At 74.0% G+C, this 168,161-nt stretch carries 156 protein-coding genes; 66 read left to right on the forward strand and 90 right to left on the reverse strand.

What is annotated here, in order from left to right:
• Positions 1–242 precede the first annotated feature (242 nt).
• Positions 243–1,214 carry a quinone oxidoreductase family protein gene (locus ACI791_RS13825; protein WP_456586559.1) on the forward strand — a complete coding sequence of 324 codons (972 nt, stop codon included), beginning with the start codon at positions 243–245 and terminating at the stop codon, positions 1,212–1,214.
• 72 nt (positions 1,215–1,286) lie between these two features.
• Here the strand turns inward: ACI791_RS13825 and ACI791_RS13830 are convergent, their stop codons facing one another.
• From ACI791_RS13830 to ACI791_RS13855, 6 genes are all read right to left on the reverse strand, one after another.
• Positions 1,287–2,243, reverse strand: coding sequence for a VWA domain-containing protein (locus ACI791_RS13830; protein ID WP_456586560.1), 957 nt, complete (start codon positions 2,241–2,243; stop codon positions 1,287–1,289).
• The gene (locus ACI791_RS13835) at positions 2,240–3,274 is read right to left on the reverse strand and encodes a DUF58 domain-containing protein (RefSeq protein ID WP_456586561.1); all 1,035 of its coding nucleotides are present in this window, start codon (positions 3,272–3,274) and stop codon (positions 2,240–2,242) included. The genes ACI791_RS13830 and ACI791_RS13835 overlap by 4 nt, the downstream gene beginning before the upstream one ends.
• Positions 3,271–4,554, reverse strand: coding sequence for an AAA family ATPase (locus ACI791_RS13840; RefSeq protein ID WP_456586562.1), 1,284 nt, complete (start codon positions 4,552–4,554; stop codon positions 3,271–3,273). The genes ACI791_RS13835 and ACI791_RS13840 overlap by 4 nt, the downstream gene beginning before the upstream one ends.
• 281 nt (positions 4,555–4,835) lie before the next feature.
• Positions 4,836–6,194: a C40 family peptidase gene (locus tag ACI791_RS13845; RefSeq protein WP_456586563.1), complete on the reverse strand. Its 1,359-nt coding sequence runs from the start codon at positions 6,192–6,194 to the stop codon at positions 4,836–4,838.
• 167 nt (positions 6,195–6,361) lie between these two features.
• Positions 6,362–7,897, reverse strand: a complete 1,536-nt coding sequence (locus ACI791_RS13850; RefSeq protein WP_456586564.1) for a long-chain-fatty-acid--CoA ligase — start codon at positions 7,895–7,897, stop codon at positions 6,362–6,364.
• Positions 7,898–8,139: 242 nt separating this feature from the next.
• Positions 8,140–8,898, reverse strand: a complete 759-nt coding sequence (locus ACI791_RS13855; RefSeq protein WP_456586565.1) for an SIR2 family NAD-dependent protein deacylase — start codon at positions 8,896–8,898, stop codon at positions 8,140–8,142.
• Positions 8,899–9,273: 375 nt separating this feature from the next.
• Between ACI791_RS13855 and ACI791_RS13860 the strand changes: the two genes are divergently transcribed.
• The 4 genes from ACI791_RS13860 to ACI791_RS13875 are packed head-to-tail and all read left to right on the forward strand — an operon-like array spanning position 9,274 to position 14,476.
• Complete coding sequence (locus ACI791_RS13860; protein ID WP_456586566.1) at positions 9,274–12,132, forward strand: aconitate hydratase; 2,859 nt, start codon at positions 9,274–9,276, stop codon at positions 12,130–12,132.
• Positions 12,133–12,149: 17 nt separating this feature from the next.
• Complete coding sequence (locus ACI791_RS13865; protein WP_456586567.1) at positions 12,150–12,911, forward strand: SDR family oxidoreductase; 762 nt, start codon at positions 12,150–12,152, stop codon at positions 12,909–12,911.
• 10 nt (positions 12,912–12,921) lie between these two features.
• On the forward strand, positions 12,922–13,677 hold the full coding sequence (locus ACI791_RS13870; RefSeq protein WP_456586568.1) for a sirohydrochlorin chelatase: 756 nt from the start codon (positions 12,922–12,924) through the stop codon (positions 13,675–13,677).
• A 16-nt stretch (positions 13,678–13,693) separates the two neighbouring features.
• Positions 13,694–14,476 (forward strand): DUF881 domain-containing protein, encoded by a 783-nt coding sequence (locus tag ACI791_RS13875; RefSeq protein ID WP_456586569.1) that lies wholly within the window; start codon positions 13,694–13,696, stop codon positions 14,474–14,476.
• Positions 14,477–14,483: 7 nt separating this feature from the next.
• Here the strand turns inward: ACI791_RS13875 and ACI791_RS13880 are convergent, their stop codons facing one another.
• The 5 genes from ACI791_RS13880 to ACI791_RS13900 all read right to left on the reverse strand — a co-directional run bounded on the left by ACI791_RS13880 (position 14,484) and on the right by ACI791_RS13900 (position 20,044).
• Positions 14,484–14,948, reverse strand: coding sequence for an SgcJ/EcaC family oxidoreductase (locus ACI791_RS13880; RefSeq protein WP_347057177.1), 465 nt, complete (start codon positions 14,946–14,948; stop codon positions 14,484–14,486).
• A 249-nt stretch (positions 14,949–15,197) separates the two neighbouring features.
• Positions 15,198–17,090 (reverse strand): ABC transporter ATP-binding protein, encoded by a 1,893-nt coding sequence (locus ACI791_RS13885; protein WP_456586570.1) that lies wholly within the window; start codon positions 17,088–17,090, stop codon positions 15,198–15,200.
• A 76-nt stretch (positions 17,091–17,166) separates the two neighbouring features.
• Positions 17,167–17,958: an enoyl-CoA hydratase/isomerase family protein gene (locus ACI791_RS13890; RefSeq protein WP_456586571.1), complete on the reverse strand. Its 792-nt coding sequence runs from the start codon at positions 17,956–17,958 to the stop codon at positions 17,167–17,169.
• Positions 17,955–18,182: a helix-turn-helix domain-containing protein gene (locus ACI791_RS13895; RefSeq protein ID WP_456586572.1), complete on the reverse strand. Its 228-nt coding sequence runs from the start codon at positions 18,180–18,182 to the stop codon at positions 17,955–17,957. Before ACI791_RS13895 ends, ACI791_RS13890 begins: the two co-directional genes overlap by 4 nt.
• A 260-nt stretch (positions 18,183–18,442) precedes the next feature.
• Entirely contained in the window at positions 18,443–20,044 is a 1,602-nt protein-coding gene (locus tag ACI791_RS13900; RefSeq protein WP_347057181.1) for an ABC-F family ATP-binding cassette domain-containing protein, read from the reverse strand.
• An 84-nt stretch (positions 20,045–20,128) separates the two neighbouring features.
• Between ACI791_RS13900 and ACI791_RS13905 the strand changes: the two genes are divergently transcribed.
• Positions 20,129–21,955, forward strand: coding sequence for an SCO7613 C-terminal domain-containing membrane protein (locus tag ACI791_RS13905; RefSeq protein WP_456586573.1), 1,827 nt, complete (start codon positions 20,129–20,131; stop codon positions 21,953–21,955).
• A 108-nt stretch (positions 21,956–22,063) separates the two neighbouring features.
• Here the strand turns inward: ACI791_RS13905 and ACI791_RS13910 are convergent, their stop codons facing one another.
• From ACI791_RS13910 to ACI791_RS13945, 8 genes are read right to left on the reverse strand one after another with little or no spacing between them, the layout of a single operon-like run.
• The gene (locus ACI791_RS13910) at positions 22,064–22,456 is read right to left on the reverse strand and encodes a metal-sulfur cluster assembly factor (protein WP_347057183.1); all 393 of its coding nucleotides are present in this window, start codon (positions 22,454–22,456) and stop codon (positions 22,064–22,066) included.
• Complete coding sequence (gene sufU / locus ACI791_RS13915; RefSeq protein ID WP_456586574.1) at positions 22,453–22,962, reverse strand: Fe-S cluster assembly sulfur transfer protein SufU; 510 nt, start codon at positions 22,960–22,962, stop codon at positions 22,453–22,455. The genes ACI791_RS13910 and sufU overlap by 4 nt, the downstream gene beginning before the upstream one ends.
• Positions 22,963–24,291, reverse strand: a complete 1,329-nt coding sequence (locus ACI791_RS13920) for a cysteine desulfurase (protein ID WP_456586575.1) — start codon at positions 24,289–24,291, stop codon at positions 22,963–22,965.
• The gene (gene sufC / locus ACI791_RS13925) at positions 24,288–25,061 is read right to left on the reverse strand and encodes a Fe-S cluster assembly ATPase SufC (protein WP_456586576.1); all 774 of its coding nucleotides are present in this window, start codon (positions 25,059–25,061) and stop codon (positions 24,288–24,290) included. The genes ACI791_RS13920 and sufC overlap by 4 nt, the downstream gene beginning before the upstream one ends.
• Positions 25,062–25,077: 16 nt before the next feature.
• Positions 25,078–25,443, reverse strand: a complete 366-nt coding sequence (locus ACI791_RS13930) for a Rieske (2Fe-2S) protein (RefSeq protein WP_456586577.1) — start codon at positions 25,441–25,443, stop codon at positions 25,078–25,080.
• A 2-nt stretch (positions 25,444–25,445) separates the two neighbouring features.
• Complete coding sequence (sufD, locus tag ACI791_RS13935; protein ID WP_456586578.1) at positions 25,446–26,768, reverse strand: Fe-S cluster assembly protein SufD; 1,323 nt, start codon at positions 26,766–26,768, stop codon at positions 25,446–25,448.
• A complete protein-coding gene (gene sufB, locus ACI791_RS13940) occupies positions 26,768–28,210 on the reverse strand; it encodes a Fe-S cluster assembly protein SufB (protein ID WP_456586579.1) in 1,443 nt (480 codons plus the stop codon). The genes sufD and sufB overlap by 1 nt, the downstream gene beginning before the upstream one ends.
• The gene (locus ACI791_RS13945; RefSeq protein WP_456586580.1) at positions 28,207–29,064 is read right to left on the reverse strand and encodes a helix-turn-helix transcriptional regulator; all 858 of its coding nucleotides are present in this window, start codon (positions 29,062–29,064) and stop codon (positions 28,207–28,209) included. The genes sufB and ACI791_RS13945 overlap by 4 nt, the downstream gene beginning before the upstream one ends.
• A gap of 172 nt (positions 29,065–29,236) precedes the next feature.
• On the opposite strand from ACI791_RS13945, the gene ACI791_RS13950 reads away from it, so the two are divergent.
• Complete coding sequence (locus ACI791_RS13950) at positions 29,237–30,163, forward strand: COX15/CtaA family protein (protein WP_456586581.1); 927 nt, start codon at positions 29,237–29,239, stop codon at positions 30,161–30,163.
• Between the two features lie 376 nt (positions 30,164–30,539).
• Here the strand turns inward: ACI791_RS13950 and ACI791_RS13955 are convergent, their stop codons facing one another.
• Positions 30,540–31,472 carry a heme o synthase gene (locus ACI791_RS13955; protein ID WP_456586582.1) on the reverse strand — a complete coding sequence of 311 codons (933 nt, stop codon included), beginning with the start codon at positions 31,470–31,472 and terminating at the stop codon, positions 30,540–30,542.
• A 278-nt stretch (positions 31,473–31,750) separates the two neighbouring features.
• On the opposite strand from ACI791_RS13955, the gene tkt reads away from it, so the two are divergent.
• From tkt to pgl, 6 genes are all read left to right on the forward strand, one after another.
• Positions 31,751–33,964, forward strand: coding sequence for a transketolase (gene tkt, locus ACI791_RS13960; protein WP_456586583.1), 2,214 nt, complete (start codon positions 31,751–31,753; stop codon positions 33,962–33,964).
• A gap of 31 nt (positions 33,965–33,995) precedes the next feature.
• On the forward strand, positions 33,996–35,102 hold the full coding sequence (gene tal, locus ACI791_RS13965; protein ID WP_456586584.1) for a transaldolase: 1,107 nt from the start codon (positions 33,996–33,998) through the stop codon (positions 35,100–35,102).
• A gap of 73 nt (positions 35,103–35,175) precedes the next feature.
• Positions 35,176–36,777 (forward strand): glucose-6-phosphate isomerase, encoded by a 1,602-nt coding sequence (locus ACI791_RS13970; protein ID WP_456586585.1) that lies wholly within the window; start codon positions 35,176–35,178, stop codon positions 36,775–36,777.
• 111 nt (positions 36,778–36,888) lie between these two features.
• Positions 36,889–38,406 (forward strand): glucose-6-phosphate dehydrogenase, encoded by a 1,518-nt coding sequence (zwf, locus tag ACI791_RS13975; protein WP_456586586.1) that lies wholly within the window; start codon positions 36,889–36,891, stop codon positions 38,404–38,406.
• Positions 38,407–38,524: 118 nt separating this feature from the next.
• On the forward strand, positions 38,525–39,667 hold the full coding sequence (locus ACI791_RS13980; RefSeq protein WP_456586587.1) for a glucose-6-phosphate dehydrogenase assembly protein OpcA: 1,143 nt from the start codon (positions 38,525–38,527) through the stop codon (positions 39,665–39,667).
• Positions 39,664–40,479, forward strand: a complete 816-nt coding sequence (pgl, locus tag ACI791_RS13985; RefSeq protein WP_456586588.1) for a 6-phosphogluconolactonase — start codon at positions 39,664–39,666, stop codon at positions 40,477–40,479. The genes ACI791_RS13980 and pgl overlap by 4 nt, the downstream gene beginning before the upstream one ends.
• A 6-nt stretch (positions 40,480–40,485) precedes the next feature.
• Here the strand turns inward: pgl and ACI791_RS13990 are convergent, their stop codons facing one another.
• From ACI791_RS13990 to ACI791_RS14050, 13 genes are all read right to left on the reverse strand, one after another.
• Positions 40,486–40,827, reverse strand: coding sequence for an RNA polymerase-binding protein RbpA (locus ACI791_RS13990; RefSeq protein WP_456586589.1), 342 nt, complete (start codon positions 40,825–40,827; stop codon positions 40,486–40,488).
• A 176-nt stretch (positions 40,828–41,003) separates the two neighbouring features.
• The gene (gene secG, locus ACI791_RS13995) at positions 41,004–41,237 is read right to left on the reverse strand and encodes a preprotein translocase subunit SecG (protein ID WP_456586590.1); all 234 of its coding nucleotides are present in this window, start codon (positions 41,235–41,237) and stop codon (positions 41,004–41,006) included.
• A 150-nt stretch (positions 41,238–41,387) separates the two neighbouring features.
• On the reverse strand, positions 41,388–43,160 hold the full coding sequence (locus ACI791_RS14000) for an ABC transporter substrate-binding protein (RefSeq protein WP_456586591.1): 1,773 nt from the start codon (positions 43,158–43,160) through the stop codon (positions 41,388–41,390).
• 48 nt (positions 43,161–43,208) lie between these two features.
• Positions 43,209–44,018 carry a triose-phosphate isomerase gene (gene tpiA / locus ACI791_RS14005; RefSeq protein WP_456586592.1) on the reverse strand — a complete coding sequence of 270 codons (810 nt, stop codon included), beginning with the start codon at positions 44,016–44,018 and terminating at the stop codon, positions 43,209–43,211.
• A 13-nt stretch (positions 44,019–44,031) separates the two neighbouring features.
• A complete protein-coding gene (locus tag ACI791_RS14010) occupies positions 44,032–45,225 on the reverse strand; it encodes a phosphoglycerate kinase (RefSeq protein WP_456586593.1) in 1,194 nt (397 codons plus the stop codon).
• On the reverse strand, positions 45,225–46,229 hold the full coding sequence (gap, locus tag ACI791_RS14015) for a type I glyceraldehyde-3-phosphate dehydrogenase (protein WP_456586594.1): 1,005 nt from the start codon (positions 46,227–46,229) through the stop codon (positions 45,225–45,227). Before gap ends, ACI791_RS14010 begins: the two co-directional genes overlap by 1 nt.
• 176 nt (positions 46,230–46,405) lie before the next feature.
• Positions 46,406–47,386: a DNA-binding protein WhiA gene (gene whiA, locus ACI791_RS14020; RefSeq protein WP_456586595.1), complete on the reverse strand. Its 981-nt coding sequence runs from the start codon at positions 47,384–47,386 to the stop codon at positions 46,406–46,408.
• Positions 47,387–47,520: 134 nt separating this feature from the next.
• On the reverse strand, positions 47,521–48,489 hold the full coding sequence (locus tag ACI791_RS14025; protein ID WP_347057208.1) for a gluconeogenesis factor YvcK family protein: 969 nt from the start codon (positions 48,487–48,489) through the stop codon (positions 47,521–47,523).
• Entirely contained in the window at positions 48,489–49,502 is a 1,014-nt protein-coding gene (rapZ, locus tag ACI791_RS14030; protein WP_456586596.1) for an RNase adapter RapZ, read from the reverse strand. Before rapZ ends, ACI791_RS14025 begins: the two co-directional genes overlap by 1 nt.
• Positions 49,499–51,529 carry an excinuclease ABC subunit UvrC gene (gene uvrC / locus ACI791_RS14035; protein ID WP_456586597.1) on the reverse strand — a complete coding sequence of 677 codons (2,031 nt, stop codon included), beginning with the start codon at positions 51,527–51,529 and terminating at the stop codon, positions 49,499–49,501. Before uvrC ends, rapZ begins: the two co-directional genes overlap by 4 nt.
• A 142-nt stretch (positions 51,530–51,671) precedes the next feature.
• Positions 51,672–51,977 (reverse strand): hypothetical protein, encoded by a 306-nt coding sequence (locus ACI791_RS14040; protein WP_456586598.1) that lies wholly within the window; start codon positions 51,975–51,977, stop codon positions 51,672–51,674.
• Positions 51,978–52,179: 202 nt separating this feature from the next.
• On the reverse strand, positions 52,180–55,077 hold the full coding sequence (gene uvrA / locus ACI791_RS14045) for an excinuclease ABC subunit UvrA (RefSeq protein WP_456586599.1): 2,898 nt from the start codon (positions 55,075–55,077) through the stop codon (positions 52,180–52,182).
• 175 nt (positions 55,078–55,252) lie between these two features.
• Entirely contained in the window at positions 55,253–56,701 is a 1,449-nt protein-coding gene (locus tag ACI791_RS14050; RefSeq protein ID WP_456586600.1) for an amidase, read from the reverse strand.
• A 47-nt stretch (positions 56,702–56,748) separates the two neighbouring features.
• Here ACI791_RS14050 and ACI791_RS14055 point away from each other — a divergent pair, with 47 nt between their 5' ends.
• Positions 56,749–57,414 carry an MBL fold metallo-hydrolase gene (locus tag ACI791_RS14055; RefSeq protein WP_456586601.1) on the forward strand — a complete coding sequence of 222 codons (666 nt, stop codon included), beginning with the start codon at positions 56,749–56,751 and terminating at the stop codon, positions 57,412–57,414.
• A gap of 389 nt (positions 57,415–57,803) precedes the next feature.
• Positions 57,804–57,977: a hypothetical protein gene (locus tag ACI791_RS14060; protein WP_456586602.1), complete on the forward strand. Its 174-nt coding sequence runs from the start codon at positions 57,804–57,806 to the stop codon at positions 57,975–57,977.
• Between the two features lie 9 nt (positions 57,978–57,986).
• Here ACI791_RS14060 and ACI791_RS14065 read toward each other — a convergent pair whose 3' ends face one another.
• The 4 genes from ACI791_RS14065 to uvrB all read right to left on the reverse strand — a co-directional run bounded on the left by ACI791_RS14065 (position 57,987) and on the right by uvrB (position 64,208).
• Positions 57,987–58,268 (reverse strand): hypothetical protein, encoded by a 282-nt coding sequence (locus ACI791_RS14065; protein WP_347057215.1) that lies wholly within the window; start codon positions 58,266–58,268, stop codon positions 57,987–57,989.
• Between the two features lie 86 nt (positions 58,269–58,354).
• Positions 58,355–60,400: a S9 family peptidase gene (locus ACI791_RS14070; RefSeq protein ID WP_456586603.1), complete on the reverse strand. Its 2,046-nt coding sequence runs from the start codon at positions 60,398–60,400 to the stop codon at positions 58,355–58,357.
• 276 nt (positions 60,401–60,676) lie between these two features.
• Complete coding sequence (locus ACI791_RS14075) at positions 60,677–61,822, reverse strand: TerC family protein (protein ID WP_456586604.1); 1,146 nt, start codon at positions 61,820–61,822, stop codon at positions 60,677–60,679.
• Between the two features lie 256 nt (positions 61,823–62,078).
• Positions 62,079–64,208 carry an excinuclease ABC subunit UvrB gene (gene uvrB, locus ACI791_RS14080; RefSeq protein WP_456586605.1) on the reverse strand — a complete coding sequence of 710 codons (2,130 nt, stop codon included), beginning with the start codon at positions 64,206–64,208 and terminating at the stop codon, positions 62,079–62,081.
• 497 nt (positions 64,209–64,705) lie between these two features.
• On the opposite strand from uvrB, the gene glgX reads away from it, so the two are divergent.
• From glgX to ACI791_RS14100, 4 genes are all read left to right on the forward strand, one after another.
• A complete protein-coding gene (glgX, locus tag ACI791_RS14085) occupies positions 64,706–66,817 on the forward strand; it encodes a glycogen debranching protein GlgX (RefSeq protein ID WP_456586606.1) in 2,112 nt (703 codons plus the stop codon).
• A complete protein-coding gene (gene treY, locus ACI791_RS14090; protein WP_456586607.1) occupies positions 66,814–69,147 on the forward strand; it encodes a malto-oligosyltrehalose synthase in 2,334 nt (777 codons plus the stop codon). The genes glgX and treY overlap by 4 nt, the downstream gene beginning before the upstream one ends.
• Positions 69,148–69,340: 193 nt before the next feature.
• A complete protein-coding gene (gene treZ, locus ACI791_RS14095) occupies positions 69,341–71,095 on the forward strand; it encodes a malto-oligosyltrehalose trehalohydrolase (RefSeq protein ID WP_456586608.1) in 1,755 nt (584 codons plus the stop codon).
• Positions 71,095–71,820: a dihydrofolate reductase family protein gene (locus tag ACI791_RS14100; protein ID WP_456586609.1), complete on the forward strand. Its 726-nt coding sequence runs from the start codon at positions 71,095–71,097 to the stop codon at positions 71,818–71,820. Before treZ ends, ACI791_RS14100 begins: the two co-directional genes overlap by 1 nt.
• A 28-nt stretch (positions 71,821–71,848) precedes the next feature.
• On the opposite strand, the gene ACI791_RS14105 is transcribed toward ACI791_RS14100, so the two are convergent.
• Positions 71,849–72,421 carry a maltokinase N-terminal cap-like domain-containing protein gene (locus tag ACI791_RS14105; protein WP_456586610.1) on the reverse strand — a complete coding sequence of 191 codons (573 nt, stop codon included), beginning with the start codon at positions 72,419–72,421 and terminating at the stop codon, positions 71,849–71,851.
• Between the two features lie 41 nt (positions 72,422–72,462).
• Between ACI791_RS14105 and ACI791_RS14110 the strand changes: the two genes are divergently transcribed.
• The 3 genes from ACI791_RS14110 (at position 72,463) to ACI791_RS14120 (ending at position 76,307) form a co-directional block, all read left to right on the forward strand.
• A complete protein-coding gene (locus ACI791_RS14110; RefSeq protein ID WP_456586611.1) occupies positions 72,463–73,533 on the forward strand; it encodes an ATP-dependent DNA ligase in 1,071 nt (356 codons plus the stop codon).
• A 109-nt stretch (positions 73,534–73,642) separates the two neighbouring features.
• Positions 73,643–75,205, forward strand: coding sequence for an alpha/beta hydrolase (locus ACI791_RS14115; protein ID WP_456586612.1), 1,563 nt, complete (start codon positions 73,643–73,645; stop codon positions 75,203–75,205).
• A gap of 34 nt (positions 75,206–75,239) precedes the next feature.
• On the forward strand, positions 75,240–76,307 hold the full coding sequence (locus ACI791_RS14120; protein ID WP_456586613.1) for a DNA polymerase domain-containing protein: 1,068 nt from the start codon (positions 75,240–75,242) through the stop codon (positions 76,305–76,307).
• A gap of 31 nt (positions 76,308–76,338) precedes the next feature.
• Here ACI791_RS14120 and ACI791_RS14125 read toward each other — a convergent pair whose 3' ends face one another.
• Positions 76,339–76,944, reverse strand: coding sequence for a gamma carbonic anhydrase family protein (locus ACI791_RS14125; protein ID WP_456586614.1), 606 nt, complete (start codon positions 76,942–76,944; stop codon positions 76,339–76,341).
• Positions 76,945–77,185: 241 nt separating this feature from the next.
• Positions 77,186–77,407: a hypothetical protein gene (locus tag ACI791_RS14130; protein WP_347057228.1), complete on the reverse strand. Its 222-nt coding sequence runs from the start codon at positions 77,405–77,407 to the stop codon at positions 77,186–77,188.
• Positions 77,408–77,677: 270 nt separating this feature from the next.
• On the opposite strand from ACI791_RS14130, the gene ACI791_RS14135 reads away from it, so the two are divergent.
• Positions 77,678–78,085, forward strand: a complete 408-nt coding sequence (locus ACI791_RS14135; RefSeq protein WP_456586615.1) for a hypothetical protein — start codon at positions 77,678–77,680, stop codon at positions 78,083–78,085.
• Positions 78,086–78,243: 158 nt separating this feature from the next.
• Positions 78,244–78,447: a cold-shock protein gene (locus ACI791_RS14140; RefSeq protein WP_014377016.1), complete on the forward strand. Its 204-nt coding sequence runs from the start codon at positions 78,244–78,246 to the stop codon at positions 78,445–78,447.
• Between the two features lie 78 nt (positions 78,448–78,525).
• Here ACI791_RS14140 and ACI791_RS14145 read toward each other — a convergent pair whose 3' ends face one another.
• Entirely contained in the window at positions 78,526–79,002 is a 477-nt protein-coding gene (locus ACI791_RS14145) for a hypothetical protein (RefSeq protein ID WP_456586616.1), read from the reverse strand.
• A 131-nt stretch (positions 79,003–79,133) separates the two neighbouring features.
• On the opposite strand from ACI791_RS14145, the gene msrB reads away from it, so the two are divergent.
• Entirely contained in the window at positions 79,134–79,550 is a 417-nt protein-coding gene (gene msrB / locus ACI791_RS14150) for a peptide-methionine (R)-S-oxide reductase MsrB (RefSeq protein WP_456586617.1), read from the forward strand.
• Positions 79,551–79,638: 88 nt separating this feature from the next.
• Here msrB and hemQ read toward each other — a convergent pair whose 3' ends face one another.
• The 3 genes from hemQ to hemE all read right to left on the reverse strand — a co-directional run bounded on the left by hemQ (position 79,639) and on the right by hemE (position 83,125).
• On the reverse strand, positions 79,639–80,358 hold the full coding sequence (gene hemQ, locus ACI791_RS14155; protein WP_456586618.1) for a hydrogen peroxide-dependent heme synthase: 720 nt from the start codon (positions 80,356–80,358) through the stop codon (positions 79,639–79,641).
• 347 nt (positions 80,359–80,705) lie between these two features.
• Complete coding sequence (gene hemG / locus ACI791_RS14160) at positions 80,706–82,076, reverse strand: protoporphyrinogen oxidase (protein ID WP_456586619.1); 1,371 nt, start codon at positions 82,074–82,076, stop codon at positions 80,706–80,708.
• Entirely contained in the window at positions 82,073–83,125 is a 1,053-nt protein-coding gene (gene hemE / locus ACI791_RS14165; RefSeq protein ID WP_456586620.1) for a uroporphyrinogen decarboxylase, read from the reverse strand. Before hemE ends, hemG begins: the two co-directional genes overlap by 4 nt.
• A gap of 104 nt (positions 83,126–83,229) precedes the next feature.
• On the opposite strand from hemE, the gene ACI791_RS14170 reads away from it, so the two are divergent.
• A complete protein-coding gene (locus ACI791_RS14170; RefSeq protein WP_456586621.1) occupies positions 83,230–83,862 on the forward strand; it encodes a DUF3000 domain-containing protein in 633 nt (210 codons plus the stop codon).
• Positions 83,863–84,031: 169 nt separating this feature from the next.
• Positions 84,032–85,246, forward strand: coding sequence for an HRDC domain-containing protein (locus tag ACI791_RS14175; RefSeq protein ID WP_456586622.1), 1,215 nt, complete (start codon positions 84,032–84,034; stop codon positions 85,244–85,246).
• Between the two features lie 165 nt (positions 85,247–85,411).
• On the opposite strand, the gene ACI791_RS14180 is transcribed toward ACI791_RS14175, so the two are convergent.
• From ACI791_RS14180 to ACI791_RS14220, 9 genes are all read right to left on the reverse strand, one after another.
• Complete coding sequence (locus ACI791_RS14180) at positions 85,412–86,698, reverse strand: sugar ABC transporter permease (RefSeq protein ID WP_456586623.1); 1,287 nt, start codon at positions 86,696–86,698, stop codon at positions 85,412–85,414.
• A 10-nt stretch (positions 86,699–86,708) separates the two neighbouring features.
• Positions 86,709–87,515: an ATP-binding cassette domain-containing protein gene (locus tag ACI791_RS14185; RefSeq protein ID WP_456586624.1), complete on the reverse strand. Its 807-nt coding sequence runs from the start codon at positions 87,513–87,515 to the stop codon at positions 86,709–86,711.
• Positions 87,516–87,661: 146 nt separating this feature from the next.
• The gene (locus ACI791_RS14190; protein WP_456586625.1) at positions 87,662–88,756 is read right to left on the reverse strand and encodes a sugar ABC transporter substrate-binding protein; all 1,095 of its coding nucleotides are present in this window, start codon (positions 88,754–88,756) and stop codon (positions 87,662–87,664) included.
• Positions 88,757–89,115: 359 nt separating this feature from the next.
• Positions 89,116–89,394 (reverse strand): thiamine-binding protein, encoded by a 279-nt coding sequence (locus ACI791_RS14195; RefSeq protein ID WP_456586626.1) that lies wholly within the window; start codon positions 89,392–89,394, stop codon positions 89,116–89,118.
• Entirely contained in the window at positions 89,394–91,313 is a 1,920-nt protein-coding gene (gene dxs, locus ACI791_RS14200) for a 1-deoxy-D-xylulose-5-phosphate synthase (protein WP_456586627.1), read from the reverse strand. The genes ACI791_RS14195 and dxs overlap by 1 nt, the downstream gene beginning before the upstream one ends.
• 141 nt (positions 91,314–91,454) lie before the next feature.
• Complete coding sequence (locus ACI791_RS14205) at positions 91,455–91,823, reverse strand: hypothetical protein (protein ID WP_347057242.1); 369 nt, start codon at positions 91,821–91,823, stop codon at positions 91,455–91,457.
• 99 nt (positions 91,824–91,922) lie between these two features.
• On the reverse strand, positions 91,923–92,153 hold the full coding sequence (locus ACI791_RS14210) for a DUF4177 domain-containing protein (RefSeq protein ID WP_347057243.1): 231 nt from the start codon (positions 92,151–92,153) through the stop codon (positions 91,923–91,925).
• Positions 92,154–92,195: 42 nt separating this feature from the next.
• A complete protein-coding gene (locus ACI791_RS14215; protein ID WP_456586628.1) occupies positions 92,196–93,530 on the reverse strand; it encodes a class I SAM-dependent RNA methyltransferase in 1,335 nt (444 codons plus the stop codon).
• Positions 93,523–95,562 (reverse strand): APC family permease, encoded by a 2,040-nt coding sequence (locus ACI791_RS14220; RefSeq protein ID WP_456586629.1) that lies wholly within the window; start codon positions 95,560–95,562, stop codon positions 93,523–93,525. Before ACI791_RS14220 ends, ACI791_RS14215 begins: the two co-directional genes overlap by 8 nt.
• Before the next feature lie 163 nt (positions 95,563–95,725).
• On the opposite strand from ACI791_RS14220, the gene ACI791_RS14225 reads away from it, so the two are divergent.
• On the forward strand, positions 95,726–96,394 hold the full coding sequence (locus ACI791_RS14225; protein WP_456586630.1) for a potassium channel family protein: 669 nt from the start codon (positions 95,726–95,728) through the stop codon (positions 96,392–96,394).
• Positions 96,394–97,074: a potassium channel family protein gene (locus tag ACI791_RS14230; protein WP_347057247.1), complete on the forward strand. Its 681-nt coding sequence runs from the start codon at positions 96,394–96,396 to the stop codon at positions 97,072–97,074. The genes ACI791_RS14225 and ACI791_RS14230 overlap by 1 nt, the downstream gene beginning before the upstream one ends.
• 60 nt (positions 97,075–97,134) lie before the next feature.
• On the opposite strand, the gene ACI791_RS14235 is transcribed toward ACI791_RS14230, so the two are convergent.
• The 6 genes from ACI791_RS14235 to ACI791_RS14260 all read right to left on the reverse strand — a co-directional run bounded on the left by ACI791_RS14235 (position 97,135) and on the right by ACI791_RS14260 (position 101,019).
• Positions 97,135–97,938, reverse strand: coding sequence for a DUF3159 domain-containing protein (locus tag ACI791_RS14235; RefSeq protein WP_456586631.1), 804 nt, complete (start codon positions 97,936–97,938; stop codon positions 97,135–97,137).
• A 59-nt stretch (positions 97,939–97,997) separates the two neighbouring features.
• Positions 97,998–98,375: an OB-fold nucleic acid binding domain-containing protein gene (locus tag ACI791_RS14240; RefSeq protein WP_347057249.1), complete on the reverse strand. Its 378-nt coding sequence runs from the start codon at positions 98,373–98,375 to the stop codon at positions 97,998–98,000.
• Between the two features lie 65 nt (positions 98,376–98,440).
• Positions 98,441–99,166 (reverse strand): DUF3710 domain-containing protein, encoded by a 726-nt coding sequence (locus ACI791_RS14245; RefSeq protein WP_456586632.1) that lies wholly within the window; start codon positions 99,164–99,166, stop codon positions 98,441–98,443.
• A 1-nt stretch (position 99,167) separates the two neighbouring features.
• Complete coding sequence (gene dut, locus ACI791_RS14250; protein WP_456586633.1) at positions 99,168–99,674, reverse strand: dUTP diphosphatase; 507 nt, start codon at positions 99,672–99,674, stop codon at positions 99,168–99,170.
• Between the two features lie 84 nt (positions 99,675–99,758).
• Positions 99,759–100,643: a hypothetical protein gene (locus tag ACI791_RS14255; RefSeq protein ID WP_456586634.1), complete on the reverse strand. Its 885-nt coding sequence runs from the start codon at positions 100,641–100,643 to the stop codon at positions 99,759–99,761.
• A gap of 76 nt (positions 100,644–100,719) precedes the next feature.
• Complete coding sequence (locus tag ACI791_RS14260; protein WP_269193554.1) at positions 100,720–101,019, reverse strand: DUF4193 domain-containing protein; 300 nt, start codon at positions 101,017–101,019, stop codon at positions 100,720–100,722.
• 284 nt (positions 101,020–101,303) lie between these two features.
• Here ACI791_RS14260 and ACI791_RS14265 point away from each other — a divergent pair, with 284 nt between their 5' ends.
• Complete coding sequence (locus ACI791_RS14265; RefSeq protein ID WP_456586635.1) at positions 101,304–102,350, forward strand: phosphotransferase family protein; 1,047 nt, start codon at positions 101,304–101,306, stop codon at positions 102,348–102,350.
• A 118-nt stretch (positions 102,351–102,468) separates the two neighbouring features.
• Positions 102,469–103,014 carry a LytR C-terminal domain-containing protein gene (locus ACI791_RS14270; RefSeq protein ID WP_456586636.1) on the forward strand — a complete coding sequence of 182 codons (546 nt, stop codon included), beginning with the start codon at positions 102,469–102,471 and terminating at the stop codon, positions 103,012–103,014.
• Between the two features lie 13 nt (positions 103,015–103,027).
• Here ACI791_RS14270 and ACI791_RS14275 read toward each other — a convergent pair whose 3' ends face one another.
• Positions 103,028–103,858 (reverse strand): inositol monophosphatase family protein, encoded by an 831-nt coding sequence (locus ACI791_RS14275; protein ID WP_456586637.1) that lies wholly within the window; start codon positions 103,856–103,858, stop codon positions 103,028–103,030.
• Positions 103,859–103,917: 59 nt separating this feature from the next.
• Between ACI791_RS14275 and ppgK the strand changes: the two genes are divergently transcribed.
• Positions 103,918–104,661 (forward strand): polyphosphate--glucose phosphotransferase, encoded by a 744-nt coding sequence (gene ppgK, locus ACI791_RS14280; RefSeq protein WP_456586638.1) that lies wholly within the window; start codon positions 103,918–103,920, stop codon positions 104,659–104,661.
• Between the two features lie 272 nt (positions 104,662–104,933).
• Positions 104,934–106,265 (forward strand): RNA polymerase sigma factor, encoded by a 1,332-nt coding sequence (locus tag ACI791_RS14285; RefSeq protein ID WP_456586639.1) that lies wholly within the window; start codon positions 104,934–104,936, stop codon positions 106,263–106,265.
• 72 nt (positions 106,266–106,337) lie between these two features.
• On the opposite strand, the gene ACI791_RS14290 is transcribed toward ACI791_RS14285, so the two are convergent.
• On the reverse strand, positions 106,338–106,688 hold the full coding sequence (locus ACI791_RS14290; protein ID WP_456586640.1) for a hypothetical protein: 351 nt from the start codon (positions 106,686–106,688) through the stop codon (positions 106,338–106,340).
• Positions 106,689–107,172: 484 nt separating this feature from the next.
• Here ACI791_RS14290 and ACI791_RS14295 point away from each other — a divergent pair, with 484 nt between their 5' ends.
• The 3 genes from ACI791_RS14295 to ACI791_RS14305 all read left to right on the forward strand — a co-directional run bounded on the left by ACI791_RS14295 (position 107,173) and on the right by ACI791_RS14305 (position 110,874).
• Positions 107,173–107,397, forward strand: coding sequence for a DUF7455 domain-containing protein (locus ACI791_RS14295; protein ID WP_091930645.1), 225 nt, complete (start codon positions 107,173–107,175; stop codon positions 107,395–107,397).
• A 142-nt stretch (positions 107,398–107,539) separates the two neighbouring features.
• Positions 107,540–109,726, forward strand: a complete 2,187-nt coding sequence (locus ACI791_RS14300; RefSeq protein ID WP_456586641.1) for a VanW family protein — start codon at positions 107,540–107,542, stop codon at positions 109,724–109,726.
• Positions 109,727–109,809: 83 nt separating this feature from the next.
• Positions 109,810–110,874, forward strand: coding sequence for a YihY/virulence factor BrkB family protein (locus tag ACI791_RS14305; RefSeq protein ID WP_456586642.1), 1,065 nt, complete (start codon positions 109,810–109,812; stop codon positions 110,872–110,874).
• A 124-nt stretch (positions 110,875–110,998) separates the two neighbouring features.
• On the opposite strand, the gene ACI791_RS14310 is transcribed toward ACI791_RS14305, so the two are convergent.
• On the reverse strand, positions 110,999–111,226 hold the full coding sequence (locus tag ACI791_RS14310) for a DUF3039 domain-containing protein (RefSeq protein ID WP_347057261.1): 228 nt from the start codon (positions 111,224–111,226) through the stop codon (positions 110,999–111,001).
• 90 nt (positions 111,227–111,316) lie between these two features.
• Between ACI791_RS14310 and ACI791_RS14315 the strand changes: the two genes are divergently transcribed.
• Both ACI791_RS14315 and ACI791_RS14320 read left to right on the forward strand, forming a co-directional pair.
• Positions 111,317–112,246: a pseudouridine-5'-phosphate glycosidase gene (locus ACI791_RS14315; RefSeq protein ID WP_456586643.1), complete on the forward strand. Its 930-nt coding sequence runs from the start codon at positions 111,317–111,319 to the stop codon at positions 112,244–112,246.
• An 8-nt stretch (positions 112,247–112,254) separates the two neighbouring features.
• Positions 112,255–113,139, forward strand: coding sequence for a carbohydrate kinase family protein (locus tag ACI791_RS14320; protein WP_456586644.1), 885 nt, complete (start codon positions 112,255–112,257; stop codon positions 113,137–113,139).
• Positions 113,140–113,237: 98 nt separating this feature from the next.
• Here ACI791_RS14320 and ACI791_RS14325 read toward each other — a convergent pair whose 3' ends face one another.
• Positions 113,238–113,576 (reverse strand): DUF3099 domain-containing protein, encoded by a 339-nt coding sequence (locus ACI791_RS14325; protein WP_456586645.1) that lies wholly within the window; start codon positions 113,574–113,576, stop codon positions 113,238–113,240.
• A 107-nt stretch (positions 113,577–113,683) separates the two neighbouring features.
• Positions 113,684–114,277 carry an HhH-GPD-type base excision DNA repair protein gene (locus tag ACI791_RS14330; RefSeq protein WP_456586646.1) on the reverse strand — a complete coding sequence of 198 codons (594 nt, stop codon included), beginning with the start codon at positions 114,275–114,277 and terminating at the stop codon, positions 113,684–113,686.
• Positions 114,278–114,580: 303 nt separating this feature from the next.
• Between ACI791_RS14330 and wrbA the strand changes: the two genes are divergently transcribed.
• Entirely contained in the window at positions 114,581–115,183 is a 603-nt protein-coding gene (gene wrbA, locus ACI791_RS14335) for an NAD(P)H:quinone oxidoreductase (RefSeq protein WP_456586647.1), read from the forward strand.
• Positions 115,184–115,650: 467 nt separating this feature from the next.
• Here the strand turns inward: wrbA and ACI791_RS14340 are convergent, their stop codons facing one another.
• Both ACI791_RS14340 and ACI791_RS14345 read right to left on the reverse strand, forming a co-directional pair.
• Entirely contained in the window at positions 115,651–116,163 is a 513-nt protein-coding gene (locus ACI791_RS14340; protein ID WP_456586648.1) for a GNAT family N-acetyltransferase, read from the reverse strand.
• A gap of 142 nt (positions 116,164–116,305) precedes the next feature.
• Positions 116,306–117,133, reverse strand: coding sequence for an alpha/beta fold hydrolase (locus ACI791_RS14345; protein ID WP_456586649.1), 828 nt, complete (start codon positions 117,131–117,133; stop codon positions 116,306–116,308).
• 233 nt (positions 117,134–117,366) lie between these two features.
• On the opposite strand from ACI791_RS14345, the gene ACI791_RS14350 reads away from it, so the two are divergent.
• The 3 genes from ACI791_RS14350 to sigB all read left to right on the forward strand — a co-directional run bounded on the left by ACI791_RS14350 (position 117,367) and on the right by sigB (position 119,868).
• Positions 117,367–117,894, forward strand: coding sequence for an ester cyclase (locus tag ACI791_RS14350; RefSeq protein ID WP_456586650.1), 528 nt, complete (start codon positions 117,367–117,369; stop codon positions 117,892–117,894).
• A gap of 276 nt (positions 117,895–118,170) precedes the next feature.
• Entirely contained in the window at positions 118,171–118,602 is a 432-nt protein-coding gene (gene dtd / locus ACI791_RS14355) for a D-aminoacyl-tRNA deacylase (protein WP_456586651.1), read from the forward strand.
• A 279-nt stretch (positions 118,603–118,881) separates the two neighbouring features.
• Entirely contained in the window at positions 118,882–119,868 is a 987-nt protein-coding gene (gene sigB / locus ACI791_RS14360; protein ID WP_347057279.1) for an RNA polymerase sigma factor SigB, read from the forward strand.
• Between the two features lie 58 nt (positions 119,869–119,926).
• Here the strand turns inward: sigB and ACI791_RS14365 are convergent, their stop codons facing one another.
• Together ACI791_RS14365 and ACI791_RS14370 are read right to left on the reverse strand one after the other, a co-directional pair.
• Positions 119,927–122,626: a bifunctional acetate--CoA ligase family protein/GNAT family N-acetyltransferase gene (locus ACI791_RS14365; RefSeq protein ID WP_456586652.1), complete on the reverse strand. Its 2,700-nt coding sequence runs from the start codon at positions 122,624–122,626 to the stop codon at positions 119,927–119,929.
• Positions 122,619–123,800 (reverse strand): acetoin utilization protein AcuC, encoded by a 1,182-nt coding sequence (locus ACI791_RS14370; protein ID WP_456586653.1) that lies wholly within the window; start codon positions 123,798–123,800, stop codon positions 122,619–122,621. Before ACI791_RS14370 ends, ACI791_RS14365 begins: the two co-directional genes overlap by 8 nt.
• Before the next feature lie 161 nt (positions 123,801–123,961).
• Here ACI791_RS14370 and ACI791_RS14375 point away from each other — a divergent pair, with 161 nt between their 5' ends.
• The gene (locus ACI791_RS14375) at positions 123,962–124,687 is read left to right on the forward strand and encodes a metal-dependent transcriptional regulator (protein ID WP_347057282.1); all 726 of its coding nucleotides are present in this window, start codon (positions 123,962–123,964) and stop codon (positions 124,685–124,687) included.
• 222 nt (positions 124,688–124,909) lie between these two features.
• Complete coding sequence (locus ACI791_RS14380) at positions 124,910–126,988, forward strand: S9 family peptidase (RefSeq protein WP_456586654.1); 2,079 nt, start codon at positions 124,910–124,912, stop codon at positions 126,986–126,988.
• 32 nt (positions 126,989–127,020) lie between these two features.
• On the opposite strand, the gene ACI791_RS14385 is transcribed toward ACI791_RS14380, so the two are convergent.
• Together ACI791_RS14385 and ACI791_RS14390 are read right to left on the reverse strand one after the other, a co-directional pair.
• The gene (locus ACI791_RS14385) at positions 127,021–128,118 is read right to left on the reverse strand and encodes a DUF4192 domain-containing protein (protein WP_456586655.1); all 1,098 of its coding nucleotides are present in this window, start codon (positions 128,116–128,118) and stop codon (positions 127,021–127,023) included.
• A gap of 297 nt (positions 128,119–128,415) precedes the next feature.
• On the reverse strand, positions 128,416–128,709 hold the full coding sequence (locus ACI791_RS14390; protein WP_456586656.1) for a Dabb family protein: 294 nt from the start codon (positions 128,707–128,709) through the stop codon (positions 128,416–128,418).
• Positions 128,710–128,804: 95 nt separating this feature from the next.
• Here ACI791_RS14390 and ACI791_RS14395 point away from each other — a divergent pair, with 95 nt between their 5' ends.
• Genes ACI791_RS14395 through ACI791_RS14415 form a run of 5 tightly spaced genes read left to right on the forward strand, consistent with a single transcriptional unit; the run spans position 128,805 to position 133,803 of the window.
• Positions 128,805–130,076: a glycosyltransferase family 4 protein gene (locus ACI791_RS14395; protein WP_456586657.1), complete on the forward strand. Its 1,272-nt coding sequence runs from the start codon at positions 128,805–128,807 to the stop codon at positions 130,074–130,076.
• Positions 130,070–130,873 (forward strand): class I SAM-dependent methyltransferase, encoded by an 804-nt coding sequence (locus ACI791_RS14400; protein ID WP_456586658.1) that lies wholly within the window; start codon positions 130,070–130,072, stop codon positions 130,871–130,873. Before ACI791_RS14395 ends, ACI791_RS14400 begins: the two co-directional genes overlap by 7 nt.
• Positions 130,874–130,907: 34 nt before the next feature.
• Entirely contained in the window at positions 130,908–131,972 is a 1,065-nt protein-coding gene (locus tag ACI791_RS14405) for a prenyltransferase (protein WP_456586659.1), read from the forward strand.
• Positions 131,969–132,850: a glycosyltransferase family 2 protein gene (locus tag ACI791_RS14410; protein ID WP_456586660.1), complete on the forward strand. Its 882-nt coding sequence runs from the start codon at positions 131,969–131,971 to the stop codon at positions 132,848–132,850. The genes ACI791_RS14405 and ACI791_RS14410 overlap by 4 nt, the downstream gene beginning before the upstream one ends.
• Positions 132,847–133,803, forward strand: a complete 957-nt coding sequence (locus tag ACI791_RS14415; protein ID WP_456586661.1) for a glycosyltransferase family 2 protein — start codon at positions 132,847–132,849, stop codon at positions 133,801–133,803. The genes ACI791_RS14410 and ACI791_RS14415 overlap by 4 nt, the downstream gene beginning before the upstream one ends.
• Positions 133,804–133,827: 24 nt before the next feature.
• Here ACI791_RS14415 and ACI791_RS14420 read toward each other — a convergent pair whose 3' ends face one another.
• The 4 genes from ACI791_RS14420 to ACI791_RS14435 are packed head-to-tail and all read right to left on the reverse strand — an operon-like array spanning position 133,828 to position 136,581.
• Positions 133,828–134,157 (reverse strand): TraR/DksA family transcriptional regulator, encoded by a 330-nt coding sequence (locus tag ACI791_RS14420; protein WP_456586662.1) that lies wholly within the window; start codon positions 134,155–134,157, stop codon positions 133,828–133,830.
• Complete coding sequence (locus ACI791_RS14425; protein ID WP_347057298.1) at positions 134,147–134,827, reverse strand: class I SAM-dependent methyltransferase; 681 nt, start codon at positions 134,825–134,827, stop codon at positions 134,147–134,149. The genes ACI791_RS14420 and ACI791_RS14425 overlap by 11 nt, the downstream gene beginning before the upstream one ends.
• A complete protein-coding gene (locus ACI791_RS14430; protein WP_456586663.1) occupies positions 134,824–136,092 on the reverse strand; it encodes a YibE/F family protein in 1,269 nt (422 codons plus the stop codon). Before ACI791_RS14430 ends, ACI791_RS14425 begins: the two co-directional genes overlap by 4 nt.
• A gap of 48 nt (positions 136,093–136,140) precedes the next feature.
• Positions 136,141–136,581 (reverse strand): STAS domain-containing protein, encoded by a 441-nt coding sequence (locus ACI791_RS14435; protein ID WP_347057300.1) that lies wholly within the window; start codon positions 136,579–136,581, stop codon positions 136,141–136,143.
• A 187-nt stretch (positions 136,582–136,768) separates the two neighbouring features.
• Between ACI791_RS14435 and ACI791_RS14440 the strand changes: the two genes are divergently transcribed.
• The 7 genes from ACI791_RS14440 (at position 136,769) to ACI791_RS14470 (ending at position 142,015) form a co-directional block, all read left to right on the forward strand.
• Positions 136,769–137,254, forward strand: a complete 486-nt coding sequence (locus ACI791_RS14440; RefSeq protein WP_347057301.1) for an Hsp20/alpha crystallin family protein — start codon at positions 136,769–136,771, stop codon at positions 137,252–137,254.
• Between the two features lie 98 nt (positions 137,255–137,352).
• Complete coding sequence (locus ACI791_RS14445) at positions 137,353–137,691, forward strand: MerR family transcriptional regulator (protein ID WP_456586664.1); 339 nt, start codon at positions 137,353–137,355, stop codon at positions 137,689–137,691.
• 53 nt (positions 137,692–137,744) lie between these two features.
• Entirely contained in the window at positions 137,745–138,065 is a 321-nt protein-coding gene (locus tag ACI791_RS14450) for a metal-sensitive transcriptional regulator (protein ID WP_456586665.1), read from the forward strand.
• A gap of 28 nt (positions 138,066–138,093) precedes the next feature.
• On the forward strand, positions 138,094–138,306 hold the full coding sequence (locus ACI791_RS14455; protein WP_347057303.1) for a heavy-metal-associated domain-containing protein: 213 nt from the start codon (positions 138,094–138,096) through the stop codon (positions 138,304–138,306).
• 13 nt (positions 138,307–138,319) lie between these two features.
• Entirely contained in the window at positions 138,320–139,234 is a 915-nt protein-coding gene (locus ACI791_RS14460) for a hypothetical protein (RefSeq protein ID WP_456586666.1), read from the forward strand.
• Positions 139,231–141,552, forward strand: a complete 2,322-nt coding sequence (locus ACI791_RS14465) for a heavy metal translocating P-type ATPase (protein WP_456586667.1) — start codon at positions 139,231–139,233, stop codon at positions 141,550–141,552. The genes ACI791_RS14460 and ACI791_RS14465 overlap by 4 nt, the downstream gene beginning before the upstream one ends.
• A 91-nt stretch (positions 141,553–141,643) precedes the next feature.
• A complete protein-coding gene (locus ACI791_RS14470) occupies positions 141,644–142,015 on the forward strand; it encodes a hypothetical protein (protein ID WP_456586668.1) in 372 nt (123 codons plus the stop codon).
• Positions 142,016–142,077: 62 nt separating this feature from the next.
• Here the strand turns inward: ACI791_RS14470 and ACI791_RS14475 are convergent, their stop codons facing one another.
• The 3 genes from ACI791_RS14475 to ACI791_RS14485 all read right to left on the reverse strand — a co-directional run bounded on the left by ACI791_RS14475 (position 142,078) and on the right by ACI791_RS14485 (position 145,060).
• A complete protein-coding gene (locus ACI791_RS14475) occupies positions 142,078–143,640 on the reverse strand; it encodes an acyl--CoA ligase family protein (RefSeq protein WP_456586669.1) in 1,563 nt (520 codons plus the stop codon).
• Positions 143,641–143,751: 111 nt separating this feature from the next.
• Complete coding sequence (locus ACI791_RS14480) at positions 143,752–144,684, reverse strand: M56 family metallopeptidase (protein ID WP_456586670.1); 933 nt, start codon at positions 144,682–144,684, stop codon at positions 143,752–143,754.
• A gap of 7 nt (positions 144,685–144,691) precedes the next feature.
• Positions 144,692–145,060: a BlaI/MecI/CopY family transcriptional regulator gene (locus tag ACI791_RS14485; protein ID WP_456586671.1), complete on the reverse strand. Its 369-nt coding sequence runs from the start codon at positions 145,058–145,060 to the stop codon at positions 144,692–144,694.
• A gap of 125 nt (positions 145,061–145,185) precedes the next feature.
• Here ACI791_RS14485 and ACI791_RS14490 point away from each other — a divergent pair, with 125 nt between their 5' ends.
• From ACI791_RS14490 to ACI791_RS14510, 5 genes are all read left to right on the forward strand, one after another.
• A complete protein-coding gene (locus tag ACI791_RS14490; protein ID WP_456586672.1) occupies positions 145,186–146,745 on the forward strand; it encodes a cytochrome ubiquinol oxidase subunit I in 1,560 nt (519 codons plus the stop codon).
• Positions 146,746–146,759: 14 nt separating this feature from the next.
• Positions 146,760–147,785: a cytochrome d ubiquinol oxidase subunit II gene (gene cydB, locus ACI791_RS14495; protein WP_456586673.1), complete on the forward strand. Its 1,026-nt coding sequence runs from the start codon at positions 146,760–146,762 to the stop codon at positions 147,783–147,785.
• Positions 147,786–147,802: 17 nt separating this feature from the next.
• Positions 147,803–151,153: a thiol reductant ABC exporter subunit CydC gene (cydC, locus tag ACI791_RS14500; protein ID WP_456586674.1), complete on the forward strand. Its 3,351-nt coding sequence runs from the start codon at positions 147,803–147,805 to the stop codon at positions 151,151–151,153.
• An 88-nt stretch (positions 151,154–151,241) separates the two neighbouring features.
• Positions 151,242–151,490, forward strand: a complete 249-nt coding sequence (locus ACI791_RS14505) for a hypothetical protein (RefSeq protein WP_456586675.1) — start codon at positions 151,242–151,244, stop codon at positions 151,488–151,490.
• 81 nt (positions 151,491–151,571) lie between these two features.
• On the forward strand, positions 151,572–152,120 hold the full coding sequence (locus ACI791_RS14510) for a hypothetical protein (RefSeq protein ID WP_456586676.1): 549 nt from the start codon (positions 151,572–151,574) through the stop codon (positions 152,118–152,120).
• A 64-nt stretch (positions 152,121–152,184) separates the two neighbouring features.
• Here the strand turns inward: ACI791_RS14510 and eutC are convergent, their stop codons facing one another.
• From eutC to ACI791_RS14535, 5 genes are all read right to left on the reverse strand, one after another.
• Positions 152,185–152,937 (reverse strand): ethanolamine ammonia-lyase subunit EutC, encoded by a 753-nt coding sequence (gene eutC / locus ACI791_RS14515; protein ID WP_456586677.1) that lies wholly within the window; start codon positions 152,935–152,937, stop codon positions 152,185–152,187.
• Positions 152,934–154,349, reverse strand: a complete 1,416-nt coding sequence (locus tag ACI791_RS14520) for an ethanolamine ammonia-lyase subunit EutB (RefSeq protein ID WP_456586678.1) — start codon at positions 154,347–154,349, stop codon at positions 152,934–152,936. The genes eutC and ACI791_RS14520 overlap by 4 nt, the downstream gene beginning before the upstream one ends.
• A complete protein-coding gene (gene eat, locus ACI791_RS14525) occupies positions 154,346–155,809 on the reverse strand; it encodes an ethanolamine permease (RefSeq protein WP_456586679.1) in 1,464 nt (487 codons plus the stop codon). Before eat ends, ACI791_RS14520 begins: the two co-directional genes overlap by 4 nt.
• 113 nt (positions 155,810–155,922) lie before the next feature.
• Entirely contained in the window at positions 155,923–156,822 is a 900-nt protein-coding gene (locus ACI791_RS14530) for an SDR family NAD(P)-dependent oxidoreductase (RefSeq protein WP_456586680.1), read from the reverse strand.
• 59 nt (positions 156,823–156,881) lie between these two features.
• Positions 156,882–157,295, reverse strand: a complete 414-nt coding sequence (locus tag ACI791_RS14535) for a hypothetical protein (RefSeq protein ID WP_456586681.1) — start codon at positions 157,293–157,295, stop codon at positions 156,882–156,884.
• 82 nt (positions 157,296–157,377) lie between these two features.
• On the opposite strand from ACI791_RS14535, the gene ACI791_RS14540 reads away from it, so the two are divergent.
• Complete coding sequence (locus ACI791_RS14540) at positions 157,378–157,647, forward strand: DUF2277 domain-containing protein (protein WP_456586682.1); 270 nt, start codon at positions 157,378–157,380, stop codon at positions 157,645–157,647.
• A 91-nt stretch (positions 157,648–157,738) separates the two neighbouring features.
• On the opposite strand, the gene ACI791_RS14545 is transcribed toward ACI791_RS14540, so the two are convergent.
• Positions 157,739–157,984 carry a hypothetical protein gene (locus ACI791_RS14545; protein WP_456586683.1) on the reverse strand — a complete coding sequence of 82 codons (246 nt, stop codon included), beginning with the start codon at positions 157,982–157,984 and terminating at the stop codon, positions 157,739–157,741.
• A gap of 110 nt (positions 157,985–158,094) precedes the next feature.
• On the opposite strand from ACI791_RS14545, the gene ACI791_RS14550 reads away from it, so the two are divergent.
• Together ACI791_RS14550 and ACI791_RS14555 are read left to right on the forward strand one after the other, a co-directional pair.
• A complete protein-coding gene (locus ACI791_RS14550) occupies positions 158,095–158,580 on the forward strand; it encodes a GNAT family N-acetyltransferase (protein WP_456586684.1) in 486 nt (161 codons plus the stop codon).
• Positions 158,581–158,632: 52 nt separating this feature from the next.
• Positions 158,633–160,066, forward strand: a complete 1,434-nt coding sequence (locus ACI791_RS14555) for a hypothetical protein (RefSeq protein ID WP_456586685.1) — start codon at positions 158,633–158,635, stop codon at positions 160,064–160,066.
• A gap of 10 nt (positions 160,067–160,076) precedes the next feature.
• Here the strand turns inward: ACI791_RS14555 and ACI791_RS14560 are convergent, their stop codons facing one another.
• The 6 genes from ACI791_RS14560 to ACI791_RS14585 form a co-directional block, all read right to left on the reverse strand.
• On the reverse strand, positions 160,077–160,778 hold the full coding sequence (locus ACI791_RS14560; protein ID WP_456586686.1) for a glycosyltransferase: 702 nt from the start codon (positions 160,776–160,778) through the stop codon (positions 160,077–160,079).
• Complete coding sequence (locus ACI791_RS14565; protein ID WP_456586687.1) at positions 160,775–161,626, reverse strand: NAD-dependent epimerase/dehydratase family protein; 852 nt, start codon at positions 161,624–161,626, stop codon at positions 160,775–160,777. Before ACI791_RS14565 ends, ACI791_RS14560 begins: the two co-directional genes overlap by 4 nt.
• Positions 161,623–162,426, reverse strand: a complete 804-nt coding sequence (locus ACI791_RS14570; protein ID WP_456586688.1) for an aldolase/citrate lyase family protein — start codon at positions 162,424–162,426, stop codon at positions 161,623–161,625. Before ACI791_RS14570 ends, ACI791_RS14565 begins: the two co-directional genes overlap by 4 nt.
• Before the next feature lie 58 nt (positions 162,427–162,484).
• On the reverse strand, positions 162,485–163,561 hold the full coding sequence (locus ACI791_RS14575; RefSeq protein ID WP_456586689.1) for an ABC transporter ATP-binding protein: 1,077 nt from the start codon (positions 163,559–163,561) through the stop codon (positions 162,485–162,487).
• Positions 163,558–164,955 (reverse strand): ABC transporter permease, encoded by a 1,398-nt coding sequence (locus ACI791_RS14580; RefSeq protein WP_456586690.1) that lies wholly within the window; start codon positions 164,953–164,955, stop codon positions 163,558–163,560. The genes ACI791_RS14575 and ACI791_RS14580 overlap by 4 nt, the downstream gene beginning before the upstream one ends.
• A gap of 209 nt (positions 164,956–165,164) precedes the next feature.
• Positions 165,165–166,175: an iron ABC transporter substrate-binding protein gene (locus ACI791_RS14585; RefSeq protein WP_456586691.1), complete on the reverse strand. Its 1,011-nt coding sequence runs from the start codon at positions 166,173–166,175 to the stop codon at positions 165,165–165,167.
• A 225-nt stretch (positions 166,176–166,400) separates the two neighbouring features.
• Between ACI791_RS14585 and ACI791_RS14590 the strand changes: the two genes are divergently transcribed.
• Positions 166,401–167,120 carry a hypothetical protein gene (locus ACI791_RS14590; RefSeq protein ID WP_456586692.1) on the forward strand — a complete coding sequence of 240 codons (720 nt, stop codon included), beginning with the start codon at positions 166,401–166,403 and terminating at the stop codon, positions 167,118–167,120.
• A 79-nt stretch (positions 167,121–167,199) separates the two neighbouring features.
• On the forward strand, positions 167,200–167,583 hold the full coding sequence (locus ACI791_RS14595) for a PaaI family thioesterase (protein WP_456586693.1): 384 nt from the start codon (positions 167,200–167,202) through the stop codon (positions 167,581–167,583).
• A gap of 22 nt (positions 167,584–167,605) precedes the next feature.
• On the opposite strand, the gene ACI791_RS14600 is transcribed toward ACI791_RS14595, so the two are convergent.
• Positions 167,606–167,836 carry a hypothetical protein gene (locus ACI791_RS14600; protein ID WP_456586694.1) on the reverse strand — a complete coding sequence of 77 codons (231 nt, stop codon included), beginning with the start codon at positions 167,834–167,836 and terminating at the stop codon, positions 167,606–167,608.
• Between the last annotated feature and the right edge of the window lie 325 nt (positions 167,837–168,161).

Raw genomic sequence — 168,161 nt, forward strand, 5'->3', positions numbered from 1 at the left:
CCCCCCCCCCCCCCCCCCCCCCCCCCCCCCCCCCCCCCCCCCCCCCCCCCCCCCCCCCCCCCCCCCCCCCCCCCCCCCCCCCCCCCCCCCCACGCGGTAGGCGAAGGCTGCCTGCAGCGCGCAGACGAACCCCATGCCGACGAAGAGCACGGAGAGCACCACGCCTCAGCTGCATGCGCACCGTTCAGTTCCGGACGCTGTGTCAGGGTGGGCGCGCGGAGCCAGGCCCTAGCCTCACGTGCATGCGAGCTGTGCAGATCACCCGCTTCGGCGGCCCCGAGGTCATGGACGTCGTGGACCTTCCCGACCCCACTCCCGGGCCGGGTCAGCAGCTCTACGAGGTGAGCTCCGCGGGAGTCAACTTCGCCGACACGCACCAGATCGAGAACAGCTACCTCGCCGAGCAGCGGCTGCCGCTCGTTCCGGGGGCGGAGTTCGTCGGCACCCCGGTCGGGGGCGGGCAGCGCGTCGTCGGCCTCCTCGACGGCGGCGGTTACGCCGAGAAGGTGGTGGCGAACCACGTCCTCACCTGGCCGGTGCCCGCCGGCGTCAGCGACGAGCAGGCGCTGGCCGTCGTCCTCCAGGGTTCCACCGCGTGGCACCTGCTGCGCACCAGCGCCCACCTGGCCGAGGGCGAGTCCGTCGTCGTCATCGCCGGTGCCGGCGGCGTCGGCTCGCTGGCCGTCCAGCTGGCCCGCCGCTGGGGCGCCGGCCGGGTGATCGCCACCGCCTCCAGCCCGGAGAAGCGGACGCTCGCCGAGAACCTCGGCGCGCACGCCACCGTCGACCCCGCGCTCGCCGACGAGGACCCCGAGCAGTTCACCGCAGCGCTGCGCGAGGCCAACGGCGGCAAGCCGGTCGACATCGTGCTGGAGATGACCGGCGGCAACGTCTTCGCCGGTTCCCTGTCCGCCCTGGCGCCCTTCGGCCGGCTGGTCACCTACGGCATGGCCGCACGGCAGCGGACCCACTCGGTGCCCCCGGGCATGCTTCTGCAGAAGAGCCGGGCGGTCATCGGGTTCTGGCTGGCGCACTGCATGTCGCGGCCGCAGATGATGGACGCGGCCATGACCGACCTGCTGCAGCAGGTCGCCGACGGGCAGCTGCGCCCGGTGATCGGTGGCCGCTACCCGTTGTCCGCCGCCGCCGAGGCACACGAGGACCTGCTGGCCCGCCGCACCACCGGCAAGCTCGTCCTCGACCCCTCCCGGTGACCCGCTGGAACGGCCCCACCGCAGGGGACCCGCCGCGAGCGCGGGGAGTGGTGGGGGCGGCGGGGTCCTTCGTCAGATCAGGCGGTTGGTCCACAACAGGCTGAGGACGGCGCCGACCAGCACCACCAGGACGCCGGCCCGCACGAACCACGGACTGATGTCCTTCGGCTCGGTGGTGTAGCCGATCTGGCTGCCCAGGTCCGAGTAGACCTGCTCGAGCTCCGCCGCGCTGGCGGCCTCGCTGAAGCTGCCGCCGGTCTGGTCGGCGATCTCCTCGAGCGCCCCCCGGTCGACCGGCACCGGCACCTGCTCGCCGTCGATGTCGAGGGTTCCGTAGTCGGTGCCGAAGGCGATGGTGGAGACCGGCACCCCTGCGGCGCGGGCGGCGTCGACGGCCTGCGTGTTGTCCCGGCCGACGGTGTTGGTGCCGTCGGAGAGCAGCACGATCCGCGCCGGAGGCGGCTCCTCACCGGTGCTCTCCAGCGAGGCCTGGAAGTTCTCGATCGCCGCCAACGAGGTGAAGATCGCCTCCCCGATCGCCGTCGCCTCGGCGAGGTCGAGGTTCTCGATGGCCACCGCCACCTGCGCCCGGTCGGTGGTCGGGGGCACCACGGTGGTGGCGGTGCCGGCGAAGGTGACCAGACCGAGGTTGATCCGCTCGGGCAGCACGTCGACGAACTCGGTGGCCGCCCGCTGCATCGCCCGGAACCGCGTGGGCTCGACGTCCTCGGCCTCCATCGACAGCGAGACGTCCACGGCCATGACCACCGTGGCCTTCTCCCGCGGCACGCGCACCTCGGTGCTCGGCACGGCCAGCGAGACGACGAGCGTGGCGAGACCGAGCGCGACGACCCCGAAGGCGAGGTGCCGCTTCCAGCCCGGCCGCCTGGGGACCAGCGAGCCGAGCAGCGCCACGTTGGTGAACCGGGCGGCGTACGCCTTGCGCCGCAGCTGGAGCACCACGTAGACCGCGACGAGCAGGGCGACCACCAGCAGGGCCAGCAGCCACCACGGGGACTGGAAGGTCATCGGGAGGCCCCTCCGTTGCCGGCACGTCGGCGTTCGGCGACGAAGCGGACGACGTCCATGAGCCAGTCACGGTCGGTCCGCAGTTGCAGGTGGCCGGCGCCGGCCCGGCGCAGCGCTGCGGCCACCTGCTCGCGCTGGGCGGCGGCGCCCTCGGCGTAGCGGGCGCGGAACTCGGCGTCGCCGGTGGGTACCTCGAGGGTCTGGCCGGTCTCGGGGTCGACCACGGTGAGCAGGCCGACGTCGGGGAGCTCCAGCTCCCGGGGGTCGAGGACCTCGACGGCGAGCAGCTCGTGCCGGGTACCCAGGCCGCGCAGCGGCCGCTCCCAGTCGCTGTCGCCCAGGAAGTCGGAGATCACCACGACCAGCCCGCGGCGGCGCAGCGGGCGGCGCAGCGTCTCCAGCGCCGCCGCGAGATCCCCGCGCCGGCCGCTGGCGGCCCGCGGTGTGGCCACCACGGAGCGCAGCAGCCGCTCGGCGGCCAGCCGGCCGGGCATCGCCGGGTAGCGGTCGACCCGCTCCCCTGTGGTGACGACGGCGCCGAGGCGGTTGCCGCCGTGCACGGTGAGGTGGCCGACGGCGGCCAGGCCGGCGATCGCCAGGTCGCGCTTCTGGCAGTTGGCGGTGCCGAAGTCCAGGCTGGCCGACAGGTCGACGACCGCCCACGTCTCCAGTTCCCGGTCGGCGATCGTCTCGCGGACGTGCGGCACCTGGGTGCGGGCGGTCACCGGCCAGTCCATCCGCCGCACGTCGTCGCCGGGGTGGTAGGTCCGGGAGTCGCCGGCCTCGCTGCCGGAGCCGGGCACCAGGCCGAGGTGGTCGCCCTGCAGCAGTCCGTCGAGCCGCCGGCGCACGGTGAGCTCGAGCCGCCGGAGCAGGACGTCGGCGGGGCCGTCGGTGAACCGCGGTGGTGCACCGTCGTCCTCCGTCGCGCCCCCGTCCGCGGCCGACCCGGGCGTCGCCGGGTGCAGCAGCAGGCCGGGGTGCTCGGGCGCGGCCGGAAGCGGTTCCTCCCGGCGACGGCGGCGGATCACGTCTGCTGCGACCCGGGGACGGCGCCGTTGGAGCTGCCGTGCCCGCCGGCCGCGGACGCGCCGCCGGCGACCGGTCCGCCGGGCCCCTGCGGACCGGGTCCGTAGGGCCGCCCGACCGGGGCCTGCGGGGCGCCCTGCCCCCACGGGCCGCCGTGGGGCATGCCCTGCGGCGGGCCGAAGAACGGACCGCCGTGCCCCGGCGGCACCGATGGCCCGCCGGGCACCCCCGGACCGCCGCCGGACGCGCCCTGCCGCGGGGCCACCTGCGGCAGCGGGACCGTCTGCACGATCCGCTTGACGATGTGGTCGGCCGGCACGCCGTCGGCCAGCGCGTCGTAGGAGAGCACCAGACGGTGGCGGAGGACGTCCGCGGTGATGTCGAGGACGTCCTGCGGCAGCACGTAGTCCCGGCCCCGCACCAGGGCCAGCGCACGGCTGGCGGCGATCAGGCCGAGCGAGGCGCGCGGGCTGGCGCCGTAGGAGACCCAGCCGGCGACGTCGTCCATCCCGTGCTCGCGCGGCGAGCGGGTGGCGATCACCAGCCGGACGACGTAGTCGACCAGGGCGTGGTGCACGAAGACCTGCGAGGCCGTGCGCTGCAACCGGCGCAGCTCACCCGGGGCGAGCACCGTCTCGGGCACCGGCGGCTCGGAGCCCATCCGGTAGATGATCTCGCGCTCCTCCTCGGAGCTGGGGTAGTCGACCAGCACCTTCATGAGGAAGCGGTCGCGCTGGGCCTCGGGCAGCGGGTAGACGCCCTCGGACTCGATCGGGTTCTGGGTGGCGAGCACCAGGAACGGGTCGGGCAGCGGGTGGGTGACCCCGCCGATGGAGACCTGCCGCTCGGCCATGACCTCCAGCAGCGCCGACTGCACCTTGGCCGGTGCCCGGTTGATCTCGTCGGTGAGCACGAAGTTGGCGAACACCGGGCCCAGTTCGGTGTCGAAGGAGTCCTGACCGGACTTGTAGATGCGGGTGCCGATGATGTCGGCGGGCACGAGGTCGGGCGTGAACTGCAGGCGGGAGAAGCTGCCACCCACCACGGTCGCCAGGGTCTCGACCGCCAGGGTCTTGGCGACGCCGGGCACGCCTTCGAGCAGCACGTGACCACGGGCGAGCAGCGCGACGATCATCCGCTCCACCAGCCGGTCCTGGCCGACGATGACGCGCTTGATCTCGAAGATCACCCGCTCCAGCCGGGCGGCGTCGACGGAGGGCGGCACGGGCGCCTGCGAGTGGGCGGGCACGCTCTCGGTCGGGGTGCTGGCAGCGCTGGACACGTGGCTCCCTGGTCGTGCCGGGCCGCGACTGCCCGGCTCGGGCAGGCCGTCGACGGGGCGGTGTCGTCCCGGCCCCCTGCCCAGTGTCCTACACGAATCCGGTGCGGCCACCCCCCGCCGACACAGGCCCGCCCGGCCGTCGCCGGCGAACCGGCGCAGCCGCGTCGGGACCCCTGCCCGCGGGAGTTCCTGACTGCTAGCCTCGCGTCTGCGTCGGGCAGCTCCCCCCGTGGCTGCCCGACGCCTCACTGCCCGCGGCTCACCGCACCGCGGCCGGCCCGTCAGCGGGCGCTCGGCCGCACCGCGCCGACGTATCCCCGCCACCACATGGGCGACACCTTCACCACGTCGCCGCTCTGCGGCGCCTGCACCACCCGGTCGCCACCCAGGTAGATCGCCACGTGCGTGATCGACCGCGGATTGCTGGGATCGGTGCCCCAGAAGACCAGGTCGCCGGCGCGCAGGTCGTCGCTGGAGACCTTGGGCAGCGCCGCGTACTGGTCGCGACTGTTCCGGGGGATGGGGATGCCCGCGCGGGCGTACGCGTGCTGGGTCAGGCCGCTGCAGTCGAAGCCGACGATGCCCAGGTCCGGGTCCTGCCCGGGGCCGGGTCCGCGGGTACCCCCGCCACCCCACGCGTACGGGGTGCCGAGGTAGGCCATGGCGGTGTCGATCGCCCGCTGGGCGACGGAGGCGTTCCCGGTCCCGGCAGGCGGGGCCGGGCTGGTCGAGCCGCCACCGCTCGACGACGGCGTGCCGGCGACCGGCGCAGGAGCCGGAACGGGCGCCGGAGCCGGAGCGGGCGCCGGAGCCGGAGCCGCAGCCGCAGCCGCAGCCGGAGCAGACGACGCGACGACGACCGCCGCGGTCCGCTCCTCGGCGGCGCGGGCGCCGACGAGGGTCTGCAACTGCTGCTGAGCCGCGCCGAGCTCCTCCTGGAGCTGCTCCTCCTCGACGGCGAGCGAGGCCGCCTGGGCGCGGGCGGAGATCTCCGCCGTCCGCGCGATCTCCAGCGTGGCGGCGGCCTCCGTCTGGAGGGCATCCGCCTGGACCAGAGCGACCTGCGCGACGGCATCCGCCCGGTCGGCCACCACCTTGAGCTCGGCGACCCGGCCGAGGACGTCGGACCGGTGGCTGCCGGCCGCCTCGAGCAGCGCGGCGCGCTCCACGAGCTGGCCCGGGTCGCCGGCGGTGACCAGCGCCGTCGCGCCGGCGTAGGTGCTGCCCTCCATGTAGCTGCGCCGGGCGAACGCGGCCACGTCGTCGCGCGCCAGACCCAGCTCGGCCGCGGCCTGCGCGGACGCCGCGGCGGCGGAGTCGGCGTGCGCCCGCGCGGCCTCGAAGGACTCCTGGGTCGCCTGGTACTCGTCGAGCGCGATCGCCGATACCGCGCGGGCGGCGTCCACCAAGGCCTGGGCGGCCGACAACCGTCCGCGGAGCTCCCCGATGCGCCCGGTGACCGCGTCGGCCTGCGCCTGCGCCGCCTCGATCTGGCTGTCACCGGGACGGCGGGGCGCCGCGTCCGCGACCGCGGGGGTGAGCCCGAGGACGACCAGGCCGGCCAGCGCCGTCCCGACCACCCGCAGTGCCGTGCGAGCCCCCGAAGGGCGGGCCGTACCGCTCCGGATACCGCTGTCCACGTCTTCGGACCTCTTCCAGCACATCGACGACCGGCACCCCGGGAGGGCGCCGCTGTGCTGGTGTTCGGTGCGGACGGGGACGTCGTTGAGCGCTCCTCACCCCGAAGGGTGGGACGGGCCGGGTGAGGAGCGCCGTCGCCCCGGGAGCCTGCCGATTCGGCGGCTGCTCAGTTGACCCTGCGGTCGGAGCCGGACCAGAACTCCTCGCGCAGCTTGAACTTCTGGATCTTCCCGGTGGCGGTCCGGGCCAGCTGGTCGCGGAACTCGACCCGCTTGGGCGCCTTGTAGCCGGCCAGGCGCGCCCTGCAGTGGGCGATGATGTCGGCCTCCGTGGCCTGCTCCCCCTCGGCCAGGACGACGATCGCGGTCACCATCTCGCCCCACTTGTCGTCGGGGATGCCGATGACCGCCACCTCCGCGACGGCCGGGTGGCTGAAGACGACGTCCTCGACCTCGATCGAGGAGACGTTCTCGCCGCCGGTGATGATCACGTCCTTCTTGCGGTCGGAGATCGTCAGGTAGCCGTGCTCGTCGATCGATCCGCCGTCGCCGGTGTGGAACCAGCCGCCCTCCAGCGCCTCCGCCGAGGCGTCGGGGTTCTCCCAGTAACCGGCCAGCACGGTGTTGCTGCGCGCGAGCACCTCGCCGCTGTCGCTCACCGCCATCCGCGTGCCGATCGCGGGCACCCCGGCGCGGGACAGCCGCTTGGCGCGCTCTTCGGCGTCCAGGCCGTCGTACTCGGCGCGCGGCCGGTTGACGGTGAGCAGGGGCGCGGTCTCGGTGAGGCCGTAGATCTGGTTGAACTCCCACCCGAGCTCGGCCTCGACGCGGGCGATGGTCCGCGACGGCGGCGGCGCACCGGCGACGACGATCCGCACCCGATCGCGCCCGGGGACCTCGCCGTCCCAGTCCCCGGCGGCCTCCAGGACGGCGTTCCAGACCGCCGGCGCCCCCGCCATCACCGTCACGCCGTGCTGGTCGACGCGGCGCAGGATCTCCGCGCCGTCGATCTTGCGGATCACCACCTGGCGAGCGCCGACCCCCGCCATGGCGTACGGCAGGCCCCAGCCGTTGCAGTGGAACATCGGCAGGGTGTGCATGTAGACGTCCCGGTCGCTGACCTGCATGTGCATGCCGAAGGTGACCGCGTTGACCCAGATGTTGCGGTGGGTCATCTGCACGCCCTTGGGCCGCGCCGTCGTGCCGCTCGTGTAGTTGATGGTCGCCGTGGCGTCCTCGTCCGGCTCCGACCACGGCCGGGGCTCGGCGTCGAAGCGGAGCAGCTGCTCGTACTCCTCCCCCGTCCCGAAGCGGTGCTCGGCCCGCACGCCCTTCAGCGAGGTCTCCAGCTCGGGGTCGACCAGCAGCACCCGGGCACCGGAGTGCCCGACGATGTACTCCACCTCCTCCGGCTGCAGCCGGAAGTTGATCGGCACGGCGACGCGGCCCGACGACGGCACGGCCAGCAGCAGCTCGAGCAGCCGGGCGGAGTTGTGGCTCACGATCGCCACCCGCTCCCCCTCGCCGATGCCCAGCGCGTCGAGCCCGGCCTGCAGGGCGCGGCCCCGCCGGGCCACCTCCCGGTAGGTGACGTCCCCGAGCGACGGGGCGGGCTGCGCCGGCTCGTCGACGACGCCGACGCGGTCCCCGTAGACCAGCTCGGCGCGGTCGAGGAAGTCGCGACTGGTGAGGGGGACGCGCATGCCGGCTCCCGGAGGTGCTGGGCCGGCACGAGGCCGGCCGAAGACGTGGTCCCCGTCACGCTATCGGCCGCCGGGGACGACGACGAGCCGGTGCGCTCCGCTCAGGCCGAGGGTGCGGAACCAGCCGGAGGAGCCGACGTCGCGTCCCGCGGCCACGTCGTCGCCTGGCCGCTGTTCCCGACGACCAGGTCACCCGGGCTCGGAGGGCCCTGGCTCGTCACCGGTCGTGATCCAAGACACCGTCAGCCGGCCGCGACCAGCTTCGGCAGGGCGCTCCCGATCGGCTCCCGGACGACGAGGTCCGCCACGTCGTCGTACGGCGTGGGCTGGGCGTTGACCACGACGACGCGCGCACCGTTCGCCACCGCGACGTCGACGAGGCCCGCCGCCGGGTGCACGGTCAGGGAGGTGCCGACCGCGAGGAGCACGTCGCAGTCGGCGGCGGCCGCCGCCGCGGCGTCGATCACCGCGGGGTCGAGCATCTGCCCGAAGCTGATCGTCGCCGACTTCAGGATGCCGCCGCAGGCCCGGCACGCGGGGTCGGGATCCCCGGCCGCCACCCGGTCCAGCGCCTCCTGCATCGTCGTCCGCGCGCGGCAGCCCAGGCACTCGACCTCGTGCACGGTGCCGTGGATCTCCAGCACCCGGTCGGGCGCCGACCCGGCGGCCTGGTGCAGGCCGTCGACGTTCTGGGTGATCAGCGTGCGCAGCCGCCCCTGGGCCTCGAGGTCGACCAGCGCCGCGTGCCCCGCGTTGGGGCGCACGTCGAGCGCGCCCATGTCCCGGCGCATCAGCCAGGCCCGGCGGCGGATGTCGGGGTCACCCACGTAGTACGACAGCGTCACGAGCTTCTCGGCGTCCGGATCGCGCGTCCAGACGCCGTTCGGTCCCCGGTAGTCGGGGATGCCGCTGTCGGTCGAGATGCCCGCGCCGGTGAGCGCGGTGATGCGGGAGGCGGCGGTGAGCCAGCCGGGCAGGGGTTCGGGGACGACGCCGGTCACACCCGCCACGGTAGGGCCGCGCGGCGGGTTCCCGTGCGCGCCGGCCGCCCGGCCGGCGGGAGGAGCAGGACGACCGCGCAGGCGTAGGCGGCGCCCAGCAGCGGCGCGGTGGGACACCGGTCCACGGCCCCGCACCCCCGGGCGGAGGCGTGCCCTCCCCGGGGCACGCGTCCCCCGAACGCCGGTTGCGACGGGTGCGGCGGTCCGGGCGGCACGGACACCGCCGGACCCGGGCCCGCCGACGTGTTTCCCGGGCCGTGATACAGGTCACCGGGTGAGGGAAGGGTCGCCTGACTCGGTCCACCCGGCCGCGAACTGGGATGATCGAGGGTGGTCAACGAAGCGTGATGAACCACGAGGGGTAGGCGCAGAGCAGTGGCAGCCAGCAAGGACACCTTCGGAGCACGGGCGACGCTCTCCGTCGACGGCACCGACTACGACATCTACCGGCTCGACGCGGTGGAGGGCTCCGAGAAGCTGCCCTTCAGCCTCAAGGTCCTCCTCGAGAACCTGCTGCGCACCGAGGACGGTGCGGACATCACCGCCGATCACATCCGGGCGATCGCCAACTGGGACCCGTCGGCCGAGCCCGACCAGGAGATCCAGTTCACCCCGGCGCGCGTGGTCATGCAGGACTTCACGGGCGTCCCCTGCATCGTCGACCTCGCCACCATGCGCGAGGCCATGGCCGACCTCGGTGGCGACCCGAACAAGATCAACCCGCTCGCGCCGGCCGAGCTGGTCATCGACCACTCCGTGATCGCCGACGTCTTCGGCACGCCGGAGAGCTTCGAGCGCAACGTCGAGATCGAGTACGAGCGCAACGGCGAGCGCTACCAGTTCCTCCGCTGGGGCCAGGGGGCGTTCGACGACTTCAAGGTCGTCCCCCCGGGCACCGGCATCGTCCACCAGGTGAACATCGAGCACCTGGCGCGCGTGGTCTTCCCGCGCCAGGAGGGCGACAAGGTCATCGCCTACCCCGACACCTGCGTCGGCACCGACAGCCACACCACGATGGTCAACGGCCTTGGCGTGCTGGGCTGGGGCGTCGGCGGCATCGAGGCCGAGGCCGCGATGCTCGGCCAGCCCGTCTCGATGCTCATCCCCCGCGTGGTCGGCTTCAAGCTGACCGGTCAGCTGCCCGACGGCGCCACGGCGACCGACCTCGTGCTGACCATCACCGAGATGCTCCGCGAGCACGGTGTGGTCGGGAAGTTCGTCGAGTTCTACGGCGCCGGCGTCTCCGCCGTCCCGCTGGCCAACCGCGCCACGATCGGCAACATGAGCCCGGAGTTCGGCTCCACCGCGGCGATGTTCCCCATCGACGAGGAGACCATCACCTACCTCACGCTCACCGGCCGCTCCGAGGAGCAGGTCAAGCTGGTCGAGGCCTACGCCAAGGAGCAGGGCCTCTGGCACGACCCGTCCCGCGAGCCGGCCTTCTCCGAGTACCTGGAGCTGGACCTCGCCACCGTCGTCCCGTCGATCGCCGGGCCGAAGCGCCCGCAGGACCGCGTGGCGATCACCGAGGCGAAGCCGGCGTTCCGCACGTCGCTGGCGAACTACGTGGCCGACGACGAGACCGGCGGCGAGGACCGCAAGCCCGGAGTTCCCGGCCAGGAGCAGCCCTACGGCGTCGAGTCCGCGGCCGACGAAGCCTCGGCCGAGTCCTTCCCCGCGTCCGACCCGGTCAGTCCCTTCGCCTCCGGCAACGGGGAGGCCGGCAAGCCGAACCACCAGACCGTCCCGGACCGGGTGCCCGACCGCCCCTCCAAGCCCACCCGGGTGGTCATGGAGGACGGCACGGAGACCTACGTCGACCACGGCCACGTCGTGATCGCCGCGATCACCTCCTGCACCAACACCTCCAACCCGCAGGTGATGATCGGCGCCGCGCTGCTGGCGAAGAACGCCGTCGAGCGCGGTCTGGTCAGCAAGCCGTGGGTGAAGACGACGCTGGCCCCCGGGTCCAAGGTCGTCATGGACTACTACGAGAAGGCCGAGCTCACCCCGTACCTGGAGAAGCTGGGCTTCTACCTGGTCGGCTACGGGTGCACCACCTGCATCGGCAACTCCGGCCCGCTCCCCGAGCCGGTCTCCAACGCCGTGAACGAGGCCGACCTCGCCGTCGTCTCGGTGCTCTCGGGCAACCGGAACTTCGAGGGCCGGATCAACCCCGACGTCAAGATGAACTACCTGGCGTCCCCGCCGCTCGTCATCGCCTACGCCCTGGCCGGCTCCATGGACGTCGACCTGAACAACGAACCCCTCGGCCAGGACGCCGACGGCAACGACGTCTTCCTGCGCGACATCTGGCCCTCTCCGCAGGAGGTCCAGCGGGTCATCGACCACGCCGTCTCGGCCGAGCAGTTCGGCCGCAGCTACGAGGACGTCTTCGCGGGCACCGAGCAGTGGCAGAACCTGCCCACGCCCACCGGTGACACCTTCGAGTGGGCCGAGGAGAGCACCTACGTCCGGCGTCCTCCGTACTTCGAGGGCATGCCGGCCGAGCCTGCTCCGGTCGAGGACATCACCGGCGCCCGCACCCTCGCGGTGCTCGGCGACTCGGTCACCACCGACCACATCTCCCCGGCCGGTTCGATCAAGGCCGACAGCCCCGCGGGCAAGTACCTGCGCGAGCACGGGGTGGACCGTCGCGACTTCAACTCCTACGGCTCGCGCCGCGGGAACCACGAGGTCATGATCCGCGGCACCTTCGCCAACATCCGGCTGCGCAACCAGTTGGTGCCCGGCACCGAGGGTGGGGTCACCAAGAACCACCTGACCGGCGAGACGACGACGATCTACGACGCCTCGCGCGCCTACATCGACGCCGGCATCCCGCTGGTCGTGCTGGCCGGCAAGGAGTACGGGTCCGGCTCGTCGCGCGACTGGGCTGCCAAGGGCACCGCGCTGCTGGGCGTCAAGGCCGTCATCGCCGAGAGCTACGAGCGCATCCACCGCTCGAACCTCATCGGCATGGGCGTCCTGCCGCTGCAGTTCCCCGAGGGCGAGAACCGCGAGTCGCTCGGCCTGACCGGCGACGAGGAGTTCACCATCACCGGGATCACCGCCCTGAACGACGGCGAGGTCCCGCGCACGGTGAAGGTGAAGGCCGGCGAGGTGGAGTTCGACGCCCGCGTCCGGATCGACACCCCCGGTGAGGCGAACTACTACCGCAACGGCGGGATCATGCAGTACGTTCTGCGGTCGCTGCGCGGCTCCGCCGCCTGATCCGGAGGGACTGAGTCATGGACCTGGGCCTGGGTGGTCGCGGATTTCTGCTCACCGGCGCGAGTCGGGGGCTGGGGCTCGCGACCGCCCGGGCCCTCGTCGACGACGGGGCCCGGGTGCTGGTCAGCTCCCGGTCCGAGGACAGCGTCGCGCAGGCGGTGACCGAGCTGGGCGGGCCGCCGGCCGCGCACGGGCTGACCGCCGACCTCGCCGACGCGGCGGCCGGGGAGCGGCTGGTCACCGCAGCCCGTGACCGCCTGGGCGGGGTCGACGGCGCGCTCATCTCGGTGGGCGGCCCGCCCCCCGGCTCGGCGCTGCAGATCGCCGAGGACGACTGGCGCGCCGGCGTCGACACGGTGCTGCTCGGCCCGCTGCGCCTGGTGAAGGCGCTGGTGCCCCACCTCGGCGAGGGTGCTGTCATCGCGTTCGTCCTCTCCACCTCGGTGCGCCAGCCGATCGGGCACCTGGCGATCTCCAACGGTCTGCGCCCCGGGCTGGCGATGACGGCGAAGGCGCTGGCCGACGAGCTGGGACCACGGGGCATCCGGGTGCTCGGGCTGCTGCCGGGGACCGTCGCGACCGACCGGGTCACCGAGATCGAGGCCGCGTCCGGGGATGCGGCCGCCATGCGCGCCCGGACCGAGGCCGGCATCCCGCTGCGCCGGGTCGGCCGCCCGGAGGAGTTCGGCCGGGTGGCGGCGTTCGCACTCTCCCCGGCCGCCTCTTACGTCACCGGGACGATGATCGCCGTGGACGGCGGCGTCACCCGCGCCCTGTGACCACTGCTCCGTGACCTCCGCCGTTCGGACCCCGGTGCTGGTCGCCTGTGCCCACGGCACCCGCAACCCGACCGGCCGCCGGCTGATCGCCGAGCTCGCCCTCGCCGCCCGAGCCGGGCGCGCCGGGCTCGTGACGACCGCGGCGTTCGTCGACGTGCAGCCACCCACGGTCGTCGACGTCGTGGCCGGTCTGTCGGCCGAGGGACGGCCGGCGGTCGTCGTCCCGCTGCTGCTCTCGGGCGGCTACCACGTGCACGTGGACATCGCCCGGGCCGTGGCACAGGCCGACGGCACCGTCGCGGCCCGGCCCCTCGGGCCCGATCCGCGCCTGGCTGCCGTGCTGCGCGACCGGCTCGTGCAGGCCGGCGCCGACCCCGGTGATCCCCGCACCGCCGTCGTGGTCGCCGCCGCCGGCTCCAGCGACCACCGCTCCGTCGCCGACGTGGAGCGGACGGCGGCGCTGCTGCAGGAGGCGTGGAGTGGTCCGGTCACCACCGGATACGGCTCCGCCGCCCGCCCCGCGGTGCCCGACGCGGTCGCGGCTGCCCGGGCCGCCGGTGCCGCGACCGTCGTGGTCGCGTCCTACCTCCTCGCGCCGGGCCACTTCCACGACAAGCTCCGCCGGGCGGGCGCCGACGTCGTCACCGCTCCCCTGCTGCCGGACGAGCGGATCGCCGCGGTGCTGCTCGACCGGTACGACGCCGCGGTCGGCGTCCGCACCGGCTCGCTGACCCGGCCGGGCACCACCGGCACGCCGCGACGCTGACCTACTGTGGAGCTCGATGGAGCGCCAGCCGACGACCGACGAGGTGCCGGACCCGACGCCGGAGTCGCCGGCGTCGGAGAACGACTCCCCGCCGGCTGCCTCCACCGGCGGTGAACGCTCTACCTCCACGAGAGGGTCAGTTCGTCGTCGCAGCTGGCGCCGTCCGGTCGCCGTCCTGGCCACCGCCGGGCTGACCGTGGCGCTGGGGTTCGCGCTCACCGTCCAGATCCGGAGCACGGCCGATCCGGAGGTCCGGGACCTGCGGCGCGAGCAGGACCTCGTCCTCATCCTCGACGAGCTCAACGCCCGCGAGGAGGCGCTGCGACGGCAGATCGGCGAGACCCGGCAGACCGTCGAGGAACTCAGCAGCGGCCAGGAGGAGTCCGGCAGCGCCCTGGCCGAGGCCCGGGCACGCGCCGAGGCCATCGGCATCCTGGCCGGCACGCTCCCGGCCACGGGTCCCGGCCTGCGCATCACGATCCAGGATCCGGACGGCGCGGTACCGGCGTCGGTGGTGCTCGGCGCGATCCAGGAGCTCCGGGGCGCCGGCGCGGAGGCCCTCCAGGTCGACGGCGTGCGGGTGATCGCGTCCAGTGCGGTCACCGGAACCCCGGGCGACCTGCGCATCGACGGGGAGCGGCTGAGCGCCCCCTACGACGTCCGTGCCGTCGGCCCGCCGGCCGCGATGGCCGTCGCGCTCCAGGTCTCCGGCGGCATCATCGCCGACATCGGCCGGGTGGGCGGCAAGGCCGTCGTCGAGCAGGCCGACGCCGTCACGGTCGACGCCACCGTCGGCTGAGCGACGCTCACTGCGGGATGAGCAGCCCCCGCAACTCCTCGGTGAGCGCCTCCCGGGCCTCCGGGTGCTGGTCCCAGGCCGCGGGAGTCGCCTGGAACAGCGAGATCCGCCACCGGCCGCGCCCCTCGTCGACGGCGACCATCGTGTGCACGGCGTTCAGGTCGGGGTCGAGGTCGCTGCCGCCGGCGGGGATCATCCCCGCGTGCGCCGTCAGCATCGCGACGCCCTCGCCGATCGGCCGCACCGAGCGAACCACCGCGACATAGGCGGGGGTCTGGTGGGAACCGAAGACCTGGCGCAGGTCCGCGGCGATGGAGAGCCGACCGCGGTGATGCGTGCCGTCGAATCCGATGATGTCGCCGTCGTCGGCGAACCCGGCCGCCACCGCCGCACCGCTGCGCCGGTTCCACCCGTCGATGAACTGGGCGTAGAGCGAACGGATCTGGGTGTCCTGCGGGTGCGCTGCGGTCACGTCTCCTCCTCGCTGGCGTCCGCCGGTTCGTCCGACGCCTGCTGTGGTTCTGCGTGACCGCGCCAGCCCGGTCACGTGCCCCGGGCTGCGGTCGCCTGGGACAGGAGTGACGCTAGTGGTCGCGAGCGCTCGCTCGTCCGACCCCCGCCGGAGTTCCACCCCGTCTGATCTGCTCGTTCGGCCGTTTCCCGAGCGCCCGCGACAGCGCGTGCCCGGCTGTGCGCGCAGCGCCACGAAAACTCGGTGCGGTCACCCGACAGCGGCGGCGTCGTGCTCCTTGCGGGCGAACTGCGTCCGGTAGAGATCGGCGTACCGGCCGTCCCGGGCGAGCAGCTCCTCGTGGGTCCCCTGCTCGACGATCCGACCACCGTCGACCACCAGGATCTGGTCGGCGCTGCGGATGGTGGAGAGCCGGTGGGCGATGACCAGGGAGGTGCGCCCGGCCAGCGCGGTGTCGAGCGCGTGCTGGACCGCGGCCTCGGACTCGCTGTCCAGGTGGGCGGTCGCCTCGTCCAGGATGACGATGCCGGGCGCCTTGAGCAGCACGCGGGCGATCGCCAGGCGCTGCTTCTCGCCGCCGGAGAGCCGGTAGCCCCGGTCGCCCACCACCGTGTCCAGCCCCTCGGGCAGCGAGTGCACGAGGTCGCCGATGCGGGCGCCGGTGAGCGCATCCCACAACTGCTCGTCCGAGGCCTCCGGGCGGGCGTAGCGGAGGTTGGCGCGGATGGTGTCGTGGAAGAGGTGCGCGTCCTGGCTGACGACGCCGATGGCGTCGCGGAGGGAGCCGAGGGTGGCATGCCGGACGTCCACTCCCCCGACCCGGACGGCTCCCCCGGTCACGTCGTACAGCCGCGGTACCAGGTTGGCGATGGTCGACTTGCCCGCGCCGGAGTGGCCGACCAGCGCGACCAGCTGCCCGGGCTCCACCCGGAAGCTGACGTCGTGCAGCACGTCCACCGGCCCGCCGTGCTCGGGCAGGGACACCTCCTCCAGCGACGGCAGCGAGACGTCTGCACCCGCCGGGTAGCTGAACGAGACGGAGTCGAACTCGATCGACCGGTCGTCGGCCGGCACGGGGACGGCGTCGGGCGCCTCCCTGATCATCGGCGGCAGGTCCAGCACCTCGAAGACGCGGTCGAAGCTGACCATCGCGCTCATCACGTCGACCCGCACGTTCGACAGCGCGGTCAGCGGGCCGTACAACCGGGACAGCAGCAGGGCCAGCGCCACGACGTCGCCGGCGCTGAGGGTGCCGGTGAAGGCCAGCCAGCCGCCCAGGCCGTAGACGAGCGCGGTGGCCAGCGCGGCGACCAGCGTCAGCGCGGTGAAGAACGTCCGGCCGTACATGGCCGAGAGCACGCCGATGTCCCGCACCCGCGCGGCGCGGCCGCGGAAGGACTCCGCCTCGACGGTGGGCCGGCCGAACAGCTTGACCAGCAACGCGCCGGCGACGTTGAAGCGTTCGGTCATCGTCGCGTTCATCGACGCGTTGAGCGAGTAGGACTCCCGGGTGATCTCCTGCAGCCGGCTGCCGATGCGCCGGGCGGGCATGACGAACACCGGCACGAGCAGCAGCGACAGCAGCGTGATCTGCCAGGACAACGTGAACATGACGCCGGCGGTGAGCACCAGGCCGATGACGTTGGAGACCACGCCGGAGAGCGTGGACGTGAACGCCTGCTGGGCCCCGATGACGTCGTTGTTCAGCCGGCTGACCAGCGCGCCGGTCTGGGTGCGGGTGAAGAACGCGACCGGCATCCGCTGCACGTGCTCGAACACCTGGCTGCGCAGGTCGTAGATGACGCCCTCGCCGATCCGGGCGGAGTACCAGCGGGTGGCCAGCGAGATGGCGGCGTCGACGACCGCGAGGCCTGCGATGAGCAGCGCGATCCGCACGATGCCGGCCGCGGTGCCCTCGAGCCCGGCGATCCGGTTGACGATGTTCCCGGCCAGCAGCGGGGTGATCACCCCGATGACCGAGGACCCGACGACCAGGACCAGGAACGTGGTCAGCTCCCGCTTGTAGGGCCGGGCTATGCCGAGGATCCGCCGGACGGTCCCTTTCGGCAGCCGACGTGCGGTCACCGCCGGATCGCGCCGGAACGACCGCATCGCCGCCATGGAGGTCATGGGACCGTCCACCGAACCTCCTCCGTGCGCCGCTTCCGACCCGGCGGATCGTCCAACCGGGGCGCGACGGCGGTTGTTCCGCCGACCGTCAGCGACCGCCGGCGAGGTCGTGCAGGCGCTCCACCTGGGCGGCCCGCTCCGCCGCGTCCTGGGTCGGGAAGTCGTTGCGCACGGCCGATCGCACCAACGCCGCGGTCGCCCTGCTGGCCCCGGCCGGCGGCGCCAGCAGGGCGGCGGTGAGGTCGCCGACGGCGTCGTCCAGCTCCGTCCCCGGCACGACCGCGGTGGCCAGGCCGATCGCCCGGGCCTCCGCCGCGCTCACGGCCCGGCCGGTCAGGCACAGCTCCAACGCTCGCGAGTAGCCCACCAGCTCGACCAGTGTGCTCGTCCCGGTCAGGTCGGGGACCAGGCCGAGGGTGACCTCCGGCAGCCGGAGCTGGGCGTCCTCGGCGAACACCCGCAGGTCGCAGGCGAGGGCCAGCTGCGCACCCGCGCCGATGGCGTGCCCCTGCACCGCGGCGATCGAGACGACGCCCGACGAGCGCAGCCAGCGGAAGCCTGCCTGGTAGGCGCGGATGCGCTCCTGCGCCTCCTCCACCGGCAGGCGGACGAGCTCGCCGAGCCCGCCGCCCGTGGTGGAGGAGGTGTCGAACATGCTCCGGTCCAGGCCGGCCGAGAAGGCCCGGCCCGCGCCACGCACGACGACGACGCGGACGTCGTCGTCGAGCGAGGCGCCCACGTCGGCCAGGGCCGACCAGGTGGCCGGCGTCTGGGCGTTGAGCTGCTCCGGGCGGTCGAGCGAGACGGTGAGGACGGCGCCGTCGCGGCTCGTCCGCACGAAGCCGGACCCGGACGGAGAGCTGGAGAGGGCTGCGGTCACGCCTTCTTGCTATTCCGGTTGGCCCCGCCGCGGCTGCGCAGCGAGGCCCCGGACTCCGACAGGAGCCGGTGCACGAAGCCGTAGGACCGGTTCGTCGAGGTGGCCAGCGACCGGATGCTCTCGCCCTCGTCGTACCGCTTGCGCAGCTCGCCGGCGAGCGTGGACCGGTCTCCGCCGGTGATCCGCTTGCCCTTGCCGAGGTCCGCAGTGCTCGTGTCGGCCATGGCTCCCCTCCGTGTCGGCCACCGCCACCGGCACAGAGATGCCGGGCGCGCGGCGGCCCGTTGTTGGCTGTCGCCGTGGTGCCGCCGTCCCGTCGACCACGGCTCCCTCGAACCCATGATCACCCAGACGCGGGACGTCGGCCATGCGAAAGGTGACCTGCCGAGCGGTGCCCGGAGGGTCCCCCAGGAAGGTCACGGTCACGGGGCACGCGCAGCGGAACGGCACCTGGCCGCGGTGTCGGCTGGAGGCCGACGATGTATCAGGCGAGTTCCACCAGGTCGGCGAGGTCCTCGCTCCAGGCGTCCTCGGTGCCGTCGGGCAGCATGATGACCTTGTCGGGGTTCAACGCCCGCACCGCGCCCTCGTCGTGGGTGACCAGCACGATGGCGCCGGCGTAGGTACGCAGCGCCTCGAGCACCTGCTCCCGGCTGGCCGGGTCGAGGTTGTTCGTCGGCTCGTCGAGCAGGAGCACGTTGGCGCCGGAGACCACCAGGGTGGCCATGGCCAGCCGGGTGCGCTCGCCGCCGGAGAGCGTGCCGGCCCGCTGGTCGACGGCCTCGCCGGAGAACAGGAACGCGCCGAGGATCCGCCGCAGCTCGGTGTCGGTGCTGTCCGGGGCCGCGGAGCGCATGTTCTCCAGCAGCGACCGGTCCATGTCGATCGTCTCGTGCTCCTGCGCGTAGTAACCGATCCGCAGCCCGTGCCCCGGCTTGACCTCGCCGGTGTCCGGGCTCTCGGTGCCGGCCAGCATCCGCAGGAGGGTGGTCTTGCCCGCGCCGTTGAGCCCGAGGACGACGACGCGGGCACCCTTGTCCACCGCGAGGTCGACGTCGGTGAAGATCTCCAGCGAGCCGTAGCTCTTCGACAGGCCCTCGGCGGTCAGCGGGGTCCGGCCGCAGTTCGCGGGCGTCGGGAACCGCAGCTTGGCGACCTTGTCCTGCACCCGGACGTCGGCCAGCCCGGCGGCGAGCCGTTCGGCCCGCTTGTCCATGCTCTTGGCGGCCTTCGCCTTGGTGGCCTTGGCGCGCATCTTGTCGGCCTGGGCGTTGAGCGTGTCGATCTTCCGCTCGGTGTTGGCCCGCTCCTGCTTGCGGCGGCGCTCGTCGGTCTCCCGCTGGGCCAGGTAGGGCTTCCAGCCGAGGTTGTAGATGTCCACGGTCGCCCGGTTGGCGTCCAGGTGCCACACCTTGTTGACGACGGCGTCGAGCAGCTCGACGTCGTGGCTGATGACGATCAGGCCGCCCTTGTGGCTGGAGAGGAAGCCCTTCAGCCAGGTGATCGAGTCGCCGTCGAGGTGGTTGGTCGGCTCGTCGAGCAGCAGCGTCTCGGCGTCGGAGAACAGGATGCGGGCCAGCTCGACCCGGCGTCGCTGACCGCCGGACAGGGTCCGCAGCGGCTGCGCCAGGACGCGGTCGGGCAGCCCCAGGTTGGTGCAGATGCGGGCGGCGTCGCTTTCCGCGGCGTACCCCCCGAGGGCGGCGAACTGGTCCTCCAGGCGCCCGTACCGACGGACGGCCTTGTCGCGCTCGGCGTCGTCGGCCGGCTCGGCCATGGCCACCTGGGCCTTGACCATCTGGTTGCGGATCACGTCGAGGCCGCGGCCGGACAGGACCCGGTCGCTGGCGGTGATGTCGAGGTCGCCGCTGCGCGGGTCCTGCGGCAGGTAGCCGATCTCGCCGCTGACCTCGACCTTGCCGGTGTGCGGCAGCCGCTCCCCGGCGAGGGTGGTCAACGTCGTCGTCTTGCCCGCACCGTTGCGCCCCACCAGGCCGATGCGGTCACCCGGCTGCACCCGCAGGTTGGCCTCGCTGAGGAGGATGCGGGCGCCGGCGCGCAGCTCCAGGCCCGTCGTCGTGATCACTGCACCCAGGGTAGGCGCTTCTCGGCCCCGTTCCGAACGGTTCGCTGGTGATTCGGGCGGCATCGCCGCGGGCACGGTGCTGCGGTGACCCCGGGGACGCGTCCGACGCAGCCGGCGGCGCCGCCGTCGGTCCCCCCGTTCCCGTACGCGGCGCGCCCGCCGCAGGTCCTGCTGACCGTGGGCGCCGTCCTGCTGGTCAGCGCCGGCGCGACCCTGGCGTCGGCCTACGGTGGTCCGCTCGTGCGGGGGGCGCTCCTGGTGCTCGCCGTCGCGGCCGCCGCGGGTTCGGTCCGGGCGGACCGGGCGGGGCTGCGCAGCTCGGCCGAGACGTTCGCGGCCAGCGCGGCGGGCCTGGCGCTGGCGGCGAGCGACATCGGCGGCGCCCTCCGCACCGGTGATCCGCTGCTGCCGCTGGCCCTGACCGGCGTCTTCCTGGCGGTCGCCCGCCTCTCCCCCGCCACCGCGGCGTGGCCGCTGGCGGCGTGGGCCGGCCTCCAGGTGACGGTGCTGCGCGTGCTGGGGTCGGTGCCCGAACTGCTGCGCACCGAGTTCGTCCTGGCCGTCGCGCTCGTCGGGCTGGCGGTGGCGCTGTTCGGCCGGCCGCTGGTCGCGCGGGTGGTGATGGCCACGACCGCCCCGTGGTTCGCCGCCGGGGTGCTGGCCGGGTCCGCCGAGGCCTGGACGGCGGGGGCCGGCGTCCGGTGGCTGGCCGCCGCGCTGATGGCGGGTGCCGCCGGAGGGCTGCTGCTGGCGCGGCTGCGGGAGCCGCTCGACGTGCTGCTCGGCCCGCCCCGGCTGGTCCCCGTCGTCTGCGGTGCCGTGACCGGCGTCGCCGTCGCCGGCGCCTCCTCCGCCGGCGGGCCCGTCGCCGTCGCGGTGGCCGGGTTCGCCGGCGTCCTGGTCGCCGCGGTGGCGGCCGGAGAACTGTCGGGGTGGCGCCGTGGGCTGTTCCTGCCCGTGGCGCTGTCCGGCGGCGTCCTGCTGGCTGCGTCGTCGATCGGTCGCCTGGTCGCGGGCGCCCACTGGTCGGCGCTGGCGCTGCTGCTGCTCCTGACGGCGGCCCCGACGGTGTGGGTCGCGGCGCTGCGCCCCGACGACCGGCCGGTGGCGGCTCCGACGGCGGTGGGCTGCCTGGCCGGGGCAGCGCTCCTGGGCCTGCCCGACGGCTGGGCCTCCCCCGCCGGCGCGGCTGTGCTGCTGACCGTCCTCTACGTGGCCTCGCTCGGTACGGCCGCCGCCCTCGAGCGCGACTCCCGGCGGGCCACCGTGCTCGCCGCCGCGGCCGTCGCCGCCCTGGCCGTGCTGCTCCTGGTGGCCGAGGGCGACCGGGGACAGGTCCTGGTCCACCTGACCGTGCAGGGCGCGGCGACGCTGGCGTGGGCGGGGTGGACCGGTCGCGCGGCGCGCCGGGACGCCGGGACCGAGGACGACGCCTCGGCCGCCTGGCGGGTGGGTGCGGCCCAGCTGGTGCTCGCCGCGTGGATCGCGGCGGCGCTGGGTGGCACGGCCACGGTCGAGGCCTACACCCTGCCGGCAGCCGCGGGGCTGCTGCTGGCGGCCGGCCGCGGGCTGGTGCGCGAGGCGTCCTGGCCGTCGTGGGGGCCGGGCCTGGTGACGGCGGCAGCACCGTCGACCGCGCTCGCCGTCCTCTCCCCCGACGCACCGCGCGGGGTGCTGGTGCTGGCCGTGGCGGCGGTCGCGATGGTGGCCGGTGCCCGCGCCGGCATCCGCGCGCCGCTGCTGGTCGGGGCGCTCTCGACGCTCGTGCTGGCCCTGGGGCTCGCGGTGCGCGCGCTGCCGTGGCCGGTGGGCACCGCGCTGGTCGTGGGGACCGCGCTGCTGCTCATCGGCATGCGGCGCGAGCGCGCCCCGGTCGCCGGCTTCGCCGCCCGCCTCGCCGACCTCAGGTGAGCCGCGGCCCGGAGACGACTATGTCCCTGGAGCGGGCATTCCGGGTGGCGGAATGCCCGTTCCAGGGACACTGCGTGACGAGCTCAGCCCCTGATCGGCGGGGCCGGTCTAGACGCGGAAGCCGAGGGCGCGCAGCTGCTCGCGACCGTCGTCGGTGATCTTGTCCGGGCCCCACGGCGGCATCCAGACCCAGTTGATCCGGATGTCGTCGACCAGACCGGGGCCGGGGCCACCGGTGAGGGCCTGGCGCGCCTGGTCCTCGATGACGTCGGTCAGCGGGCAGGCCGCCGAGGTCAGCGTCATGTCGATGATCGCGACGTTGCTGTCGTCGACGTCGAGGCCGTAGACCAGGCCGAGGTCGACGACGTTGACCCCCAGCTCGGGGTCGACGACGTCGCGCATGGCCTCTTCGAGGTCCTCCAGCAGCGCGGACTTGTAGGCAGGCAGGTCGCCGGGCGCGCCGTCGGTGGCCGGGGTGGCGTTCTCGGTGGTCTCGCTCATGCTGTCTGGCCTCCGGTCGGGGTGGCGGGGTGGGCGGCAGGCGCAGCGGCGGTGGGCTGGGCGGCCGACACCGCTCGGGCGGACGCGTCCTTCAGCGCCATCCAGCTCATCAACGCGCATTTGATGCGCGCTGGGTACCTGGACACACCGGCGAACGCGACGGCGTCCTCCAGCTCGTCCTCGAGCTTCTCGGCGACCGACGGGTCGCCCTTGGCCTGCATGAGGGTCATGAAGTGCTCCCCGGTCTCCAGGGCCTCGGTCACGCGCTTGCCGACCACCAGGTCGTACATCGCCGACACCGAGGCCTGGCTGATCGAGCAGCCCATGCCCTCGTACGACACGTCGGCGACCGTGTCGCCGTCGAGCTTGACCCGCAGGGTGACCTCGTCCCCGCACGTCGGGTTGACGTGGTGGACCTCGGCGTCGAACGGGTCGCGCAGACCGCGTCCGTGCGGGTTCTTGTAGTGGTCCAGGATGATCTCCTGGTACATCGACTCCAGCTGCAACTAGCTCACCTCGCCGGGTACAACACCGAAGAAGCGCTGGGCTTCCCGGATTCCGTCGGCGAGCGCGTCGATGTCGTCGTAGCCGGTGTGCACGTAGAACGTCGCGCGCGCAGTCGCCGGCACGCCGTAGCGCCGGACGACCGGCCAGGCGCAGTGGTGCCCCACCCGGACGGCGATGCCGAGGTCGTCGAGCACCTGGCCGACGTCGTGCGGGTGGATGCCCTCGACGGTGAACGAGATGGCTCCCCCGCGGGCGACGGTGTCGGCCGGGCCGATCACGGTGACGCCGGGGATCTCGGCCAGCTTCGCCAGCGCGTAGCCGGTGAGCACCTTCTCGTGCTCCTCGACCGTGTCCATGCCGAGGGCCTGCAGGTAGTCGACGGCGGCGCCGAGCCCGATCACCTGGGCGGTCATGGGAACGCCGGCCTCGAAGCGCTGCGGCGGCGGCATGAAGGTGCTGCCCTCCATGCGCACGACCTCGATCATCGAGCCGCCGGTGAGGAAGGGCGGGAGCTTGTCCAGCACCTCGTAGCGGCCCCAGAGGACACCGACGCCCGTGGGCCCCAGCATCTTGTGGCCGGAGAACACCAGGAAGTCCGCACCCAGCGTGGTGACGTCGACCGGCTGGTGCGGCACCGACTGCGCGCCGTCGACCAGCACCAGGGCACCGACCTCGTGGGCCCGGGCGACGATCTCCTCGAGCGGGTTGATCGTGCCGAGGATGTTCGACTGCTGGGTGACCGCGACCAGCTTCGTCCGCTCGTTGACCACGTCCGACAGGTTCGAGAGGTCCAGCCGGCCGTCGTCGGTGAGGCCGAGCCAGCGCAGGGTCGCCCCGGTGCGCTCGCACAGCTGCTGCCACGGGATGAGGTCGGCGTGGTGCTCCATCTCGGTGACCACGATCTCGTTCCCCTGGCCGACCGCGTAGGTGCGGAACTCCGGCTCCTTGGCCGTGACCGCGTTGGACAGCGCGTACGCGACGAGGTTGATCGCCTCGGTGGTGTTGCGGGTGAAGACGATCTCGTTCTCGGGTGCACCGATGAACGCGCCGATCTTCGCCCGGGCGGCCTCGTAGGCACCGGTCGCCTCCTCGGCGAGCTGGTGCGCTCCCCGGTGCGGCGCGGCGTTGACGTTCTCGTAGAACCAGCGCTCGGCGTCGAGCACCTGGCGCGGCTTCTGCGAGGTGGCTCCGGAGTCGAGGTAGACCAGCCGCTTCCCGTCGCGCACGGTGCGCGTCAGGATCGGGAAGTCCGCCCGGATCGCCTCGACGTCCAGCGGCAGGGGCACCTGTGGCGCCCCGGCACCGGGACGCGAGACGGTCTGGGTCATGACTGGGCAACCTCCGCGGACGCCTTGACGTAGGACGCGTAGCCCTCGTCCTCGAGCTTGGCCGCCAGCTCCGGGCCGCCCTCGTCGACGACCTTGCCGGCGACGAACACGTGCACGAAGTCGGGCTTGATGTACTTCAGGATCCGCGTGTAGTGCGTGATCAGCAGGACGCCGACGTCGCTGTCCTCGCGGCTGCGGTTCACGCCCTCGGACACCACGCGCAGGGCGTCGACGTCGAGGCCGGAGTCGGTCTCGTCGAGGATCGCGATGGCCGGCTTGAGCAGCCGCATCTGCAGGATCTCGTGGCGCTTCTTCTCACCGCCGGAGAAGCCCTCGTTGACGTTGCGCTCGGCGAACGCCGAGTCCATCTCCAGGCCCGCCATCTCGGTCTTGACGTCCTTGACCCAAGTGCGCAGCTTGGGCGCCTCGCCCTTGACGGCGGTGGCGGCGGTGCGGAGGAAGTTCGACACCGAGACGCCGGGGACCTCGACCGGGTACTGCATGGCGAGGAACAGGCCGGCGCGGGCGCGCTCGTCGACGCTCATCTCGAGCACGTTCTCGCCGTCGAGCGTGACGGTGCCCCCGGTGATCGTGTACTTGGGGTGGCCGGCGATCGAGTAGGCCAGGGTCGACTTGCCCGACCCGTTGGGGCCCATGATGGCGTGCGTCTCGCCCGAGCGGACGGTCAGGTCGACGCCGCGGAGGATCTCCTTGGCGTCGTTCCCCTCGCCCACGCTGACGTGCAGGTCGCGGATCTCCAGAACGGACACTTCTCTTCTCGCTCCTTCATTCACCGGCCGCGTGGGGAAGGACGTCGTCGGACACAGCGCTTGCTTCTGTGTCGACGAGCACGTCCTCTCCCTCCACGCGGACCGGGTAGACGTCGACCGGCTCGGTGGCCGGCAGGTTGGTGGGTTCGCCGGTGCGCAGGTCGAAGCACGACCCGTGCAGGAAGCACTCGATGGTGGGAGCGCCGTCGACGGTCTCGACGTCGCCGTCGGTCAGGGGGACGTCGGCGTGGGAGCACCGGTCCTCCAGGGCGTAGACCTGGCCCCCGAACCGGACGACGGCGACGTCGATGTCCGCGAGCTCGACCCTCAGAGAGCCGTTCTCGGGGACGTCGGACAGCGCGCAGACCCGCTCGAACGCCATGGTCAGGCCACCTCGACCGGCTGCTCGTCCAGGCCCGGCAGCGCGCCCAGACGGGCGTCGATGGAGGCCATCAGCCGGTCCTGCAGCTCATTCACGCCGATGTGCTGGACGACATCGGCGAAAAAGCCGCGCACGACCAGCCGGCGGGCGGTCTCGGCGTCGATGCCGCGCGAGCAGAGGTAGAACAGCTGCTCGTCGTCGAACCGGCCGGTGGCGCTGGCGTGGCCGGCGCCGACGATCTCGCCGGTCTCGATCTCCAGGTTCGGCACCGAGTCGGCGCGGGCGCCGTCGGTGAGCACGAGGTTCCGGTTGAGCTCGTAGGTCTCGGTACCGGTGGCCGCGGGGCGGATGCGGACGTCACCGATCCACACCGTGCGGGCGCTCTCGCCCTGCAGCGCGCCCTTGTAGAGCACGTTGCTGGTGCAGTTGGGCACCGCGTGGTCGACCCAGAGCCGGTGCTCCTGGTGCTGGGTCTCGTCGGCGAAGTAGACGCCGAAGAGCTCCGCGGAGCCGCCGGGACCGGCGTACTGCACGTTGCTGACCAGGCGGACCAGGTCACCGCCGAGGGTGACCACGACCTGCTTGAACGAGGCGTCCCGGCCGACGACGGCGTCGTACTGAGCGCCGTGCACCGCGCCGGGTGCCCAGTCCTGCACCGACACCAGCGTCACGTGCGCGCTGTCGCCGGCGAGCACGGTGACGCCACCGGCGTACCGCGCCAGGCCGGTGTGGTCCAGGACGACGGTCGCCTTCGCGAATGCGCCGACCTCGACGACCAGCTGGCCCCAGACGACCTCGTCGGAGCCGGTGCCGGCCAGGCCGAGGGTGACCGGGCGGTCCAGCTGCGCCTCCGCGGGCACCCGGACGACCGCGGCGCCGCCGCTGCGTTGCCGCGCGAGCGCGGCCAGCCGGTCGACCGGGTCGGGCAGCCCCTTGAGCAGCGGGTCGCCGGCCTCGGCGTGGATGAGCTCGACGCCCTCGGGCAGGTCGGTGGTCCAGGTCAGGTGCGCGTCGGACGGAGCGCCGTCCAGGAGCGGACGGATCCGCTTCATCGGCGTGAAGCGCCAGGTCTCCTCGCGGCCGGTGGGCACGCCGAAGGCCTCCGGGTCGGTGGAGGTGAACCGCTCCGCCGGCGAGCCGGTCGGCGCAGGGCCGCCGTGCGAGTGCGCGCCCGGAGCCGCCTGGCCGGCGCTGCCGGTGCCCTCGGCCGGGGTGGTCGGCGGTCCGGCCTGCGCACCCACGCCCGGAGCGAAGAGCTCCGAGGCGAGGGTGGCCGGGACCGTCGTCAGGTCGGTCGTGCTGGTGTTCTCAGAACTTGCCGACATCAGCCGACGGCACCTTCCATCTGCAGCTCGATGAGCCGGTTCAGCTCGAGGGCGTACTCCATGGGCAGCTCGCGGGCGATCGGCTCCACGAACCCACGGACCACCATGGCCATGGCCTCGTCCTCGGACAGGCCGCGGCTCATCAGGTAGAACAGCTGGTCCTCGCTGACCCGGGAGACGGTCGCCTCGTGGCCCATGGCGACGTCGTCCTCGCGGACGTCGACGTAGGGGTAGGTGTCCGACCGGCTGATCGTGTCGACCAGCAGGGCGTCGCACTTCACCGTCGACTTCGAGCCGTAGGCGCCCTCGTCGACCTGGACCAGGCCGCGGTAGGAGGTGCGGCCACCGCCACGGGCCACCGACTTCGACACGATCGTCGAGGAGGTGTGCGGGGCGGCGTGCACCATCTTGGCGCCGGCGTCCTGGTGCTGGCCCTCGCCGGCGAAGGCGATCGAGAGGACCTCGCCCTTGGCGTGCTCGCCGGTCATCCAGACGGCCGGGTACTTCATCGTCACCTTGGAGCCGAGGTTGCCGTCGACCCACTCCATGGTCGCGCCCTCGTGGGCCACGGCCCGCTTGGTGACCAGGTTGTAGACGTTGTTCGACCAGTTCTGGATGGTCGTGTACCGGCAGCGCGCGTTCTTCTTGACGATGATCTCGACGACCGCCGAGTGCAGCGAGTCCGACTTGTAGATCGGCGCGGTGCAGCCCTCGACGTAGTGCACGTAGGCGCCCTCGTCGACGATGATCAGCGTCCGCTCGAACTGGCCCATGTTCTCGGTGTTGATCCGGAAGTAGGCCTGCAGCGGGATGTCGACGTGCACGCCCTTCGGCACGTAGATGAAGGAGCCACCCGACCAGGTGGCGGTGTTCAGGGCCGCGAACTTGTTGTCACCGGAGGGGATGACCGAGCCGAAGTACTCCCGGAACAGGTCCGGGTGCTCCTTCAGCGCCGTGTCGGTGTCGAGGAAGATGACGCCCTGGTCCTCCAGTTCCTTCTGGATCTGGTGGTAGACGACCTCGGACTCGTACTGCGCGGCGACCCCGGAGACCAGCCGCTGCTTCTCCGCCTCCGGGATGCCGAGCTTGTCGTAGGTGTTCTTGATGTCCTCGGGCAGGTCCTCCCACGAGGCGGCCTGCGCCTCGGTGGAGCGCACGAAGTACTTGATGTTCTGGAAGTCGATGCCGGAGAGGTCCGAGCCCCAGTCGGGCATGGGCTTGCGCTCGAAGAGCTTCAGCGCCTTGAGCCGCCGCTCGAGCATCCACTCGGGCTCGCTCTTGCGCCGCGAGATGTCCCGGACGACGTCCTCGTCGATCCCCCGGCGCGCGGACGCGCCGGCGACGTCGGCGTCGGCCCAGCCGTACTCGTAGCGGCCGAGCTGCTCGATCTGCTCGTCCTGCGTCAGCTGCGTGGCCGTTGCCGGCTGCTGCGTGCTGGTCATGCGGGCGTCCTCTCCCGGTCGTTCGTGGGGGTGGTGGTGCTGGACGGTGCGGCGGTGCGCTCCCGGGCGGGCCGGGACGCTCCCCGCTCACCGAGTACAGGGCGCGCGGGGGCCGATCTGTTCCCGGCGCGGATGTGCTCCCGGCCGCTGCCGGGACGGGTCCCGGGCACCAGCGGCCCCGGGATGTGGGTGGTGCAGATCCCGTCGCCGTGGGCGATGGTGGCCAGCCGCTGCACGTGGGTGCCGACGAGCCGGCCGATGACCGCCGTCTCGGCCTCGCACAGCTGGGGGAACTCCGCCGCGACGTGCGCCACCGGGCAGTGGTGCTGGCAGAGCTGCCCGCCGCCGGAGAGCGCCGAAGCGGTGGCAGCGTAGCCCTCGGCGGTGAGCGCGGCGGCGAGCGCCTGCGCCCGGTCCACCGGCTGTCCCGGACGCGCCCGGACCGCCTTCTCCACGGCGGTGGACGCGCGACGCTCGAGACCGGCCAGCTGCTTCTCGGCGACGGCCCGGACGGCGTCGGGGCCGCCCGCCTCGGCGACGAACCGGAGTGCGGTCAGCGCCAGGTCGTCGTAGGCGTGCGGGAAGGCGGAGCGGCCGGCGTCGGTGAGGTGGAATCGGCGGGCCGGACGGCCGCGACCGCGGTGGGCCTCTCGCGACTGCCGTTCCTCGACCCGCCCGGTGGCGACCAGGGCGTCGAGGTGCCGGCGGACGGCGGCCGGGGAGATGCCCAGCCGGCCGGCGAGCTCGGTGGCGGTCTGCGGGCCGTGCTCGAGGAGCAGGGCGGAGACGCGGTCGCGCGTGCGCCCGTCGTCGGCAGACGCCGACGGCCGGGGGTGCGTCGCGAGGGATTCCACAACACGAGTGTGTCCTATTTCCAGAGCCCTGCAAGCAAGGTCCACCTAAGAAACCGCCGATCGGGGGGCCGTTCGTGAGCAGGCTCACGCCCCCGCGACGGACCCGGTGCAGGGCCCCGCGGCGAGCTCGCGAGGCGCGGGGGCAGCGGGGTCGGTCAACTAGCATCGGTGCGTGCCGGTACTGCCCGCCTCCTTCTCGCCCACGACGATCACGCGGGTCGCGCTCGCCAACGTCCTGGCCAACGGCGCGATCGTCCTGACCGGTGGCGTCGTCCGCCTGACCGGGTCCGGGCTCGGCTGCCCCACCTGGCCGCGGTGCACCGACGACAGCTTCGTCACCACGCCGGAGATGGGCATCCACGGCGTGGTCGAGTTCGGCAACCGCCTGCTGACCTTCGTCCTGTCGGTGCTGGCCGTCGCCCTCGTCGTGGTGGTGCTCCGGTCGGCCCGCCGCGACCTGCGGCCGCTGGCCGTGGCGGCGTTCCTCGGCATCCCGGCGCAGGGCGTCATCGGCGGCATCACCGTGCTCACCGGGCTGAACCCGTGGACGGTCGCCGCCCACTTCCTCGTGTCCATGGGACTGGTGGCCCTCACCACGGTGCTCTGGCTGCGCTCCCGCGAGCCGGGGGCCGGACAGCCGCTGGTCGGGCGCCCGTTCCGGCTGCTCGTCCGCGCCGTCGCCGCGGCGGCCGCGCTCGTCCTGGTTATGGGCACGGTGGTCACCGGCAGCGGGCCGCACAGCGGCGACCTCGGGGCCGGCCGCACCGGCCTCGACGCCGAGCTGGTCAGCCACCTGCACGCCGATGCGGTGTTCCTGCTCGTCGGGCTGACCGTCGCGCTGCTCGTGGCCCTGCACGCCACGGAGTCCCCCGGCCGGATCCGCCGGGCCGCCCGCGACCTGCTGGTCGTGGAGCTGGCGCAGGGCGTCGTCGGGTACGTCCAGTACTTCACCGACCTGCCGGTGGTGCTGGTGCTGCTGCACATGCTCGGCGCCGTGCTGGTCGCCGCGTACGCCGCGCGCCTGGTGTGGTCGGTCCGCGGCCCCGCCTCGGAGGCCCCGCTGACCGGCGCCGCCGAGCCGGCGACCGCCACCCGCTGATCCGGGAGCGTGTGCGCGGGGGCGTGGTCCGACAGCCCGGAACCCCCTTCGCACGCCCGGAACGCGGCCTGGACGCGCACACGTCAGTCATCGGCCGGCGCCGCGAAGCGTGGACCCCCGGCTCGATGCGGCGCACGCGACCGGCGCCCACCCAGGCGGTGCGGGTCGTGCCACCGATCCGGGCGGTGAGCTCGTCCCACGCCGCCCAGCCGTCGGGCCCGAGCAGGGCCGGGACGCGGTGAGCCGTCCCTCGGCCCTGTCGACCCGGTCGCCCTCTCGGGGACGGCCACCCGGATCCGTGGACGCCGCTTCCGGCGTCGGCCCCGTCCAGAGGCTCGTCCCCAGGCTGCGAGCGATGAGGAGGACGGGGCCTTCCTCAGACGAAGACGTCGACGATGATCGCGACCGACAGCAGCGCCATGTACGAGATCGAGACGTGGAACAACTGCATCGGCCTGGTCTCCGCCCTGCGCTGGATGCGGGCGAGCAGCCGGTGCGCCTCGATCAGGAACCACGCGCCGAGCGCGGCGGCCGGCACCGTGTACACCCAGCCGATGCCGTGGTCGGCGCCCAGCGGCGCGAGCAGCAGCGAGACCGCGACGGTCAACCAGGTCCAGACGACGGTCTGGCGGCCGACGGACAGCTCGGAGGCGACGACGGGGAGCATCGGGACGTCGGCGCGCGCGTAGTCCTCGCGGAACCGCATGGCCAGGGCCCAGAAGTGCGGCAGCTGCCAGCAGAAGACGACGCCGAAGAAGATCCAGGCCGGCCAGGCCAGTGAGCCGGTGACCGCGGCCCAGCCGATGAGCACCGGCGCCGCTCCGGGCACTCCGCCGAACAGGGTGCTGTGCCGGGTCCGCCGCTTGAGCACCGCCGTGTAGATGACGGCGTAGTAGAAGATCGCTCCGGCGGCGAGGGCGGCGGCCAGCGGCGTCGTCGTCAGCGCCAGCAGGCCGATGGCCAGCACCGACAGGACGACGCCGAAGGTGAAGGCGTTCCGCGCGCTCACCTCGCCGGTCACGAGGGCCCGCTGCTCGGTCCGGCGCATCAGCCGGTCGATGTCGCGGTCGTACCAGCAGTTGAAGACGTTGGCCGCGCCGGCGGCCAACGTGCCCCCGACCATCGTGGAGACCAGCAGCCCCCAGGACGGCCACCCGCGCGCCGCCACGATCATCGCCGGCAGGGTGGTGATGAGCAGCAGCTCGATGATGCGCGGCTTGGTGAGGCCGACGTAGGCGTCGACCCGGGCACGCATCCGGGTGGTGAGAGGAGCAGCGGAGGCGGCGGGGCGCTCGGACAGCGCCGTCACCGGGTGCCCTCGTGCGCGGTCGCGCGCGGGCAGCAGGGCACCACGGGATCCCTTCGAACCGGGGGGCGGAACCTCCCCACTGTAGCCCCGGGCGGTTCGCCGGCAGCCGCACGGCATGACCTGCGATAGCTAGGCTTGATCACGTTGCTGCCGGCGGTGGAGCGGGTAGGGGCGACCCGACGACGTCGTCACGCCCCCCCGGCTCCCGACCCGCCCCGGGGCGCCCGGCCGCTCGCCCGGGCACGACGCCAGGCCTACCTCGAGGGAGAACCGACCGAATGGACACGCGAAGCACCCGGGCCGAGGCCCCGGCCGAGGCCGCGACCGACGCGCCCACCGGCCACCCGTCGCAGCCCCAGCCGACTCTCCCCGAGGGCTTCGGGGACCTCGACCGCCGGGCCATCGACACCGCTCGCGTGCTGGCGATGGACGCCGTCCAGAAGGCGGGCAACGGCCACCCGGGCACCGCCATGAGCATGGCCCCCACCGCCTACCTGCTGTTCCACAAGTGGCTGCGGCACGACCCGACCGACCCGAACTGGGTCGCCCGCGACCGGTTCGTCCTCTCGATGGGGCACTCCAGCCTGACGCTCTACGTCCAGCTGTTCCTCTCCGGCTACGGCCTCGAGCTCGACGACCTGAAGGCGCTCCGGACCTGGGGCTCGAAGACCCCGGGGCACCCGGAGGTCAACCACACCCCGGGCGTCGAGACCACGACCGGCCCGCTCGGCCAGGGTGTCGGGAACGCGGTCGGCATGGCCATGGCCGCCCGCCGCGAGCGCGGCATGCTCGACCCGGACACCCCCGAGGGCGAAAGCGTCTTCGACCACTCCATCTGGTGCTTCGCCTCCGACGGCGACATGGAGGAGGGCGTCAGCGGCGAGGCGTCGTCCCTGGCCGGCACGCAGAAGCTGGGCAACCTGACGCTGGTCTACGACGACAACAGGATCTCCATCGAGGACGACACGACCGTCGCCTTCACCGAGGACGTCGGCAAGCGCTACGAGGCCTACGGCTGGCACGTGCAGCACGTCGACGACGGCGAGGACCTCGCCGCTGTCGACGCCGCGTTCGCCGCCGCGAAGGCCGAGACCACCCGGCCCTCCTTGATCGTGCTGCGGACGGTCATCGCCTGGCCGGCCCCCACGAAGCAGAACACCGGCGCCTCGCACGGCTCGGCGCTCGGTGACGACGAGGTCCGCGCCACCAAGGAGATCCTCGGCTTCGACCCCGAGCGCACCTTCCAGGTCGACGAGGACGTGCTCGCCCGCACCCGCTCGGTCGTGGACAAGGGCCGCGCCGCCCGCGCGGAGTGGAACGAGCGGTTCGCCGCCTGGGAGCAGGCCAACGCCGAGGGCGCGGCGCTGCTCGCCCGGATGCGCGAGCGCCGGCTGCCCGAGAGCTGGGACGAGGACCTGCCGTCCTTCCCCGCCGACGAGAAGGGCGTGGCCACCCGCAAGGCGTCGGGCAAGGTGCTGGCCGCGCTCTACCCACGGCTGCCCGAGCTGTGGGGCGGCTCCGCGGACCTCGCGGAGAGCAACAACACCGCGGTGGAGGGCGAACCGTCGTTCCTGCCCGCCGACCGGCAGACCAAGATGTGGTCCGGCGGCCCCTTCGGTCGCACCATCCACTTCGGCGTCCGCGAGCACGCCATGGGCGCGGTGATGAACGGCATCGCCCTGCACGGCGGCACCCGCGTGTACGGCGGCACGTTCCTCACGTTCTCCGACTACATGCGCGGCGCGGTCCGGTTGGCAGCGCTCATGCAGCTGCCGGTCACCTACGTCTGGACCCACGACTCCATCGGCCTGGGCGAGGACGGCCCGACCCACCAGCCGATCGAGCACTTCGCCGCGCTGCGCGCGATCCCGGGGCTGGACGTCGTGCGACCCGCGGACGCCAACGAGGTGACCGCCGCGTGGCGGACCATCCTGGAGAACAACGACCGCCCGGCCGGCCTGCTGCTGTCCCGGCAGAACCTGCCGGTGTTCGACCGTGAGCGGTTCGGCTCGGCCGACGGCGTCGCCCGCGGTGCCTACGTGCTCGCCGAGGCGTCGAACGGCAGCCCCGACGTGATCCTGCTCGGCACCGGGTCCGAGGTGCAGATCGCCATGGCCGCCCGCGAGCGCCTGGAGGCCGACGGCGTCCCGACCCGGGTCGTCTCCGTGCCGTGCGTCGAGTGGTTCGCCGACCAGGACCAGGCCTACAAGGACGAGGTGCTCCCGCCCTCGGTGCGCGCCCGGGTCAGCGTCGAGGCGGGCGTGCCCATGGGGTGGCGCGAGTTCGTCGGTGACGCCGGCCGGATCGTCGGGCTCACGCACTACGGCGCCAGCGCGTCCTACTCCGTGCTCTACGAGAAGTTCGGCCTGACCGACGAGGCCGTCGTGACCGCCGCCCGCGAGAGCCTCGAGGCGGCCCGCTCCGGCACCGCCGTCCCCGCCGGACCCGTCGCCGCCACCGGCGGGCTCCCCCAGGCCACCGGCGACCGCTGAACGTTCGCCGACACACACGAAAGGCACTCTCATGGCACAGAACCAGAACCTGGCCGAACTGTCGGCCGCGGGGGTCGCCGTCTGGCTGGACGACCTCTCGCGCGACCGCATCCGCAGCGGGAACCTCCAGTCGCTGGTCGACGAGTACTCCGTCGTGGGCGTCACCACCAACCCGAGCATCTTCGCCGCGGCGGTCAGCGGGTCGGACTCCTACGACGACCAGCTGCACGCCCTCGCCGTCCGCAAGGTGAGCGTGGAGGAGTCGCTGCGGACCATCACCGCCGCCGACGTCCGCGATGCCTGCGACCTGCTGCGGCCGGTGGCCGAGCGGCAGCCCGGTGACGGGCGGGTCTCCCTCGAGGTGGCACCCGGTCTGGCCCACGACACCGACGCCACCGCCGCGGAGGCGGCGCACCTGTGGTGGCTGGTGGACCGGCCGAACCTGTTCATCAAGATCCCGGCCACCGAGGCCAGCCTGCCGGCCATCACGACATCCATCGCCCGCGGCATCAGCGTCAACGTCACGCTGATCTTCAGCCCCGACCGGTACCGGGCGGTCATGGACGCCTACCTGGCGGGCCTGGAGCAGCGGCTGGCCGACGACCCGGCGGCCGACCTGTCGGGCCTGGAGTCGGTGGCGTCGTTCTTCGTGTCCCGCGTCGACAGCGAGATCGACCAGCGCCTCGATGCCGCCGGCGCCGACGCCTCGCTCAAGGGCAGGGCCGGCGTGGCCAACGCCCAGCTGGCGTACCAGGCCTACGAGGAGGTCTTCTCGTCCGACCGCTGGCGGGCGCTGGAGGCGAAGGGCGCCCGGCCGCAGCGCCCGCTGTGGGCGTCGACGGGGGTCAAGAACCCCGACTACTCCGACACCCTCTACATCAGCGAGCTGATCGCGCCCGGCACGGTCAACACCATGCCGGAGAAGACGCTCATGGCCTACGCCGACCACGGGGTTCCCGGCACCCCGGTGCAGAAGTCCTATGACGACGCCGCCGCGGTCATGCAGTCGGTCCGCGACGCCGGCGTGGACGTCGACGACGTCTTCCGCGCCCTCGAGGGGGAGGCTGTGCAGAAGTTCGTCGACTCCTGGGACGAGCTCACCGACTCGGTGCGCGAGCAACTCGAGGACAAGGCGTGAACGAGCTCGCGGGTGCATCGAGGGGCGCAGCAGCCCGGCTGATGCGCCCGACGCGCGCCGGCGTGGAGGGCGCGTGAGCCTCGGGGTCAGCAGCACCGGGCTGGCGGTCCCCGAGGCGGTACGGGCCCAGCTCCTGCAGGACGACGTCGCCGCGCGGCTGGTCCGCAAGGACGCGACCCTGTGGGGTCCCGACGCCGAGAGCGAGGCTGCCGTCCGGCTGGGCTGGCTGGACCTGCCGGCCACCTCGCGGTCGCTGGTCACCCAGCTGGCCGATCTCCGCGCCCAACTGGCCGCCGAGGGCCTGGACCGGGTCGTGCTGTGCGGCATGGGCGGCTCGTCCCTGGCCCCGGAGGTGATCTGCCGTACCGCGGGGGTGCCCCTGGTGGTGCTCGACACCACCGATCCCGGGCAGGTCATCGCGGCCATGACCGACCTGGAGCGCACCGTCGTGGTGGTCAGCTCCAAGTCCGGCGGCACGGTCGAGACCGAGAGCCAGCGCCGCGCCTTCATCGCCGCGTTCGCCCGGGCGGGTCTCGACGAGAGGCAGATCGGCGCGCGGTTCGTCGTCGTCACCGATCCCGGGTCGCCGCTGGCCGACACGGCCGCGGCCATGGGCGCCCGCGCGGTGTTCCTGGCCGACCCGACCGTCGGGGGCCGGTACAGCGCCCTCTCCGCGTTCGGGCTGGTGCCCTCGGCGCTGGCCGGGGCCGACGTGGCCGCGCTGGTCGACGACGCCGAGACGCTGGCCGAGCGGCTCGCCGACCCGGGCAACGCCGCCATGGAGCTCGGCATCGCCTTGGGCGCGGGCTTCCGCACCGGTCGCGACAAGCTCGCCCTCGCCGACGCCGCCGGAACGCCGATCCAGGGCTTCGGCGACTGGGCCGAGCAGCTGATCGCCGAGTCCACCGGCAAGGAGGGCCGCGGCATCCTGCCGGTGGTGCTGGAGTCGCCGGAGGCGCCCGGGGCCTCCGCTCCCGACGTGCTGCTCGCGCTGGTCGGTGCCGAGGCACCGGCGCAGCCGCCGTCCATCTGCGTGTCCGGCCCGCTGGGCGCCCAGTTCCTCGGGTGGGAGTACGCCACCGCCGTCGCCGGGCGGGTGCTGGGGATCAACCCCTTCGACCAGCCCAACGTGACGGAGAGCAAGGAGAACACCTCGGCGATCCTCGCCGCCGGCCTGCCCGACGAGCAGCCGGCGGCGACGATCGGCGCGGTGGAGATCCGCGGCACCGCGCCGGTGCTCGAGGGGGTGGACCTCTCCGCGCACGACGGGCTCTCGCTGGCCCTCGACGCGCTGCTGGCGTCCATCCCGCCCCGCGGCTACCTGGCCGTCATGGCATACCTCGACCGGCTCCGCGACGCCCGTGCGGCCGACGTGCGGGCCGCGCTCGCCCGGCGGACCGAGCACGCGGTGACCTTCGGATGGGGGCCGCGCTTCCTCCACTCCACCGGCCAGTACCACAAGGGCGGACCCCAGGTCGGCGCCTTCCTCCAGCTCACCGGGGCGGTCGACGAGGACCTTCCGGTGCCCGACCAGTCGTACAGCTTCGGCACGCTCCAGGCCGCGCAGGCGGCGGGCGACCGCAAGGCGCTCGCCGACCGGGGTCGGCCGCTGCTCCACCTGCACCTCACCGACCGGGCGGCGGGCATCGGCCAGCTGCTCACCGCACTGGGCTGACCGCCGGCGCACTGCGCCGTCGGGAAACCCCCCTTCCCATCCGCGCCTGCCCCACCCCGCCGTCCGACCCCGCGCCGGGACGGCGGGTCACTCCGACCACGAGGACGGACGATGATTCCCAACCCGCTGCGCGATCCGCGGGACCGGCGGCTGCCCCGGGTGCCCGAGCCCTGCGCCCTGGTGGTCTTCGGCATCACCGGGGACCTGGCGCGCAAGAAGCTCCTGCCGGCCGTCTACGACCTGGCCAACCGCGGGCTGCTGCCCACCAACTTCGCGCTGCTGGGCTTCGCCCGCCGCGACTGGGGCGACACCGAGTTCGCCGAGCTGGCGCGCGACGCCGCCCGTCAGAACGCCCGCACCCCGTGGCGGGAGGAGGTCTGGGAGCGGTTGGCCGGCAGCGTCCACTTCGTCCCGGGCTCCTTCGACGACGACAACGCCTTCGACCAGCTCGCCGCCGCGCTCTCCGAGCTGGAGGGCAGCCACGGCATCGGCGGCAACGCCGCGTTCTACCTCTCCATCCCGCCGGCGATGTTCCCGACGGTGCTCAAGCAGATGCAGCGGACCGGCATGGCGGAGAACACCCCCGGCCGCTGGCGTCGGGTGGTGGTGGAGAAGCCCTTCGGCACCGACCTGGCGTCCAGCCGGGAGCTCAACGAGCTGGTCGACTCGGTGTTCAGCGCCGAGGACGTCTTCCGCATCGACCACTACCTGGGCAAGGAGACCGTCCAGAACCTGATGGCGCTGCGGTTCGCCAACGAGCTGTTCGAGCCGGTCTGGAACGGCCACCACGTCGACTCCGTCCAGATCACCATGGCCGAGGACGTCGGCATCGGCGGCCGGGCGGGTTTCTACGAGGAGACCGGAGCGGCCCGCGACGTCCTGCAGAACCACCTGCTGCAGCTGCTGGCGCTCACCGCCATGGAGGAGCCGGTCGAGTTCTCCGCCGACGAGATCCGCACCGAGAAGCTCAAGGTGCTACGGGCGATCTCGCTGCCCGAGGACCTGAGCTCCTTCGCCATCCGCGGCCAGTACCAGCAGGGCTGGCTGGCCGGGCAGCGTGCCCACGGCTACCGGCAGGAGGAGGGCGTCGATCCGCAGTCGACCACCGAGACCTACGCCGCCGTCCGCCTGGGCGTCGAGACCCGTCGCTGGGCCGGGGTGCCGTTCTACCTGCGCACCGGCAAGCGGCTCCCCCGCCGGGTCACCGAGATCGCGCTGGTGTTCAAGCGTGCGCCGCACCTGCCCTTCGCCGACACCGACACCGAGGAGCTGGGCAACAACCAGCTGGTGGTGCGCGTGCAACCCGACGAAGGGGTCACACTCAAGTTCGGGTCGAAGGTGCCGGGCAGCGTCATGGAGGTCCGGGACGTCGCCATGGACTTCCTCTACGGCGAGCAGTTCACCGAGACCAGCCCCGAGGCCTACGAGCGCCTGCTGCTCGACGTCCTGCTGGGCGACGCCACGCTCTTCCCCCGCAACGCCGAGGTCGAGGCCTCCTGGGCGGTCATCGATCCGCTGGAGGAGTACTGGCAGGGCACCGAGCCACACCCCTACCGCGCCGGCGAGTGGGGCCCCCGGGCCGCTGACGAGATGCTCGCGGCCGAAGGCCGTCGCTGGCGGCGACCGTGAGGCCCGCACTCCCGCGCCCCCGTCGATCGGAGAAGGCACTGATGACCGAGCGTGCGAGGTCGTTCAGGAGCAGGGCACCCATGCGGACGGTGCCGACGAGCGCCAGCGAGGAGGCACCGTGACGACGCTGTGGGACACCACCGGATCGGCCGTGGTGAAGGAACTGGCCGCCCAGCGCCGCACCGGAGGCGCGGTGCTCTCCGGCGTGGCGCTGACGCTCGTCGTCGTCGCCGAGGAGAGCCGGGTGACCGAGGCGGAGGAGGCGGCGACGCACGCCGCGGAGATGCATCCCTGCCGGGTGCTCGTCGTGGTGCGCCGGCAGATCGACGCCCCCGGCCCCCGGCTGGACGCCGAGGTGCAGATCGGCGGCCGGCTCGGCCCGGGCGAGGCCGTCGTCATGCGGATGTACGGCCGGCTGGCCCTGCACGCCGAGTCGGTCGTGCTGCCGCTGCTGGCCGCCGACGCCCCCGTCGTGACCTGGTGGCACGGGGTCCCACCGGAACGGATAGCCCGGGACGCGCTCGGCGTCTTCGCCGACCGGCGGATCACCGACAGCTCCCTGGCCGAGGATCCGCTGGCCTGCCTGCGGACGCGCGCCGAGGACTACGCCCCGGGCGACTCCGACCTGGCCTGGACCCGCAGCACCGGCTGGCGCTCGGCGCTCGCCTCCACCCTCGACTCGGTGTCCGGCCGGCGTGGCGACCCCGTCCGCGTGCTCACCGGCACGATCGAGGGGGATCCGCGCAACGCCACCGCCCGGCTGCTGGCCGGCTGGCTGTCCTCGCGCTCCGGCTGCGCCGTCGACATCACCGAGGCGACCCGCAGCCCCGGGCCCAGCGGCGTGGCCGCGGTCAAGCTGTCCCTGGACCAGGACGAGGAGGTGGAGATCCGGGCCGACCGCCGGGGCGGCGCGCTCATCTCGCAGCCCTTCCGTCCGGACTCGACCGTCGCCCTTCCCGAGCGGCCGCTCGGGGACCTGCTGAGCGAGGAGCTGCGCCGGCTCGATCCCGACGAGCCCTACAGCGAGGCCCTGGAGGCAGCTACCGGCCTGCACGGGTTGTCGGATCGGCCCGCGGTCCGCGAGCTCGTGTGGTTCGACCCCGCCGCCCCCGAGAGCGACGACGAGCAGCGGCCGGTTCCGGCACCCACGGTGCCGGGTGACTCGGAGGACGCCGACGAGGTCGCCGAGAGCGGGGAGCACGACGGCGACGCCGCCGGCGACCCGGACCCCACGACCGGCGAAGGAGCCCTGACCTCGTGAGCTCCTCCCCCGGCGACCGCGCCGCGGCCGAACTCGCCGACGGCGCGGCACCTGTACCCGACGTCGTGATCGAGCCCGACGCCGACCGGCTGGCCCGCGCAGCCGCCGAGGCGCTCGTCGCCCGGCTCGCTGCTGCCCAGGCGGTGCACGGCACCGCCTCGGTCGTCCTGACCGGCGGCGGCATCGGCATCGCCGTCCTCGAACGGGTGGCCGGCCTCGCCGCCGAGCCGGTGCGCGAGACCGTCGACTGGACCGCGGTGGACGTCTGGTGGGGCGACGAGCGGTTCGTCCCGGCCGACGACGCCGAGCGCAACGAGAAGCAGGCGCGGACGGCGCTGCTGGATGCGGTGGGGGTCCCGCCGGAGCGGGTGCACGCGATGCCGCCCTCCGACGGCGACTTCCCCGAACCCGAGGACGCCGCCACCTGGTACGCCGATCAGCTCGCCGCCGCGGCTCCGGAGGGGCAGGTCCTCCCCCGGCTCGACCTGCTGCTGCTCGGCATGGGCCCGGAGGGGCACACCGCCTCGATCTTCCCGGCCTCCCCCGCCGCGCGGGACGAGCGGCCGGTGGTCGCGGTGCGGAACTGCCCCAAGCCACCGCCCACCCGGATCAGCCTCGGGTTCCGCGCGATCAACAGCGCCGAGGAGGTCTGGCTGCTCGTCTCGGGTGCGGGCAAGGCCGCCGCCGTCGCCCGCGCACTGGCTGGCGCCGACCCGCAGGAGCTACCGGCCGCCGGGGTACACGGCACCCGCGCGACGAGGTGGCTGCTCGACGAGGCCGCGGCCGCCGAGCTGCCCCGCTCGCAGGGCTGACGCCCCTCAGCCCCCGCGACGGACGCGGAGCCGGTCCAGCGCCTCCTGCAGGAGCGCGTCACCGTCGGCGTCGCTGCGCCGCTCGCGCACGTAGGCCAGGTGCGTCTTGTACGGCTCGATGCGGGGAGCCGGCGGCGGTGCGGCCTCGTCCTGCCCGGCCGGCAGACCGCACCGCGGGCAGTCCCAGAACTCCGGGACCTCGGCCTCGCTCGCGAGGACGAGCCGGGTCTCGTGCCCGTTCCCGCACCAGAACGGGATGCGCCGACGGGGTGCGGACTCGCCGCGCTCGACCTCGCCCATCGGACCTGCACCGACCCGGCTACCCCGGATCGCGTTCCCACCAGTCACGTGTGCCCCCTGATCGTCGGTCCAGGTCGCGGCGGCGCGAACCGCCGCGCGGGCAGTCTAGGGCGAAATGGCGCGCTGGCCGGTCACGATTGCGCGCCGGATGCGGAACGTGCTGGCAGGGCCCTTCTGCGGGGTCCCACCGCGACCCTGCGAGTGGGGGGCAGGAGGCGCGTGGCTCAGTTGGCCTTGATGAGGATGCCCAGGCCGACGATGCACACCGTCCAGATCAGCGCGGTCAGCACGGTCAGCCGGTTGAGGTTCTTCTCGACCACCGACGACCCGGACAGCGACGAGGACACCGAGCCGCCGAACATCGAGGACAGACCGCCGCCCTTGCCGCGGTGCAGCAGGATGAGCACGATGAGGAGCAGGCTGCTGAGGACCAGCAGCACGTTGAGGACCAGCTCCATTGACCTCTCCGGAAGGCTCGACGACCGGCGACGGACGCCAGCTCTCGCCCCGAGACTAGCCGACGCCGACCGCAGTCCCCGTCAGCGGACCCGTTCCGCCGTCCGCTTCCGTGCTCCGCTCCGCTCCTCGCGGCGAGGCTCCCGCAGCTGTCAGCGGACCCCGGCCGTGGCGACGTCGTACCCGTCGTACGGGCGCATGACCACGCCGTTGCGGAGCCGCTGCCCGGACACCAGCTGGATGCGGGTCTCCGCCAGCGGGACGTAGGCCCCGCTCGCCCGCGCCGCCTCGGCGACCTGCGCCCAGTCGGCGTCCCCCGCCCGCGCCTGGTCGACCAGCGCGTTGATCTCCGGGTCGTCCAACCGCGCGTAGTTCGGGTTCCCCACTCGGGCGATGCTGCGACCGGCGACCAGCGGCTCGAGGAAGGAGCCCGCCGTCGGGAAGTCGGCGGTGCGGGTGGCCAGCACGAGCCCGTAGCCGCTCCGGGCGACGTTGTCCGGGTTGCCGACGTCGGTGGCGTAGAAGGTCGCCGGGTCCAGCGGTCGGACCTCGACCTCGATGCCGACCGCACCGAGCTGACCGGCGATCTCGTCGGCGACGTCGACGCTGCTGCGCACGTCCGGCACGGCCAGGACGGTCGAGAAGCCGTCGGGCCGGCCGCACTCCTCCAGGGCACTCCGCGCAGCGCCCGGATCCGGCCCCGCCTCGGTGACCTCGGGGCCACCCGCGAGCGCGCGCGGCCAGAGCTGCGAGCTGCGCACCGCGTCCACAGCACCGCCCAGCGCCGACTGGACCGCCCGCCGGTCGACGGCGGCGGCCACGGCCGCCCGGCAGGCCGGGTCGTCCATGGGCGCCACGTCGGTGGGCAGCGCGAGCAGGCGGACGGCGCCGGTCGTCACGTCGTCCACCCGGTCCAGCAGGGCGACGTCGTCACCGGACAGCCGGGCGGTCGTCGCCGCCTGCACCCCCGTGCCGGAGATGTCCAGGTCCGCGGAGCCGGCCAGCAGCGCCTGGTCGCGCGCCAGGCCGGAGAGCCCGGTGCGCACCTCGACCCGGTCGGGCAGTGCCGTCCGGACGTCGTCGGTCGCCGGGTCCCACTCCGGGTTGGGCTCCAGCACGATGCCGGTCTGCGGGTCGACCGAGGTGATCGCGTACGGCCCGGAGGACACCGGGTCGGCGCCGTAGTCGCCACGGGTGTCGGCCTCCGCCGGCACCGGGCTGCTGGACGGCAGCGCGAGGACGTAGGGCAGGTTCGGCTGCGGAGCGCGCAGCCGGAAGATGATCGTGCGGTCGTCCGGCGTCTCGATCGAGGTGAGGACCGGATCGTCCTCCTCGGTGGAGTACGGCCCCGGATAGGGGTTGGCCGGGTCGTCGAGGAGGTTCACCAGGTAGGTAGGCCCGCCGACGATCACGTCGGAGGCGAACGACCGGGCGATGCCGTACTTCACGTCGCCGCTGGTGATCGGCCGACCGTTCTCGAACCGGACGCCCTCGCGCAGGGTGTAAGTCCAGCTGAGGCCGTCCTCCGACACGGTGCCCAGGTCGGTCGCGAGGTCGGGCACCAGCTCACCGGTGGCGCCGGGTTCGCTGGAGAAGGTGACGAGCGTGCGGGTGTAGAGGCGCATCAGGTTCCAGACCCCGGGCAGATAGGAACGTTGCGGGTCCAGGCTGTCGACGGTCGGCGCAACGACGCGCAGGGTGCCACCGCGCTCGTCCGACGGGGAGCGGACGCCCTCGATGCCGGCGTCGGGGCCGTCGGCCAGCACCGGGACGTCGGCCCGCCCGCCGCCGCTGCCCAGGCAGCTGACCGCGAGTACGAGGACGAGGAGGATCACGGCTGCCGCGGCGGCGATGCGCCGCCAGGGCCGGCCCCGTGCCCACGGCGGCAGCCGGTCGGCCAGCCGGTCCCGCGTCTGCTGCTCCACGCTGCTGCCCGCCCCCACCCGTGTCCGGCCGGCGGCGGGCAGCAGGGTTCAGCTACCGCCGGCGGCGATCCGACAGATCTGCGCGAACTCGTCGGCGTCCAGGCTGGCACCGCCGACGAGCGCGCCGTCGATGTCCGCCCCGGCCAGGATCCCGGCCGTGTTCGCGGCCTTCACCGACCCGCCGTAGAGGATACGGACGCTCGAGCCCGTCTCGTCGCCGAAGCGCTCGGCGAGCCGCGCCCGCAGCGCGCCGCAGACCTGCTGCGCGTCCTCGGGTGTGGCGACCTCGCCGGTGCCGATCGCCCACACCGGCTCGTAGGCGATCACCAGACCCGCGACCTGCTCGGCCGTGCGGCCCTCGAGGGCCGCGTCGAGTTGGGCGGTGCAGTGCGCGACGTGGGCGCCGGCCTTGCGGACGTCGAGCCCCTCTCCCACGCAGAGGATCGGCACGATGCCGTGCCGCAGGGCCGCCTGCACCTTGGCGGCGACGACGCCGTCGTCCTCGCCGTGCCGGGCTCGCCGCTCGGAGTGGCCCACCGTGACGTACTGGCACGCGAGTGCGCTGAGCATCCCGCCGCTGACCTCACCGGTGTAGGCCCCGGAGTCGGCGGCCGAGAGGTCCTGGGCGCCGTAGCCGATCGCGAGCTTGTCGCCGGTGACGAGCGTCTGCACGCTGCGCAGCGCCGTGAACGGCGGGAGGACGACGACCTCAGCGGTGTCGAGCTCCTTCTCCTTGAGGGAGAACACGACCTTCTGGACCAGCCCGATGGCCTCCAGGTGGGTCATGTGCATCTTCCAGTTGCCGGCGATGAGCGGTCGGCGCCCCTGCCGGGCGGGGGTGGGACGGGTGCGTGCCATGTCCGCTCCCCGCTCAGTCGGCCAGCACCGCGAGGCCCGGGAGGTCCCGGCCCTCGAGGTACTCCAGCGACGCGCCGCCACCGGTGCTGATGTGCCCGTAGGCGTCCTCGTCCAGGCCCAGGACGCGGACCGCCGCCGCCGAGTCACCGCCGCCGACGACCGACAGGCCGTCGACCGCGCCGACCGCCTGCGCGACGCCCCGGGTACCGGCCTCGAAGGGGGCGAGCTCGAAGACGCCCATCGGGCCGTTCCAGAACACGGTGCGGGCGTCCCCGAGCATCGAGCCGAAGATCTCCACCGTCCGCGGACCCACGTCGAGGCCCATCTGCCCGTCCGGTATCCCGGCCGCGTCGACCACCGTGGTCTCCGCCTCCGCGCTGAACTCCGGGGCGCAGACGACGTCGACCGGCAGCACGATCCGGTCGCCGGCCTCGGCGAGCAGCCGCCGGCAGGTGGCGATCTGGTCGGCCTCCAGGAGCGAGTTGCCCACCCCGTGACCCTGGGCGGCCAGGAAGGTGAAGCACATGCCGCCGCCGACGAGCAGCCGGTCGACCTTCGGCAGCAGCGCCTCGATGACCGCGAGCTTGTCGCTGACCTTGGAGCCGCCCAGCACGACCACGTAGGGCCGCTCGGGCTCCGTGGTGAGCCGGGTGAGCACCTCGAGCTCGCGGGCGACCAGCCGCCCGGCCGCGTGGGGCAGACGCTCGGCGACGTCGAACACCGAGGCGTGCGCGCGGTGGACCGCACCGAAGGCGTCGTCGACGTACACGTCGGCGAGGGCGGCCAGCCGGTCGGCCAGCGCGGCCCGCTCGGCGTCGTCCTTCGACGTTTCCGCGGCCTCGAACCGGACGTTCTCCAGCAGCAGGACGTCCCCGTCGCCGAGGGCGGCCGCCTTGGCCTGCGCGTCGTCGCCGGCGACGTCGGCAGCCAGCGGAACGGTGGTGCCGAGCAGCTCGCCCAGGCGCGCGGCGACCGGCGCGAGGGAGAACGCGGGATCGGGCGTGCCCTTGGGCCGGCCGAGGTGGGCGGCGACGATCACGCGGGCGCCGCCGTCGCGCAGCGCCTGCAGGGTCGGCAGGCTCGCGCGGATCCGGCCGTCGTCGGTGATCGAGCCGGTCGTCTTGTCCAGCGGGACGTTCAGGTCGGCGCGCAACAGCACGCGCCGACCCGAGACGCCCTCGGCGAGGAGGTCGTCGAGCGAACGCATCAGAGGGACTTGCCCACCAGCGTGGTGAGGTCGACGAGCCGGTTCGAGTAGCCCCACTCGTTGTCGTACCAGCCCAGCACCTTGGCCATGGGCCCGAAGACCTTGGTCAGCTTGGCGTCGTAGATGCACGACGACGGGTCGGTGACGATGTCGGAGGAGACGATCGGTGCGTCGGTGTAGGTGAGGTACTTGCCCAGCGGGCCGGCGGCGGCCTCCCGGTAGGCGGCGTCGATGTCCTCGGCCGAGGCCTGCGTGGCCAGTTGGACGGTGAGGTCGGTGGCCGAGCCGGTGGGGACGGGCACGCGGATGGCGTAGCCGTCGAGCTTGCCCTTGAGCTCGGGGAGGACCAGGCCGATGGCCTTCGCGGCGCCGGTCGAGGTGGGCACCATGTTGAGGGCGGCGGCGCGGGCGCGGCGCAGGTCCTTGTGCGGGCCGTCCTGCAGGTTCTGGTCGGCGGTGTACGCATGGATGGTGGTCATCAGGCCGCGCTCGATGCCGAACGCGTCGTTGAGGACCTTGGCCAGCGGCGCCAGGCAGTTGGTGGTGCACGAGGCGTTGCTGATGATCGTCTGCGAGCCGTCGTACAGGTCGTCGTTGACGCCCATGACGATCGTGATGTCGTCGTCGGTCGCCGGCGCCGAGATGATGACCTTCTTGGCCCCGCCGGCGTCGACGTGCTTGCGGGCGTCGGCGGCCTTGGTGAAGAAGCCGGTGGACTCGACGACGACGTCGACGCCGAGGTCGCCCCACGGCAGGTTGGCCGGGTCCCGCTCGGAGAGGACCTTCATGGTCTTCCCGCCGATGGTGATGCCATCGCCGTCGGCCGAGACGTCCTTCGTGAGGACGCCCAGGATGCTGTCGTACTTCAGCAGGTGGGCCAGGGCCTCGTTGCTGGTCAGGTCGTTGACCGCGACGATCTCGATGTCCTGACCGCTGGCGGCGGCGGCACGCCAGAAGTTGCGGCCGATCCGGCCGAATCCGTTGATGCCTACCCGGACCGTCACTGCAGACCTCCACTGTCGCCGTTGACGCTGTCGCGTTCGGGACCGTGCGGCGCGCGGTCCCGCTCCGGGCCGACCCTATCGGTCGCCGCCCGACCCGGCTGGCCCCTGTCGATCAGGTCGCCTGCTCGACGAGGCTCCTCACCCGGCGTCGGCGTCCGGGCGGAAGGGTCCTCCGGCTACTGCGTGAGCATGTCGTCGGTGACGACGGACTCCGTGTCGGGGATCCCCAGATCCTTGGCCCGCTTGTCGGCCATGGCCAGCAAGCGCCGTATGCGGCCGGCGACGGCGTCCTTGGTCATCGGGGGGTCGGCGCGCTGGCCCAGCTCCTCGAGCGAGGCCTGGCCGAACTCCAGCCGCAGCCGGCCGGCCACCAGCAGGTGCTCCGGGGCGTCCTCGCCGAGAATCTCCAGCGCGCGCTCGACCCGCGCGCTCGCGGCCACCGCGGCCCGGGCGGAGCGGCGCAGGTTGGCGTCGTCGAAGTTGGCGAGCCGGTTGGCGGTGGCCCGGACCTCGCGGCGCATCCGCCGCTCCTCCCAGGCCATCACCGCGTCGTGGGCGCCCATCCGGGTGAGCAGCGCGCTGATGGCGTCACCGTCCCGGACGACGACCCGGTCGGCGCCCCGGACCTCGCGCGCTTTCGCGGCGATGCCCAGGCGGCGGGCGGCGCCGACGAGCGCCATGGCCGCCTCCGGGCCGGGGCAGGTGACCTCCAACGACGAGGACCGGCCCGGCTCGGTGAGCGAGCCGTGAGCGAGGAAGGCACCCCGCCAGGCGGCCTCGGCGTCGCTGAGGCTGCCGGACACCACCGACGGCGGCAGCCCCCGGACGGGGCGCCCGCGCTGGTCGACCAGGCCGGTCTGCCGCGCCAGGCCCTCGCCGTGCTTGGCGATGCGGACGAGGTAGCGCACCCCACGGCGGATGTTGCCGCCGGCCAGCACGCTCACCCCGCTCGTGTAGCCGTAGACCTCGCTGATGTCCCGGCGCAGCCGACGGGCGACCGAGCCGGTGTCGAGCTCGGCCTCGATGACCACCCGCCCACCGACGATGTGCAGGCCACCGGAGAACCGCAGCAGCGCGGTCACCTCGGCCTTGCGCTCGGAGGTCTTGGTGCACTCCACCCGGGAAAGCTCGTCCTTCACCATGGCGGTCATCGCCATGCCGTCCACCCCCACGTTCCCCCGGGGTATGCCGCCCCCGCACTTCGGGTCAGCGCCATGTACGCCGTCCCCCCGTCCCCTCGTGCCGGCCGGCCGGCCGTACACCCGCTACCCGCTCGCTCACGCCCACTCGTTCACCGCATCCCGACCACGGAGGCCAGCGCCGCCGACAACCGCGCGGGATCGTGCCGCGGAGCGCCGTCCGGCTCGGCCACCGGCGCCAGGAGGAGCTCGGCGCCGGTCCCGCGGACTGCGTCAAGCAGACCACGGCGGTCAACCACTGATTCCACGTCCGCGATCACCGTGTGCAACGCCACCCCGCCCAGGTGCGCCCGCAGCACAGCCAGATGCTCCTCCGGGGAGAACCCGTCCGTCTCACCGGGCTGCGGCTCCAGGTTCAGCACCACCACCACCCGAGCCCGCGCGGCGGCCAGGGCGGCGCGCAGCCGGGGCACGAGGAGGTGCGGCAGCACAGAGGTGTACCAGGAACCCGGGCCGAGCGAGACCACGTCGGCCGCCGCGATCGCGTCCAGCACCGCTGGGTGCACCGCCGGATCGGCCGGCGCGAGGCGGATCTCCCGGACCCGTCCCGGCGTGGCGGCGATCGCCACCTGCCCCCGGATGGTGCGCACCGGGGCGGGGTCGTCCCGGTCGGCGGTCTCCACGCGGGCGACGAGATCGAGCGGCTCGTCGGCCATGGGCAGCACCCGCCCGCACGCCCCGATGAGCGCACCCAGCTCGTCGAGGGCCCGCACCGTGTCACCACCGTGCATCTCGGCCAGGCCGGTGAGCAGCAGGTTGCCCACCGGGTGCCCGGCCAGGACGCCGCTGCCGCCGAAGCGGTGCTGGAACAGCGACGCCAGCGTCCGCTCGCGCTCGGTGTCACCGGCGAGCGCGGCGAGGGCCATCCGGAGGTCTCCGGGGGGCAGGACCGGCATCTCCCGGCGGATCCGGCCCGACGAGCCGCCGTCGTCGGCGACGGTGACCACGGCGGTCAGCTCCGGGGTGATGCGGCGCCAGGCGGCCAGCGCCGCGGCCAGGCCGTGGCCGCCACCGAAGGCGACGACCCGGGGCGGCCGCCCCGAGGACGTGGTGCCGCCCACTACTCGCGGCCCAGGTCACGGTGCCGGGCGACGGCGGCGATGCCCTCGGCGCCGAGCCGCCGGGCGAACTCCTCGGCGATCGCGACGCTGCGGTGCTTGCCCCCGGTGCAGCCGACCGCGAGCGTCAGGTAGCGCTTGCCCTCGCGCCGGTAACCGGGCAGGAGGAGCCGGAGCACCTCGGTGTACCGGTCGAGGAAGTCGGCGGCGTCGTCCTGCCCGAGCACGTAGTCGCGGACGTCGGCGTCCCGGCCGGTGTGCGACCGCAGCTCCGGGACCCAGTGCGGGTTCGGCAGGAACCGGGCGTCGACGACTAGGTCGGCGTCCAGCGGCAGGCCGTACTTGAAGCCGAAGCTCATCACCGTCGCGGTGAGCGGCGGCGTGCCGCCGTCGCGGGCGAAGGCGTTCTCCAGCGTGGCCCGCAGCTGGTGGACGTTGAGGTCGCTGGTGTCGACCCACAGATCGGCCTCGCCGGCGATGCCGGTGAGCAGGGCGCGCTCCTCGGTGATCCCGTCGGTGAGCGTGCCGCTGCCCTGCAGGGGGTGTTCCCGCCGGTTGGACTCGTACCGCCGGACGAGCACCTCGTCCCGGGCGTGCACGTACACCACCCGGGGCCGGTGCCCGGCGTCGGACAGGACGCGGATGGCCTCCTGGAGGTCGCTGGAGAAGGCCCGGCTGCGGACGTCGACGACGGCGGCGAACCGGCGGAGGTCGCCGCGGGCGCCCAGCTCCACCATCGGCAGCAGCAGGGCCGGGGGCAGGTTGTCGACGACGAACCAGCCGAGGTCTTCGAGCACCCGGCCGGCGCTGTTCTTGCCGGCCCCGGAGAGACCTGTGACGACGACGACCTCCAGCGGCGCCGTCTCGGTGCTCGCCGGGTCGAGCGCCGGTGAGACGCCGTTCTGCGGCCCGGCCGCGGCGGCCGGTTCCGCTCCCGGGGGAGCGTCGGCGCCCGTCGTCTTGCCGGCGTCCCCGCGGGCGTCGGCCGCCGCCCCCCGCTCGGTGCCGGCGGTCACGAGGCCACCCGGCCCACCTCGGCGGTGTCGCCGGAGCCCGCACGCGCGGTGCCCTGGTCGGCGGGGCCCTGCGGGGCCAGCGAGGTCTCCGTCGCCTCCGGCTCCTGCGGTGCCCGCGCCGGCTCGGCGACCGCCATCTGCACCGCCTCCGCCGTCCGCCGTCCGATGCCCGGCACCGCCATCAGCTCCTCCACTGTCGCCGCGCGAAGCCGCTTGAGCGACCCGAACTCCTTCATCAGCGCCTTCCGTCGTGCCTCCCCGAGCCCGGGGACGTCGTCCAGGAGCGACACCAGCATGCCGGTGGACCGCTTCTGCCGGTGGTAGGTGATGGCGAAGCGGTGCGCCTCGTCGCGCACCCGCTGCAGCAGGTAGAGCGCCTCCGAGGTGCGCGGCAGGATCACCGGATCGCTCTCCCCCGGCAGCCACACCTCTTCCATGCGCTTGGCCAGCCCGCACACGGCGACGTCGACGATGCCGAGCTCGTCGAGCGACCGGGCGGCCGCGGCCACCTGCGGGGCGCCGCCGTCGACGACCAGCAGGTTCGGCGGGTAGGCGAACCTGCGCGGCCGCCCCTCCTCCGCGGCGATGCCCTGCTCGTCCTTGCGGTCGGCCTCGTCCTTGAGATGACGGGCGAACCGCCGGCGGACCACCTCGGCCATCGCGGCGGTGTCGTCGGTTCCCTCCGTGACGGAGAACCGGCGATAGTCGGACTTCTTCGCCAGACCGTCCTCGAAGACGACCATGGACGCCACCACGTTGGTGCCCTGCACGTGGCTGATGTCCATGCACTCGATCCGCAGCGGCGCGTCGGGCAGCTCCAGCGCCTCCTGGAGCTCTGCGAGCGCCAGCGAGCGGGCGGTGAGGTCGCCGGCGCGCTTCACCCGGTGCCGGGCGAACGCCTCCTTGGCGTTGCGCTCCACGGTGTCCATGAGGCTGCGCTTGTCGCCGCGCTGCGGCACGCGCAGCGACACCCGGCCGCCGCGCAGCTCCTCCAGCAGCTCGACGTACACGTCGGCGTCGTCGGGGAGCTCGGGGACGAGCACCTCGCGGGGAACCGCCTCGCCGGCCTCTCCGACCCCGGTCTGCTCGTCGACGCCGCCGTAGACCTGCAGGAGGAACTGCTCCACCAGCTCGCCGGTGGTGACCTCCTCGACCTTGTCGATGATCCAGCCGCGCTGGCCGCGCACCCGCCCGCCACGGACGTGGAAGACCTGGACGGCGGCCTCCAGGTCGTCCTGGGCGAAGGCGACGACGTCGGCGTCGGTGCCGTCACCGAGGACGACGGCCTGCTTCTCCATCGCCCGCTTGAGCGCCCCGATGTCGTCGCGGAGCCGGGCCGCCTTCTCGTACTCCATCGCCTCGGCGGCCTCGACCATCTCCCGCTCGAGGCGCCTGATCATCGAGTCGGTGCGGCCGGCCATGAAATCGCAGAAGTCGTCGACGATCCCCCGGTGCTCCTCGGCGCTGACCCGGCCGACGCACGGGGCGGCGCACTTGCCGATGTAGCCGAGCAGGCAGGGACGGCCGATCTGCCCGGCGCGCTTGAAGACGCCGTTCGAGCAGGTACGCGCCGGGAAGACGCGGGTGAGCGTGTCGAGGGTCTCCCGGATCGCCCAGGCGTGGGCGTAGGGGCCGAAGTAGCGCACGCCCTTCTTCTTGGGCCCGCGCATGACCTGCAGCCGGGGGAACTCCTCGTTCAGCGTCACGGCCAGCGACGGGTAGCTCTTGTCGTCGCGGTACCGGACGTTGAATCGCGGGTCGAACTCCTTGATCCAGTTGTACTCGAGCTGGAGGGCCTCGACCTCGGTGCCGACGACGGTCCACTCGACGCTCGACGCCGTCGTCACCATCTGGCGGGTACGGGGGTGCAGTCCGGCCACGTCGGCGAAATAGCTGTTCAGGCGCTGGCGGAGGCTCTTGGCCTTGCCGACGTAGATGACCCGACCGTTCGGGTCGCGGAACTTGTAGACGCCGGGGCTCTCGGGGATGGAGCCGACCGCCGGGCGGTACGTGGACGGATCGGCCATGTCCCCACATTAGGTCGGCGCACCGACACGCCGCGGAAAACCGGACCCGTCCGTCCCACGCGTCCCGTTCCGCACCTCGCCCCGCGCGCATGCCACCGGAGCGGCGCCGCAGGGGCCGCTCCGGGAACTGCTGGTGACGCGGTCAGGCCGCGGGCTGCGACCGCCGCACCGAGACGGCCGGCATGCGCGCCGCGACGGCAGAGGCGCCCCGGACGGCCAGTCGGACGCCGCGGCGGGTGAGTGCGGCGGCCGCGAGCACGCCGACCGGGACCGCGACGAAGTCGAACGCGTCGGAGACCAGGTCCTTGGTCACGACGAGCAGCGAGACCCCGAGCAACGCGACCAGCACGGTGGCCGAGAGGATGCCCGAGCCCGGCCTGCCCTTCCCCTGCCACGGTTGGCCGCAGTGGGCCATGTCCGGGTCGCAGTCAGGTGTGAGTGCACTCATCGTGACCTCCTTGCAGCAACACAGGGGGGATCCCGGTGATGTCGGTCACATGGACTGTACGCCCGATGCGACTTATCTCACAAGACGACGGCGTGCTCGCCCGCGCCCTCCCCCGGGCTGCGCGGGGCCTGTGCCGGTCGCCTCATGTCGACGGCCCGCGCTCCCCGGAGGGGGGCGCGGGCCGTCGTCTGACGCCGGTCGGTCAGCTGGCCTTCTTGCGCGCCCGCTTCTTTACCGGGCCGGCGCCGGCCGTGGCGACCGCGTCGGGGTGCAGCAGCGGCACCAGGTAGCGCCCGGTGTGGCTCTCCGGCACCGAGGCGACGAACTCCGGCGAGCCCTCGGCGACGACCGTGCCACCGCGGAACCCGCCTTCGGGACCCATGTCGATGAGCCAGTCGGCGCTCTTGATGACGTCCAGGTTGTGCTCGATGACGATCACCGAGTTGCCCTTGTCGACCAGTCCCTGCAGCACGAGCAGCAGCTTCCGGATGTCCTCGAAGTGCAGGCCGGTGGTCGGCTCGTCGAGCACGTAGATGCTGCGCCCGTTGGACCGCTTCTGCAGCTCGCTGGCGAGCTTCACCCGCTGGGCCTCACCGCCGGACAGCGTCGTCGCCGGCTGGCCGAGGCGGACGTACCCGAGCCCGACGTCGGTGAGCGTGCGCAGGTACCGGGCGATCGCCGGGATGGCGGCGAAGAAGTCCGCCGCCTCCTCGATCGGCATGTCGAGGACCTCGGCCACCGTCTTGCCCTTGTAGTGCACCTCGAGGGTCTCCCGGTTGAACCGGGCGCCCTTGCAGACCTCGCAGGGGACGTAGACGTCGGGGAGGAAGTTCATCTCGATCTTGAGCGTGCCGTCGCCGGAGCACGCCTCGCAGCGACCGCCCTTCACGTTGAAGGAGAACCGGCCCGGCAGGTAGCCGCGGACCTTCGCCTCCGAGGTCTGGGCGAAGAGCTTGCGGACGTGGTCCCAGACACCGGTGTACGTGGCCGGGTTCGAGCGCGGCGTACGGCCGATCGGCGACTGGTCGACGTGCACGACCTTGTCCAGGTGCTCCAGCCCGGTGATCGTCCGGTGCCGGCCGGGCACCATGCGCGCCCGGTTCAGCTCGTTGGCCAGGACGGTGTACAGGATGTCGTTGACCAGGCTGGACTTGCCGGACCCGGAGACGCCGGTGACGCCCACCAGGCAACCGAGCGGAAAGGTCACGTCGACGCCCTTGAGGTTGTTCTCGCGGGCGCCCTTGACCACCAGCTGCCGCGCCGGATCGGGCTGCCGCCGGACCTCGGGCACGGTGATCGACCTCCGGCCGGACAGGTACTGCCCGGTCAGCGACCGCTCGCTCGCCAGCAGGTCGGCGACCGTGCCGCTGACGACGACCTCGCCGCCGTGCTCGCCGGCACCGGGACCGATGTCGACGACCCAGTCGGCCACCTTGATCGTGTCCTCGTCGTGCTCGACGACGATGAGCGTGTTGCCCATGTCGCGCAGCCGCACGAGGGTCTCGATCAGCCGGGTGTTGTCCCGCTGGTGGAGACCGATCGAGGGCTCGTCGAGCACGTAGAGGACCCCGACGAGGCCGGAGCCGATCTGGGTGGCCAGCCGGATCCGCTGGGCCTCGCCGCCGGCCAGGGTGGCCGCCGGGCGGTCGAGCGACAGGTAGTCGAGGCCGACGTCGACGAGGAAGGACAGCCGCGCCTGGATCTCGCGGAGCACCCGCTCGGCGATCGCCTTCTCCCGCTCGCCGAGCTCCAGCGCCCCCAGCCACTGGGACGCCTCGCCGATGGAGAGGTTGGTGACCTCCGCGATCGACCGGCCGCTGAGCTTGACCGCGAGGATCTCGGGCTTCAGCCGGGTGCCGTGGCAGACGGGACAGGGCACGTCGCGCATGTAGCCCTCGTACTTGTCCCGCATGTACTCGCTGTCGGTGTCGTCGTGGCGCCGCTCCAGGAACGGCAGCACGCCCTCGAACGCGGCGTAGTAGCTGCGCTCGCGGCCGTAGCGGTTCTTGTAGCGGACGTGCACCTGGTCCGGCGAGCCGTGCAGGATCGCCTTCTGCACCTTGGCCGGCAGCCGCTCCCACGGGTCGTCCATGGAGAAGCCGATCTGCTGGGACAGGCCGGTGAGCAGCCGGGTGAAGTACTCGTTGCTCATCGAGCTGGCCCACGGCGCGATGGCACCCTGGTTGAGGCTCTTCCCCGGGTCGGGGACGACGAGCTCCGGGTCGACCTCCTTGCGGGTGCCGATGCCGGTGCACTCGCTGCAGGCGCCGAAGGGCGAGTTGAAGGAGAACGAGCGCGGCTCCAACGCCTCGAACGACAACCCGTCGTCGACGCAGGCGAGGTGCTCGGAGAAGGTGCGCTCCCGCTCCGGGTCGTCCTCGGGCAGGTCGACGAAGTCGAGGACGACCAGGCCACCGGCGAGGCCGAGCGCGGTCTCCACCGAGTCGGTGAGCCGGCGCTTGGCGCTCTCCTTCACCGTGAGGCGGTCGACGATCACCTCGATGCTGTGCTTCTCCTGCTTCTTGAGCGTGGGCGGCTCGGTCAGCGGGTGCACCGTGCCGTCGACGCGGACCCGGGAGAAACCCTGGGTCTGCAGCGAGCTGAACAGGTCGACGTACTCGCCCTTGCGCGCCCGGACGACGGGGGCGAGCACCTGGAAGCGGGTGCCCTCCACCATGGCGAGCACCTGGTCGACGATCTGCTGCGGGGTCTGCCGCGAGATGGGCTTGCCGCAGTTGGGGCAGTGCGGCTGGCCGGCGCGGGCGTACAGCAGCCGCAGGTAGTCGTAGACCTCCGTGATGGTCCCGACCGTCGACCGGGGGTTGCGGTTGGTCGACTTCTGGTCGATCGACACCGCGGGCGAGAGCCCCTCGATGAAGTCGACGTCGGGCTTGTCCATCTGCCCGAGGAACTGACGGGCATAGGCCGACAGCGACTCGACGTAGCGGCGCTGCCCCTCGGCGAAGATCGTGTCGAAGGCGAGGCTCGACTTGCCTGATCCCGACAACCCCGTGAACACGATGAGCGCGTCACGGGGAAGGTCGATGTGGACGTCCTTCAGGTTGTGCTCTCGGGCGCCGCGGACGACGAGCCGGTCCATGTGATCCCTGTCGGTCGCTGGTGGATGCCACCTGGTGGATGTGGCGGTGGAGCGGTGCGCGGCGGCCGTCGGTCCCGGCCCCGGTTCACCCGGTGCAACACCGGCGCTACTCGCCGTCGTCCACCAGGCGGTGTGACCTGCGCCCGGTCTCCGGGACCGGCATGCCGGGGCGCGCTCAGCCGGGCGGGGCGGCGGCTGCCGTCGTGGGGTCGAAGACCGGCGCGTACCGGCGCCAGGGCTGCCGGACCTCCAACTCTCCGGCGACCCAGAGTAGACGCTCCTCGGCACCGGGCGGGCCGACGAACTGGACGGGGACCGGGGGCCCGCCCGGCCGCGCGGCGGCCGGGAGGACCGCGGCGGGGATGCCGGCCAGGTTCCAGGCCGCCGTCCACGGCGCCCACCGGGCGTTGGCCGTGATGTTGGCCAGGAACGACCGCTCGTGCCAGGGCCGCGCCGCCAGCGGGGGCCCGGTGGTGACCGGCGTCAACAGCAGGTCGACGTCGTCGAACCACCGGATCATGCGCTCGCGGAACCGCTCCTGGGTGCGCGGCCGCACGAGCCCCAGGCGCCGGACCAGCTGGCCCAGCCGCGCATGGGTGCGGCTGCGGGGCTGCAGGTCGGCGCGGTCGATCCCGAGGAACTCTGCGTCGTCCTCGGCCCCGGCCATCCAGCGGACGAGCGCGCCGGCCGCCGCGGCGGGCGTGATCGGCGGGGTGCGGGGGACGACGGTGTGCCCCGCCTCGCGCAGCTGGGCGACGACCGCGTCGACCGCGGCCCGTGTGGCGGCGTCGGCCCCGAGGCCCGGTAGGGGCGACCGGGTGCTGACCGCGATGCGCAGCGGCCGGCCCGGGGCGGGCGGCGCCGCGGGCTGCTGCCCGGCCAGGACGGCGTGCACGACCGCGAGGTCGGCCACCGTCGTGGCCAGGGCCCCGTTGACGGCCATGCCCGACCAGTCGTCGGCACCGATCCCCCCGGGGACGACGCCGATCCCGGGCTTGAGCGCCACGAGGCCACAGGCGGCGGCGGGCAGCCGGAGCGAGCCCATGCCGTCGTTGCCGTGCGCCACCGGCACCGACCCGGATGCCACCGCTGCCGCACTCCCACCGGAGCTGCCGGCGGGCGAGAGCGCGGTGTCCCAGGGGTTGCGGGTGACGGTGCCGGGCCCGTCGGTGGCGGCGTACAGGCAGAGCTCGGGAGCGCGGGTGATCCCGACGACGACCGCCCCCGCCTTGCGCAACCGGGTGACCACCTCGTGGTCCTTCCGTTCGGGGCCGGACCGGCGGGCCGGCGAGCCGTCCGTGCAGGTCTCCCCCGCCACGGGGACGTTGTCCTTGATCGCGACGGGGACCCCTGCCAGCGGCAGCGCGAAGCGGGTCAAGCTGGCGTCGACCGCCGCGGCCTCGGCGAGCGCGGCCTCGCGGCGGACCACGCGGAAGGCCCCGACGCGCGCGTCGACCGCCTCGATGTGGTCGAGGTGGGCGCGCACCACCTCGACCGCCGTCAGCTCCCCCGCCCGGACCCGGGTGGCGATCTCCGTGGCCGTCAGGCCGACGACCGGCGTCCCGGCCCGCCCCCCGTCCCCGGCGCCGCCCTGAGCGGTGCCGACACCTCCGCTAGCGTCCATAGCTGGACCGTAACGGCGGTCACCGACACTTTCCGAACGGAGTCCCGATGAGCACCCCGACCTATACCGGGAACGTCACGGTGGGTGGCCCCGCCGACGTGCGCGAGCTGCCCGGGCTGACGATCAGCAAGGTGGCGGTGAGCGAGATGGCGAACAACGCCTACCTGCTCCGCGCCACGGCCACCGGCGAGGCGCTGCTGATCGACGCCGCAGCGGAGCCGGAGACGCTGCGGGCGCTGATCGGGGACGCGGACCTGCGCACCGTCGTCACGACCCACGGCCACTGGGATCACCACCGGGCCCTGCCCGACGTCGTCCGGGAGAGCGGCGCGGTGACGGTCGCCCACCCGGCCGACGCAGCGGACCTGCCGGTCGCCGTGCGACGTCCCGTGGAGCACGGCGACACCGTGGCGGTCGGGGACCAGGTGCTGGAGGTCGTGCACCTGCGCGGGCACACGCCCGGGAGCATCGCGCTGGTGTGGCGCGGCCCCGGCGACGCGGGCGTCCACGTGTTCACCGGCGACAGCCTCTTCCCCGGGGGTCCTGGAAGGACCACACATCCCGAGGATTTCCGCTCCCTCATGGACGATCTGGAGGTCCGGATCTTCAGCCGGATGGACGACGGAACCTGGGTCTACCCGGGGCATGGCAAGGACACGACGCTCGGCGCCGAGCGTCCTCACCTCGGGGAGTGGCGCGCCCGCGGCTGGTGATAGGCGTCATCCCCTAGCTCATCAGACCCCCGTTCAGCCGGAATGAACTTCGCCTGGGAGGCACCATGCCAAGAAGAAGAACACCCACTTACCCCTGGGGACATGCCTCCTATGGCAGCCGCGATGAAGCACTACGGCATGCTGCGGACCAGGCAGGAATCGACTACGAAAGTCACCGCGAGGAACTCCTTCGCCGGTGGATCAAGGCGCTCAGCGAGGACCACAACATTCCAGACCTGGAGATGATGAGCGAGGGCGAGCTGCAGTCTCACATCAAGCAGCCAGCGACAAGGCTGTCAACGCAGTCATGCATAGAACGCCTTCAGGGGATCGCGTACGGGATGTCCCGCTAGGCAGTCCTGCCCTGATAGCCGCCGTTCCCCGGGGGTGTGGGGAACACCCAGAAGGACCCGGGCCGCTTCACGAGCCTGATCGACGACGTCGAGGAGCGGCTGTTCGCCGTCCTGCCCGACGACGCGTGGATCTACCCCGGCCACGGGAGCGACACGACGATCGGCGCCGAGCGCCCGCATCTCGCGGAGTGGCGCGAGAGCGGCTGGTGACCTCCGGGGTCAGTCCTCGGTGAAGAGCCCGACCAACTCGTCCGCGGTGCCGGGGACGTGCAGCGGCAGCACCGAGATGGTCCAGTCCGGCTGCCGTTCGTCGACGCCGAGCGCCAGGTCCCAGGCCGCCCGGGGCGTCAGCGGGCCGAAGCACGCGTCGTCGCCGTCCTCGCCGAGGTCCACCTCGACGAGCCACTGGTCCGAGAGGTCCGCGGCGAGCTCGGCGAAGTCCGGAGCCGCGTCGTCGTCGGGCTCCGGGCTGTCGATCCGTACCGGGTAGATGAGCGCCATCCTGCGCACGCTAGGCGCTTCCGGTCCCCGGGACACCTCCTGCGTCCCACCGGCCGGCTGACGTGGTGCCGCGCCACCGTCAGCGGTCAACCCGTGACTCCGTGACCGTGCACGTGGTCGCGCGCGAGCCGGCCGCCACCGGCCGCCTCCTCGACGGTGCCGCGCTCGTCGGCGGGTAACGCCTCCGTGGTGGGTGGGAGCCAGCGCGCCCACCACCGCAGGAGGTGCTCGAAGCGCGCCAGCCGGTGCCTCGGCCGCCCGGTGCGCGGCAGGTCGTGGCCCTCCCCCGGGAACAGCAGCAGCTCGGCCGGCACCCCGCGCCGCGCGAGTTCCACGTAGAGCCGCTGGCCCTGTTCCAGGGGCACCCGCCGGTCCTCCTCCGCGTGGACGACCAGGGTCGGCGTGCTGATGACGTCCGCGTGCTCGAGCGCGCTCTGCGCGGCCGGCCGCTCGGGGTCGGCGCCGAGGTACTGGTCGGCCAGGTGCCAGCCGACGTCGGAGGTCCCGACGAAGCTGGCCGGATCGGTGAGCGCGCCCTCCACCGCGGCGGCGGCGAACCGGTCGGTGCGCGCGATGACCAGGGTGGTCAGGTACCCGCCGTAGCCGCCACCCAGGACGCCGACCCGGTCCGGGTCGAGCGCCGGGTCGGTCAGCGCCGCGTCGAGGAAGGCCAGGACGTCGTCGGCATCCGGCCCGCCCCACGCGCCGCGGATCGCACGCTCGTGCTCGGCGCCGTAGCCGGAGGATCCCCGGGGATTGCACCGGACCACCGCGTAGCCGGCGGACACGTGCACCTGGGTCTCGTCGCACAGCCCGCGGTCGTACTGGCGGAACGGGCCGTCGTGGACCGTCAGGATCACCGGGTGCGGGCCCGGCCCCGGCGGCGTGGTCACCCAGCCGTGCACCGGGTGGCCGTCCGGTGCGGAGGCGGTGCGCTCCTGCGCCCGGTGCAGTCGGCCGGTGGCGCCCAGGTCGCGGCCGAAACCGGTGAGCAGCCGGCGTCCGGCGCCGGTGATCGCGAGCAGCTCTCCCGCCGACCGGTCGTGCGCCACGGTGGCGACGACGACCCCCGCGGCGGCCGCGACGCCCCGCGCCACGAAGGGTCCGTCGACCAGCGTCTCGGGTGCACCGCCGTCCAGCGGCACCCGGAGCAGCTCGACCGTCCCCCGCCGCTCGACGCCCACCAGCACGGCACCGTCGGCCAGCACCGTGGCCGCAGTCGAGTCCCCCCGCCGGTGCACCTCGGGGTCGAGCAGCGGCTCCAGGGGCCCACCCGCGGCGGGCATCCGGCAGGGCACCGCCGGCCGGGCGACGGGGTCCGCCCGGTCCGGGCCGAGGTCGGGGACGGCGGTGACCAGGAGGGACGTGCCGTCCGGGGTGTAGACGGGCTGCGTGCAGTCGGCGCGGGAGTCGGTGAGGCGGCGCAGGCCCGTGCCGTCGGGCCGGACGGCGTGCACGTCGCGGACCAGGTCCCGGCCGGCGCGCTCGTGGCGGACCGAGACGAACGCGAGCTCCCCCGCGTCAGGGCGCCAAGTGACGTCGGTGCAGTCGGCGTCGCCGCTGGTGACCTGGACCGGCCGGGGTCGCGGGGCAGCGTCGTCGACGAAGTCGGCCGGCAGGGCGACGACGAACACCTGGCTGGGCCGGTCACGCACGAAACCCACGCCGTCGAGCCGGAACACCGGCGAAGTGATCAGCCGGGGCGCCTCGGCGCCCGCGTGGACGCCGGGCACCGTGCCGTAGCGCCCGTGCTCGGGCACGCGCGCGGCGTAGGCCAGGCGCCGGGAGTCCGGTGCCCACACCGGCGGCCCTGCGCCCAGCAGGTGGTCGGTCAGCCGGCGCGGGGCGCCGCCGGCGGACGGCAGCACGTGGAGTTGCGGCCGGCTCCCGGCCTCCGCGCCCAGGTAGGCCAGCCACCGCCCGTCCGGGGAGAACACCGGGTCGGTGTCCCGGTGGCCGGAGGTGAGGGGCCGGGCGGGCGCGGAGCCGTCGGTCGGCACCGCCCACAGCTGGCTGCGGTACTCGTCGGTCTCCAGGTCCGGCCAGCCGACGGCCACCACGGCCATCCGCCCGTCCGGGGAGACCGTCGGCGTCCCAGGGGTGCGCAGGAGCGCGAGGTCCGTCGGCCGCATGTCGGCGACGCTAGCCGAGTGGAGTGCCGGGTCCGCCCCCGTGCGGACGCGGCCGCGGACCCGGTCGGCTCAGCGACCGGAGCAGCTCCCGCTCAGGTCCTCGCTGCCGACGGCGAACGGCTCGGCCTCCGCGGCGGGCCGTGGCGGGCACTGAAGACGATGATCACCGGGATCGAGAGCCTCCTGGGTGACCTGCATCCCGGGACGGCGCTCCGGGTCAGGCGGCCGACGCCGCCCGAGGGGGATCAGCCCACCCCGGGCGGCTCCGGCCTCGGCTCACTCCTTCGAATGCTCGTCGCGGGACGTCACCGGGGCGGACCTCGGGTCCGGCGGCCCGTCCCCGCGCCCGGGGGTGTCGAGCCCGTCATGGCTCCCGGGGGCGGCCACGTTGCGCCCGGTCCGGTCGGCGCCCGGGTCCCCGGCGTCCGTCGGGCTGGCGTAACCCTCCAGCCGATCCCGCTTGTTCTTGGCCAGGCTGGCGAGGGTGGTCACGAGCAGGGTGACCAGGATGACCGACAGGGAGAGCCAGGTCGGGATCTCCGGCACCACCGTGACGTGCTCCCCGCCGTTGATGAAGGGCAGCTCGTTGGTGTGCAGCGCATGGATGAGCAGCTTGATGCCGATGAAGCCGAGGATGACGGCCAGGCCGTAGGCCAGGTAGACCAGGCGGTCCAACAGTCCGTCGATGAGGAAGAACAGCTGGCGCAGCCCCAGCAGCGCGAAGGCGTTCGCGGTGAAGACGAGGTACGTCTCCTGGGTCAACCCGAAGATCGCCGGGATCGAGTCGACGGCGAAGAGGATGTCGGCGCTGCCGATGGCCACCAGTGCGATCGCCAGCGGCGTGATGTAGCGCTTGCCCTGGATCTTGGTCAGCATGCGGTCGCCGTGGAAGTCGTCCGTCGTCGGCACCGCCTTGCGGGTGAGCCGGAGGAGGAAGTTCTCCTTGAACTCCTCCTCCTCCTCGTGGCCACCGCTGCGCGCCTGGGCCCAGGCCGTGTAGATCAGGAACCCGCCGAAGATGTAGAAGATCCAGCTGAAGTTCTCGATCGCGGCAGCACCGATGAAGATGAAGATCGTCCGGAGCACGAGCGCGAAGGCGATCCCGAACAGCAGCACCTTCTGCTGCAGCGCCCGGGGTACCGCGAAGCTGGCCATGATCAGGACGAAGACGAACAGGTTGTCCACCGACAGGCTCTTCTCGGTGATGTAGCCGGCGAAGTACTCGCCGCCGTACGTGCCGCCGTAGGCCCACAGGACCAGCAGCCCGAACAGGACCGCCACCCCCACGTAGATGGCCGACCAGGTGGCCGACTCCTTCAAGGTCGGAGCATGCGGGGTGCGCACGTGCCCGTAGAAGTCGAAGACGAGCATCCCCACGATCGCGCCGACCGTGACAGCCCACACCCAGAAGGGCACGTCCATGGCAGATACCTCCGGAATACTGGCAGTCGTCAGTGACCGGAGGTCTCTCCCGCCGCACGCGCCCTGCCCGTGCGACCGGCAGCGCCGGGGGCCCTGACCCTGGATGGGAAGACCCCGTGATGACGACCCTGCCGCGGGGGATACTCCCCTCCACGCACGAACCCTACCGGCTGGACGCACGAACGCCTCTGCGGCTGATGGTAGGGCCGCTGGCTCGGTCGGCGCGCGGCGACGCCGTCGGCCACGCGACGCCGGCTCAGGCGTGCGCCGCGTCGAACTGGCGCAGCTCCTTCTTCAGCTCGTTCAGCTCGTCCCGCAGCCGGGCGGCGACCTCGAACTGCAGCTCGCGGGCGGCGGTCAGCATCTGCTCGTTCATCTGCGTGATGAGATCGGCCAGCTCCGCCCGCGGCAGGCCCTGCACGTCGATCGAGCCGGCCTTGGCCTTGCCGCCGGCCGCCTTCCTCGACGACAGGCCGGGCACCGGCGACTTGCCCCGCGACTGCTGGCGGCCGGAGCCGCCCAGCAGCTCGGTGGCGCCCTCGGTGTCCTCCGCGTCGCGGTAGATGCCGTCGAGGATGTCGACGATCTTCTTCCGGAGCGGCTGCGGGTCGATGCCGCGCTCGGTGTTGTAGGCGATCTGCTTCTCCCGCCGACGGCTGGTCTCGTCGATGGCCTGCGCCATCGACGGGGTGATCTTGTCGGCGTACATGTGCACCTGACCGGAGACGTTCCGGGCCGCGCGGCCGATCGTCTGGATCAGCGAGGTGCCCGAGCGGAGGAACCCCTCCTTGTCGGCGTCGAGGATGGCGACCAGCGACACCTCGGGCAGGTCGAGGCCCTCGCGGAGCAGGTTGATGCCGACCAGCACGTCGTACTCGCCCTGCCGCAGCTCGCGGAGCAGCTCCACCCGCCGGAGGGTGTCGACCTCCGAGTGCAGGTACCGGACCTTGATGCCCAGCTCGAGCAGGTAGTCGGTGAGGTCCTCGGCCATCTTCTTCGTCAGGGTGGTGACGAGTACGCGCTCGTCCTTCTCCGTGCGCAGCCGGATCTCGTGGACCAGGTCGTCGATCTGGCCCTTGGTCGGCTTGACCACGACCTCCGGGTCGATCAGGCCGGTCGGCCGGATGACCTGCTCGACGAACTCGCCCTGGCTGCGGCCGAGCTCGTAGGGCCCCGGCGTGGCCGAGAGGTAGACCGTCTGGCCGATCCGGTCGGTGAACTCCTCCCACTTCAGCGGGCGGTTGTCCATCGCCGACGGGAGCCGGAAGCCGTGCTCGACGAGCGTCCGCTTGCGGCTCATGTCGCCCTCGTACATGCCGCCGATCTGCGGCACGGTCACGTGGGACTCGTCGATGACCAGCAGGAAGTCGTCGGGGAAGTAGTCGATGAGGCAGGCGCCGGCCGAGCCGGGGCTGCGCCCGTCGATGTGCCGCGAGTAGTTCTCGATGCCGGAGCAGAAGCCGACCTGACGCATCATCTCGATGTCGTAGGTGGTGCGCATGCGCAGCCGCTGCGCCTCCAGGAGCTTGCCCTGCTTGTCCAGCTCGGCGAGCCGCACCTCGAGCTCGGCTTCGATCGAGGCGATGGCCCGCTCCATGCGGTCGGGGCCCGCGACGTAGTGGCTGGCGGGGAAGACGAACAGCTCCTCGACCTCGCGGACGACCTCGCCGGTGAGCGGGTGCAGGTAGTACAGCCGCTCGACCTCGTCCCCGAACATCTCGATCCGGACGGCCAGCTCCTCGTAGACCGGGAAGATCTCGATCGTGTCGCCGCGCACGCGGAACGTGCCCCGGGTGAAGGAGAGGTCGTTGCGGGTGTACTGCTCGGTGACCAGGGTGCGCAGCAGCTCGTCGCGGTCGCGCTCCTCCCCCACGGAGATCTTCAGCGCGCGGTCGACGTACTCCTCGGGCGTGCCCAGGCCGTAGATGCAGGAGACGGTGGAGACCACCACGACGTCCCGCCGGGTGAGCAGGCTGTTGGTGGCGGAGTGCCGCAGCCGCTCGACCTCCTCGTTGATCGAGGAGTCCTTCTCGATGTAGGTGTCGGTCTGCGGGACGTAGGCCTCGGGCTGGTAGTAGTCGTAGTACGACACGAAGTACTCGACCGCGGCGTCGGGCATGAGCTCCTTGAACTCGTTGGCCAGCTGCGCGGCGAGGGTCTTGTTCGGCGCCATGACCAGCGTCGGGCGCTGCACCTGCTCGATCAGCCAGGCCGTCGTCGCCGACTTCCCGGTACCGGTGGCACCGAGCAGGACGACGTCCTTCTCCCCCGCGTTCACCCGCTCGGCGAGCGCCTTGATCGCCGCCGGCTGGTCGCCCGAGGGGTCGAACTCGCTGACGACGCGGAAGCGCCCCTGGGTGGGCCGGAGATCGGTGGTCGTGCGCACGCCGTCGACGGTACGACGGGGGTGTGACAGAACGCGTCGCGAGCGGCGCTCCGCCACCGCTGGGGCGCCCGGGGCGGGTGCGGCAGGGCGGGTACTTGTCTCTCCCCCTGCGCCCCCCTAGCGTGCCCAGTCGCAGGAGCGCTCCGCGCCGAGGACCAGCGCCACCCGGGCCCCCGGGCGAGGTCGGACCCCGGCGCACCGCCGGCGGCCCGGAAGGGGGCGACACCCGCAGGCCTCCGGCCGGGCGGCCGGTGGCACCGAGGCCGGACCTGCGCACGACGCCCCCCGCGGCCCGCTGCGGGGGGCGTCGTCGGCTCCGGCCGACGGGTGCGGCCGGAGCGCGTGGGAGCACCGGCGCGTGTCACACACCGTCGAGGTGTGGCGGGGCCCCCGCGCGGGCAACGGGGTTCCGACGCCCGTCCCGACCCGGCCACGCGAGCATGCCCGGGTCACGTGCCCCCAGCCCCGGGGCGCCCTGCGCAGGAGGAACTCCCCAGATGACCCAGGTGTGGCCCGGTAGTGCCTACCCCCTCGGTGCCACGTACGACGGCACCGGCACCAACTTCGCCATCTTCAGCGAGGTGGCCGAGAAGGTGGAGCTGTGCCTGTTCGACGACCAGGGCAACGAGGAGCGCATCCGACTGCCGGAGATGGACGGCTACGTCTGGCACGCGTTCCTCCCCGGCATCCACCCGGGGCAGAAGTACGGCTTCCGCGTGCACGGCCCGCACGATCCGGCCCAGGGGCTGCGCTGCAACCCCAACAAGCTCCTGCTCGACCCGTACGCCAAGGCGATCGACGGCCAGATCGACTGGGACCAGGCGGTCTTCGGCTACGACTTCGAGACCAAGGAGCGCAACGACGACGACTCCGCAGCGCACATGCCGAAGTCCGTCGTCGTCAACCCGTTCTTCGACTGGGGCGTGGACCGCCCCCCGAAGACCCCGTACAACAAGACCGTCATCTACGAGGCCCACGTCAAGGGCCTGACCATGACCAATCCCCGGATCCCCGAGGAGCTGCGCGGCACCTACGCCGGCGTCGCGCACCCGGCGACCATCCAGCATCTCACCGACCTCGGCATCACCGCGATCGAGCTGCTTCCCGTCCACCAGTTCGTGCAGGACGACACCCTCCAGCAGAAGGGCCTGCGCAACTACTGGGGTTACAACACGATCGGCTTCTTCGCGCCGCACAACGAGTACGCCAGCGACCCCACGGCTGGGCAGCACGTGCAGGAGTTCAAGGGCATGGTCCGGGCCCTGCACGAGGCGGGCATCGAGGTCATCCTCGACGTGGTCTACAACCACACGGCCGAGGGCAACCACCTGGGCCCGACGCTGTCGTTCCGCGGCATCGACAACCGCACGTACTACAAGCTCGTCGAGGGCGACGAGCAGTTCTACATGGACTACACCGGCACCGGGAACACCCTCAACGTCCGGACGCCGCAGTCGCTGCAGCTGATCATGGACTCGCTTCGGTACTGGGTCACCGAGATGCACGTCGACGGCTTCCGCTTCGACCTCGCCTCCGCGCTGGCCCGCGAGCTGCACGCCGTCGACCGGCTGGCGACCTTCTTCGACCTGGTGCACCAGGACCCGGTGGTCAGCCAGGTGAAGCTGATCGCCGAGCCGTGGGACGTCGGCGAGGGCGGGTACCAGGTCGGCAACTTCCCGGCCCTGTGGACCGAGTGGAACGGCAAGTACCGCGACACGGTCCGCGACTTCTGGCGCGGCGAGGGCGGCACGATCGGCGAGTTCGCCGACCGGATCTCCGGCTCCTCCGACCTCTACCAGCACTCCGGACGTCGTCCGATGGCCAGCATCAACTTCGTCACCGCGCACGACGGGTTCACCCTCAACGACCTCGTCTCCTACAACGAGAAGCACAACGAGGCCAACGGCGAGGACAACAACGACGGCGAGAGCCACAACCGCAGCTGGAACTGCGGCGTCGAGGGCGAGACGGACGACCCGGAGATCCTGCAGCTGCGGGCCCAGCAGCGCCGGAACTTCATCGCCACGCTGATGCTCAGCCAGGGCGTGCCGATGCTGCTGCACGGCGACGAGCTGGGCAGGAGCCAGCGCGGGAACAACAACGGCTACTGCCAGGACTCCGAGCTCACCTGGATCGACTGGGAGAACGTGGACGAGGGGCTGCTCGAGTTCACCAAGAAGGTGACCCAGCTCCGCTGCGACCACCCGACGTTCCGCCGTCGCCGGTTCTTCCACGGCCGTCCGGTCCGCCGTGGTCTGGGCGACCCGGTGCCGGACATCGCCTGGCTCACCCCGGCCGGTGAGGAGATGGCCGACGAGGACTGGGACGCCGCCTACGCCAAGTCGCTGGCCGTCTACCTCAACGGCGTCGGCATCCGGGAGACCGACGAACGCGGCGAGTACGTCTCCGACGACCACTTCTACCTGGCCTACAACGCCTCGCACGAGCCGATCGAGTTCTCCCTGCCCAGCGAGGACTACTCGCGGAGCTGGACGACGCTGCTCGACACCGCCGAGATGAACGAGGTGCCGCCGGTGGAGGTCAAGCCGGGCGAGGCGGTGACGGTCCGCGGGCGGTCGATCGTCGTGCTGACCGGACCCGCGCTGTGACCGGGCCCATCCAGGTGCCGGGCGGCGAGCGCCGTCGCGGGGTGCCGTCGGCGACCTACCGGCTGCAGGTCCACGCCGGGTTCCCACTGCAGGACGCCGCCGACGTCGCCGGGTACCTCGCCGACCTCGGCGTCACCCACGCCTACTCCTCCCCCCTGCTCCGCTCGGCGGAGGGGAGCACGCACGGCTACGACACCGTGGACCACGCGCACGTCGACGAGGCGCGCGGCGGCCAGGCCGGGTTCGACCGGTTCGTCGCCGCGCTGCACGAGCACGGCTTGGGGCTGGTGCTGGACCTGGTGCCCAATCACATGGGGGTCGACGACCCGTCGGCGGCGCGGTGGTGGTGGGACGTCCTGCAGCACGGGCAGGCCTCTGCGCACGCGGCGGCGTTCGACGTCGACTGGGACTTCGGCGGCGGCAAGATCCGCATCCCCGTCCTCGGATCGGCCGACGACGTCGAGAAGCTCGAGGTCGTCGACGGCGAGCTGCGCTACTACGACAACCGGTTCCCCCTGGCCCCCGGCAGCGGGGGCGGTACCCCGCAGGAGGTGCACGCCCGGCAGCACTACGAGCTGGTCGACTGGCGGCGTGCCGACTCTGACCTGAACTACCGCCGGTTCTTCGCGATCAACACCCTGGCCGGGCTGCGCGTGGAGGACCCGGCGGTCTTCGACGCGACCCACGAGCTGGTGCTGCGCTTCGTGCGCGACGGCGCCGTGGACGGGCTGCGGATCGACCACCCGGACGGGCTGGCCGACCCGAAGGGCTACCTCGACCGGCTCGCCGAGGCGTCGGGGAACCGCTGGACGGTCGTGGAGAAGATCCTCGAGCCGGGCGAGGACCTGCCGGAGTCCTGGGCGACGGCGGGGACGACCGGCTACGACGCGCTCGCCGAGGTCGACGAGGTGCTCGTCGACCCGGCCGGTGAAGAGGCGCTCACCGCGCTGGACACCGAGCTCGCCGGCCGGCGGGTGGACTACGCGCAGCTGGTGCACGACTGCAAGCGCGAGGTCACCGATGGGATGCTCGGCTCGGAGGTCGCCCGGCTGGTGCGGGTCATCGGCGAGCTGCCCGGTGTGGACACCGCGCAGCAGACCGAGGCGCTGGCCGAACTGCTCGCCTCCTTCCCCGTGTACCGCAGCTACCTGCCCGACGGCCGGGAGCACCTCGATGCCACGGTGGCGGCCGTGCGCCGGCGCCGGCCGGATCTGGCTGCCGCGCTGGACGCGCTGCACCCGGTGCTGTCGCAGGCCGGCACCGAGGCAGCCACCCGGTTCGAGCAGACCAGCGGGCCGGTCATGGCCAAGGGCGTCGAGGACAGCGCCTACTACCGGTGGGCGCGGTTCGTCGCGCTCAACGAGGTGGGCGGCGACCCGGCACGATTCGGCAGCACCGTCGCGGAGTTCCACGCGGCCCAGCAGCGCCGGGCGAAGCGCTACCCCGAGTCGATGACGACGCTGTCGACCCACGACACCAAGCGCAGCGAGGACGTCCGCGCCCGGCTCGCGGTCCTCGCCGAGATCCCGACCGAGTGGGCGCAGCTCGTGCGGGGCTGGCTGGCCCGGCACCCGCTGGCCGACCGGTCGCTCGCGCACCTGGTGTGGCAGAACCTCGTCGGCGCGTGGCCGCTCTCCCGGGAGCGCGCGCACGCCTACGTGGAGAAGGCCGCCCGCGAGGCGGGGACGTCCACCACCTGGACCGACCCGGTCCAGGCGTTCGAGGAGCAGCTGCACGCGCTGGTCGACGCCGCCTACGACGACCCGGCGACGACGGCGGAGCTCGACGCCTTCGTCACCCGGATCGCACCGCTGGGCTGGTCGAACTCGCTCAGCCAGAAGCTGCTGCAGCTCACGATGCCGGGCGTCCCCGACGTCTACCAGGGCACCGAGCTGTGGGACTTCTCCCTGGTCGACCCGGACAACCGCCGGCCGGTGGACTACGCGCTGCGGCGGAAGGTGCTGGCCTCGCTGGACGGTGGCGAGGTCCCGGCCGTCGACGGGACGGGGGCGGCCAAGCTTCTCGTCACCTCGCGCACGCTGCGGACCCGGCGGGACCACCCGGAGTGGTTCGCGGGGTACGAGCCCGTCGCGGTGACCGGGTCGGCCGCGGACCAGGTCGTCGCCTACGACCGCGGGGGCGTCGTCGTCGTGGCGACCCGGCTGCCGGCCCGCCTGGCCGCCGAGGGCTGGGGCGACACCGCGCTCCAGCTGCCCAACGGCGCCTGGCGGGACCTGTTCACCGGGGAGCGGGCGGTCTCCGACGTGGCCGGCGTCGCCGTCGACTCGTTGCTCACCCGGCTGCCGGTGGCCCTGCTCGTCCGCGACTGAGTTCGTTCCCGGCGCCCATGGTGCCGACATCGCCGGTCCGTTCCCAGGGCCGGAGGCGTCCGTCGTCGGGCGGACCCGCGATCCGGGGTCGAGTGCGGTGACCCCGGCACGGTTGGGCCCCGGCGATGGGGGCATGAAGCTCGCGCCTGCGACCACCGGCCAGGCTGTCCGCGCTGCCTGGGAGGCACACTGCATGTCCGCACCCGTCGAGTTCTCCGTCTGGGCCCCGCTGCCCGAGCGCGTGCGTGTGCAGGTCGACGGCACCGTGCACGACATGCGCCGGGACGACGGTGGCTGGTGGCGCGCCGAGGTCGACGCCCGGCCCGACGCCGACTACGGGTTCCTGCTCGACGACGGCGAGACGCCGCGCCCCGACCCGCGCTCGCGCCGGCAGCCGGCGGGCGTGCACGGCCTGTCCCGCCTCTTCGACCCCTGGGCCTACGAGTGGGGCGACCGGGCATGGACCGGTCGGCCGCTGGCCGGGGGCGTGGTCTACGAGCTGCACATCGGCACGTTCACGCCCGAGGGCACCCTCGATGCCGCGATCGGCCGGCTGGGGCACCTGGTGCGCCTCGGCGTGGACTTCGTCGAGCTGCTGCCGGTGAACGGGTTCAACGGCACGCACAACTGGGGATACGACGGCGTCCTCTGGTACGCGGTGCAGGAGGAGTACGGCGGGCCCGAGGCCTACCAGCGGTTCGTCGACGCCTGCCACCAGCAGGGCATCGGCGTGATCCAGGACGTCGTCTACAACCACCTCGGCCCGTCGGGGAACTACCTGCCCGAGTTCTTCCCGATCTTCGCCGAGGGCGGGTCCAACACCTGGGGCGAGTCGATCAACCTGAGCGGCCCGGACTCCGACGAGGTCCGCCGCTACATCCTGGACAACGTGCAGATGTGGCTGCGCGACATGCACGTCGACGGCCTGCGTCTGGACGCGGTGCACGCCCTCGTCGACGAACGCGCCGTACCGATCCTCGAGCAGATGGCCGTCGAGGTGGACAGCTTGTCGGTCGCCGTCGGCCGGCCGCTGACGCTGATCGCCGAGAGCGACCTCAACGATCCGCGCCTGGTCACCCCGCGCGCGGCCGGGGGCACCGGGCTGGCCGCCCAGTGGAGCGACGACTTCCACCACGCGCTGCACGCCACGCTGACCGGGGAGAGCCAGGGCTACTACGCCGACTTCGCCGACGCCGGGCTGCCCGGGCTGGCGAAGACGCTGACCGGCGCCTTCTTCCACGACGGCACCTGGTCGAGCTTCCGGCGGCGCTCGCACGGCCGGCCGGTGGACACCGCACGCCTGCCCGGCTGGAAGTTCCTCGCCTACCTGCAGGACCACGACCAGATCGGCAACCGCGCCGTCGGCGACCGCATCTCGGCCGGCCTCTCCCCCGGCCTGCTCGCCGTGGGCGCCACCGTGGTGCTCACCAGCCCGTTCACGCCGATGCTCTTCATGGGCGAGGAGTGGGGCGCCACCACGCCGTGGCAGTTCTTCACCAGCCACCCCGAGCCCGAGCTGGGCAAGGCCACGGCCGAGGGCCGGATCGGCGAGTTCGCCGAGCACGGCTGGGACCCCGACGTCGTCCCCGACCCGCAGGACCCGGAGACGTTCACCCGCTCCAAGCTGGACTGGTCGGAGCTGTCGCAGGAGCCGCACGAGCGCCTGCTGGCCGTGCACCGGTCGCTGCTGGCGCTGCGCCGCGCCCACCCCGACCTGGTCGACCCCGACCTCTCCGCCGTGCAGGTCACCTGGGACGACGCCGACCGCTGGATGGTGGTCCACCGCGGCTCGCTGCGTGTGGTGCTGAACCTGGCTGGGGAGCCGCGGGAGATCGACCTCGACCGGCCGGTGGCCGACGTCCTCTTCAGCACCGCCGACGTGCCGACGGTGGCCGAGGAGACGGTCACCCTCGCCGCGGAGAGTGCGGCCGTGTTCAGCACCCGCTGATGCGCCGCCTCCTCCCGGAGCCGGCCGAACTGGACGACGCCGGTCTGCTCGAGGCCTACCGCTGCCCGCCGGGGCGCCGGCTGCGGATGGACTTCATCGCCTCGCCCGACGGCGCCATCACCGTCGGCGGGGTGAGCGGGGGGCTGGGCTCCCCGGGCGACCGGCGGGTGTTCCGGGTGCTGCGCGCGCTGGCCGACGTCGTCCTCGTCGGGCACGGCACCGCGGCGGCCGAGGGCTACCGGCCGGTGCTGCCGGACTCCGAGGTCGGCCGGCTGCGCAGGAGCACGGGGGTGTCCGCGACCGCGCCGATCGCCGTGGTCTCCCGGCGGGCGTCGCTGGACCCCGCGGGCCGGCTGGTGGCCGACGCCGTCTCCCCCACCATCGTCGTCACCTGCGCGGTCGCCGACCCCGCCCGCCGGGCCGCGCTGGCCGACGCCGGAGCGGAGGTCCTGGTCTGCGGTGACGACGACGTCGACCTGCCGGCGGCTCTCGACGCGCTGGCCGACCGCGGTCTGGAGCAGGTGACCTGCGAGGGCGGGCCCCAGCTGCTCCGCTCGGCGCTGGCCGCGGGGGTGGTCGACGAGCTCGACCTGTCGGTCTCCCCGGCCCTCGTCGGGGGCGAGGCCCGGCTGCTCGACACCGCGCTCCCGCACCCGGCGCGGCTGACGCTGCGCCAGGTGCTCGAGGAGGACGGGATGCTGTTCACCCGCTACGACGTCGGCTGATCGGCGCCTCGCCCCGTTCGGGGTCCGGTCACCGGACGACGACGACCGTGCCGCGGGCGGGCCTGCCGTCCGCGCGTGTCCAGCCGGCCTCGACCGACCCGATCCCCGACCCGGCCTCCCCGTCCTCCGGCAGCACGCGGACCAGCTCGACCGCCGGCCGCGCCTCGTCGTCCCCCCTCCAGCGGCGGGTCACCGAGGGGTCCAGGGTGTCGCTGTCGTCCTGGTGCTGCGCCCGGGCCGCCCCCCGCACCAGGGCCAGCAGCTGGGCGATCGCCACGGGGTCCGCCGCGGCGTCGTAGATCCACCGGAGTCCCAGCACCCCGTGCTCCGAGGTGCCGACGAGGCTCTCCTCGGCCCCGGCCAGCGGGGCGCCGCGGTAGCTCAGCGGCACGAAGTACGTCGTCTCCCCGCCCGGCGGGCCGTCGGTGACCACGACGAACTCGAGCCCGACCTCGCCCGCGGGGTCGTCGAGCCGGAAGCCGCCGGCCCGCCGCAGCGCCGGCGGGGCACCCGTGGAGCGGTACCACGGCTGCCGGGGCAGCCACGCGGTGAGCAGCTCGAGCTTCGTCGGCACCATCGTGGTGCGGTGGATCGTCGCCATGCCGGCACCCTGCCACGGCGGGAACTGCTTGACTGCCCGGCATGGACCTGCCCCTGCAGCTGCCGGTGAAGCCGATGCTGGCCAAGGCCGTCACCACGATCCCCACCGGCGACGAGTGGTTCTACGAGCCCAAGTGGGACGGGTTCCGCTGCATCGTCTTCCGCGACGGCGACGAGGTCGAGCTCGGCAGCCGCAACGAGCGGCCGCTCACCCGCTACTTCCCCGAGGTGGTGGCCGCGGTGAAGGAGCAGCTGCCGGAGCGGTGCGTGGTCGACGGCGAGATCGTCATCGCGCGCGACGACCGGCTGCAGTTCGAGTCGCTCCTGCAGCGCATCCACCCGGCCGAGTCGCGGGTGACCCTGCTGGCCGAGCAGACGCCGGCCTCGTTCGTCGCCTTCGACCTGCTCGCCCTCGGCGACGAGTCGCTGCTGGAGGCGCCGTTCGCCCAGCGCCAGGAGCGGCTGCGCACCGTGCTCGCCGGGATCCGCCCACCGGTGCACGTCACCGCGATCAGCCGCGACGCCGGCACCGCCCAGCGGTGGTTCGAGACGTTCGAGGGCGCCGGCCTGGACGGCGTCGTCGCCAAGAACGGCGAGCTCCCCTACGGGCCCGACCAACGGCTGATGGCCAAGATCAAGCACGTCCGGACGGCGGACTGCGTGGTCGCCGGGTTCCGCTGGCACAAGAGCGGCCCGGTCGTCGGCTCGTTGCTGCTCGGCCTCTACGACGGCGACGGGCTGCAGCACATCGGTGTCGCCGCGTCCTTCCCGATGAAGCGCCGGGCCGAGCTGGTCGAGGAGCTGGCCCCCTACCGGGCCGAGGCGCTCGACGGCCACCCGTGGCAGGACTGGGCCGATGCCGAGACCGGTGCCGACGGCGGGCACCGCATGCCCGGCGCGGTGAGCCGGTGGAACGCGAAGAAGGACCTGTCCTGGGTGCCACTGCGGCCCGAGCTGGTCGTGGAGGTCAAGTACGACCAGCTCGAGGGCCGTCGGCTTCGTCACACCGGCCACTTCCTCCGCTGGCGACCGGACCGGGACCCCCGCAGCTGCACGTACGACCAACTCGACGTGCCGGTGCGCTACGACCTGGCCGAGGTGCTGGACCGGTGAGGGAAAACCCCCTGCCCCCCCGCCACTGGCATGCTCGCGGCGGGACCTCGCAGGGAGCCGACGCGTGCGCACGAGCGGTTCCGCCGATGAAGTCCCTATCCTCATGATCATGCGTCTGCACCGTGGCCTCCCGGCCGTCGCGTCCGGCCTGCTGCTGGCATTGCCGCTGGCACTGACCGGCTGCACCTCCTTCGCCGACACCGCGGAGGAGCCGGCCGCCGCCACGACGACGGCGCCGGCCGAGCCGCAGGTCGCACCCATCGAGTGGACCGACTGCGACGCGCAGATCCAGCCGCTCATCGAGGGCCAGCCCGGCAGCGAGCGCGACATCGCCTTCGAGTGCGGCCGCACCGACGTGCCGATCAGCTACGACGAGCCGGGCGGCGCCACGCTGCCGCTGTTCCTGGTCCGGGCCGTGCTGGCCGGGCAGACCGACCGCATCGGTTCGCTCATGGTCAACCCCGGCGGGCCGGGCGGCTCCGGCGCGGACGCCGCGATCGGGCTCGCGCTCACCCTCCCCGAGGACGTGCTGCGCCGCTTCGACGTCGTCGGCTTCGACCCGCGCGGCGTGGGGCTCTCCACCCCCGTCGAGTGCATCCCCAAGGAGCTGAAGGACCGCGCGATCGCCGCGGAGCCCCGGCCCACCACGGCGGAGCAGCTCGACGACGTCTTCGCGCTCTCCCGGGAGGTGGCCGAGGGCTGCGCCGAGGAGTACGGCGAGGCGCTGGGCACCTTCAACACCGTCGACACCGCCCGCGACATGGAGCAGATCCGGCAGTCACTGGGCGAGGAGCAGCTGAACTACCTCGGCTACTCCTACGGCACCACGCTGGGCTCCACCTACGCCGAGCTCTACCCCGACCGGGTGCGCGCCATGGTGCTCGACGCCGCCGTCGACCCCGACACCGACGCGATCGCCGACGCGGAGGCCAGCGCCGCGGGGTTCGAGGCCGGCTTCGACGCCTTCGCCGAGAACTGCCGGGGCCTGATCGCCGGCTGCCCGCTGGGTGACGATCCGCGCCGGTTCCTCGAGGAGCTCCTCGCGCAGGCGCAGACCACACCCATCCCGAGCAGCGAGGAGGGCGAGACCCGGCAGGCCACGCCCGGCGTCGTCCTGACGGCGGTGCAGGCCGCGCTGTACGACACCGCGTCCTGGCCGCAGCTGGCGCAGGGCCTGGCCGCCGCGCGCAACGGGGACGCCCGGGCGCTGTTCTCGCTGGCCGACGACTACAGCGGCCGGCTCGAGGACGGCACCTACTCCAACCTGATCGACGCGAACGTCGCGATCAACTGCGCCGACACCGAGGAGACGGTGGCCGAGACCCGCGTGCGCGAACTGGTCGCCGAGTGGAGCGCCCGCTACCCGCTGTTCGGTGCCGGCTCGGCCGCCGGCCTGTACACGTGCTCGGTGTGGGAGGCCGAGCGCACGCCCATCCCCGAGCGCGACGCCGAGGGCAGCGCCCCGCTCCTCGTCATCGGCAACGCGGGCGATCCGGTCACCCCGCTGCCGGGCGCCGTCGACCTCGCCGAGGACCTCGACAGCGGCGTCCTGCTGACCTGGCAGGGCCAGGGGCACACCGCCTACCCGAAGACCGAGTGCGTCACCGCGGCGGTCAACGCCTACCTCATCGATCTGGCCGTTCCCGTGGACGGACTGACCTGTCCTGCGTGAGACTCGGCGGCCCCGGAACGAGCGGAGCAGCTGAATGGCCAGCAGCAAGGACGCCGTCGTCCTCGAGATCGACGGGCACGACGTCCGGGTCTCCAGCCCGGAGAAGCCGTACTTCCCCGACCGGGGCATCCGCAAGATCGACGTCGTCGAGTACTTCGTGGCCGTCGGCGAGGGGATCCTCTTCGCGCTGAAGGACCGGCCGACGACGCTGGAGCGCTGGCCCGGCGGGGTGTTCGCGGGCGCCCGGATCTCCACCCGGACGGACAACACGGGCGACGCCTTTTACCAGAAGCGGGTGCCGAAGAACGCCCCTGAGTGGATCCCGACCGCGCACATCACCTTCCCCAGCGGCCGGACGGCCGACGAGATCGCGCCGGACTCGGTGGCCGTGGTCGCCTGGGCGGCGAACCTCGGCACGCTGACCTTCCACCCGTGGCCTGTCTCCAAGGGCGACGTCGAGCAGCCCGACCAGATCCGCATCGACCTGGACCCGCAGCCGGGCACCGACTTCTCCGACGCCGTGTGGGTCGCACCCCACGTGCGCGAGCTGCTGCACGAGTTCGGCATGGAGGGCTGGCCGAAGACCTCCGGCGGCCGGGGGGTGCACGTCTACGTGCCGATCCAGCCGCGGTGGGCCTTTGCCGAGGTGCGCCGGGCGGTGATCGCGTTCGGCCGCGAGCTGGAACGCCGCCTTCCCGACCGCGTGACCATGTCGTGGTGGAAGGAGGAGCGCGGCGAGAAGATCTTCATCGACTACAACCAGATGGCCCGGGACCGCACGATCGCGTCGGCCTACTCCATCCGGCCCAAGCCGCACGCCCCGGTCTCCGCGCCCGTGGACTGGGACGAGCTGCCCGACGTCCACCCGACCGACTTCGACGTCCTGACCATGCCGGCCCGGTTCGCCGAGGTCGGCGACAGGCATGCCGGGCTCGCCGAGCACGCCTTCGGCATCGAGCCGCTGCTGGAGCTCGCCGAGCGCCAGGCGGCCGACGACGGCCTGGGTGACCTGCCCTATCCGCCCGACTACCCCAAGATGCCGGGCGAGCCGATGCGGGTGCAGCCCAGCCGCGCCAAGGGTTCCACCAGCCCGAGCAGCTGAGCTGACGTCCACAGAGGGCCGTGCACAGCGCTCACCCGGCAGCGCCTCGGGGGTGCGCCGGGCTACGCGCGGCCGACGGGCTGTCCCGGACCGCCGCGCCGCCTGACCCCGGCCGACCGATCTCCTCCACTCCGGCCGCGTGTCGGCGGGCCAGCTCCTGGTAGGTCGTAGGGTTCTCGTCGACCCAGAACCGGCTGCCCGCCGACAGCGGACCACGCACGCTGGCCGGCGCGCCGAGTGCCATCACCTCGTCGGGGATCTCCATGCGCGGCGGTACCAGGCTGTGCGCCCCGATCAACGCTCGCCGGCCGATCCGGGCGCCGTCCTGGACGGTTGCGCCGTTCCCGATGAGCGCCTCGGCGCCGACCACGGCGCCGTGCACCACGCACATGTGCCCGATGGTCGCTCCGGGACCGACCTCGGTCTCCGGGTCCGACCCGCCGTGCAGCACCGAGTTGTCCTGCACGTTGGCCCCGGCGCGGACGACGATCCGGCCGAAGTCGGCGCGGAGCACCACGCCGTACCAGATGGAGGCGCCGGCCTCCACCACCACGTCGCCCACGAGGGTCGCCGTCGGCGCCACCCACGCCTCGGGATGCACCTGCGGGGAGCGGCCTTCGAACGAGAACAGCGGCATGGCCGGCAGCCTATGCAGGGGCGACCCGGCCACCGTCCTCGGCAACCCTGGCTCCCGGGTCGGTCGAGGTGGTCACCGACGCGGCGGAGCATGCCTGGACGGCCCACCCGCACGGCGCCGAGCCCGCCCATGGGCCACCACAGGCCGGTTCTCGGGCACAGGCCGGTCCCCCGTCGAGCGGGAGAGAACGTCGTGCGCGAGCGGCGCCCGCGTGACGGGTGGGGTCTCCGCGACGGCGGCCTCAGCCGGCCAGGCGCCGGGCGGACGCGCCCAGGGCGTGCACCCGCAGCGCGGCCGGCTGCGCCACCTGACGGGCCAGCTCGGCCGCCGTGACCGCCGCCCGCAGCGCGTCGGCGGACTCCGCCAGCCGGTCGGCGAGCACCTGGTCCAGGTCGGCGTCGTGCAGGTCCTCGATGTCGCGCAGGAAGACGGCGGAGGCGGGCGAGGCGGCGAGGGGCTGCATGGTGTTCTCCTGGATCGGGGGGGGTGCGCCGGATCCGTCCGGCTGGATCCCACCGTGGGCGGCGGACCGCAGGACGCCGGAGAGAGAAGCGCAGGAAATCCGCAAGACCGCCCGGCACGAGCCGCTGCGTGACCGCGCCGGCCCGCAGTCGCCCGGACGGCCGCACGTCCTCCCCCGGACGGGTGAGGGCCGCCGCCGGGGCACGGGACGGTCCTCCAGCTGTGGGTAGCGATGGTCGATGCAGCTGACGACCGCGGTGGAGGCGAACGGGTGAGGATCTGGTTGCTGGCGTACGGCGCGCTGTACGTCGTCGTCGAGATGGTCGGCTCGACCCTGGAGTCCGTCGGGTGGCCGCAGATCACCGCCCTCGACGTGGCCACCGCGGTCACCGACGCGTTCCTCACCGTCTCGGTCTGCCTCGCCGTCCTGCTCGCCGGACACCTCGGCCTGCGGCGCTGGGCCCCGCTGGGGGCGACCCGGCTGCAGGCCCCAGCGAACTCCGGGTTCCTCGTCGAACAACCGCTCGGCGTCCGCTCGTGGCGCTCGGCGCCGTCTGCGCTGCCGCCCGCTGCTCCGCTGGGCCGCACCTACTCGGTGGGTGCCTACGGTCCCGGCTGGGGCCGACGGCAGCGACGCGTCGCACCGGCGTTCCGGGAGGAGCCGGGCCGGCTGCTGTGAGGCCGGCAAGGGTTCCCCGACCGGGTGTGGAGGAGTCCCAGGTCACAGTTCAGCGGCACCTGTGTCCTCTTCCGGCGATCTTTGGCTAGGGTTGGGCCGTCGGGAAGGCCCTGCGCTATGGCAGGACCCCGATGCACCACCTCAGCTAGGAGCGAGCAATGCCCGAAGGAACTGTCAAGTGGTTCAACGCGGAGAAGGGGTTCGGCTTCGCCACCCCTGACGGCGGCGGACCGGACGTCTTCGTCCACTACTCGGCCATCCAGTCCAGCGGGTACCGCTCGCTCGATGAAGGCCAGCGGATCGCGTTCGACATCGAGCAGGGCCAGAAGGGCCCGCAGGCTGCGAACGTCACCCCGCTCTGATCGCCTGATCAGCACAGCGCCCCCGCCCGGTTCTCCGGGCGGGGGCGCTGTCGTTCGTGAGCCGGTGCGGTGAGGCGGTCAGCGGGCGCGCGGCACGTACCCGCCGATGAGCGCGGACATGAGCAGGGCCCCATCGTGCTCGCCGACCGCGGCCGCCGCGTCCGCGAAGGCCCGCCAGCGCTGCCGCTCGACGTCGGTCGGCGCCTTCTCGGCCCGAGCGGTCAGCTGCTCGAGCAGCCGCTCCCACTCCCCCTGCGGCGTCGGCCAGAGACCGGCCAGCCGTCGCGCCTCCGCCGAGATCGCGGTGATGCGGACGATGTCACCCGCGTGGTTGGTGAGCGGCTCGATGTAGCCGGCGGACGCCAGCGCCTTCGCCGCGGCGATGACCTCCGCCTTCGGCAGACCGCTCCCCGGCACGACCGAGCCGAGCAGGTAGGGGGCGCCGCCGTGCTTCGGCTCGTCGACCAGCCGGGCGATCGCCCGCAGCACGGGCAGGTCGCGGGTGAACCAGACGTCGGGCAGGAGGCCGTCGGGGGGCTGGGGGGCGGAGGTCACCCCCTCAGTCTCCCCGGCCCCCACGCACGGCGGCGCCCCGCCTCCCCCGGAAGGAGAGCGGGGCGCCGGTCCTCCTGCCCGGGGTGGTGACCGCCGGGAATGGTGGTCCGGGGGTGATCGTTGGTCCGGCCATGACGACCTCCCCTCAAAAGCCCCAGGTCAGCAAGACCGACGAGGAGTGGCGGGCGCAGCTGTCCCCGGAGGAGTACGCGGTGCTCCGCCAGGCCGGCACCGAGCGGGCGTGGACCGGCGAGTACGTCGACACGAAGACCGTCGGTGTCTACGAGTGCCGGGCGTGCGGCGCGGAGCTGTTCCGCTCGGAGACCAAGTTCGACTCGCACTGCGGCTGGCCGTCGTTCTACCAGGCCTCCGCCGAGGACAACGTGATCCTCCGCGAGGACCGCAGCTTCGGCATGGTCCGCACCGAGGTGCTGTGCGCCACCTGCCACAGCCACCTGGGCCACCTCTTCGACGACGCCCCGCAGACGCCCACCGGCGACCGCTACTGCATCAACAGCGTCAGCATCAGGCTCCAGCCGGCCGAGTAGGTCGCTCAACGCTCTCTCTGGGGGTGTTCCTCCCGCTCCGGCCGTCCTGCAGGACTGCCGGGGGGCGAGGAACACCCTCAGAGTTGCGTCACGGCAGGTCGGCGACCAGCTCCTGCACCGGCTTGCGGGTGCCGGTGTAGAACGGCACCTCCTCGCGCACGTGCCGGCGGGCACGGCTGGCCCTCAGGTCGCGCATGAGGTCGACGATGCGGTGCAGCTCGTCGGCCTCGAAGGCGAGCATCCACTCGTAGTCGCCCAGGCCGAAGGAGGCGACGGTGTTGGCCCGCACGTCCGGGTAGGGGCGGGCCTGCATGCCGTGCTCCTTGAGCATGTCCCGCCGCTCCTCGTCGGGCAGCAGGTACCACTCGTAGGACCGCACGAACGGGTAGACGCAGACGAAGCGACGCGGCTCCTCGTCGGCCAGGAACGCCGGGATGTGGCTGCGGTTGAACTCCGCCGGCCGGTGCAGCGCCATCTGCGACCACACCGGCTCCAGCCGCCGGCCCAGGGCGGTGCGGCGGAGGCGCGTGTAGGCGTCCTGCAGCGCCTCGGCCGAGGAGGAGTGCCACCAGACCATGAGGTCGGCGTCGGCGCGCAGGCCGCTCAGGTCGTAGGTGCCGCGGACGACGACGTCCTTGCCCGCCAGCTCCTCGACCAGCGCGGCGGCCTCGTCGGCCGCGGCGGTCCGCTGCTCGTCACCGAACGGCCGGGCCAGCTTGAACACCGACCACATCGTGTAGCGGATGCTGGCGTTGAGCTCGTTCGCCCGCTTGCCGATGCTGCGTTCCTCGACCTGCTGCTCGCTCATGCCGCCATTGTCCCCCCGCACCGGCATCTCCTTTTCGGGGGGCTGAGCCGTGGAGAGGCGGTCCGGCGTGGTCGCGGCCGCCGCCGGTGCGACGGCCGCGACCACGCGGGGGCTCAGCCCGCCGTCGCCGCGCGGTCCCGCCGGTTACCGGCGTGCGCGGCGCGGCAGTCGCCGCACGCGGCCATCCACACGTGGTGGCGCAGGCAGCGGGCCGGCGAATGCTGGACGGGGAACGTGCGTGTCGAGTCGTGCACCGATGTCACTCCGTCGTCAACGGCGGCGACCGGTCCGCCATGCCCGGGTCCGACCGTGGCGCCCGTCTCGGCGCTGCGGACCCGGCGGCCGGATCACGCGAGGGCGTCGACCGCCCGGTGGGCGTCGCGGATGCAGGCGGGGACGCCGACGCCCTCGTACGCGGCGCCGGCGACGGCCAGCCCCGGCACCTCGCCGACCGCTGCCCGGGCCGCCGCGACCCGCTCCGGATGGCCGACCAGGTACTGCGGCAGGCCACCGCCCCAGCGCGCCACGCGGGTCTCCAGCGGCTCGGGGCGCGAGAGCCCGAGCAGCTCGGTGACGTCGGCGACCACGTCCGCGGCCAGCTCCTCGTCGGGTCGCTGCAGCTGCGACTCGTCGCCGAAGCGCCCCACCGACGACCGCACCAGCAGCGCCTCGCCGCCGGTCAGGTGCGGCCACTTCGCCGAGGAGACGGTCACGCCCTTGACCAGCCGGCCGGTCATCGGCGGCACCAGCAGGCCCGAGCCGGCAGGGACGTCCTGCACCGGGAAGGCGATCGCGACGACGGCCATGGAGGCGTACGGGATCCCCCGGAGCGGGTCGACGGCGCGGGGGGCGACCTCACCGAGGAGCCGCGCGGCCTTGGTCGCCGGCGCCGTGACGATGACCGCGTCGGCGGTCAGCACCTCCGGCGCGGCGGCGGTCCCGACCGAAACCTCGAAGCCCCCGGCGGTCCGGCGCAGGCCGTGCGCGGGGGTGCGCAGCCGCACCTCCGCGCGCGCCGCCTCGACCAGCGCGGCCGGCAGCGCACCGATCCCGGCGTCGACGGTCACGAACACCGGCCCGTCGGCGTCGAACCGGCTGCGGGACCCGGCGTCGCGGGCGGCGGCGGCCGCCTCGAGCACCGAGCCGGCACGGCGCACCTGCGCGGCCAGCGCCGGCATCGTGGCGGCCAGCGACAACTCGTCGGCGTGGCCCGCGTAGACGCCGCCGAGCAGCGGCTCGACCAGCCGGTCGACCACCTCGTCGCCGAGCCGCTCGCGCAGCAGCCCGCCGACGGCGACGTCGCCGTCGGGCAGGCACAGCGGCGGCAGCTCGGCCTCGGCGCGCACCCGGGCCACGCCGGTCGGGGTCAGGACGCCGTCGAGGCCGTCGGCCGAGGCCGGCACGCCGAGGACGGTGCCGGCCGGCAGCGGGAACCGGCCCTCGGGGAGCACCACCGAGGCCTGGGTGGTCGCCGGCGCGACCAGCCGGTCGCCCCACCCGAGCGCCTCCACCAGGCCCACCGCCTCCGGCACCCGGGCGAGCAGCGCCTCGGGGCCGGTGTCGTACCAGGTGCCGGCCAGCCGGATCCGGTCCAGCTTGCCGCCGATCCGGTCCCCGGCCTCCACGACGACGATCTCGTCGTCGGGCCGGCGCCGGCGCCACTCGAAGGCCGCGGCCAGGCCGGTGATCCCGGCCCCGACGACGACGAGCCGGGTCATCGCGCCGTCAGCTCGTGCACCAGGGCGGCCACGCGGGTGAGCACGTCGGGATCGGTGTCGGGCAGCACCCCGTGCCCGAGGTTGAAGATGTGCCCGCGCGCGCCCTCGGCCTGGCGGACGACCCGGCGCACCTCCCGCTCGACGGTGTCGCGATCGGCCAGCAGGACCGCGGGGTCGAGGTTGCCCTGCAGCGAGCGGTGCGGGCCGACCCGGCGGGCGGCCTCGTCCAGCGGCACCCGCCAGTCGACGCCGACGACGTCGGCGCCCGCGTCGCCGATCAGCGGCAGCAGCTCGCCGGTGCCCACGCCGAAGTGGATGCGGGGTACGTCGCGCTCCCCCAGCCCGGCGAAGACCGCCTGCGAGTGCGGCAGCACCCGCTCGGCGTAGTCGGCCGCCGACAGCACGCCGGCCCAGGAGTCGAACAGCTGCACGGCGGAGGCGCCCGCGTCGACCTGGGCGCGCAGGAAGGTCGCCGCCGACAGCGACAACCGCTGCAGCAGCCGCGACCACGCCTCCGGCTCGGCGTACATGAAGGCCTTGGTGCGGGCGTGCTCCTTGGAGGGGCCTCCCTCGATCAGGTACGTCGCCAGGGTGAACGGCGCGCCGGCGAACCCAATGAGCGGCGTCGGCCCCAGCTCGGCCACGAGCGAGCGCACCGCCGTTCCGAGGAAACCGAGCTGCTCGGGCGCCAGATCGGGCAGGGCGTCGACGTCGGCGACCGTGCGGACGGGGTTCGCGACCACCGGGCCGATGCCCGGCTTGATCTCGATGTCCACCCCCGCGACCACCAGCGGCAGCACGATGTCGGAGAAGAGGATCGCGGCGTCGACCTGGTGCCGGCGGACCGGCTGCAGCGTGATCTCGGTGACCAGGTCGGGGTCCTGGCAGGCCGCCAGCATCGACGTGCCGGCGCGCAGAGCCCGGTACTCCGGCAGCGAGCGGCCGGCCTGGCGCATGAACCAGACCGGAGTGCGGCCCACCGGGAGGCCACGTGCGGCGCGGACGAGGTCGGAATCGGCCGGGGACGCCGACGCGGGAGCGGGACTCACGAGCGTCGATCCTCCCAGACGGCCGGTGTCCGCCGGTCCGCCGCGTCCCGGCCGCGTGCGGCGCGTCGGCACGCCTGTGCTGCTGACCGGCCTAGTCTGCGGACGTGGAGCCGCGCGACCTGGCCGACGCCGGGAACGAGAGCAGGGACGCCGACGCCGTCCCCGCCGCGTTCCGCGCCGCCCTGGAGGTCCTGGCCGGGGTGCGCGCCCGCCCGGAGATCGAGCTCGGCTCGATCCCCGCCCCGCAACGGCTGGCCCCGTTCGCGCACGCGATCGGTGCGCGGGTGCCCGACCCGGAGGGCGACGACGAGGACGACGTCGAGATCGCCAGCGCGCGGTTCATCGTCCTGTTCGACCCGCAGGGCCACGAGGCGTGGCACGGCACCGTGCGCTGCGTCGGCTACCTCTCGGCGGCGACCGACGAGGAGCTGGTCGACGACGCGATGTTCTCCGAGGTCGCCTGGAGCTGGCTCACCGACGCGCTGCGCGAGTCGGGGGCGGCGCACCACACCGTCGGCGGGACGGTCACCCGCACCGCCTCCACCCGGTTCGGCGAGCTGGCCGGCCCCGAGCACTCCGTCGACGTCGAGATCCGCGCCTCGTGGACGGCCGAGGGCACCGATCTGGACAGGCACCTGCTGGCCTGGCTCGACGTGCTGGGCAACGCGGCCGGCCTGCCGCCGCCGGGCGTGCGGCTGCTGGGTCCCTCCGACCGGGTCGGTAGCGAGACTCTCTAACATCGGTGCGGCACAGCGGGCCCGGCGCCCGCCTGAGCCGGTGCTCCTCCCCAGGATTCCGCGGCCGCCGCGGTGGACCCCGACCGGGCGCCGGTGCACCGACGACGAGGACCGGCGAGAAGGTGGACGGCAACTGAGCACCGAGCCCACTCCCGAGGCGCCGGAGGCCGTGGCTGCGGCCGCGGCTCCCGAGCCCATCCCGCTCCTCGTCCCCCGCGACGGGCTGCCCCCGGTCATCGAGACCTCCACGCAGCTGGTCGAGTACGCCGAGGCGCTGCGCGGCGGCACCGGGCCGGTCGCCGTGGACGCCGAGCGCGCATCCGGCTACCGGTACGGCCAGCGCGCCTACCTGGTGCAGCTGCGCCGCAACGGCTCCGGCACCGGCCTGCTCGACCCGATCCCGCTTCCCGACCTGTCGGTGGTCCAGGAGGCGATCGCCGACGCGGAGTGGGTGCTGCACGCCGCGAACCAGGACCTCCCCTGCCTCGCCGAGATCGGCCTCGCGCCGTCCCGCGTGTTCGACACCGAGCTGGCCGCCCGGCTGGCCGGACTGCCCCGCGTGGGCCTGGGCGCCGTCGTCGAGTCGCTGCTGGGCTTCTCGCTGCAGAAGGGGCACTCCGCCGCCGACTGGAGCACCCGCCCGCTGCCCGAGGAGTGGCTGGTCTACGCCGCCCTCGACGTCGAGGTGCTCGTCGACCTCCGCGACGCCCTCGCCGCGCTCCTCGAGCAGCAGGGCAAGACCGAGTGGGCACGCCAGGAGTTCGAGGCCATCCTCGCCGCCGGCCCGCCGGCTCCGAAGCAGGACCCGTGGCGGCGCACCTCCGGCGTGCACGGGCTGCGCAGCCGCCGTCAGCTCGGCATGCTGCGGGCGATCTGGGAGGCCCGTGACGAGCTGGCCCGCCGGCGCGACGTCGCCCCCGGCCGGGTGCTGCCCGACTCGGCGATGGTCGCCGCGGTGCAGGCCGACCCCAGGAACGAGGGTGCGCTGCTGGAGCTGCCGGTGTTCCGGGGGCGCGCCAACCGGCGCCTGGTCGCGCACTGGTTCACCGCGCTGGCCCGCGGCAAGGCGCTGCCCGAGAACGATCTCCCGCTGCACAGCAAGCCCGGGGACGGGCCGCCGCCGGTGAACCGCTGGGCCGACCGGGACCCCGCCGCCGCCACCCGCCTGCAGGCCGCCCGCGCCGCGCTCGCCGAGCTGTCGGAGAAGCACGCGGTGCCGGTCGAGAACATCCTCTCCCCCGACCTGGTGCGGCGGCTGGTGTGGAGCCCGCCGGAGCCCCGGGAGCCCGCGGCGGTTGGCGCGGCGCTGCGTTCGGGCGGCGCCCGGGCGTGGCAGGTCGAGCTCACGCTCGACGTGCTGACCGACGCGGTCAACCGGGCCTGAGAAAGGACCCCGACGCCCCCCACCGCTCGCAAGCTCGCGGCGGGTCCCTGCGCCGGGGCCGGGGGACGGACGACGACGCCGGCGCCCTCCGCGGGAAGCAGAGGGCGCCGGCGCCGGCGTGGTCACCTGCCGCCCGCCGGCGTTGAGCACGGCGGGCGGCAGGGGTCATCGGCGGGCCGTGGACGCCCGGCGCCGGGCCAGCGCGTCGACGCCCGCGGCCAGCAGCAGCACCCCACCGGTGATGATGAAGTTCAGGTAGGCCGCCACCCCCAGCAGGCCCAGCCCGTTGGCGATGATCGCGATCACCAGGCCACCCAGGACGGCGTCCCGGGCCTTGCCCCGGCCGCCGAAGAGACTGGTGCCACCGATGACCGCCGCCCCGACCGCGTACAGCAGGGTGTTGCCCGCGCCCGCGTCCGGCGTCACCGAGCTCAGCCGCGACGTGGCCAGGATGCCGCTGATCGCGGCGAGGCTCGACGAGATGACGAACGCCATCACGCGGATCCGGGTGACGTTGATCCCCGCCCGGCGCGCGGCCTCGGCGTTGCCGCCGACCGCGTAGATGTGCCGCCCGAACGCGGTGCGGGAGAGCACGAAGGTGAGGACCAGCAGCAGCACCACGACCAGCGGCACCGCGTACGGGATGCCGGCGAGGTCGATCGCGGCGGCCAGCGCCCGGTCGACGCTGAGGATGGCGGTCACGCCGAACACCACCGCGGCGATCAGGACGACGCGGGCCAGCACCAGCGCCAGGGGCTGGTGCGCCAGGCCCCGGGCCCTCTGCGAGCGCCAGCGCCACAGCTCGAGCGCCGCGTAGGCCAGGGCGACGACCCCGGCCAGGATCCAGCCCAGCGTGACCGGCAGGTTCTCGTTGGCCAGGGCGCGGATGACCGGCTCGCGCACGGGCACCGTGCCGCCCTGTCCGATGATCCGCAGGGTCACGCCCTGGAAACCGAGGAACAGGGCCAGCGTCACGACGAACGACGGGATGCCGACCACCCCGACCAGGCTGCCGGTGAAGACGCCGATCACCGCGCCGGTGGCGATGGCGGCCAGCACCGCGATCGGCCACGAGACGCCCACCTGCACCAGCAGCTGCGCGAGCACCGCGGAGCAGACCCCGCTCACCACGCCCGCGGACAGGTCGATCTCGCCGAGCAGCAAGACGAAGACCAGCCCCATCGCGAGCACCATGATCGGCGTCGACTGCACCAGCAGGTTGGAGAGGTTCAGCGGCGTCAGGAACGTCTCGGGCCGGAGGATCGTGAAGAGGATGCCCAGGACGACGATGCCCAGGATGGCCGGCAGCGCGCCCAGGTCGCCCGCGCGCAGCTTGTTGAGGTAGCCGCGGACGGCGCCGCCCATGGTGTTGTCCTGGCGGTCGCCCTCGAAGCCCGCGGCCGGCTTCTGCGGCCCGCTCGCCTCGGCGGCGGTCAGGGTGTTGCTCGACATGGAAGTCCTCTCAGTCCTCGAGCGCGTCCGGCGCGAGCCCCAGCTCGCCGGATCGACCGGAGGTGATCAGCTCGATGACCTGGGTCCGGTCGACGTCGGAGATGGGGACGTCCGCGGCCACCCGGCCGAGGTAGAGCGCGGCCACGCGGTCGGCCACCTCGAAGACGTCCACCATGTTGTGGGTGATGAAGACGACGGCGTGGCCGGTGTCGGCCAGCCGACGGACCAGGTCGAGCACCTGGCGGGTCTGGGCCACGCCCAGGGCCGCGGTCGGCTCGTCCAGGATGACCAGCTTGGACTCCCAGAGGACCGCCTTGGCGATCGCGACCGTCTGCCGCTGACCACCGGACAGGCTGGAGACCAGCTGGCGCACCGACTTCAGGGTGCGCACGGACAGCTTGGCCAGCGTGTCGCGCGCGGCCTCCTCCATGGAGGCCTCGTCCAGGACGATGCCGTGCTTGCGTTCGCGGCCCAGGAACATGTTCTGGACGACGTCCAGGTTGTCGGCGAGCGCGAGGTCCTGGTAGACGACCTCGATGCCCAGCCGGGCGGCGTCGCGGGGCCCGGTCAGCTGGACCGGCTCTCCCTCGAACTCCACGGTGCCCGAGTCGATCGGGTGGATGCCGGCGATGGACTTGATCAGCGTGCTCTTGCCGGCTCCGTTGTCGCCGACCAGCGCGGTCACCTTGCCGGGGTAGACGTCGAGGTTGACGCCGTGCAGGACCTGGACGGCCCCGAAGCTCTTCTCGACCCCCCGCAGCCTCAGCGTGGGCCGCTCCAGGGTCGGGGGGGGCGTGCTCTGAACGGGTGCGGACACCTCTGCGTCCTTTCCTGCATGGAATCGGCCCGGAGGGGACCGTGGTGAGACAGTGTGACGCCCTGCGGGCCCCGGCGGACCCGGGACCCGCAGGGCGGGGACCACGCGGCCGGGGCACCCGCGTACGGGTGCCCCGGCCGGATGGATCAGGAGATGCCGAGCTCGGCGCAGGCGGCGGCGAACTCACCGGTGCAGACGTCGGCTGCGGACTGGTAGCCGTCGTCGATGACCTGCTTGACGTTGTCCCGGAAGATCGAGACCGGCTCGAGCAGCACCGAGGGGACCTCGCGCTGGCCCTCCGGGTCCTCGACCGTGCCGTCGGTCTGGGGCTCCTCGCCGTTGACCAGGGAGACGGCCAGCTCGGCCAGCGCGCTGGCCTCCTGCTCGATCGGCTTGTAGACCGTCATGCACTGGTTCCCGGCGAGGATGTTCTGCAGGCCCTCGACGGTGGCGTCCTGGCCGGTGACGGGCACCTGGCCGGCCGCGTTGTTGCGGCCCAGGATCGACACGACCGCGTTGGCCAGGCCGTCGTTGGCGGCCACCACGCCCTGGATGTCACCGCCGGCCTGGGTGTACATCTGCTCGAAGATGGTGGCGGCCTGCTGGTTGTCCCACTCGGGAACGGCCTGCTCGGCCACGACCGTGTACTGCTCCATCGGGTCGAGGACCTCGTGGGCACCCGAGGAGAACAGCGTCGCGTTGTTGTCGTCGGGCGAGCCGTTGAGGTAGGCGATGTTCGCCGGCTCGTCGCCGAGGCACTGGGCCAGACCCTCGCCCTGCAGGCGGCCCACCTCGGTGTTGTCGAACGACACGTAGTAGTCGCTCTCGCCGCCGAGGGTCAGGCGGTCGTAGTCGATCGTCTGGACGCCCTGCTGCTCGGCCTGGCGCTGGATCGCCGCACCGGAGGCCGAGTCGAGGTTGGTGATCGCCAGGACGGTGACGCCCTCGGTGATCATCTGCTCGGCGATGGTGGCCATGCGCTGGGCGTCGCCCTGCGCGTTCTGGATGTCGTACTCGACACCGGCCTCCTCGAAGGCCGCCTCCAGCAGCGGGCGGTCCGCCGACTCCCAGCGGGCCGAGGACGCCGTGTCGGGGAGGATCACGCCGATCTTGCCTGCGGCGGCCTCACCGCCACCGCTGCCGGCGTTGCTGCCGCTGTCGGCGTCGCCGCCGCCACATGCGGCCAGCCCGAAGACCAGAGCCGCCGCGATCGCCGTCGTCACCGTGCGCCGTCGCGCCATGAGGGACCTCTATTTCGTTGGGGTTACAGAGAAATTCCGGCGGGTCATCTTGCGCGCAGGTGGGGTGTGGCTGCAAGCACACCTTTGGGCCGTTGCCGGACCGTGACCCGGGAGCCCCCCGATGAGGCAACGGACCGCGCTCGGCGGACAGGTTACCGGCGGGTAACTGCATGTCCTGCCGACCCCTCCCGGGCGCCGGTCCCGATTCCTGCGGAGCCCCATGTCCCGCTCGCTGCATGAGGTCGTCTCCGTCCACGCGTACGCACCCCCTTCGGCGAGGCCGGCCCCGAAGGGCATCCGCGCCGAGACGCGCGCTGACGACCTGGTCGTGCGCTGCATCCGCGAGCTCCCGGGGGGCCTCAGCGGAACTTGGCGGTGAGGCTGTCCATCGTGCGGTTCACCGACGCGACCTTCACGTGCGAGAGCCCGGCCGATGCGCCCGCGGCGAGCATCGCCTCGTGCGCGGCGCGCAGCGTGGCCCACACCGCCTCGTCCTCACCCTCGAGGGTCGTGCCGAGCGCACCCACCTCGTAGCGCAGCCCCGACGCCCGGATGACGGCGATCGCCGCCTCGACGTGCGCGTGCGGGTTCTCGGCGGTGCCGGGCGGGGACGGCGCCACCTGGATCTCGGCGATCATCACCGCCGGCCTTCCTCGACAGGGGCGGAGACGGCCTGCTCGGCGCGCTCGCTGAGCACGGCGGTCCACTCGGCGATGCGGCGCGCCACGTCCTGCTCGGTGAGCCCGACGTCGGCCAGCACCTGCCCGCGGCTGCCGTGCTCGAAGAACCGCTGGGGCAGCCCGACGGTGCGTACCGGCACGTCGCAGTCGCGGTCCTGCAGCGCCTGGGTGAGCGTGGTACCCACTCCCCCGGCGCGGCCGCCGTCCTCGACGGTGACCACGAGCCGGTGGCCGGATGCGAGCGACAGGAGCTCGTCGGCCACCGGGAGCACCCACCGCGGGTCGACGACGGTCACCTCGATGCCGTGGTCGGCGGCCCGCTCGGCGACGGCGAGGCACATCGGCACCATCGACCCGACGGCGACCAGCAGCACGTCCGGGCGCTCGCCGCGGCGCAGCAGGTCGACCGGCCCGCGTCGCTCGAGCGCCGGCAGGTCCGGCGGGAGGACGCCCTTGGGGAAGCGCACCACGGAAGGGCCGTCCGTGATGTCGACCGCCTCCCGCACCGCCTCGCGGAGGGTCGCCTCGTCCCGGGGCGCGGCGACGTGGACGCCGGGCACGACCGACAGGATGGACATGTCCCACATGCCGTTGTGCGAGGCGCCGTCGTCCCCGGTCACCCCGGCGCGGTCGAGCACGACGGTGACCGGCTGGCGGTGCAGCGCGACGTCCATGAGCAGCTGGTCGAACGCGCGGTTGAGGAACGTGGAGTACACGGCGACGACCGGGTGCATGCCGGCCATCGCCAGCCCGGCGGCGGAGGTGAGCGCGTGCTGCTCGGCGATGCCGACGTCGAAGGTGCGCCCGGGGAACCGCTCGGCGAACGGGGCCAGGCCGGTCGGATGCAGCATCGCCGCGGTGATCGCGACGACGTCGGGGCGCTCGGCACCGACCCGCACCAGCTCGTCGGCGAAGGCGTCGGTCCAGGCGAGCCCGGTCTTGCGGGCACTGATGCCGCTGTCGGGGTCGAAGACGCCGGTGGCGTGCCACGCGTCGATCTGATCGGTCTCCGCCGGCGGGTAGCCGAAGCCCTTGGTGGTGACGGCGTGGACGATCACCGGGCCGCCGAAAGAACGGGCCCGCCGCAGCGCCGACTCCATCACCTCGACGTCGTGCCCGTCGACCGGGCCGACGTACTTCATGCCGAGATCTTCGAACATGCCCTGCGGCGACAGGACGTCCTTGAGCCCCTTCTTGATGGCGTGCAGCGCGTCGTAGAGGGCCGAGCCGACGACCGGCGCCCGGTGCAGCGCCTGGCGCACCTGGAGCAGGGCGTTCTCGTACCCCGGCCGCAGCCGCAGGGTGGCCAGCGCGTCGGCGACCCCGCCGATCGTCGGCGAGTAGGAGCGGCCGTTGTCGTTGACCACGATGACGACCGGGCGGTCCTGGGCCGCGGCGATGTTGTTCAGCGCCTCCCAGGCCATGCCGCCGGTGAGCGCGCCGTCGCCGATCACGGCGACGACGGGGCGGGAGTCCCCGCGGATGGCGAAGGCCTTGGCCAGGCCGTCGGCGTAGGACAGCGACGTGGAGGCGTGGCTGTTCTCCACCCAGTCGTGCTCGCTCTCGACGCGGCTGGGGTAGCCGGAGAGGCCGCCGCGCTGGCGCAGCCGCTCGAAGCCCTCGACGCGCCCGGTCAGCATCTTGTGCACGTAGGACTGGTGACCGGTGTCGAAGACGATCGGCTCGCGCGGTGAGTGGAACACCCGGTGCAGCGCGATGGTGAGCTCGACGCAGCCGAGGTTGGGCCCGAGGTGGCCGCCGGTCCGGGCCACGCTGGTCACCAGCGCGTCTCGGATCTCCGCCGCCAGGGCGGGCAGCTGGTCGGGGGGCAGCGCCCGGAGGTCCTCGGGACCCCGGAGCGATCGCAGGAGCGGCACGGCTCGGCGGTGTCCTCTCGGTCGGGCGGCAGCTGCTCGGCAGCCGCCGACCCACTGTAACTGCGCTTTCCCCGCTCTTCCGGTCGAGCGGGATTTCCGGATGCAGCTCACCGTGCTCCGGCTTCCCTCCCCATGGGGCGCTCAGAGCCGCGGGACCCACCGTTCGCCGCGCAGCGCGCCGCCGACCACCTCGACGCCTCGGGCGGCGGCCGCGAGCCGCGCGCCCTCCCGCTCGTAGGCGGTCATCGCGGCCTCGACGGCGTCGGGGGGCAGCTGGTCGGCCAGCTCCACCCGCAGCGTCCGCCACCCCTTGCGGGCGGCCTCGAGGCCGGCGGAGACGTGGTCGGCGGCGAACCGGGCCAACAGGACCGGGTACCGGCGGAGCACCTCGTGCGCGCGGTAGTCCGGTGGCACCAGGTCGAACAGCCAGGCGACGGCGGTGCGCTCCCAGTCCGGCGCGCCCGGCGGGCGCACCTCCCCCGGCCAGCCCGGCGGCACCGTCGTGTCCACGGCACCAGTCTGCCGCACGGATCGAACATGCGTTCGACGGCGTGCCGCGCGTCGGCCCGCGACGCCCGAGGCGGAGTCAGCCCGGGAGCGCCCCGTCGGTCAGGAGCCGACCTGCCGCTTGAGCCAGAATTGCTCGAACCCCCACGTCCCGGCGCCGCTGGAGTGGTAGCTGACGAGCTCCCACCCCTCGGCGCCGAGCTTGTTGAGGACCGAGCTGGTGTCGCCCTGCTGCCGTTCCGACGAACCGCCGGGGAGCTTGACGCTCACCCCGGCTCGCTGCGACTCGGCGTCGTTGGCGGTGATGACCGAGGCGTATTCCCACGTGGGCACCCCATGACGGTAGCCGAGGCCCTCCACGGGCCCGCCGGGTCGTCAGGCGGCCGGGACCAGCAGCGCCACGCACTCCACGTGCTGCGTCATCGGGAAGGCGTCGAAGCCGCGGACGGCGGCCAGCCGGTACCCGGCCTCGGCGAAGGCGGCGACGTCCCGGCCCAGGGCCGCGGGGTCGCAGGCCACGTAGACGACGGCGCGCGCCCCGGTGCCGGCCAGCAGCGTGCTCACCGCCCGGCCCGCACCGGCCCGCGGCGGGTCCAGCACGACGACGTCCGGCGGGCCACCGAGCTCCTCGAACAGCTCCTCGAGCCCCTCGGCATCGACCTCGCCCTGCCACACCTCGGCCTGCGGCAGGTGGGCGAGGTTGGCGTCGGCCGCCGCGCACGCCCCGGGGTCGGACTCCACGCAGACCACGCGGCCGTCCTCCCCGGCGGCGGGGGCGAGCGCCCCGCCGAACAGCCCGGCACCGGCGTAGAGGTCGAGCACCGTCTCACCGGGCCGCACGGCGGCGAACCGGGCGACGGCCTCGACGAGCGCGTCGGCCGCGGCCGGGTGCACCTGCCAGAAGCCGGTGCCCTCGACCTCCCAGTCGCGCCCCCCCGCCCGCCGCTCCGCGCGTGCGGCCGGCTCCCGGGGCAGCTCCTCCCCCGCCTGGAGCACCTCGCTGTGCTGCGGGCGGCCGCGCCGGTCCAGCCGGGTGGTCGTGACCGCGCCGGTGGAGTCGATGGAGACGTCGACCGCCCCGGCGCCCTCCCACCGTCGGGAGAGCACGGCCCGGGCGGCCGGCTCGACGGTGATCGGGCAGTCACCGAGCACCACGATCTCGTGCGAGCGGTGCCGCCGCAGGCCCGCAGCCCCGGCGCGGTCGACCGCGAACCGGGCACGGGACCGCCAGCGCAGCGCGCCGCCGGGCAGCTCCTCGACCGCCAGACCGGTCACCACCGGGTCCTCGGGGTCGATCCTGCCCAGGCGCACCAGCTGCTCGCGGACCACCGCGGCCTTCAGCCGGTGCTGCTCGGCCGGATCGACGTGCTGCCAGTCGCAGCCGCCGCACCTCCCCGGACCGCTGTAGGGGCAGGGGCGCTCGACCCGGCCCGGTGCCGCGGTCAGCACCTCGATGGCGTCGGCGCGGCAGAAGCCCGGGTGCCGGTCCTCGGTCACCCGCACCCGCACCCGCTCCCCCGGCAGGCCGTGCCGGACGAAGACGACGCGCCCCTCGTGCCGGGCCACGCAGTGCCCGCCGTGCGCGACCGGGCCGACCTCGACCTCGAACTCCCGGCCGGTCCAGCCGCCGCCGCGGTCCTCTCGGGGAGCCGCCGGCCGGCGACCGCGGCGTCCCCCGGTCCGGCGCCCGGCTCCGCGGGGCTCAGCCATACGGCGTCACGTCCATCTCGTCGTCGGTGAACCCCCGCCGGAGGTCCCCGGGTGCGGGTCCGCCACGCCCCCCGTCGGCGTCGTCGTGCCCGGCGGTGCTCTCCAGGAGCCACGGCACGGTGGTGATCATCACGCCGGGCTGGAACTGCAGCCGGGCCCGCAGCCGGATGGCGGTCTGGTTGTGCAGGACGTTCTCCCACCAGTGTCCGACGACGTACTGCGGCACGAACACCACCACGAGCTCCCGGGGGCTGTCGCGGCGGATGCCCTTGACGTAGTCGAGCACCGGGCGGGGGACGTCCCGGTACGGCGACTCGAGGACGGTCAGCGGCACCGGGATGTCGAAGCGCTGCCAGTCGGCCTGCAGGGCGCGGGTCTCCTCGTCGTCGACGTTGACCGTCAGTGCGGTCAGCGCATCGGGTCGGGTGGCCCGCGCGAAGGCCAGCGCCCGCAGGGTCGGCTTGTGCACCTTGGAGACCAGCACGACGGCGTGCACCTTGCTGGGCAGCGTGCGCGAGTCGGCGTCGGGGACCAGCTGCTCGGACACGTTCGAGTAGTGGCGGTTGATCGCCCGCATGAGGACGACGAGCACCGGCATGGCGGCGATCACCAGCCAGGCGCCGTTGGTGAACTTCGTGACGACGACGATCCCCAGGACGATGCAGGTGAGGGAGCCGCCCACGAGGTTGATCGCCTGCGACCAGCGCATCCGGGACCGGGCGGCGCGGTCCGGCTCGCTCCGCATCTCCCGGTTCCAGTGCCGCACCATGCCCCACTGGCCGATCGTGAAGGCGGTGAACACCCCGACGATGTAGAGCTGGATCAGCCGGCTCACCGAGGCGTCGAACACCAGGATGAGGAGCCCGGCGAACCCGGCCAGCAGGAGGATGCCGTTGCTGTAGGCCAGCTTGTCGCCGCGGGTGTGCAGCTGGCGGGGCATGTAGCGGTCCTCGGCCAGGACGGAGCCCAGCAGCGGAAAGCCGTTGAACGCGGTGTTCGCCGCCAGGAGGAGGATGAGCGCGGTGGCGGCCTGCACCACGAAGAAGCCGATCGAGGAGCCGCCGAAGGTGGCCGCGGCCAGCTGGGCGATGACGGTGCGCTGCGGCTCGGTCGCGCAGTCGGCGAAGCCCACGAGATCGCAGGCGTCGTCGGTGTAGGTGACACCGGCCAGGAGGGCCAGCGAGCTGACCCCGAGGAACATGACGGCCGCCAGCCCGCCCATGAGGGCCAGCGTGGTCGCTGCGTTCCGGCTCTTCGGCGGACGGAAGGCCGGGACGCCGTTGGCGATCGCCTCGACCCCGGTGAGCGCGGTGCAGCCCGAGGCGAACGCCCGCAGGACCAGGAGCACGACGGCGAGCGCCCCCGCCTCCCCGTAGCCGGCGCCCGGGGTCACGGCGTAACCGGCGCTCTCGGCCACGACCTCCCCGGAGGTGAAGAAGTGCCGCACCAGACCGGTGCCGACCATCACCAGGATGGCGGTGACGAACAGGTAGGTGGGTGCGGCGAACGCCCGCCCCGACTCGCGGACCCCGCGGAGGTTGGCCGCCGCCAGCACGGTGACCAACACCAGCGCGATGAGCACCCGTTGGTCGTCGAGCGCCGGGAACGCCGAGATGATGTTGTCGGTGCCGGCCGCGACCGACACCGCGACGGTCAGCACGTAGTCGACGAGCAGCGCGCTGGCCACGACCAGCCCGGCGAACGGACCATGGTTGCGGCGGGCGACCTCGTAGTCCCCGCCGCCGGAGGGATAGGCGCGCACCACCTGGCGGTAGGACAGGACCAGGATGGCCAGGAGCAGGACCACCCCCGCGGCCAGCCAGGGGGTGAGGTACAGGTACGCGGTGCCGGCGAGGGTCAGGACGATGAGGATCTCCTGCGTCGCGTAGGCGACGGAGGAGAGCGGGTCGCTGGAGAAGATCGGCAGCGCGAGCCGCTTGGGCAGCAGCGACTCGCCCGCCCGGTCGCTGCGCACCGGTCGGCCCAGGACGAGTCGTTTCGGGAGTTGTCCGAGGTCGGACAGGGTCGGCACGGCGCGATGGTACGGACGCCGAAGGGCCTCGCGCGGGTGACTCGGCACACGGCCGCCCCGTCCGGGGGAAGCGGGCTCCGACCCCGCGCGCGGGTGTAGCTTCGCGCCCGGTGATGCGCGGGCGGACGGCGCCGGCGCCACCGGGACATGCGGGGAGTTGCACGTGCACGTGGTCGTGATGGGCTGCGGCCGTGTCGGCTCGGCCATCGCCCGGCGCCTGGAGGAGATCGGGCACAGCGTGGCCGTGATCGACCAGGACCCGGAGGCGTTCCGCCGGCTCGGGCCGGACTTCGCCGGCCGCCAGATCAAGGGCCTGGGTTTCGACCGGCAGACGCTGCTCGACGCCGGCATCGACTCCGCCGGGGCGTTCGCCGCGGTGAGCAGCGGTGACAACTCCAACATCATCTCCGCCCGGGTCGCGCGCGAGACCTTCGGCGTGCAGCACGTGGTCGCCCGCATCTACGACTCCAAGCGGGCCGAAATCTACGAGCGCATGGGCATCCCCAGCGTCGCGACCGTCCCGTGGACGGTGAACCGGCTGCTGCGCGAGCTGCTGTCGGTCAAGGTCAGCGAGCTGTGGCGCGAACCGACGGGAAAGGTGCTGCTGGTGCGGGTCACCGTCACCGAGGGCTGGGTGGGGCGCAAGCTCGCCGGCCTCGAGGCGGCCACCGGCGCCCGGGCGGCCTGGCTGGTCCGCTTCGGCGAGGCCCAGCTGGCCACGCCTGCCACGGTGCTCCAGGACGGCGACCAGCTCGTCGTCGCGGTCACCGACGAGCTGACGGCGCACCTGCACCAGGTCGTCGAGCACGGCCCCCGGCACGGTGAGCACTGATGCGCGTCGCGATCGTCGGGGCCGGCGCGGTCGGCCGCTCCATCGCCGGGGAGCTGCTGGAGAACGGCCACACCGTCATGCTCATCGAGAAGGACGGCCGCAAGGTGCGCACCCGCTCGGTGCCCGGTGCCGAGTGGGTGCAGGCCGACGCCTGCGAGGTCTCCTCCCTCGAGGAGGCGCAGCTGGCCACCTGCGACGTCGTCGTCGCCGCGACCGGTGACGACAAGGCCAACCTCGTGGTGTCGCTGCTGGCCAAGACGGAGTTCGCCGTCAACCGCGTGGTGGCCCGCGTCAAGGACCCGCGCAACGAGTGGCTCTACACCGAGGCCTGGGGGGTCGACGTCGCCGTCTCCACCCCGCGGGTGCTCGCCGCGCTCGTCGAGGAGGCGGTGACCGTCGGCGACGTCGTCCGGCTCATGACCTTCCGCAAGGGCGCGGCCAACCTGGTCGAGATCACCCTCGGGGACGACACCCCGTGGGTGGGGCGTGCGTTGCGGGAGGTGCCGCTCCCCCGCGAGACCGTGCTGACCACGATCCTGCGCGGCGACCGGGTCGTGACCCCGTCGCCGGACGAGCCGCTGGAGTCCGGCGACGAGCTGCTCTTCGTGTCGCACGGCGACACCGAGGAGGAGCTCCAGTACGTCTTCGCCCCCGGGGGGCCCGGCCGCACCGACGGCTGAACGGCCCCGTCCGGAGGCTCGCCCCGAGCGTGCGAGGGGTGAGGAGGACGGGGTCCCTTCTCAGGCGGCCGGCGGACCCGGCGCCCGGTGGCGGTGCAGCCGCGACACGACCCAGAGGGTCACGAGGAGCGCGACGGCGGTCACCGGCAGGCCGAGCGCGACGGACGCCAGGCCGAGCAGGTCCTCCTCGTCAGCGAGGTACAGCGGGCCCTGCACCGCGACCCGCAGCAGGAAGGTGCCGGCCCAGAGCACGGTGAGCCAGGAGTACGCCCGGAGCATCCGCCGGTCCTCCCGCCAGTGCAGCTGGGGTGCCGACCCGGCCGTCGGCGCCGCGCCGAGCGGGTCGCCCACCGGCCTGGTGGCCGGTGCCGCTCCCCCGCGCAACCCCGGGATGGCGCCGGAGGAGAGGCTGCCGAGGTGGCTGGGTGCCAGGAACTCGGCGGCGACTCCGACCAGGGGCCAGCGGACCAGCACCGAACCCAGGAGCACCACGCCGATGACGGCGTTGCGGATGATGCCCGGCGCGTAGAAGTTGCGGGCCTCGCCGGACACCGCGGCGATGGCCACCGCGACGGCCACGCCGAACAGACCACTGACCGCCTGCTGGGTGCTCTCGCGGCGGGACAGCCGCAGGACGAAGACGGCGACCGCTGCCGCGACCGCCGCCCAGATCCCGGTGCGCAGCCCGGCGACGCCGTTGGCCACCACGAAGGCGACCGTGGGCAGCGTCACGTCGACCATGCCGCGCCAGCCGCCGAGCTGCGCCAGCAGCGTCTCCCGGTCGAACAGCGACGCGGGGGCGTCCGTGTCGGCGCCGGCCGGGCGCTCCTGCTCGCCGTCGGCCGGCGGACCCGCTGCGGTCACCCTCGTCCCCCCTGCTCGCTGACCTGGCGTGCGCAACGCGGGCGGCTGCCCGCCGCCGGTCAGCCGGCGCTCAGCTCGTACCAGGGGTTGTAGATGACCTGGCGGCCGTCGAAGGCGGCGAACCGGCCGCGGGCGGTCAGCGAGCGGCCGGGCTCGATGCCCGCGATGCGCCGCCGTCCCAGCCAGACCAGCGTCACCGAACCCGAGCCGTCGAACAGCTCGGCCTCCAGCGTCGGCACGGTCTCGCGAGGCGTGTAGACGACCGACTTCAGGCGCCCGGTCACCGTGACCACCGCCCCCTTGCGGCAGGAGCTGACCGGCTCGCAACCGGCGCTGGCAGTCCCGGCGCGCAGTTCCTGGGCGTCGATGGTGTGGTCGTCGGCGGTGAGTCGCTGCAACGTGCGCGACCACCAGCCCGCCGGTCGGGTCTCCGTCACGGAACCAGCGTAGTGCGGGCGGCAGGGCACGGGGGCGCGCACGGGTGTTCCCTCCGTCGGGTCGGTCAGGCCGGCCCGCCGGCGGACCCGCCGGTGGGTGGCTGCTGGCCCTGGGCCGCCGCCTGCTGCGCGGCCAGCTGCGCCGCAGCCTGCGGGGGCAGGGCGAGCGGCAGCGGCTCGCGCACCGGCATGGGCTCGCTGCCCCGGACGACGACGATGCCGCGGAACGCCGTCTCCAGCGCCCGGGCCTCCGCCTCGGCACCGGCGGCCGCCGATCCGCTGAGCAGCCCGCGCAGGAACCACCGCGGGCCGTCGACGCCGAGGAACCGGGCCGGCCGCCGCACCGGCGGCTGGGCCGGCTGACCTGGCCGGACCGGGGGCGCGCTGACGACCGTGCCGCTCAGCTCGATGCCGAACGGCCCCGCGACCTCGCGCAGGGACGCGCCCTGACCGGAGGCGGTCCGCGCCAGCTCGACGCGGACGTCGTCCCAGATGCCGGCCGCGCGGGGCGCGGCGAACGCGGCGACCTGGAGCAGCGAACCGCCGTGCCGCAGGGTTGCGGCGATCACCTTCTGCTGCTGGTTGAGCTCCACCCGCAGGTCCATGCCGGGGAGCGCCGGGAGCCGGATCGCCCCCAGGTCGATGCGGGCCAGCCCGTCGTCGGGGGCGTCGGCCTCGTCCCAGGGGCCGGTGGTCTCCTCGACGTCCCGGATCCGCTGCTGCGGTTCCGGGGGCACGCCCCGCTCGCGCAGGCTGCGGTCGATGCGATTGCGCCGCCGTCCGAACGGCATGTCAGTTCCGCCCCTCGAGTGCTGATGTGCCGGAGGACCCGGGTGCCGCGGCCCCGTGCCCGCCGGTGGAGCCGTGCCCGCCCTCGCCGCGGGCGCTGGCGGGGAGCGCGGGCACCGGCACGAACCGTGCCCGGACCACCGGCTGCACCACCAGCTGCGCGATGCGGTCCCCGCGGGCGAGCCGCAGCGGCGCCGCCGGGTCCAGGTTGATGAGGTTGACCATGATCTCGCCCCGGTACCCCGAGTCGATGGTCCCGGGGGCGTTCACCATGCTCAGCCCGAGCCGGTGCGCCAACCCCGAACGGGGGTGCACGAAGCCGGCGTAGCCTTCCGGGATCGCGACCGCGACCCCGGTGCCCACGAGCCGTCGCTCGAAGGGGGCCAGCTCGACGTCCTCGGAGGCCGTGAGGTCGGCGCCGGCGTCCCCGGGCAGCGCGTAGCGCGGCACCGCGCCGTCGGGCGCGGTCAGCAGGACGGGCACGTCCAGCTCGGCGGAGGGTTCGGGCACGCCGGCGACCCTATAAGGACCTCCCTGCCCCCTACCCCTCGCACGTTCGGGGCGGGGCCCGCAGGGAGGCCTCGGCCCGGCCGGCTACGCGGGTGGACGGCGCAGGTCGCCGAGGACCCGGCGGGCCAGGGTCTCGGTCGCCCGGCGGTTGACCCGCCCGGCGAGCGCCGCGCCGACCAGGAAGGGCGCCGCCGAGGGCACCGCGCCGGCCAGCCGCCGCGTCATCCGCCGCCGGAGGGCGCGCAGCCCCGCGGTGCCCAGCAGGGAGCCCAGGTCGGCCGCGCCGGGGCCGGTGACGGCGCGCTGGTCGGACCAGCTGCGGAGGTAGGCGTGGGCCCGTTCGGCAGCGTCACCGGGCGCCGGCCGCCCGTGGAGCTCGTGCAGCTCACCGATGAGCACCACCTCGACGGCGGCGACGAGGACCGTCTCCGCGCCCAGCTCCAGCGGGACGGCCAGCAGGGACGGCGGCGCGAACCAGTGCGCGGCCGACAGCCCGCCGGTGGCCGCACCGATCGCCGACGTCATGCGAGCCGTGCGCTGGACGAGGGCCTCGGCGATCTCCGTGTCCGACGCCCCGGGGTGGGCAGCCCGCAGGCGCGCGCGGTCCCGGATCGGCAGCCGGGGCACCGCCGCGGCCAGCAGGTCGCCGAGCAGGGCGCCGGGGTTGCGGGCGTCGCCGGGGACCGCGTGGTCGCCGGCGGACGTGCCCGCCGCGGGGCGGGGGGCCGACGGGCCGGTGCTGCCGTGGCCGCCGCCGAAGGCGCCGGCCACGGCACCCAGGACGTCCCGCAGGCCGCCGACCGGGGACCGGTCGGACCCGGTCCCGGTGAGCCCGGCGACCGCTTCGGCGACGGCGCGGCCGGCGCGGGCCAGCGGCCCGTCCTCCGCCGGCGGCGCCCCGGCCGGTGCGGGCACCGGGCGCGGGGGCGGGACGTCGCGTGGCGTGCCGGTGCGCGACCCCTCGGTCATCGGTCGTCCCTCCTGTGGTGGCCTCCTGCGAGGTCCCGCCGCGAGCCCGCGAGCGGTGGGGGCAGGGGGTCGTCTCTCAGGCGCAGTCGCGGCAGAACACCTGGTCACCGCGGGTGGCGGCCAGGCGGCTGCGGTGCTGCACCAGGAAGCAGCGCGAGCAGGTGAACTCGTCCTCCTGCTTGGGCAGGACGCGGACCGTGAGCTCCTCGTTCGAGAGGTCGGCGCCGGGGAGCTCGAGGTTCTCGTTGAAGTCGGTCTCGTCGACGTCGACCGACGAGGACTGCGCCTCGGCCCGCCGCGCCTTGAGCTCCTCGAGCGAGTCCTCGCCGAGCTCGTCGGTCTCGTTGCGGCGCGGGGCGTCGTAGTCGGTGGCCATGGGGTGTGCCCCTCCTCCGGGGTTGTCGCGGGCGTCGTGCCCGCTCGTCTGACGCGGCGCGGGGTACGTCGTCGTCCTGGCCGGTCGCCGGTGGGCGACCGGTGGGTCGGTGTGGGGGCAGCCCGCTGGCGCGGCGCCCGTCCACGCTGCCGGCTCCTCCTCACGTCGGGGCCGGCAGCCCGCCAACGCCGCACGGCCCCGATTTGTGCCCGCCTCCGCAGAGGTGACACATCGGGCCGGGAACGGGCGGGCGGCTGCGGAGCGCCAGAGGTTACCCTGCGCCGGTGTCGACTTCCCCGGGTGCCGATCCAGCCGTCGTAGGGCCCTACCTGGCCACCGCGCTCGGGGACGAGCGATGGCGATCGGTGCGGATCGAGCTGATCGCGGCAGGGATGTCCAACCTCACCTACGTGGTGACCCCGGAGGGCGGCCCGGCCGACGCCGCGGTCATCCTCCGGCGGCCTCCGACGGGTGCGGTGCTGGCCACCGCGCACGACATGGCACGCGAGCACCGGGTGATCTCCGCGCTGGAGCCCACGCCCGTGCCGGTACCCCGCACGCTGCACCTGTGCACCGACACCGAGGTGCTCGGTGCGCCCTTCTACGTGATGGAGCGGGTCGTGGGCGTGCACGTCACCCGTGAGATGCCCGCGGGCTACGCCGACGCCCCGGAGCAGCGGCGGGCGATCGGCGACGCCCTGGTGGACACCCTCGGGGCGCTGCACGGCGTCGACCCCGCGGCCGTGGGGCTGGCGGACTTCGGCCGCCCGGAGGGTTTCCTCGCCCGGCAGGTGCGCCGCTGGACGACGCAGTGGGAGGCCACCCGCGACCGCGACCGCCCGGACCTGGACGCGCTGGCCGCACGCCTGGCCGAGACGGTGCCGGACACCCAGCGGCCCGGGATCACCCACGGCGACTACCGCCTGGACAACTGCCTGCTCGACCCGGACACCCCGGGCCGGATCGCCGCGGTCCTGGACTGGGAGATGTCCACGCTCGGCGATCCGCTCACCGACCTCGGGATGATGCTCGTCTACTGGCCGGAGGCCGGCGAGGACCGCCCGTCCACGCAGAGCCCGGTCACCGCGCTGCCCGGTTTCCCGACGCGCCGGGAGGTCGCCGAGCGGTATGCGACCGTCACCGGCACCGACCTGTCGGAGCTGAACTGGTACCTCGCATTCGGGTTCTTCAAGTTCGCCGCGATCATCGCCGGCATCCTGGCCCGTTCCGCCGCCGGCGCGATGGCGGGCAAGGACACCAGCGGCTACGCCGAGCGGATCGGCCCCTGCGTGGAGCTGGGACGCGCCGCGCTGGACGACGATGTGATCTAGTCCGGTCCGCCGCCCCTAAGCTCAGACGACAGCTGTCCGCACCAGGACGCTGGCTCCACCGGCCCCCATCGGGCCCGGTGGGGCCACGCCTGCCGGGTCCTCGCCGAGGAGCATCACCGTGACCGAGCGCACCGTCCGCCCTCCGGTGCGCCCGCGCAGTGGTCGTCGGCCGCTCCCGCCGCTGATCTTCCTGCTCGTGCTGGCGCTGGCCGCTGGGGCGGTGTGGTGGACGGTCATCCGGCAGGACCGCGAGCGGCAGGCCGCGGAGGCGGCCGCCTGCTCGACGGCGGAGGCCGCGCCCCCGTCGCTGGATCCCGCCACCATCTCGGTGCGCGTGTTCAACTCCACCGATGAGGCGGGGCTCGCGCAGAAGGTCGCCGACGACCTCGCGGCCCGCGGGTTCACCGTGAGCGAGATCGCCAACGACCCGACCAGCCGCGAGGTCGAGGGCGTCGGGGAGGTGCGGCACGGATCCCCCGGCCGGGACGCGGCCCGCTTCCTCGCCGTCCACATGCCCGGGGCCGGCGACTACCCCGACACCCGGGCCACCGCCGTGGTCGACCTGGTGCTGGGCCCGGAGTTCGTCTTCCCGGACAGCCTGGCGACCCCGGAGCAGGTGGCCGAGGCCCTCGCCGGCGCGGAGGACGCGTCCGCCGGCTGCTGACCGCGCGACCGGCTCAGCGGTGCAGCTCGGCCAGCAGGGCGAGGAACGGCTCCGCGACCGACGGGGCGACGGCGACCACCATCGGCTCGCCGACCGGCGTGCCGGGCAGCCCGGTGACGACCGCACCGGCCTCCGCAGCCACCAGGACCCCGGCCGCGTGGTCCCACACGTTCAGGCCGAGCTCGTAGTACGCGTCGACGCGCCCGGCGGCCAGCGCGCACAGGTCGAAGGCGGCGCTGCCGGAGCGCCGGATGTCGCGCACCCGCGGCAGCAGCCGGGCCACGACCGCGCCCTGGGCAACCCGCTGCTCCACCCGGTAGCCGAAGCCCGTCGCCACCAGCGTGCGGTCCAGCGACTCGGGGCGGTTGACCTCCAGCCGCCGCACCGGGCGCCCCGGCGCCGCCAGCCACGCCCCACCGCCGGTCGTCGCGGTGAACAGCTCCCCCGTCGCCACGACGAGCACCACACCGGCCCGCACGATGCCGTCGACCTCGGCGGCGATCGAGATCGCGTACGCGGGGACGTCGTAGAGGAAGTTCACGGTGCCGTCGATCGGGTCGACGATCCAGCGGACGCCGCTGGTGCCCGCACGGGCGGCACCTTCCTCCCCCAGCACGCCGTCGTCGGGGCGACTTCCCAGGAGGCGCCGGACCAGCAGCTCCTCGCTGGCCGCGTCCACCGCCGTCACGACGTCCACCGGGCTGGACTTGGTGCTGACGTGCTCGGCCGCCGTGTCCCGCCCACGGGCCACGAGGACAGCCGCCTCGCGGGCGGCCGCCACGGCGAGGGCGAGCAGCGCGGCGGGCTCGGGAGCGGGTGCTCCGCCGGTCCGGGGAGAGGCCATGACCGGCATCCTGCCCCAGTGGTGCCCGGGCCGGTGGCGCCGCTCACTAACCTGTCGTCGTGCAGGGCTTCGGAGTGGACATCGGCGGCAGCGGCATCAAGGGGTGCCTGGTCGACCTGGACGAGGGGCGGCTCGTCGGCGAACGACTGCGCATCGAGACGCCGCAGCCCTCGCTGCCCGAGCCGGTCTACGACGTCGTGGCGCAGATCGTGGACGCCTTCGGCTGGACCGGCCGGGTGGGCGTCACGTTCCCGGGGGTGATGAAGTCCGGGGTGGCGCACACGGCGGCCAACGTGGAGAAGAGCTGGATCGGCACCGACGTCGACGCCGGGCTCTCCCAGCGCATCCCCGGCTCGGTGGAGACGCTCAACGACGCCGACGCCGCCGGCATCGCCGAGATGCGCTACGGCGCGGGCCGCGACCGCCGCGGCGTGGTGCTCATGCTCACGTTCGGCACCGGCATCGGCAGCGCCCTCTTCGTCGACGGGCAGCTGGTGCCGAACACCGAGTTCGGGCACATCCAGGTCGACGGCGAGGACGGCGAGCGGCGGGCCTCTGCGGCCGCGCGCGAGCGGGAGGAGCTCAGCTACCCCGAGTGGGCGCAGCGGGTCGACCGCTATCTCGACGTCCTGGAAGCGGGCCTGTGGCCGGACCTGATCATCGTCGGCGGCGGGGTGAGCAAGAAGGCGCACAAGTGGGTGCCGCTGCTGAGCACCCGCACCCCGGTGGTGCCCGCGGAACTGCAGAACGACGCCGGCATCGTCGGGGCCGCTCTGGCCGCGGCCGAGCACTTCGAGCCCTGACCGGCCGGTATGCCTCACCTGCCGGGGCGGTCCGTTCGCCCCGTCGGAGCGATGCGCTCCGATCCGAGGCGCTGGTCTCGACCGGCGACGTCGTTACAATGGTGAAGCCCCAGCCCGTCGCCCTTCAGCCGGGAGGGATTCCCCGACTGGATCGTGGCCAAACGCCGCGCCGGTTCGCCGGGTCCCCACCCACTCCAGGGCGCAGGCCGGAGCCGCTGCCCGAGGACCACACGGTCCCCCGGGGAACGAACCCAGCACGGGAAGGAACCTGAGTGCCCGCCGATCAGCCAGCACCGGAAGCAGCCGCAGCGAGCACCCCGCGCGCCAGGACGGCCGCAGCCGGTACCCGTGCCAAGAAGTCGGCCGCCGAGCCGGCCGCCGCACGGAAGAAGGCACCGGCCAAGGCCGCCGGCGCCAAGGGCCGCGCCAAGCCGACGATCACCCCGTCCCCGGGCACCGGCGAGGGTGCGGTGCTGACTGCCGTCGCCACCGAGGAGGGCGCTGTCGCCGTCATCGACGCAGGCTCCGAGGGCCTGAAGCTCGACGAGACGGTCGTCACCGGCAAGGACGGCGTCGAGGTCACAGCCGAGGAGGAGACCACCGAGGGCGGCACCAATTTCGAGTGGGACGAGGAGGAGGAGTCCGAGGCCCTGCGACAGGCCCGCAAGGACGCCGAGCTCACCGCGTCGGCCGACTCCGTCCGCGCCTACCTCAAGCAAATCGGCAAGGTCGCCCTTCTCAACGCCGAGGAGGAGGTCGACCTCGCCAAGCGCATCGAGGCCGGTCTCTACGGCGCCGAGCGGCTGCGCCAGGTCGAGGAGGAGGGCCAGAAGCTCTCCCCGCAGATGCGCCGCGACCTCAACTGGATCGTCCGCGACGGCGAGCGCGCCAAGAACCACCTGCTGGAGGCCAACCTCCGCCTCGTGGTCTCCCTGGCCAAGCGCTACACCGGCCGCGGCATGGCGTTCCTGGACCTGATCCAGGAGGGCAACCTCGGTCTCATCCGCGCGGTCGAGAAGTTCGACTACACCAAGGGCTACAAGTTCTCCACGTACGCCACCTGGTGGATCCGGCAGGCGATCACCCGCGCCATGGCCGATCAGGCCCGCACCATCCGCATCCCGGTGCACATGGTGGAGGTCATCAACAAGCTCGGCCGCATCCAGCGCGAGCTGCTCCAGGACCTGGGCCGCGAGCCCACCCCGGAGGAGCTGGCCAAGGAGATGGACATCACCCCGGACAAGGTGCTGGAGATCCAGCAGTACGCCCGGGAGCCCATCAGCCTCGACCAGACGATCGGTGACGAGGGTGACAGCCAGCTCGGCGACTTCATCGAGGACTCCGAGGCGGTCGTCGCCGTCGACGCGGTCAGCTTCACCCTGATGCAGGACCAGCTGACCAGCGTGCTGCAGACCCTCTCCGAGCGGGAGGCCGGCGTGGTCCGGCTGCGCTTCGGCCTCACCGACGGCCAGCCGCGCACCCTCGACGAGATCGGGCAGGTCTACGGCGTGACCCGTGAGCGGATCCGCCAGATCGAGTCGAAGACGATGTCGAAGCTGCGCCACCCCAGCCGCTCGCAGGTGCTGCGCGACTACCTCGACTGACGGACAGCTGGGAACGGGAACGACCAAGGGGCGTCCCGGCAGATGCCGGGACGCCCCTCGTCGCTCAGCCGATCAGGTGACCTGGTCGAAGGTCAGGTTGGTCTCCTGGTCGCCGTCGCTGTCGCAGTCGACGTCTTGGTCCACCGATCCGCCCCGGACCGCCTGCGTGGCCAGGACGGCCACGTTCCCCACGCTGAGGGCCGGGCACACCTGCGCCACGAGGTTGGCCGCGACACCGACTGCCACGTTGTTCTCGTTGAGGATGTTGCTGAGGATGTCGCCCGTCTCTACGTCGATCTCGGAGACGTTGACGTTGACCAGGCCCCGCTGCTGCGGCTGGGCTGCGGCCGTCGACGCGGTCGCGCCGACCAGGGCGGCACTGGCGGCCAGGGCGATGGCGGTGTTACGGGCGGTCCTTCGCATGGCTTCTCCTCGAGGTGGGGCTGTGAACCAGGTCACAACAACACACGATCACCGCGGCTCGCATGTCGATCTAGAAGAAGATCCGTCAGGCGGGACGCCGTCGTCGGTCTGCTGCGGAACGCCGGGATCGGACCGACGATCCGGTTGCGGCCGGGTCACGATGTCCCCGGATCGGGCCGTTCGGTCGGTTTGCGCAACCGCGATCGGGTAGACGGCGTAGCGTGGGACCCGTCAGAACAGCAGCGGACCCACGGTCGGACCGGTCACCCACCGGTCCGGCAGATGATCACCAGCACGTGCACCACCCGTCCCAGCCAGTGACGTCCCCTGCTAAACCCGCTCCACCCACGCCCGGCGTGTTACGGACTCATCTCATTCGGCGAGTCCGTGACGAACCGGGCGGGAACGGGAATCCGAGGGGCCATCCTGGCGCTGTGCAGGAGGCCGATCCGCAGCCGCGGGTCCGTGCGGTAGAGAGCGAGTGATGACCCAGATGACCCAGACGCTGACGACGACCCCCGCCGCCGACGACCTGGTCGTGCCCTTCCACTGCGACCGCTGCGGCGCACTTGCCAAGGTCCGTGTCGTGCTCGCCAACGGCAGCGACCTCGTGTTCTGCGGACACCACGCCCGCGAGTACGAGGGCAAGCTGCGTGACATCGCCGTCGACATCATCGACACTGAGGGCGAGCAGCGCGTAACCGCGTGAGAGAGGCGCTATCGTCGCGCCCGCGATGACCGCCTCACCCGACGACGCCGCCGCGTCCGACGCCCCGCCTCGTGCGGGCGCCGGGCCGGCGGCTCCGTCGTCTGTGGGGACTCCCGGTCGGCGGCGACCGGAGGAAACCCCCATGTCCCAGCACCACGCGCCCGACGAGACGGTGCGCATGCGTCCCGACGCCGGCGACGGGCCCCCACCGCCCACGGGCTCGGTCCCGGCGGCCTACGAGGCCGGGCCGGACGACACCCGTCCGGTGGGGCGGGACTGGCAGCGGGGCGCACCTGCCGCCTCCGCGGTCACCGCCGAGGACTCGTCAACCGGCTCGGAGCCGGTGGACGACGACGCTGCCGGCAGCGGCCGCATCGAGGTGGAGGCGGACGCACCCGCGGCGGACGACGACAGCGCACGGACCGCCGTCGTCCCTCCCGTCGACGACCACGACGCCACGGACGCCGCGCCCCACGAGCCGGCCCCCCAGGACGCCGGTGCCGCCGGTCCCCCGCCGTCGGGACAGGACGCCCACGGCGGCCCTCGCGGCCCCTGGTGGCGGCGCCGCGCAGCCCTGGTGCCCGCCGGGGTCCTGGCCGCGCTGGCCGCCCTCTACGGCGTGGACCTGGTCGCGGCCTCCGGTGAGGTGCCGCGGAACACCGTCGTCGCCGGTGTCGACGTCGGCGGGCTCTCCGCCGCGGCGGCGGCCCAGCGGCTGGAGGAGCAGCTCGCCCCCCGCGTCGTGGCCGACCACCCCGTGACCGCCGCCGACGTGACGGCCACCCTCTCCCCCGCCACGGCGGGCATCACCCTCGACGTGCCCCGCACCGTGGACGCGGCCGAGGAGCAGCCGCTCAACCCCTGGACGCGGCTGGTCACCCTCGTCGCCGACCGCGAGGTGGAGCCGGTGATCACCGGCGAGGAGACGGCGCTCAACGCGCAGATCGAGGGCATCGCCGCGCGGGTCGACCGAGCTCCGCAGGACGCCACCATCGCCATCGAGGGGACCACGCCCTCGGTCGTGGAGGCGGTGGACGGCCGGACGCTCGACCGGGAGGGCGCAGCCGAGGCGATCACCGATGCGCTGGCCTCCGGTGGGGACCCGAGCACGCCGATCGAGCTGCCCGTCGAGGTGATCCCCGTGGCCGTCGACGTCGAGGAGGCGCAGCGCGTCCTCGAGGAGACCGTCACGCCTGCCCTGGCGGCGCCGGTGCAGGTGGTCAGCCAGGACGGCAGCACCTCCGCCGAGGTGCCGGTCGAGGCGCTCGCCACCGCCCTCACCTTCACGCCGACCGACGACGGCGAGCTCTCCGTCGGCCTCGACCCCGCGGCCCTGCAGGACGCGCTCGGCGACGAGCTCGGCGCGTTCGGCACCCCTGCACAGGACGCCCGCTTCGAGATCTCCGGCGGCTCGGTCAGCGTCGTGCCGTCGGTCGACGGGACCGGCATCGCACCGGCGCACCTGGTCGAGCAGCTGCTGCCGGTGCTCAGCCAGGAGGCGCCGCGGTCGGTCACCGCCGAACTGGGCCCGGTGCCCGCCGAGTTCACGACCGCGGAGGCCGAGGCGCTCGGCATCCGCGAGCAGATCTCCAGCTTCACCACCAACATCGGCAACCCGGCCAGCGGGACCAACATCCGGGTGGTCGCCGAGGAGGTCGACGGCGCGATCATCATGCCCGGCGAGACCTTCAGCCTGAACGGCTTCACCGGGCCGCGCGGCCTGGCGCAGGGCTACGTCGAGGCCGGGGTCATCAACAACGGCGAGTTCACCACCGCCGTCGGCGGCGGCATCAGCCAGTTCGCCACCACCATGTTCAACGCCGTCTTCTTCGCCGGGCTCGAGGACGTCTTCCACAAGCCGCACAGCTACTACATCAGCCGCTACCCGGCCGGCCGCGAGGCGACGGTCTACTACGACTCGATCGACCTCAAGTGGCGCAACGACGGCGACACCGGCGTCTACGTCGACACCGCGTGGACCCCGGGGACGATCACGGTGACCTTCTACGGGACCAAGCGCTACGAGATCCAGTCGATCAGCAGCGACCGGTACAACCTCCGCCAGCCGGTGGTACAGGAGAAACCGGCCAGCCCGACCTGCGAGCCGCAGTCGGGGTCGACCGGCTTCGACATCACCGTCACCCGGGTGTTCCGCGCCCTCAGCACGGGAGCGGAGCTGAGGCGGGAGAACTTCCAGACCCGCTACGCCGCCGAGCCGATCATCGTCTGCGTGCCGGAGGAACCCCCTCCGGCCGGTCCCGAGGGCACCGCACCCGGCGGCGCCCCGGCGACCGGCGGGCGGCGCCCCGCCCGTCCGCGGACGCTCTGACGCCCTCCACCGGGCCGGCCGGCGGGGTGCCGCCAGCGGCTCCCCCACCCGTCGGCGACGGCGCTCCCATGCACACTGTGCAGGTGAGCGCCGTCCTGCCCAGCGGCTCGCCCGCCCGGGCCGGTGCGGACGAGCAGCCGGACGCCGTCCCCGGCACGGGAGGCGGCGCGACGCGGGCCGACGTCCCCGCACCGTCCCGGCTGCGCCGCTGGCCGGCGCCGCTGCGGGTGCCCCTGCAGGTCCTCGGGCGGACGCTGGCGAAGGCCTGGCAGGACCGCATCCTCGGGCTGTCGGCGGAGGCCGCGTTCTGGCAGATCCTCTCCGTGCCCCCGCTGCTCATCGGGTTGCTCGGGTCACTGGGCTACCTGGGCGACATCATCGGTGGCGACGCCGTCCGGATGATCGAGGACCAGCTCCTCGACGCGTCGTCGCAGGTCCTCACCGACGACGTCGTCGACAGCCTGGTGCGGCCCACCTTGGCCGACATCCTCGGCTCCGGCCGGCTCGAGGTGGTCAGCCTCGGCTTCCTGCTGTCGCTGTGGGCGGGCTCCTCGGCGACGGCGACCTTCATGAACACCACGGTCATCGCCTATGACCAGCGGGACGTGCGCGGCCCGATCCGCACCCGGCTCATGGCGCTGTGGCTGTTCGTCGTCGGGCTGCTGCTGGCGGTGCTGACCCTGCCGCTGCTGGTGCTGGGCCGCGGCACCCTGGCCGATCTGGTGCCCCCGGACTGGCGCAACACCACGGTGACGCTGATCAACGCCGTCTACTGGCCCATCGTGGTCATCGGGCTGCTGCTGGCGCTCACCAGCTTCTTCCACGTGATCCTGCCGAACCGGCTGCCGTGGCGGCGGCATCTGCCCGGCGCACTGCTCAGCCTGGTGTTCTTCCTGCTCGCCGCGCTGCTGCTGCGCGCCTACATCGGCGACTTCCTCACCACGGCCCTCCCCTACGGAGCGCTCGCGGCACCGATCGGCGCGCTGCTGTTCTGCTTCTTCTTCGGCATGGCCGTGCTGCTCGGCGCCGAGCTCAACGCCACGATCCAGTCCCGCTGGCCGGCGCCGCTGAGCCGGCACGACCGGCGGCGCCGGGCCCGCCGCCAGGCCAAGCTCGACGACGAGGCCCGGCGGCTGGGGCTGCGGTGACGATGACCCTGCGGTCCTCCCGGACCGCACCGCGGGCGATGACGCCGTCGTCCTCCGGACGGTGTCGGCCCCGCTGCAGGGTCCCGCCACGAGCCTGCGAGCGGTGGGGGGCAGCGGGGTCCTCCTACTTGCGGAGCTGCTCGTAGACCTCCTTGCAGGCCGGGCACACCGGGCTGCCGGGCTTGGGGGTCTTGGTCACGGGGAAGACCTCCCCGCACAGGGCCTCGACGAGCGTGCCCATCACGGCGCTCTCGGCGATCTTGTTCTTCTTGACGTAGTGGAAGACCTCGTTGGCGTTGCCGGTGTCGGACTCGCGGACGTCCGGCCGCTCGAGGATGTCGCTGCTGCTCATGCGGGCTCCCTGCTCGACGGTCCAGTCGTGCGGTGGCCGCGCGGCCGGGGTCGCCGCCGTGCTCCCGCACCCGCCGACCATGATGACAGGGTGCACGCCGCGACCACCCCTCCCCGCCCGATCCTGTCCCCCGAGGTCGCCGGCGCCCTGCGCGACGGCCGCCCCGTCGTCGCGCTGGAGAGCACCCTGCTGGCCCACGGCCTCCCCCGGCCGGACAACCGCGCGGCTGCCGACGACGTCGAGGCCGCAGTCCGCGCCGGCGGCGCCGTCCCCGCCACGATCGCCGTCCTCGACGGGGTGCCGCACGTCGGCCTGACGCCCGCCGAGGTCGACCGGGTCTGCGCCGATCCCGAGCTGGCCAAGCTCGGTGTCCGGGACCTGCCGGTCGCCGCCGCCCTGGGGCTGAGCGGCGCCACCACCGTCTCCAGCACCGCGCTGCTGGCCGAGGCCGCCGGGATCGCCGTCTTCGCCACCGGTGGGCTGGGCGGCGTGCACCGGCAGGCGGCCGGCACCTTCGACGAGTCGGCCGACCTGACGGCGCTGTCCCGCACGTCCCTGGTCCTGGTGTGCGCCGGCGTGAAGTCGATCCTCGACGTCCCGGCGACCCTGGAGCGGCTGGAGTCGCTCTCGGTGACGGTGCTCGGGTACCGCACCACCACGTTCCCGGGCTTCTACGTCGCCGACTCCGGGTCGACGCTGGACTGGTCGGTCGCCGACGCCGAGCAGGCCGCCGCGGTGTTCGCCGCCCGCCGGCAGCTCGCCCCCGGCGCCGTCGTCGTCGCCAACCCGCTGCCGGCCGACGAGCAGCTCGACCCGGTGCTGCACGACCGGGTCATCGCCGACGCGCTCGCGGCGGCCGACGCCGCCGGGGTGCGCGGCAAGACCGTCACGCCGTTCCTGCTCGACCACCTGCACCGCGCCAGCGAGGGCGCCACCCTGGCGGTCAACGTCCGGCTGGTGCTGCGCAACGCGGAGCTCGCCGGCCGGATCGCCTCGGCGCTGGCCGCCCGCGCGGCCTGACCGCGGCCGTGCGCACCCCCGTCGTCGTCGTCGGCGACGTGGCCACCGACGTCGTCGTCGTGCTGTCGGGCGAGCCCGCGCCCGGCTCGGACCGGCCGGCCTCGATCGTCAGCCGCGGCGGGGGCGCCGGCGCGAACGTCGCCACGCACCTGGCCCGACTGGGAACGCCGACGGTGCTGGCCGGCTGCATCGGCGACGACTCCCCAGGGGCCGGACTGGCCGCCGAGCTCTCGGCGGCCGGCGTGGAGCTGCGGCTGCGCACCGTGCCGGGGGCTCCGACGGGCACGATCGTCAGCCTCGTCGATCGCGACGGGCAGCGGAGCATGCTGGCCGACCGCGGCGCCAATCTGGTCCTGCGCCCGGCCGACGTGCCCGCTCCGGTCCCGGGCGGGCACCTGCACCTGCACCTGTCGGGCTACACGCTGCTCGACCCCGGGCCACGCGACGCCGGGGTTGCGGCGCTGCGCGCGGCGACGAGCGCCGGGTGCACCGTCTCGGTCGACCCGGCGTCGTCCGGCCCGCTGCGCCGCTACGGGGTGGACCGGTGGCTGGCCGACACGGCGGGGGCGACGCTGGTGCTGCCCAACGCCGACGAGGCGCGGCTGCTCACCGGCTGCCCGGACCCGACCGACGCTGCGCGCGCGCTGGCTGCCCGGCACCCGGTCGCGGTGGTGACCCTGGGGCCGGACGGCGCGCTGTGGGTGGCCGGCGACGAGGTGGTCCACCGCCCCGCCCGGCCGGCGACGGTCGTGGACACGACGGGCGCCGGTGACGCCTTCGCGGCCGGGCTGCTGCACGCCTGGCTGGGTGCGCGAGGGGCCGCCCCCGCGGCGGCCCTGGACGCCGGGCTGGCGTGCGCGGCCGAGGTGGTGCGCCGCCCGGGCGCCCGCTGATGCCGGCCCCTGCACGAGCTGCCCGCCGTGGTCTCGGCCGGATCGATCGTGCTCCGGGTGCCGATCGGGCGGCACCCCGGCGGACGCCGCCGGAACGCTCAGCCCTCGATGATCCGCACGGATCGGGCGGGGTTCTCCAGGACCCGGTCGGGACGCACGTCGACGCCCTTGAGGCGGGTCCTGGGCTTGGGTGGCCGGTCGTTGGCCATCACCACGGCGATCCACGGCAGCACCGTGCCGAGGACGGCGAGGATGACCATCAACCAGACGACCTGGTAGAAGACGGCGGCCAGCACCAGCGCCAGGCCACGGATGGCCATGGTCATGGCGTAGCGCCGCTTCCGGGCTGCCTGCTGGTCGGTCAGGCTCGGGGCGGCCTCGGTGATGAGCACCGGCTCCGGTCGGCGCGACCGCGTGAACTGCTGGCTCGAGGCCACGGGCACTCTTCCCTCCGCTGGCCGGGGTGCCGCGGAGGGTGACCCCGCCGTCTCCCGGACCACCCCCATGGTGCCACCGCGACGGACCCCGTGCAGGTGCCCCGGCATCAGCTCCCCGGCGTCTGCTTCGCCGCCTTCGCGGCCTGCTTCTGCTCCTGCTTGACGGCCCGCACCTCGGCCAGCGACCCGGGACCGGTGATGTCGGCGACCGAGCGCCGGGAGCCCTCGGCGCCGTAGTCGCCGGCGGCCTCGCGCCAGCCCGGCGGGGTGACGCCGTACTGCTTGCCGAGGAGCGCGAGGAAGATCTTCGACTTCTGCGCCCCGAAGCCCGGCAGCCCGTTGAGGCGCTTCAGCAGCGCGGCACCGTCCGGGACGTCGGCCCACAGCCCGTCGGCGCGCCCGTCGTACCGCTCCACCAGCGCGCGGCACACCTCCTGCGCGCGGCCGGCCATCGAACCGGGGTAGCGGTGGAGGGCGGGCGGCCCCCGGAAGACGCGGACCAGCTCCTCGGGGTCCATGTCGGCCAGCTGCCCGGCCGACAGCGTCCGCACCCCGAGCCGGTCGGCCAGCAGCCGCGGAGCACCGAACGCCCGCTCCATCGGGAACTGCTGGTCCAGCAGCATGCCAAGAAGTAGGGCGAGCGGGTCGCGGCTCAGCAGCTCGTCGGCGGCGTCCTCTTGGGCGATGCGGAGGTTCGGCACACCGAGATGGTGCCGTAGAGCGATCCCGTCGCAATCACCACCGAGCACCGCGGGCCGTATGGTCCCGCCAGTGGACGATGCGCCTGCCAGAGATCTCGTTCCAGGCCTTGTGAACGAGCGCTGACTTCCGGCTTCGCTCTACTCCGGCCACCACCACGCCGTCCGCATCCTGGGCGCCGGGCGCCACTTCCCGACATGCATAACGAGGCGGCGCGCGGTAGCGTCCAACAGTAGTTGAGCATTCAATGAGATGCGCCGACTGTGTGGTCCGCCATGTCCGAACCCACCCGCTACAGGAGAACCGTGCCCAACATCGCTGTCGTCTACTACTCGTCGACCGGGAACGTCCACCAGCTCGCCGCCGCTGTTGCTGACGGCGCCCGTGAAGCCGGGGCCGAGGTCCGCCTGCGCCGAGTTCCCGAGCTGGCTCCCGAGGAGGCCATCGACTCCAACCCGCTGTGGCGCGCCCACGTGGACACCACCGCCGATCAGGTCGAGGTGGCCACGCCGGCGGACCTCGAGTGGGCCGACGGCTACGCCCTGGGCACGCCGACCCGATTCGGCACCCCCGCAGCCCAGATGAAGCAGTTCATCGACACCCTCGGTGGGCTCTGGTTCACCGGGAAGCTGGCCAACAAGGGCGCCACCGCCTTCACCAGCGCGCAGAACGTCCACGGCGGCCAGGAGTCGACGATCCTGACACTGTTCAACGTGTTCTCCCACTTCGGGGCGGTCATCGTGCCGCCCGGCTACACCGACCCCCTGCTGCTCGAGGCCGGCGGGAACCCCTACGGCATCTCCAACGCCTCGGGCGGCCAGGCGGCGACCGCCAACCAGGCCGAGCTGGCCGCGGCCCGCTACCAGGGCCGCCGCCTCGCCGAGGTGACCGCCAAGCTCGTCGCCTGACATGGATCACGGTTCCTGGGGCTGCTCCGCGGACTCGCCCCAGGAACCGACCAGATCCGCAATCCCGGCGCTACCACCGCAAGGTCGCCAGCGCCTCCCCTGCCCATACGGCACGGAGCGGGAACTCCACCCCGTCATGGGTCACCGGGCGCGTCGGCTGCCGCCCTTCCGGGGGCCACGCGGGTAGCGAGTGACTCTCGCGCCGCGGCCGCTCCGCGCGGAAGTCGCGGTCAGAACCGGCCCCTCTCGTCCCGGCGGGTCGAACTGGAGTCGACTTCTTCAGCTGCTTCGTCGACGCATGTGCTGGTCGAGCAGCATCCCGATCAGCAGCGCCAGCGGGTCGCGGGAGAGCAGGTCGTCCTTGGCGATGCGGATCGTGGGCACGCGACGATGGTGTCGCACAGCGGTCCGGCCGCGACCATCCGCCGCGGAGGTCACGTTCCGGCAGGCCGGGCACCTCGGCAGCGCTACAGGCGGTCGAAGGCGGGGGCGTAGTGGAACTGGCCCGCGACGTCGTCGGTCCAGGCGGTCAGCCGGCGGATCTGGAAGTGCGCGCCCCATCCCGGGTCGGGAGGACGGACACCTACCTGGTGGGCCGGCAGGAACCCGAAGCCTCCGTAGTAGCCCACGTCGCCGAGCAGGGCCACGCACGGCTCGACCAGCGCGTCCGCGGCGGCGAGCACCCCGTGCATCAGGGCCTGTCCGACGCCGCGTCGCTGCCGGGCGGGCACGACGCCCAGGGGACCGAGGCCCAGCGCAGGACGGCCCTCGATGTCGCCTCTGCTGCAGAGGACGTGGCCCACCACCTCGCCGCCGAGCTCGGCGACCAGCGAGAGACCGGGAACGACATCGCCGTCCTCGCGGAGAGCGTCCACGAGGTGTGCCTCTCCCGGAACGCCACCGCTGGGCAGCGCGAAGGCCGCAGCATGGACGGCACGCACCGCCTCGCGGTCCCGGGGCAACTCACGACGCACGATCACCGGGCCATCGTCATCCCGGGACCGACCGAGAACAATCGATTTACCCGTGCCGTTCGATCCGCCTCCTGCCATCCCCGGGACTGCCCGTGCGCCGGCCGACGATGACCAGCGGCGGCGTCAGTTGCTGCGCTGCGCGGGTCGGTCAAGGGGCGACGACACGAGCATCCAGCCATGCCCGCAGTTCGTCGGCCAGGGCCACCGGTTGGTCGAGGTGGAGGAGGTGGCCCGCATCCTCGACGAGCCGCAACGTCGCGCCGGGGATCGCACGGTGCAGCGCTGCCGCCCGATCGACGGGGATCCAGCCGTCCTCGGTTCCCCAGACGATGTGCACCGGCGCCCCGACGTGGCCCAGCAGCGGGCGGAGCTCGTCGGTGAACCGCTCGTCGGCCTGAGCGATCTGCCGGTAGAAGGCAGGCTGGCCGTCGCTCGTCAGCCACGGCGCGATGAGCTCGCTGAGTCGCTCCTCGGACAGGCCCCGGTAGCTGGCGGTCTCCATGTAGGCGCGCAGCGCCCCCTCGTGCACGGCCCGGGGTAGCCGCGAGAACACCTCGGCGTTCTCCCTGACCAGGGCGAAGAACGGCGATCCCCAGGGGCTGAGCGCGACCACGTCCACCAGGAACAGCGAGGCGTACTGCCGGGCGTGGAGCAGGTGGCCACCGAGCGCCACCGCGCCACCGAAGTCGTGCGCCACCACGTGCGGTTCCTCGAGGTCCCACTCCGCGAGGAGGGCGGCGAACAACTCCGCCTGGGTCCCCAGGTCCACGGCGTGGGCCGGGTCCTTCGAGGAGAGCCCGTACCCGGGCATGTCCCACAGGTACACGGTGAGGTTCCTGCTCAGCGCCTTCGCGAAGGGCGCCCACAGCACGGACGACCACGGCGTCCCGTGGCAGAACACCACCGCCGGGCCCGACCCGTTCCGGGTCCACGCAACCGTCCGGCCCCGCCACCGGAATCGCTCGTCGAGCTGCACGGTGCTCCTCCTGCTCCTCCCACCGGAGCAGCACCCGGCGCCCACGGGCGTCCTGGTCGGCGCCCTGCGCTGCTCAGATCCTCTCGAGGGCTGCCCGACCCTCCCGCTGCGTCCGCACCCCATCAGCAGTGCGGCCAGGCCGACGGCGGACCAGGCAGCGACAGGCCGCCACACCCATCCGGCCGCACGGACTCCACTGTTCCTCCACGGACTTCCGACATACTCTCCGGCACATGGGGGACGGAACCCAGGAGCGCATCGCAAGCGATGCCGATCGCTTCGCGGAGCAGTTCTTCCGCGAGTGGACCGGTGCGGGTAACCGGGGGGACTGGCCGGCGTTCGAGGCGATGCTGCACGAAGACGTGACGCTCGTCGACCCTCTCGAGTCCGAACCAGCCATCGGCAGGACAGCCGTGCTGGCACGAGCCAAGGCGCAGTACGCCCCGTTCCCGGACGGCCGCGTCGACGTCGTCGGTGTGCCGTTCGCCACCGCCGACCGGAGCGCACTCGGCTACCAGTGGCGTTTCGTCGGCACGCACGAGAGGCCGATCGAGCCGCCGGGCTTCGCCCCGACCGGAGTACGCCTGTGCCTCGAGGGGATGTCGTATCTGCAGTTGGAGCAGGGGCGGGTCAGGTCCCTACGCCTGTACTTCGACACCACCGAGGTAGCGCGGCAGATCGGCGCTGCACCTCCGCGGGGCGGTCGTCTCGAGCGGCTGGCCGTGGCAGCTCAACGCATGCGGGCCCGGCGTCGACGCTGAGGCCACGCCGGCGGCCTCGGATGCCTACCCGCGTGGGCAGACGGCGCTGCCCGCCGGCGGACGCCGCCGCGGCCGCGCGGGCATCGATGTCGATCTGCAGCAGGAGACCTTCAGCGGATTCGACAGCCCGACGATGTACACCCCGGGTGCGGTGGGCTCGGTGGCCGGGGACCGCCACGGTCGGCCGGCTGCGCACCCGCTGTGACCGAGCGTCCCGGCGGCTGCCGCAGCAGTCGGGCCCGGGCAGCCCGGCGGTCGGTGGCCGACAATGGCCTGGTGCGTGCCGTGGTGAGCCGGGTCAGTGCAGCCGCTGTAACGATTGATGGTGACGTCGTCGGCGAGATCGGCCACGGATTGCTGTCACTGGTCGGAGTGGGGCGGCAGGACGACGCCGACCGAGCGGTGGCGCTGGCGCGCAAGATCCACGGGCTGCGCATCTTTCCCGGAGACGCGGGAGCGGTCTCCGCGGCCGACCTGGGCCTGCCGGTGCTGGTCGTGAGCCAGTTCACCCTCTACGCCGACACGCGCAAGGGCCGCCGACCGTCGTGGCAGGACGCCGCCCCCGGCGAGCTGGCCGAGCCGCTGGTCGAGGAGGTGGTGGCGGAACTGCGCCGACGCAGCGCCAGCGTGGCGACGGGGGTCTTCGGCGCGAGCATGCGGGTGTCGTCGGTCAACGAGGGCCCGATGACCCTCCTGCTGGAGACCTGACCGGCGGGCGCCCGTCGCGCAAATGACATGACTGGGAGTTCGGGCCCCGGGTATCCCGGGGTGACCGAAAGCACTACCTGCCGGTTTGCTGTGAACGGTGGCTTCGCGGAACACCGGACCCCTCAGCGGCCGTTGTGCAGGGCGTACCACACCGGACAGAGAAGAGCGGGACCGGCCGGTGACCCCGTAGCCGTGGCCCCGCTCCACGCCTGGATGACCCCGCCGCACACCGACGCCCGGCGAGCGCATCCGAATCGAAGGCAAGGACGAAGACCCATCGTGACGCTGCTGCACTCCTCCCCCACCGACACCTTGGACGTGCGCGCCCCCCGACGGGAGCCCGACACGAGCGGCCTGGTCTCCACCGACCTCGTGCGCGTCTACCTCAACACCATCGGCAAGACCGCTCTGCTGACCGCGGAGCAGGAGGTGGAGCTGGCCAAGCGGATCGAGGCCGGTCTTTACGCCGAGCGACTGCTCGCCGAGCAGGACGGCCTCACGCCGGCCCGCAAGCGCGACTACAAGATCCTGGCGACCGACGGCAAGGCCGCCAAGGCGCACCTGCTGGAGGCCAACCTCCGGCTCGTCGTCTCCGTGGCCAAGCGCTACACCGGCCACGGCATGACGTTCCTGGACCTGATCCAGGAGGGCAACGTCGGCCTGATCCGTGCGGTCGAGAAGTTCGACTACACCAAGGGCTTCAAGTTCTCGACCTACGCCACCTGGTGGATCCGGCAGGCCATCACCCGGGCCATGGCCGACTCCGGGCGCACCATCCGGCTGCCCGTCCACCTGGCCGAGCAGGTCAACAAGGTGGTGCGCACCCGCCGGCGGATGCACCAGGAGCTCGAGCGCGAGCCGACCGCCGAGGAGCTGGGTCTGGAGCTGGACCTGTCCGAGGAGCGGATCACCGAACTGCTCGAGTACAGCCGCGACCTGGTCAGCCTGGACCAGACCGTGGGCACCGACGAGGAGTCCCGGCTCGGTGACTTCATCGAGGACGCCGACGCCGCGGTCGCCGAGGACGCCGTCGCATTCCAGATGATGAAGGGCGACGTCCGCACCGTCCTCTCCACGCTGGAGGACCGGGAGCGCGACGTGGTCGTGCTGCGGTTCGGCCTCGACGGCGGCCAGCCGCGCACCCTGGAGCAGATCGGCAAGCAGTTCGGTCTCTCCCGCGAGCGGGTTCGGCAGATCGAGCGCGAGACGATGGCCAAGCTGCGTGATCCGCAGCGCGCCGACGCCCTGCGCGACTACCTCGCCTGAGGCCGACAGCAGTACGGAGGGCCGGTCACCTGCGGGTGACCGGCCCTCCGCTGTTGAGCTAGACCGGGGAGCGCATGCGCCGCGGGCCGGGGTCGACGCGGGCCGTCGGCGGCCCGACCAGCGCGGCCCCGCCGGCGACGACCAGCGAGCGGCCGCCGTGCCACGGGTTGGCCGGGCCGACGATGACCGGTTCCAGCGTCAGCCGCAGCACCTCGGGCAGGTCGTCGGCCAGCCGGGCCACGCGCAGCAGCAGGTGCTCCAGCGCGGCGAGGTCGACCGGCTCGGAGCCCCGGTAGCCGTTCAGCAGCGGAAAGGCGCGCGGTGCCCGCACCAGCTCGGCGGCGTCCAGATCGGTCAGCGGCAGCGTGCGGAAGGCCCGGTCGCCGAGCAGGTCGGTGGCCACTCCCCCGAGGCCGAAGCTGACCAGCGCGCCGAACGACGGATCGTCGACGATCTCCACGACGGTGGCCACGCCCGGCGCCGCCATCTCCTGCACGATGACCGGGTCACCGGACGGGATGGCCGCGAAGGCGGTGCGCACCGCCTCGGCGTCGGCCAGGTCCAGCCGCACGCCGCCCAGGTCCGACCGGTGCCGCAGCCACGGAGCGGTCGACTTGAGCACCACCGGGTAGCCGATCGCCTCGGCCGCGGCGACCGCCGACTCGGTGTCGGTGACCCTGCGGGTGCCCAGCAGCGGCACGCCGTAGGCGGCGAGCAGGCCCATCAGCTCGTCGTCACTGAGCTCGCGGCCGCCCGGCGCCTCGGCGAGCGCCTCGTGCACGATCCGCCCGGCGGCGGCCTCGTCCACGTCGGGCAGCTCCGGCAGCTCACCGACCGGGCGACGGCGCCAGCGCGCGTACTCGCTCGCCTTCGCCAGAGCGATCACCGCCCGCTCGGGCGTGCTGTAGGAGGGCACCGACCCGCGCAGCGGCATCCCGTGCTCGTCGCAGACGGCGAGCTCGGGCGGGATGCCCTCGGTGGAGAGGAAGCTGGCGACGATCGGCTTGTCCGAACCCGTCGACACCTCGCGCAGCGCGGGCCCGTACTCGTGCGAACCGGCCATCAGCGGGGGGAGGAAGACCGCGACGACGGCGTCGACGCCGTCGTCGTCCACCGCCGCCTGCAGCGCCGCCCGGAACTCGTCGGGCGTGCCCTGGACCCCGATGTCGACCGGCGCCTCGTGCGCGAGCTGCATGCCCTCCTCGAGGACGGCGTCGGCGACGAGCACCCCGATGGCGGTGGAGTTGCCCACGACCGCCACCCGGTCGCCGGCCGGCAGGGGCTGGTGGGCCAGCAGGGAGCCGACGTCGAAGAGCTGGGCGACGGTCTCGACCCGGATGACGCCGGCCGAGGCGAACAGCGCCGCCACCGACTGCTCGGGGACGGCCACCGAGGTGCCGGCCAGGCCCGGGGTCACCCCGACGTGCCGGCCGCTCTTGACCGCGACCACCGGCTTCGTGCGCCCGACGGTGCGCGCCAGCCGGGCGAACTTGCGCGGGTTGCCGAAGCTCTCCAGGTGCAGTAGCACCACCTCGGTGCCGGGATCGGTGGCCCAGTACTGCAGGAGGTCGTTGCCGCTGACGTCGGCGCGGTTGCCGGCGGAGACGAACGTCGACAGGCCGATGCCCCGGCTGCGCGCCCGCTCCAGCAGCGCGACGCCGAGCGCCCCCGACTGGGCGAAGAACCCCACCCGCCCGCGACCGGGCACCATCGGCGCCAGGCTGGCGTTCAACCGCACCTCCGGGGCGGTGTTGACCACGCCCAGGCAGTTGGGGCCGACGACCCGCATGCCCGAGGCCCGGGCCGCGGCGACCAGCTGCCGCTCGGCGGCGCGCCCCTCCGGACCTGCCTCGCCGAACCCCCCGGAGATGACGACCAGTCCGCGTACCCGCTTCCGGCGGCAGGCCTCCACCACCCCGGCGACCTCGTCGGCGGGGACGGCGAGGACCGCCAGGTCCACGTCGTCGGGGATGGACTCGATGTCGGCGTAGGCGGGGACGGCGCGCACGTGGCGCGCTCCGGGGTTCACCGGGTAGACCGGGCCCGCGAAGCCGTAGTCGAGCAGGTGCCGCAGCACCGCGTTGCCGATCTTGCCGTCGTCGTTGCTCGCGCCGACCACCGCCACGGACGACGGCGTGAGCAACCGGCCGATCGACCGGGACTCGCTGCGCTGCTCCCGCTCGTAGGCGACGGCGAGGGCGTCCTCGGTCTGCTCGATGGGAAACGTCAGGTGGACGACGCCGTCCTCGTAGCTGCGCTCGGCCTTGTAGCCCGCGTCGCGGAAGACGCGGACCATCTTGCTGTTCTGGGCGAGGACCTCGGCGACGAACCGCTTGATCCCCCGCTCTCGGCCGGCGGCGGCCAGGTGCTCGAGCAGCACCGACCCGAGGCCCCGGCCCTGGTGGGCGTCTTCGACGAGGAAGGCGACCTCGGCGTCGTCGGTGCCGGGATACCGGTCGTAGCGGCCCACGGCGATGATCTGGTCGCCCAGCAGCACCACGAAGGCCACGCGGTGGTCGTGGTCGACGTGGGTGAACCGGTGCAGGTCGCGGTCGGAGAGCCGCCTCATCGGCCCGAAGAACCGGTAGTAGCGCGTCTGGTCGCTGCTGCGGTCCATCAGGCCGTTGAGGCCCTCCGCGTCGTCCGGGCAGATCGGCCGCAGGTGCACCGTGCCGCCGTCGGCGGCGACGATGTCGGCCTCCCAGCCCGGCGGCGGGGCCGGGTTCTCCTGCGACTCGGCGCCGGTCGGCTCAGTCACGCGGGTCGTCCGGGTCGAGGCCGAAGTAGGGGAAGCTGGCCCGCCGGGTGCGCATGATGGCCCGGTCGACGCGGGACTCGGTGAAGCTGTCCCAGCGGGAGAAGCCGGTGTAGCCACCCTCGGTCATGTGGGTGGGCGGCCGCGCCCGCAGCCCGCGGCGGACGACGTCGTCGCGCCACGACTGGGGGATCTCGGTCGCCGGATCCAGCGTGGCGCCGCTGACCTCGGCGATCAGGTGGGTCCACGCGCGCGGCACGCAGCGCACCAGGCCGTAGCCACCGCCGCCCAGGGCGATCCAGCGGCCGTCGCAGATCTGGTGGGCCAGCTCGTGCATGGCCTTGTAGCTGGCGCGCTGCCCGTCGACGGTGAGCGCGAGGTCGGCGAGGGGGTCCTCGTGGTGGGCGTCGCAGCCGCACTGGGTCACGATGATCTGCGGCTGGAAGGCCCTGAGGACGCTGGGCACGACGGCGGTGAAAGCGCGCAGCCAGGAGGAGTCGTCCGTGCCGTTGGGCAGGGCGAGGTTCACCGCGCTGCCCAGGGCCTTGTCGGGGTCGCCGGTCTCCTCCGGGTAGCCCGTTCCCGGGAACAGGGTCAGCGGCGTCTGGTGAATGCTGACGGTGAGCACCCGGGGGTCGTCGTAGAAGGCGGCCTGCACGCCGTCGCCGTGGTGGACGTCGAGATCGACGTAGGCGATCCGCTCGTACCCCTGCCCGAGCAGCCATGCGATCGCGACCGCGGCGTCGTTGAACACGCAGAAGCCCGAGGCGTTCCCGCGCATCGCGTGGTGCAGCCCGCCGGAGATGTTGACCGCGTGCTGCGCGGCGCCGCTGTGCACCTGCTGGGCCGCGAGCACGCTGCCGCCGGTGATGAGCGCCGCGGCGTCGTACATCCCGGGGAAGATCGGGTTGTCCGCCGTGCCCAGCCCGTGGCCCACGTCCGGGTTCCCCGGCGCCTGGCGCACCGCCTCCAGGTACACCGGGTCGTGGACGAGGGTCAGCAGCTCCTCGTCAGCCGGTACGGGTTTCAGGACCTGCAGCCGGTCGGGGCCCAGCAGTCCGAGGCCGTCGGCCAGGCGCATGGTGAGGTCGAGCCGGACCGGGTGCAGCGGGTGATCACCGCCCATCGTGTAGCCGAGCAGCGCGTCGTCCCAGACGACGGCGACCGAGTCGCTCACGGACCTCTCCCCTCGCCGCGCCCGGCCCTGCCGGGCGCGCCTGCCTGCGCCGGACGCTACCGGGTCCGGCGCAGGCCGGTGCGTCGCCGAGACCACCCCGCAGGTGGGCCGGTCGCGGCCCTCCGTCCCCGTAGACTGGCCGCCGACACGGAGGAGTACCTGTGAACGACCTCATCGACACCACCGAGATGTACCTCCGGACGATCTTCGAGCTGGAGGAAGAGGGCATCGTCCCGCTCCGGGCCCGCATCGCCGAGCGCCTCCACCAGAGCGGTCCGACGGTCAGCCAGACGGTCGCCCGGATGGAGCGCGACGGCCTGCTCAGCGTGGAGGGCGACCGGCACCTGCAGCTGTCCGAGGAGGGCCGCCAGCTGGCCACCGCGGTGATGCGGAAGCACCGGCTGGCCGAGTGCCTGCTCGTCGACGTCATCGGCCTGGACTACGCCGACGTCCACGAGGAGGCATGCCGCTGGGAGCACGTGATGAGCGAGGCGGTCGAGCGCCGCCTGCTGTCGCTGCTGGGCAACCCGACGGTGTCCCCGTTCGGCAACCCCATCCCGGGCCTGGAGGCGCTGCGCGGCGACGAGCCGCTCGGGGGCGGGACCGCCGCGGTGCTGGACGCGCTCACCCTGCTGTCCACGACGGCCACCGCCGAGGGGCGGCCGATCGTCGTCCGCCGGATCAGCGAGCAGCTGCAGGAGAACGCCGAACTGCTGCGTGCGCTGGCCGAGCACGGTGTCCGCCCGGGCGTGACGATGACCGCGCAGCTGGTGGAGGGCTCGGTGAGCCTGGACGGCTACGTGCTGCCGGTCGGCGTGGCCCAGCACATGTTCGTGAGCGCGGTCGACGAGGAGCTCACCCCCCTCGAGGCCGCCCCACTCCTCTAGCGCGTCGCCGGACGGGCGCGCACCGTGTCCCCCGCAGGGCCCCGTGCGGCCGACGTCTTCGCCGCGGAGCTGCTGCCCCGGCCCGGTGGGTCCTGCTGAACCGCCTCCGGGTCGGGGAGCCCTCGTCCCCCGGGTCGGTCCGGGGTCTGCTCCCGGCGCCGTCGGTGCACCGCCCTCGTTACGGTGGGGCCGGTCCCCGCTCCCACCGCGAGAGAAGGCCCGGTGAGCTCCTCCGCTGCTGCCCCGTCCGACTCCTCCGCCGAGGCCGCGCCCACGCCCTTCCACCGCCTGGCGGACTTCGTGGCGCTGCCCCGGATCGGCGGCCTGGCGCTGTCGCCCGACGGGACGCGGCTGGCCGTCTCGCTGCACACGCTCGACCCCGAGCGGAAGAAGTGGCAGTCGGCGCTTTGGGAGCTCGACCCGCAGGGCCGGCGACCCGCCCACCGGCTGACCCGGAGCGCGCCCGGGGAGTCCTCCCCCGCCTGGGCGCCCGACGGCTCGCTGCTGTTCACCTCGGCCCGGCCGGACCCCGGCACGGCCCCGGGGGCGGAGCCGACGCCGGCGTTGTGGAGCCTGCCCGCCGGTGGCGGGGAGGCCCGGCCGGTGCTCGGGCGCCCCGGTGGCGTCAGCTCCTTCCTCGTGGCGGCCGACAGCGGGGACGTGGTGGTCGTCGCCGGCACGATGCCGGGCGGCTCGGACGCCGCGGCCGAGGAGGAGCTGCGCAAGCAGCGGGCCGACGCCGGGGTGTCGGCGATCCTGCACGAGGCCTATCCGGTGCGGTACTGGGACCACGACCTGGGACCGGCGGCCCCGCACGTGTTCTGGGCTGGCCGGCTGCCCGCCGAGGAGGAGCCGGCCGGCGGGGCGCCGGTCGAGCTGCGCGACCTGACCCCTGACGCCCTGCCGCCGAACGGCGCCGGCGACGAGATCGCCCTCTCCCCCGACGGTTCGGTGCTGGCCCGCGCCGAGGAAATGCCCGACGGCCCGGCCGGCCGGCGCACCCGCCTGGTGCTCACCGACACCGGCTCCGGCGGGACGCGAGTGCTCGTCGACGACCCGCTGGCCGATATCCACTCCGCGGCGTTCTCCCCGGACGGTGCCCGCCTGGTCTGCGTGCGCGAGGCGATGTCGTCCTACGCCGAGCCGCCGGACTACACCCTGCTGCTGGTCGAGGTCGCCGACGGCACGGCCCGCGAGCTGACCCCGGACTTCGACCGCTGGCCCAGCGCACCGCAGTTCTCCGCCGACGGCGCCGCGGTGTACTTCCTCGCCGACGAGGATGGTCGGCACGCGTTGTTCCGGGTGCCGCTGGACGGCGGGGAGCCCGTCCGGCTGACCGGGGACGGCGCCTACAGCGACCTGCGGGTGGCCCGCGACGGCAGCGCCCTCTACGCACTCCGCTCGTCCTACGGCTCCCCACCCGTGCCGGTCCGGCTGGACCCTGCGGCACCGGGGCAGGACCCGGAGCCGCTGCCCAATCCGGCGACCGTCGACCGGCTGCCCGGTTCCCTCCACGAGGTCGACGCGACCGCGGCCGACGGCGCCCGCGTGCAGTCGTGGCTGGTGCTGCCCGAGGGCGCGTCCGCAGACGCCCCGGCGCCGCTGGTGCTGTGGATCCACGGCGGCCCCCTGATGAGCTGGAACTCGTGGTCCTGGCGCTGGTGCCCGTGGGTGCTGGCCGCGCAGGGCTACGCGGTGCTCCTGCCCAACCCGGCGCTGTCCCAGGGGTTCGGCCTGGACTTCGTGCGCCGAGGCTGGGGCCAGTGGGGCGGCGCGCCCTACACCGACCTCATGGCCGCGGTGGACGCCGCGGAGCAGCGCCCGGACATCGACGCCACCCGCACCGCGGCGATGGGCGGTTCGTTCGGCGGCTACATGGCCAACTGGGTGGCCACCCAGACCGACCGGTTCAAGGCGATCGTCACCCACGCCAGTCTCTGGAACCTCGAGGTGTTCACCGGCACCACCGACGCGGCCTACTACTGGGAGAAGGAGTGGGGGGACCCCGTCACCGAGCCGCGGCGGTACGAGCAGAACTCGCCGCACCGGTACGTGGACGCGATCCGCACGCCGATGCTGGTGATCCACGGTGACAAGGACTACCGGGTGCCGATCGGGGAGGCGCTCGCGCTCTGGTACGGGTTGCAGAAGCGGGGGGTGCCTTCGAAGTTCCTGTACTTCCCGGACGAGAACCACTGGGTGCTGACCCCGGGGAACAGCAAGATCTGGTACGAGACCGTGCTGGCGTTCCTCGCCGAGCACGTGCTGGACCAGGAGTGGCGGCGCCCCGAGCTGCTGTGACCCGCGCCCTCGTGACCGGCCGCCGCGGCCGGTCACGCCGGGCGGGCCCGCGGCAGGCCGGGTGCGCCCGCCCGGACGATGAGCGTGCGCAGCTCTGCCGGGGGGAGGCAGGCGGCCAGCGCCTGGCTCAGCAGCCGGGCCAGGGAGTAGCCGGGATCGCTGCGGAGCGCCCGGTCCAGGGCGACGTTGGCCAGGGCGCCGTCACCGCGCAGCCAGGCGCTCACCGCCAGCAGGGTGGCCGGCGCCGCGTCGAGCGGGGCCGGCGCCCGCCGCGTGCAGTCGGTCCACAGCAGCTCCGCCGCCACGGCATCCTCCCCCAGCGCCAGCTGGAGGGCGCGGTCTCGCACCCCGACGTCCTGCAGGATCCGCAGGAGCCCGGCCAGCTCGTCGTCGTCCAGCGGACCGGCGCCCGTCGGTGCCCCGGGCCGGGACCGCGCCACCGCCCGCCGCACGACGGCGTCCGACGCGACCGACGCGGCGGCCGGCGCCTCCACCACCTGCTGGGAGCCGGCCGCGACGCGGGCGCAGGCGCGACGCACGCCGGCGACGGCTCCGGGCGGCGCGGTGAGACGCGCCCCTAGGGCCCGCCGGTCGGCGGCCACCACCTGCCCGGTCCTCACCGAGGCCGCCGCCAGGACGCTCACCCCGCCCGGCAGTGGCGTGCCTGCCGAGGGGGCACAGCACGGATGCGGGCAGTCGTAGGACCACCAGCGGCCACGGCGCACCAGCAGCACGTCCCGCACCGGGACGTCGACGGCGGCCAGCGCGAGGACCAGTTCGTGCACCAGCGACCGGTGCGGCAGGCCGGCACCCGGCGCCGGCCCCTCGTCCAGCTCGTCGTCCAACTCGTCGGCGACCTCGGAGACCACGACGACCAGTGCGGCGGCCGGGTCGTCGGTGCGCAGGCTGCAGGCCAGCAGCCGTGCCGTCGCGGCGCCGTCCCCGGCCGGGGGGACGTCCCCCCGGACGGTGAGCCCGACCCGCCCCCCGGACGGCCCGCCCAGCCCGATCAGGACCACCGACTCGCTGGGGTGGAAACCGAGCAGGTGCGGCAGCGCGGCGGCCACCTCGCCGGGGTCGGAGATGCGGACCTCTGGGCGGTCGGAGCGGCCGTGCGGGGAAGCGTCCATGCCCGGGAGCCTGGCGATGCGCACTCCCCCGGGGAACGGCTCGGCGCGACCTGTGGACGCGTGCACGGGCTGTGGACGCCGCCGGCAGGTCGGGCTCCTCCGTCTCCTCGGCCGAGGACGACGCAGCCGCCGACGAGGACGCGGCGGCCGCCCGGTCGGAGGCGTCGCCGCCTCCCGCAGCCGACGACCAGGACGGTGGCCGGACCGGCCAGGAGCACGCCGCGGAGACGCTGCCGGCCGGCGACGCGGTACGCGGAGGACATGCCGACGAACCCAGCCGGAGCCCGCGCCGACTCCTCAGACCCGGAACTGGACGGCGCTGCGGGCGGCCAGGATCGGCCGCACGTGCTCGGCGATGACCGCCAGGTGCGCCGGGTCCTGCGCGTAGCGGTAGAAGGCCTCGACGTCCGGGAAGTCGGCGACGAGAACGGTGTCGGCGTTCCCGTCGACCAGACCGGCGTCGTCCGCGACGGTCAGCGACGTCATGCCCCCGACCTCGCGCCGCAGACCGCGCAGCGCCTCCACGGTGGCGGCCCGCCGCTCCGCGTCGGCGAACGGGGACCAGGTGAGAACCACGACGTGACGGATCATGGGGGAGCTGTCCCAGCTGCACCGCCCGGACGGCCGGGTGGCACCGCTACCGACTGGTAGCCGGGAGCCCGAACCGGGTCGTTAGAGTCCGTTCCATGGGACGGTCGCTGCGCATCGCACTGCTGTCCTACCGGAGCAAGCCGCACAGCGGCGGCCAAGGCGTCTACGTCCGGGCGCTCTCCCGGGAGCTGACCCAACTCGGGCACCGCGTCGAGGTGCTCAGCGGGCAGCCCTACCCGGAGCTCGACGACGGCGTGCCGCTCACCCGGCTGCCCGGCCTCGACCTGTACCGGGAGCCCGATCCGTTCCGCACCCCGCGACCCTCGGAGATCCGGGACTGGGTGGACGCCGCCGAGTGGGCGACCATGTGCACCGCCGGTTTCCCCGAGCCACTGACCTTCACGCTGCGGGGCGCGCGGCACCTGCTCCCGCGCCGCGACGAGTTCGACGTGGTGCACGACAACCAGTCGCTGGGCTACGGGCTCCTGCGGCTGGTGCGCGCCGGGGTGCCGACCGTGGCGACGGTCCACCACCCGGTCGCCATCGACCGGGACCTGGAGCTGGCCGCCGCCCCGACGCTGCGCCGGCGGCTGACGCTGCGGCGCTGGTACGCCTTCACCGGCATGCAGGCCCGGGTCGTGCGGCAGCTCGACGGGGTCACCACCGTCTCGGAGAGCTCCCGGCGCGACATCGCCGCGCACATGGGCCTGGCACCCGACCGCATGGCGGTCATCCCGGTCGGCATCGACCCCCACCGCTTCACCCCACCGCCGGCCGGGCAGGCGCGCGACGCCGACTCGATCCTCGCCATCACCAGCGCCGACGTCCCGCTCAAGGGGCTGTTGCACCTGCTCGAGGCGGTGGCGAAGCTCCGCACCGAGCGGCCGGTCCGGCTCACCGTCGTCGGCTCCGCCCGGGCCGGCGGCCCCGCGGAGGCCGCGCTGGACCGGCTCGCCCTGCACGACGCCGTGCGGTTCACCGGCTCCGTGCCCGAGGCGGAGCTGATCCGTCTCCTGCAGACGGCGACGGTCGTGGCCATCCCCTCGCTCTACGAAGGGTTCTCGCTGCCCGCCGTCGAGGCGATGGCCTGCGCGACGCCCCTGGTCACCACCGACGCCGGCGCCCTGCCCGAGGTGGTCGGCACCGAGGCGGGGCTGCGGGTCCGCGCCGGGGACGTCGGAGAGCTCACCGCGGCGCTGCTGCTGGTCCTCGACTCGCCGTCGCTGGCCGAGCAGCTGGGCCGCGCCGGCCGTCGGCGGGTGCTCGACACCTACACCTGGCGGGCCACGGCCGAGCGCACCGCCGACTGGTACGCCGAGACCCTGGACCGCCGGACCGCCGACCGCAAGGGGAGCGCGCAGTGCTGACCGTCGACTACGACCGTCTCGACCTGCGGCCGGGGATGACCGTCCTGGACCTGGGGTGCGGCGAGGGCCGGCACGCCTTCGAGGCCTACCGCCGCGGCGCCGAGGTCGTCGCCGTCGACTGGGGCGTGTCCGAGGTCGAGACGACGAAGCGCTGGCTCGGCGCGATCGCCGAGGCCGGCGAGGCCGGGCGGGCGGGCGACGGCGGGGGTGCCCGCTACGAGGTGGTGCGCGGCGACCTGCTGCACCTGCCCTTCCCCGACGCGAGCGTGGACCGGGTGATGGCCTCGGAGGTGCTCGAGCACATCCCCGACGACGCCACGGCGATGGCGGAGATCTTCCGTGTGCTCAAGCCCGGCGGCCGGGTCGCCGTCACCGTTCCCCGCTACGGGCCGGAGCGGGTCTGCTGGGCGCTGTCGGACGAGTACCACGCCAACGAAGGCGGCCACATCCGGATCTACCGCGGCGACGTGCTGCGCGCCCGGCTGGCCACCGCCGGGCTGGTGCCCGGTGCCAGCCACCACGCCCACGCCCTGCACGCGCCCTACTGGTGGCTCAAGTGCGCCGTCGGCGTGGCGAAGGACTCCCGGCTGGTCCGGGCCTACCACCGGCTGCTGGTCTGGGACCTCACCCGGCGTCCGTGGTTGACCCGCGCGGCCGAGCGGGTGCTCGACCCGCTGATCGGCAAGAGCCTCGTCGTCTACGCCGACAAGCCCGCCGAGCCGGGTGCACCGGCCGCGCGCACGTGGTGGACGGGGGCCGGGCGGTCCGACCGGGAGCGGTCCGCTGCCGCCGGCTGAGCGGCGCGGCGGGTGGCTGCCGGAGCTGCCCGGGGTGCTCCGCGCCGACCAGGTGCGGCAGACGGTGGCCTGGATCGCCGGGGAGCAGAGCCGCGACGGTGCGCTGCCCTGGTTCCGCGCCGGCCAACTCGACCCGTGGGACTCGGTCGAGGCGGCGATGGCGCTGGACGTGGGCGGCGAGCATGCCCGGGCGACCGCGGCCTACCGATGGCTGGCCGCCCGGCAGCGCCGCGACGGCAGCTGGGCCGCCGAGTACCGGTCGGGCGCCGAGTCGGCCCCGGCCGCGGAGAGCAACCACGCCGGCTACCTCGCCGTCGGCGTGTGGCATTCCTGGCTGACCACCGGGGACGGCGCGCTCGTCGAGGAGCTGTGGCCGACCGTGCGCGCGGCGCTGGACCTGGTCACCCGCATGCAGCTGCCCGGCGGGGCGATCGGCTGGGCGCTGCGCCCGGACGGCACGCCCGATGACCTGGCCCTGCTGACCGGCAACGCGAGCCTGTTCCAGGCGCTGCGCTGCGGGCTGGCGCTGGCCGGCCTGGTGGGCGAGGCCCAGCCGGACTGGGAGCTGGCCGTCGCCGACCTGGGCACCGCGCTGCGCCGCCGGCCGGACGCCTTCGCCGACCGGTCCAGGTACTCGATGGACTGGTACTACCCGGTCCTGGGCGGAGCGGTGATCGGCGAGGACGCCCGCGACCGGCTGGCCGACGACTGGCACCGGTTCGTCGTGCCGGGGCTGGGCATCCGCTGCGTGGCCGACCGGCCCTGGGTCACCGGCGCGGAGACGTGCGAGCTGGCGCTGGCGCTGGTCGCCGCCGGGCAGCGCGACGCCGCGTTGGAACAGGTCGCGGCGATGCAGCACCTGCGGGACGTCGACGGCTCCTACTGGACCGGCTTCGTCTACCCCGACGACGCCCGGTGGCCGGTCGAGCGCACCACCTGGACGGCGGCCGCGGTGCTGCTGGCCGTCGACGCGCTCTCCGGGGCCTCACCGGCGAGCGAGCTGTTCGCCGATCCGGGCGCGCTCCCCGCCGCCGGAACGGTGGATTCCACGTCGGCGACCGATTGGCTGGCCGGAGGCGCGGGCACGGGGATCCCGTGACCGTTCCGCGCAGCGCCGGCCAGCCCCGTTCCCCCGCGCCCGACGTCACCGTGGTCGTCGCCAGCCGCAACCGCCGCGACGACCTGCTCGCCACGCTGCCCCGCCACGAGGCGCCGGTGCTGCTGGTCGACAACGCCTCCACCGACGACACCGTCGCGTCCGTGCGCGTGGCCCACCCCGAGGTGACCGTGCTGCCGCTGGACACCAACGAGGGCGCGCACGGACGCACGCTCGGCGCCGCGCAGGCCGGCACTCCGTTCCTCGCGTTCGCCGACGACGACTCCTGGTGGGCGCCGGGCGACCTCGCCCGGGCCGTCGAGATCATGCGGGCCCACCCGCGGCTGGCGCTGATCAATGCCCGGATCCTCGTCGGGCCCGAGGAGCGGCTGGATCCGGTCTGCGCGGAGATGGCCGACAGCCCCCTGGGCACCCCGGCAGACCTGCCCGGGCCCGCTCTGCTGGGCTTCGTCGCCTGTGCCGCACTGGTGCGCACCGAGGCGTTCGAGGCGGTCGGCGGCTTCGACCCGGTGGTGCGGTTCCCCGGCGAGGAGGAGCGGGTGGCCCTGGACCTGGCCGCGGCCGGCTGGGGGCTGGCCTACGTCGACCAGGTGACCGTCCACCACCACCCGTCGACGCGGCGGGAGGCCCCGGGACGGCGGCAGGCGGGCATCTGGCGCAGCCGGCTGCTGACCGCGCTCATGCGGCTGCCGGCCGGTGACGTCGCCCGCACGGTGGGGCGCGCCGTGCGGGCCGGCCGGCCCGGCGTGGAAGGCGTCCTCCGCGCCCTGCCCGACATCCCCGCGGCGCTGCACCGACGGCGACCCCTGCCGGACCGGGTGCGCAGCGGGCTGCGGCTGCTGGCCGGTGAGCGGGCATGAGGAACGACACTTCTGCCCCCGACGGCGCGTCGGTCGCCGGCGGGTCCCCGCACCAGGGTCCCGACCCCCGGGTCGCCGTCGTCGTCATCACCCACCAGCGCCGGGACGAGCTGCTGCTCGCCCTGGAGCGGCTCGTGGCGCTGCCCGAGCGGCCGCACGTGGTCGTCGTGGACAACGGGTCCAGCGACGGGACAGCCGACGCCGTGCGCGAGCGGTTCCCGCAGGTCGAGCTGATCGCCAGCCCCGAGAATCTGGGCGCGGTGGGCCGCAACGTCGGCGTCGCCCGGCTCGGCACCCCGTACGTGGCGTTCTGCGACGACGACACGTGGTGGGACCCGGGGTCCCTGCGCACCGCCGCCGACACCCTCGACGAGCACCCCCGCCTGGCCGTGGTCACCGCCAGGATCCTCGTGGAGCCGGGCGGCACCGAGGACCCGATCGTCGCCGAGCTGCGCGACTCCCCCGTCCGCGGCGCCGACTGGCTGCCCGGTCCGGCCCTCGGGTCGTTCCTGGCCGGCGCGTCCGTGCTCCGCCGTGAGGCCTTCGAGGAGGTCGGCGGCTTCTCCGAGCGGCTGTGGCTGGGCGGCGAGGAGGAGCTGATGGCCGGCGACCTGGCCGCCCGCGGGTGGGAGCTCTGCTATCTGCCGACCCTGACCGTCCACCACCAGGCGAGCACCGCCCGCGACCCGCACAAGCGGCGCGCCGACGGCATCCGGAACACCTTGTGGACGACGTGGCTGCGCCGTCCGCTCCGCCCGGCGCTGCGGCGAACCATGCACCTGCTGCGCACCGTGCCGCGGGACCGGGTGACCGCCCGGGGCCTGGCCCAGGCGGTGCGCGGGCTCCCCTGGGTGCTGCGCGAGCGGCGGGTGCTCCCTCCGCACGCCGAGGCCCGGTTCACCGCCCTGGAGGACGCCCAGCGGAGCTCGACCGCGCGCAAGTACGTCAGCTGAAGCGCCCGGCCGGCCGGGGGCAGCTCACCGGGCGCAGGTCATGCAGGTGCGGGCGGTCGGCCGGGCGGCGAGGCGCTCGGGTGCGATGGGCCGCCCGCAGCTCTCGCACCGGCCGTAGGTGCCGGCTTCCACGGCCGTCACGGCGGCGTCCACGTCGGCCAGTCGCCGTCGCGCCTGCGCCAGCAGCGCGGCGAGCTGCTGGCGCTCGAACGCGATCGTCGCGCCCTCCGGGTCGTGCTCGTCGTCGGCATTGGACGCCTGCGACGCCGCCACGATCGCATCGAACTCGCGGGTCAAAGCCTCGATCTGGGTCAGGGCCGCCGCGCGCTCGGCACCCAGCGAATCAGCGGTCACGGCGCAGCAGCCGCAGCGAGCCGGTGCCCGGGAGCTCGGTGAAGTCCCCGGACTCCAGCACCCGCGTGTAGACGCCGTAGGGGGCCTGCCCGCCGTCGGCCGGGTCGGGGAAGACGTCGTGGATCGCCAGCGTGCCGTGGACGGCCAACTTCGTGACCCACGCGTCCTGGTCGCGGCGCGCGGACTCCTCGGTGTGGCTGCCGTCGAGGAAGAGCAGCGCGAGCGGGCTCGTCCACAGCGGCGCGAGCGTCTCGGAGCGGGTGACCACGGCGATCACGACGTCCTCGGCGCCGGCCTCGGCGATGGTGCGGCGGAACCGCGGCAGCGTGTCGATCCGGCCGACGGCGGGGTCGACCAGCGACGGGTCGTGGTACTCCCAGCCCGGCTGGTGCTCCTCCGATCCGCGGTGGTGGTCGACGGTGACCACCTGCCGGCCGGTCTCGCGCCCGGCGGCGGCCAGGTAGAGCGCGGACTTCCCCATCCAGCTGCCCACCTCGAGCAACGGCCCGGGGACGGCGACGGCGCGCGCGGCCTCGTACAGGGCGCGACCCTCGTCGTCGGGCATGAAGCCCGGGGCGGCCGAGGCGGCGGCGAGCAGCGGAAGGACCCCGTCCTCCTTCCGCCTCGCACGCTCGGCCCGAGCCTCGGGACGGGGTCGGTCGATCGTCATCCGGAGAACCTAGCCCGCAGCGCGGTCAGCCCCCGCTCGGTGCCGGTGCCGCCCTGCGCGTCGGCGGCCTTCGCGAAGAAGGCGCCGGCGGCAGTCGTCACCGGCACGGCGAGGACCAGGGCGATGGCGCCGACGAACGTGCGGATGACCTCCTCGGCCAGCGCCACGGAGGTGATCGTCGTCCAGATCGGCTGCGCGTAGACCTCGATCAGCAGCAGGAGCGGCAGCGCGGCACCCGCGTAGGCGAAGACGATGGTGTAGACGGTCGAGGCGATGTGGTCGCGGCCCACCGCCATGCCCCGCCGGTACAGCTCCCGCCAGCTCATCGAGGGGTCGACCTCGTGCAGCTGCCAGATCGCCGACGCCTGGGTGATGGTCACGTCGTTGAGCACGCCGAGCCCCGCGACGACGATCCCCGCGAGCACCAGGCCCGAGAAGTCCAGCGTCGGGTCGTAGCCCTGCAGCGTCACCGTCTCCTCGCTGGTCACGCCGGTCAGCCGGGCCGTGGCGACGGCGAGGGAGCCCATCACCGCGACCAACGTCAGGCCGAACAGCGTGCCGACCAGCGCCGTCGTCGTCCGGGCCGAGAAGCCGTGCGCCAGGTAGAGGACGACGAACATGATCGCGGCCGACCCGACCAGGGTGACCAGCACCGGTGACCCCTCACCGAGCAGCCCCGGCAGCAGGAACCGGAGCAGCACGAAGAAGGCGAACGCGAGCCCCAGCAGCGCAGCCAGCCCCCGCAGTCGCGCGACGAGCCCGACGACCAGCGCGAACGCCAGGGCCAGGACGACGATGGGCGTGTCCCGCGCGAAGTCGTAGAAGGCGTACGCCGCCCCGCCCTCGGCGCCGGCGTCCCGGGTGAGGACCAGCACGTCGCCCTGCTCGACCCCGTTGGCCATGACCACGGGGTCCAGCTGGATCTGGACGAAGTCGCCGTCGCCCTCGCCGCCGAGGACCTCGACCACGGCGTCACCGCAGGTGGCGGGCAGGTCCGGCGTGCCGCAGTCGACCGGCTCCAGGGAGGCGACCCGGCCATCGGGATAGGTGGTCCCCGGGGGCAGGGCCTGCTCGGCCGCCTGCTCCGCCCGCGTCGGCTCCCCTCCGGGCCAGAGGACGAGCAGGCCGATCACCGTGGCCAGGCCGACGGGCACCAGCAGCAGCAGCATGAGCCACACGGCCCGCCGCCGGCGCCCGAGCGCCTCCGCCGTGGGCGGCGGCGCGTCCGGGTCGTGGGCGTGGCTGTGGGAGTGGGGCGACGACACCCGGTCAGGCTAGGAGCCCGGACCTGTGCGGGCAGCACCCGACACCGGTCAGGAGTGCTCGGTCCCCCGCGACCGGGGCCCGCCGTCCGGAGTCGCCTCGGCCGACACCCGCCCGCCGGCGTCGACGATGGTGAACCGGTGCCAGAGCCCGGTGAGCTGCAGCGGGCGGGCCACCGACGCCGGCGGGTCGACCAGCACCGTCTCGATGGCCCGCGGCACCCCGAGCTTCTGCAGTTGCACGAGCACGGCCAGCCCGGCGGAGTTCATGAACGGGACCTCGCGGAGGTCCAGCTCGACCCGGCGCAGCGAGTGCTCGGTGAGCAGCAGGTCGGTCACGCAACGCACGAGCGGGCGGCGGGCGGCCTCGGTCAGCTCGCCGCCGACGGTCAGCCGGGCCGTCTCCCCCGCCACCGTGTGCGAGACGGAGGGCTCGGCGGCCGGGGCATCCTGGTGGGCGGGCTGCGGCGTGGCGCTGGTCGTCTCCTCCACGGGTCCGTCCTGCCCCGCGCGGCCCCGGTTCACGCACGGGACGGCGGAACTGCCGGCAGGATCCGCCGGGAACATTGTGCGGCCCGAGACGTTTACCAGTGTGCAAGACCGAGGTAATCTCTGGTTGCCACTAGAGGTTCTACCTCGGGCAGCGAACACACGATCCACCGTCAAGGAGGTTCCAGCCATGATGCTGACCGCTTACGACCCGTTCGCCGCCACGTCCGCCGCCTTCCGGGCGCTGGACCAGCTCACCGGCCGCCCCGGCGCCGCCACCGCGCGGCCGCTCTCGGGCATGCCGATGGACGCCTACCGGGTCGGCGACAACTTCGTCGCCCACTTCGACCTGCCGGGCGTCGACCCGGGCTCGATCGACCTGTCGATCGAGGGCAACACCCTCACCGTCACCGCCGAGCGCTCGGTCCCCCAGTTGGAGAACGCGGAGTGGACGATCGCCGAGCGGCCGTTCGGCAGCTACACCCGCCAGCTGGTGCTCGGCCGCAGCCTCGACACCGACCGGCTGGAGGCCAGCTACCACGACGGCGTGCTGTCCATCAGCATCCCCGTCGCCGAGAAGGCCAAGGCCCGCAAGATCAACGTGACGCGGGCCGACACCCCGGCAGCCGTCGAGGGGCGGACCATCGAGGGCGAGCACCAGGCGGTCGAGAGCTGACCGCCGCCGACCGGCAGCACGCAGGGGCCGGGCCCGCCTAGGGCCCGGCCCCTGCGCCGTCCGGCGCCTGCGACGGCGCCACGACAGGAAGGTCAGCGATGACGCCCGACCCCGCGGACCCGCTGAGCCGGCTCGACGATCCGGAGTACCCGGCGCTGACGATGAGCCAGGCCGCGGAGCTGCTCGGTGTCCAGGCCGCCTTCCTCCGCAGCCTCGACAGCTCCGGCATCCTCCGGCCACACCGCTCCCCCGGCGGCCACCGCCGGTACTCGCGGCAGCAACTGGTGCTGGCCGCGCGGATGCGGGAGCTCCTCGACGACGGCCATCCGGTCGCGTCGGCCGAGGTCATCGTCGGACTGCAGGACGAGCTCGCGTCCGCGCGCGCGGACGTCGCCCGGCTCCGCGACCACGTCGGCGGACTTGACGGCAAACCCTAGGGGGGTATGGTTGGCGTCGGCGCCACACCCGCGGCGCCGACAGGAGGGACGACGTGGACACCACCGACAGCGGTTGCGACGCCCACGACCACGCGCACGGCTACATCCACCGCAAGGACGACTACCTCAAGCGCCTCCGGCGGATCGAGGGGCAGGCCCGCGGCCTGCAGCGCATGGTGGAGGACGAGAAGTACTGCATCGACATCCTCACCCAGGTCTCGGCCATGACGAAGGCGCTGCAGGCGGTCTCCCTCGGGCTGCTCGAGGAGCACCTGAGCCACTGCGTCGTCGACGCCGCCCGGGCCGGTGGCCGCGAGGCCGAGGAGAAGGTGCGCGAGGCCACCGAGGCCATCGCCCGGCTCGTCCGCTCCTGACCGTCCGCACAGCCGAGAGGAATTCCCCGTGAGTACCACCGCCAGCTACACCGTCGTCGGCATGACCTGCGGCCACTGCGTCAACGCGGTGACCGAGGAGGTCTCCCAGGTGCCGGGCGTGACCGGCGTCGACGTCGACCTGCCCACCGGCGGTCTGACCGTCACCAGCGAGCAGCCGGTCGACGAGACGGCCGTCCGCGCCGCCGTCGAGGAAGCCGGATACGAGGTGAGCGGTCGCTGACGCGGCCGGCGCCATGAACACTCCCACGAAGATCGCCGCGTTCGCCGTCGGCCTGATCGCCGTCTTCGGCGCCGCGGTCGGCGTGGGATCCGCGGTCGGCCCCGTCGGCCCGGCAGAGAACCGCGGGACCGAGCACGCCCCGGCCGACGCCGGCCACGGGAGCGGCGGCCACGACGCCGCCGCCCCCGCACCGGCGGACCGGCCCGGCGGGCTCCAGGTGACCGAGGACGGCTACACCCTCGCCCTGGCCGACGACACCGTTCCGGCCGGATCCGCCACCCCGGTCGCGTTCACCGTCCAGGGAGCCGACGGCTCCCCGGTGACCGCGTACGAGACCGACCACGACGTCGACCTGCACCTGATCGCGGTCCGCCGCGACCTGCGCGGCTACCAGCACGTGCACCCCGATCTCGGGGACGACGGCATCTGGCGCGCCCCGCTGGCGCTGGAACCGGGAAGCTGGCGGCTGTTCGCCGACTTCACCGCCGCGGCCGACGGCGAGAACCGCGTCCTCGGCGTGGACCTCGCGGTCCCCGGCGCGCACGACCCCGAGCCGCTGCCCGAACCGTCGGCCGTCGCCCAGGTGGACGGCTACACCGTCGTCCTGACCGGCGGGCTGACCCCGGGCGAGGAGTCGGAGCTGACGCTGAGCGTGAGTCGCGACGGCGTCCCCGTCACCGACCTGCAGCCCTACCTCGGCGCCTACGGGCACCTGGTGGCGCTGCGCGACGGCGACCTCGCCTACCTCCACGTGCACCCCGCCGAGCAGGACGGCACCCAGGCCGCCGCGGGGCCGCACGTCCCGTTCGTCACCACCGCCCCGTCGGCGGGCACCTACCGACTTTTTCTGGACTTCCGGCACGGCGACGCCGTGCACACGGCCGCGTTCACGGTGACCGCCGAGCACTTCCAGGAGCACTCCTCATGACCACCGCCTCCGGCACCGCCACCAGCGACGTCGAGCTGCTCATCGGCGGCATGACCTGCGCGTCGTGCGCCGCCCGCGTCGAGAAGAAGCTGAACAAGCTCGAGGGCGTCACCGCCACGGTCAACTACGCCACCGAGAAGGCGAAGGTGAGCTACGCCGACGGCGTCAGCACCGACGACCTGATCGCCACGGTGGAGCGGACCGGCTACAGCGCCCGCCTGCCCGAGCCCCCGCGGCCGGAGCTCGCCGAGGAGGCCGAGGCGGACCCGGCCGATGCACCGGTGCGCGCGCTGCGGACCCGGCTGATCGTCTCGACCCTGCTCAGCGTGCCGGTGATCACGCTGGCCATGGTGCCGGCGCTGCAGTTCGAGTACTGGCAGTGGCTGTCGCTGACCCTGGCCGCGCCGGTCGTCGTGTGGGGCGGCCTGCCGTTCCACCGGGCCGCCTGGACGAACCTGCGGCACGGCGCGGCGACGATGGACACGCTGGTCTCCCTCGGCACGCTGGCCGCCTTCGGCTGGTCGCTGTACGCGCTGTTCTGGGGCACCGCGGGGGTCCCCGGCATGACGCACCCGTTCGAGCTCACCATCGCCCGCACCGACGGCAGCGCGAACATCTACCTCGAGGCTGCGGCCGGGGTGACGACGTTCATCCTCGCCGGCCGCTGGTTCGAGGCCCGCTCCAAGCGGCGGGCGGGCGCGGCGCTGCGCGCACTGCTCGAGCTCGGCGCCAAGGACGTCACGGTCCTGCGCGGTGGCACGGAGCGGCGGATCCCCGTCGCCGAGCTGGCCGCCGGGGACCTCTTCGTCGTCCGGCCCGGGGAGAAGATCGCCGCGGACGGCGAGGTGACCGAGGGCACCTCGGCGGTGGACGCCTCCATGCTGACCGGCGAGTCCGTGCCCGTGGAGGTGCGGCCCGGGGACGTCGTCACGGGAGGCACCGTCAACGCCGGCGGCCGGCTGGTCGTCCGCGCCACCCGGGTCGGGAGCGAGACCCAGCTGGCCCAGATGGCCCGGCTGGTCGAGGAGGCCCAGAACGGCAAGGCGGAGGTGCAGCGGCTCGCCGACCGGATCTCCGGCGTCTTCGTGCCCGTCGTCCTGGCCCTCACCGTGGCCACGCTCGGCTTCTGGATCGGGGCCGGCGCGGGGCTGCCGGCCGCGTTCACCGCGGCGGTCGCGGTGCTGATCATCGCCTGCCCCTGCGCGCTGGGCCTGGCCACGCCGACGGCGCTCATGGTCGGCACCGGCCGAGGCGCGCAGCTCGGCATCCTCATCAAGGGGCCCGAGGTGCTGGAGTCCACCCGCCGGGTGGACACCGTCGTCCTGGACAAGACCGGAACCGTCACGACCGGCCGCATGACGCTGCTCGACGTCATCCCCGCCGAAGGCGAGGACGCCGACGCGGTGCTGCGGCTGGCCGGTGCGCTGGAGTCGGCGTCGGAGCACCCGATCGCGCAGGCCGTGGCCCGGGGCGCGACCGAGCGCACCGGCGCCCTGCCCGCCGTGGGCGACTTCGCCAATGTCGAGGGCCTCGGGGTCCAGGGCGTGGTCGAGGGCTCCGCCGTGGTCGTCGGCCGGCGACGGCTGCTGGCCGACTGGGCCATGCCGCTGCCCGCCGACCTGGACCGGGCCGTCACCGAGGCCGAGGGCGCGGGTCGCACCGCGATCGCGGTCGGCTGGGACGGCGCGGCCCGCGGGGTGCTCGTGGTCGCCGACGCGGTCAAGGACACCTCCGCCCTCGCGGTCGCCCAGCTGCGTGCCCTCGGGCTCACCCCGATCCTGCTGACCGGCGACAACGAGCAGGCCGCCCGGGCCGTCGCGGCACAGGTGGGCATCGACGAGGTCATCGCCGAGGTGCTCCCCCAGGACAAGGTCGACGTCGTCCGGCGCCTGCAGGACGAGGGCCGGACGGTGGCCATGGTCGGCGACGGCGTGAACGACGCGCCGGCGCTCGCCCAGGCCGACCTCGGGCTGGCGATGGGCACCGGCACCGACGTCGCGATCCAGGCCAGCGACCTCACCCTGGTGCGCGGCGACCTCCGGGTGGCCGCCGACGCGATCCGGCTGTCCCGCCGGACGCTGGGCACCATCAAGGGCAACCTGTTCTGGGCCTTCGCCTACAACGTGGCCGCGCTGCCCCTGGCCGCCGCCGGGCTGCTCAACCCGATGATCGCGGGCGCGGCGATGGCGTTCAGCTCGGTGTTCGTCGTCTCCAACAGCCTGCGGCTGCGCGGATTCGCCCCGCTCCCGGAGAACCGGGACGCGACCACGGCGGTGCCGTCCGATCCAGCGCCGCTCGAGGCGTCCGCCCGGGGCTGACCACTTCGCTCCCGACGGTCGGTCTCTGCGTCCCCTGGTAAGCAGACACCGACCGTTCCCAGATGCACGGTGGTCCTCCGGAGGCGTCACGGTGAGTACTGAGCTCGACAACGGCAGGCCGTGCGTGGCCCGGCTTCTCTCGGCGGCCGGACTCGCCGCGGGACTCCTGCTGCTGACCCGCCCGGAGGTCGCCGCCGCCGCGGCCGCGCCGACGTTCCCGCGGGAACGCCTGTGGCTCGCGCGCGTCCTCGGTGCCCGGCTGGTCGCCCAGCACGCGCTCGTGCTCGCGGCCCCCACCGCGTCCGCCGTCCGGCTGGCGGCAGCCGTCGACGGCCTGCACGCGGCCAGCATGCTGCCGGTGCTGGGGCTCGCCCGCTATCGCCGGGCGGCGCTGATCAGCGGTGGGCTGGCCGCGGCGTCCGCACTCGCCGGCTGGTCTGCCGTCGGGTCACTGCGCCGTTAGCAGCAGCGCCTCGCCCACGTGGCTGCTGACTGCCAGGAGCGGGTGCTCGTCCGCCGGCGGGGTCAGCCGTGCTGCTCGCGCAGCAGGTTCTTCTGCACCTTGCCGGTGGAGGTCTTCGGCAGGTCTCCGCGGACGAAGCGCTTGGGCGTCTTGAAAGCGGCCAGCCGGGACCGGACGAACTCGGCCAGCTCCTGGTCGCTGACCTCACCGCCCGCGCGCAGCGTCACGTACGCCACCGGCACCTCGCCCCACTTCTCGTGCGGCTCGGCGACCACGGCGGACTCGACGACGGCGGGGTGGGCGTCCAGGGCGCGCTCGATCTCCACCGAGGAGATGTTCTCGCCCCCGGAGATGATGATGTCCTTGCTGCGATCCCGGATCTCCACGTAGCCGTCCGGGTGGACGACCGCGAGGTCACCGGTGCGGAACCACCCCCGCTCCCCGTCCGCGTCGGCGAGCGTGACCGCGGCGGTGGCCTCGTCGTCGCGGTAGTAGCCGAGCATCACGTCGTTGCCGCGGGCGACGATCTCGCCGACCGTCGTCGCGTCCCGCGGCACGTCGGCACCGCTGTCGTCCACGACCCGCAGCGGATCGGCGACCACGTTCCCCACACCCTGCCGGGCCTTGAGCTCGGCCTGCTGGTCGGCGCCCAGGTCGTCCCACTCCGGATGCCACTCGTTCAGCGCCAGCGGACCGTAGGTCTCGGTCAGCCCGTACAAGTGGGTCACGTTCATGTTCAGCGCCGACATGCGTGCCAGCAGGGTCGGCGTGGGGGGCGCTCCGCCGGTCTGCACCTCCACCCGGGGGTCCACCGGCCCCTCGGCCGCCTCGTCGGCGTTGAGGATCATCGTCAGCACGGTGGGCGCCGCGCTGAAGTGGGTGATGCCCTCGGTGCGCAGCAGCCGCCAGATGCGGGACGGCTCCACACGGGGCAGGCAGACGTGGGTGGCGCCGGCGGCCGAGACGGCCCACGGGAAGCACCAGCCGTTGCAGTGGAACATCGGCAGCGTCCAGAGGTACTGGCTGGTGGACCGCAGTCCGGTGTGCATGGCCATGGCCAGGGCCTGCAGGTAGGCCCCGCGGTGCGCGTACATCACCCCCTTCGGCCGTCCCGTCGTGCCGGACGTGTAGTTCAGGGCGAGCAACCCGGTCTCGTCCGCGCAGGGCAGCGCCAGCGCCTCACCGCCGGCCAGCAGCTGCTCGTACTCGCTGTCCGGGTCCCCGGCCAGCACCAGCGGGACGCCGGCCGCCGCGGCCACCTCGGTCGCGGTCGCGGCGAACTGCGGGTCGGCGACCAGGAGCGATGCCCCGGAGTGCTCCAGCACGTACCCGAGCTCCGCGGAGGAGAGCCGGGTGTTCAGCGGCACGATCACCGCGCCGGCCCACGGGATGCCGTTGTGCAGCTCCAGCATCGTGGCGCTGTTGGCGCAGAGGGCCGCCACCCGGTCGCCGGGCGCGATGCCGCGCGCGGCCAGCCCGCCGGCCAGCCGGCGGGACCGTCCGGCGAACTCGCGGTAGGTGAAGCGACGGTCCCCGTCGATGATCGCGGTGCGATCGGGGAACACCCGCGCCGACCTCTCGAGGTACGCCGTGGGGCTGAGCTGGCTGAACGTGAACGAGGCCATCCGGAACTCCTGGAGGTCGACGCGAGCGGATCGTGCGGTGCTCTGCGCCCACCCTGCCCGGATCCGGCCCGACCGGCCCGGTGGGGAGCGGAACTCGCATCAGGGCGTTGCTCAACCCACCGCGGGCACCAGCAGCAGGGCGGTCGGCAGCAGGAGCAGCAGGACCGCGGCAGCGAGTGCAGCCCCGCGGGCGGCCGGTGGCAGCGGGTCGGCGGGCTCCAGCAGCCGCACGACGCGCGCCCGGACCCCGGCACCGGAGACCGCGAGCGCGCCGGCGGGCACTCCCCCGGCGCCCGGACCACCGGCCGCGGCGACGATCGCCTCGGCCAGGGTGCGCCTCGGGTCGGCCCCGTGCAGCGAGGCCAGCGCGACGTCGTCGGCGCGCATCTCGACCAGCTCGCGGACCGCGCCGTACGCGCGCTCGGCCGCCGGCAGCACGGGCAGCGCGGCCTTCCAGGCGACGAAGGGCAGGAGCAGCAGGTGGTGGCGCTCCCCCAGGTGCGCCCGCTCGTGCGCGACGACGGCGGCGAGCTGCTCGTCGTCCAGCTCGGCGACCATCCCGGAGGAGAGCACCAGCAGTGGCCGGGCACCCGGGATGCAGAAGGCCACCGGCGCCGGGTGCTCGAGCAGCCGGGCGTCTGGCTGCGGCGCCGGCTGCACCACCAGCTCGAGCAGCTCCCGGTGCCGCCGGCGGGTGCGGGTGATCCGGATCCAGGACAGCAGCAGGACGCCGACCAGCTCCGAGGCCAGCACCACGGCGAGGGTGAGGGTGACCCAGTGGTCGCCGCGCACCGGCCCGTCGGCGGAGTGGCCGGCCAGGAGCGACCACGCCGCCTCCGGGAGCGAGTGGCCCCACGGCGCCAGGCCGTGCACCAGCAGGGCGCCGATGATCGACAGCCCGCCGGCCAACCCGATCGCCTGCCAGCAGAGCAGCGCCACCAGCGGGTCCCGCCCCGGCCAGCGGGAGCGGGCGAGGAGCGCCGGCACCGGCCACGCGAGCAGCGCGGCCAGCACGGCGAGGGTGACGGCGGTGGCGGGGAGCACCGGTGGGTCAGCCGCGCGCGGCGTCGTCCGGGCCGGCTCCCGCGAGCAGTTCCCGGAGGATGCGCGCCTCGTCGGCGTCGACGCCCCCGACGAACCGCGCGAGCACCGCCTGGCGGTCGGCGGCCTGACCGAGCACCTCGCGCATCACCTGGGCGGCGTGCTCCTCGCGGCTGGACCGCGGGGAGAACCGGCGGGGCCGGCCCTCGTCGTGGACGACGAACCCCTTCTGCTCCAGCCGGGTCAGCACGGTGTGCACGGTGGTCAGCGCGAGCCCGCGGTCGGCCAGTTCGTTGCGCAGCCGGGTCGCGGCGACCGGGCCGTCGGCGGCCCACAGCCGCTCCATGACCGCGCGCTCCAGGTCTCCCAGCGACGCCATCGGCCCTCCTGTTCCACGGATCACACGACACTCTTCTACGCCTTGTAGAACTCATCTTCTACTAGGCGTAGAAAGAATGTGTCGATCGTACGACGGTCGCCGCCGAGGACGAAGGAGCAGGCTCCGTGGACGTGCTGGACATCGCGCGGTGGCAGTTCGGGATCACCACCGTCTACCACTTCCTGATGGTGCCGCTGACCATCGGCCTGGGGGTCCTGGTCGCGGTCATGCACACGATGTGGGTGCGGACGGACAAGCCCGAGTGGCTGCGCATGACCCGCTTCTGGGGCCGCATCTACCTGATCAACTTCGTGCTCGGCGTGGCCACCGGCCTGGTGCAGGAGCTCCAGTTCGGGCTGGCCTGGAGCGAGTACTCCCGCTTCGTCGGTGACGTCTTCGGCTCGCTGCTGGCGCTGGAGGCCCTGCTGGCCTTCTTCCTGGAGTCCACGTTCCTCGGACTGTGGATCTTCGGCTGGGGCCGGATCCCCAAGAAGGTCCACCTGGCCGCGCTCTGGGCCGCTGTCATCGGCTCCGTCGTCAGCGCGTACTTCATCATCGCCGCGAACTCGTGGATGCAGCACCCGGTCGGCGTCGTCACCGACGACGCCACGGGCCGGCCGCTCCAGGTGGACTTCCTCGCTGTGCTGACCAACAACACCGCGCTCGCCGCGTTCAGCCACGCCATCGTCGCCGCGCTCATGGTCGCCGGCGCCCTGCTGGTCGGCATCGGGCTGTGGCACCTGCGGAAGCGGCACCTGGAGGGGCGTCCCGAGGACGTCGACTCGCGGGTCTGGCGCCGGTCGGTGCGGCTCGGCGGCTGGGTGTCGCTGGCCGCGTTCGTCCTCGTCGGCCTCACCGGCGACTGGCAGGGCAAGCTGATGTACGAGCAGCAGCCGCTGAAGATGAGCTCGGCGGAGGCGCTCTGCGAGACCGAGGCGCCGGCCTCCTTCTCGATCTTCGCCTGGGGCAAGCTCGGCTCCAACGAGTGCGACGACGTGCACTCGATCACCGTGCCCTACCTGCTCTCCTACCTGGCCCACGGCGACTTCTCCACCGCCGTCCCCGGGGTGAACGACCTGCAGGAGGCCTACTCCGAGGTCTACGGCGCCACCTACCCCGACGACCCGTCGTTCGGGAACAAGGCCGGTGAGCCGATCGACTACACCCCGGTGCTCTCGGTCACCTACTGGAGCTTCCGGTTGATGATCGGCATGGGCGCGGTGTCGGCCGGCGTCGCGGGCTACGCGCTGTGGGCCACCCGCCGCGGCCGGACGCCGACCTCGCGGATCGGCGTGCACGGCTCGCTGCTGGCGGTCGCCGCCCCGTTCGTCGCCAACGCGACCGGCTGGATCTTCACCGAGATGGGCCGCCAGCCCTTCGTCGTCTACCCGAACCCCGACGTCCCGGTCGACGAGCAGGTGTACTTCTTCACCGCCCAGGGGGTCTCCCCCGGCGTCACCGCCGCCGAGGTCTGGACCTCGCTCATCGGGCTGACGCTGGTCTACGGCGCGCTCGCCGTGGTGGAGCTGTGGCTGATCGGCCGCTTCGTCCGCCGGGGGGTCACCACCGGCGATCACACCCCCGCCCAGCCAGCCCCCGTCCCCGGCGAGACCGCCGAGGGCGGTTCCGGTGGCGCCGACGTCCCCCGTCGCAGCGACGACGACGTCCTCTCCTTCGCCTACTGAGATCCGGAGAAGCCATGGACCTGCAGACCGTCTGGTTCGCCGCCGTCGCCGTCCTCTGGACCGGCTTCCTGCTCCTCGAGGGCTTCGACTTCGGCGTCGCCGCCCTGCTGCCCGTGCTGGGCCGGCGCGCGTGCGACCGGCACCTGATGCTGCGCAGCATCGGCCCGCTGTGGGACGGCAACGAGGTGTGGCTGATCACCGCCGCCGGCGCGGTGTTCGCCGCCTTCCCCGGCTGGTACGCCTCCTGGCTGCCGGCCCTCTACCTGCCGTTCGTGCTGGTGCTCTTCGGACTGATAATCCGGGCCGTCGCCTTCGAGTGGCGGCACTCGCACCACACCGCCCAGTGGGACACCACCTGGACGCACGTGATCACCGCCGGGTCGCTGATCGCCGCCCTCGGTATCGGCGCCGCCCTCGGGGCCACCACGCTGGGGCTGCCCATCGACGGCGACGGCAACCGGGTCGGCGGCGCGTTCGCCGGAGTGGGCTGGCCGGCCCTCCTCGGGGCCGTGGCGGTGCTGGCGTTCGCCCTCGTCCACGGGGCGCTGTTCCTGGCGCTCAAGGTCGACGGCGACGTGCGGGACCGGGCACGGGCCTTCGCCGCCCGCTGGGCGCCGGTCGCGGCGTTGCCCCTGCTGGCGTGGGCCGGCCTGGTCCACCTGCGCTACGGCACTCCGGTCACCGGTGTGCTGTGGGCGGTCGCGGCGCTGGCCGTGCTCGTCGCCTGGGTGCGGATCCGGCTCGGTCGCGAGGGCCAGGCCTTCGCCGCCTGGGGTGCGATGCTCGTGGCCGCGGCCGCCACCGTCTTCGGCGCGGCCTATCCGGTCGTCGTCCCCTCGACGGTCGACCGCGCCTTCGACCTGACCATCGCCGACGCCTCGGTCAGCGACTACACCCTCACGGTGATGACCTGGGCCGCCGCGGTGGGCCTGCCGGTGGTGCTGGGCTACCAGGCGTGGACCTACTGGGTGTTCCGCAAGCGGCTGACCGCCGAGCCGGTGCACGAGGAGCCCAGCGACAGCGCTCCGGCCACGGTCTGACGGACAGGGGGACGACGATGTCTGCCGAGCCCGGGCGGGGTCCGCTGGGCGCGCTCGCCGGAGTGCCGGGGCTGACCGGCGCCCTGGTGCGTGCAGCCCTGGCCGCGCTGGTCCAGACCGCCGGGCTGGTGCTGCTGGCCGGCGGACTGGCCTCCGCGGTGGCCCGCGCGAGCGGGCTGGCCGACGGCGCGGCGACGGTCCCGCTGGTGCTCGCCGCGGCGGGCGTGGCGCTGCGCGCCGGGGCGGGCAGCACCGGCGGGGCCCTCGCGGCCCGCGACGCCCGCCGGGCCGAGGACCGGCTCCGCCGTGACCTGCTCGACCGGCTCGCGTCCTCCCCCGCCGCCGTGACCGCGGCCGGCGGCCCCGCCCCGGCCGCCGTGCTCGCCACCACCCGGCTGCACGACCTCGGGCCGGCGCTGGCCACCTACCTCCCGGCGCTCGCGCAGACGCTCGTCGTCCCGCCGGCCCTGTTGCTGGTGCTGGCCTGGACCGACCTGCTCTCGGCGGTGCTGCTCGGCGTCACTCTGCCGCTGGTGCCGCTGTTCATGGTGCTGGTCGGCCGGCACACGCAGTCGGCGACGGCGGACTCCGCGCGGGCGCTGGACCGCATCGCCGCGCACGTCGCCGAGCTGGTGCGGGGCCTGCCCGTGCTCGTCGGGCTCGGCCGGGCCGCCGAGCAGACCGCGGCGCTGGCCGCGCTCGGCGAGGCACACCGCGCCCGCACGCTGGCCACCCTGCGGATCGCCTTCCTCTCGGCGTTGGTGCTCGAGCTCATCGCCACCCTGTCGGTCGCCCTGGTGGCGGTCACCGTGGGCCTGCGGCTGATCGAGGGGCACCTCGCCCTGGGCCTCGGGCTGACCGCGCTGCTGCTCGCCCCGGAGGCGTTCGCCCCGCTGCGCGCCCTCGGCGCGGCCCACCACGCGTCCGAGGACGCCGCGCTCGCCGCCGCCGAGGCGCGGGCCGTGCTCGCCGCGCCCCCCGGCTCCCCGCCGGCCACGGCCCCGGACGACGACGACCCGCGTGGCGCCGACGTCGCCGTCACCGGGCTGACCGTCTCCTACCCGGGACGCTCCACCGCCGCGCTGCCGCCGACCGACCTCGTCGTCCGCCCCGGGGAGCTGGTCGTGCTGCGTGGCCCCAGCGGCTCGGGCAAGTCGACGCTGCTGGCGGCGCTCGCGGGCCTGACCGACCCGGCAGCCGTCGTCGGCGGCTCGGTGACCGGGGTGGGTGCCGTCGCGGTCGTGCCACAGTTCCCGCGCACGACCGGGGCCACCGTCGCCGACGAGCTGCGCCGGCACGCGGCTCCGGAGCCCGGCCTCGACGAGATCACCGCCGAGGCCGTCGTCATCGAGGCGCTGGACCGGGTCGAGGCCGCAGGTGTCGCCGGGCGGGCCCCGGAGTCGCTGTCGCCCGGGGAGCTGCAGCGGGTGGCGCTCGCCCGGGCGTTGGTCCGGGTGCGGCGCGGCGCCCGCCTGCTGCTGCTCGACGAGCCCACCGCGCACCTGGACGACGACGCGCGCGGGCTGGTCGCCGGGGTCCTGGCGACCTTGCGGGGCACGGTCACCGTCCTGCTGGTCACCCACGACCCGGTCCTCGCGGAGCTCGCCGACCGCACCATCGACCTCCCCGCCCCGCACCCGGCCGCCCCGGAGGCAGCCGTTCGTGCACGGACGGCGGTGTCCGGTGCTCCGGAGGCAACCGTCCGTGCACGAAGCGCGACCAGCGAGCGGCCGGCGGACGACGACCGTGCGATCCGGCGTGCGCTGCGCCGGGCCGTGGCCGCCGGGTCGCTGTCGTCGGCCGCGGGGGTCGCCCTCACCGCGGTCTCGGGCTGGCTCATCGTGCGCGCGGCGGAGATGCCGCCGGTGCTCACCCTGATGGTCGCCATCGTGGGCGTGCGCTTCTTCGGCCTGGGCCGGGCGCTGCTGCGCTGGCTGGAGCGCATGACCGCGCACGACGCCGCGCTGCGGCAGGCCGCCGCGCTGCGGGTGCGGGTCTGGCGGGCACTGGCCGCGCAGGGCGTGGCCGCCGACCGGACGCCGGGCTCGGCGCTGGCCCGGATCGTCGGCGACGTGGGCGTGGTGCAGGACCTCACCGTCCGGGTGCGCCCGCCGCTGCTGGTGGCCGCCACCGTGCCCACGGCCACCGTCGCGGTGCTCGCGCTCCTCGATCCCGCAGCCGCCGGCGTGGTGGCCACGGTGCTGGCCCTCACCGTCGGCGCCGTCCTCCTCGCGCACCGCGGAGTGGACGCCGGGGCGGCCCGAGCGGAGAGCACGCTGCGGATCGCGGCGCTCCGGGAGACCAGCACCACCCTCGAGGGGCTGCCCGACCTGCGGGCGCACGCCCTGGCCGGCCGGGCCGCCGCCCATCTCGCCGCGCTCGCCGCCCGGCAGGCCGCCACCGCCGGCACCCGCGACCGTGCCGCCGCCCTGGGCGACGGCCTGGTCGTCCTGGGCGCCGGGCTCGCCGCCGTGCTCGGCACCGCCGCGGCCGCCGCCGGCGACCTCGCCGGCCCGGTGCTCGCCGTCGTCGCGCTGGCGCCGCTGGCCCTGGGAGAGCCGCTGACCGGGCTCGTCGCCGCCCTGCAGCGGCGGGGTGCGCTCGCCGACGCGCGGGCCCGCCTCGACGCCGTGCTCACCGCCCCGGTCGCCGCCGACCCCGCCGAGCCGCTGCCCGCACCGGCCGGCATCTCCGCGCTGCGCACCGAGGGGCTCACCGCCGGCTGGCCCGGCGGTCCCGACGTGCTGCGCGGGGTGGACGCGCAGGCCCGGGCCGGCGACGGCTGGCTGGTCGTGCGCGGGCCCTCGGGCACGGGCAAGTCCACGTTCCTGGCGGTGCTCATGGCCGCGCTGCGGCCCCGCGGCGGGCGCTGCACCGTCGACGGCGTCCTCACCGACCGGCTGACCGGCGACGACCTGCGCGCCCGCATGGCCTGGCTGCCGCAGGAGGCGCACGTGTTCGCCTCCTCCATCCGGGCCAACCTGGCGATGGCCGCCCCGCGGGGCGAGCTCGCCGGCCCGGCCGGGGAGGCGCGCATGCGCGCAGCCCTGACCGCGACCGGGCTCGCGGGGCTGCTCGCCACGCTGCCCGACGGGCTGGACACCCCCGTCGGCGCCGGTGGCACGGCGCTGTCCGGCGGCGAGCGACGGCGGCTCGCCGCCGCACGGGCGCTGCTGGCCGACCGGGACGTCGTCCTGCTCGACGAGCCGACCGCCCACCTCGACGCCCCGACCGCCGCCGCGCTGGTGCGCGACCTGCGTGTCGGCCTGGCCGGACGGGTGGTCGTCTGCGTCACCCACGAGGAGCTCGAGCGCCCCGGCGACACGGTCCTGCACCTCGGGGAGCCGGCCGCCCGCGCGACCACCTGAGGAGTGCCGCGGCCGGTCGTCCCTGCCCGCCGTAGCAGCGGCGGCAGATCGTCCAGGGCCGGCCACGGCACGGCGCTACGGTACGGAGATGCGCCCCTGGCAGCTGCTCGGCGCAGCCGGTCTCGCCGGAGTCGCGGCGGGCGGCGCCGGCTGGCTGCGCGACGAGCGGCGGCGCCGGGCGCACTCCCCCGACGACGTCCGCGCCCGGCGGCACGAGGGGCACGCGGCGGCAGCGCAGCCGCCGCAGCCGGATCCGGAGCCGGTCGTGCCCGCCACGCCCGCCGAGCTCACCGCCGGCCGGCGGCACCGGCTGGCCCGCCTGCTGCGGGACCGCTGACGACGGCGCGTCGCGCACGACCGGCATGACCCCGCAGGCCCGGGGTAGGGAGGTCGGACCACCGCCTCCTGAGGAGAACCCATGGCTCGCAACACCCTGTCCCGTTCACTGCACGACCTCGGCCTGTCCGCCTGGTTCGGAGGCACGCTGGCCAACGCGGTCGCCCTGAACGCCGCCGCCGGCGAGGCCGGGTCCGACTCCGCCACCGGCCGGGTCGCCAACGCCGGCTGGGACCGCTGGACGCCGGTCAACGCCGCCGCGATCGGCGTCCACCTGATCGGCAGCATCGGTCAGCTGCGCGCCAACAAGCAGCGGGTCGCGGCGCAGCAGGGCGTCGGCGGGATGTCGACCCTCAAGACGCTGGTGACCGCGGCCGCCCTCGGCGCGACGGCCTACAGCCGGGTCCTCGGCCAGCGGGTCTCGGCCGCGGGCTCCGTGCCGTCGAAGTCGGGCACCCGGCCGAGCAAGCGGACCAAGGTGGCGCGGGCCGAGGTCGCCGCCGCCCAGCAGCGGCTGGACACCCTGCAGTGGGTCATCCCCGCCCTGACCGGCACGCTGGTCGCGATCAGCTCCTACGCGGGCGAGCAGCAGCGCCCGAGCGAGGTGGCCGCGGGCATCTCCGCCGGCTGACCCTCCGTGTCCTCCCCCGGCCGGCGCGGCACCTGCCCGGTGCCGGCCGGGGTCGGCCCGCCGCTCAGCCGGCGCCGGACGGCAGCGCGGGGCCCTCGTCCTTGAGCGCCACGCCCGAGGCGCCGAGCGCCCGCGCCGCCTCCAGCAGCCGCGCCACGAGATCGGCGGCCTGCGCGTAACCCAGCCCGTGCGGGGGCCGGACGTTGGAGACGCAGTTGCGCTCGGAGTCCACCCGGCCCGGTCGCGGGTCCCAGGTGAGGTAGACGCCGAGCGAGTCCGCCGAGGAGAGCCCCGGCCGTTCGCCGATCACCACGAGCACCACCCGTGCGCCGAGCGCCGCGCCGATCTCGTCGCCGAGCGCCACCCGCGCCTGCGCGGCGAGGACCACCGGGGCCACCGACCAGTCGGCCAGCCGGTCCAGCAGCGCCGTCGTCAGGGCCGCCCCGTGCTCGTGCACCGCCCGCGGCGAGAGGCCGTCGGCCAGCACGATGGCGACGTCGGCCTCCGGGCGCGGCAGCGACCAGCCCGGTGCCAGCCGCCGGCCGAGGTCGGGCCGCTGCAGGTACTGGGCCCGGTCGGCGGCCGCCGAGTGGACCTCGAGCACCGGCAGCCCGTCGAGGGCCGCGCGCACGATGCCGGGGTCGAGGGCCGTGTGCACCGCGTCGCGCGCCACCGCGTGCGCCCGTCGGAATTCCAGCTCCCGCGCGGTCGGCAACCCGTCTCCCGCCCGGCCGAGAGCCACCCGTGCCCGGGTCGCCGCCCGCAGCACCGCCCAGGGGTCCGTGCCCGGGGCCGGGCGGTCGAGGTCGCCGGTCACCGGGAGGCCGCCGCGAGCAGCGCCTTCGCCGCCGGGGCGTCCGCGGTCAGCGACCGCACCCGGCCGTCGTCGTCGAGCAGCTCCATCCGGGCCAGCCACGCCTCGAACTCCGGGGCCGGCCGCAGGCCCAGCACCTGGCGGGCGGTGAGCACGTCGGAGAACGACAGCGACTGGTAGTGCAGCATCACGTCGTCGGCCCCGGGGACGGCGATGACGAACGAGCAGCCGGCCGCGCCGAGCAGCAGGGTGAGGGTGTCGGTGTCGTCGCCGTCGACCTCGGCGTGGTTGGTGTAGCAGACGTCGACCCCCATGGGCAGACCGAGCAGCTTGCCGCAGAAGTGGTCCTCCAGCCCGGCCCGGATCACCTGCTTGCCGTCGTAGAGGTACTCCGGCCCGATGAACCCGACCACGGTGTTCACCAGCAGCGGGTCGAAGTGCCGGGCCACCGCGTAGGCCCGCGCCTCCAGCGTCTGCTGGTCGACCGGCCGCCCGTCGACGCCGATGTGCGCGTCGGCCGACAGCGCCGACCCCTGCCCGGTCTCGAAGTACATGACGTTGCGCCCCACCGTTCCGCGGCCCAGCGCGAGCGCTCCCTCCCGCGCCTCGGCGAGCAGGTCGAGGGTGACGCCGAACCCGCGGTTGGCCGCCTGCGTGCCGGCGACGGACTGGAAGACCAGGTCCACCGGCGCGCCCTTCTCCAGTGCCCGCAGGGTCGTCGTCACGTGGGCCAGCACGCACGACTGGGTCGGGATCCCGTACCGCTGGATCACCGCGTCCACGAGCTCGATCAGGTCGATCGTCCGCGCCGGTGAGTCGGTCGCGGGGTTGATCCCGATCACCGCGTCCCCGGACCCCTGCAGCAGCCCGTCGACGATCGACGCCGTCACACCCACCGGATCGTCGGTCGGGTGGTTGGGTTGCAGCCGCGAGGCCAGCCGCCCGGGCAGGCCGATGGTGCTGCGCAGGCCGGTCACCACCCGCGCCCGGCGGCCGACGGCGATCAGGTCGGCGTTGCGCATGAGCTTCGAGGTCGCCGCCACCATCTCCGGGGTCAGCCCGCGGGCCAGGGCGCCGATCGTCGCCTCGTCGCCCGCCGCGGCCCAGCCCAGCAGACGGTCGCGGAACTCCCCCACCGTCAGGCCGGCCACCGGGGCGAACGCGACCGGATCGTGGGTGTCGAGGATCAGCCGGGTGACGTCGTCCTCCTCGTAGCCGACCACCTGGTCCTCGAGGAAGGTGCTCAGCGGCAGGTCGGCGAGCACGGACTGGGCGGCGACCCGCTGCGCCGCGGACTCCGCCGCGCACCGGGCCAGTACGTCTCCGGAGCGGGCCGGCGTGGCCTTGGCGAGCAGGTCCGACAGGGAGGGGAACTCGTGGGTGTGCCCGCCCAGCGTCGTCCGGCGGACGGTCATCGCACCTCCTCCTCGGCTGCGGCCAGCAGCTCGAACTCCTCCTCGGGAGCCGAGGCCACCAGGTGGTGGCGGCTGTAGAGGGCGAAGTAGCCGAGGAAGACGGCGTAGGCGGCCAGCGTCCACAGCGCGGCGACCGGGTCGACCAGGAAAGTGGCGACGACCGCGGCCGCGGCCAGCACCAGCGCGACGCCGGTGGTGCTGGTGCCGCCCGGCGTCCGGTACGGGCGGGGCAGCTCCGGCTCCCGGCGGCGCAGCACGATGTGGCTGACCATCATCAGCACGTAGGAGACCGTCGCGCCGAAGACGGCCATGTTGAGCAGCATCGCGCCCTGCCCGGTGAGCGAGAGCGCGAAGCCGATGGCGCCGGGCACGAGCAGGGCCAGCATCGGGGCCTTGCGGGAGTTGGTCACCGACAGCGCCCGCGGCAGGTAGCCCGCCCGGGACAGCGCGAAGGTCTGCCGCGAGTAGGCGTAGATGATCGAGAAGAAGCTGGCGACCAGCCCGACCAGCCCGGCGTAGTTGATCACCGTGGCCAGCGTGCTGGAGGCCCCGGCCACCTCGAGCGCCTCCACCGGCGGGTTGCCGCTGGCCGACATGGTCTCCGCACCGCCGGCTCCGGCGGTGACGACCAGCATCAGCACCGCGAGGACCAGCAGCAGGCCCATGGCCGCAACGATGCCGCGCGGCATGGAGCGGGCCGGGTCGCGGGCCTCCTCGGCCGCCAGCGGCACGCACTCCACCGCCAGGAAGAACCAGATCGCGAACGGGAAGGCCGCCCAGACGCCCATCAGGCCGAACGGCAGGAACTCGGAGGCGCCGACGGCGCCGGTGGGCGCGATGTCGAGCAGGTTGGCCGAGTCGAAGGCACCGACCGCCCCCACCAGGTAGAGCACCAGGCCGGCCACGGCGACCGCGGCGATCGCCAGCATGACCTTGAGCGCCTCTCCCACGCCCAGCAGGTGGATGCCCACGAACAGGGCGTAGGCGGCCAGGTACACCCACCAGCCGTCGGTGATGCCGAACAGCCCGAGCGACTCGACGTAGGCGCCGATGAACGTGGCGATGGCGGCCGGCGCGATGGCGTACTCGATGAGCACCGCGACACCGGTCGCGTACCCGCCCCAGGGGCCCAGCGCCCGGCGGGCGAAGGTGTACCCGCCACCAGCGGTCGGCAACGCCGAGCCCAGCTCGGCGAGCCCGAACACCATGGCCGAGTACATGACCGCCATGAGGACGACGGCGATCAGCAGCCCGCCGAAGCCGCCCTCGGCCAGGCCGAAGTTCCAGCCCGCGTAGTCACCGGAGATGACGGCGGCGACCCCGAGCCCGGCCAGCAGCACCCAGCCGGCGGTCCCGGTGCGCAGCTGCCGCTTCTGGTGGTAGCCGGACTCCACGGCCTCGGCCTCGACCCCGTGCCGGGTCGCGGGGCGGGCTGGTCGTACTCGTGGTTCAGCGGTCATGTCTCGGCCTCCCGGTGGGCCCCCGCGTGGTCGGGTGGGCACAGCCTGGCCCGTGCGCCGGCCTCCGGGCAATGTCCTGCGAGGGGACGGAACACGCTGTTCACACGCCCGGTTCAGATGCCGCGCCAGCGCCCCTCGGTGGCGTTGCCGGCCGGCCGGGACCGGAACACGTTGCCCTCGGTGGGCTCCACCCGGTCGCCGGAGAGCGCGAGCCGCTGCAGCAGCGGCTCGACCAGCACGTCGTAGACACCGGGCAGCAGCCGGAAGCCGGCCGTGACGACGTGGTTGAGCACCCCGGCCTGCACGACCCGGCGCGGCCGGTCGAGGGTCGAGAGGATCCGGCGGGCCACCCGCTGCGGCGAGTACACCGGCGGCGGGGGCCGGCCGGTGCTGCCGGCCCACGACGCGCCCTGGTAGTAGATGGGCGTGTTCACCCCGCCGGGTTGGACGATCGAGACGGAGATCCCCGGCTCGTCCCGGGTCTCCTGCTGCAGCACCCGGGCCAGCGCCAGCTGGCCCCACTTGGCGACGGCGTAGGGACCCATGAGCGGTGTGGTCACGTTGCCGAGCAGGGAGTTGACGACGACGAGGTGCCCACCGCCTTGGCGCCGGAACACGGGCAGGACGTGGCGGGCCACCGTGGCGGTGCCGTGCAGCGCGGTGTCGACGACCCGTTCGTAGACCTCCTTGGGCACCTCCTCCATCCGGCCGTAGGCCATGACCTGGGCGGAGTGCACGACGACGTCGAGCCGGCCGAACTCGGCGACCGCGGCGGAGACGACCGCGGCGAAGGCGTCCTCGTCCAGGACGTCGGCCGGGCAGACGGTGACCGCTGCGGCGCCGGCCGCGCGCACCTCGTCGGCGGCTGCCTCCAGCGACTCCCGCCCGCGGGCGACGAGCGCCAGCCGGGCGCCCCGGCCGGCCAGCTGCACCGCCGTCGCCCGGCCGATGCCGCTGGACGCGCCGGTGATCAGCGCGGTGAGCGGGGACCCGTCGGAGTCGGGGATCGGCACGGGGACTCCTCGCCTGGAGCTACGGCCGGTGTCGGGGACGCCGGTTGTCGACGACCGGACTACCCGTGCCCCCCGGCGGTCATGCGGTCGAGCTCCGCCAGCAGCCAGCCGGGCCCGGCGACGCCGACGCCGTCGGGCAGCCGGGCGCGCAGTCCCCGGTCGGCGGTGACGACGAGGACACCGACCCCGCCGCCGGCCAGGCCGGTGACCGTCTCGGCGAGGGCGTCGTCGCCGCTGCCGCCGGCCCGCACGACCGTCACGGCACCGGGCGCCGGAATGTCCCGGGCCGCTCCCTCGACGACGGCGATCACCCCGGTGCAGGCCAGCGGCCCGCCGTCCGGGCCGGTCGTGTCGGCCTCGGGCAGGGCGGTCAGGCGTGCCAGCAGCCGGCTCGCCGCCCCGGCGCGGTCGCGCCACCACCCGTCGGGCCGGGAGCCGACCACGTTGGCGACGTCCACGACCAGCACCGTCACCTCGTCGCCTCCCGCTCCCCGCCTTCGACCGCGCGATCCGCGACGCCGTCCGAACCGGGCCGCCGGCTCCTACCCTGCCGGCATGTGCCGCAACATCCGCCCGCTGGCGAACTTCGAGCCGCCCGCGGCCAGCGACGAGATCCGGGCCGCCGCGCTGCAGTACGTGCGGAAGATCAGCGGAACGGTGAAGCCGTCCCGGGCCAACACCGAGGCCTTCGACCGCGCCGTCGCGGAGATCGCCGCCGCCTCGGCCCGCCTCCTCGAGTCGCTGGTGACCACCGCGCCCCCGCGCGACCGGGAGGTCGAGGCGGCCAGGGCCCGCGAGCGGGCAGCCCTGCGCCACGGCTCCTGACCGCGCCGCCCGGGGACCGCCGGTTCTCCGCCTCTCCCGGCGCACGGCGCTCGTCGGCGAGGCCACGGCCGCGCCGGGCAACTGACCGCGGTCAGTCCTCCGTCGCCGGGCCGACGTCGTGCGGGTCCGGCGTGCGGAAGGGCGGGTCGTCCGGCGGGTCGGCGTGCGCACCGCCGGCATCGGCCGGCGGGCGGTCGGTCTCCGCGGCGCGGTCGGGCTCCTCGCCCCCGACGCCGAACCCGTCGGCGGGCGCCGGTGCCCCCGCGCCTGGATCGGCCGTGGGGATGCCGTCGTCCGGACGGCCGAGGTTCGGTTCCAGGGGGCTCGACATCGACATGCCCCGGTCCCTACCCCGCCGAAGCGGCGTACTCCCCTGCCGCAGCCGGTCGTTCGCCCGGTCGACTCCCGGGCGCCGGACGGTGATCACCCCTCGGCTACAACTGCGGCATGACTTCCCCCGGGCCGACCCGTTCCGAGCCGCTGCTCCGCCGCGCCCGGTTTGCCGACCTCACCCCCTTCGAGGTCTACGGGCTGTGCCGGCTGCGCGTCGACGTCTTCGTGGTCGAGCAGGAGTGCCCCTATCCGGAGCTCGACGGCCGGGACGTGGAGCCGGCGACCGAGCACCTGTGGCTGGAGGCCGCCGACGGCGCCGTGCTGGCGACGATCCGGGTGCTCGCCGACGGCGCGACGCGCGCCATCGGCCGGGTGGCCACCGCGGCCGACGCCCGCGGCCGCGGGCTGGCCGCGCGGTTGATGACGGAGGCGCTGGCGAGCTACGGCGGCGGGCCGCTCGTCCTCGGCGCCCAGGCGCACCTGCAGCACTGGTACGAGCGCTTCGGCTTCCGCCTCAGCGGACCGGGCTACGTCGAGGACGGCATTCCGCACGTGCCGATGCGGCGCGAGCCGACCGGAGCCGGACCGCGCCCGGCGTGACCGGGTGCGGCCGGGTCCCGGGAACCAGATCAGGGTCACCTAACCTGCACGGGTGACGACGGTGACGGAGCGGCCGGCTGCGCCCCCGGTGGTCGCGCCGGTGCCGCGCTGGTCGCCCGCGGAGCTGCTGCCCGCGGTGCTCGTCACGGTTCTCGGCGGGTGGCTGCTGAGCGCCGGCCACGGGCTGTGGTTCGACGAGCTGTTCACCGCCGAGGTGGCCCGGCTGCCGTTGCGCGAGATCCTCACCGCGATCGCCAGCGGTGAGGGAACCGCCGGCTACCTGGCCGGCGTCCCGCCGTCGTACAATGCCCCCTACTACCTCGTCATGCACGGGTGGATGTCCCTCCCGGGCCTCGGCGGGGACACCTCGCTGCGCGTGCTCTCCCTGCTGGCGACCGCGGGCGGGCTGACCCTGATCACCCGCGCCGTCACCCGCCTCTCCGGTCGGCCCACCGGAGTGCTGGCCGGGCTGGTGCTCGCGACCGCCCCGCTGGTGCTCGAGCAGTCGGTGGAGGCCCGCAGCTACGGGCTGGCCGTCCTGGCCACCGGCGCCGCGGCGCTCGGGCTGGTCCGCTGGCTCCAGGAGGCGCCACGGGGCCTGCTGCTGTTCGGCCTGGCGGCGGCGGGCATGGGTCTGGCCCATTGGTACGCCGTCACCGTGCTGGCCGCCTTCGTCGTCGCGGCGGTGCTGCTGCGACCGCGCCGCGCCCTCCCCGTCGTGGTCACCGGGGCGCTGGCCGCCCTGCCGGCCGCGGGCTTCGTGGCGCTGGCCGTGCTCAACGGAACGGGTGCACGCAACGCCGAGCACCTGCGCGACACCGACGGCCGGCTGGTCGCCCTCGCCGCGGAGGCCTGGGCCGGTGGGCGCACGCCGCTGCTCTGGCTCGGGATGGGGCTGGCGGTGGTCGGAGCCGTCCACGCGACCGGCGTCCGGGTCGTCGGCGCCTGCTGGGTGCTGGTGCCGCTGGCGCTGCTCGTCCTGACCGAGCTGGTGCGCCCGGTGTTCCTGCCCCGGTACCTGCTGGCCGGCCTGCTGGGCCTGGGCGTGCTCGCGGCGGCCGGGGCCATGTCGCTGCCGCGGCCGGCGCGCGTCCCGGTGGCGGCGGTGCTGCTCGGCTGCTCGTTGCTCGCGTCCGCGCCGCTGGCCGACCGGGGCCCCCGCGAGCGGGCCGACGAGGTGGTGGCGTTGCTGGCCGAGCTGCACGAGCCGGGCGAGCCGATCGTCGCCGCGGACCAGCGGTCGGCCACCGGCCTGGACCACTACGTGCGCACGCTCGCCGCCCAGCTGCGCCCCGACGTCGTCCTGCCGCCCGACGACGCCCCGGCCGGGGAGGACCGGGTGTGGCTGGTCCGGCGGCTCATCGACGGCCGCCCGGAGCCCACCGACGACGACGCGGTGCTGCAGGAGGCGGGCATGCGGATGAGCCGGCAGTACGACTTCCCGGCCGGCAAGACCGATCTCGTCGTCCAGCTCTGGGTCCGCTGAAGGGTCCCGGTCAGCGGCGGGTGCGCAGCGCCCAGGCCAGCGACCGGGCCGACTGCCGCACCCGGGCGCCGGCGGTCCACGCCGACCGGCCCACCGGACGCCGGGCGCGGGTCACCGGCACGCTGGTCACCGGCCGGCCGGATCGGCCGACGGCGAGCACCACGCTGGGCGCCCCGCGGTCGCGCACCCCGCTGAGGACGGCGGCGCGCACGACCGGTCCCAGGGCGAGGAACGCACCGGCGTCGGGAGGGAGCCCGGTCAGGCTTCCGGCCACCCGCCGGTGCAGCGTGCCGGTGAGCCGGCGCAGCGGCGACTCGTAACGACCGCGCCGCCCGGCGAACACCGCCTCGACGTCGCCGCACGCCAGCCGGTCCAGCAGCAGCGGCACCGCCTCGGGCGGGTCCTGCAGGTCGGCGTCCAGGCACACCCAGACGTCGGCATCCGCCTCGTCGGCCAGCCCGCGGGCCAGGGCCGCGTGCTGCCCCCCGTTGACGGTCAGCACGGTGACCCCGATGCGGGCGTCGTCGTCGGCGAGGGCCGCCGCCACCGCCGCGCTGCCGTCCGGAGAGGCGTCGACGACCAGCCGCAGCCGCCACGAGCGGCCGGCGAGCGCCGTGCCCAGCCGGCCGGCGAGCTCGGCGAGGGTCGCCTCGTTGCCGTACACCGGGACGACGACCGCGACCCGGGGCTCCGCCGCCGCGCGGACGGTCATCCCGCCGCCCAGGTGCGCGCCAGCCCCTCGGCGAGGTCGACCGTGGGCGCCCAGCCGAGCAGCTGCCGCGCCCGCGCGGGGTCGCACACCCAGTCGGCGGTGTCCCACCCCCGGCCGGGATGGGCGCCCGGAGCCGTCGCGATCGGCCGGCCCGTGGCCCGCTCGGCGGTCGCCACCAGCTCCTCCGTGCTCGTCTGCACACCGGTGCCGATGTTGAGGACCACCCCCGGCGGCAGCCGGTCGTCCACCGCGGCGCGCACGCAGGCGTCGACGACATCGCCGACCCACACCCAGTCCCGCCTGCTCAGCCGTGCCGGCAGGGCGACGGTGCCGCCCTCGCGGGCCGCGGCCATCACCACCGGCACCAGCCGGGTGGGGTGGTCGCCGGGTCCGTACACCTGGAAGGCGCGCAGGACCGCGGCGCGCACACCGCGCTCGGCCGCGGCCGCCTGCAGCAGCAGCGAGCCCGCCGCCTTCGTCGCGCCGAAGAAGCCCCGCGGCTCCAGGGCCGCGTCCTCGGTCAGCGGCCGGGGTGCCGCCGCGTACTCGGTGGACGATCCCAGCCGCACCACGGCACGGCAGCGGTCGGGCAGCGCGTCCACCAGCCACGGCGTGGTGTTGACCGCCGTGGTCGCGGCCCGGTCCGCGGGGGTCGCCTTGGCGCGGCCCGCGGCGAGGGCGAAGACGACGTCGGGGTCGGCGGCACGCACGGCGGCGGCCCCCGCACCGGGATCGGCCAGGTCCACGTCCCGGCGGGTGAGGCCGACGACGTGCCAGCCGTCCCGCTCCAGCCGGTCCACCAGGTGCCGGCCGACGAAACCGCCGGCCCCGGTCACGAGCGCCCTCACGCCGGCTGCGGTACCGGTCCGGTCACGCCCGCGCGCGACCCCTCGACGGCCGCGGCGAAGGCCCGGCGCAGCTCGGCCGCCCGGGCCGGACCGGCCGCGCGCACGTCCGCCAGGGCCACGAGCAGCCGGGGCACCTCCACGAACGGGTCGCGGCCGGCCATGTCGGCGGTGAAGGAGCGCCGCAGGAACGTGAACTCGGCGCCGGTGCGGACCAGCTCGGCGGCGAGCAGGTCGCCCGGCACCGGGAACCCCCGCCCCGGAAGGGTCAGACCGCCGACCCCGAACGAGGTCCGCACCTGCGCGCGGACCCCGTCGACGGTGCCGTCCAGCAGGGGACGAAACAGCTCGGTGGACCCGCGGTCGATGCGCAGGTCGTTGAGCCCGACGTAGATACGGGACAGCGGCCGCTGCGCCAGCTCGGCCGCCCGGTCCACGGCGTCCTGGGTCTCCACCAGGATGCCCAGCCCGCAGCGGCCCGCGACCAGCTCCAGTGTCCGGTCGACCTCCTCGACCGTCCGCACCATGGGGAGCAGGATCTCGTCGGCGCCGCGCCCGACGGCCTCGGCGACCTCACCTGCGGTCCACGGCCCGTACCCGTTGATCCGGCAGACCAGCCGCCCGGGGGTGGCGGCGCGCATCGCACTCAGGTCCTCGGGGGTGTCGGCGTTGATCTGGGTCCCCTCACCCGCCTGCCGCCGGTGCTTGCCGCGGCACTCCCAGTCGACGACGATCCCGGCCGCGCCGGCGGCGACCACGTCGCCGCCCCACTGCGGCTCGGTGGTGAAGAGGAAGAGGTCCATGCGGGTCAGCTTAGGCTCTCCTAACTCGATGTCCGCGCGCGGTCCGCGGTGCGCCGCGTCAGGCCGCAGGATCGGGGACGGCGGTGCGCGGAGCCGGCCCGGGAGCCGGGTAGGTCAGCGCGGCACCGGCCACCTCGATGGCGACCTCCTGCCCGACCGAGGGGAGGTCGGCGCCCTCCAGCCGGGCGGTCACGGTTCCGCCGTCGGGGAGGGTCAACCACACCCGGGAGTCGTGGCCGTAGAAGTCCACGCTGCGTACCCACGCCCGCACGCCCGACGACGCGAAGGGCGCGCCGAGCCGGAGCTGTTCCGGCCGCAGCAGCACGCGGACGGGCCCGTCCACCGCCGGCTGCCCGACCGGGAGGACGCCGAGCGCGCAGTGCGCCCGGCCGTCGCGCAGCTCGCCGTCGAGGACGACCGACTCCCCGACGAACGCCGCCACGTCCAGGTCGGCGGGGCGCCGGTAGAGGGTGCGCGGGTCGGTGAGCTGGACCAGCCGCCCGCGGCGCAGCACGGCCACCTGGTCGGCCATCGACAGCGCCTCCGCCTGGTCGTGGGTCACCAGCACCGCGGTGGCCCCCGCCGCGGTCAGCGCCGCGGCGACGGCCTGCCGGGTGTCCTCGCGCAGCCCGGCGTCGAGGGAGGAGAACGGCTCGTCCAGCAGGACGAGGGAGGGGGCGGGCGCCAGTGCCCGCGCCAGTGCGACGCGCTGCTGCTGGCCCCCGGAGAGCTGGTGCGGCGACCGATCGGCCAGCTCGGCGTCCAGCCCCACGAGGCCGAGCAGCTCGCGCACCCGCCCGGTGTCCCGCCGGAGCCGTCGGGGCAGCCCGAACATGACGTTGCCGGCCACGGACAGGTGCGGGAACAGCCCGCCCTCCTGCGGCACGAACCCGATGCCGCGCCTGCGGGCGGGCACCCCGCGCCCCGCGCCGGTCACGATGCGGTCCCCCACCGCCACGGTGCCCGCATCAGGGGTGTCGAAGCCGGCCACCAGCCGCAGCAGGGTCGTCTTGCCGCAGCCCGACGGGCCGAGCAGGGCGGTGAGGCTGCCGGCCGGCACGTGCAGGTCGACGCCGGTGAGGACGGGGGCGGGGCCGAACGCCTTGCTCAGGCCGGTCACGGTCAGGGAGCTCATGGGATCAGACCTCGTCGGGTGTCGCGGGACAGCAGCACGGTGGCCGGCGCGGACAGCAGCACCATGACCAGCGCGTACGGAGCGGCGGCCCCGTACCGGAGGGCGCTGCTGGCCGACCAGAACGCCGTCGCCAGCGTCGTCGTCCCGGTGGGGGCCAGCAGCAGGGTGGCCGTCAGCTCGGTGACCACCGCGAGGAACACCAGCGCCGCGCCCGCGCCCAGACCCGGCGCGAGCAGGGGCAGGGTGACCCGGCGCAGCCGGTCGGCGCCGGAGGACCCCAGCGACGCGGCCACGTCGTCGTAGAGCGGCGGGGACTGCTCGACCGCCGCCCGCACCGTCACGATCGCCCGGGGCAGGAAGAGGATCGCGTAGCCGGCCAGGAGGACCGGCACGGTCTGGTACAGCCACGGCGTGCCCCGGATGCTGAGGGTGACCAGCGCCAGCGCGACGACGATGCCGGGGACCGCGCTGCCCAGGTAGGTGGCCCGCTCCAGCAGCGTCGCCACCCGGCTCCGGGCGCGGACGGCCAGCCAGCCGGTGGGCAGCGCCATCGCGGTGGTGACCAGCGCCGCGACCGCCGCCAGGGCCAGGGTGCTGCCGGTGGTGGCGGCCAGGTCGCCCCAGGGGACCCCGTCGGAGACGCCCGCCAGCATCCAGTACGTCACCCCGCCGAGCGGGACCAGCAGCGCGGCGCCCACCAGCGCGGCGAGGCCCAGCAGGGCCGGCACGGCGAGCCGGCCCAGCCGCACCGGGCGCACCGGCCGCGCGGCGCCACGACCGCTGCCCGCGTACCCGCGCGCACCGCGCAGCCGCAGCTCACCCAGCAGCAGCAGGAGGCAGAGCAGCACCAGGACGCCGGCGAGCGTCGTGGCGCCCGGCCCGTTGAACGTGGACCGGTACTGGTCGTAGATGGCGGTGGTGAAGGTCGGGTAGCGCAGCATCTGCAGAGCGCCGAACTCCGCGAGCAGGTGCAGCGCCACGAGCAGTCCGCCGCCCAGGAGCGCCACCCGCAACTGGGGCAGCTGCACCCGCCTGAACACCGCCCAGTCGGACAGGCCGAGCCCGCGGGCGGTGTCCTCCAGCGCCGGGTCCAGCCCCCGGAAGGCGGCGACCACCGGCAGGTAGACGAACGGGAAGTAGGACAGCGACACCACCAGCAACGCGCCGGCGTAGGTGTCCAGCCCGGGCAGCAGCGAGACCCACGCGAAGCTGTTCACGAACGCCGGCACCGCCAGCGGCGCCACCAGCAGCACGTGCCAGAGCCGGCGGCCGGGCACCGTTGAACGCTCGACCAGCCAGGCCGCGCCGACGCCGAGGACGGCGCAGACGGCGACGGTGCCCATCGCCAGCCGTCCGGTGTTCCAGAGCAGCTCGGCGACCCTCGGCCGCAGCACCAGGTCGCGGATGCCCGACCAGCCGAGCTCGGCGGTGTAGCCGGCGATGTAGGCCAGCGGCAGCAGCGCCAGCGCCGCGACGCAGACGGCCAGCGCCAGGGTGACCGGGGAGCGCCGCAGCCGTCCGCCGTCGCGCGCGGACGCGCGGGAACCCCGGGACGCCGGCCGGGCCGGCGTCCCGGGGCCCGGGTCCTGCAGCGCGGCAGCAGTCAGAGCAGGCCCACTTCCTGCATCAGGTCGGTGACCGCCGGGGCATCGAGGCTGCCGGGGTCGAGCTCCGGTGCCTGCAGCTCTGCCAGCGGTGGCAGCGCGTCGGCCGACGCGACGCCGGTGCCGACGGCGTACTCGAGGGCGGTGCTCTCGGCCAGCCGCTCCTGCGCCGCGCGGGCGGTGAGGAAGGCGACCAGCTGCTGCGCCTGCTCGGGCTGGTCGGAGGAGGCGAGCACCCCGGCGCCGGAGACGCTGAGGAAGGCGCCCGGGTCCTGGTTGCCGAAGTAGTGCAGCGACGCGTCGTCGCCGATGAGCCCGCCCTCGGCCTGGTCGCGGTACCAGTAGTAGTGGTACATCACCCCGAGGTCGACCTCGCCCTCGTCGACGGCCTTCATCACCGCGGTGTTGCTGGCGTAGATCTCGGCGTTGCGCTCCAGGCCGGTCAGCCAGGCGCGGGTGGCCTCCTCCCCCTCCAGCGCGAGCACGGCGCTGACGATCGCCTGGAAGTCCGCTCCACCGGCGGCGATCCCGACCCGGCCCTCGTACTCCGGCTCGGCCAGCTCGAGGATCGAGGCGGGCAGCTGCTCCGCGGGCACCGCGTCCGGGTCGTAGGCCAGCACGGTGGAACGGGCGGCGAAACCGGTCCAGTTGCCCGACGACGGCCGGAACTGCTCGTCGACCTGGGCGAGGGTGTCCTCGTCCAGCGGCGCCAGCAGCCCCGCCCGGTCGACGACGTCGATCGCGGGGCTGTTCTCGGTGAGGAACACGTCGGCCGGTGAGGCCTCGCCCTCCTCGATGATCTGGTTGGCCAGCTCGGAGTCGTTGGCGTCGCGGAACTCCAGCTCGATGCCCGTCTCCTCCGTGAAGTCGGCCAGCATCGTGCGCACGAGGCTCTCGTGCTGCGCGCTGTACACGGTGAGCGTGTCGGAGTCGGAACCGCAGGCGGCCAGCGAGGCCGCGAGGGTGAGGGTGGAGACGACGCCGACGGTCGCACGCCCGAGCCTGGTCATGCATGTCCTCCTACGGATAGGCGAGGCATACCTAAGCATGCTCGATCTCGCCCCGGCCAGCCGCCTCCCGGCGGAGCCGGCTACGACCGAGGTCGTGACCGGTTCCGCTCCCGCGACGCAGCGGGACCGCCGACGGCGCCGCGATCTCCCCGCCCTCGCCGCTCTGCTGGCCGCTCGCCGACTCCGGCCGAGGGATCCTTCGGCCGGACTGGGTAGGCGTGGTGGATGCAGCGGCAACCCACGCCCGGCGATCGCCCCGAGGAGCTTCCGGAGGCCCCGGACGCACCCGAGAAGGAGGGGCTCGCCCGGCGGCTGGACAAGCCGATGGGGGCGCTCGGCCTGGTGTTCGTCCTCGTCGTCCTCGGGCAGTCGCTGGCCCGGGAGCCGTGGCTGGTGACCACGCTGAGCGTCACGGGCTGGGTGCTCTGGGCCGTCTTCGTCGCCGAGTTCGCCCACCGGGCCATCACCGCCCGTGACAAGCGGCGGTTCTGGACCCGCAACTGGTGGCAGCTGGTCTTCCTCGCCATACCGTTCCTGCGGTTCGCCCGTGCGCTGTCCCTGCTGCGGGCGGCCCGCGTCGGCGGGGTCGTCTCGGCCGCCGTCCGCGGATCACGGTCGGCCGGCCGGCTGCTCAGCGGGCGGATCGGCTGGCTGGGCGCGGTGACCGTCGTGGTGGTGCTGGGGGTGAGCCAGCTGCTCTACGTGCTCGGCGCCTACGACTCCTACGTCACGGCCCTCTACGAGGCCGCGCTGGCCACCGTCAGCGGGCAGCCGCTGACGGCCGACGGCGGGCTCGCGCGGGTCCTCGACATCGTCCTCGCCGTCTACTCCGTGGTGGTGTTCGCCACGGTCGCCGGCGCGCTCGGCGCCTACTACCTCGACCGCCGCGAGAGCGAGCGCAGTGGCGCCGGGGACCGTGCCCCGGCCGGTGCGCCGGGCGCCTGAGCGCTCCGGACCGCCGCGCCGACCCCAGGTTCTCCTGCCGCCGGGCGTGCTCACCACCCGGCAGGGGTAGGGGCGGGCGATGAGCGAGGATGTGCGCACGGGTGGGTTCGCCGAGCGGCTGGGGGCCCGCCCCGAGTCGGCGCAGGACGGTTCGGCGCGGATGAGCTTCGAGGTGACCGAGGAGCACCTCAATCCGGCCGGCACGCTGCACGGCGGGGTGCTGGCCACGCTGGTCGACACGGCGATGGGGCTGGCGGTGCGCACCACCACCGGGGAGGGCGAGGTGCCCGCGACCAGCCAGCTCACGGTCACCTACCTGCGGCCGGGGAGGCCCGGCCCGCTGCAGGTGACGGCCCGGCTGCGCACCCGCGGGGAGCACCTGACGGTGTGCGAGGCCGACGTGGAGCAGGAGGGCAGGGCGCTCGCCCACGCCGTCGCGACGTTCGCGCTGCTGGCCCGCTGACGCCCGCCCTCCGGGCCCGCCGTCAGACCAGGGCCGGGGCCCGCTCCGCCAGGAGAGGGATGACGGCGCTGCTGGTGTCGTTGACGTTGTTGTCCTCGTCCCCGGTCTGGGCGACGACGAGGATGTAGGTGAAGATCGCCGCGAGGACCAGCAGGATCGCGAGCGGGATCAGGACGCGGCCGAGCCGGCGGCCCTTGGATGTGCCGTGCCCGTCGGCCGGGTCCTGCCTGCCGTCGTCGTGGGGGTGCACCATCTGTGCGGCCTCCTGTGTCCTGAGCGGGAGGCGGCCGGACGACCGCCCTTCCGCTCCATGCCCCGGGGAGACGCGGACCACGCCCCGATCCGGCGTCTGCGGGCGGGGCGGCAGGCCGACGGCCGGCTGGACCGGGACGCGGCCCGGCACCACCCCGAGCCGACGGACGCCGCCCGGGAGGTCACCCGGGCGGGTCGCCTCCTGGAGGGGCGTCGAGGTCCGCTGTCCGCCGGCGGTCAGCGGGCCGGGCGGGTGCCCGCGAGCACGGGGGCCGCGGGGGCGGCGTAGGCCTCGTGCTGGGGGGGGACGGTCTTGTTGTACCCGT

It is taken from the genome of Blastococcus sp. SYSU DS0973, assembly GCF_054051055.1.

What these genes read in the sequence shown, in the direction of transcription:
- ACI791_RS14040 (WP_456586598.1), bottom strand. Translation starts at nt 51,977, where the DNA reads ATGAGTGCACTCACACCTGACTGCGACCCGGACATGGCCCACTGCGGC.
- ACI791_RS14600 (WP_456586694.1), bottom strand. Translation starts at nt 167,836, where the DNA reads ATGGTGCACCCCCACGACGACGGCAGGCAGGACCCGGCCGACGGGCAC.
- ACI791_RS14445 (WP_456586664.1), top strand. Translation starts at nt 137,353, where the DNA reads ATGACGCCCGACCCCGCGGACCCGCTGAGCCGGCTCGACGATCCGGAG.
- sufD (WP_456586578.1), bottom strand. Translation starts at nt 26,768, where the DNA reads ATGTCGGCAAGTTCTGAGAACACCAGCACGACCGACCTGACGACGGTC.
- zwf (WP_456586586.1), top strand. Translation starts at nt 36,889, where the DNA reads ATGATTCCCAACCCGCTGCGCGATCCGCGGGACCGGCGGCTGCCCCGG.
- ACI791_RS14560 (WP_456586686.1), bottom strand. Translation starts at nt 160,778, where the DNA reads ATGACCGTCCGCGCGGCGGCGGAGCCCCGGGTCGCGGTCGTCGTCCCG.
- ACI791_RS13830 (WP_456586560.1), bottom strand. Translation starts at nt 2,243, where the DNA reads ATGACCTTCCAGTCCCCGTGGTGGCTGCTGGCCCTGCTGGTGGTCGCC.
- ACI791_RS14585 (WP_456586691.1), bottom strand. Translation starts at nt 166,175, where the DNA reads ATGACCAGGCTCGGGCGTGCGACCGTCGGCGTCGTCTCCACCCTCACC.
- whiA (WP_456586595.1), bottom strand. Translation starts at nt 47,386, where the DNA reads ATGGCGATGACCGCCATGGTGAAGGACGAGCTTTCCCGGGTGGAGTGC.
- ACI791_RS14105 (WP_456586610.1), bottom strand. Translation starts at nt 72,421, where the DNA reads ATGGCGACGATCCACCGCACCACGATGGTGCCGACGAAGCTCGAGCTG.
- ACI791_RS14425 (WP_347057298.1), bottom strand. Translation starts at nt 134,827, where the DNA reads ATGACGATCGACCGACCCCGTCCCGAGGCTCGGGCCGAGCGTGCGAGG.
- ACI791_RS14485 (WP_456586671.1), bottom strand. Translation starts at nt 145,060, where the DNA reads ATGGCGTCGCTGGGAGACCTGGAGCGCGCGGTCATGGAGCGGCTGTGG.
- ACI791_RS14075 (WP_456586604.1), bottom strand. Translation starts at nt 61,822, where the DNA reads ATGGACGTGCCCTTCTGGGTGTGGGCTGTCACGGTCGGCGCGATCGTG.
- ACI791_RS14460 (WP_456586666.1), top strand. Translation starts at nt 138,320, where the DNA reads ATGAACACTCCCACGAAGATCGCCGCGTTCGCCGTCGGCCTGATCGCC.
- ACI791_RS14390 (WP_456586656.1), bottom strand. Translation starts at nt 128,709, where the DNA reads ATGATCCGTCACGTCGTGGTTCTCACCTGGTCCCCGTTCGCCGACGCG.
- ACI791_RS14395 (WP_456586657.1), top strand. Translation starts at nt 128,805, where the DNA reads ATGGGACGGTCGCTGCGCATCGCACTGCTGTCCTACCGGAGCAAGCCG.
- ACI791_RS14260 (WP_269193554.1), bottom strand. Translation starts at nt 101,019, where the DNA reads ATGGCCACCGACTACGACGCCCCGCGCCGCAACGAGACCGACGAGCTC.
- uvrA (WP_456586599.1), bottom strand. Translation starts at nt 55,077, where the DNA reads ATGGACCGGCTCGTCGTCCGCGGCGCCCGAGAGCACAACCTGAAGGAC.
- ACI791_RS14180 (WP_456586623.1), bottom strand. Translation starts at nt 86,698, where the DNA reads ATGTCGAGCAACACCCTGACCGCCGCCGAGGCGAGCGGGCCGCAGAAG.
- ACI791_RS14520 (WP_456586678.1), bottom strand. Translation starts at nt 154,349, where the DNA reads ATGACCGTCCGCCGGACGACGCTGGGCGGGCACACCCACGAGTTCCCC.
- tpiA (WP_456586592.1), bottom strand. Translation starts at nt 44,018, where the DNA reads ATGGCACGCACCCGTCCCACCCCCGCCCGGCAGGGGCGCCGACCGCTC.
- ACI791_RS14275 (WP_456586637.1), bottom strand. Translation starts at nt 103,858, where the DNA reads ATGGCCTCTCCCCGGACCGGCGGAGCACCCGCTCCCGAGCCCGCCGCG.
- ACI791_RS14115 (WP_456586612.1), top strand. Translation starts at nt 73,643, where the DNA reads ATGCGTCTGCACCGTGGCCTCCCGGCCGTCGCGTCCGGCCTGCTGCTG.
- ACI791_RS14415 (WP_456586661.1), top strand. Translation starts at nt 132,847, where the DNA reads ATGAGGAACGACACTTCTGCCCCCGACGGCGCGTCGGTCGCCGGCGGG.
- hemG (WP_456586619.1), bottom strand. Translation starts at nt 82,076, where the DNA reads ATGACCCGGCTCGTCGTCGTCGGGGCCGGGATCACCGGCCTGGCCGCG.
- ACI791_RS14050 (WP_456586600.1), bottom strand. Translation starts at nt 56,701, where the DNA reads ATGGACGCTAGCGGAGGTGTCGGCACCGCTCAGGGCGGCGCCGGGGAC.
- hemQ (WP_456586618.1), bottom strand. Translation starts at nt 80,358, where the DNA reads ATGAGCGAGCAGCAGGTCGAGGAACGCAGCATCGGCAAGCGGGCGAAC.
- treZ (WP_456586608.1), top strand. Translation starts at nt 69,341, where the DNA reads ATGTCCGCACCCGTCGAGTTCTCCGTCTGGGCCCCGCTGCCCGAGCGC.
- ACI791_RS14570 (WP_456586688.1), bottom strand. Translation starts at nt 162,426, where the DNA reads ATGGACCTCTTCCTCTTCACCACCGAGCCGCAGTGGGGCGGCGACGTG.
- tkt (WP_456586583.1), top strand. Translation starts at nt 31,751, where the DNA reads ATGGACACGCGAAGCACCCGGGCCGAGGCCCCGGCCGAGGCCGCGACC.
- ACI791_RS14310 (WP_347057261.1), bottom strand. Translation starts at nt 111,226, where the DNA reads ATGAGCAGCAGCGACATCCTCGAGCGGCCGGACGTCCGCGAGTCCGAC.
- ACI791_RS13910 (WP_347057183.1), bottom strand. Translation starts at nt 22,456, where the DNA reads ATGAGCGAGACCACCGAGAACGCCACCCCGGCCACCGACGGCGCGCCC.
- ACI791_RS14190 (WP_456586625.1), bottom strand. Translation starts at nt 88,756, where the DNA reads ATGGCGCGACGGCGCACGGTGACGACGGCGATCGCGGCGGCTCTGGTC.
- ACI791_RS14215 (WP_456586628.1), bottom strand. Translation starts at nt 93,530, where the DNA reads ATGGCTGAGCCCCGCGGAGCCGGGCGCCGGACCGGGGGACGCCGCGGT.
- ACI791_RS13895 (WP_456586572.1), bottom strand. Translation starts at nt 18,182, where the DNA reads ATGGCCGACACGAGCACTGCGGACCTCGGCAAGGGCAAGCGGATCACC.
- ACI791_RS14350 (WP_456586650.1), top strand. Translation starts at nt 117,367, where the DNA reads ATGGGGGACGGAACCCAGGAGCGCATCGCAAGCGATGCCGATCGCTTC.
- ACI791_RS14510 (WP_456586676.1), top strand. Translation starts at nt 151,572, where the DNA reads ATGGCTCGCAACACCCTGTCCCGTTCACTGCACGACCTCGGCCTGTCC.
- ACI791_RS14300 (WP_456586641.1), top strand. Translation starts at nt 107,540, where the DNA reads ATGTCCCAGCACCACGCGCCCGACGAGACGGTGCGCATGCGTCCCGAC.
- ACI791_RS14010 (WP_456586593.1), bottom strand. Translation starts at nt 45,225, where the DNA reads ATGCGTTCGCTCGACGACCTCCTCGCCGAGGGCGTCTCGGGTCGGCGC.
- ACI791_RS13825 (WP_456586559.1), top strand. Translation starts at nt 243, where the DNA reads ATGCGAGCTGTGCAGATCACCCGCTTCGGCGGCCCCGAGGTCATGGAC.
- ACI791_RS14140 (WP_014377016.1), top strand. Translation starts at nt 78,244, where the DNA reads ATGCCCGAAGGAACTGTCAAGTGGTTCAACGCGGAGAAGGGGTTCGGC.
- ACI791_RS13850 (WP_456586564.1), bottom strand. Translation starts at nt 7,897, where the DNA reads ATGCGCGTCCCCCTCACCAGTCGCGACTTCCTCGACCGCGCCGAGCTG.
- ACI791_RS14255 (WP_456586634.1), bottom strand. Translation starts at nt 100,643, where the DNA reads ATGACCGAGGGGTCGCGCACCGGCACGCCACGCGACGTCCCGCCCCCG.
- ACI791_RS14110 (WP_456586611.1), top strand. Translation starts at nt 72,463, where the DNA reads ATGGACCTGCCCCTGCAGCTGCCGGTGAAGCCGATGCTGGCCAAGGCC.
- cydC (WP_456586674.1), top strand. Translation starts at nt 147,803, where the DNA reads ATGTCTGCCGAGCCCGGGCGGGGTCCGCTGGGCGCGCTCGCCGGAGTG.
- ACI791_RS14545 (WP_456586683.1), bottom strand. Translation starts at nt 157,984, where the DNA reads ATGTCGATGTCGAGCCCCCTGGAACCGAACCTCGGCCGTCCGGACGAC.
- ACI791_RS14550 (WP_456586684.1), top strand. Translation starts at nt 158,095, where the DNA reads ATGACTTCCCCCGGGCCGACCCGTTCCGAGCCGCTGCTCCGCCGCGCC.
- msrB (WP_456586617.1), top strand. Translation starts at nt 79,134, where the DNA reads ATGACGACCTCCCCTCAAAAGCCCCAGGTCAGCAAGACCGACGAGGAG.
- sufB (WP_456586579.1), bottom strand. Translation starts at nt 28,210, where the DNA reads ATGACCAGCACGCAGCAGCCGGCAACGGCCACGCAGCTGACGCAGGAC.
- ACI791_RS14575 (WP_456586689.1), bottom strand. Translation starts at nt 163,561, where the DNA reads ATGAGCTCCCTGACCGTGACCGGCCTGAGCAAGGCGTTCGGCCCCGCC.
- ACI791_RS14125 (WP_456586614.1), bottom strand. Translation starts at nt 76,944, where the DNA reads ATGCCGCTGTTCTCGTTCGAAGGCCGCTCCCCGCAGGTGCATCCCGAG.
- ACI791_RS14440 (WP_347057301.1), top strand. Translation starts at nt 136,769, where the DNA reads ATGATGCTGACCGCTTACGACCCGTTCGCCGCCACGTCCGCCGCCTTC.
- ACI791_RS13865 (WP_456586567.1), top strand. Translation starts at nt 12,150, where the DNA reads ATGGACCTGGGCCTGGGTGGTCGCGGATTTCTGCTCACCGGCGCGAGT.
- ACI791_RS14290 (WP_456586640.1), bottom strand. Translation starts at nt 106,688, where the DNA reads ATGCGAAGGACCGCCCGTAACACCGCCATCGCCCTGGCCGCCAGTGCC.
- ACI791_RS14475 (WP_456586669.1), bottom strand. Translation starts at nt 143,640, where the DNA reads ATGGCCTCGTTCACGTTCAGCCAGCTCAGCCCCACGGCGTACCTCGAG.
- ACI791_RS14100 (WP_456586609.1), top strand. Translation starts at nt 71,095, where the DNA reads ATGCGCCGCCTCCTCCCGGAGCCGGCCGAACTGGACGACGCCGGTCTG.
- ACI791_RS14295 (WP_091930645.1), top strand. Translation starts at nt 107,173, where the DNA reads ATGACCCAGATGACCCAGACGCTGACGACGACCCCCGCCGCCGACGAC.
- ACI791_RS13875 (WP_456586569.1), top strand. Translation starts at nt 13,694, where the DNA reads ATGGAGCGCCAGCCGACGACCGACGAGGTGCCGGACCCGACGCCGGAG.
- ACI791_RS14590 (WP_456586692.1), top strand. Translation starts at nt 166,401, where the DNA reads ATGCAGCGGCAACCCACGCCCGGCGATCGCCCCGAGGAGCTTCCGGAG.
- ACI791_RS14505 (WP_456586675.1), top strand. Translation starts at nt 151,242, where the DNA reads ATGCGCCCCTGGCAGCTGCTCGGCGCAGCCGGTCTCGCCGGAGTCGCG.
- ACI791_RS14595 (WP_456586693.1), top strand. Translation starts at nt 167,200, where the DNA reads ATGAGCGAGGATGTGCGCACGGGTGGGTTCGCCGAGCGGCTGGGGGCC.
- ACI791_RS14230 (WP_347057247.1), top strand. Translation starts at nt 96,394, where the DNA reads ATGCGCGTCGCGATCGTCGGGGCCGGCGCGGTCGGCCGCTCCATCGCC.
- cydB (WP_456586673.1), top strand. Translation starts at nt 146,760, where the DNA reads ATGGACCTGCAGACCGTCTGGTTCGCCGCCGTCGCCGTCCTCTGGACC.
- ACI791_RS14540 (WP_456586682.1), top strand. Translation starts at nt 157,378, where the DNA reads ATGTGCCGCAACATCCGCCCGCTGGCGAACTTCGAGCCGCCCGCGGCC.
- ACI791_RS13930 (WP_456586577.1), bottom strand. Translation starts at nt 25,443, where the DNA reads ATGGCGTTCGAGCGGGTCTGCGCGCTGTCCGACGTCCCCGAGAACGGC.
- ACI791_RS14385 (WP_456586655.1), bottom strand. Translation starts at nt 128,118, where the DNA reads ATGGACGCTTCCCCGCACGGCCGCTCCGACCGCCCAGAGGTCCGCATC.
- glgX (WP_456586606.1), top strand. Translation starts at nt 64,706, where the DNA reads ATGACCCAGGTGTGGCCCGGTAGTGCCTACCCCCTCGGTGCCACGTAC.
- ACI791_RS14120 (WP_456586613.1), top strand. Translation starts at nt 75,240, where the DNA reads ATGGCCAGCAGCAAGGACGCCGTCGTCCTCGAGATCGACGGGCACGAC.
- ACI791_RS14055 (WP_456586601.1), top strand. Translation starts at nt 56,749, where the DNA reads ATGAGCACCCCGACCTATACCGGGAACGTCACGGTGGGTGGCCCCGCC.
- eat (WP_456586679.1), bottom strand. Translation starts at nt 155,809, where the DNA reads ATGACCGCTGAACCACGAGTACGACCAGCCCGCCCCGCGACCCGGCAC.
- ACI791_RS14130 (WP_347057228.1), bottom strand. Translation starts at nt 77,407, where the DNA reads ATGCAGCCCCTCGCCGCCTCGCCCGCCTCCGCCGTCTTCCTGCGCGAC.
- tal (WP_456586584.1), top strand. Translation starts at nt 33,996, where the DNA reads ATGGCACAGAACCAGAACCTGGCCGAACTGTCGGCCGCGGGGGTCGCC.
- ACI791_RS14070 (WP_456586603.1), bottom strand. Translation starts at nt 60,400, where the DNA reads ATGCGGCCGACGGACCTCGCGCTCCTGCGCACCCCTGGGACGCCGACG.
- ACI791_RS14245 (WP_456586632.1), bottom strand. Translation starts at nt 99,166, where the DNA reads ATGCCGTTCGGACGGCGGCGCAATCGCATCGACCGCAGCCTGCGCGAG.
- ACI791_RS13920 (WP_456586575.1), bottom strand. Translation starts at nt 24,291, where the DNA reads ATGACCCAGACCGTCTCGCGTCCCGGTGCCGGGGCGCCACAGGTGCCC.
- ACI791_RS14195 (WP_456586626.1), bottom strand. Translation starts at nt 89,394, where the DNA reads ATGATCGCCGAGATCCAGGTGGCGCCGTCCCCGCCCGGCACCGCCGAG.
- ACI791_RS14465 (WP_456586667.1), top strand. Translation starts at nt 139,231, where the DNA reads ATGACCACCGCCTCCGGCACCGCCACCAGCGACGTCGAGCTGCTCATC.
- secG (WP_456586590.1), bottom strand. Translation starts at nt 41,237, where the DNA reads ATGGAGCTGGTCCTCAACGTGCTGCTGGTCCTCAGCAGCCTGCTCCTC.
- ACI791_RS14065 (WP_347057215.1), bottom strand. Translation starts at nt 58,268, where the DNA reads ATGGCGCTCATCTACCCGGTACGGATCGACAGCCCGGAGCCCGACGAC.
- uvrC (WP_456586597.1), bottom strand. Translation starts at nt 51,529, where the DNA reads ATGGCCGATCCGTCCACGTACCGCCCGGCGGTCGGCTCCATCCCCGAG.